Origin of the sequence: Micromonospora sp. WMMD754 (assembly GCF_049315235.1) — a bacterium.
GTDB lineage: Bacteria > Actinomycetota > Actinomycetes > Mycobacteriales > Micromonosporaceae > Micromonospora > Micromonospora sediminicola.
Window position 1 is genome coordinate 2,584,355 of record NZ_CP186058.1, and the last position, 218,958, is coordinate 2,803,312.

Annotated in this window: 228 protein-coding genes, 3 tRNA genes, 2 pseudogenes and 1 riboswitch (2 of these 234 only partly in view); of the genes and pseudogenes, 136 read left to right on the forward strand and 97 right to left on the reverse strand. The window is 73.2% G+C overall.

Annotated features, from left to right (window positions below; all coding sequences use genetic code 11):
• Both mycP and ACN27B_RS12615 read right to left on the reverse strand, forming a co-directional pair.
• A protein-coding gene (gene mycP, locus ACN27B_RS12610) for a type VII secretion-associated serine protease mycosin (protein ID WP_422745073.1) crosses the window boundary here: on the reverse strand, positions 1 to 32 show its beginning. The gene continues 1,207 nt to the left of window position 1, outside the view; only the first 32 of its 1,239 coding nucleotides appear in the window; the start codon lies at positions 30 to 32; its stop codon lies off the left edge, out of view.
• Between the two features lie 59 nt (positions 33 to 91).
• Positions 92 to 430 carry a helix-turn-helix transcriptional regulator gene (locus ACN27B_RS12615; RefSeq protein WP_099162777.1) on the reverse strand — a complete coding sequence of 113 codons (339 nt, stop codon included), beginning with the start codon at positions 428 to 430 and terminating at the stop codon, positions 92 to 94.
• A gap of 168 nt (positions 431 to 598) precedes the next feature.
• Between ACN27B_RS12615 and ACN27B_RS12620 the strand changes: the two genes are divergently transcribed.
• The gene (locus ACN27B_RS12620) at positions 599 to 1,252 is read left to right on the forward strand and encodes a carbonic anhydrase (RefSeq protein WP_099162776.1); all 654 of its coding nucleotides are present in this window, start codon (positions 599 to 601) and stop codon (positions 1,250 to 1,252) included.
• A gap of 60 nt (positions 1,253 to 1,312) precedes the next feature.
• On the opposite strand, the gene ACN27B_RS12625 is transcribed toward ACN27B_RS12620, so the two are convergent.
• The 4 genes from ACN27B_RS12625 to ACN27B_RS12640 all read right to left on the reverse strand — a co-directional run bounded on the left by ACN27B_RS12625 (position 1,313) and on the right by ACN27B_RS12640 (position 4,696).
• A complete protein-coding gene (locus ACN27B_RS12625) occupies positions 1,313 to 2,338 on the reverse strand; it encodes a coiled-coil domain-containing protein (RefSeq protein WP_099162775.1) in 1,026 nt (341 codons plus the stop codon).
• Between the two features lie 4 nt (positions 2,339 to 2,342).
• Positions 2,343 to 2,473: riboswitch (cyclic di-AMP (ydaO/yuaA leader) on the reverse strand.
• A gap of 154 nt (positions 2,474 to 2,627) precedes the next feature.
• Positions 2,628 to 3,917 carry a YibE/F family protein gene (locus ACN27B_RS12630; protein WP_099162774.1) on the reverse strand — a complete coding sequence of 430 codons (1,290 nt, stop codon included), beginning with the start codon at positions 3,915 to 3,917 and terminating at the stop codon, positions 2,628 to 2,630.
• Between the two features lie 143 nt (positions 3,918 to 4,060).
• A complete protein-coding gene (locus tag ACN27B_RS12635) occupies positions 4,061 to 4,240 on the reverse strand; it encodes an SHOCT domain-containing protein (RefSeq protein ID WP_246247961.1) in 180 nt (59 codons plus the stop codon).
• A 156-nt stretch (positions 4,241 to 4,396) separates the two neighbouring features.
• On the reverse strand, positions 4,397 to 4,696 hold the full coding sequence (locus ACN27B_RS12640) for a metal-sensitive transcriptional regulator (RefSeq protein ID WP_091583077.1): 300 nt from the start codon (positions 4,694 to 4,696) through the stop codon (positions 4,397 to 4,399).
• 81 nt (positions 4,697 to 4,777) lie between these two features.
• On the opposite strand from ACN27B_RS12640, the gene ACN27B_RS12645 reads away from it, so the two are divergent.
• The 4 genes from ACN27B_RS12645 (at position 4,778) to ACN27B_RS12660 (ending at position 8,493) form a co-directional block, all read left to right on the forward strand.
• Positions 4,778 to 4,984, forward strand: a complete 207-nt coding sequence (locus tag ACN27B_RS12645) for a heavy-metal-associated domain-containing protein (protein WP_091583071.1) — start codon at positions 4,778 to 4,780, stop codon at positions 4,982 to 4,984.
• 34 nt (positions 4,985 to 5,018) lie between these two features.
• Positions 5,019 to 5,978, forward strand: a complete 960-nt coding sequence (locus ACN27B_RS12650) for a hypothetical protein (protein WP_422745077.1) — start codon at positions 5,019 to 5,021, stop codon at positions 5,976 to 5,978.
• A gap of 16 nt (positions 5,979 to 5,994) precedes the next feature.
• A complete protein-coding gene (locus tag ACN27B_RS12655; protein WP_422745079.1) occupies positions 5,995 to 8,250 on the forward strand; it encodes a heavy metal translocating P-type ATPase in 2,256 nt (751 codons plus the stop codon).
• Between the two features lie 69 nt (positions 8,251 to 8,319).
• Positions 8,320 to 8,493 (forward strand): CsbD family protein, encoded by a 174-nt coding sequence (locus ACN27B_RS12660; RefSeq protein ID WP_013283784.1) that lies wholly within the window; start codon positions 8,320 to 8,322, stop codon positions 8,491 to 8,493.
• A 58-nt stretch (positions 8,494 to 8,551) separates the two neighbouring features.
• Here ACN27B_RS12660 and ACN27B_RS12665 read toward each other — a convergent pair whose 3' ends face one another.
• From ACN27B_RS12665 to ACN27B_RS12680, 4 genes are all read right to left on the reverse strand, one after another.
• The gene (locus ACN27B_RS12665; RefSeq protein ID WP_357625701.1) at positions 8,552 to 9,187 is read right to left on the reverse strand and encodes a dihydrofolate reductase family protein; all 636 of its coding nucleotides are present in this window, start codon (positions 9,185 to 9,187) and stop codon (positions 8,552 to 8,554) included.
• Positions 9,188 to 9,216: 29 nt separating this feature from the next.
• Entirely contained in the window at positions 9,217 to 10,461 is a 1,245-nt protein-coding gene (locus ACN27B_RS12670; protein WP_422745082.1) for an RNA polymerase sigma factor, read from the reverse strand.
• Positions 10,458 to 10,817, reverse strand: a complete 360-nt coding sequence (locus ACN27B_RS12675) for a YciI family protein (protein WP_245667010.1) — start codon at positions 10,815 to 10,817, stop codon at positions 10,458 to 10,460. The genes ACN27B_RS12670 and ACN27B_RS12675 overlap by 4 nt, the downstream gene beginning before the upstream one ends.
• Positions 10,818 to 10,916: 99 nt before the next feature.
• Complete coding sequence (locus tag ACN27B_RS12680) at positions 10,917 to 12,107, reverse strand: DUF2786 domain-containing protein (protein ID WP_422745084.1); 1,191 nt, start codon at positions 12,105 to 12,107, stop codon at positions 10,917 to 10,919.
• 85 nt (positions 12,108 to 12,192) lie between these two features.
• Here ACN27B_RS12680 and ACN27B_RS12685 point away from each other — a divergent pair, with 85 nt between their 5' ends.
• The 5 genes from ACN27B_RS12685 (at position 12,193) to ACN27B_RS12705 (ending at position 16,606) form a co-directional block, all read left to right on the forward strand.
• Entirely contained in the window at positions 12,193 to 13,092 is a 900-nt protein-coding gene (locus tag ACN27B_RS12685) for a DUF3152 domain-containing protein (RefSeq protein WP_422745086.1), read from the forward strand.
• A gap of 39 nt (positions 13,093 to 13,131) precedes the next feature.
• Entirely contained in the window at positions 13,132 to 13,794 is a 663-nt protein-coding gene (locus ACN27B_RS12690; protein WP_422745088.1) for a response regulator transcription factor, read from the forward strand.
• A 1-nt stretch (position 13,795) separates the two neighbouring features.
• Positions 13,796 to 14,986: a sensor histidine kinase gene (locus tag ACN27B_RS12695; RefSeq protein WP_422745090.1), complete on the forward strand. Its 1,191-nt coding sequence runs from the start codon at positions 13,796 to 13,798 to the stop codon at positions 14,984 to 14,986.
• Between the two features lie 92 nt (positions 14,987 to 15,078).
• Positions 15,079 to 15,582, forward strand: a complete 504-nt coding sequence (locus ACN27B_RS12700; RefSeq protein WP_099162764.1) for a DUF2231 domain-containing protein — start codon at positions 15,079 to 15,081, stop codon at positions 15,580 to 15,582.
• Positions 15,583 to 15,628: 46 nt separating this feature from the next.
• Entirely contained in the window at positions 15,629 to 16,606 is a 978-nt protein-coding gene (locus ACN27B_RS12705; protein WP_422745953.1) for an aldo/keto reductase, read from the forward strand.
• An 82-nt stretch (positions 16,607 to 16,688) separates the two neighbouring features.
• On the opposite strand, the gene ACN27B_RS12710 is transcribed toward ACN27B_RS12705, so the two are convergent.
• The gene (locus ACN27B_RS12710; RefSeq protein ID WP_099162763.1) at positions 16,689 to 17,114 is read right to left on the reverse strand and encodes an ATP-binding protein; all 426 of its coding nucleotides are present in this window, start codon (positions 17,112 to 17,114) and stop codon (positions 16,689 to 16,691) included.
• Between the two features lie 78 nt (positions 17,115 to 17,192).
• Positions 17,193 to 17,939 (reverse strand): SAM-dependent methyltransferase, encoded by a 747-nt coding sequence (locus ACN27B_RS12715; protein ID WP_099162762.1) that lies wholly within the window; start codon positions 17,937 to 17,939, stop codon positions 17,193 to 17,195.
• A 274-nt stretch (positions 17,940 to 18,213) separates the two neighbouring features.
• On the opposite strand from ACN27B_RS12715, the gene ACN27B_RS12720 reads away from it, so the two are divergent.
• Both ACN27B_RS12720 and ACN27B_RS12725 read left to right on the forward strand, forming a co-directional pair.
• Positions 18,214 to 19,248: a PHB depolymerase family esterase gene (locus tag ACN27B_RS12720; protein ID WP_099164794.1), complete on the forward strand. Its 1,035-nt coding sequence runs from the start codon at positions 18,214 to 18,216 to the stop codon at positions 19,246 to 19,248.
• 67 nt (positions 19,249 to 19,315) lie between these two features.
• On the forward strand, positions 19,316 to 19,534 hold the full coding sequence (locus tag ACN27B_RS12725; RefSeq protein WP_091584256.1) for a hypothetical protein: 219 nt from the start codon (positions 19,316 to 19,318) through the stop codon (positions 19,532 to 19,534).
• A 14-nt stretch (positions 19,535 to 19,548) separates the two neighbouring features.
• On the opposite strand, the gene ACN27B_RS12730 is transcribed toward ACN27B_RS12725, so the two are convergent.
• Positions 19,549 to 20,259, reverse strand: coding sequence for a GAF and ANTAR domain-containing protein (locus tag ACN27B_RS12730; protein WP_396820766.1), 711 nt, complete (start codon positions 20,257 to 20,259; stop codon positions 19,549 to 19,551).
• A 158-nt stretch (positions 20,260 to 20,417) separates the two neighbouring features.
• Positions 20,418 to 20,957: an STAS domain-containing protein gene (locus tag ACN27B_RS12735; RefSeq protein ID WP_422745095.1), complete on the reverse strand. Its 540-nt coding sequence runs from the start codon at positions 20,955 to 20,957 to the stop codon at positions 20,418 to 20,420.
• 125 nt (positions 20,958 to 21,082) lie between these two features.
• Here ACN27B_RS12735 and ACN27B_RS12740 point away from each other — a divergent pair, with 125 nt between their 5' ends.
• From ACN27B_RS12740 to ACN27B_RS12790, 11 genes are all read left to right on the forward strand, one after another.
• Positions 21,083 to 21,784, forward strand: a complete 702-nt coding sequence (locus ACN27B_RS12740) for an ANTAR domain-containing protein (RefSeq protein ID WP_091583022.1) — start codon at positions 21,083 to 21,085, stop codon at positions 21,782 to 21,784.
• Between the two features lie 121 nt (positions 21,785 to 21,905).
• Positions 21,906 to 23,063, forward strand: coding sequence for an FUSC family protein (locus tag ACN27B_RS12745; protein ID WP_371682303.1), 1,158 nt, complete (start codon positions 21,906 to 21,908; stop codon positions 23,061 to 23,063).
• Positions 23,064 to 23,345: 282 nt separating this feature from the next.
• Positions 23,346 to 23,747, forward strand: coding sequence for a hypothetical protein (locus tag ACN27B_RS12750; RefSeq protein ID WP_099162759.1), 402 nt, complete (start codon positions 23,346 to 23,348; stop codon positions 23,745 to 23,747).
• Positions 23,737 to 24,288, forward strand: a complete 552-nt coding sequence (locus tag ACN27B_RS12755) for a plasmid pRiA4b ORF-3 family protein (protein WP_253865983.1) — start codon at positions 23,737 to 23,739, stop codon at positions 24,286 to 24,288. The genes ACN27B_RS12750 and ACN27B_RS12755 overlap by 11 nt, the downstream gene beginning before the upstream one ends.
• A gap of 216 nt (positions 24,289 to 24,504) precedes the next feature.
• Entirely contained in the window at positions 24,505 to 24,594 is a 90-nt protein-coding gene (kdpF, locus tag ACN27B_RS12760) for a K(+)-transporting ATPase subunit F (protein ID WP_036343797.1), read from the forward strand.
• A complete protein-coding gene (gene kdpA / locus ACN27B_RS12765) occupies positions 24,594 to 26,249 on the forward strand; it encodes a potassium-transporting ATPase subunit KdpA (protein WP_099162757.1) in 1,656 nt (551 codons plus the stop codon). The genes kdpF and kdpA overlap by 1 nt, the downstream gene beginning before the upstream one ends.
• Before the next feature lie 20 nt (positions 26,250 to 26,269).
• Complete coding sequence (kdpB, locus tag ACN27B_RS12770) at positions 26,270 to 28,450, forward strand: potassium-transporting ATPase subunit KdpB (RefSeq protein WP_099162756.1); 2,181 nt, start codon at positions 26,270 to 26,272, stop codon at positions 28,448 to 28,450.
• Complete coding sequence (locus ACN27B_RS12775) at positions 28,450 to 29,331, forward strand: potassium-transporting ATPase subunit C (RefSeq protein ID WP_422745101.1); 882 nt, start codon at positions 28,450 to 28,452, stop codon at positions 29,329 to 29,331. Before kdpB ends, ACN27B_RS12775 begins: the two co-directional genes overlap by 1 nt.
• A gap of 84 nt (positions 29,332 to 29,415) precedes the next feature.
• Entirely contained in the window at positions 29,416 to 31,962 is a 2,547-nt protein-coding gene (locus ACN27B_RS12780; RefSeq protein ID WP_422745103.1) for a DUF4118 domain-containing protein, read from the forward strand.
• Entirely contained in the window at positions 31,959 to 32,639 is a 681-nt protein-coding gene (locus tag ACN27B_RS12785) for a response regulator (protein WP_396820759.1), read from the forward strand. Before ACN27B_RS12780 ends, ACN27B_RS12785 begins: the two co-directional genes overlap by 4 nt.
• A gap of 58 nt (positions 32,640 to 32,697) precedes the next feature.
• Positions 32,698 to 33,804, forward strand: a complete 1,107-nt coding sequence (locus tag ACN27B_RS12790; RefSeq protein ID WP_091583000.1) for a magnesium and cobalt transport protein CorA — start codon at positions 32,698 to 32,700, stop codon at positions 33,802 to 33,804.
• Here the strand turns inward: ACN27B_RS12790 and ACN27B_RS12795 are convergent.
• The 4 genes from ACN27B_RS12795 to ACN27B_RS12810 all read right to left on the reverse strand — a co-directional run bounded on the left by ACN27B_RS12795 (position 33,782) and on the right by ACN27B_RS12810 (position 36,512).
• Complete coding sequence (locus tag ACN27B_RS12795; RefSeq protein WP_157779139.1) at positions 33,782 to 34,117, reverse strand: hypothetical protein; 336 nt, start codon at positions 34,115 to 34,117, stop codon at positions 33,782 to 33,784. The genes ACN27B_RS12790 and ACN27B_RS12795 overlap by 23 nt on opposite strands.
• Before the next feature lie 93 nt (positions 34,118 to 34,210).
• On the reverse strand, positions 34,211 to 34,633 hold the full coding sequence (locus ACN27B_RS12800; protein WP_422745106.1) for a hypothetical protein: 423 nt from the start codon (positions 34,631 to 34,633) through the stop codon (positions 34,211 to 34,213).
• Positions 34,634 to 34,794: 161 nt separating this feature from the next.
• Complete coding sequence (locus tag ACN27B_RS12805; protein ID WP_422745108.1) at positions 34,795 to 35,043, reverse strand: hypothetical protein; 249 nt, start codon at positions 35,041 to 35,043, stop codon at positions 34,795 to 34,797.
• 302 nt (positions 35,044 to 35,345) lie between these two features.
• Entirely contained in the window at positions 35,346 to 36,512 is a 1,167-nt protein-coding gene (locus ACN27B_RS12810; protein WP_422745110.1) for an MFS transporter, read from the reverse strand.
• 179 nt (positions 36,513 to 36,691) lie between these two features.
• On the opposite strand from ACN27B_RS12810, the gene ACN27B_RS12815 reads away from it, so the two are divergent.
• The 4 genes from ACN27B_RS12815 (at position 36,692) to ACN27B_RS12830 (ending at position 40,093) form a co-directional block, all read left to right on the forward strand.
• Complete coding sequence (locus tag ACN27B_RS12815) at positions 36,692 to 37,639, forward strand: ion transporter (protein ID WP_253865980.1); 948 nt, start codon at positions 36,692 to 36,694, stop codon at positions 37,637 to 37,639.
• A 31-nt stretch (positions 37,640 to 37,670) separates the two neighbouring features.
• Complete coding sequence (ccmA, locus tag ACN27B_RS12820) at positions 37,671 to 38,294, forward strand: heme ABC exporter ATP-binding protein CcmA (protein WP_422745112.1); 624 nt, start codon at positions 37,671 to 37,673, stop codon at positions 38,292 to 38,294.
• A gap of 58 nt (positions 38,295 to 38,352) precedes the next feature.
• Positions 38,353 to 39,702 (forward strand): DUF6297 family protein, encoded by a 1,350-nt coding sequence (locus ACN27B_RS12825; protein ID WP_422745114.1) that lies wholly within the window; start codon positions 38,353 to 38,355, stop codon positions 39,700 to 39,702.
• 121 nt (positions 39,703 to 39,823) lie between these two features.
• Positions 39,824 to 40,093: a GlsB/YeaQ/YmgE family stress response membrane protein gene (locus tag ACN27B_RS12830; RefSeq protein WP_099162746.1), complete on the forward strand. Its 270-nt coding sequence runs from the start codon at positions 39,824 to 39,826 to the stop codon at positions 40,091 to 40,093.
• Between the two features lie 59 nt (positions 40,094 to 40,152).
• Here ACN27B_RS12830 and ACN27B_RS12835 read toward each other — a convergent pair whose 3' ends face one another.
• Positions 40,153 to 41,736 carry a mucoidy inhibitor MuiA family protein gene (locus tag ACN27B_RS12835; protein WP_422745116.1) on the reverse strand — a complete coding sequence of 528 codons (1,584 nt, stop codon included), beginning with the start codon at positions 41,734 to 41,736 and terminating at the stop codon, positions 40,153 to 40,155.
• Positions 41,737 to 41,835: 99 nt separating this feature from the next.
• Here ACN27B_RS12835 and ACN27B_RS12840 point away from each other — a divergent pair, with 99 nt between their 5' ends.
• The gene (locus ACN27B_RS12840) at positions 41,836 to 42,903 is read left to right on the forward strand and encodes a DUF2855 family protein (RefSeq protein WP_422745118.1); all 1,068 of its coding nucleotides are present in this window, start codon (positions 41,836 to 41,838) and stop codon (positions 42,901 to 42,903) included.
• A 135-nt stretch (positions 42,904 to 43,038) separates the two neighbouring features.
• Complete coding sequence (locus ACN27B_RS12845) at positions 43,039 to 44,430, forward strand: glycoside hydrolase family 6 protein (RefSeq protein WP_422745120.1); 1,392 nt, start codon at positions 43,039 to 43,041, stop codon at positions 44,428 to 44,430.
• A 66-nt stretch (positions 44,431 to 44,496) separates the two neighbouring features.
• On the opposite strand, the gene ACN27B_RS12850 is transcribed toward ACN27B_RS12845, so the two are convergent.
• Positions 44,497 to 45,261 (reverse strand): L,D-transpeptidase family protein, encoded by a 765-nt coding sequence (locus ACN27B_RS12850; protein ID WP_422745122.1) that lies wholly within the window; start codon positions 45,259 to 45,261, stop codon positions 44,497 to 44,499.
• Between the two features lie 224 nt (positions 45,262 to 45,485).
• Between ACN27B_RS12850 and ACN27B_RS12855 the strand changes: the two genes are divergently transcribed.
• Positions 45,486 to 45,836, forward strand: coding sequence for an STAS domain-containing protein (locus tag ACN27B_RS12855; protein WP_422745124.1), 351 nt, complete (start codon positions 45,486 to 45,488; stop codon positions 45,834 to 45,836).
• Between the two features lie 5 nt (positions 45,837 to 45,841).
• Here the strand turns inward: ACN27B_RS12855 and ACN27B_RS12860 are convergent, their stop codons facing one another.
• Positions 45,842 to 47,089, reverse strand: a complete 1,248-nt coding sequence (locus tag ACN27B_RS12860; RefSeq protein WP_422745126.1) for a PP2C family protein-serine/threonine phosphatase — start codon at positions 47,087 to 47,089, stop codon at positions 45,842 to 45,844.
• 172 nt (positions 47,090 to 47,261) lie between these two features.
• Here ACN27B_RS12860 and ACN27B_RS12865 point away from each other — a divergent pair, with 172 nt between their 5' ends.
• The 3 genes from ACN27B_RS12865 to ACN27B_RS12875 all read left to right on the forward strand — a co-directional run bounded on the left by ACN27B_RS12865 (position 47,262) and on the right by ACN27B_RS12875 (position 50,814).
• Entirely contained in the window at positions 47,262 to 47,990 is a 729-nt protein-coding gene (locus ACN27B_RS12865; protein ID WP_422745128.1) for an alpha/beta fold hydrolase, read from the forward strand.
• A 164-nt stretch (positions 47,991 to 48,154) separates the two neighbouring features.
• Entirely contained in the window at positions 48,155 to 48,964 is an 810-nt protein-coding gene (locus tag ACN27B_RS12870; protein ID WP_422745130.1) for an ABC transporter ATP-binding protein, read from the forward strand.
• Between the two features lie 5 nt (positions 48,965 to 48,969).
• Positions 48,970 to 50,814 (forward strand): hypothetical protein, encoded by a 1,845-nt coding sequence (locus ACN27B_RS12875; RefSeq protein WP_422745133.1) that lies wholly within the window; start codon positions 48,970 to 48,972, stop codon positions 50,812 to 50,814.
• Between the two features lie 18 nt (positions 50,815 to 50,832).
• Here the strand turns inward: ACN27B_RS12875 and ACN27B_RS12880 are convergent, their stop codons facing one another.
• Positions 50,833 to 51,375, reverse strand: coding sequence for an NUDIX hydrolase (locus tag ACN27B_RS12880; protein ID WP_396820744.1), 543 nt, complete (start codon positions 51,373 to 51,375; stop codon positions 50,833 to 50,835).
• Between the two features lie 61 nt (positions 51,376 to 51,436).
• Positions 51,437 to 51,766, reverse strand: a complete 330-nt coding sequence (locus tag ACN27B_RS12885; protein ID WP_157779137.1) for a hypothetical protein — start codon at positions 51,764 to 51,766, stop codon at positions 51,437 to 51,439.
• A 182-nt stretch (positions 51,767 to 51,948) separates the two neighbouring features.
• Between ACN27B_RS12885 and ACN27B_RS12890 the strand changes: the two genes are divergently transcribed.
• Genes ACN27B_RS12890 through ACN27B_RS12905 form a run of 4 tightly spaced genes read left to right on the forward strand, consistent with a single transcriptional unit; the run spans position 51,949 to position 54,818 of the window.
• Positions 51,949 to 52,380 carry a YbaB/EbfC family nucleoid-associated protein gene (locus ACN27B_RS12890; protein ID WP_157779136.1) on the forward strand — a complete coding sequence of 144 codons (432 nt, stop codon included), beginning with the start codon at positions 51,949 to 51,951 and terminating at the stop codon, positions 52,378 to 52,380.
• Positions 52,370 to 52,693 (forward strand): ESX-1 secretion-associated protein, encoded by a 324-nt coding sequence (locus ACN27B_RS12895; RefSeq protein ID WP_357958755.1) that lies wholly within the window; start codon positions 52,370 to 52,372, stop codon positions 52,691 to 52,693. Before ACN27B_RS12890 ends, ACN27B_RS12895 begins: the two co-directional genes overlap by 11 nt.
• Positions 52,690 to 54,498: a hypothetical protein gene (locus ACN27B_RS12900; RefSeq protein ID WP_099162732.1), complete on the forward strand. Its 1,809-nt coding sequence runs from the start codon at positions 52,690 to 52,692 to the stop codon at positions 54,496 to 54,498. The genes ACN27B_RS12895 and ACN27B_RS12900 overlap by 4 nt, the downstream gene beginning before the upstream one ends.
• A 50-nt stretch (positions 54,499 to 54,548) precedes the next feature.
• Positions 54,549 to 54,818 carry a hypothetical protein gene (locus ACN27B_RS12905; RefSeq protein ID WP_157779135.1) on the forward strand — a complete coding sequence of 90 codons (270 nt, stop codon included), beginning with the start codon at positions 54,549 to 54,551 and terminating at the stop codon, positions 54,816 to 54,818.
• Positions 54,819 to 54,937: 119 nt separating this feature from the next.
• Here ACN27B_RS12905 and ACN27B_RS12910 read toward each other — a convergent pair whose 3' ends face one another.
• The 4 genes from ACN27B_RS12910 to ACN27B_RS12925 form a co-directional block, all read right to left on the reverse strand.
• Positions 54,938 to 55,393 (reverse strand): MerR family transcriptional regulator, encoded by a 456-nt coding sequence (locus ACN27B_RS12910; protein WP_422745137.1) that lies wholly within the window; start codon positions 55,391 to 55,393, stop codon positions 54,938 to 54,940.
• A complete protein-coding gene (locus tag ACN27B_RS12915) occupies positions 55,393 to 56,892 on the reverse strand; it encodes a SulP family inorganic anion transporter (protein WP_099162729.1) in 1,500 nt (499 codons plus the stop codon). The genes ACN27B_RS12910 and ACN27B_RS12915 overlap by 1 nt, the downstream gene beginning before the upstream one ends.
• A 366-nt stretch (positions 56,893 to 57,258) precedes the next feature.
• Positions 57,259 to 57,867 carry a glyoxalase gene (locus tag ACN27B_RS12920; protein ID WP_396820739.1) on the reverse strand — a complete coding sequence of 203 codons (609 nt, stop codon included), beginning with the start codon at positions 57,865 to 57,867 and terminating at the stop codon, positions 57,259 to 57,261.
• A 58-nt stretch (positions 57,868 to 57,925) separates the two neighbouring features.
• Positions 57,926 to 58,282 (reverse strand): VOC family protein, encoded by a 357-nt coding sequence (locus ACN27B_RS12925; protein ID WP_099164791.1) that lies wholly within the window; start codon positions 58,280 to 58,282, stop codon positions 57,926 to 57,928.
• A gap of 147 nt (positions 58,283 to 58,429) precedes the next feature.
• Here ACN27B_RS12925 and ACN27B_RS12930 point away from each other — a divergent pair, with 147 nt between their 5' ends.
• Together ACN27B_RS12930 and ACN27B_RS12935 are read left to right on the forward strand one after the other, a co-directional pair.
• Positions 58,430 to 61,228 carry an ATP-binding protein gene (locus ACN27B_RS12930; RefSeq protein WP_422745140.1) on the forward strand — a complete coding sequence of 933 codons (2,799 nt, stop codon included), beginning with the start codon at positions 58,430 to 58,432 and terminating at the stop codon, positions 61,226 to 61,228.
• 59 nt (positions 61,229 to 61,287) lie between these two features.
• Positions 61,288 to 61,998, forward strand: a complete 711-nt coding sequence (locus tag ACN27B_RS12935; RefSeq protein WP_422745142.1) for a hypothetical protein — start codon at positions 61,288 to 61,290, stop codon at positions 61,996 to 61,998.
• Between the two features lie 298 nt (positions 61,999 to 62,296).
• Here ACN27B_RS12935 and ACN27B_RS12940 read toward each other — a convergent pair whose 3' ends face one another.
• The gene (locus ACN27B_RS12940) at positions 62,297 to 63,463 is read right to left on the reverse strand and encodes an FG-GAP repeat domain-containing protein (protein ID WP_099162725.1); all 1,167 of its coding nucleotides are present in this window, start codon (positions 63,461 to 63,463) and stop codon (positions 62,297 to 62,299) included.
• A gap of 172 nt (positions 63,464 to 63,635) precedes the next feature.
• Here ACN27B_RS12940 and ACN27B_RS12945 point away from each other — a divergent pair, with 172 nt between their 5' ends.
• The gene (locus tag ACN27B_RS12945; RefSeq protein ID WP_099162724.1) at positions 63,636 to 64,811 is read left to right on the forward strand and encodes a metallophosphoesterase; all 1,176 of its coding nucleotides are present in this window, start codon (positions 63,636 to 63,638) and stop codon (positions 64,809 to 64,811) included.
• 194 nt (positions 64,812 to 65,005) lie between these two features.
• Here ACN27B_RS12945 and ACN27B_RS12950 read toward each other — a convergent pair whose 3' ends face one another.
• Together ACN27B_RS12950 and ACN27B_RS12955 are read right to left on the reverse strand one after the other, a co-directional pair.
• Entirely contained in the window at positions 65,006 to 65,461 is a 456-nt protein-coding gene (locus ACN27B_RS12950) for a nuclear transport factor 2 family protein (RefSeq protein WP_099162723.1), read from the reverse strand.
• A gap of 74 nt (positions 65,462 to 65,535) precedes the next feature.
• Positions 65,536 to 65,979 carry a nuclear transport factor 2 family protein gene (locus ACN27B_RS12955; RefSeq protein ID WP_422745146.1) on the reverse strand — a complete coding sequence of 148 codons (444 nt, stop codon included), beginning with the start codon at positions 65,977 to 65,979 and terminating at the stop codon, positions 65,536 to 65,538.
• 144 nt (positions 65,980 to 66,123) lie between these two features.
• On the opposite strand from ACN27B_RS12955, the gene ACN27B_RS12960 reads away from it, so the two are divergent.
• The gene (locus tag ACN27B_RS12960; protein WP_099162721.1) at positions 66,124 to 66,687 is read left to right on the forward strand and encodes a TetR-like C-terminal domain-containing protein; all 564 of its coding nucleotides are present in this window, start codon (positions 66,124 to 66,126) and stop codon (positions 66,685 to 66,687) included.
• A 304-nt stretch (positions 66,688 to 66,991) separates the two neighbouring features.
• On the opposite strand, the gene ACN27B_RS12965 is transcribed toward ACN27B_RS12960, so the two are convergent.
• Positions 66,992 to 67,969, reverse strand: coding sequence for a CPBP family intramembrane glutamic endopeptidase (locus ACN27B_RS12965; RefSeq protein WP_099162720.1), 978 nt, complete (start codon positions 67,967 to 67,969; stop codon positions 66,992 to 66,994).
• 21 nt (positions 67,970 to 67,990) lie between these two features.
• Positions 67,991 to 68,641: a hypothetical protein gene (locus ACN27B_RS12970; protein ID WP_091582845.1), complete on the reverse strand. Its 651-nt coding sequence runs from the start codon at positions 68,639 to 68,641 to the stop codon at positions 67,991 to 67,993.
• 98 nt (positions 68,642 to 68,739) lie between these two features.
• Between ACN27B_RS12970 and ACN27B_RS12975 the strand changes: the two genes are divergently transcribed.
• From ACN27B_RS12975 to ACN27B_RS12985, 3 genes are all read left to right on the forward strand, one after another.
• The gene (locus tag ACN27B_RS12975; RefSeq protein ID WP_091582841.1) at positions 68,740 to 69,348 is read left to right on the forward strand and encodes a TetR/AcrR family transcriptional regulator; all 609 of its coding nucleotides are present in this window, start codon (positions 68,740 to 68,742) and stop codon (positions 69,346 to 69,348) included.
• 765 nt (positions 69,349 to 70,113) lie between these two features.
• Positions 70,114 to 70,728 (forward strand): superoxide dismutase, encoded by a 615-nt coding sequence (locus tag ACN27B_RS12980; RefSeq protein WP_099162718.1) that lies wholly within the window; start codon positions 70,114 to 70,116, stop codon positions 70,726 to 70,728.
• 5 nt (positions 70,729 to 70,733) lie between these two features.
• Positions 70,734 to 70,994 carry a superoxide dismutase gene (locus ACN27B_RS12985; RefSeq protein WP_099162717.1) on the forward strand — a complete coding sequence of 87 codons (261 nt, stop codon included), beginning with the start codon at positions 70,734 to 70,736 and terminating at the stop codon, positions 70,992 to 70,994.
• A 51-nt stretch (positions 70,995 to 71,045) separates the two neighbouring features.
• Here ACN27B_RS12985 and ACN27B_RS12990 read toward each other — a convergent pair whose 3' ends face one another.
• On the reverse strand, positions 71,046 to 72,308 hold the full coding sequence (locus ACN27B_RS12990; RefSeq protein ID WP_099162716.1) for an ATP-binding protein: 1,263 nt from the start codon (positions 72,306 to 72,308) through the stop codon (positions 71,046 to 71,048).
• Between the two features lie 300 nt (positions 72,309 to 72,608).
• Here ACN27B_RS12990 and ACN27B_RS12995 point away from each other — a divergent pair.
• Together ACN27B_RS12995 and ACN27B_RS13000 are read left to right on the forward strand one after the other, a co-directional pair.
• A pseudogene (locus ACN27B_RS12995) lies at positions 72,609 to 72,842 on the forward strand (IS110 family transposase); the annotation flags it as partial.
• A gap of 104 nt (positions 72,843 to 72,946) precedes the next feature.
• A tRNA-Arg gene (locus tag ACN27B_RS13000) sits at positions 72,947 to 73,022 on the forward strand.
• 109 nt (positions 73,023 to 73,131) lie between these two features.
• Here ACN27B_RS13000 and ACN27B_RS13005 read toward each other — a convergent pair.
• The 3 genes from ACN27B_RS13005 to ACN27B_RS13015 are packed head-to-tail and all read right to left on the reverse strand — an operon-like array spanning position 73,132 to position 74,755.
• Positions 73,132 to 73,518 (reverse strand): VOC family protein, encoded by a 387-nt coding sequence (locus ACN27B_RS13005; RefSeq protein ID WP_422745151.1) that lies wholly within the window; start codon positions 73,516 to 73,518, stop codon positions 73,132 to 73,134.
• A gap of 10 nt (positions 73,519 to 73,528) precedes the next feature.
• Entirely contained in the window at positions 73,529 to 74,002 is a 474-nt protein-coding gene (locus ACN27B_RS13010) for an AAA family ATPase (protein WP_099162714.1), read from the reverse strand.
• Positions 74,003 to 74,017: 15 nt separating this feature from the next.
• Positions 74,018 to 74,755, reverse strand: coding sequence for a class I SAM-dependent methyltransferase (locus ACN27B_RS13015; RefSeq protein ID WP_422745153.1), 738 nt, complete (start codon positions 74,753 to 74,755; stop codon positions 74,018 to 74,020).
• Between the two features lie 177 nt (positions 74,756 to 74,932).
• Here ACN27B_RS13015 and ACN27B_RS13020 point away from each other — a divergent pair, with 177 nt between their 5' ends.
• A complete protein-coding gene (locus tag ACN27B_RS13020; RefSeq protein WP_091584240.1) occupies positions 74,933 to 75,709 on the forward strand; it encodes an HAD-IIB family hydrolase in 777 nt (258 codons plus the stop codon).
• Positions 75,710 to 75,763: 54 nt separating this feature from the next.
• Here ACN27B_RS13020 and ACN27B_RS13025 read toward each other — a convergent pair whose 3' ends face one another.
• Positions 75,764 to 76,606, reverse strand: coding sequence for an SDR family oxidoreductase (locus ACN27B_RS13025; protein ID WP_422745155.1), 843 nt, complete (start codon positions 76,604 to 76,606; stop codon positions 75,764 to 75,766).
• A gap of 164 nt (positions 76,607 to 76,770) precedes the next feature.
• Between ACN27B_RS13025 and ACN27B_RS13030 the strand changes: the two genes are divergently transcribed.
• On the forward strand, positions 76,771 to 78,558 hold the full coding sequence (locus ACN27B_RS13030; RefSeq protein ID WP_422745157.1) for an adenylyl cyclase: 1,788 nt from the start codon (positions 76,771 to 76,773) through the stop codon (positions 78,556 to 78,558).
• A 45-nt stretch (positions 78,559 to 78,603) separates the two neighbouring features.
• Here ACN27B_RS13030 and ACN27B_RS13035 read toward each other — a convergent pair whose 3' ends face one another.
• From ACN27B_RS13035 to ACN27B_RS13045, 3 genes are all read right to left on the reverse strand, one after another.
• Complete coding sequence (locus tag ACN27B_RS13035; protein WP_091582790.1) at positions 78,604 to 79,197, reverse strand: ATP-dependent Clp protease proteolytic subunit; 594 nt, start codon at positions 79,195 to 79,197, stop codon at positions 78,604 to 78,606.
• A gap of 126 nt (positions 79,198 to 79,323) precedes the next feature.
• On the reverse strand, positions 79,324 to 79,965 hold the full coding sequence (locus ACN27B_RS13040; protein ID WP_422745159.1) for a helix-turn-helix domain-containing protein: 642 nt from the start codon (positions 79,963 to 79,965) through the stop codon (positions 79,324 to 79,326).
• Between the two features lie 107 nt (positions 79,966 to 80,072).
• Positions 80,073 to 81,299, reverse strand: a complete 1,227-nt coding sequence (locus ACN27B_RS13045; RefSeq protein ID WP_422745161.1) for a hypothetical protein — start codon at positions 81,297 to 81,299, stop codon at positions 80,073 to 80,075.
• Between the two features lie 178 nt (positions 81,300 to 81,477).
• Between ACN27B_RS13045 and ACN27B_RS13050 the strand changes: the two genes are divergently transcribed.
• Positions 81,478 to 82,491: a potassium channel family protein gene (locus ACN27B_RS13050; protein ID WP_099162707.1), complete on the forward strand. Its 1,014-nt coding sequence runs from the start codon at positions 81,478 to 81,480 to the stop codon at positions 82,489 to 82,491.
• Between the two features lie 31 nt (positions 82,492 to 82,522).
• Here ACN27B_RS13050 and ACN27B_RS13055 read toward each other — a convergent pair whose 3' ends face one another.
• Entirely contained in the window at positions 82,523 to 83,005 is a 483-nt protein-coding gene (locus ACN27B_RS13055) for a MarR family winged helix-turn-helix transcriptional regulator (protein WP_245666909.1), read from the reverse strand.
• A gap of 86 nt (positions 83,006 to 83,091) precedes the next feature.
• Here ACN27B_RS13055 and ACN27B_RS13060 point away from each other — a divergent pair, with 86 nt between their 5' ends.
• Positions 83,092 to 83,739: an FMN-dependent NADH-azoreductase gene (locus ACN27B_RS13060; protein ID WP_099162706.1), complete on the forward strand. Its 648-nt coding sequence runs from the start codon at positions 83,092 to 83,094 to the stop codon at positions 83,737 to 83,739.
• A gap of 78 nt (positions 83,740 to 83,817) precedes the next feature.
• On the opposite strand, the gene ACN27B_RS13065 is transcribed toward ACN27B_RS13060, so the two are convergent.
• From ACN27B_RS13065 to ACN27B_RS13075, 3 genes are all read right to left on the reverse strand, one after another.
• Positions 83,818 to 84,852 (reverse strand): 2-oxoacid:ferredoxin oxidoreductase subunit beta, encoded by a 1,035-nt coding sequence (locus ACN27B_RS13065; RefSeq protein ID WP_099162705.1) that lies wholly within the window; start codon positions 84,850 to 84,852, stop codon positions 83,818 to 83,820.
• A complete protein-coding gene (locus ACN27B_RS13070) occupies positions 84,845 to 86,692 on the reverse strand; it encodes a 2-oxoacid:acceptor oxidoreductase subunit alpha (RefSeq protein ID WP_091582764.1) in 1,848 nt (615 codons plus the stop codon). The genes ACN27B_RS13065 and ACN27B_RS13070 overlap by 8 nt, the downstream gene beginning before the upstream one ends.
• A gap of 196 nt (positions 86,693 to 86,888) precedes the next feature.
• Complete coding sequence (locus tag ACN27B_RS13075; RefSeq protein ID WP_422745165.1) at positions 86,889 to 88,346, reverse strand: hypothetical protein; 1,458 nt, start codon at positions 88,344 to 88,346, stop codon at positions 86,889 to 86,891.
• A 125-nt stretch (positions 88,347 to 88,471) separates the two neighbouring features.
• Between ACN27B_RS13075 and ACN27B_RS13080 the strand changes: the two genes are divergently transcribed.
• Positions 88,472 to 88,849, forward strand: coding sequence for an NADH-quinone oxidoreductase subunit A (locus tag ACN27B_RS13080; RefSeq protein WP_098743819.1), 378 nt, complete (start codon positions 88,472 to 88,474; stop codon positions 88,847 to 88,849).
• A 2-nt stretch (positions 88,850 to 88,851) separates the two neighbouring features.
• Here the strand turns inward: ACN27B_RS13080 and folP are convergent, their stop codons facing one another.
• A complete protein-coding gene (gene folP / locus ACN27B_RS13085) occupies positions 88,852 to 89,721 on the reverse strand; it encodes a dihydropteroate synthase (RefSeq protein WP_091582757.1) in 870 nt (289 codons plus the stop codon).
• Positions 89,722 to 89,914: 193 nt separating this feature from the next.
• Between folP and ACN27B_RS13090 the strand changes: the two genes are divergently transcribed.
• The 4 genes from ACN27B_RS13090 (at position 89,915) to ACN27B_RS13105 (ending at position 92,476) form a co-directional block, all read left to right on the forward strand.
• Complete coding sequence (locus ACN27B_RS13090; protein ID WP_422745168.1) at positions 89,915 to 90,556, forward strand: DivIVA domain-containing protein; 642 nt, start codon at positions 89,915 to 89,917, stop codon at positions 90,554 to 90,556.
• Positions 90,553 to 91,050 (forward strand): SRPBCC family protein, encoded by a 498-nt coding sequence (locus ACN27B_RS13095; protein ID WP_099162702.1) that lies wholly within the window; start codon positions 90,553 to 90,555, stop codon positions 91,048 to 91,050. Before ACN27B_RS13090 ends, ACN27B_RS13095 begins: the two co-directional genes overlap by 4 nt.
• An 87-nt stretch (positions 91,051 to 91,137) precedes the next feature.
• Complete coding sequence (locus tag ACN27B_RS13100; RefSeq protein WP_091582747.1) at positions 91,138 to 91,722, forward strand: DNA-3-methyladenine glycosylase I; 585 nt, start codon at positions 91,138 to 91,140, stop codon at positions 91,720 to 91,722.
• 25 nt (positions 91,723 to 91,747) lie between these two features.
• Positions 91,748 to 92,476 (forward strand): hypothetical protein, encoded by a 729-nt coding sequence (locus tag ACN27B_RS13105; RefSeq protein ID WP_422745171.1) that lies wholly within the window; start codon positions 91,748 to 91,750, stop codon positions 92,474 to 92,476.
• Between the two features lie 6 nt (positions 92,477 to 92,482).
• Here ACN27B_RS13105 and ACN27B_RS13110 read toward each other — a convergent pair whose 3' ends face one another.
• Positions 92,483 to 93,274 (reverse strand): enoyl-CoA hydratase/isomerase family protein, encoded by a 792-nt coding sequence (locus tag ACN27B_RS13110; RefSeq protein WP_091582740.1) that lies wholly within the window; start codon positions 93,272 to 93,274, stop codon positions 92,483 to 92,485.
• 4 nt (positions 93,275 to 93,278) lie between these two features.
• Positions 93,279 to 94,097 carry a PaaX family transcriptional regulator C-terminal domain-containing protein gene (locus tag ACN27B_RS13115; protein WP_099162700.1) on the reverse strand — a complete coding sequence of 273 codons (819 nt, stop codon included), beginning with the start codon at positions 94,095 to 94,097 and terminating at the stop codon, positions 93,279 to 93,281.
• A 190-nt stretch (positions 94,098 to 94,287) separates the two neighbouring features.
• Here ACN27B_RS13115 and ACN27B_RS13120 point away from each other — a divergent pair, with 190 nt between their 5' ends.
• Together ACN27B_RS13120 and ACN27B_RS13125 are read left to right on the forward strand one after the other, a co-directional pair.
• Positions 94,288 to 94,455: a DUF3117 domain-containing protein gene (locus ACN27B_RS13120; protein WP_013283866.1), complete on the forward strand. Its 168-nt coding sequence runs from the start codon at positions 94,288 to 94,290 to the stop codon at positions 94,453 to 94,455.
• 144 nt (positions 94,456 to 94,599) lie between these two features.
• Positions 94,600 to 96,060 carry a leucyl aminopeptidase family protein gene (locus tag ACN27B_RS13125; protein ID WP_422745175.1) on the forward strand — a complete coding sequence of 487 codons (1,461 nt, stop codon included), beginning with the start codon at positions 94,600 to 94,602 and terminating at the stop codon, positions 96,058 to 96,060.
• A gap of 11 nt (positions 96,061 to 96,071) precedes the next feature.
• Here ACN27B_RS13125 and ACN27B_RS13130 read toward each other — a convergent pair whose 3' ends face one another.
• A complete protein-coding gene (locus ACN27B_RS13130; RefSeq protein WP_256386054.1) occupies positions 96,072 to 96,722 on the reverse strand; it encodes an O-methyltransferase in 651 nt (216 codons plus the stop codon).
• Positions 96,723 to 96,934: 212 nt separating this feature from the next.
• Between ACN27B_RS13130 and ACN27B_RS13135 the strand changes: the two genes are divergently transcribed.
• Entirely contained in the window at positions 96,935 to 98,242 is a 1,308-nt protein-coding gene (locus ACN27B_RS13135; protein ID WP_422745956.1) for a S1C family serine protease, read from the forward strand.
• Between the two features lie 73 nt (positions 98,243 to 98,315).
• Positions 98,316 to 98,741: a preprotein translocase subunit TatB gene (locus ACN27B_RS13140; RefSeq protein WP_099162696.1), complete on the forward strand. Its 426-nt coding sequence runs from the start codon at positions 98,316 to 98,318 to the stop codon at positions 98,739 to 98,741.
• Between the two features lie 103 nt (positions 98,742 to 98,844).
• Here ACN27B_RS13140 and ACN27B_RS13145 read toward each other — a convergent pair whose 3' ends face one another.
• The 3 genes from ACN27B_RS13145 to ACN27B_RS13155 are packed head-to-tail and all read right to left on the reverse strand — an operon-like array spanning position 98,845 to position 101,888.
• Positions 98,845 to 99,990 (reverse strand): Mrp/NBP35 family ATP-binding protein, encoded by a 1,146-nt coding sequence (locus ACN27B_RS13145; protein ID WP_091582715.1) that lies wholly within the window; start codon positions 99,988 to 99,990, stop codon positions 98,845 to 98,847.
• Between the two features lie 10 nt (positions 99,991 to 100,000).
• Complete coding sequence (locus tag ACN27B_RS13150) at positions 100,001 to 100,615, reverse strand: DUF1003 domain-containing protein (RefSeq protein WP_091582711.1); 615 nt, start codon at positions 100,613 to 100,615, stop codon at positions 100,001 to 100,003.
• Positions 100,608 to 101,888: a magnesium transporter MgtE N-terminal domain-containing protein gene (locus ACN27B_RS13155; RefSeq protein ID WP_422745178.1), complete on the reverse strand. Its 1,281-nt coding sequence runs from the start codon at positions 101,886 to 101,888 to the stop codon at positions 100,608 to 100,610. The genes ACN27B_RS13150 and ACN27B_RS13155 overlap by 8 nt, the downstream gene beginning before the upstream one ends.
• A 33-nt stretch (positions 101,889 to 101,921) precedes the next feature.
• On the opposite strand from ACN27B_RS13155, the gene ACN27B_RS13160 reads away from it, so the two are divergent.
• Both ACN27B_RS13160 and ACN27B_RS13165 read left to right on the forward strand, forming a co-directional pair.
• Positions 101,922 to 102,791: a PhzF family phenazine biosynthesis protein gene (locus ACN27B_RS13160; protein WP_422745180.1), complete on the forward strand. Its 870-nt coding sequence runs from the start codon at positions 101,922 to 101,924 to the stop codon at positions 102,789 to 102,791.
• Between the two features lie 319 nt (positions 102,792 to 103,110).
• Complete coding sequence (locus ACN27B_RS13165) at positions 103,111 to 103,644, forward strand: hypothetical protein (RefSeq protein ID WP_422745182.1); 534 nt, start codon at positions 103,111 to 103,113, stop codon at positions 103,642 to 103,644.
• An 8-nt stretch (positions 103,645 to 103,652) separates the two neighbouring features.
• Here the strand turns inward: ACN27B_RS13165 and ACN27B_RS13170 are convergent, their stop codons facing one another.
• Entirely contained in the window at positions 103,653 to 104,609 is a 957-nt protein-coding gene (locus ACN27B_RS13170; protein WP_099164788.1) for a DMT family transporter, read from the reverse strand.
• Between the two features lie 66 nt (positions 104,610 to 104,675).
• Between ACN27B_RS13170 and ACN27B_RS13175 the strand changes: the two genes are divergently transcribed.
• Both ACN27B_RS13175 and ACN27B_RS13180 read left to right on the forward strand, forming a co-directional pair.
• A complete protein-coding gene (locus ACN27B_RS13175) occupies positions 104,676 to 105,371 on the forward strand; it encodes an HAD family hydrolase (protein ID WP_091582694.1) in 696 nt (231 codons plus the stop codon).
• A gap of 65 nt (positions 105,372 to 105,436) precedes the next feature.
• Positions 105,437 to 107,587: an APC family permease gene (locus ACN27B_RS13180; protein WP_422745185.1), complete on the forward strand. Its 2,151-nt coding sequence runs from the start codon at positions 105,437 to 105,439 to the stop codon at positions 107,585 to 107,587.
• Between the two features lie 4 nt (positions 107,588 to 107,591).
• Here ACN27B_RS13180 and ACN27B_RS13185 read toward each other — a convergent pair whose 3' ends face one another.
• The 3 genes from ACN27B_RS13185 to ACN27B_RS13195 form a co-directional block, all read right to left on the reverse strand.
• Positions 107,592 to 108,236 (reverse strand): hypothetical protein, encoded by a 645-nt coding sequence (locus tag ACN27B_RS13185; RefSeq protein ID WP_099162693.1) that lies wholly within the window; start codon positions 108,234 to 108,236, stop codon positions 107,592 to 107,594.
• 83 nt (positions 108,237 to 108,319) lie between these two features.
• Positions 108,320 to 108,607: a hypothetical protein gene (locus tag ACN27B_RS13190; protein ID WP_099162692.1), complete on the reverse strand. Its 288-nt coding sequence runs from the start codon at positions 108,605 to 108,607 to the stop codon at positions 108,320 to 108,322.
• 96 nt (positions 108,608 to 108,703) lie between these two features.
• Positions 108,704 to 109,528 (reverse strand): SDR family NAD(P)-dependent oxidoreductase, encoded by an 825-nt coding sequence (locus tag ACN27B_RS13195; protein ID WP_172967860.1) that lies wholly within the window; start codon positions 109,526 to 109,528, stop codon positions 108,704 to 108,706.
• A 127-nt stretch (positions 109,529 to 109,655) separates the two neighbouring features.
• Between ACN27B_RS13195 and ACN27B_RS13200 the strand changes: the two genes are divergently transcribed.
• The gene (locus ACN27B_RS13200; RefSeq protein WP_091582678.1) at positions 109,656 to 110,612 is read left to right on the forward strand and encodes an HpcH/HpaI aldolase/citrate lyase family protein; all 957 of its coding nucleotides are present in this window, start codon (positions 109,656 to 109,658) and stop codon (positions 110,610 to 110,612) included.
• Between the two features lie 55 nt (positions 110,613 to 110,667).
• Here ACN27B_RS13200 and ACN27B_RS13205 read toward each other — a convergent pair whose 3' ends face one another.
• The gene (locus ACN27B_RS13205; protein ID WP_091582673.1) at positions 110,668 to 111,132 is read right to left on the reverse strand and encodes a DUF4190 domain-containing protein; all 465 of its coding nucleotides are present in this window, start codon (positions 111,130 to 111,132) and stop codon (positions 110,668 to 110,670) included.
• 116 nt (positions 111,133 to 111,248) lie between these two features.
• Between ACN27B_RS13205 and ACN27B_RS13210 the strand changes: the two genes are divergently transcribed.
• Entirely contained in the window at positions 111,249 to 112,139 is an 891-nt protein-coding gene (locus ACN27B_RS13210) for an SDR family NAD(P)-dependent oxidoreductase (RefSeq protein WP_099162690.1), read from the forward strand.
• 4 nt (positions 112,140 to 112,143) lie between these two features.
• Here the strand turns inward: ACN27B_RS13210 and ACN27B_RS13215 are convergent, their stop codons facing one another.
• Positions 112,144 to 112,551 (reverse strand): DUF4190 domain-containing protein, encoded by a 408-nt coding sequence (locus ACN27B_RS13215; protein ID WP_422745189.1) that lies wholly within the window; start codon positions 112,549 to 112,551, stop codon positions 112,144 to 112,146.
• Between the two features lie 174 nt (positions 112,552 to 112,725).
• On the opposite strand from ACN27B_RS13215, the gene ACN27B_RS13220 reads away from it, so the two are divergent.
• Entirely contained in the window at positions 112,726 to 113,922 is a 1,197-nt protein-coding gene (locus ACN27B_RS13220; protein ID WP_396820936.1) for an acyl-CoA dehydrogenase family protein, read from the forward strand.
• Positions 113,923 to 113,967: 45 nt separating this feature from the next.
• Here the strand turns inward: ACN27B_RS13220 and ACN27B_RS13225 are convergent, their stop codons facing one another.
• Positions 113,968 to 114,621, reverse strand: coding sequence for a PH domain-containing protein (locus ACN27B_RS13225; RefSeq protein WP_099162688.1), 654 nt, complete (start codon positions 114,619 to 114,621; stop codon positions 113,968 to 113,970).
• 88 nt (positions 114,622 to 114,709) lie between these two features.
• On the opposite strand from ACN27B_RS13225, the gene ACN27B_RS13230 reads away from it, so the two are divergent.
• Entirely contained in the window at positions 114,710 to 115,318 is a 609-nt protein-coding gene (locus tag ACN27B_RS13230) for a TetR/AcrR family transcriptional regulator (protein ID WP_099162687.1), read from the forward strand.
• A gap of 8 nt (positions 115,319 to 115,326) precedes the next feature.
• On the opposite strand, the gene ACN27B_RS13235 is transcribed toward ACN27B_RS13230, so the two are convergent.
• From ACN27B_RS13235 to ACN27B_RS13245, 3 genes are read right to left on the reverse strand one after another with little or no spacing between them, the layout of a single operon-like run.
• Positions 115,327 to 116,058 carry a hypothetical protein gene (locus ACN27B_RS13235; RefSeq protein ID WP_157779133.1) on the reverse strand — a complete coding sequence of 244 codons (732 nt, stop codon included), beginning with the start codon at positions 116,056 to 116,058 and terminating at the stop codon, positions 115,327 to 115,329.
• Positions 116,059 to 116,101: 43 nt separating this feature from the next.
• Positions 116,102 to 116,506: a CoA-binding protein gene (locus ACN27B_RS13240; protein ID WP_099162685.1), complete on the reverse strand. Its 405-nt coding sequence runs from the start codon at positions 116,504 to 116,506 to the stop codon at positions 116,102 to 116,104.
• 26 nt (positions 116,507 to 116,532) lie between these two features.
• Positions 116,533 to 118,659 carry an intein-containing Rv2578c family radical SAM protein gene (locus ACN27B_RS13245; protein ID WP_422745192.1) on the reverse strand — a complete coding sequence of 709 codons (2,127 nt, stop codon included), beginning with the start codon at positions 118,657 to 118,659 and terminating at the stop codon, positions 116,533 to 116,535.
• Between ACN27B_RS13245 and ACN27B_RS13250 the strand changes: the two genes are divergently transcribed.
• Positions 118,658 to 119,077, forward strand: a complete 420-nt coding sequence (locus tag ACN27B_RS13250) for a thiol-disulfide oxidoreductase DCC family protein (protein ID WP_099162683.1) — start codon at positions 118,658 to 118,660, stop codon at positions 119,075 to 119,077. The genes ACN27B_RS13245 and ACN27B_RS13250 overlap by 2 nt on opposite strands.
• Before the next feature lie 15 nt (positions 119,078 to 119,092).
• Here ACN27B_RS13250 and ACN27B_RS13255 read toward each other — a convergent pair whose 3' ends face one another.
• The 3 genes from ACN27B_RS13255 to trxA form a co-directional block, all read right to left on the reverse strand.
• Positions 119,093 to 120,052: an MFS transporter permease gene (locus ACN27B_RS13255; protein ID WP_253865971.1), complete on the reverse strand. Its 960-nt coding sequence runs from the start codon at positions 120,050 to 120,052 to the stop codon at positions 119,093 to 119,095.
• A complete protein-coding gene (locus ACN27B_RS13260; protein WP_099162682.1) occupies positions 120,049 to 120,486 on the reverse strand; it encodes a hypothetical protein in 438 nt (145 codons plus the stop codon). The genes ACN27B_RS13255 and ACN27B_RS13260 overlap by 4 nt, the downstream gene beginning before the upstream one ends.
• 142 nt (positions 120,487 to 120,628) lie before the next feature.
• Positions 120,629 to 120,991, reverse strand: coding sequence for a thioredoxin (gene trxA / locus ACN27B_RS13265; protein WP_091582637.1), 363 nt, complete (start codon positions 120,989 to 120,991; stop codon positions 120,629 to 120,631).
• A gap of 546 nt (positions 120,992 to 121,537) precedes the next feature.
• Here trxA and ACN27B_RS13270 point away from each other — a divergent pair.
• The 11 genes from ACN27B_RS13270 to ACN27B_RS13320 all read left to right on the forward strand — a co-directional run bounded on the left by ACN27B_RS13270 (position 121,538) and on the right by ACN27B_RS13320 (position 129,959).
• Positions 121,538 to 122,053, forward strand: coding sequence for a MaoC family dehydratase (locus ACN27B_RS13270; RefSeq protein WP_098743791.1), 516 nt, complete (start codon positions 121,538 to 121,540; stop codon positions 122,051 to 122,053).
• Positions 122,054 to 122,146: 93 nt separating this feature from the next.
• Positions 122,147 to 122,638, forward strand: coding sequence for a hypothetical protein (locus ACN27B_RS13275; protein ID WP_099164786.1), 492 nt, complete (start codon positions 122,147 to 122,149; stop codon positions 122,636 to 122,638).
• Positions 122,639 to 122,673: 35 nt separating this feature from the next.
• Positions 122,674 to 123,297 (forward strand): TrmH family RNA methyltransferase, encoded by a 624-nt coding sequence (locus ACN27B_RS13280; protein ID WP_091582631.1) that lies wholly within the window; start codon positions 122,674 to 122,676, stop codon positions 123,295 to 123,297.
• Between the two features lie 89 nt (positions 123,298 to 123,386).
• On the forward strand, positions 123,387 to 124,085 hold the full coding sequence (locus ACN27B_RS13285; protein WP_342672789.1) for a TFIIB-type zinc ribbon-containing protein: 699 nt from the start codon (positions 123,387 to 123,389) through the stop codon (positions 124,083 to 124,085).
• Between the two features lie 118 nt (positions 124,086 to 124,203).
• Complete coding sequence (locus ACN27B_RS13290) at positions 124,204 to 124,362, forward strand: hypothetical protein (protein WP_013283898.1); 159 nt, start codon at positions 124,204 to 124,206, stop codon at positions 124,360 to 124,362.
• Between the two features lie 6 nt (positions 124,363 to 124,368).
• Positions 124,369 to 125,241, forward strand: coding sequence for a PH domain-containing protein (locus ACN27B_RS13295; protein ID WP_422745197.1), 873 nt, complete (start codon positions 124,369 to 124,371; stop codon positions 125,239 to 125,241).
• A 103-nt stretch (positions 125,242 to 125,344) separates the two neighbouring features.
• Positions 125,345 to 126,175 (forward strand): SigE family RNA polymerase sigma factor, encoded by an 831-nt coding sequence (locus tag ACN27B_RS13300; RefSeq protein WP_099164785.1) that lies wholly within the window; start codon positions 125,345 to 125,347, stop codon positions 126,173 to 126,175.
• Entirely contained in the window at positions 126,175 to 127,458 is a 1,284-nt protein-coding gene (locus ACN27B_RS13305) for a hypothetical protein (RefSeq protein ID WP_422745199.1), read from the forward strand. The genes ACN27B_RS13300 and ACN27B_RS13305 overlap by 1 nt, the downstream gene beginning before the upstream one ends.
• Before the next feature lie 10 nt (positions 127,459 to 127,468).
• On the forward strand, positions 127,469 to 128,335 hold the full coding sequence (locus ACN27B_RS13310) for a PHP domain-containing protein (protein ID WP_098743787.1): 867 nt from the start codon (positions 127,469 to 127,471) through the stop codon (positions 128,333 to 128,335).
• A 31-nt stretch (positions 128,336 to 128,366) separates the two neighbouring features.
• A complete protein-coding gene (locus ACN27B_RS13315) occupies positions 128,367 to 128,981 on the forward strand; it encodes a MarC family protein (RefSeq protein WP_091582616.1) in 615 nt (204 codons plus the stop codon).
• A 132-nt stretch (positions 128,982 to 129,113) separates the two neighbouring features.
• Entirely contained in the window at positions 129,114 to 129,959 is an 846-nt protein-coding gene (locus tag ACN27B_RS13320) for a RecB family exonuclease (protein ID WP_253866744.1), read from the forward strand.
• Positions 129,960 to 129,965: 6 nt separating this feature from the next.
• Here ACN27B_RS13320 and ACN27B_RS13325 read toward each other — a convergent pair whose 3' ends face one another.
• Complete coding sequence (locus tag ACN27B_RS13325; RefSeq protein WP_099162677.1) at positions 129,966 to 130,817, reverse strand: oxygenase MpaB family protein; 852 nt, start codon at positions 130,815 to 130,817, stop codon at positions 129,966 to 129,968.
• A 35-nt stretch (positions 130,818 to 130,852) separates the two neighbouring features.
• On the reverse strand, positions 130,853 to 131,281 hold the full coding sequence (locus ACN27B_RS13330) for a Fur family transcriptional regulator (RefSeq protein WP_091582607.1): 429 nt from the start codon (positions 131,279 to 131,281) through the stop codon (positions 130,853 to 130,855).
• 162 nt (positions 131,282 to 131,443) lie between these two features.
• On the opposite strand from ACN27B_RS13330, the gene ACN27B_RS13335 reads away from it, so the two are divergent.
• Complete coding sequence (locus tag ACN27B_RS13335) at positions 131,444 to 131,926, forward strand: DUF2231 domain-containing protein (protein ID WP_091584230.1); 483 nt, start codon at positions 131,444 to 131,446, stop codon at positions 131,924 to 131,926.
• A gap of 6 nt (positions 131,927 to 131,932) precedes the next feature.
• Here ACN27B_RS13335 and ACN27B_RS13340 read toward each other — a convergent pair whose 3' ends face one another.
• On the reverse strand, positions 131,933 to 132,526 hold the full coding sequence (locus ACN27B_RS13340; RefSeq protein WP_422745203.1) for a hypothetical protein: 594 nt from the start codon (positions 132,524 to 132,526) through the stop codon (positions 131,933 to 131,935).
• 114 nt (positions 132,527 to 132,640) lie between these two features.
• On the opposite strand from ACN27B_RS13340, the gene ACN27B_RS13345 reads away from it, so the two are divergent.
• Positions 132,641 to 132,817: a hypothetical protein gene (locus ACN27B_RS13345; RefSeq protein WP_172967859.1), complete on the forward strand. Its 177-nt coding sequence runs from the start codon at positions 132,641 to 132,643 to the stop codon at positions 132,815 to 132,817.
• A gap of 21 nt (positions 132,818 to 132,838) precedes the next feature.
• Here ACN27B_RS13345 and ACN27B_RS13350 read toward each other — a convergent pair whose 3' ends face one another.
• Together ACN27B_RS13350 and ACN27B_RS13355 are read right to left on the reverse strand one after the other, a co-directional pair.
• On the reverse strand, positions 132,839 to 133,321 hold the full coding sequence (locus ACN27B_RS13350) for a flagellar biosynthesis protein FlgA (protein WP_099162676.1): 483 nt from the start codon (positions 133,319 to 133,321) through the stop codon (positions 132,839 to 132,841).
• A gap of 181 nt (positions 133,322 to 133,502) precedes the next feature.
• Entirely contained in the window at positions 133,503 to 133,808 is a 306-nt protein-coding gene (locus tag ACN27B_RS13355) for an FmdB family zinc ribbon protein (protein ID WP_371682302.1), read from the reverse strand.
• Between ACN27B_RS13355 and ACN27B_RS13360 the strand changes: the two genes are divergently transcribed.
• Complete coding sequence (locus tag ACN27B_RS13360) at positions 133,738 to 133,887, forward strand: hypothetical protein (protein ID WP_342672793.1); 150 nt, start codon at positions 133,738 to 133,740, stop codon at positions 133,885 to 133,887. The genes ACN27B_RS13355 and ACN27B_RS13360 overlap by 71 nt on opposite strands.
• A gap of 34 nt (positions 133,888 to 133,921) precedes the next feature.
• Here ACN27B_RS13360 and ACN27B_RS13365 read toward each other — a convergent pair whose 3' ends face one another.
• Positions 133,922 to 134,569, reverse strand: a complete 648-nt coding sequence (locus ACN27B_RS13365) for a 5-formyltetrahydrofolate cyclo-ligase (protein WP_422745205.1) — start codon at positions 134,567 to 134,569, stop codon at positions 133,922 to 133,924.
• A gap of 82 nt (positions 134,570 to 134,651) precedes the next feature.
• On the opposite strand from ACN27B_RS13365, the gene ACN27B_RS13370 reads away from it, so the two are divergent.
• The 6 genes from ACN27B_RS13370 (at position 134,652) to ACN27B_RS13395 (ending at position 141,120) form a co-directional block, all read left to right on the forward strand.
• Positions 134,652 to 136,841, forward strand: coding sequence for a diguanylate cyclase (locus ACN27B_RS13370; RefSeq protein WP_422745207.1), 2,190 nt, complete (start codon positions 134,652 to 134,654; stop codon positions 136,839 to 136,841).
• 9 nt (positions 136,842 to 136,850) lie between these two features.
• Positions 136,851 to 137,840 carry a UTP--glucose-1-phosphate uridylyltransferase gene (locus ACN27B_RS13375; RefSeq protein ID WP_099162673.1) on the forward strand — a complete coding sequence of 330 codons (990 nt, stop codon included), beginning with the start codon at positions 136,851 to 136,853 and terminating at the stop codon, positions 137,838 to 137,840.
• A complete protein-coding gene (glp, locus tag ACN27B_RS13380) occupies positions 137,837 to 139,150 on the forward strand; it encodes a gephyrin-like molybdotransferase Glp (protein ID WP_091582594.1) in 1,314 nt (437 codons plus the stop codon). The genes ACN27B_RS13375 and glp overlap by 4 nt, the downstream gene beginning before the upstream one ends.
• Before the next feature lie 108 nt (positions 139,151 to 139,258).
• Positions 139,259 to 139,900: a GNAT family N-acetyltransferase gene (locus ACN27B_RS13385; RefSeq protein WP_099162672.1), complete on the forward strand. Its 642-nt coding sequence runs from the start codon at positions 139,259 to 139,261 to the stop codon at positions 139,898 to 139,900.
• 179 nt (positions 139,901 to 140,079) lie between these two features.
• The gene (locus tag ACN27B_RS13390) at positions 140,080 to 140,862 is read left to right on the forward strand and encodes a hypothetical protein (RefSeq protein ID WP_176558730.1); all 783 of its coding nucleotides are present in this window, start codon (positions 140,080 to 140,082) and stop codon (positions 140,860 to 140,862) included.
• Positions 140,863 to 141,046: 184 nt separating this feature from the next.
• Positions 141,047 to 141,120: transfer RNA gene (locus ACN27B_RS13395), tRNA-Ala, on the forward strand.
• Between the two features lie 43 nt (positions 141,121 to 141,163).
• Here the strand turns inward: ACN27B_RS13395 and ACN27B_RS13400 are convergent.
• Positions 141,164 to 141,553 (reverse strand): VOC family protein, encoded by a 390-nt coding sequence (locus tag ACN27B_RS13400; protein WP_422745211.1) that lies wholly within the window; start codon positions 141,551 to 141,553, stop codon positions 141,164 to 141,166.
• A gap of 212 nt (positions 141,554 to 141,765) precedes the next feature.
• Here ACN27B_RS13400 and ACN27B_RS13405 point away from each other — a divergent pair, with 212 nt between their 5' ends.
• Positions 141,766 to 143,880: a cellulase family glycosylhydrolase gene (locus ACN27B_RS13405; protein ID WP_422745213.1), complete on the forward strand. Its 2,115-nt coding sequence runs from the start codon at positions 141,766 to 141,768 to the stop codon at positions 143,878 to 143,880.
• Positions 143,881 to 143,980: 100 nt separating this feature from the next.
• Entirely contained in the window at positions 143,981 to 144,850 is an 870-nt protein-coding gene (locus tag ACN27B_RS13410; RefSeq protein ID WP_422745215.1) for an alpha/beta fold hydrolase, read from the forward strand.
• A 6-nt stretch (positions 144,851 to 144,856) separates the two neighbouring features.
• Here ACN27B_RS13410 and ACN27B_RS13415 read toward each other — a convergent pair whose 3' ends face one another.
• The 6 genes from ACN27B_RS13415 to ACN27B_RS13440 all read right to left on the reverse strand — a co-directional run bounded on the left by ACN27B_RS13415 (position 144,857) and on the right by ACN27B_RS13440 (position 149,549).
• Positions 144,857 to 145,321, reverse strand: a complete 465-nt coding sequence (locus ACN27B_RS13415) for a hypothetical protein (protein ID WP_099162667.1) — start codon at positions 145,319 to 145,321, stop codon at positions 144,857 to 144,859.
• Positions 145,322 to 145,391: 70 nt separating this feature from the next.
• The gene (locus ACN27B_RS13420; protein WP_422745217.1) at positions 145,392 to 146,018 is read right to left on the reverse strand and encodes a G5 domain-containing protein; all 627 of its coding nucleotides are present in this window, start codon (positions 146,016 to 146,018) and stop codon (positions 145,392 to 145,394) included.
• A gap of 436 nt (positions 146,019 to 146,454) precedes the next feature.
• On the reverse strand, positions 146,455 to 146,646 hold the full coding sequence (locus tag ACN27B_RS13425) for a general stress protein CsbD (protein ID WP_091582568.1): 192 nt from the start codon (positions 146,644 to 146,646) through the stop codon (positions 146,455 to 146,457).
• A gap of 228 nt (positions 146,647 to 146,874) precedes the next feature.
• Positions 146,875 to 147,594: a hypothetical protein gene (locus ACN27B_RS13430; RefSeq protein ID WP_099162664.1), complete on the reverse strand. Its 720-nt coding sequence runs from the start codon at positions 147,592 to 147,594 to the stop codon at positions 146,875 to 146,877.
• Positions 147,595 to 147,722: 128 nt separating this feature from the next.
• Positions 147,723 to 148,730 (reverse strand): hypothetical protein, encoded by a 1,008-nt coding sequence (locus tag ACN27B_RS13435; RefSeq protein ID WP_422745219.1) that lies wholly within the window; start codon positions 148,728 to 148,730, stop codon positions 147,723 to 147,725.
• A gap of 162 nt (positions 148,731 to 148,892) precedes the next feature.
• Positions 148,893 to 149,549 carry a 4'-phosphopantetheinyl transferase family protein gene (locus ACN27B_RS13440; protein ID WP_422745221.1) on the reverse strand — a complete coding sequence of 219 codons (657 nt, stop codon included), beginning with the start codon at positions 149,547 to 149,549 and terminating at the stop codon, positions 148,893 to 148,895.
• A gap of 179 nt (positions 149,550 to 149,728) precedes the next feature.
• On the opposite strand from ACN27B_RS13440, the gene ACN27B_RS13445 reads away from it, so the two are divergent.
• Positions 149,729 to 149,947, forward strand: a complete 219-nt coding sequence (locus tag ACN27B_RS13445) for a hypothetical protein (protein ID WP_342672788.1) — start codon at positions 149,729 to 149,731, stop codon at positions 149,945 to 149,947.
• A gap of 59 nt (positions 149,948 to 150,006) precedes the next feature.
• On the opposite strand, the gene ACN27B_RS13450 is transcribed toward ACN27B_RS13445, so the two are convergent.
• The 3 genes from ACN27B_RS13450 to ACN27B_RS13460 all read right to left on the reverse strand — a co-directional run bounded on the left by ACN27B_RS13450 (position 150,007) and on the right by ACN27B_RS13460 (position 154,039).
• Positions 150,007 to 150,780: a peptidase gene (locus ACN27B_RS13450; protein WP_422745224.1), complete on the reverse strand. Its 774-nt coding sequence runs from the start codon at positions 150,778 to 150,780 to the stop codon at positions 150,007 to 150,009.
• A gap of 2 nt (positions 150,781 to 150,782) precedes the next feature.
• Positions 150,783 to 152,072, reverse strand: a complete 1,290-nt coding sequence (locus tag ACN27B_RS13455) for a VWA domain-containing protein (RefSeq protein WP_099162660.1) — start codon at positions 152,070 to 152,072, stop codon at positions 150,783 to 150,785.
• 281 nt (positions 152,073 to 152,353) lie between these two features.
• Positions 152,354 to 154,039: a dolichyl-phosphate-mannose--protein mannosyltransferase gene (locus tag ACN27B_RS13460; RefSeq protein WP_355526577.1), complete on the reverse strand. Its 1,686-nt coding sequence runs from the start codon at positions 154,037 to 154,039 to the stop codon at positions 152,354 to 152,356.
• 92 nt (positions 154,040 to 154,131) lie between these two features.
• On the opposite strand from ACN27B_RS13460, the gene rsmI reads away from it, so the two are divergent.
• Complete coding sequence (gene rsmI / locus ACN27B_RS13465; protein WP_422745960.1) at positions 154,132 to 154,971, forward strand: 16S rRNA (cytidine(1402)-2'-O)-methyltransferase; 840 nt, start codon at positions 154,132 to 154,134, stop codon at positions 154,969 to 154,971.
• 13 nt (positions 154,972 to 154,984) lie between these two features.
• Here rsmI and ACN27B_RS13470 read toward each other — a convergent pair whose 3' ends face one another.
• Positions 154,985 to 155,821 carry a hypothetical protein gene (locus tag ACN27B_RS13470; protein WP_253865963.1) on the reverse strand — a complete coding sequence of 279 codons (837 nt, stop codon included), beginning with the start codon at positions 155,819 to 155,821 and terminating at the stop codon, positions 154,985 to 154,987.
• 127 nt (positions 155,822 to 155,948) lie between these two features.
• On the opposite strand from ACN27B_RS13470, the gene metG reads away from it, so the two are divergent.
• Positions 155,949 to 157,751 carry a methionine--tRNA ligase gene (metG, locus tag ACN27B_RS13475; RefSeq protein ID WP_099162658.1) on the forward strand — a complete coding sequence of 601 codons (1,803 nt, stop codon included), beginning with the start codon at positions 155,949 to 155,951 and terminating at the stop codon, positions 157,749 to 157,751.
• A 57-nt stretch (positions 157,752 to 157,808) separates the two neighbouring features.
• Here metG and ACN27B_RS13480 read toward each other — a convergent pair whose 3' ends face one another.
• Positions 157,809 to 158,660 carry an alpha/beta fold hydrolase gene (locus tag ACN27B_RS13480; protein ID WP_422745227.1) on the reverse strand — a complete coding sequence of 284 codons (852 nt, stop codon included), beginning with the start codon at positions 158,658 to 158,660 and terminating at the stop codon, positions 157,809 to 157,811.
• Positions 158,661 to 158,720: 60 nt separating this feature from the next.
• The gene (locus ACN27B_RS13485; RefSeq protein WP_422745229.1) at positions 158,721 to 159,965 is read right to left on the reverse strand and encodes a hypothetical protein; all 1,245 of its coding nucleotides are present in this window, start codon (positions 159,963 to 159,965) and stop codon (positions 158,721 to 158,723) included.
• Between the two features lie 81 nt (positions 159,966 to 160,046).
• On the opposite strand from ACN27B_RS13485, the gene ACN27B_RS13490 reads away from it, so the two are divergent.
• The 6 genes from ACN27B_RS13490 (at position 160,047) to ACN27B_RS13515 (ending at position 165,937) form a co-directional block, all read left to right on the forward strand.
• The gene (locus tag ACN27B_RS13490) at positions 160,047 to 160,955 is read left to right on the forward strand and encodes a TatD family hydrolase (RefSeq protein ID WP_422745231.1); all 909 of its coding nucleotides are present in this window, start codon (positions 160,047 to 160,049) and stop codon (positions 160,953 to 160,955) included.
• 81 nt (positions 160,956 to 161,036) lie between these two features.
• Positions 161,037 to 161,906 carry a 16S rRNA (adenine(1518)-N(6)/adenine(1519)-N(6))-dimethyltransferase RsmA gene (rsmA, locus tag ACN27B_RS13495; RefSeq protein ID WP_099162655.1) on the forward strand — a complete coding sequence of 290 codons (870 nt, stop codon included), beginning with the start codon at positions 161,037 to 161,039 and terminating at the stop codon, positions 161,904 to 161,906.
• Between the two features lie 84 nt (positions 161,907 to 161,990).
• Positions 161,991 to 162,944: a 4-(cytidine 5'-diphospho)-2-C-methyl-D-erythritol kinase gene (locus ACN27B_RS13500; protein ID WP_099162654.1), complete on the forward strand. Its 954-nt coding sequence runs from the start codon at positions 161,991 to 161,993 to the stop codon at positions 162,942 to 162,944.
• A 64-nt stretch (positions 162,945 to 163,008) separates the two neighbouring features.
• Complete coding sequence (locus ACN27B_RS13505; RefSeq protein ID WP_099162653.1) at positions 163,009 to 164,808, forward strand: ABC-F family ATP-binding cassette domain-containing protein; 1,800 nt, start codon at positions 163,009 to 163,011, stop codon at positions 164,806 to 164,808.
• An 87-nt stretch (positions 164,809 to 164,895) separates the two neighbouring features.
• A complete protein-coding gene (locus ACN27B_RS13510) occupies positions 164,896 to 165,351 on the forward strand; it encodes a DUF4383 domain-containing protein (RefSeq protein ID WP_422745234.1) in 456 nt (151 codons plus the stop codon).
• A gap of 115 nt (positions 165,352 to 165,466) precedes the next feature.
• A complete protein-coding gene (locus ACN27B_RS13515; RefSeq protein WP_099162651.1) occupies positions 165,467 to 165,937 on the forward strand; it encodes a DUF4383 domain-containing protein in 471 nt (156 codons plus the stop codon).
• Here the strand turns inward: ACN27B_RS13515 and ACN27B_RS13520 are convergent.
• Positions 165,934 to 166,599, reverse strand: a complete 666-nt coding sequence (locus ACN27B_RS13520; RefSeq protein WP_091582500.1) for a TetR/AcrR family transcriptional regulator — start codon at positions 166,597 to 166,599, stop codon at positions 165,934 to 165,936. The genes ACN27B_RS13515 and ACN27B_RS13520 overlap by 4 nt on opposite strands.
• A 77-nt stretch (positions 166,600 to 166,676) precedes the next feature.
• Between ACN27B_RS13520 and ACN27B_RS13525 the strand changes: the two genes are divergently transcribed.
• From ACN27B_RS13525 to cysN, 9 genes and pseudogenes are all read left to right on the forward strand, one after another.
• Positions 166,677 to 167,537, forward strand: a complete 861-nt coding sequence (locus tag ACN27B_RS13525; RefSeq protein WP_422745237.1) for a helix-turn-helix domain-containing protein — start codon at positions 166,677 to 166,679, stop codon at positions 167,535 to 167,537.
• 15 nt (positions 167,538 to 167,552) lie between these two features.
• Positions 167,553 to 167,624, forward strand: a tRNA-Gln gene (locus ACN27B_RS13530).
• Between the two features lie 76 nt (positions 167,625 to 167,700).
• A pseudogene (glmU, locus tag ACN27B_RS13535) lies at positions 167,701 to 169,263 on the forward strand (bifunctional UDP-N-acetylglucosamine diphosphorylase/glucosamine-1-phosphate N-acetyltransferase GlmU); the annotation flags it as partial.
• 55 nt (positions 169,264 to 169,318) lie between these two features.
• Positions 169,319 to 170,299 carry a ribose-phosphate diphosphokinase gene (locus tag ACN27B_RS13540; protein ID WP_091582494.1) on the forward strand — a complete coding sequence of 327 codons (981 nt, stop codon included), beginning with the start codon at positions 169,319 to 169,321 and terminating at the stop codon, positions 170,297 to 170,299.
• 283 nt (positions 170,300 to 170,582) lie between these two features.
• Positions 170,583 to 171,275 carry a 50S ribosomal protein L25/general stress protein Ctc gene (locus tag ACN27B_RS13545; RefSeq protein WP_099162648.1) on the forward strand — a complete coding sequence of 231 codons (693 nt, stop codon included), beginning with the start codon at positions 170,583 to 170,585 and terminating at the stop codon, positions 171,273 to 171,275.
• A gap of 96 nt (positions 171,276 to 171,371) precedes the next feature.
• Positions 171,372 to 171,962 (forward strand): aminoacyl-tRNA hydrolase, encoded by a 591-nt coding sequence (gene pth, locus ACN27B_RS13550; RefSeq protein ID WP_422745240.1) that lies wholly within the window; start codon positions 171,372 to 171,374, stop codon positions 171,960 to 171,962.
• A gap of 75 nt (positions 171,963 to 172,037) precedes the next feature.
• Positions 172,038 to 172,871: an inositol monophosphatase family protein gene (locus ACN27B_RS13555; protein ID WP_422745242.1), complete on the forward strand. Its 834-nt coding sequence runs from the start codon at positions 172,038 to 172,040 to the stop codon at positions 172,869 to 172,871.
• An 80-nt stretch (positions 172,872 to 172,951) separates the two neighbouring features.
• Positions 172,952 to 173,863, forward strand: coding sequence for a sulfate adenylyltransferase subunit CysD (cysD, locus tag ACN27B_RS13560; protein WP_091582481.1), 912 nt, complete (start codon positions 172,952 to 172,954; stop codon positions 173,861 to 173,863).
• Complete coding sequence (gene cysN / locus ACN27B_RS13565) at positions 173,863 to 175,167, forward strand: sulfate adenylyltransferase subunit CysN (protein WP_091582478.1); 1,305 nt, start codon at positions 173,863 to 173,865, stop codon at positions 175,165 to 175,167. Before cysD ends, cysN begins: the two co-directional genes overlap by 1 nt.
• Before the next feature lie 87 nt (positions 175,168 to 175,254).
• Here cysN and galK read toward each other — a convergent pair whose 3' ends face one another.
• Together galK and galE are read right to left on the reverse strand one after the other, a co-directional pair.
• Positions 175,255 to 176,424 carry a galactokinase gene (gene galK, locus ACN27B_RS13570; RefSeq protein WP_422745244.1) on the reverse strand — a complete coding sequence of 390 codons (1,170 nt, stop codon included), beginning with the start codon at positions 176,422 to 176,424 and terminating at the stop codon, positions 175,255 to 175,257.
• A gap of 11 nt (positions 176,425 to 176,435) precedes the next feature.
• Positions 176,436 to 177,419 (reverse strand): UDP-glucose 4-epimerase GalE, encoded by a 984-nt coding sequence (gene galE, locus ACN27B_RS13575; RefSeq protein WP_091582472.1) that lies wholly within the window; start codon positions 177,417 to 177,419, stop codon positions 176,436 to 176,438.
• Positions 177,420 to 177,596: 177 nt separating this feature from the next.
• On the opposite strand from galE, the gene ACN27B_RS13580 reads away from it, so the two are divergent.
• The 6 genes from ACN27B_RS13580 (at position 177,597) to ACN27B_RS13605 (ending at position 182,165) form a co-directional block, all read left to right on the forward strand.
• The gene (locus ACN27B_RS13580) at positions 177,597 to 178,613 is read left to right on the forward strand and encodes a hemolysin family protein (protein WP_422745247.1); all 1,017 of its coding nucleotides are present in this window, start codon (positions 177,597 to 177,599) and stop codon (positions 178,611 to 178,613) included.
• Positions 178,614 to 178,646: 33 nt separating this feature from the next.
• Complete coding sequence (gene trpS, locus ACN27B_RS13585; RefSeq protein WP_422745249.1) at positions 178,647 to 179,672, forward strand: tryptophan--tRNA ligase; 1,026 nt, start codon at positions 178,647 to 178,649, stop codon at positions 179,670 to 179,672.
• 43 nt (positions 179,673 to 179,715) lie between these two features.
• Positions 179,716 to 180,279, forward strand: coding sequence for a 2'-5' RNA ligase family protein (locus ACN27B_RS13590; protein ID WP_172968033.1), 564 nt, complete (start codon positions 179,716 to 179,718; stop codon positions 180,277 to 180,279).
• A gap of 56 nt (positions 180,280 to 180,335) precedes the next feature.
• Positions 180,336 to 181,277, forward strand: a complete 942-nt coding sequence (locus ACN27B_RS13595) for a YhjD/YihY/BrkB family envelope integrity protein (RefSeq protein ID WP_099162643.1) — start codon at positions 180,336 to 180,338, stop codon at positions 181,275 to 181,277.
• Positions 181,274 to 181,648, forward strand: a complete 375-nt coding sequence (locus tag ACN27B_RS13600; RefSeq protein ID WP_099162642.1) for a GntR family transcriptional regulator — start codon at positions 181,274 to 181,276, stop codon at positions 181,646 to 181,648. Before ACN27B_RS13595 ends, ACN27B_RS13600 begins: the two co-directional genes overlap by 4 nt.
• 73 nt (positions 181,649 to 181,721) lie before the next feature.
• The gene (locus tag ACN27B_RS13605; RefSeq protein ID WP_099162641.1) at positions 181,722 to 182,165 is read left to right on the forward strand and encodes a hypothetical protein; all 444 of its coding nucleotides are present in this window, start codon (positions 181,722 to 181,724) and stop codon (positions 182,163 to 182,165) included.
• Positions 182,166 to 182,315: 150 nt separating this feature from the next.
• Here the strand turns inward: ACN27B_RS13605 and ACN27B_RS13610 are convergent, their stop codons facing one another.
• Together ACN27B_RS13610 and ACN27B_RS13615 are read right to left on the reverse strand one after the other, a co-directional pair.
• On the reverse strand, positions 182,316 to 183,950 hold the full coding sequence (locus tag ACN27B_RS13610) for a glycoside hydrolase family 13 protein (protein ID WP_099162640.1): 1,635 nt from the start codon (positions 183,948 to 183,950) through the stop codon (positions 182,316 to 182,318).
• 277 nt (positions 183,951 to 184,227) lie between these two features.
• A complete protein-coding gene (locus tag ACN27B_RS13615; RefSeq protein WP_099162639.1) occupies positions 184,228 to 185,298 on the reverse strand; it encodes a LacI family DNA-binding transcriptional regulator in 1,071 nt (356 codons plus the stop codon).
• 197 nt (positions 185,299 to 185,495) lie between these two features.
• On the opposite strand from ACN27B_RS13615, the gene ACN27B_RS13620 reads away from it, so the two are divergent.
• The 4 genes from ACN27B_RS13620 to ACN27B_RS13635 all read left to right on the forward strand — a co-directional run bounded on the left by ACN27B_RS13620 (position 185,496) and on the right by ACN27B_RS13635 (position 191,239).
• The gene (locus ACN27B_RS13620; RefSeq protein ID WP_099162638.1) at positions 185,496 to 186,749 is read left to right on the forward strand and encodes a sugar ABC transporter substrate-binding protein; all 1,254 of its coding nucleotides are present in this window, start codon (positions 185,496 to 185,498) and stop codon (positions 186,747 to 186,749) included.
• Positions 186,749 to 188,392 (forward strand): ABC transporter permease subunit, encoded by a 1,644-nt coding sequence (locus ACN27B_RS13625; protein ID WP_099162637.1) that lies wholly within the window; start codon positions 186,749 to 186,751, stop codon positions 188,390 to 188,392. The genes ACN27B_RS13620 and ACN27B_RS13625 overlap by 1 nt, the downstream gene beginning before the upstream one ends.
• Positions 188,389 to 189,288 (forward strand): sugar ABC transporter permease, encoded by a 900-nt coding sequence (locus ACN27B_RS13630; RefSeq protein WP_099162636.1) that lies wholly within the window; start codon positions 188,389 to 188,391, stop codon positions 189,286 to 189,288. The genes ACN27B_RS13625 and ACN27B_RS13630 overlap by 4 nt, the downstream gene beginning before the upstream one ends.
• A gap of 142 nt (positions 189,289 to 189,430) precedes the next feature.
• Complete coding sequence (locus tag ACN27B_RS13635; RefSeq protein WP_422745253.1) at positions 189,431 to 191,239, forward strand: glycoside hydrolase family 13 protein; 1,809 nt, start codon at positions 189,431 to 189,433, stop codon at positions 191,237 to 191,239.
• Between the two features lie 55 nt (positions 191,240 to 191,294).
• On the opposite strand, the gene ACN27B_RS13640 is transcribed toward ACN27B_RS13635, so the two are convergent.
• Positions 191,295 to 191,882 (reverse strand): TetR/AcrR family transcriptional regulator, encoded by a 588-nt coding sequence (locus tag ACN27B_RS13640; protein ID WP_422745255.1) that lies wholly within the window; start codon positions 191,880 to 191,882, stop codon positions 191,295 to 191,297.
• A 97-nt stretch (positions 191,883 to 191,979) separates the two neighbouring features.
• On the opposite strand from ACN27B_RS13640, the gene ACN27B_RS13645 reads away from it, so the two are divergent.
• The 9 genes from ACN27B_RS13645 to ACN27B_RS13685 all read left to right on the forward strand — a co-directional run bounded on the left by ACN27B_RS13645 (position 191,980) and on the right by ACN27B_RS13685 (position 202,152).
• Positions 191,980 to 192,972: a hypothetical protein gene (locus tag ACN27B_RS13645; protein ID WP_422745257.1), complete on the forward strand. Its 993-nt coding sequence runs from the start codon at positions 191,980 to 191,982 to the stop codon at positions 192,970 to 192,972.
• A 56-nt stretch (positions 192,973 to 193,028) separates the two neighbouring features.
• Complete coding sequence (locus ACN27B_RS13650; protein ID WP_098746061.1) at positions 193,029 to 193,370, forward strand: hypothetical protein; 342 nt, start codon at positions 193,029 to 193,031, stop codon at positions 193,368 to 193,370.
• 277 nt (positions 193,371 to 193,647) lie between these two features.
• On the forward strand, positions 193,648 to 194,718 hold the full coding sequence (locus ACN27B_RS13655) for a BMP family lipoprotein (RefSeq protein ID WP_172968032.1): 1,071 nt from the start codon (positions 193,648 to 193,650) through the stop codon (positions 194,716 to 194,718).
• A gap of 263 nt (positions 194,719 to 194,981) precedes the next feature.
• Entirely contained in the window at positions 194,982 to 196,475 is a 1,494-nt protein-coding gene (locus ACN27B_RS13660) for an ABC transporter ATP-binding protein (RefSeq protein WP_396822492.1), read from the forward strand.
• Positions 196,472 to 197,830, forward strand: coding sequence for an ABC transporter permease (locus ACN27B_RS13665; protein WP_099162630.1), 1,359 nt, complete (start codon positions 196,472 to 196,474; stop codon positions 197,828 to 197,830). The genes ACN27B_RS13660 and ACN27B_RS13665 overlap by 4 nt, the downstream gene beginning before the upstream one ends.
• Before the next feature lie 2 nt (positions 197,831 to 197,832).
• Entirely contained in the window at positions 197,833 to 199,113 is a 1,281-nt protein-coding gene (locus ACN27B_RS13670) for an ABC transporter permease (RefSeq protein WP_099162629.1), read from the forward strand.
• A 91-nt stretch (positions 199,114 to 199,204) separates the two neighbouring features.
• Positions 199,205 to 199,918: a cytidine deaminase gene (locus ACN27B_RS13675; protein ID WP_172967855.1), complete on the forward strand. Its 714-nt coding sequence runs from the start codon at positions 199,205 to 199,207 to the stop codon at positions 199,916 to 199,918.
• A 162-nt stretch (positions 199,919 to 200,080) separates the two neighbouring features.
• A complete protein-coding gene (locus ACN27B_RS13680; RefSeq protein WP_422745260.1) occupies positions 200,081 to 201,361 on the forward strand; it encodes a thymidine phosphorylase in 1,281 nt (426 codons plus the stop codon).
• A 110-nt stretch (positions 201,362 to 201,471) separates the two neighbouring features.
• Positions 201,472 to 202,152 (forward strand): DUF4272 domain-containing protein, encoded by a 681-nt coding sequence (locus ACN27B_RS13685; protein ID WP_099162626.1) that lies wholly within the window; start codon positions 201,472 to 201,474, stop codon positions 202,150 to 202,152.
• A gap of 6 nt (positions 202,153 to 202,158) precedes the next feature.
• Here ACN27B_RS13685 and ACN27B_RS13690 read toward each other — a convergent pair whose 3' ends face one another.
• Complete coding sequence (locus ACN27B_RS13690) at positions 202,159 to 203,010, reverse strand: putative RNA methyltransferase (RefSeq protein WP_422745262.1); 852 nt, start codon at positions 203,008 to 203,010, stop codon at positions 202,159 to 202,161.
• Between the two features lie 3 nt (positions 203,011 to 203,013).
• A complete protein-coding gene (locus ACN27B_RS13695) occupies positions 203,014 to 203,511 on the reverse strand; it encodes a MarR family winged helix-turn-helix transcriptional regulator (RefSeq protein WP_099162624.1) in 498 nt (165 codons plus the stop codon).
• A 56-nt stretch (positions 203,512 to 203,567) separates the two neighbouring features.
• Here ACN27B_RS13695 and ACN27B_RS13700 point away from each other — a divergent pair, with 56 nt between their 5' ends.
• The 4 genes from ACN27B_RS13700 to ACN27B_RS13715 are packed head-to-tail and all read left to right on the forward strand — an operon-like array spanning position 203,568 to position 206,285.
• Entirely contained in the window at positions 203,568 to 204,194 is a 627-nt protein-coding gene (locus ACN27B_RS13700) for a YczE/YyaS/YitT family protein (RefSeq protein WP_422745264.1), read from the forward strand.
• Positions 204,182 to 204,751, forward strand: coding sequence for an NADPH-dependent FMN reductase (locus ACN27B_RS13705; protein WP_355521076.1), 570 nt, complete (start codon positions 204,182 to 204,184; stop codon positions 204,749 to 204,751). The genes ACN27B_RS13700 and ACN27B_RS13705 overlap by 13 nt, the downstream gene beginning before the upstream one ends.
• Complete coding sequence (locus ACN27B_RS13710) at positions 204,748 to 205,161, forward strand: PPOX class F420-dependent oxidoreductase (RefSeq protein WP_422745266.1); 414 nt, start codon at positions 204,748 to 204,750, stop codon at positions 205,159 to 205,161. Before ACN27B_RS13705 ends, ACN27B_RS13710 begins: the two co-directional genes overlap by 4 nt.
• A 47-nt stretch (positions 205,162 to 205,208) precedes the next feature.
• Positions 205,209 to 206,285, forward strand: a complete 1,077-nt coding sequence (locus ACN27B_RS13715) for an adenosine deaminase (protein WP_091582371.1) — start codon at positions 205,209 to 205,211, stop codon at positions 206,283 to 206,285.
• Here the strand turns inward: ACN27B_RS13715 and ACN27B_RS13720 are convergent, their stop codons facing one another.
• Positions 206,286 to 206,699 (reverse strand): hypothetical protein, encoded by a 414-nt coding sequence (locus ACN27B_RS13720; RefSeq protein WP_422745268.1) that lies wholly within the window; start codon positions 206,697 to 206,699, stop codon positions 206,286 to 206,288.
• Positions 206,700 to 207,083: 384 nt separating this feature from the next.
• Here ACN27B_RS13720 and ACN27B_RS13725 point away from each other — a divergent pair, with 384 nt between their 5' ends.
• From ACN27B_RS13725 to ACN27B_RS13740, 4 genes are all read left to right on the forward strand, one after another.
• Positions 207,084 to 210,734, forward strand: a complete 3,651-nt coding sequence (locus ACN27B_RS13725; RefSeq protein ID WP_396822311.1) for a nitrate- and nitrite sensing domain-containing protein — start codon at positions 207,084 to 207,086, stop codon at positions 210,732 to 210,734.
• A complete protein-coding gene (locus tag ACN27B_RS13730) occupies positions 210,731 to 211,135 on the forward strand; it encodes a roadblock/LC7 domain-containing protein (RefSeq protein ID WP_013283992.1) in 405 nt (134 codons plus the stop codon). Before ACN27B_RS13725 ends, ACN27B_RS13730 begins: the two co-directional genes overlap by 4 nt.
• Before the next feature lie 100 nt (positions 211,136 to 211,235).
• A complete protein-coding gene (locus ACN27B_RS13735; protein WP_013473970.1) occupies positions 211,236 to 211,616 on the forward strand; it encodes a DUF742 domain-containing protein in 381 nt (126 codons plus the stop codon).
• Position 211,617: 1 nt separating this feature from the next.
• A complete protein-coding gene (locus tag ACN27B_RS13740; RefSeq protein WP_091582358.1) occupies positions 211,618 to 212,211 on the forward strand; it encodes a GTP-binding protein in 594 nt (197 codons plus the stop codon).
• A 116-nt stretch (positions 212,212 to 212,327) separates the two neighbouring features.
• On the opposite strand, the gene ACN27B_RS13745 is transcribed toward ACN27B_RS13740, so the two are convergent.
• The 3 genes from ACN27B_RS13745 to ACN27B_RS13755 form a co-directional block, all read right to left on the reverse strand.
• Complete coding sequence (locus ACN27B_RS13745) at positions 212,328 to 213,548, reverse strand: ABC transporter substrate-binding protein (protein WP_422745272.1); 1,221 nt, start codon at positions 213,546 to 213,548, stop codon at positions 212,328 to 212,330.
• Positions 213,549 to 213,670: 122 nt separating this feature from the next.
• Positions 213,671 to 216,085, reverse strand: coding sequence for a transposase (locus ACN27B_RS13750; RefSeq protein ID WP_422745274.1), 2,415 nt, complete (start codon positions 216,083 to 216,085; stop codon positions 213,671 to 213,673).
• Positions 216,086 to 216,125: 40 nt separating this feature from the next.
• Complete coding sequence (locus ACN27B_RS13755; RefSeq protein WP_422745276.1) at positions 216,126 to 217,121, reverse strand: DNA primase; 996 nt, start codon at positions 217,119 to 217,121, stop codon at positions 216,126 to 216,128.
• A gap of 116 nt (positions 217,122 to 217,237) precedes the next feature.
• Here ACN27B_RS13755 and ACN27B_RS13760 point away from each other — a divergent pair, with 116 nt between their 5' ends.
• Positions 217,238 to 217,579, forward strand: a complete 342-nt coding sequence (locus ACN27B_RS13760) for a PadR family transcriptional regulator (RefSeq protein ID WP_091582343.1) — start codon at positions 217,238 to 217,240, stop codon at positions 217,577 to 217,579.
• A 4-nt stretch (positions 217,580 to 217,583) separates the two neighbouring features.
• Here ACN27B_RS13760 and ACN27B_RS13765 read toward each other — a convergent pair whose 3' ends face one another.
• Together ACN27B_RS13765 and cydC are read right to left on the reverse strand one after the other, a co-directional pair.
• Positions 217,584 to 218,273 carry a permease prefix domain 1-containing protein gene (locus ACN27B_RS13765; protein WP_091582340.1) on the reverse strand — a complete coding sequence of 230 codons (690 nt, stop codon included), beginning with the start codon at positions 218,271 to 218,273 and terminating at the stop codon, positions 217,584 to 217,586.
• Between the two features lie 56 nt (positions 218,274 to 218,329).
• A protein-coding gene (cydC, locus tag ACN27B_RS13770) for a thiol reductant ABC exporter subunit CydC (protein ID WP_422745963.1) crosses the window boundary here: on the reverse strand, positions 218,330 to 218,958 show its 3' portion. Its footprint extends 1,153 nt past the window's final position; 629 of the gene's 1,782 nt are visible here — the last part of the coding sequence; its start codon lies beyond the right edge, outside the window — the gene reads right to left on this strand; the stop codon is at positions 218,330 to 218,332.

Genomic DNA, 218,958 nt, shown 5'->3' on the forward strand with positions numbered 1-218,958 from the left:
GTCGTCCCGTTCGCCAGCAAGCTGTCGCGCACGCGGTGAGATTACCGTCGCGGCCGTGTGCGCGTGGGAACGGGCGGTCGCGCGAGGACGGTCAGTGTTCGGCGGTGTCGCCGGTCGGCTCGGCGCCGAACAGGTCGAGCAGCGCACCGACCTGCTGGTCGGCCTCCGCCGGGTGCCGGAAGCGCCCGTTCGGGTTGACCGTGTATTCGTTGCGCCGGCCCACCCGGGTGCGGCGGAGGTAACCACCGGCCTCCAGGTCGGCGACGATGGCCTGGGCCGCCCGCTCGGTGACGCCCACCTCGTCGGCCACGTCCCGCAGGCGCGCGGTGGGGTTGCGCGCGATGGCCAGCAGGACGTGCCCGTGATTGGTGAGGAAGGTCCAGTTCTTGCGGCTCCCGTCCTCGGCCGGTGTGGTCGCCATGGTGGTCATCGTATGGCTCCTTCCGTCGTCGCCCCGACCCGGCACGGTCGACGAGGGTGACGTATGAAATGCGTATCACGAAATCTTGACGTGCCATGGGTCGCGTGTGACGGTGGGTCGCGGGGCCGACACCGCCGCCGGCCGGCCTGACGGCTCCGCGAGGACGAGGTGAGCAGCATGATCCCGACCACCCCCGACGAGGCACTCGCCGAACTGCGTGCCGGTAACCACCGGTTCGTCACCGGTGTGCCGCAGCACCCGAACCAGGACGCCGGGCACCGGGCGGCGGTCGCCGACGGTCAGCACCCGTTCGCGGTGATCGTCGGGTGCTCCGACTCGCGACTCGCCGCCGAGATCATCTTCGACCGCGGCCTCGGTGACCTCTTCGTGGTGCGTACCGCCGGCCACACCGCCGGCCCGGAGGTGCTGGGCAGCGTGGAGTACGCGGTCACCGTGCTCGGCACGCCGCTGGTGGTGGTGCTCGGCCACGACTCGTGCGGCGCGGTCCAGGCGGCCCGCGAGGCGGTCCGCACCGGCTCCGCCCCGGCCGGACACCTGGGCGCGGTGGTGGACGCCGTCTCACCCAGCCTGCTCCGGGCCGGTCGCCAGGGAGTCGAGGATCTCGACGGCATCATCGACGTGCACATCGCCCAGACGGTGGAGACCCTGCTGGCCCGCTCCTCGGTGCTCGCCGCGAAGGTGGCCGGCGGGGCCTGCGCGGTGGTCGGCATGTCGTACCGGCTCAGTGGCGGCGAGGTCCGGACGGTGGCGCAGTCGCCGGCCCCGCTGCCGTCACCGGCCGCGTCGGCGGACGCGGCGCTCGCCGGCTGACCGGGAAACGGATACGCGAAAGGGGCCGCCCACGGGCGGCCCCTTTGTCGTACGCGCGCGTCAGAGCAGCGACATGTGCACGTGGTCGGTGTGGTTGGAGGGCCCGCTGTAGGAACTCCAGCCGGTCGCCGGGAACCAGATCTGCCGGTTCCAGATCACGTAGTAGATGCCCAGCCGGTCGGCGTTGCGGATGAGGAAGGCGGCCACCTCGTTGCCGTACCGGCGGGTGTCGTTGTTGTGCCACGGTGCGAAGCCGCTGTTCTGCAACGACCAGTCGCACGCCTTGCCCTTGGGGTGCTCCCACGGCCCGCCGGGGCGGTAGCAGCCCACGAAGCGGTTGAACCCGGCGCGCTTGACCTCCTTGTACGCGTGCAGGGTGCGCGGCGTGACGCAGCCCGAGGTGGTCGGGTCGTTCTCACTGCACGACTCGGACTTCCACCCGCCGTCGGCGGTGCGGCCGGGGCCGATCTTGGCAACCGGCGAGGTGGCCGAGACCAGGCCACCGGTGAAGTCCAGCCCGCCGACCAGCTTCAGCGCCTTCTGCGCCTCGACCTTCTCGCGGGCCATCGCGTTCGCCTGCTTCTCCTGCTCCCGCACCTCGGCGTCGAGCGCGATCTTGGCCCGCTCGGCGCGGCCCTTCACCTCGTTGATGGCGGCGAGTCGCTGCGCGTTGAACAGGTTCAGCTCGTCGAGGGCGCTGGCCCGCTGGACGAACGAGTCGGGGGAGTCGCTCTCCAGCAGCATCGCCATGGCGCCGACGCGACCGGTCCGGTAGGACTGTGCCGCGATCTCGCTCACCTGCGGGCTGAGCGCGTCGAGCTGGTTCTGCGCCGCCTTCACCTCCAGCGCGAGCTGGAGCTGCCGCTTGCGGGACGTGTCCAACTTCGACTTGGCCTGGAGGTAGGCGCGGTTGGCGGCGGTGACGGCCTCGCTGATCAGCGGTGGGTCGTCGTCCTCCGAGTGGCCCGAGGGGTTCGGGGCGGCGGTGCCGGGGGCCGCCGAGGCCGGCGTCGGCCCGGCCAGCACGGCAAGAGCGGCGAGCACGGCCACCACGGGTGTCAGCCAGCGGCGCAGGGGTGCCGTCACAGTGTTCCCTTCCGTCGACCGCCGACCGGGTTAGCTGACGGGTTCGGGACGGAAGCGGCCCCTTCCGCTGGCGCGGATTCACCCCATGTACCTGGTTCCCCGGCTCGCCCGGAGGCGATTGGGCGGCGGCACCGCAGGCGCCGGTGCGCGCCTTCGGCGGTGACCGGCAGCGAGGTTACCCGAGACCACTCCCGGGGATCTACGTCCGGAAGCCGACCAATCGCGAGAATTCGCCACCGCCCAGCGTGACCAGCATCGCGTTTGGAATCGGCCGTCACGCTGCGCAGTGTCACCATGCGGCCTCCGTGCTCCTGCCCCCGCCGGACCGGCCCTCGCCGAGCGCCTCCCACGCGTCCTCCCGGGGCGACGGCGGCCGGGGCGTCGCGGGTCCGGCGGCCCGCCCGGCGCGACCGGCGGTGGTCACGACCGCGGCCAGCGCGGTGGTCAGCGGTACGGCGGCGATCAGGCCCAGCGTGGCCACCGCGCTACGGACGATCTCCTGGGCGAGGAACTCGCTGGTGAGCAGCTGACCCACCGGGCGGGAGTCGGCGACCAGCAGGAGCAGCAGCGGCAGCGAGGCGCCCGCGTACGCCAGCACGATGGTGTTGACGGTGGACGCGATGTGCGCCCGGCCCACCCGGGTGGCCGCCCGGTAGAGCTGCCGTCGGGACAGCCCTGGGTTGGCGTGCGCCAGCTCGGTGACGGTGGCCGCCTGGGTGACGGTGACGTCGTCCAGCACGCCGAGCGAACCGATGATGATGCCGGCCAGCAGCAGTCCGTGCAGGTCCACGTCACCCTGGAACATCGACAGCGTGGTGGCGTCCTCGCTGCCGAAGCCGGTCAGGTGGGTGGCGGCGGTGGCCACCGTGCCCAGCACTCCGGTGATCACCAGGCTGCCGAGCGTGCCCAGCACCGCCACCGACGTCTGCGCGGTGATCCCGTGGGTCAGGTAGAGCACCACGAACATGATCAGTGCGGCGCCGACGATCGCCACCAGCAGCGGCGACTGCCCGGCGCCGATGCCGGGGAGCACGAAGCCGAGCAGGATGGCGAAGCTGGCCACCAGCCCGCCCAGCGCGGCCAGCCCGCGCCAGCGGCCGAACGCCACGATCGCGGCGGCGAAGAGGGCCACCAGCCAGATCAGCGGCGTACCGCGCTGGTGCTCGGCGATGTTGTAGGTCTTCACCGACGGGTCGCCCGGGTCGACCAGCTCGACCAGGATCACCTCGTCACCGACCGCGACCCGGGGCGCGCCGGGTCCGGTGGGGACCGGCGTCTCGACCTGCCGGCCCGCGTCCGGCCCCTGCTCGGCGGCGACGGTCACGGTGCCGCAGGGGCCGCCGGTGTCGCCCTCGGGCGACTCGGGCGTCGGCGGGCAGGGCTCGGTCACCACCCGGGTCACCGTGCCGTGGTAGCGCGGCACGTCCGCGCCGCCGTCCACCGGGTCGCGGTCCGCCCGGGGCCAGAGCACCAGCGCCGCGATCACGGTGAGCACGAAGAGCGGCACCACGGTGGCGATCAGGAGCCGGCGTACGCCCGGCGGCGCGGCGGCTGCGGGACGGGTGTGATCGGCGCCCACGGCGTCTCTCCCAACGGTCGCGGCGGAACCGGGTCACCGGACCGGTCGGGTCACCGGGGCCGGCGCGGACGCGTGGGGATCACGCCCGGGTCGTCGCCCGGCCATGGTATCCAGGGCGGCCCGCGCCGCCGGTGGACGCCGGATCAGGCCAGGCCGGCGCGTCGACGTCGGTAGTCGTCCTCGTCGATCTCGCCGCGGGCGTACCGCTCGTCGAGAATGCGCCGGGCCGTGCCGGGCGACGCGCGGTCCGGGCCGGGCATCCGCACCACGAACCAGACGAGCCCCGCCAGCACCGCCAGCACCAGCAGGGACCAGATCCACATCCAGCCCATCATCGGGCCCGACCACATCATCCGGCCGCCCTCCGTCCGTCGGCTCCGGGGCGGCGCGACCGCCGGCCCCGGCCACCTCGACGGTACGTCTCCCGGCCGGTCGGCGGACCGGGTCGGGCGGCCCGTTCCGGGGGTCGGAGGTCCCGGTCAGCCGCGCTTCATCAGGCGGCCGACGGCGGCCATCATCTCGGACGCCATCTCGTCGGCCCGGCCCTCGGCGGCCCCCTCGTGCATGCAGTGCCGGGCGTGCCCGTCCAGCAGGCCCAGGCCGACCTTGTCCAGCGCGGCCTGGATGGCCGAGATCTGGGTCAGCACGTCGATGCAGTAGCGGTCGTCCTCGACCATCTTCTCGATGCCCCGGACCTGACCCTCGATGCGGCGGAGCCGGGCGAGGAGCTGGTCCTTGCTGGCGGTGTAGCCCCGGGTCGGGGTGGGCGGCGTGGTCATGAGATCGAGGATAGCGTACCCCTCGGGGGTATGCTAACGTGCCATGAGTACCCCAGGGGGGTATGGGATCGGAGGGACGCGATGGAGACCACCTACCAGGTGCGGGGCATGACCTGCGGGCACTGCGTCACCGCGGTGAGCACCGAGCTGAGCGCACTGCCGGACGTCACCGACGTCCAGATCGACCTGGCCACCGGCCGGGTCACCGTCACCAGCCGGAGCCCGCTGGATGCGGACGCCGTACGCGCCGCCGTGGACGAGGCCGGTTACGACCTCGTCGGGGCGTGACGGGTCCGCGGACCCGACGACACGAGGAGACACCATGAACACGGCGACGAAGCTGAGCGGCTTCGCCCTCGGCCTCGTGGCGGTGTTCGGCGCGGCGTACGGGATCGGTCACGTGGCCGGTCCCGACGCCCCGGCCGCCGACACCCGCCACGACGACACCGACGCCGGCCACGGCGACCAGGGTCACGCCGGGGAGGCGGCCGCCCGCCTGCCCGGCGGGCTGCTCGTCTCCGAGCGCGGCTACACGTTCCAGCCGACGGCTGCGCCCGAGGGGCAGTTCGCGTTCCGGATCACCGGCCCGGACGGCCGGCCGGTCACCCGCTACGACGTGGCCCACGACAAGCGCATGCACCTGATCGTCGCCCGCCGCGACCTCTCCGGCTTCCGGCACGTGCACCCGGAGCTGGCCGACGACGGCACCTGGCGGGTCGCCTCACCGCTCGCCGGGCCGGGCGTGTGGCGGGCGTTCGCCGACTTCACCCCGACCGGCGGGGAGCCGTTGACGCTCGGCGTCGACGTCACCGTCCCCGGCACGCTGGCCGCGCGACCGTTGCCGCCACCGGCCACCAGCACCACGGTCGACGGCTACACCGTCACGCTCACCGGCGCGCCGGAGCCCGGCCGCACCAGCCGGCTCACGCTCTCGGTCAGCCGGGACGGCCGGCCGGTCACCGACCTCCAGCCCTACCTCGGGGCGTACGGCCACCTGGTGGCGCTGCGCCAGGGTGACCTGGCCTACCTGCACGTGCACCCGGAGGGCACGCCCGGCGACGGGCGCACGCCGGCCGGACCGGCGATCACGTTCGCGGCGGAGGTGCCGTCGGTCGGCGCGTACCGTCTCTACCTGGACTTCCGGCACGGCGACGCGGTGCACACCGCCGAGTTCACCGTCGTGGCCGGCGACCAGGCCCCGCCGGCGCCCACCGGGCCGGCGACCACCACCGCACCGACCCCGGACGCCGGACACGGCACCCCGGGGCACGGGCACAGTTGACCGGGGAGGTGCCGCGATGACCACCACGGGAAAGACGCTTCCGACCGCGCCGAACCTGATCGAACTCGCGATCGGCGGCATGACCTGCGCGTCGTGCGCCGCCCGGATCGAGAAGAAGCTCAACCGGATGGACGGCGTCGAGGCCACGGTGAACTACGCCACCGAGAAGGCCACCGTCCGGTACGCCGACGAGGTCACGCCGGACGACCTGATCGCCACCGTGGAGAAGACCGGCTACACGGCCGCGGTGCCGCCGCCGCCCGCCCGGGCGGACGCGACCATGAGCGCCGAGCCGGTGGACGAACTGCGCGGGGCGCGTACCCGGTTGTGGGTCTCGGCGGTGCTGACCCTGCCGGTGATCGTGCTGGCCATGGTGCCGGCCTGGCAGTTCGACCACTGGCAGTGGGCCTCGCTCACGCTGGCCGCTCCGGTGGTGGTGTGGGGCGGGCTGCCGTTCCACCGGGCCGCGCTGGTCAACCTGCGCCACGGCGCGGCGACCATGGACACCCTGGTCTCGCTCGGCACGCTGGCCGCGTTCGGCTGGTCGCTCTGGGCGCTCTTCCTCGGCGACGCGGGTATGCCCGGGATGACGCACCCGTTCCGCTTCGACATCACCCGGGGCGACGGCGCCGGCAACATCTACCTGGAGGCCGCCGCCGGGGTGACCGTCTTCATCCTGGCCGGGCGTTACTTCGAGGCCCGTGCCAAGCGCACCGCCGGCTCCGCCCTGCGTGCCCTGCTCGAACTGGGCGCGAAGGACGTGGCGGTGCTGCGCGGCGGGCAGGAGACCCGGATCCCGGTCGACCAGCTCGCGGTCTCCGACCGGTTCGTGGTCCGGCCCGGGGAGAAGGTCGCCACCGACGGGGTGGTCGAGGAGGGCACCTCCGCGGTCGACGCCAGCATGCTCACCGGCGAGTCGGTGCCGGTCGAGGTCGGGCCGGGCGACGCCGTGGTGGGCGCGACCGTCAACGCCGGTGGCCGGCTGGTGGTCCGCGCCACCCGGGTCGGCGGGGACACCCAGCTCGCCCAGATGGCCCGGCTGGTGGAGCAGGCGCAGACCGGCAAGGCGGCCGTGCAGCGGCTGGCCGATCGGATCTCCGGGGTCTTCGTGCCGATCGTGATCGCCCTGGCCGCCGGCACGCTGGGCTGGTGGCTCGGCACCGGCGCCGGTCCGACCGCCGCGTTCACCGCCGCCGTGGCCGTGCTCATCATCGCCTGCCCCTGCGCGCTCGGCCTGGCCACCCCGACCGCGCTGCTGGTCGGCACCGGGCGCGGCGCGCAGCTCGGCGTGCTGATCAAGGGGCCGGAGGTGCTGGAGTCCACCCGACAGGTCGACACCGTGGTGCTGGACAAGACCGGCACCGTCACCACCGGGCGGATGGCGCTGGCCGAGGTGCTGCCCGCCGGCGGCGAGGACGCCGGGGAACTGCTCCGGCTGGCCGGCGCGCTGGAGGCGGCCTCCGAGCACCCGATCGCCCGGGCGGTGGCCGAGGCGGCGGTCGACGCCGGGCCGCTGCCGGCCGTCACCGACTTCGCCAACGCCGAAGGGCTCGGCGTGACCGGCACGGTCGACGGCCGCAGCGTGGTGGTCGGTCGGGCACGGCTGCTGGGGGAGCGCGGTCTCGACGTACCCGAGGAGGTCGCGCGGGCGGCGACCGGCGCGGAGGCCGCCGGCCGCACGGCGGTCCTGGCCGGCTGGGACGGCCGGGCCCGGGGGGTGCTCGCGGTGGCCGACGCGGTGAAGCCGACCAGCCGAGCGGCGGTCGACCGGCTGCGCGACCTGGGGCTCACCCCGGTGCTGCTCACCGGCGACAACGCCACCGTGGCGCACGCGGTGGCCGCCGAGGTGGGCATCGACGAGGTGATCGCGGAGGTGCTGCCCGCCGACAAGGTGGCAGTGGTCGAGCGGCTCCAGGGCGAGGGCCGGGTGGTCGCCATGGTCGGCGACGGGGTCAACGACGCCGCCGCGCTGGCCCGGGCCGACCTCGGGCTGGCCATGGGCACCGGCACCGACGTGGCCATCGAGGCCGCCGACCTGACCCTGGTCCGGGGCGACCTGCGGGCCGCGGCGGACGCCATCCGGCTGTCCCGCCGCACCCTGGCGATCATCAAGGGCAACCTGTTCTGGGCGTTCGCCTACAACGTGGCGGCGCTGCCGCTGGCCGCAGCCGGGCTGCTCAACCCGATGCTCGCCGGCGCGGCGATGGCCTTCTCGTCGGTGTTCGTGGTGGCGAACAGCCTGCGTCTGCGGCGGTTCCGCCCGATCGGGTGACAGGTGATTGGGCCGGCGGCCGGCGGGGTAACCAGTTGTCGTCACGCAACTGCTGAGTGGAGGTTCACCATGGGTCTCGACGACAAGATCGACAACGCGTCCCAGGACACCGCGGGCAAGGTCAAGGAGGGCGTCGGCCGGGCGACCGACAACGAGCGCCTCGAGGCCGAGGGCCGCAACGACCAGGCCGGCGCCAAGCTCAAGCAGGCCGGCGAGAAGATCAAGGACGCCTTCAAGAGCTGACGTACGACTCGCACACCCCACCGGGCCGGCCTTCGCGCCGGCCCGGCGTGCGTGCGGGTCAGCGGCGTACCCGGTAGCGGATGTGGGTGACGGTGGGTGCGGCGACCACCCGCTCCTGCTCCAGGGTGACGTCCAGCGGCCCGTCGAACAGCGGCGTGCCGCCGCCCAGCACGATCGGCACCACGTGCAACCAGAGCGAGTCGAGCAGGCCCGCCGCCAGGTAGCCGCGTACCGTGCCGCCGCCTCCCGCCACACAGACGGACCGGTCACCGGCCGCCGCCCGGGCCCGCTCCAGCGCCGCCTCGATCCCGTCGGTGACGAAGTGGAACTCCGTGCCGCCCGCCATCGGCAGCGGTTCCCTCCGGTGGTGGGTCAGCACGAAGACCGGGACCCGGAACGGCGGGTCGTCCCCCCACCATCCGGTCCACCCGAGGTCCCACCGGCCCTCGCCGCCGCCGAACATGCGCCGGCCCATCACGTACGCGCCGACGCCCTCGATCATCTCCTCGACCAACTCGGCGTCGACGTCGCGCTCGCCGCCGTTCAGGCCGTGCTCCGCGCGCCAGCTCTCGGTGGCGAAGAGCCACTCGTGCAGCCGCAGGCCGCCACGCCCGAGCGGGTCCTGCAGGCTCTGCCCCGGGGCCGCCACATAGCCGTCCAACGACATCGACAGTTGACTGAAGACCTCTCCCATGACGGGTGGACCTCCCGGGACGCCGGAACTCATCGGTCGGCGGCCAGGCGGGCGGCCCGTACCTCCAGGTAGCGGCGCTCGGGCAGGCTGGTGGTGGCCCGTGCGGCGGCCAGGTAGGCGGCCCGGGCGGCGACGCGGTCGCCGGCCAGCTCGAGCAGGTGTGCCCGGACGGCGGCGAGCCGGTGGTGGCCGGCCGTGCGGTCGTCGGCATCCAGCGGCGCGAGCAGTGCGAGGCCGGCGCGGGGCCCGTCCACCATCGCCACCGCGACCGCCTGGTTCAGCGTGACCATCGGGTTCGGGGCGATCCGGGCCAGCAGCTGGTAGAGCGCCACGATCTGCGGCCAGTCCGTGGTGGCGGCGGTGGGCGCCTCCGCGTGCACCGCCGCGATGGCCGCCTGCACCTGGTACGGGCCCGGCGCCGACCAGGTCAACGCCTCGGTCACCAGCGCGATGCCCTCGTCGATCCCGGCCCGGTCCCAGCGGGTGCGATCCTGCTCGGACAGCGGCACCAGCTCCCCGTCCGGGCCGGTGCGCGCCGCCCGGTGCGCGTCGGTGAGCAACATCAGGGCCAGCAGCCCGGCCCCCTCGCCGTCGGTCGGGAGCAGCCGGTGCAGCTCCCGGGCCAGCCGGATCGCCTCCCCGGTCAGCTCGGCCCGGTGCAGCGCGTCGCCGCTGGACGCGGTGTAGCCCTCGTTGAAGATCAGGTAGAGCACGCGCAGCACCGCGCCCAGCCGCTCGTCCCGGTCGGCCGGCGAGGGCAGCGTGAAGCGCGCCCCGCTCGCCTCGATCCGCTGCTTGGCGCGGCGGATCCGCTGACTCATGGTGGCCTCCGGCACCAGGTACGCCCGTGCGATCTCGGCGGTGCTCAGGCCGCCCACCGCCCGCAGCGTGAGCGCCACCTGGGCATTCACCGGGAGCGCCGGGTGGCAGCAGAGAAGCAGCAGCCGCAGCGTGTCGTCGCCGCTCGGCGGCTCCTCGTCGGCGGCCGGCGCGACGGTGGCGTACGCGGGTTGCCGGACCGCCACCGCGACCTCGCGCTCCCGGCGGGCGTGCTCGCTGCGCCACTCGTCGGTGAGCCGGCGGGTCGCCACCGTGACCAGCCAGGACCGGGGGTGGTCCGGGACGCCCTGCGCCGGCCACTGGGTGGCGGCGGCCAGCAGCGCCTCCTGGACGGCGTCCTCGCAGGCGTAGAACTGGCCGTGCCGGCGCACGAGCACGCCGAGGACCTGCGGCGCCAGCATGCGCAGCAGATCCTCGACCGCCCGGTCGGTCACATCTCCGTCCCGGCCTGCTCCATCACCGCGCGCACCTCCAGCACGCCGAAGCCGTGCCGCACGTCCGGCCAGCGGGCGGCGATCTCGGCGGCCCGCTCCGGGGTGTCGCAGTCCACCGTCAGGTAGCCGGCGAACTGCTCCTTGCTCTCCACGAACGGCCCGTCGGTGATCTCGGTGCCGCCGGCCGCCGGCCGTACCGTCCGGGCCTGCGACGGGTGGGCCAGCGCCTCCCCGCCGACCAGCTCACCGGACTCGGTCAGCTCCTTCATGATCTCGTCGACCTCGCCGAAGATCGCGGTGCGCTCCGCCTCGGACAGCTCCTCCACGAAGCCGGGCCGGTTCCAGATCAGCAGCATGTACTTCACGTCTCACTCCTCGGATCGGGGCCACCGTCGGTGGCGCCTCGCAGACGGGTCGGAGCCGGGCCGCCCGATCCGACATCATCGCCGAGAAAGTCAGCGGGCCCCGCGAAGCGGCCGGCGCGCCGGGGCGGTCGGGTCGAGGGAGGCGCGGTCGGCGGCGCTGGTGCCGGAGGTCCAGCCGTCCGCGTCGCGGACCTGGAGCCGGTGCCGGGTGGTGCCGGGGAAGAGCTGATCCAGGCGCTCCCGGACGGCGTCCGAGCGGGCCGCGAGCACCGGCAGCAGACGCTCGTCGTCGAGCTCCTCGGCCGCCGCCGTGCTGGCCGCCCGCAACCGCTCGCCGATCCGCAGCGCGAACGCGTTGAGGAACGACTCGTCGTAGACCTTGGTGCGTCGTCCACCGGCCCGGCCGCGTTCCGTGCGCCCGCGCAGCATCGCGGCGGTGGCCTGCACCAGCAGCGAGGTGTGCAGCAGCTCCACCGCCGCCAGGTCGGCCGGGAAGCCGAGCACGGTGGCGAAGCCCAGGTCGTCGGACCAGACCGACTCGCACCGGTTCGCCGCCGCCACCTCCTGGATCAGCAGCGCCTTCGCCCCCGCGTACGGGGCGTCGGTGCCGAGGCGTACCCCGCCCGGACGGTCCGGCCGGTCGGCCGCGGCGTCGAGCAACGCCGCGTCGATGCTGTGCCGGGCCATCAGCTCCTGCGCCTTGGCGGTGAACGCCTCCGCCTCCGCCGGGTAACCGGTCGACTCGGCCTTGGCCAGCAGCGCGCGTACGCGGTCGAGCATCCGGGAACCGGTGGCCGGGACGGCGGCGCGGGAGACGGCGGCCGAGCCGGGCGGCGGGCGCAGCGACGCGATCGGCGGCAGCCCCTCGACCAGGACGAGCGCGTCGACGGCATCGCGCAGGGCGGTGATCCGGTCGCCGTCGGCGCGGCGGTCCAGCCAGCCCGCGTCTGTGTCCCAGCGGGCGCCCAGGTCGGTGACCTGCTCGTCGAACCAGGCCGGGACGGGGTCCGGGAGCGTCCGCCGCTGGGCGGCCACGCCGTCGCGCAGCAGCCGGGCGCCGCGCGGGGTCAACCGGCGTACGGCGAGGCGGTCCAGGTCGACCGGTTGCCAGCCGCGCGGCCAGAGTCGGCCGACGGCCCGGGTGAGCCGGGCCAGCAGGGCCGCGTCGACGTCCGCGCCGGCGCCCACCACAAGCCGGTCGAGGGCCCGCTCGGCGGCGCGTACGTCGGTGCCGCGCGCCGCCGCGAGGGCGTCGTCGAGCAACTGCTCGGCTGATGACACGGGTGGCTCCCCCTGAATCCGACAGGCGGCAGGTCGCTCACCCCACCACCGACGGTACCCGGCCCGCGGGTTCAACCGTCCGGCCATGGCATCCGTACTCCTGCCCGGAGCGGGGGCGGCGCGACGGACGGAGATCGACGTGGGCGGGTACGACCGGGGTCTGCACCGACGGCGACGGCGGTCCCGGGCCGGCGTCCCGCTCCTGGTGGCGGCCCTCGTCGCGGCCGGTCTCGCGGCCGGCGGCGGATACGCCCTGCGCCGGCACCCGGACCTGCTGGCCTCGGCCGGCGTGGAGCGGACCGTGCCGGCGCAGGTGCCCGCCCCGCGCCCGACGGCGACGGCCGCCCCGGCGTCGCCGGTCCCGGCGGCCGGTCGGGTGCCGCCCGGCATCACCTACCCGCTGCGGGGTGGCGGCGGCTTCCGGACCGCCGACACCACCGGCGCGGTGGCCGGTCGCTCCGGTGAGCTGCTGCGCTACCGGGTCGCGGTCGAGGACGGCATCCGCAACGTGGACGTGGAACGCTTCGCCCGGGAGGTCGCTGCGACGCTGGCCGACCCGCGCGGCTGGACCGGGGACGGCCGGTGGCGGTTGCAGCGGGTGGGCCGGGACGGGCCGGCCGACTTCACCGTGCTGCTCACCACACCGCTGACCCGGGGTGGGCTCTGCGGCGACCCCACCGACCGCTACACCTCCTGCCGCAACGGCGACCGGGTCGTGATCAACGTGGCCCGCTGGGTGTACGGGGTGCCGCACGTGGCCGACCTCGACCTCTACCGGCAGTACCTGCTCAACCACGAGGTGGGCCATCGGCTGGGCCGGGGTCACGAGCGCTGCCCCGCCGCCGGCGGTCCGGCGCCGGTGATGGTGCAGCAGACGCTCGGGCTGCACGGCTGCGCACCCAACGCCTGGCCGCTGGTGGGCGGGGAGGCCCTGGTCGGCCCGTCCGGCCAGTACGACGACCCGATTCCGGCCGAGGACCACTGACCGGCCGGCGGGCCGGCCGCACGGGTGAATACTGGCCGGGTGGAGAGCCCCACCCGCCTGCTGCTGGTCGAGGACGACCGGGCGCTGTCCGAGCTGCTGGCCGACCTGCTCGCCGACGAGGGGTACGCGGTGGACGTGGCCGGTGACGGGCATCTCGGCCTGCACCGGGCGCTGACCCGGGACTACCAGGTGATGGTGGTCGACCGGGGGCTGCCGGCGCTGGACGGCCTGGAGCTGGTCACCCGGCTCCGGGCGCACGGGGTGACCTGCCCGGTGCTGCTGCTCACCGCCCGGGGCGCGGTGGACGACCGGGTGGCCGGACTGGACGCCGGCGCCGAGGACTACCTGGTCAAGCCGTTCGAGGTGGCGGAGCTGCTGGCCCGGCTGCGCGCGCTGCGCCGCCGGCACCCGGCGGGAGCGGACTGGCTGCCGTTGGGCCGGGGCCGCCTCGACGTGGGCAACCGTCAGGTGGTCGACGGCGCCACGGAGATCCCGCTCTCCGCCCGCGAGTTCGCCGTCCTGCACGCGCTCGCCGGGCGGCCCCGCAAGGTCTTCACCCGGGCCGAGCTGCTCAGCGCCGCCTTCGACCGGGCCGACGCGCCGGGCAGCGTGGACGCCTGCGTCCACCACCTGCGCCGCAAGCTGGGCCGCGACGCCGTCCGCACGGTGCACGGGCTGGGCTACCGGCTCGGGGGCGGCTGAGGTGGACGAGGCCCGGCTCGCCCGCGCCCGCCGGCGCAGCGTGGTCCAGACCGCCGGGGCGATCGGGCTGGTCCTGCTGCTGGTGGGCGCGCTGATGTTCGTGCTGACCAGTCGGCAGGAGTCGCGGGCGCTGAACGACGAGCTGACCCGGGTGCTGGCCGCGGCCGAGGACGTGGACGATCCCCCGCCCGGACAGTTCCTGGCGCTGCGGCGTCCCGGCGGCACGGCCGTCGAGGTGACCCCCGGGGCGTCGCCGGCGCTGACCCGGGTGCTCGACTCGGCGGTACGGCGTCCGCCCGGCCGCCACGACGCGTCCGCCGGCGACGACCGGCCGGTCCGGGTGGTGGTGCAGCGGCGGCCCGACGGCAGCGACTGGGCGGTCGCCGCCGACCTGGCCCCGCTTCGCCGCCGGCAGGGCCAGCTCGGTCTCGCCCTGCTGGTCGCCGAGCTGGCCGGGCTCGCCGGCGCGCTGGTCACGGCCACCCTGCTGGCGCGGCGGGCGGTCGCCCCGCTGGCCACCGCGCTGGGGATGCAGCGCCGGTTCGTGGCGGACGCCTCGCACGAGCTGCGCGCCCCGCTGACCGTGCTGCACACCCGGGCGCAACTGCTCGCCCGGCGGGCCCGCGACCGGCCGGCGGAGCGACTGACCGGGGAACTGGACCAGTTGGTGGCGGACACCCGGGCGCTCGGCGAGGTGGTCGAGGACCTGCTGGTGTCGGCCGCCGCGGAACACCAGCCGCTGCCGGACACCCAGGTCGACCTGGCCGAGGTCGCCCGCGAGGTGGTGGCGAGCATGTCCGCGTACGCCCGGGAGCGGGAGGTGGAGCTGCGGCTGGAGGCGGCCGGGTCGGCACCGGTGCGGGGTGCCCGCCCGGCCCTGCGGCGGGCGGTGACCGCGCTGGTGGACAACGCCCTCGGGCACGTGCCGCCGGGCGGGCACGTCACGGTGACCGTGGTCCGGCGCGACGGTCGGGTCGCCGCCGAGGTCGCCGACGACGGGGTCGGTCTGGACCCGACCGAGACGGACCGGCTCTTCGCCCGGTTCGCGCACGGCACGGCCGGCGCCGGGCGGCGGTTCGGTCTCGGCCTCGCCCTGGTCCAGCACGTGGCGCGGGCGCACCGGGGCACCGTCGAGGTGACCGGCGCGCCGGGTCGGGGCGCCACCTTCACGCTGCTGCTGCCGCCCGGCTGAGTTCCGGGCGGGCCGGCCGCAAGAACATCGCAAGAAACGGCGGGCACTGTGAGGGCCGAACCGGCTTCCGCCCCGACCGCCGAGGAGACACCGTGCCCGACTCCGTGAACGGACTGCCGCTGCACCCGCTGGTGGTGCACGCCGTGGTGGTCCTGCTGCCACTGGCCGCGCTGGGCGTGGTCGCGCTGGCCGTACGACCGGCCTGGCGCGGGCGCTTCGGCTGGCTCGTCGTGCTGGTCGCCGCGCTGGCCACCGCCGCCGTCCCGCTCGCCACCGAGAGCGGGGAGAGCCTGGAACGGCGGGTCGGCGACCCGGGTCGGCACGCCGCGCTGGGCGACCAGTTGATCTGGTTCGCGTTGCCGCTGCTGGTGGCCGCGGTCGCACTGGTCTGGCTGCACCGGCGGGCGGACCGTCCGGCCGGGGACACCCGGACGGCCGGGCCGGGCGCGCTCGGCGTGGTCGTGGCCGTGCTCGCGGTGGTCGTGGCGGCGGCGAACCTGGTTCAGGTCTACCGGGTGGGCGACTCGGGTGCGAAGGCGGTATGGGGCGACACCCCGGCAGCCACCGCCGGATCCGGCGGCGAGGACGGCGACTGACCGCCACGCCCTGCGCTCCCCGCCCACCGGTGATGGGATGGACGCCATGGATTACGTCAAGTTCGGGTCCACCGGCCTGGAGGTGTCCCGGCTCTGCCTGGGCTGCATGAGCTACGGCGAGCCGAGCCGGGGCGGCCACCCGTGGTCGCTGCCGGAGGACGCCGCCCGCCCCTTCATCCAGCAGGCGCTGGAGCTGGGCGTCACCTTCTTCGACACCGCGAACGTCTACTCCGACGGCACCAGCGAGGAGATCGTCGGCCGGGCGCTGAAGGACTTCGCCCGCCGCGACGACGTGGTGATCGCGACCAAGGTGCACGGCCGGATGGGGCCGGGTCCGAACCGGGGCGGGTTGTCCCGCAAGCACATCATGAGCGAGATCGACGCGAGCCTGCGCCGGCTCGGCACCGACTACGTGGACCTCTACCAGATCCACCGCCTCGACCCGGGCACGCCGATCGAGGAGACGCTGGAGGCCCTGCACGACCTGGTCCGGGCCGGCAAGGTCCGCTACCTCGGCGCCTCGTCGATGTACGCGTGGCAGTTCGCCAAGGCGCTCTGGCTCGCCGAGCGGCACGGCTGGACCCGGTTCGTCTCGATGCAGAACCACTACAACCTGCTCTACCGGGAGGAGGAGCGGGAGATGCTGCCGCTCTGCCTCGACCAGGGCGTCGCGGTGATCCCGTGGAGCCCGCTGGCCCGAGGGCTGTTGACCCGGGACCCGCAGGAGCGGACCGCGCGGGCGGAGACCGACGAGTTCGGCCGCACGCTCTACGCGCGTACCGAGGAGCACGACCGGGCGGTGATCGACGCGGTGGCCCGGGTGGCCGAGCGGCGCGGTGTGCCGCGGGCCCAGGTGGCGCTGGCCTGGGTGGCCCGTAACCCGGCGGTGACCGCGCCGATCGTGGGCGCCACCAAGCCGCACCACCTGACCGACGCGGTGGCCGCGCTGGACCTGGAGCTGACCGACGAGGAGGTGGCGGCGCTGGAGGCGCCGTACGTCCCGCACCCGGTGGCGGGCTTCTAGACCGGCGGGTCCGCCGGCGGCTCGGCGTCGGGCGCCGGCGGGCCCACCCACCGCGCCGTCCCGTCGACCGGTCGCGGCCACCTCACCGGGAGAACGACGCCCAGATGTTCTTGGTGGTGGCGGTGGAGTACCAGCCGACGTCGAGCGAGATCGACTGGGCCAGGAACAGCCCTCGTCCGCCCGAGTCCAGCGGATGGATGTCGGACAGCTCCGGCACCGAGCTGACGTCGTGGTCGGCCACGTCGAGCAGGAAGCAGTCGTCGGTGGCGAGCAGCGTGACGATGGTGGGCGGTCGGCCGTGCCGGAGCGCGTTGCTGGCCAGCTCGGTGACGACGAGCAGCACCATGTGCGGCACCTCGTCCAGATCCTCGCCCTGCACCAGCCCGTGCCGGTTCAGCGCGTCGCGCAGCGAGGCGCGGACGTCGCGCAGTTGCTCGGGGGTGTCGAGCACCCACCGCTCCAGCTCGGTGGCCTGTGGCGGCGGCGGCGAGGTGCGCAACTGTCCCATGATCTGGCTTTACCCTCCGTAGCGATCCGCTAAGCCCGGCCGGCGCGTGTCGACGCGTCGGCCGGGCGTCGGGCGGCGTCAGCGACGCAGCAGCGCGAAAACTCCCCAACCCAGATGTTCGCGTTGGAAGCGGACGTACCGCAGCGGGTCCTCGGTGAGCTCCCGCCGCAGCTCCGGGGCCAGTTCGTCGTCCGGGTTGGCGTCCAGCCAGCGGCGCAGGTTCAGCCAGTGCGCGGCGGCGTACCGGTCCCAGCTGTCCTGGTCGGCGAGGACCATCTCGACGAGGTCCCAGCCGCACTCGCCGAAGAGCGCGACCAGGCCGGGCAGGTCGCGGAACTCGTCCCGGGACCGGGCGTGCGACCCGACCACCGTCTCCTCGTCGGGCGGGTCGATCCGCCAGTACGGCTCGCCGACCAGCGCCATGCCGCCCGGCCGGAGTGCGCGGTCGAGCAGTTCCAGGGTGCCGGGGACGCCGCCGCCGATCCAGGTGGCGCCGACGCAGCAGGCCACGTCGACCGGACGCTCCGGGACGTACGCGGCGGCGTCGCCGTGCACGAACCGGACCCGGTCGGCGACGCCCAGCCCGGCGGCGCGGTCCCGGGCGGCGGCGGTGAAGACGGTGCTGATGTCGACCCCGGTGCCGGTGATCGCGTGGTCCCGGGCCCAGGTGCAGAGCAGTTCGCCCTTGCCGCTGCACAGGTCGAGCAGCTCGGCACCGGGCGTAAGTCTGATCGCCCGGCCGAGCGTGGCCAGTTTGGCCTCGTCGATCGGGTTGAGGACGCGGAGGTCACCCTCGCGGATGGTGAAGCTACGTGGCAGATCCATGGTGGTCGCTCCGATGGCAGAAGAGGGTTGCGGGCGGGTCGATCCGGTTCGGCGCGGTCGGCACGGGCACCAAAACACCCTCTTCACGGTCTCGGAGTGACGTCGTCCGGGACGCTAGCCCGCGCGGCGGCGACGATCCAGGAGTTTTCGGGGTGGTCGGCCCACACCGCCGCCTCGGGCGAGGTGTCGACGGTGCGGATATCTGCTGTGGTCAATGTCACGCTACGGTGCCGGCACGCCGGTCGTCCCACCGGCACTCCGACGGGAGAACACCATGAAGACACCGTGGAAGGCCGTCACCACCCTCGCCGCCGCACTCCTGCTCGTCCTGCCCGGCGGCGTCGCCGCCCGGGCCGCGACCACCCCCTGGACCAAGACGCCGGTCGCCGGTTCGCTGCGCTCGTACCCGGTCTCGGCCGTCTACGTCGCCGGGGTCTCCTCCGGCGGCTACATGGCCACCCAGCTCCAGGTCGCCTACTCGGCCCGCGTCCGGGGCGCGGCGATCTTCGCGGCCGGGCCCTACTACTGCGCGCAGAACACCATCCCGCAGGCGCTCTACGGCTGCGGCGACAACCTCTACCCGACGTACGTGGGCAACCTGGAGACGTACACCCGCGCCTGGGCCGGGTACGGCTGGATCGACGGCACCGGCAACCTCTCCGGCCAGCCGGTGTACGTCTACCACGGCAACAACGACGCCACCGTGAAGAAATCGGTCACCGACGACCTGGTCCGGTACTACCAGGACTTCGGCGCCAGCGTCCGCTACGACTCCGGCAGCGCCGCCGGGCACTCCTGGGTCACGCCCTACGGCACGGTCGGCTGCACCGCCACCGCCTCGCCGTACCTCGCCGACTGCGGCACCGACCCGCAGGGCGCCTTCCTCGGCAAGCTGCTCGGCTCGGTCGCCGCGCCGAACACCGGCCCGCTCGGCGGCACCCTTATCCGCTTCGGCCAGGACAGCTTCGCGGTCAACGGCTGGGCCAACGGCCTGAGCATGGACGGCAACGGCTTCGCGTACGTGCCCAGCTCCTGCGCCGCCGGCACCACCTGCCGACTGCTGGTCGCCCTGCACGGCTGCGCCCAGGGGTACGCCAAGGTCGGCACCGCGTTCGTCGACCGGGCCAACCTCAACCAGTACGCCGACACCAACCGGCTGATCGTGCTCTACCCCCAGGCGACCGCCACCCCGGTCAACCCGAACGGCTGCTGGGACTGGTGGGGATACCTCGGCGCCACGAACTACCCGATCAAGGGCGGTGCCCAGGTCGAGACCATCATGAACATGGTCCGACGGCTGGACGGCTGACCCCGGCGAGGTCCGGCCCGCGGATCTGGTGTGGGCCGGACCATACCGGCTGCGGTACGGTCACGTCATGGTGGTGGAGGAACACTGGTGGAACGGCGTCAGCAACCCGCGTGGTCGGCGCGACGTCTACATCCGCACCGACGGGAGCCAGTGGCAGGTGCAGGCGCAGATCGGCGGCGCCGCCGGCCGGTCCAAGATCCAGCAGTGCCCGAGCCGGGGCTCGGCGAGCATCCTCGCCGGGGCGTGGCGGGCGAGCGGCTCCGGCTGGCGCGCGATGCCGCGCTGACCGGCCACCGCCGCTCAGTCGCGACCGCCGTGCACCGCCCGGTCGACGAGTGACTCGGCGACCTCCCGCAGCTTCCGGTTGGAGTCCTGCGACACCCGGGCCAGGATGGCGAACGCCTCCTCGGCCGAGCACCGGCGCCGACCCATGATGATGCCCTTGGCCTGCTCGATCACGGCCCGGCTCTGCATCGCCTCCTGCATCTGCTGCGCCAGCGTGGCGGTGCTCTCGTAGAGGTGGACGTTGGCCAGCGCGATGGCGGCGTACCCGGCGAGCGTCTGCGCGAGGTCGACCTGCTCGTCGAAGACCCGCGGGGCCGCGCCGTAGATGTTGAGCGCCCCGACCATGGCCTCCTGGATGGGCAGGCCGATCGAGAGGGAACTCGCGGCGCCCGCCCGGTGGGCCCGGACCGCCCACTCCGGCCACCGGCTCTCCGCCGCCATGTCCGGCACCAGCATCGCGGCGCCGGTGGTCGCGGCGTCCAGGCATGGGCCCCGGCCCTGCTCGTACTGCCACTCGTCCAGCGTCAGGGCCAGCTCGCCGGTGTGCGCGGCGGTGTACGCCGTCGCGCCCTGGACCAGCGTGACCGAGACCTCGGCCGTGCCCGGGATCGCGTCCTTGGCGACCTGGGCGATGATCGACAACACCACGTCGACGTCGACCTCGTCGTACTTGATCCGTCCGAGTCTGATCAAGGCTGCGGCGAGGTCGGGGTGGGCCTGCGGCATGAGCTGTGACGTCCTTGTGGGAAGCGACGCCGTCGCCCCTGAACCGGGGGACGGCTGGTGGCGGGACGGCCCGCGACAACGGACCGTCGTCCCGATCCGGGAAGGATCGGGGCCGGCGCCGCTTCTTGACGCTCGTTCGTGACGCCCCGCTCGGGACGTCAGCTACCGGACAACTCTACGACCCCCGCTCCGCCGGGGGCGACCGGACGTGCCGGCCGGTGGTCGACCCCGTCCGGCGGGAGACGGGTGACGATCTCGAAGCCGGGAAGCGTGCCGGTGACGTCGAGCACGCGGCGCACCGCCCGCGAGGGACGGCACAGCACCAGCCGCCCGCCCCGCTCGCGCAGCAGCCGTCGGGCCCGCACCAGCGCCTCGGTGCCGTGCGCGCCGAAGAACGTGACCTCCGCGAGGTGGACCACCACCAACGGCGCCCGCACCCCGGCGACGTTCTCCAGCAGTTCGGCCAGCAGGTGCGCGTTGCTGAGGTCGACCTCGCCGGCGACCGAGACCGTGGTCACGTCCCCGTGGACCTCGCAGCTCAACCACATGATCGGCTCGTCCGGTCGCCACGATCCGGACGCGGTGGGAACGTGATGACGGCCGAAAACCGGCAAATCCTCCAACATGGCACCTCCCACACGACGAACTCGCGCGACGCTCCCGGCCGTGATGCGGCCGTGAGCGGGTGGAGGGCACATGTCTTGACCCGGTCTCCGACGTTACGTCGGTCCGCGCGGCTTCGCACGCCCGGGTTCCCGTGCCGGCGTCCGGCCCGGCGGGTAGCTTGGCGGTGACAGCCGTCCCCGCATCGACAAGGATCGCCATGGCAGCCCCGAGCACGGACCCCGGCGAGGCGCTCGCCGAGCTGAGCCGGATCAGGTTGGACGAGGTGAGCCTGGAGGACGTCCTGCGGCGGGTTGCCGAGCTGGCCAACCAGACCGTCCCGGGCAGCGCCCACGTCACCGTGACGCTGGCCCAGGGCGGCCGGAACTCCAGCGCCGCCTGCACCAGCGACCTGGCCCGGCAACTCGACGAGTGGCAGTACCGGAACGAGCGGGGACCCTGCCTGGACGCCGCCGCCAGCGCGGCCAGCATCTCGCTGCCCGACCTGGCCGTGGAGGAGCGCTGGCCGGAGTGGGCCGCACACGCCCGGGCGGCGGGCATCGGCAGCTCGCTGTCGGTCGGGCTGCCGATCCAGGAGGCGGTCACCGGTGCGCTCAACATGTACGGTGTGGCCCCGCACGCCTTCGACAGCGTGGCCGTCCGCAGCGCCGAGAACTTCGCCGCGTACGCCGCCGTCGCGCTGGCCAACGCCCACCTCTACGACAGCGCCGCCACGCTGGCCCGGCAGATGCAGGAGGCGATGCGCAGCCGGGCGGTGATCGAGCAGGCCAAGGGCATCATCATGGGCGAACGGCGCTGCTCGGCGGACGAGGCGTTCGCGCTGCTGTCGAAGCTGTCCCAGGACGCCAACCGCAAGGTGCGCGAGGTCGCCGAGGCGCTGGTCGCGAACGCCGGCCGCTGAGTGCCCGCTGCGCCCTCCCGGCGTGCCGCAGGATTGCTCCGCCGGGGAGCGGGTACGCGCGGCCGTGGCCGGTGCGGGAGGACGCGGGGGCAGTGGACGGGCCGCCGGTGACCGGCCGCTCATCCGCCGGCTGCGGTCCGCGCCGGCGCTGCTGGTCGACCGCTTCCGCCGGGTCCGGGCGGGCGCGGGGCTGGCCGCGCAGGCCGGGCTCGCGGCCGGCCTCTCCTGGTGGGTCGCGGACTCGTTGCTGGACATCACGCAACCCGTGTTCGCCCCGATCTCAGCGGTGGTGGCGCTCGCCGCCTCGGTCGGCCAGCGGGTGCGCCGTACCGTCGAACTGATCATCGGTGTGGCGGTCGGCATCCTGATCGGGAACCTGCTGATCAGCGTGGTCGGGGTCGGCGCCTGGCAGCTCGGTCTGATCGTCGCGCTGGCCGTGGTGGTGGCGGCGTTCGTCGGACGCAGCCCGGCGCTGGTGGTCCAGGCCGGGGCGACGGCGGTGCTGATCGGCACGCTGACGCCGACGGTGCCGGACCTGGAGGCGCCCCGGGTGCTCGACGCGCTCATCGGTGGCGGAGCCACCCTCCTGGTGACCGCGGTGCTGCTGCCGCTCAATCCGTTGCGGATCATCAACCGGGCCGCCGGCCCCGCCCTGGACCTGCTCGCCGAGCAGCTGGACCGCACCGCCGACGCGCTGCGCGAGCGGGACGCGGAGGCGGCGCGCGCCGCCCGGGACCGGTTGCGGGACAACAAGAAGGAGATGGGCTCCTTCGGCGAGGCGGCGCAGGGCGCACGGGAGGCCGCCACGCTCTCGCCGGTCTACTGGACCGCCCGGGAGGGGCCGCTCGGCCGGTACGCCAAGGCGGTCGAGCCGGTGGACCGGGCGATGCGCAACAGCGGCACGCTGATCCGGCGGGCGGTCACGTTGATCGCGGACGGCGAGCGGGTGCCGGAGCCCATGCCGGACGCGGTGTCCGCGCTGGCCGACGCGGCCCGCACGCTGCGCAAGGAATTCGCCCGGGGCACGCCGGAGCCGACCCGGTGCCGGGAGTCCGCGTTGCGGGCGGTCGCCGAGGCCGGTCGCGCCTACCGCGCCGGCGTCGACTTCTCCGGGGCGGTGGTGGTCGCCCAGGTGCGGACGGCGGCCAGTGATCTCCTGGTCGCCACCGACGTCGACCAGGAGGAGGCGAACCGCCTGGTCCGTTCGGCGTTCGGCCCGCTCGACCCGCCCGGATCCGGCGTTCCCCGTAGATCCGAGGCAAAGCGTCCCGGCGGGTGAGGGGCAGCCCACAGGTCGGCCGTCCCGCTACGGGATGTGCACGAATCATCGGGCAATTGAGGGTTGTTCACGGCCGTCCCCGCCTCGTCAAGGCGGCGTCAAAATCCGTCGACCGCGCGTAGCGGATGCGTCAAAGCCATCGACGCCGGGCGGCCGCCCCGGCTGGTATGGCGGGGAGGGCGGGCTGCGGGCCCGCGGTCCTGTCGCCGGAGGCGTGCTGTGGCTGTCGTACGAGATCAGGAAGTTCGGCCGGCGGGGGAACCCACCCCGACCGGGATCAGAGTGGCGGGCGGCGCGGCGCTCGTGGTCGGCGCGGCGCTGGTGGCGGCGGCGGTCTTCGCGCCGGGTGAGCTGCCCGGCCGGGTCCTGCTGATCGCCGGCGTCGTCGGCGGGTACGCCGCGGTGGTGGCCGACCTGCGTGCGGTCGCCGCGGTGACCGCACTGGGCGCGGCGACGTTCGTCGGTTTCCTGGCGAACCGCTACGGCGAGCTGACCGGCGCCGGTGACGCCTGGTCCCACGCGGTGCTCATCGGGTTCGCTGCGGTGCTGGGCACCGGCTACCGGTACGTCCGCTCGATCAACCTCGACCACGACGACGTTCCCGGACCGCCGCTGCGTCGGGTAGCGGGCCCGGTCGCCGTGGTCGCACCGCCGGACCGCTCCGAGGATCGCCGTGCGGCCTGAACCGCAGGGCGTGTTGTCGATCGAGGTGGAGCTGGTGACGGGGCGGGGCCGCCGATGGTGGCCGCGCCCCGGCTGCGTCGTCAGCGCCGGTGAAGAGCACACGTTCGCGCAGTTGGCCGAGGCCGTCGACCGCGCCTTCGGGCGTCGGGACCTCGACCACCTGCGCATGGTCGTGCTGCCCGGCGGTGTCGAGGTCAGCTGGTCGGCCTGGCGGGACGGCCCGGCGTTCCCCGGCACCCGGGACGGCCGGCGCACCCGCCTCGGCCTGCTGACGCCGGGGAACCCCTTCGCCTACGTATTCGACCTCGGGGCCGACTGGACCCACCTCTGCACGGTCCGCCGGGATCCCGCCGTTTGTCCGCCGGCGCTGCCGACCCTGCGGAACGGCTGGGGCAGCGCGCCCGCGCAGTACTCCCCGGAGGCGGTGCACGACGATCCCGCCTCCCGCCCGTCCGGCCTGCCACCGCTGCTTCCTTCCTGGCGTCAGGCCGCCCGCCTGGACTCTTGTGACCCCGTTCACCCGTCCGGTGGCTCGGTGTGAAAAGGGCGTCAAGAAAGCGCGGGCGGACGTGATGGTCGCGTTATAGCCCCTGTCCATTCGAGGGGGCGGGCGTTTTGATTGCCCGGCGCGACCGGGAGGCGGTCGCGAGGACATTTTCCGCTAGGAGAGGTCAGCCGTGTCTGACGTGCTGTTCGTGTTGCTGACGGTGGGGCTGTTCGCGGCTCTCGCCCTCGTGGTGAGGGGTGTGGAGAAGCTGTGAGCGCCGTCAACGCCGTCGGCCTGGTGCTGGCGATCGGACTGGGTGTGTTCCTGGTCGTCGCCCTGCTGTTCCCGGAGCGCTTCTGATGAGCATGACAACAGCCGGGGTGCTCTTCGTGCTCTCGCTGGTGGTGGCGCTGGTCGCCGTCTACCGGCCGTTCGGCGACCACATGTACCGGGTGGTTTCCGGCACCCGGTCCGCCCGGGTCGAGCGAGGCATCTACCGCCTGGTCGGGGTCAACCCGGCCGCCGAGCAGACCTGGGGCGTGTACGCCCGCAGCGTGCTGGCCTTCTCGGCCGTCTCGATCCTGTTCCTGTACGCGTTCCAGCGGCTGCAGAACCACCTCTGGCTCTCGCTGGGCCTCGACCCGGTGATCACCCACGGCGCCTGGAACACCGCGGTGTCGTTCGTGACCAACACCAACTGGCAGTGGTACTCGGGTGAGTCGACCATGGGTCACCTGGTGCAGATGGCCGGCCTGGCGGTGCAGAACTTCGTCTCCGCCGCGGTGGGCATCGCCGTCGCGGTGGCGCTGGTCCGGGGCTTCGCCCGCAGTCGCACCGGCGAGCTGGGCAACTTCTGGGTCGACCTGACCCGGATCACGCTGCGGATCCTGCTGCCGATCGCGGTGCTCGGCGCGCTCGCCCTGATGATCGGCGGCGCGGTGCAGAACCTCTCCGGCGGCACCGACGTGACCACGCTGACCGGCGGCACCCAGACGGTCACCGGCGGGCCGGTGGCCAGCCAGGAGGTCATCAAGGAGCTGGGCACCAACGGCGGTGGCTTCTACAACGTCAACAGCGCCCACCCGTTCGAGAACCCGACCACCTGGACGAACTGGATCGAGATCTTCCTGATCCTGCTGATCCCGTTCAGCCTGCCCCGGGTCTTCGGCCGGATGGTCGGGCAGAACCGGCAGGGTTACGCGATCGCCGCGGTGATGGCGATCCTCGCGCTGGCCAGCATCACCCTGACCAACGTGTTCGAGCTGACCGGCCACGGCACGGTGCCGCAGGCGGTCGGCGCGGCCCTCGAAGGCAAGGAGGTGCGGTTCGACGTGTCGAACTCGGCCACCTTCGCCGCCGCCACCACACTCACCTCGACCGGCGCGGTCAACTCGTTCCACGACTCGTACACCGCGCTGGGCGGGATGATGACGCTGGGCAACATGATGCTCGGCGAGGTCGCCCCCGGCGGTGTCGGCGCCGGCCTGTACGGGCTGCTGATCCTCGCGGTGATCACGGTGTTCGTCGCCGGCCTCATGGTCGGCCGCACGCCGGAGTACCTGGGCAAGAAGATCGGCTCCCGCGAGATCAAGTTCGCCTCGATGTACTTCCTGATCACCCCGGCGCTGGTGCTCACCGGGACCGCCGCCGCGTTCGCCACCGGCAACAACTCGACCGCGCTCAACGTCGGCCCGCACGGGCTCTCCGAGGTGCTCTACGCGTTCACGTCGGCGAGCAACAACAACGGCTCGGCATTCGCCGGCATCACCGTGAGCACGCCGTGGTGGAACACCGCGCTGGGCCTGTGCATGCTGCTCGGCCGGTTCCTGCCGATCATCTTCGCGCTGGCGCTCGCCGGTTCGCTGGCCCGCCAGCAGCCCACGCCCGCGTCCGAGGGCACCCTGCCGACCCACAAGCCGCTCTTCGTCGGCATGGTCGTCGGCGTCACGGTGATCCTCGTCGCGCTCACCTTCCTGCCCGCGCTCGCGCTCGGCCCGCTGGCCGAAGGGCTGTGACCACCATGAGAGACAAGGACATGACGGCACCTTCCGACACCGCCGACGCGCCGACCCCCGGCACGCCGGCCACCCAGGGCGACCGGGTCGGTGGTGGCCTGCTCGACCCGAGGCAGCTGTTCCGCTCGCTGCCGGACGCGCTGCGCAAGCTCGACCCGCGGACCCTGTGGCGCAACCCGGTGATGCTGATCGTCGAGATCGGCGCGCTGTTCACCACCGTCCTCGCGATCGCCGATCCCTCGGTGTTCGCCTGGGCCATCACGATCTGGCTCTGGCTGACCGTGGTCTTCGCCAACCTGGCCGAGGCGGTCGCCGAGGGCCGGGGCAAGGCCCAGGCTGACACGCTGCGGCGAGCCAAGCAGGACACCATCGCCACCCGCCTGCTCGGGTGGTCCCCGGGCGCGGCGGCCAACGGCTACCGCGACGAGGCGGTGCCCGCACCGCAGCTCAAGCAGGGCGACATCGTCCTGGTCGAGGCCGGACAGATCATCCCGGGCGACGGCGACGTCGTCGAGGGCATCGCCAGCGTCGACGAGTCGGCGATCACCGGCGAGTCCGCTCCGGTGATCCGGGAGTCCGGCGGCGACCGCAGCGCGGTCACCGGCGGCACCCGGGTGCTCTCCGACCGGATCGTCGTGAAGATCACCCAGAAGCCGGGGGAGAGCTTCATCGACCGGATGATCGCCCTCGTCGAGGGCGCCAACCGGCAGAAGACCCCGAACGAGATCGCGCTCAACATCCTGCTGGCCGCGCTGACGATCATCTTCCTGCTCGCGGTCGTCACGCTCCAGCCGCTGGCGATCTTCGCCAAGGGTTACCAGGCCGCCGCGCCGGACACCCAGGCGATCACCGACTCCGGTGTCACCGGCATCGTGCTGGTCTCGCTGCTGGTCTGCCTCATCCCGACCACCATCGGCGCGCTGCTGTCCGCCATCGGTATCGCCGGCATGGACCGCCTCGTCCAGCGCAACGTGCTCGCCATGAGCGGGCGGGCGGTCGAGGCGGCCGGCGACGTCAACACGCTGCTGCTGGACAAGACCGGCACGATCACCCTGGGCAACCGGCAGGCCGCCGAGTTCCTGCCGGTGGCCGGCGTGGACGCGGCCACGGTCGCCGATGCGGCGCAGCTGTCCAGCCTGGCCGACGAGACCCCCGAGGGGCGCTCGGTGGTGGTGCTGGCCAAGAACGAGTTCGGGCTGCGTGAGCGCGAGCCCGGCCTGATTCCGCACGCCACCTTCGTGCCGTTCACCGCGCAGACCCGGATGAGCGGCGTCGACCTGGCCGGTGACGGCGGCGTCGGCGACCGGCAGATCCGCAAGGGCGCCGCCGCCGCGGTGATGAAGTGGGTACGCGAGAACGGGGGCCACCCGACCGAGCAGGTCGGTGAACTGGTCGACGCGATCAGCGGCACCGGCGGCACTCCGCTCGTGGTCGCCGAGCACACCGCCGGCGAACCGGCCCGGGCGCTGGGCGTCATCCACCTCAAGGACGTCGTCAAGGCCGGCATGCGGGAGCGCTTCGACGAGATGCGCCGGATGGGCATCCGGACCGTGATGATCACCGGTGACAACCCACGGACCGCGAAGGCGATCGCCGACGAGGCCGGCGTGGACGACTTCCTCGCCGAGGCCACGCCGGAGGACAAGCTCGCCCTGATCAAGAAGGAGCAGGAGGGTGGCCGGCTGGTCGCCATGACCGGTGACGGCACCAACGACGCGCCGGCGCTGGCCCAGGCGGACGTCGGCGTCGCGATGAACACCGGCACGTCGGCCGCGAAGGAGGCCGGCAACATGGTCGACCTCGACTCCGACCCGACCAAGCTGATCGAGATCGTGGAGATCGGCAAGCAGTTGCTGATCACCCGGGGCGCGCTGACGACGTTCAGCATCGCCAACGACATCGCGAAGTACTTCGCGATCATCCCGGCCATGTTCGCCGGCATCTACCCCGCGCTGGACACGCTGAACGTGATGCGGCTGGCCAGCCCGGCGTCGGCGATCCTCTCCGCGGTCATCTTCAACGCGATCGTCATCGTCGCGCTGATCCCGCTGGCCCTGCGGGGCGTCCGCTACCGCCCGGCCAGCGCCTCCAAGCTGCTCAGCCGCAACCTGCTGCTCTACGGCCTCGGCGGCATCGTGGTGCCGTTCGTCGGCATCAAGCTCATCGACCTGCTCGTCCAGTTCATTCCGGGGATCTCGTGATGCGCCTTCCCAGTTGGCTCTCCCAGCACCTGGCCGCCCTGCGCGCCGTGCTCGTCTTCACCGTGCTGCTCGGTCTGGTCTACCCGCTCGCCCTGGTCGCCGTCGGTCGGATCCCCGGCCTCGACGGCAAGGCGGACGGGTCCCTGATCGAGGTCGGCGGCAGGACCGTCGGCAGCTCGCTGATCGGTCAGTCGTTCACCGACGCGGACGGCAACCCCGTGCCGCGCTACTTCCAGTCCCGCCCGTCCGCCGCCGGCGACGGCTACGACCCGACCTCCACCTCGGCCAGCAACCTCGGCCCGGAGAGCGTGGTGGACACGCTGGCCGCCGACCCCGCGGACTCCACTCCGAGCCTGCTCACCCAGGTCTGCGCGCGCAGCAAGGCGGTCGGCGAGCGGGACGGCGTGGACGGTCGTCGCCCGTACTGCACGCCGGACGGGGTGGGCGCGGTGCTGGCCGTGTTCCGCGCCGACGGCCTGACCGGCAGGATCATCCGCGTGGTCAGCGTCAACCAGGTCGCGCCGGCGACGCCGTTCGTGTCGACCTGGCAGGGCGTACCGGTCGAGCTGGCCCGGCCCGGTCAGGACTACGTGGCCGAGGGCGGGGTGGTCACCCCGGTCCGGGGGGACGCCCCGGCGGAGCCGGCCGTGCCGGCCGACGCGGTCACCGCCAGCGGCAGCGGCCTCGACCCGCACATCTCCCCGGCGTACGCGGAGATCCAGGTGGCTCGGGTGGCGCGTGAGCGTGGCGCGGACCCGGCGGCGATCCGCCGGCTGGTCGAGGAGCACACCACCGGCCGGTCGCTCGGCTTCATGGGCGAGCCCGGCGTGAACGTGCTGGAACTCAACCTCGCGCTGGACGAGAAGTACCCGGCGCGCTGACGCCGGCAGCTGTTAAGAAGGGGCCCCGCCTCTACCGAAGGCGTTAAGCGGGGCCCCTTCCTTTCACTCAGGGAGGATGGGGGCGTGGGCAGAGGCGAGCTGCGGATCTACCTGGGCGCGGCCCCCGGCGTCGGCAAGACCTACGCCATGCTCGAGGAGGCCCAGCGCCGGGCCGAACGCGGCACCGACGTGGTGGTCGGCCTGGTCGAGACGCACGGCCGGCCGCACACCGCGGCGATGGTCGGCGACCTGGAGGTGGTGCCGCGCCGGGCGATGACCTACCGCGGCGTGGACTTCACCGAGATGGACCTCGACGCGGTGCTGGCCCGCCGTCCCGAGGTGGTGGTGGTCGACGAGTTGGCGCACACCAACGTGCCCGGCTCCCGCCACGACAAGCGCTGGCAGGACGTCCAGGAGCTGTTGGACGCCGGGATCAGCGTGCTCTCCACGGTCAACGTCCAGCACCTGGAGTCGCTCACCGACGTCGTCGCGCAGATCACCGGCACCACCCAGCGGGAGACCGTGCCGGACCAGGTGGTCCGCGCCGCGGAGCAGGTCGAGCTGGTGGACATGACGCCGGAGGCGCTGCGCCGCCGGATGGCGCACGGCAACATCTACCGGCCCGACAAGATCGACGCCGCGTTGGGCAACTACTTCCGGGTCGGCAACCTCACCGCGCTGCGCGAACTGGCGCTGCTCTGGCTGGCCGACAAGGTCGACGAACAGCTCGACGCGTACCGCGCCCAGCAGGGCATCTCCGACACCTGGGAGGCGCGGGAGCGGGTGGTCGTCGCGCTGACCGGCGGCCCCGAGGGCGACACGCTGATCCGCCGGGCCGCCCGGATCGCCGCCCGCAGCAAGGGTGCCGACCTGCTCGCCGTGCACGTGGCCCGCAGCGACGGGTTGGCCGACGCGGACCCGGTCCAACTGGCCCGGCAGCGGGTGCTGGTGGAGAGCCTCGGCGGCACCTACCACCAGGTGCTCGGCACCGACATCCCGGCCGCGCTGCTCGACTTCGCCCGCGGGGTCAACGCCACCCAGCTCGTCCTCGGCGCGAGCCGGCGGGGCCGGTTCGCGCAGGTCCTCTCCCGGGGCGTCGGCGTGACCACCACCGCGCTCTCCGGGGCCATCGACGTGCACCTGGTCACCCACCCCGAGGCGGGGCGCGGGCGGCGCGGGGCCGGGGTGCCCGCCGCGCTGTCCCGCCGTCGCCGGCTGCTCGGGTACGCGCTGGCCGTGCTCGGCATGCCGCTGCTCACGCTGCTGCTGGAAGCACTGCCCGACCTCACCCTGACCAACGACATCCTGCTCTTCCTGGCCGGCGTGGTCGGGGTGGCGCTGGTCGGCGGGCTCTGGCCGGCGCTGGTCGCCGCGCTCGGCGGATCGCTGCTGCTGAACTGGTTCTTCACCCCGCCGTACCGCACGCTGACCATCGCCGAGGCGGACAACCTGCTCGCGCTCGGCGTGTTCGTCGGCGTCGCCGTCGCGGTGAGCTGGGTGGTGGACGTGGCGGCCCGGCGTACCCGGGAAGCGGCCCGCGCCTCGGCCGACGCGCAGACGCTGGCCACCGTCGCCGGCAGCGTGCTGCGCGGCGAGCGGCCGCTGCCCGCCCTGCTGGACCGGCTCCGGGAGACGTTCGGGCTGCGCGCGGTGAGCGTGCTGGAGCTGACCGCCGAGGCGGAGGGACGACCCGCCCGGTCCCGGGCGGAGGGCGCCTGGCGGGTGGTGGCCGGCGTCGGCGACGCCCCGCCGGGCAGCCCGAGCGCCGGGGAGACCGTGGTGCCGGTGGACGACCGGCTCAGCGTGGTGCTCGCCGGCCGGCGGCTGGAGGCGGCCGACCGCCGGGTGGTCGAGGCGTTCGCCGCCCAGGCCGCGCTCGCGCTGCGCCAGGAACGCCTCGCCGAGGAGGCGGCCACCGCCCGCCCGCTGGCCGCCGCCGACCGGATGCGGACCGCGCTGCTCGCCGCGGTCAGCCACGACCTGCGCACGCCGCTGGCGTCGGCCAAGGCCGCGGTGAGCAGCCTGCGCAGCCACGACGTGGAGTTCGACGCCGACGACCGGGAGGAGCTGCTGGCCACCGCCGACGAGTCGCTGGACCGGCTGGGCCGGCTGGTGGCGAACCTGCTCGACATGAGCCGGTTGCAGGCCGGCGCGCTGGGCGTCACCGCCACCGCGGTCGGGCTGGAGGACGTCGTACCCCGGGCCCTGGACGAGCTGGGCGCGGCGGCGGCCGAGGTGACCACGGACATCGCGCCGGACCTGCCGGCGGCGCTGGCCGACCCCGGCCTGCTGGAACGGGTGCTGGTCAACATCGTGGCCAACGCGCTGCGGCACAGCCCGCCGGGGCAACCGCCGACGATCACCGGCAGCGCGCACGCCGGTCAGGTCGAGCTGCGGGTGATCGACACCGGGCCGGGCATCCCCGAGGACCAGTGGGAGCACGTGTTCCTGCCGTTCCAGCGCCTCGGCGACCGGGACAACCAGACCGGGGTGGGGCTGGGCCTGGCCCTGTCCCGTGGTCTCGCCGAGGCGATGGGTGGCAGCATCACCCCGGAGACCACGCCGGGCGGCGGTCTCACCATGGTGCTGCGGCTGCCGGCCGCCACCGAGCCGGAGGGGCCGCAGGAATGACCCGCATCCTGGTCGTCGACGACGAGCCGCAGATCCTGCGCGCCCTGCGGATCAACCTGCGCGCCCGGGGTTACGACGTCGAGGTGGCCGACACCGGCGCCGCCGCGCTGAAGGCCGCCGCCGCCCACCCGCCGGACCTGGTGGTGCTCGACCTCGGCCTGCCCGACCTGGACGGCACCGAGGTGATCCGGGGCCTGCGCGGCTGGACCGGGGTGCCGATCATCGTGCTCTCCGGCCGGGCCGGCAGCGAGGACAAGGTGGCGGCGCTCGACGCGGGCGCCGACGACTACGTCACCAAGCCGTTCGGGGTGGACGAGCTGCTCGCCCGGATCCGCGCGGTGACCCGGCGGCTCACCCCGGCCGCCCCGGCCGTGCCGGCGCTGCGGATCGGCCGCAACACCGTCGACCTGGCCGACCGGACCGTCACCCGGGACGACGGCGTCGAGGTCAAGCTCACCCCCACCCAGTGGGCGATGCTGGAGAAGCTGCTGCGCAACCCCGGCAAGCTGGTCAGCCAGCGGCAACTGCTGCACGACGTGTGGGGGCCGGAATACCAGCAGGAGACCAACTACCTCCGGCAGTACATGGCCCAGTTGCGCCGCAAGCTGGAGGACGACCCGGCCCGGCCCCGGCACCTGATCACCGAGCCGGGGATGGGCTACCGCTACCGGCCCTGACGTTTGCGCCGGCTTCGGCGGGGGACTCGGCGAGCCGGCCGAGCAGCGGGGGAGGGGCATGGCGGACAACCGGTCCTCGGAGGGGTTCGGCCGGCAACTGGACGAGCACGCCATCGACGCCGGCGCGGCCGAGCCGGAGCGGCCCGCCGGGCTGGTCGACAGCGGGGTCTACGTCGACGGGGTCCGGCGGGCGTCGCCGGTCAGCCTCGCCGACACGTTCCGCTGCCTCCAACAGCTCGACGCGGCGATGGCCTGGATCGGGCTGCGCCGGCCGAGCCGGGAGCAGGTCGCCTCGCTGGCCGCCGAGTTCCAGCTCCCCGAGCTGGCCGTCGAGGACGCCATCAACGCCCACCAGCGGCCGAAGCTGGAACGCTACGGCGACACCCTGTTCGTGGTGCTGCGCGCCGCCCGCTACCTGGACGCCCGGGAGGCGGTCGAGTTCGCCGAGCTGCACCTCTTCCTCGGGCCCGGCTTCGTGATCACCGTCCGGCACGGCGGCACGCCCGACCTCGTGGCCGTCCGCCGGCGGTTGGAGGCGGAGCCGGGCGTGCTGGCGCTCGGCCCCGAGGCGGTCCTCTACGCCGTGCTCGACCGGGTGGTCGACGGCTACGCGCCGGTGGTGGCCGGGCTGGAGAACGACATCGACGAGATCGAGACCGAGGTGTTCGGCGGCGACCCGAACGCCAGCCGCCGCATCTACGAGCTGAGCCGCGAGGTGATCCAGTTCCAGCGGGCGACCCGGCCGCTGCTGAAGGTCGTCGACGCGCTCACCCACGGCTTCGACCGCTACGGCACCGACGAGGAACTGCGCCGACGACTGCGCGACGTGGCCGACCACCTCACCCAGGTGGTGGAGCGGATCGACGGCTTCCGGCACCTGCTGCAGAACATCCTCACCGTCAACGCCACCCTGGTCTCGCAGGCGCAGAACGAGGAGATGCGCAGCCTGACCGCGGCCAGCTTCGAGCAGAACGAGGAGATCAAACGGGTCTCCGCCTGGGCGGCGATCCTGTTCGCGCCCACCCTGATCGGCACCGTCTACGGGATGAACTTCACCCACATGCCGGAACTGGGCTGGCGCTACGGCTATCTTTTCGCGGTCGTGCTGATGCTCGCCGTCTGCGGCGCGCTCTACCTGCTGTTCAAGCGTCGCGGCTGGCTGTGAGCGAGGCCGACAGGTCCAGTGGACGCAGCACACTGTGCACCTCCACCACCTCGGCGCCGGCCCGGCGACCCAGGTCGGCCACCGCCCGCTGCAGCAGCAGCCGGCTCGGTGCCGCGAACCGCACCATCGCGTCCAGGTCCGCCGCGATCCACCACGCCTGGACCGCGCACGGCTCGGCCCGCAGGAAGTCCAGCAGTCGGCTGCCGGGCGTGGAGACCCGCAGCCGTACGCAGACCAACGCCTCGTGCATCCGTACCTCCCGCGGCCCGTCCGGCGTAGCGGCGCGGATCTGGTCCGCCAGCCCTGATGTCATGCTCCGATGCTCCCGCGCGGTCGGGCCCGGCTCGCCGTCGTCGACGACGATTTCACAGCCGGAGGACTTTTCTTCACGTCGTCTAGACGTCCGTCAGCGCAGCCGGCCGAACGCCGCCACCGCGCCCTCCGGGTCGTCCACGCTGGCCAGGAAGCTCCGCCCCGAGGCCAACTCCAACCGCACGGCGGAGCCGCTGCGGATCAACGCGGTCCGCCGCCAGGCGCCCGGCCACGGAAACCACCAGACCGTCCACGGCCGGGCCGGCACGTCGACCGCCCACATCGCCCGGACCAGGCGTAACGGCACCGCCGCGTTCGGGCCCGGAAGGAACGGGTGCCGGACCGCCACCTGATAGGCGGTGATCTCGACGGTGAGCCGGCACATCGCCAGCGTGGAGAGCGCGGCTGCCAGGGCGGCGACCGTCAGCACGGCTGCCGCCGTGGTCCACGCCAGTCCGGCCGGCAGGTCCGCCCGGCCGGCCAGCCGGGAACATCCCGCCGCCCCGACCAGGAGCACAAGCGAACCTGTTCCGGTCGCCGCCGCCGGCCACCCGCCGACCGCGCTCCCGCGCCACCGCCGGCCCCCACCCGACACCACCCGGGTCCGCCGGTCCTCCGGAGCGGCGTCTTCCGCCCTCCGGCCCGTCGCCGGGTACGGCGGGCTGAACGGCATCCGGTTCACGGCCGGTCTCCGGCCGAGACCCGGTGCGACAATGCCCGCAGTGAATCCGCCCGTTCGATCGCCTCCAGGCACGCGTCGGCCAGGTCGGCGGCGGTCAGGTCGTACCTGGCGTGGGGATTGATCCGAAGGGCCGTCAGGCGACCGTCGTGCCGCATGCTGACCTCGACATACCTGCCGGAGTCGGTGACGGTGACGGCGCCGCTGTCGTCGTGCACGGCTGTGCTCTCTTCGCTGGGAACGGGCACGCGGCGGGCCGGTCGAACCGACTCGGCCCGCCGCGGCGACATGGTGTGAGGGACGGGGCTAGGGTCGCGCAACCCGGATGCGGAGGGCGGCCATGCCCTGTCTGGACCGCACCGGCCGACCATCCGCCACAGCGGGGCTCGTACACGCCCGCTGGGATGCGCCGACCCGTCCTGCTCACCGTCGTCCTTCCACCCTGGTCGGGATCCGTACCCGACGGCACACAGCACATCCGACCGGGCCGCTGGGGGGCAACGGTTTTCACGCCCCCGTTACGACGGACCCGCCCGTTTTCACGCCGCCGCTACACGCGACCGTGCGCCCGGTCCCGCCGCGCGACCGCAGCCAGCACCACCGTGCCGAGCAGCGCGGCGGCAGGCGCGACCACCAGCCCGTAGCGGACGCCCGCGGACGCGCCGGCGAGCGCCGAGCCGGCGGCGCTGCCCACCACGAACGCCGTGCTCACCCACGCGAACGCCTCGGCCACCGTGCCCGGTCGGGCCAGCCGCTCGGCGGTGAGGAAGACGGCGGTCAGCACCGGCGGCAGCGCCAGCCCGCTCACCGCGAGCAGCGCGGCCATCGGGGCCGGCGCGGGCGCCAGCAGCAGTGGCAGGAACCCGGCGGTGAGCGCGGCGGCCAGCAACGGCAGGCGGCCCGGACCGCCCGGACGGACCCGGGTCCAGAGCAGGCCACCGACGAGCGCGCCGCCCGCCTGCGCCGCGAGCAGCCAGCCGCTGAGCCGCCGGTCGCCGGCCGCCTCGGCGTAACCGGTCACGGCCACCGCGATGCTGCCGACCGCCGCGCCGACGCCGACCACGCCGAGCAGCATCACCCCGAACCCCGGTACGCGCAGCGGCCCGGCCCAGTGCCGGACCGCGGCCACCCCGCGCCAGGCCCGGGCGGCCGGGCTGAGCGCGTACAGGGCGGTGCCGGCGAGCTGCGCCACGGCGGCGGCGAGCAGACCGGCGGTCGGCCCGCCGACCGTCACCGCGAGCAGGGTGACCAGCGGCCCCACCACGAAGATCACCTCCTGGAGTGCGATGTCCAGGGTGTACGCGGTGGGCACCGTCGCCGGCGGCAGCAGGGCCGGCCAGAGCGTCCGCAGGCACGCCTCCAGCGGCGGCGTGCCGAACCCGGCGACCGCCGCGCCGGTGATCGCGCCGGCCAGGTGCCCGCCGGTGAGCGCCACCGCGCCGAAGCCGAGGCCGGAGACGGCGGCGGCGGTCCACAGCACGGGCGGCTGCCGCCAGCGGTCCACCGCCCGGGCGAGCAGCGGGGTGCCGGCCGCCATCCCGGCCGTGTACGCGGCGACGAGCAGGCCGGCGGCGGCCAGGCTGAGCGACTGGCGGGCGAAGAGCAGCAGCGCGAGCGGGCCGCTGGCGGTGGGCAGCCGGCCGATCTGGCTGCCGAGGAGCACCCGGGCGACCTGCGGCGCGCGCAGCACCGCCCGGATCGAGGTGTCGACGGACATGGGGCATCGCTCCCGGAGAAGAAGTCGGGTGAGAGAGGCGTGGCATCGGGGCACGCGTCTCAGGGAGCGAAGTCGGCCCGTTCGTGGTCGTCGCCGTACAGCGGGAGGGCAGGGGTGATCCACTGCGCGTACGTCTCGGCCCGGATCACCCGCCGACGCTAACCCAATAGGGTGTCGTGATGGTCGACCGGCGAACCGACGTGCCGACCCAGCGGGGTGTACGCCGCCCGGGCGGCGCGGAACGGGGGCCGGCGGCCCGGTGCGCCCGGATCGTCGCGTCCCGGCCGTTCGAGGTCGCGATCGTCGTGCTGATCATGGCCAACGGTGTGGTGCTGGGCATCGAGACGTACCCGCACGCGGGCACCACCGCGTCGGTGCTGCGCTGGACCGAGTGGATGTTCCGGCTGGTCTTCGTCGTGGAGATCACCATCCGGGTGCTCGCGTACGGCCGCCGGCCGCAGGACTTCCTCCGGCACGGCTGGAACGTGTTCGACCTGCTGGTCACCGTCGCGATCTTCATACCGTGGCTGCACGGCGACCCGGCCGTGCTGCGGTTCGTCCGGGTGGCCCGGGTGCTGCGCCTGGTCCGCTTCTCACCCGGCCTGCGCACCATCGTCACCGCGCTGTGGCGCAGCCTGCCCGGCGTGGCGGCGTTCCTCGCGCTCGCCGGCGTCACCCTCTACGTCTACGGCATGGCCGGCTGGCTGATCTTCGGCGACCGCTATCCCGAGCAGTACGGCGACATCGGCCGCTCGCTGGTCACGCTCTTCGTGCTGCTGTCCCTGGAGACGCTGCCCGACCTGCTGGAACAGGGTCTCGAGGTGTCGTCGTGGACGCTGCTCTACTACGTCAGCTTCGTCATGATCGCGGTCAACCTGCTGCTGAACATCCTCATCGCCGTCATCGTCAACTCGATGGAGGAGGCGCGTCGGCTGGAGATGACCGAGGGGCTGTCGCCGGACTACGACTCCGACGGCGACGGGGTGCCGGACGAGGTGGACCGGATCGCGATCAGCCAGCGCCTGGACGACCTGCGTACGGTCATCGCCGAGTTGGAGCGGGAACTGCGGATCGACCGCGAGGACACCCCCGGCGCGACCCGTCGCCGGCACCTCACCGAGCGCTGAGGGCTGCGCCGCTGTGCCACAGTGGCGAGTTGTGGACCTTCTCAGCGTGCGCGGCCTGACCCGGCGGTTCGGACAGTTGGTCGTGCTGGAGGACGTGTCCTTCGACCTCGCCGCCGGGCGGCTCGCCGTGGTGGTCGGGCCGAACGGCAGCGGGAAGACCACGCTGCTGCGCTGCGTGGTCGGCGTGGACCGCCCCGACGCGGGTGAGGTGCTGGTGAACGGACGCCGCTGCTACGAGACCGATCCCGAGATGCGCGCGCTGCTCGCCGCCGCGCTCGACGACATCGACTTCTTTCCGGACCTGTCCGTGTCGGAGCACCTGGAACTCGTCACGTACGCCCACGGCGGCTCCGGTCGGGCGGTGGCCGAGGTGATCACCGAGCTGGGGCTGGACCGGGCCCGGGACCAACTCCCGTCGACGCTGTCCAGCGGGCAGCGCCGCCGGCTGGCGTTGGCCTCGTGCTTCGTGCGCCCCCGCTGCCTGCTCGTGCTGGACGAACCGGAGCAGCGCCTCGACGCCGGGGGCCGCGAGTGGCTGGCCGACCGGCTGTTGCGCGAGAAGGCCGAGGGCACGGCCGTGCTGATGGCGACGCACGACGCCGAGCTGGCGGCGACGGTCGCGGACGACCGGCTCGAGATCGGCGTCGGTGCGTGACCACCGAGCTGCGGATCCGCCCGGACGCCCGGCCGACGCCCGCCGGCTCCGGAGGTGGTTGCGGCGCACCCGGCGGCGCCACCGGGAGGCCTCGCTCGGTGACCTGTTCACCGACGCGTACGTCCTCGTGCTCTTCTGCGGCATGTACGGCTGGGCGCTGTTCGACGGGGTCCGCGACTACCTCGGCTCGCCGTCGGGACGCCAGGGTGACCCGGGGGACCGGTACTGGATCGGCGTCGCCGCCGCGCTGACCGTCGTCGGGCTGGCCTGGCGGGGCCTGCGGGCGGTGGGTCCGCTGGTGGTGGCGCCGGCCGCGCAGTCCTGGGTGGTCAGCTCGCCGGTCGACCGCCGGGCGTGGCTGCTGCCCCGATTCGTCGGGCTTCTGGTCGCGGCGTTCGCCGGTGGCGGCCTGCTCGGGCTGGCCTCGGCGGCGGCGACCGGTGGCGGCGGGGCGCACCGGCTCGCCGGTTCGGCGACGGCCGGCGCCGCCTGCGCGACCGCGGCCGTGGCCCTGGCCGTCGTCGCCCAGGCCAGCCCGCGTACCTCGGAGTGGGTTCGGGTCCTCGACCGGGCGCTGTTCGGCGTCGGCGCGGCGGTGGCGGCGACGGTGGTCGCGGGTCACCTGGCCGGTCGGTCCGTACCGCCGCCGGCCGGCTCCGTCATCGGGGTGGTCGCGCTGGTGGCGTGGCCGCCGACCGTGACGGCGGTGGTCCTGGCGTACCGGGCGCTGCCGTTCGTGGACCGCGCCTCGCTCGCCACGGGTGCGCAGGCGGCGGGCGCGGCGGCGGGCGCCACGGTGATGCTCGACCCCTCGATCCTCACCGACCTGGTGGAGAGCCGCCGCTGGCGGTCGATCGGCCGGGTGGCGAGCCGCCGTCTCCGTCCCCTCGGCCGGTTCGGCGTGCTCGTGCAGGTCGAGCTGTGGCGTCCGGTACGCCATCCCAGCGCGCTCGTGGTGTGGGCGGCGCTGCTGCTGACGACGTACGCGGTCACGGTGGCGCTGCCGGCGTCGGCCGGCCCGGCGCAGGTGGTCCTCGGGTTCCTGGCGGCCGGCCGGCTGACCGGCGGGCTGCGTGCCGTCAACCGGTCCGCCGGGCTGCGGCGTGCGCTGGGCGGCGGCGACACCCTGGTGACCCTGGCCCATCTCGTGGTGCCGGCCGTCGCCGTGGTGGTCTGGTACGCGGCGACGCTGCCGGCGGTGCGGTCCGGCGTCGGCGTCATCGACGGGGTGCTCGTGCTCGGCACCGTGGCGGCGGCCTACCGGGCGGGCACCCGGCCACCCATGACGTACGGCGGCGCCGCGGCCGACACCCCCTTCGGGATGATCCCAATCGATCTGGTGCGGCAGGTGGTACGCGGCCCGGACGTGGTCGGCGCGCTGGTCGTCGCGCAGATGCTCTGGGGCTGAGGCCCGCGCCGATCCGCCGCCCATGACAGTTCCGTGAAGAAACGGCTCTCGCGTTTCGCGCGGTGGTTGATCGGGGCAACCACCCGGGTGCCAACACATCCGAGGGAAAAGGACGGCTCTCGTGGAAGTCACGGGTTTCTTCACCGCGATCGTCATCGGCCTCGTCATCGGCGCGCTCGGCCGCCTGGTGGTGCCGGGCAAGCAGAACATCCCGATCTGGCTCACGCTGCTCATCGGTGTGGTCGCCGCGATCCTGGGCACCCTGGTCGCCGGCGCCTTCGGCGTCGACGACACGGCCGGCATCGACTGGATCGAGCTGGTGCTCCAGGTCGTCTTCGCCGCGATCGGTGTCGCCATCGCCGCGGGGGCCTACGGCCGCCGCCGCGTCTGAGGTTCAAGGAAGGGGCCCTTCTTAACGCATTCTGCATAAGAAGGGCCCCTTCCTAACGCCTACTCCCGCCAGCCGGTCAGCTCGACCCCCTTGGCCAGCTCCACCCGGAAGCCCAGGGCGATCTCGCCGCTCTCACCCGGCGCGAGCGACAACCGCCAGGTCAGTTCCCCCAACTCGGTCCGCTCGGCCGGCGACGGCGTCAGCGTCGTCTCCCGGACCACCACCGCCTCGTCGCGGGACACCGGCACCTGGTCCCGTACCTCCACGGTCGCCGGCCGGGGCGTGTGGTTGGCGACGGTGATCCGGTAGTCCACCTCCCGCCGCCGCGTCGAGCCCAGCGCGGCCCTGGTCTCCGACCGCCGGTGCAGCTTCCGCTCCACCCGCAGCCGGTCGTCCACCCCCAGCGCCAGCTCCGTCTCCTCGCCCGGCGCCCAGGTCGGAAGTCGGGTGGCCGCCACGAAGTCCGCCCCGTGGAACACCGCCGCCGCGCCGGGGAGCAGCGTGTGGTCCGACGTGTTGCGTACCGTCGCCCGCAGGTGCGCCTCGGCGGCGCGCACCGGAACGGTCACGTGGTCCAGCCGGGCCGGCAGCTCCAGCACGGCGACGGTGGCCCGGTGTTCGCTGCCGTCCGCCGGCACCGCCACCGCCCGGGCCGGGCGGTAGGTGGCCGCGGCGACGCCCTGCTCGACCTCGGCGACGCTCTCCCGCATCCGCGGGCGGGGCGCCGCGGACCGGGCCGGCCCGCCGCCACCGGCCGGCGCCGCTCCCGGCGGCGGCGGCATCCCGACCGGCATGGGCGCCGCCGCGGCCCGGGGTGTCGCGGGCCGGAACCGGTCGAGATACCAGGGCGACAGCTCGGGTACGCCGGCGGTCGCCGCCGGCCGCGCGGTCGAGAGCGCCAGCTCGCACTCCGGCCAGTCCTCCCCGGTGCTCTGGCTGACCAGCCCGAACCAGGTGACGGTCACTGTGTCGTCGACGAGCCGCAGGTCGTAGGAGGACTGCCAGCGGGCGTCGTCCACCAGGTAGGTCAGCTCCAGCTCCACCTCCGCCTCGTCGGCCTCCACCGCGACGGTCACGTCGGCGGCCAACCGGTCCGGGGCGCGCTTGCCGTGCGCGGCGTCGAGGTCGCGCTCGACCGCCGCCATCTCCTCCGCCAGCTCGTCGCGCCGCCGGGCCAGGCCGCGCCGCCGGCCGCGTGACTCGGCGAGCTGACCGGCCACCGAGTCGGTGAAGGCCGCGACGTCGGCCGGCGTCAGGTCGCCGGCGGCCAGCGCGCGGGCGTACGTGCCGCCGGCGCGCTCGGCCAGCCGGGTGAGGAACTCCCCGCGCTGGTCCTCGATGCCGTCCGCGTCCTCGATCTCGACCAGTTCGTCGGCCAGCTCGCGCCGCCGCCGCTCCAGGCCGACCACTTGGGCGTCGGTGCTGCGGGGCTGCCGCCAGGCGCTGACCTCGACGCCGAGCACGGTGGCCGCGCCCCGCCCGCCGACCCGGATCGAGTCGCGGCGCAGGCCGAGGGGGAGGGGCGCGACGCGTACCCGGTGTTCACCGGCGGTCAGCCGGACGCTGCCGCGACGGGTGACCCGGGCGCGGTCCGGATAGACGGTGACGCCGACGACGGGGGCATCGATCTCCGTGGTGTCCACGGCGGCGAGGGTAGTGCAGGCGTGCTCGGGTCTGGACCCGCCGAATTTTGCACTCGCAGTGCACTTGTCTCCGGTCTCGCGGCTGCCTACGGTCGGACCATGGCTGAGTCGTGGACGTTCGCCGTGGCCCGTGACGACCGCGCCCGTACCACGCTCGCCGACGGTCCGGTGCCGGCCCTCGTCGACGGGGAGGCGTTGCTGCGTGTGGATCGCGTCGGGCTCACCGCCAACAACGTGACCTACGCGGTGCTCGGCGAATCGATGCGGTACTGGGAGTTCTTCCCGCCCGAGCGGCGCGGGCTCGACCGGCGGTGGGGGCTCCCGCCACTGTGGGGCTTCGCCGAGGTGGCCGCGTCCGCCGTGGCCGGCGTCGAGCCGGGTCAGCGCGTCTACGGCTACCTCCCGCCCGCCGGCCACCTGGTGGTACGCCCGGAGCGGGTGGACGCTTCGGGCTTCCGCGACGCCAGCCCGCACCGGGCCGACCTGCCCGCGCCGTACAACGCCTACCGGTCGACCATCGGCGACCCCGCCTACCGGCCCGAGCAGGAGGACCTGCTGATCCTGTTCCGGCCGCTGTTCTTCACCTCGTTCATGCTCGCCGACCAGGTCGTCGACAACGACTGGTACGGAGCACGGTCGCTGGTGCTGTCGTCGGCGTCGAGCAAGACCGCGTACGCCGCCGCGTTCGAGCTGCACGGCCGCGGTCCACGCCTGGTCGGGCTCACCTCGCCGGACAACCTCGGGTTCACCCGGTCGCTGGGCTGCTACGACGAGGTCCTGCCCTACGGCGACGTCGCGGCGCTCGACGCCGTTCCGACCGTCTACCTCGACCTGTCCGGCGCACCCGCGCACCGGGCCGCCCTGCGCGCCCACCTCGGCGACCGGCTCGTCCGGGACATCGCGGTCGGTCTGACCCGGCAGACGCCGAACGCCGACGCCGCCGAGGAGGTCTTCTTCGCGCCGGTGCAGATGCGCAAGCGCGGCCGGGACTGGGGCCGTGACGGCCTCGACCACCGGTTCGCCGACGCCTGGCAGCGGTTCTCGCGGGTGGTGAGCGGGTGGCTCGACGTGCGGGTCGGCCACGGCCCCGAGGCGCTGCGGCACGCGTGGCTCGACGTCCTCGCGGGCCGTACGCCGCCTCGGGTGGGTCACGTCGTCCAGCTCTGACGCGCCCGCCGTCGGCGGCCCGGTCGCTGACGCAGTGACAACTTTGCATATTGGCAGCGGCCCACGCCTCCGCTACCGTCTTGGGAACGCTCCCATGAAGACAGACACATCTATGTGATCAGGAGGAAACACGTCGTGGCTATCCTCTCCCCCCGGCGCCGCCGGTCGGCGGCCGTCAGCGTGGCGGCCGTCGCGGTCACCGCCGCGGCCGGCGTCGCCTTCGCCGTCGGCGGCGCGTCCGCCGGCACGGTCTCCGGCACGCTCTACCGCGACCCGAGTTCGGCCGTCGTCCGCTGGGTCGCGGCCAACCCCGGCGACTCGCGTGCGGCCGTCATCCGCGACAAGATCGCGAGCCAGCCGCAGGCCCGCTGGTTCGCCAACTTCAACCCGTCGACGGTGCAGTCCGAGGTGTCCGGGTTCGTCGGCGCCGCCAACGCGGCGCAGCAGATCCCGGTGCTCTCGGTCTACGAGATCACCAACCGGGACTGCGGCGGGGCCAGCGCCGGCGGGGCCCCGGACCTCAACCAGTACCAGACCTGGGTGTCCAACTTCGCCCGAGGACTCGGCAACCAGACCGTCATGATCATCCTGGAGACCGACTCGCTCGCCCTCCAGACCTGCCTGAGCGGCGCCGAGCTGAACGCGCGCAACCAGGCGCTCACCACGGCCACCCAGACCATCAAGTCGGCCAACCCCAACGCCAAGGTCTACCTCGACGGCGGCCACTCCACCTGGAACAGCGCGAACGACACGGCCAACCGGCTCCGCGCCGCCGGCGTGCAGTACGCCGACGGCTTCTTCACCAACGTGTCGAACTTCAACCCCACCTCCAGCGAGGCGAACTTCGGCCGGGCGGTCATCTCCGCCCTCAACGGCATGGGCATCTCCGGCAAGCGCCAGGTCATCGACACCAGCCGCAACGGCGGCGCCAGCGGGGACTGGTGCGCCGACGACAACACCGACCGGCGGATCGGGCAGTACCCGACGACGAACACCGGCGACGCCAACATCGACGCGTACCTCTGGGTGAAGCCGCCGGGTGAGGCGGACGGCTGCCGCTACGCGGCCGGTTCGTTCCAGCCGGACCTGGCGTACAGCCTGGCCAACGGCGCGCCCAACCCGCCCACCACCGCGCCGCCGACGACCACCCCGCCGACCACGACTCCGCCGACCACGACTCCGCCGACGACCACCCCGCCGACGACCACCCCGCCCACCACGCCGCCGCCGACGGGCAACGGCTGCTCGGCGTCGGTGTCGCTCAACCAGTGGGCCGGTGGCTTCACCACGAGCGTGAACGTCACCGCCGGCTCCGCGGCCATCAACGGCTGGACCGTGACCATCACGCTGCCCGGGGGCGCCGCGATCACCGGCGCCTGGAACGCGCAGGCCAGCGGCACCAGCGGGACCGTCCGGTTCACCAACGTGAGCTACAACGGGCGCGTCGGGGCCGGGCAGACGACCAACTTCGGCTTCCAGGGCACCGGCACCGGCCCCGGTGCGACGGCCAGCTGCACGGCCAGCTGACCCGGCCCCCGGCCCGGCGTGGAGATCGACACTCCGCGCCGGGCCCGGGCGCGTCCGCCCGACGCGTCAGTAGCGGCCGAGGCTGTCCAACGGTGACAGCACGATGCGCGGCTGGGCCGCCGGGTCGAGCCAGCGGAGCACGCCGACCAGGTCGGCGTGGGACAGGCTGACGCAGCCGGCCGTGGGACCGGACGGCGTCCGGCTGAACTCGTGCAGGAAGATGCCGCTGCCCGCGTTCGGCACCGGCTTCGGCACGTTCGGCGGCATGTTGTAGGTGATCACCGCGAAGTGCGTGTAGGCCGGTTTCTCCTTCCACAGCGCCTCGCTCAGGCCGCCGGGGCTGGTGGCCGTGTGCTGGAAGGTGTTGTAGCCGGCCGAGTTCGGGTTCTCGTTCCACCAGTCGTCGGTGACGATCCGGTGGTAGGGGTGCTTGACACCCGGGTTCGCGGCGATGCCGTAGATCGTCGCACCGAACGAGTAGACGCCCGTCGGCGTGGTCGGCACCCCCTCGACGTGGTGGTCGCTGAAGAACTGGGAACCGATCCGCGCGGACAGCGCCGTGGAGACCGGGACCCAGCGACCGTCGGTCTTCGTGAACGTCTCCAGCGTGGCGTAGCTCGTGCTCCAGCTCGCCGCCGTCACGATCACGACCTGACGGGTGGCCGCGGGCAGGGTGGCGAGGCCGTCGGCCTTGTTGGCCGGCGTCCAGGTGCGCGGTCGGGGGCGCGGCGGGTCGGTGCCGACGCCGGGTGCCGCCGTCGCCGCGCCGGAGGCCACGACGGGCGCGGCGACGCCCGCCGCCGCGCCGATGAGCAGAGATCTCCGTCGCATGGGCAGATCCTCCCACCCGGCGCACCGCAGCGGTGCCCCGCTTCGGCGCATGTTCAGCCGGACCGGCCCGCCACCGACGCGCTCACGCCGTCGCGCACGGCCGCGGCCCGATCGGGTTGGATCCGCGGCCGGCCCGTCACTGAGCGGGAGGGCTCGGACTCTGGCACCGTGGACCGGTACGCGCAGTGGCGGAACCACGCGGCATGTCGCGGGAGGGAGGTCGGATGGACCTGGTGCTGTCGACCCGGCAGGGAAGTGTCGGCACCGTGATCGAGGTCGCCGGTGACCTGGACATGAGCACCACGTCGCGGTTGCGCGACCGGTTGGACGAGGTCGTGCTCGGCGGGGCCCGGGTGGTCGTGGTCGATCTGGCCGGCGTGGGTTTCATGGACTCCAGCGGCCTGGGCGTGCTCGTGGTCGCGCACAAGGACCTGCGAGCGCGGGACGGCTGGCTCGCGCTGGCCGGCGTCGGCGGGTCGGTCCGGCGGGTGCTGTCGGTCACCTCGGTCGACCGGGTCATCGGCGTCTTCGACACCGTGCGGGACGCCGAGGAGGCGTCGCCGGCGGTCTCGTGACGCCCTCACCGCCGTCCGGTACTCGCGCGTGCGGTGTCCGCGCCGCCGGTGCTGCGTCGCCGCCCGTGCGTGCCGTACCAGTCGATGACGAGCAGGGTGGCGTCGTCGGCCAGCGTCGGTCCGGTCGCGGCCAGCAACGCGTCGGACAGGGCGCGCACCGCCTCGCGGGGGTGCAGGCCGGTGATGCCGAGCAGGGCGGCGGACAGGTCGAGGTCGGCCGCGTTGCGTTCGCGCATGCCGTCGGTGACGACGACCAGCCGGTCGCCGGGTCGGAGGGTGACCTCGCCGGCGCGGCAGGGCTCCTCGGGGAACATGCCCAGCGGGAAGTTGGCCGGGAGACCCACCTCGGTCACCCGGTCGTCGCGGACCAGTAGCGGCGGGATGTGCCCGGCGTTGAGCAGCTCGCAGCGTCCGGTGCCCAGGTCGACCCGGCCGAGCACGGCGGTCACGTAGGCCCCGCGTACGTTGGCGTGCTCGGCGACGGCCCGGTTCGCCTCCTCGGCCTGCACGACCAGGCTGTGACCCCGGCGACGGGTGTTGCGCAGGCTGCCGACGCCGAGGGTGGCGGTCAGCGCGCTGGCCACGCCGTGGCCCATGGCGTCGGTGACGCTGAAGTGCAGCAGGTCCCGGGCCAGGCTGTAGTCGAAGGTGTCCCCGCCGACGCTCGCGGCGGGCTCCAGCCAGCCGGAGAGGGTGAACGCGCCGGATTCGCAGGTGAAGGCGGCGGGCAGCAGGCGGCGTTGGATCTCGGCGGAGAGCGTGAACGGGGTGCTGCGCTGTCCCCACTCGAACAGGTCCGTGTGTCGACGGTTGGCGATCACCACGAACGCCAGCGCGTGCGCGGCCCGGGCGATCTGGGCGACCACGTCGGCATCCGGCTCGGCGGGCAGGTCGATCTCCAGGAGCCCCATCGCCTCACCGCGTTCGGTGACCGGAGCGAGCACCGTCCATCGTCCGTCAGCCGGGAGCACCTGGCTGGTCTGATGGCGCAGGGCCTGCTCGTAGGGCCCGCCGTCGAACGGCAGGATCTCGGCGGCCTCCTCACCGTGACGCCGGTCCGGCCCGTCGGCCGCCGGGTGATGGGTCAGCCGGACCAGCGCCCGTCCGCTGAGGTCGGCGACCAGCAGCGAGACGGCGAGCGCGTCCAACGCGGTGGCGAGCACGCCGGTGACGGCCTCGACGGCCTCGACCGGGGCGAAATCCTCGGCCGACTGCAGCATCCCGGCCAGCACGGCCTGCTCGCTGTGCTCCACCCGACGAGCATAGGCATCCCGCCCGACGAAGGCCTCGCAGGCCGGCGCCGGGTGGTCGGTCCGCACCGCCGGCCGAAGACGGACGTTTCACCGCCGCACGGTGGGTAAGCAGCCGGCCCGGTACAGGGCGAGCGGACGCACACGGCTCCGCCGAAGCCAAGGAGCGGATGTCGTGCCAGATCAGGAACCGACCCTCGTCCTCGTGCACGGCGCGTTCGCCGAGTCGGCCAGCTGGAACGGCGTGATCGAACGGCTCGGTCCCGACCGGGCCGTCGTGGCCGCCGCCAACCCGCTGCGCGGCGTGGCCGGCGACGCCGCGTACGTGCGGGACGTGGTGCGCGGGATCGCCGGCCCGGTGATCCTCGTCGGTCACTCGTACGGCGGCATGGTGATCACGGAGGCGGCGGCGGGGGAGTCCTCGGTGCGTGCCCTGGTCTACGTCAACGCGTTCTGCCCGGACACCGGCGAGTCGGCGCTGGCGCTGTCCGGGCAGTTCCCCGGCAGCACGCTGGCCGACACGCTGGTCTCCTACCCGGTCGCGACCGGCGGCAAGGAGACGGCGATCCGGCAGGACGCCTTCCACGCGCAGTTCGCCGCCGACGTGTCCGACGACCTCGCGATCCTGATGGCGCGGACGCAGCGGCCGGTGACCGAGCAGGCGCTCGGCGACGGCCTCGCGGCGACCACCCCACCGTGGCGGTCGCTGCCCACGTGGTTCGTCTTCGGTGACGCCGACCGGAACATCCCGGTCGCCGCGCACCGCTTCATGGCCGAGCGGGCCGGCGCCCGTGGGGTCCGGGAGGTCGCCGGCGCCTCCCACGCGATGGCGGTGTCCCGGCCCGACGAGGTCGCCCAGTCCGTCGTCGAGGCGGTGCGGGGCGTCGGATCCGGGCCGTCCTGAGGCGTCGGTGGGCCACTCCCGGCGTCCCCGGTCGCTAGACTCAGCCCGCACGCCCTCTCCGCCGGGTGAGCGCGGTGGACCAACCCTCTTCGTCGGCGCATGCGCAGGCAGCGCAGGTCGGGGCAGACCAGGCCCGGCGCCACCCAGCGACGTCGAGGGGAACCATGGAGCCAGCGACCACCCGGCCCGCCGCAGCGGACGATCCCGACGCGGGCGGCCCGCCCGCGGCACTGCGACTGTCCGGCCTGCACAAGACGTTCGGCGCGAACACAGCCGTCGACCACGTCGATCTCGTGGTGCCGCAGGGTTCCTTCTTCGGGCTGGTCGGCCCCAACGGCGCGGGCAAGACGACCTCGTTGTCCATGGCGGTCGGGCTGCTACGCCCGGACGAGGGCGCCTCGCAGGTGTTCGGCGTGGACGTGTGGTCCGACCCGGTCGAGGCCAAGGCGCTGATCGGCGTGCTGCCCGACGGGCTGTCCATGCCGGAGCGGCTGACCGGACGCGAACTGCTGACGTACATCGGGCAGTTGCGCGGCATCGAGGCCGGCGTGCTGGCCGGCCGGGTGCAGGAGCTGCTCGACGTGATGGAGCTCGGCGCGGCCGAGCGCACCCTGGTGGTCGACTACTCGACCGGCATGCGCAAGAAGATCGGGCTGGCGACCGCGCTGTTGCACGGGCCCCGGCTGCTCGTGCTGGACGAGCCGTTCGAGGCGGTCGACCCGGTGTCCGCGGCGGCCCTCAAGGCGATCCTGACCGGGTTCGTGGCGAGTGGCGGCTCGGTGGTGCTGTCCAGCCACGTGATGCCGCTGGTCGAGCAGCTGTGCGACACCGTGGCCGTGATGGCCGGGGGGCGGGTCGTGGCGGCCGGTCCGCTCGCCGAGGTCCGCGGCGGGGGCACGCTGGAGCAGACGTTCGTCCGGCTGGTCGGCGGCGACGAGCAGGGCCGGAGAGGGCTGTCGTGGCTGGCATCCTGATCCGGATGAAGCTGACGGTCGTCAAGAACTCGATGACCGGTGGCCGGGCCGCGTGGATGCTGGTCGGCGCGGTTCTCGGCCTGATGCTCGCGGCCGCCACCATCTGGCTCTCCCTGGTCGAGCTGCCCAACCCCATGGTGCTCGGCGACCTGCTCGCGGGCGTGTTCGGCATGTGGACGCTCGGCTGGCTGGCCGGCCCGCTGTTCGGCGGCTCGGCGGTGCTGCGCGCCGACCACTTCACGCTGCTGCCGGTGCCGCGCCGCCGGCTCGCGCTGGGGCTGCTCGGCGCGGCCTTCGTCGGGATCACCACGGCGGTCACCGCGCTGGGCTTCGTCGGGCTGATCACGTACGGCGCCCGGCAGGGGCTCGCCCCGGCGCTGCTGGCGGCGCCGGTCGCGGCGCTGCAACTGGTCTTCGTGGTGCTGTTGTCCCGGGTGGCCTACGCGCTGTTCGGCGTCGTCGCGGCGTCCCGGGCGGGCGCCGCGGTCACCGGCGTGCTGTTCGCGGCGATGCTCGTGCTCACCCAGTCCGGCTGGATGATCGTGGTGGCCGTCATGTACTCCGACATCCTCGAGACCGGGTTCTCCCACCCGACCACCGTCGCGCTGCGGTCGATCCCGTCGAGCTGGGGCGTGGTGGCGGTGGACGCCGCCGGCCGGGGGGACTGGCCGCTCGCGATCGCCGCGCCGGCCGGGCTGGCCGCGCTCTGCGTCCTGCTGCTGCTCGTCTGGTCGGTCGAGCTGGGCACCCCGCGCCGGGCCCGGGCCACCATCCGGGGCAGCGCCGACCGCCCCCCGGTGAGCGGCGGCCCGCTCGGCGGCCCGACCGGCGCGGTCGTCCGCAAGGAGCTGCGCACCTGGTGGCGCGATCCGTTGCGGACCACCACGGCGGTGGTGCCGATCGTCTGGGCGCTGGGCACCGCGCTGCTGCCGCTGACCTTCGACGCCCGTCTCCTGCTGCCCTGGGCCGGCCCGGCGCTCGCGCTCTTCGCGATCACCTCGGCCTGCAACCTCTACAGCCAGGACGGCACCGCGCTCTGGCAGACCCTGACGATCGGCTCCCAGCGCGCCGACGTGCGCGGCCGGCAGTGGGCGTACCTGATCGTCTTCACGCCGCCGGCGATCGTCCTGAGCATCACCCTCACCTGGTGGAGCGGCTCCACGTGGACGTGGCCCTGGGTCGCCGCGGCGGTGCCCGCCCTGCTCGGCGGCGGCGCCGGCCTGATCGTCCACTCGTCGGTGTACGGCCTGGTCCCCGGCCCCGACGCGCACAAGCGGCCGACCAACCCGCTGGAGCGCGCAGACACCACCGGCCGGTCCAACGTGCTGTTCTGGATCGGGCTGGTGCCGCCGGCGCCCGCGCTCGCCGTGGTCTACCTCGGCACGCGCCTGGACCAGCCGTGGGTGAGCTGGGCCGGGCTGCCGGTCGGCGTGCTGACCGGCGTCGCCGTCGCCTGGGTGCTGGGCGGCCTGGCGATCCGGAAGCTCACCGAGGACGGACCCGACCTGCTGCACACCATGCGCACCGGTCGGCCCACCGTGGTCCGGGCCGCCGACGGCGCCGTGGCCAGGACGGGCGGGACGGTCGAGGGACTGAGCTGGGCCCTCGGCTCGATCCTGCTCATCCCCCAGGGGATCGTCCCGCTGGTGTTCATCCTGTCCGACATCGACGTCAGGTCCTGGTTCCTGGCGATGTACGTGCAGCCCCTGCTCGGAGTGCCGATCGCCGTGGCCAGCATGCTGGCCGGCATCGCGCTGTATGCCCGGGCCGTCATGACCAGGGTCGACAACCGGGCCGGACGGGCCGCAGCTCCCTCGCCGAGCGAGGATCGCGAGCTGGAGTCGGTCTGACCGGCGAGGCAGGCGCGATCATCCCCGCCCGCGTGTCCGCACGGCCAGCATGAGCAGGTCGGGGAGCCAGGGCTGATCGGTGAGCAGAAGCACGGCGGCCTCGGCGACCGGCACCGCCCGGACCTCGACGATCTGTTCCGCGTCCGCCGGCATCGTCGGCGCCTGGACGATCGCGGCGTCGGCGGCACACCACAGCCAGGCCTTCTCCGGATGCGGCTGGTGCGGCCGGTACGGCAGCGGGCGGTCGGTGACGCAGTGGTGCGCGCCGACGACGGTCAGCGGGCCGGTGAGCACCGCACCCGCCTCCTCCAGCAGCTCCCGCCGGGCGCAGTCCTCGACGCTCTCACCGGGCTCGCGCGTGCCTCCGGGCAGGAACCACACGTCGCGGTCGTCGCGGCACAGGATGACCTGGTCGCCGCTGAACCCCACCAGGTGCACGTTGGTGACCAGCTCGTCCGGTGGCGCTCCGGTGCTGAACTGGGCGTCGAGCCCGCCCCACTCCCATCGCTGCGGGGCGAACAGCCGGGGGTACGCGGCGACGAGAGCGGATTCGGTCGACATGGGCTCCGATTCCTTCGGGACGCGCCGCACGGTCACCGGTCGACGTGGGCCACCCGACGGGTCACTTGCGGTTCCAGACCGCTTCCTGGCCGGTGCTCGGGTCCTTGACCGTGAGGGTCCTGCCGTCGGCGCTCAAAACGCCGTCGGCCGAGATCTTGGTGATGCCGCAGTCCAGCTCGAGCCGGTATTCCCGGTCGCCCTGGTCTTTCGTGGCGCCGGTGCAGGGGACGTCGACGTTGGCCGACACGGAGCCGTCGTCGCGGACCGTCATGGTGCGGGACTGGTTCTCCGCCATGATCCATGTGCCGGTCAGCGACGGTTCACCGCCGCACCCCGCCGCCAGCAGAGCGAGCCCGAGCGTCAGCCCGGCAGGTCCCCAGCGCCTGACCACGTTCCCTCCCCGGTGTGCCACGTACCACCCTAGCGGGCGGCACCAACCCCGGCCCGCCCGTGGGCACCGGCAGCGCCCACATGGGACTCCACCGTGGAGGGCGATGGCGTACCGTATGTCGACCGCGCCGCACCCGGTGCTTCCCGGAGGCGGCCGACGGGCCGTCACACGGGGGAGGTCTGATGGCGCAGTTTCCCATGGGCGACTTCGCCGCCTCGACCGACCGGTTCGTGGCGTCCTGGGTGGCGGGCATCTCCGAGCGCGCCGGCCGGGCGCAGGCGTTGTCCGACGAGGTGGCGGCGATGTCGGCGACCGCCGAGGGCGCGCAGGGCGCGGTCCGGGTGACCGTCGCCGCGTCCGGAGCCATGACCGACCTGCGGCTCGACGACCGGGTGCTGCGCTGGCGGCCGGACGAGATCGCCGCCACGGTGCTGGCCGTGATGCGGCGGGCGCAGGGCCGGCTGGCCGCCCAGGTCGCCGACGCCGCCGCCGGCACCGTCGGCGCGGACTCCGAGACCGCGCGCGCCGTCGTCGGCAGCTACGCGGCGCGCTTCCCGGAGGTGCCCGAGGAGGGCGACCCGGGGTACGCGGGCTGGAGCGGAAATGGGCGCTGAGGCGCGCGGCTTCGAGGTCACCGCGGCGGCGCTGACCGGGCACGCCCGCTCGGTCGACCGGATCGCCGGGGAGATCGGCACGGCACACGACGCGGGCGCGCACGTCCGGATGGGCGCCGAGGCCTACGGGCAGATCCCGGTCTGCCAGGCGATCCCCTTCCTGCTCGACTTCCTCCAGGGTCCGGCGGTGGACGCCCTCGCGGCGGCGCGGGAGGCGTTGCACAGCGCGGCCGGTGCGCTCGACACGACGGTCACCGCCTACCACGACACCGACGGGACGGTCTCCGCCCTCTTCCAGCGGCTGCACCGGTGAGCACCGCGGCGGCGAACCCGCTGGTCGCGGCCCGGCAGGACACCACCACCGGCTACAGCGGCATCGGCATCGTCGAGAGCCTCGTCGACCTGCGCAACGGCATCGAGAACGGCTCCTGGATCGACTCGACCATCGGCGGCGTGGGGACGTCCCTGGAGGTGCTGGCGACCTGCGTCGACCCGATCGGGTCGGTCGTCTCCTGGGGCGTCGCCTGGCTGATCGAGCACGTCAAACCCCTCTCCGACGCGCTGGACTGGCTGGCCGGCGACCCGGACCAGATCACCGCGTACGCCCAGACGTGGCACAACGTCTCGCGGCACGTCGCCGGCCAGGTCACCGCCCTGTCCGAGGCGGTACGCACCGAGATCGCCACCTGGACGGGCCCCGCCTCCGAGGCCTACCGCCGCTACAGCGACCAGCACGTGCGTCACCTCGCCGGCCTGGCCGACGCCTCGGGCCTGATCGGCACCGTCGTCGAGGGCGCGGGACTGCTGGTCGCCCTGGTCCGGGAGCTGGTCCGGGACCTGATCGCCGACTTCGTCTCCGTCCTCGCCGTCCGGCTCTGGCAGTGGCTCGCCGAGGAGGCCCTCACCCTGGGCGTGGCCACCCCGCTGGTCGCGGCGCAGGTCTCCGCGCTGGTCGCCAAGTGGGCGGCGAAGGTCGCCGGGCTGCTCACCGCGTTGGCCCGCAGCGTCAGCCGGCTCCGGCCGATCCTGTCCAAGCTCGGCGAGCTGCTCGACACCCTCCGTGCGGCGTTGCGGGGCCTTCGGCGTACCCCCACCGGGACCGCCACCCCCGACACGCCGGCTGCCGGCCCCCGGCCGCGGTCCTACGACGCCCCCGCCGGTGGCGGCGGCCAGCCGCCGCCGTGGGCCTGGGCCGACCCGCCCACGCACGGCGGCGGGGGAGGGCCGGCGCCCGGCGGTCCGCCCGCATCGCCCGGGCCCGCCGGCGGCCCGGCGCACGGGGGCGGCCCGGCGCCCGACGGGGGCCCGGGAAACGGCGGCGGTGGGGGACACGACGTCGACGAGCCCGACCTCGACGGCGCCGATCCACCCGAGTCCGGGTCCGGCACCGATCCGGCCGTGCCGCATCATGCGAGCGAGGCCGAGTTGCGGCTGCTCGGCAGAGAGGTGCACAGCATGGTCGAACTCAAACCCGGTGAGCACGTCAACGACGCCTATGACGTGACGTTCACCGACGGCACGCACGGCGTCTACAAGCCGAACGTGCCGGAGAACGAGTTCGTGCAGGTGCGCTCCACCATCCCGGAGAACCAGCTGGCCGCCCGTGAGGTCGCCGCCTCCCGCCTCGACGAGGACCTGGGCTTCGGCCTGGTGCCGACCACCGCGCGGTGGGACGGCCCGCACGGCGCCGGCTCGATGCAGGAGTTCGTGGAGAACGCGCACCCCGGCCGTCCCGTCACCGACTACTCCCTCGCGGAACGAGAGCGGATGGCGGTGCTCGACTACATCAGCGGCAACACCGACCGGCACATGGGTAACTACCTGACCGGTCCGGACGGCCGCCTGGTCGCCATCGACCACGGCTACTCCTTCCCGGAGTCGAACGCCGAACCGCTGCGCTCGGACTTCGTCGCGCAGCAGCGGAACCAGCCGCTCAGCCCGGACACGATGGCCCGGCTCCAGAGCACCGACCCGGCCGTGCTGGCCGACCGGCTGCGCGCCACCGGCCTGAACGAGAGCGCGGTCTCCGGGGCGATGGACCGCTTCAACGAGATACGCAGCCGAGGCATGATCACCGGCGAGGCGTGGGGGGCCTTCCGCCCGCCGAGCCCGTGGTGAGCGCAGGACCGTCGGTGAGCGGAGGAGTCGTGGTGATCCAGGAGGCAGGCATGACCGAGCAGGCACCGACCCGCGTGGGGCTGTACACGTTCGCGCAGCACACCAGCCGGAGGGTGGCCGAGTTCCGCTGGGAGCCCGGCCGGACGGTGACGCTGTCCGTGCTGGACCCCGAGTGGGGGGCGCTGGCGCAGGACTTCTACGACAACGGGGTACCGGCCGGGGCGGAACGGGTGCGACCGGAGACCGGCGCGGAGTTCATGCGTGCGTTGCTGCAGCGCTTCCGGATGAGCTACTACAAGTTCGTCGACGAGAGCGACTGAGCCGGCTGCTCCCGTTTCGTCTCTCGGCGGGTCGACTCACCAACGGCGCCAGGCCATCCCGGCGTCCGGGTGTCCGGGTGTCCGAGATCGTCGTCCTGGGCTGGTCGGCTGCGGCGTGATCAGCCCGCCGGGCTGCCGTGGTGGTCGAGTCTGTCGCGGAGGGTGTCGGCGAAGCCCTCGGCCGTGGCGAGTTGGTCGCGGAGAGCGGTGACGCGGGTGGTGGCGGCGGTGTGGAACATCTCGAGCCGGTCGAGCAACTCGGCGCGGGCGGCGCCGGTGGCGGTGTCGAGGGCGTCGAGGACGGTGAGCAGGTCCCGCATCTCGTCGAGGGTGAACCCGAGGGGCTTCATCCGCTTGACCACGGCGAGGCGGTCGAGGTCGGGTCCGGTGTAGAGGCGGAAGCCGCCCTCGCTGCGGGCGGAGGGGACGATCAGGCCGGCTTCCTCGTAGTGCCGGATGGTGCGGATGCTGAGCCCGACGCGTTCGGCGGCTTCGCCGATCTGCATGAGCCGGTCGGCGGGCGGCCCGGAGGCGTGCTGCTCCGGGCCGGTGTCGCGGCTGGTGGCGGTAGCCATCAGTGGCCGACGCCGAGCTGGCCGGCGAGGGTGTCGTGGATGCGGGCGCTCGGCGTGTTCAGCTCGACGATCTCGACGGTCTTGCCCCGGCTGGCGTACCTGGTGGTGATCGCGTCGAGCGCGGCGACGGAGGAGGCGTCCCAGACGTGGGCGTGGGTCATGTCGATCACCACATTCTCCGGGTCGTTCGCGTAGTCGAACTGGCCGACGAGGTCGTTGCTGGAGGCGAAGAACAGCTCACCGTGCACGGAGTAGATCCGGGTGCCGCCGTCGGGGTCGAGCACGCTGGTGACCTCGACCAGGTGGGCGACCCGGCGGGCGAAGATCACCATGGCGGTGAGCACGCCGACGACGACGCCGACGGCCAGGTTGTGGGTGGCCAGGGTGGTTACCACGGTGGCGAGCATGACGATCGTCTCGCCGTACGGCATCCGCTTGAGGGTGGCCGGTGCGACGGAGTGCCAGTCGAACGTCGACACCGCCACGACGATCATCACGGCGACCAGGGCGGCCATCGGGATGACGGCGACCACGTCGCCGAGCACGACGACCAGGACCAGCAGGAACACGCCGGCCAGGAACGTCGACAGGCGGGTGCGGGCGCCGGACGCCTTCACGTTGATCATTGTCTGGCCGATCATCGCGCAGCCGCCCATACCGCCGAAGAACCCGGTGACGATGTTGGCGACGCCCTGGCCCCAGGACTCGCGGGTCTTGCTGGAGGGGGTGTCGGTGATGTCGTCGACCAGCTTGGCGGTCATCAGCGACTCCATCAGCCCGACCAGCGCGATACCGATGGCGTAGGGGGCGATCAGGGTGAGGGTGCCCATGGTCCAGGGGATCTGCGGCAGGCCGAGGGTGGGCAGGCTGTCCGGCAGGGCGCCCTCGTCGCCCACGGTCGGCACCGCCACGCTCGCGAAGACGGTGACCGCGGTCAACACCACGATCGCGACCAGCGGCGCCGGGACGGCACGGGTGAGTCGGGGCAGCCCGACCATGATCGCCAGAGCGACGGCGACGAGGGGATAGACCAGCCACGGTACGCCGAGCAGGTGCGGGACCTGGGCGGCGAAGATCAGGATCGCGAGGGCGTTGACGAAACCGACCATGACACTGCGGGGGATGAACCGCATCAGCTTCGCCACCCCGAGCGCCGCCAGCAGCACCTGGATCGCGCCGCCGAGGATCACCGCCGCGACCAGGTAGTCCAGCCCATGCTCCTTCGCCAGCGGCGCCACCACCAGCGCGATGGCTCCGGTCGCGGCGGAGATCATCGCCGGCCGGCCGCCGCAGACCGCGATCGTGACCGCCATCGTGAACGAGGCGAACAGGCCCACCCGAGGGTCGACCCCGGCCAGGATCGAGAACGAGATCGCCTCGGGAATCAACGCCAGAGCGACGACCAGGCCGGCCAGGACCTCGGTGCGGAACACCTTCGGCGACAGCCAGGACGGACGGGACAGGCGCGGCCGGGAGACCGCGGACAGCACAGAAGACATACAGCCATTTCCACTCGGGGCCGCACGCGGACGCGTGCAGGTCCGACCCCCACCACCGGGGTCGCAGCTACCGCGACCGGCAACAGTGCGTCCTGCCGGCCGAGGGCCTCATCACCTCGACCCGGTCAGGGACGCGGCGGCGGCCGTCCGGACAGGCCCGGAAGACCGGCGCCGACCCTACTCTTCCGTCAGGGGAGAGTTGACCGATCGTGGTGATCATCACCATGCCACGTGAACCCGCTCCGCCCCGGCGTCGCAACCGTGTCCGGCGCACCTGCCGGCGACGCGGGACGCTGACGTCACCCGTGCCCGCGTGCCGGAAGTGGGGATGGCCCCGTGTGCTCCGCCGAGATCGCTCGGCTGACCCTAGGAGATGTCGTCCGCCCATGCGAAGCCGTCGGGGTCGACGAAGGTGCCCGCGCTGCTGCCGATGACGAGTCGGTGTGATCCGTCGCCGTCGGGCGAGACGCCCGCGTCCTTGGCCGCGGCACGGCGGCCGTACAACGCCAGTTTGATGTTCGAGGTGGCGAACTCGACGTACTTGCGGCCGAAGCTCTTGGCCACGGTCAGGCCACGATCGACGTAGAACCGTTTGGTCACGGCGACGTCCCGCACCCCCAACAGAAGCACGATCTCGTCGACGTGCCGGCTGGCCGGTCCGGTGTCCTTCTTCGACGATGTCGCGATCTTCCAGATCGTGCCGTACGGGTCGCGCAGCACCCCGCCGTAGCCCCAGAAGCTCTTCGCGGCCGGCTTCAGGGTGGTCGCTCCGCCGTCGAGGGCGGCGCCGAAGAGGCGGTTGACGGTTCCCGGCTGGGACACCACGAGCGACACGGCGAACCCGCGAAAACCGGTCGTGGGTTCGCGTGACGCGTCGACGCGCAGGCGGGGGCCCAGTCCGAAGGCCCCGGTGTAGAAGTCCTGGGCGGTTGCCGGATCCGGCACTTCGAGCGTGACGGAATCGATGGCGAGCATGATTGTTTCCCTTTCGTGTGGTTCGGATCGTGGTCGGCGGCTCGAGCGAGCCGGTCGCTCAGCTGTCCTGGATCAGGCCCAGCAGGTTGCCGTCGGGGTCGGCGACGGTGGCCACGAGGCGACCGCCGCCGACATCGTGGGCGGGCTCGGTCACGGTGGCGCCGGCGGCGCTCAGCTCGGTCAGCTTCGCTTCGACGTCCGGAACGTGCCAGTAGGCCACCGGCGAGGTCAGGCGCTGCGGTCCACCGCCCGGCACCAGGCCGATGTGCTGACCCGCGGCGTCGAAGCCGACGTAGTAGGACGAGTCGACCGTGGGCGGCACGCCGAGCAGGGCCGCGTACGTCGCCTTGGCCCTGCCCAGATCGGACACCGGATGCAGTACGGTCCTGATCCCCTGCGCGGAAGAATTCCCCATGATCACTCCTTCGGTCCGCGGGCCTCGGCCGGCCCGGACGGGTGTGTGCGCACAGCATCTCCTCGGGCAGGTCCCGCCCGGATCCGTGCCGGCCACGGAGTCGACCACGGAACCGGCACACGGAGAGACGTGCGACAGAATGGGGTGATGGTTGACGTCTCCCCTCGCGAAGCCGAGGTGCTTGCGCTGGTCGGAGACCACCTCAGCAATGCGGAGATCGGAGCGCGACTCTTCATCTCGGTGCGTACCGTCGAGACGCACGTCTCCTCGCTGCTGCGCAAGCTGGAGGTCCCGGACCGCCGTGCGCTCGCGCAGCGGGTGCCGGAGCTGACCGGCGGAGGCGCCGCTCTTCAGGCGCCGGTCCTACCGGCCCCGCTGACCCCGTTCGTGGGGCGGGCGCGCGAGTGCGCCGAGCTGACCGAACTCATCCGGGCGCACCGTCAGGTGAGCGCGGTCGGTCCGGGCGGAGTGGGCAAGACCCGGCTCGCGCTGGCGGTCGCCTCGCGGGCCGGTGGCGAGTATTCCGACGGTGTGTGGTTCGTCGATCTGGTCCCGGTGGCCGACTCCGGCATGATCGCCGCCGCGGTGGGCGTGGCGCTGGGCCTGGGTGAGCAGCCCGGCCGGGACATGACCGAGTCCGTCGTCACCGCCCTGGCCGACCATCACGCGTTGCTGGTGCTCGACAACTGCGAACACGTGCTGGACGGGGTGGCGCTGTTCCTCGAGCGGCTGTTGGCGGCGTGCCCCGAAGTGACGGTGCTGGTGACCAGCCGGGCACGGCTGATGGTGCCCTTCGAGCGGGTCTATCCGGTGCCGCCGCTGTCGCTGGCCGTCGACGGCGAGTCGGACGCGGTCGCGCTGTTCGTGCAGCGGGCGGCAGCGGTGGGCTGGCCACTGGATCCTCCGTTGCGCGACCAGGTCGCCGCTATCTGCGAGCGGCTGGACGGAATGGCGCTGTCGATCGAGTTGGCCGCCGCGCGGTATCCGACGCTGGGGCTGGACGGCATCACCGCCGCCCTGTCCCATCCCCTGCGGATGCTCACCGGGGGCGCCCGGGCCGACGACCGGCACCGATCGGTGCGCGCGACGCTGGACTGGAGTCACGCCCTGTTGGAGCCGGCCGACCGGACGCTGCTGCGCCGGGTGTCGGTCTTCGTGGCGCCCTTCTCCACATCGGCGGCGACGGAGGTCACCGGCGCGGAGGAGGGCATCGTCGCCGACGGCCTGGCCCGGCTCGCCGAACAGAGCCTGCTGACGGTGCGGGCCTTTCCCGGCGGAACCGAGTACCGGCTGCCGGAAACCATCCGCCAGTACGGCACGGAACGGCTCGCCGAGGCCGGCGAGTTGACCGACACCCGGTCCCGGCACCTTCGCTGGTGCCTGACCAGGGCCACCGACCTGGCCGAGGTGCGGGCGGACTGGCGAGCCCGGTTCGACCCGGTGGCGGACGACCTCCGCACCGCCCTGTCGTGGGCGGCCGACCGTCCGGAGCAGCGCCCGGACGCCTACCGCCTCGCCCGTCACCTGGCGGAGCTGACCTTCGTCCGAACCCTGATCGGCGAGTCTCAGCTGCGCTACGAGCAGGCGGCCGCGCTCGCCGGCGAGCCCACCGCCGAGGCGGCGATGCTCAGACAGGCCGCAGCCGTGGCCGGATGCCGCATGCGCGGCGACGACATGTACCGCCTCTACCGGGCGGCCGCCGGGGCCGCCCGCCGAGCGGGAGACGACGCCGGCGCCGCCGCCGACCTGGCGACCGCCGCCACCAGCTCCTACCGGTTCTGGAGCAAGTTCGCACAACTCCCGCCGGCGCAGGAGGCGATCGCGCTCACCACCGAGGCGCGGGAGCTGGCCGGCGACGACCCGGCCGCCCAGGCCGCGGTGGCGCTCGCCGAGGCCGGGGTGCTCACCGACGCGTTCGGCGCCGCGCAGGGCCCGCCCGACAACGACGTACCCGAAACGATCGCGCGTGCCGAGCGGGCGGTCGCACTCGCGCACCGCACTCGCGACCCGCTCGCCGAGTCCGCCGCGCTCGACGCGCTCACCGGCGCCCAGTGCTGGGCCGGCGAGACGTTCGCCAGCGCGGCCACGGCGCGGCGCCGGGTCGCGCTGCTCGCGTCCCTGCCGGCAACTCCGGCCACCACCCACGAACTACTCGACGCTCTCGGCAATGCCGCCGAGGCCGGCCTCGGGGCGGGAGACCTGCCGGCCGCCCGCCGGTGGGCGCGGCAGATCGCCGATCACCCGCTGCTCGCGGAGGTCGGTCACCGTGCCACGAGCTGGCTGCTGGTTGCCGACGCGCTCGCGGGCGACACCGACGAGGTGCTCGCCGGCAGTGTGCGGTTCCTCGACGCGTGGCAGCGGGCCGGCCGCCCCGCCAGGTCGGTGCTCGGTCCCGCGGCAGCCGGTGTCGCGATGATCCACGGGCTCCGCGACGACCGGGAGGCCCGAAGTGTCTGGGTCGATGTCCAGAGTCGGCTCGGCACCTCGCCGGAACAGATCCACGGCTATGGTGCGGTCTTCGATGCGATGCTCCTGCTGCACCGGGGGCAGGCGGCAGAGGCGCTGGAACGGATGGCGCCCGATCCCGGCTCGGTCTGGAAGTCGGTCACGTGGGTGTGGCTCCACTGGTATGTCGCACTACGCGCCGAGGCGGCGGTGCTCGCCGGAAGCCCGAGCGCTCGTGACCACCTGGCCGGGGCCCGGACCGTCGTGGCCGGCAACCCGGTCGCCGAAGCCATGGTGCAACGGGCTGAAGCCCTACTCGACGGCGATCAACGGGCGCTGCTCACCGCGGTCGACGCGTTCGACGTCGCCGGCTGCCGATACCAGTCCGCACGAACCCTGGTGTTCGCCGGTGGCGTCCACGCCACGCGCGGCGCGGCCACACTCGGCGACCTCGGCCTCGCCCCGATGGGTTCCTGCCGATTGCCGATCGCCTCACCCTGAGTCGGTGGCGTATCCGTCGCGGTTTCACCCGTTGGTCGGCGTCGATAGGCTGTGGTTTTGTGAAGAATCACGACGACCCGATGGAATCCGAGAAAGTGCCGGCGGCGGCCGGCGGCCGGCTTTCGTGGTTCAACCGCAACGGCGCAGGTCTTCAGGCAATTGCCGCGCTTACCGCCATTCCCGTCAGTGTCGTGGCGGCGGTCTTCGCCGTTCAGGCGTTCAAAGATCAACAGCAGGTCAACCGTGACCAGATCAGGTTGAACCAGATCGCCCGGGAGCGGTACGAACGGCGCTACGCCTCCCGCGTGGCTATCTGGATCGCCGACGACGACACCTCCGCGTCCGCGAAGCCGCCGTCGTCCGGCCTCGTCGTCGTCGCGACGGTCTCGATGCTGAACAGGTCACCCGTCCCGCTCCGAGATGCCGCGATCTTCGCCATCGCGCAATCCGGGGAAGCGGTCTTCTGGCAGCAGCAGGACCTCAGACCTTGCGAGACGGTGGACGTGGAGCTTCTGGCCCACGCCGGCACAGCCGGGCGTCTGAAGGATGCCGGCAACAGGTTCGTGCTGTCGCTGGCGTTCCGAGACCCCACCCGGCTCTGGCACATGACCAACGACGGCCTGTTTCCCTTGGACGGCTACGGAAGCCATGTGGAGAACTACATCTGGGAGGGCGTCAAGTCCGGGAACACGCTCACCGGATCCCCGCTCATCTACTCGTCCCTGATCCGGAAGCGGGCCGACGTCACCGACTGCGGCGAATCGGGCTGACTCGTCACCGCAATTCGTCGTACGTCGTCCTCGCGCGACTGCTACCCGAGCGGCGGACGCCGTGGCGATAGCAGCCCTCTAGGCGGGTCACGAAGAGCGCCGATGATGCGGTCAGTGCTCAGCGAGGAGAGCCGGCGTCGAGAGCGAGATCTGACTTCCCCGGAGCGGCCGGACCAGGCGACGGCGACATCGCGGCCGGCGTCGCCCCGAGAATCAGCAGGACTGCAGTGACGCCGGCTGTGGGCCACGCGGCGGGCGGCGAGGCCGACCCGAGCACGTGGTCCACAGCCGGCGAGTGTCAGAGCTGCCGAAGGACAGCCACCTTGTCGTACGCGACGGCGACGACGTCCGGCTTCCCGTCCCCGGTGACGTCACCGATGGCCAGGGAGTCCGCCTGGGGCCCGACCCCGTCGACCCCGTTCGTCGTGTACCCGGCGAGCTCCCCGGTCGACCGCTGCAGATAGACGCTCACCGCGCGCCAACTGTTGTGTGCGACAACCAGGTCCTCGCGGCCGTCGCCGGTCAGATCGCCGACTGTCAGGCCAGAGGGACTGTCGTATGCGGGGTATCTGGTCGGCGTCGTCGCGAGCCCATCGGCTCCCTGCGCGAATACCTGGACGGCGGCGTCCGGCCTGTTGCCGTCAACGCTGGTCACCAGGTCGGCCCGGCCGTCGCCAGTGACGTCACCGACCGCCGCACCGGAGCCGATGCGGCGAAAGCCGGAGTCATCGGCCGGCGTCCGGTAGGTCGTCGCCGGCCCGAAGGAACCATCCGCGCGACGCAGCCGCACCCACGTGCCGTGACCGTAGAACTGTGCGAGGTCGGTGCGGGCATCTCCGTTGAGGTCGGCGGCGAACACCTGGTTCACGGGTGCGCCGGTGATGATCGGCCCGGTGACCGTCCGGTATTTCTGGAACGCATGCGCCGCAGTCTGCCGGTAGATCCTGACCTCGCCCTGGCGTGTGCCGACGACAAGATCCGGTCGTCCGTCCCCGGTCATGTCCCCGATCGCCACGTCCCCGGCACCCCCGGAGACCAGCAGCGGCGCGGCGAGGCGCCCGCCACGCTGAAACAGCACATCGACGCCGGCGGAGGACGACATCGCCACGTCCGTACGGCCGTCGCCGTCGATGTCCGCGACCGCGAGCTGCACGTTGCTGTTGTAGCCGCCGTGCGCCTTGATCCTGGTGGGAGCGCCGAAACTGTGGTCGGCTCGCTGGTCGAAGACCAGCACAGAACTCGTCTGCGTACCGTCAACGGCATCAACGCCGACCACGATGTCGCGTCGCCCGTCACCGGTGACGTCGGCGACAGCGACGGCGTTAGTCGCGGTCGACCCCGTGGCGAGGTACGTAGCGGCCGCGAATGTTCCTGCACTCGCCGCCTCAGCGGGCATCGGCACCACGGCCCCGGCCGTCATGGCCAGCGTCGCGGCGATACCGACTCTTGCACCTTTGTCCATCATGCCCCCGTTGCGTCATGGCCCTCGATCGATGGTTGTTCACGCGCCACGTGCCCTGATCACCGGCGCAGCAAACCCCTGCCACGACAGGTGAACCGGTGCCAGCGCGGACCACCGCGACCGACCGCCGGTCGCAAACGTGTCATGCTGCACGGACCCGGACGGGAGGACGACGATGGCGGTTGGCGATTCCGTACAGGTGCAGCCGGCACGAGGGTCGTTGCGACCGCTGGTGTCCGGGGCGACGCTGGTCGCGGTCCTGGCGTTGCTGTTCGGGCTGCCCTGGTGGACGTTGACGGTGGCGGCGGCCTGGCCTGCGCCGGTGGTGGCCGCCGGCACGAGCGTGTTCGTCGTCGCGCTGGTCGCGTTCCCCGCCCTGATGTATCTCGGGCACGGCCGCCGGCGGCTGGACGCGGCGGCCCGCGCGGGGGACACACTGCTTGGCCTGGTCTGGATCCTGTTCGTCTGGGCGCTGCTCGGAAACGTGGCCCGGCTTCCGCTGGCCGCGGTGGGGGTCGCCGATCCGGTGCGGTCCCGGGCTGTGGCGGTCGGTGCGGCGGCAATCTCGGTCGTCCTGGCCGTCTGGGGGTACGCCGAGGCGATGCGGGTGCCCCGGGTCCGGCGGGTGGAGGTCATCGTGGATCGGCTGGGTTCGGGTCTCGACGGGGTCCGGGTGGTGCTGCTGACCGACACCCACTACGGCCCGATCGACCGGGCACGCTGGTCCGCCCGGACCATCGAGGTGGTCAACGGGTTGGCTGCCGACATCGTCTGCCACACCGGCGACATCGCCGACGGTACGGTCGACCAGCGCCGGGCACAGGCCGCGCCGCTGGGCGCCGTCCGGGCCCGGCTGGCCCGGGTGTACGTGACGGGCAACCACGAGTACTACGGCGAGGCGCAGGGCTGGGTCGAGCACATGCGGACCCTCGGCTGGGAGCCGCTGCACAACCGGCACCTCGTGGTGGAGCGGGACGGCGCCCGGCTCGTCGTCGCCGGGGTGGACGACGTGACCGCCGCCTCGTCCGGCATCGCCGGTCACCGTGCCGACCACGCCGCGGCGCTCGCCGGCACCGACCCGCAGCTGCCGGTGCTGCTGCTGGCGCACCAGCCCAAGCAGATCGACGACGCGGTCGCGGCCGGCGTGGATCTGCAACTGTCCGGGCACACCCACGGCGGACAGATGTGGCCGTTCCACTATTTGGTCCGGCTCGACCAGCCGGTCGTGCAGGGCCTCAGCCGGCACGGCCGGACCCAGCTCTACACGAGCCGGGGGACCGGTTTCTGGGGTCCGCCGTTCCGGATCTTCGCGCCGAGCGAGATCACCCTGCTCACCCTCAGAGCGGGGTAGCCCTGACCGGGCCGACACCTACCGCCCCACCTGAACGGCTCAAGGAGCTTCCGCGTTGTCGGCCGACACCTGGTCCGGGCGAGTCCGCGGCCGGCCACCGCCAGCCCCGCTTCACGTGCTGAGAAGGGCCGAGCGGCGCCGCAGGAAGACCACGCCGGCAGGTGCCCGTCCGTGGTCGGCCTGGGAGGGCTCGATCACCCGGGTCGCTGTGCGAAGACCCCGATGTTTCCCTCGATCCAGATGGGTCGGGCTACCAGCCGGCTGATTCGCCATCGCTCGGATGCGCGGCGCAGCTCGAACTCGTACGTGCCGCCGTTGTGCCACAGCCGTCCGCCCGGCACGTTGTCGCGTCGTAGCCAGGCCAGCACGTTCGCGGTCGCGGTGGCGGTATCGCCCGTCACGTCGGCGATCACCCCGGTGACCACGTGCTGTGTGCCATCCAACACGCCGAGCTCCCGTCGCCACCGATCTACCTGCTCGGGGCCGGGGAGAGTCTCTGCTTCGCCGCCGCTCATCGCGGTGTAGTCAACGACCACGGTGTCGGCGAGCGTCACCACCAGGGCGTCCCAGTCTCGGCGATCCACGAACCAGGCGTACTCGGTGATCACCCGCTGGATGGCGAACTGGTCAACAAGATCCTCTTGACGCATGCCGTGACTCCTTTTTGTGTGGTGGCCGGTGTGAAGGGGCGCCGTGACTCGAGGCGCCCCTTCACACCGATGGGTCAGTTGGCGTCGAAGGCCGCGTACAGGCTGCTGTCGCCGGTCGCGTTGAGCGCTTCGGCCGCGACCAGCGGGTTCCAGAAGTCGACGTAGCGACTGATCTTTCCCTCCGCCGTCTCCACGACGGAGATGTAGGTCTGGTTGTACGGCTTACCGGTGCTCAACGCCTGGCCCGCGGACGTGAACTCGGCGATGACCAGGGTGGGGTCGATGGTCTCGTGGAAGCGCAGGTCGACGAACTCCACCTTGAAGTGCTCGGGGAAGTTCCGCATGTAGTCGAACAGGGCCTGCTTGCCTGCGACCTTCTTCGGGAAGTCGGCCGGGCCGTACGGGAACTCCAGGACTCCGTCGTCGGTGAACAGGTCCACCCACTCCTCGATCCGTCCGGACGACAGGTACTCCAGGTGGTTCTTGAAGGCTTGCTGTGCGGTTTCGCGAACGCTCATGGCGTTTGTCCTCTCCGATGTGCTTCCGATGCGTGCTGAAGGGGCCCGGTCGCGGCGGGCCCAGCCGACTAACGCGAACATCTTCGCGTCAAACCATAGCCCGCGCGAGGGTAAACGCCAAACGCCTCGCGTTAAGCTTGCTCCGTGAGTGACCAACACCAGTCCCGCCCCGGAGGACGCACCGCGCGAGTCCGCGCCGACGTCCTACGCGCAGTCGACGACCTGACCACCGAACAACCGCTGGCCCAACTCACCCTGGCCCAGGTGGCGGAGCATTCGGGAGTACACCTGGGCACCCTCTACCGGCGCTGGGGCACCCTCGACGGCCTACTGCTCGACGCGGTCGCCGAACGCCTCACCACCGGCTCGCCGATACGCGACACCGGCAACCTCCATGCCGACCTGGAGGACTACGCCCACCGCGTCGCCGCAGACCTTTCCGGCCCAGATGGACAACTACTGCTGCGCACACTGGTCGCCGTCCGTCTCGGAACCAAGGCGGAACTACCACCCGCCCTCACCCGACGGTTCGACGAAATGCAGGCACTACTCGATCGGGCTCACGCACGCGGCGAGAATCCACCCACACTCCAACAGGTCGTCGACATCGTCGTGGCACCGCTGTACACAGCCCTGCTGTTCGGCACCACACCAGCGGATCCAGCCACCCTCGTCGACCGCCTGCTGAAGCTTCACCCCGACCAGTGACCCGGACAGGCGCCGCTGCGTCATCCGCCAACGGCGCCCTGTCCTCGTCGGCCGTCAATTCAGGTCGCAGCGGCCTTCGCCGGCCAGGTCGGCCTCGATGCGTTCCTTGCGGACCTCGCCGGCGTCGGTGATCGGCTCCCGCTCCAGAGGATCGAGTGGGCCCGGGCGATCGGCGACAGGCAAACGAGCGTCACCGATCCGGTTGAACGCACGCGACCGCAGAACCTGGTCAATGCAGTCTTCGATTGCTGACCGGCGACGGCGGACGAGCGGCGGCCCCAGGTCCGGGGCCGCCGCTGCCCCGTCACGACCGTGTGTGGCGTGGCGACGTACTGCGGCCCGCGGTAAGTGCTGGTCCTGTCTTTCGGGTACGCCACCAGATGGCTGCGGTGATGACGACGACCGCAAGGGCGGGGACGAGCTGGTACGGCGTGCCGACTCCGGCTGAGCGGTCCTGCAGTGCGCTACCGAGGTCCACCCGCAGGGACACGGCCAGGATGAGGCTGAACGTGTTGAGTACGGCGTGCAGCATGACCGCGATCTCAAGCCCGCCGGTGCGCCAGGTGATGATGGCCAGACCGGTCCAGAGCGTGAAATACCAGACGATGATGTACGGATCCGTCGCGCCGTGTGCGGCCGTGAACAGTGCGCTCGAGAGCAGCACCCCGGCGATCAGACCTGCCCGTGGGCTACGGGTCCAGCTTCCGATCACGCGGAAGATCAACCCACGCACGCCGTATTCCTCGCCCGCCGACTGGAGCGGGGTGAGGAGGATCGTGGCGAGGAAGATGGCGACGAGGTCGGTCTGCGACCAGGGGACCTCCTCGACGGGCGTGAGAGCTCCGAGGGCGTTGACCACCAGCCAGGCGGGACCGAAGATGAGCAGCGCTTTGCCGAGCAGGTCGAAGCGGAACCGCGACGTCACGGAGTGCAGGGACGCACCGGGCACGCCGTAGAGCCACCGCTGGATGAGCATGCTCCACGGAATGAGCAGGCCGAGGGCGAACATCGAACTGGCATGGTAGAGCGGCGTGTAGTCGGTGCCACCCAGGATCGGCGGGGTGTTCCCCATCCGTACGTCGATGAGCGCAGCCGCTCTGCCGATGACCGTCGGGAAGACGACGAGCCCTGCCAGCAGGAGGAGGATGGCGAGAACGCCGCGACCGATGCGGCGTTTTTCGCCGGCGAGTACCCGGTGGTATTCCACTCCGGTGGGGACTGACGGCCCGTTGCGGGGCTCGGCCGGAATGGGTGGTGAGGTCGGCTTGTTCGTGGTGGTCATGGCTTCCTCCAGTGGATGGGGTCACTTCCCGGCGTGGTCGAGCACGCTGTGACGCAGGCGGAGTGCCCGCTCGGTGCTCCCCAGTGCGGCCCCGACGGCGAGGGCGAGGTTGAGCCAGATCGGCAGGTGAATGGGCGAGTCGAAAGTTCCGATGTTCTCGGCGATCGGGGGGATCCGCGACATCGGTTCGGCGAGTTGCAGCAGGTTCAGGCCCACGCCGATGAGGAGCATCAGCACGGAGAGGAAGCTGATCGAGCGGCTCAGCGTCGGGTGTTCGTGTTCGACGCGGGCGCGGCGTCCTTCGGCGGACTTCGGATCCGGAATGAGCGGGTGCTCCGCGCCGGCGGTGGTGACGTAGTGGCAGCGCTTGAGCCCGAATGCACTGATCGCCACTTCGATGATGCCGCCCTCGACGGGGAAGACTGCCGGGAGCTTGGACTCGGCGTGGTGTCTGCCGTCGAGATACAGGTGCGCTCTCGCCTTGCCGCCTTCCGGGTCGGTCCGGCGTGGGATGTCGACGGCGTACACCGTCTGCCGGCCATCCCCGTCGGCCAGTGGGAGGTGGAACAGTGCGCGGAAGGGTAGCTGCCACCAGCGGAGGCGTTTCAATGCCCGCCCGTCTCCGCTCTTGATGCGCTTGGCTGCCCGCCGTTGTCGCCAGTCCTCGATCACGTTCCCTCGCTCGCCGTCGACCGCCGCTTCTCACTAACACGCTGTACTAGTGGCAACGCTAGCACGGCGTGCTAGTACGATGTGACAGGAGGTGGCGGATGACACGGGACGACGGGAGCACCGGCTCGCGGGAACGGATCCTCGCGGCCGCGGCGGCGATGCTCGCAGAGGATGTGACCGCACGGTTGAGCGTGCGTGCGGTCGCGGCACGGGCCGGGGTGAGCACGGGCTCGCTCAGGTTCCACTTTCCGACCCAGCGCGCGCTGCAGGACGCCGTGCTCGCCAGAATCTACGACCACATGTTCCCTGATGACCCGATCCACGACCGATCGCTGCCCGTCCGGGATCGACTGGTCAACTGTCTCCGGCAAGTGCTCGCCCCCGCCGGCGTCGGGGAGCAAGCACGTGAGGCGTGGGGCAAGGCGTACCAGATGTTCATCGCACCCGAACCAAGCGAGGAGGTGCGCGCGGCGTATCTCGCCCTGGAGCGAGGCGGGTGGCGCCGTATCGAGTACTGGCTGACGGTTCTCGCTGACGAAGGCGCGCTTCCCAGGGAGGACCACGCACGCCGAGTGCGATTCCTGCTCACCGTCCTCAATGGGCTTTCCATCGCACGAGCCCTGCCCACCGAGGACTCGATCCTGAAGTCCGAAACCGAAACTCTCTATACGGCCGTTGACTGCGTTCTCAGCGCCCCGACCGCATGAGCGAGTAAGCCGCGCTGTCCCTGTCCGTCAGGGTGAGTTGAGGTCAGCGGCTCGTAGCAAGTCCCTCGGACAGGGCGAGTTCAGGATCGAGGAGCGTTGAATACTGCTGTTGACGTCGCGACGGCCCAGGACGGGGTCATGAGCCGCAAGAAGGTCCGCGTTCCGGCGGGCCGCGGGTACGCCGGTCGTTCACGCCGGGGCAGGAGCTGGAGCTGCTGGCCACATATGAGCAGGCCGTCGCGGCTGGTGAGGGCGGTGCGTTCCTACGGCGTGAGGTGGTCCTGGGCTGGGCGAACGGGGGTCGGGGGAACGTGGGTGAACGCGGGCCACTCCCGCCACCCCAGGTGAACCCCCGGGTCGCTAGACTGGGCCCTCGTGCCCCCGTAGCTCAGTGGGTAGAGCATCGGTTTCCTAACCCGACGCTCCGTGTGTAGCCGCAGGCCGATGACCTGCGGCTTCTCTTTGTCCAGGCTTCCTGCGCGGGTCGCACCCGCGCGCCGCTGTGATCGCCTGCGGAAGCCCAGCGAAGTGCGTAATTGCTGCTCAGCTCCACTTTTCCATCGACCGCCGTAGTGGTCTCCTGTGACATGCTGCGCCCGACTCGACGTTGGGCCGCACCCCACTCTGAACCGTGCTTATTGCCGAAGCTTGGCAACTACGCAATGCTGGCAGCAGTGGGCGGGTGCTCCGGCAACGCGATGATCTGAACCACCGCCGGGGTGCCCGCCCAACTCTGCGACGACGATGGTGCGAGGAGCTGCTGGGATGGCCGTCTACTCTCTGCCCGACATGCCGTACGACTACGGTGCGCTGGAGCCGGCGATGTCCGGCGAGATCCTGGAGCTGCACCACAGCAAACACCACGCCGCGTACGTCAAGGGCAGCAACGGCGCCCTGGAGCAGCTCGCCGAGGCCCGCGACAAGGGTGACTTCGCGGCGCTGGTCGGGTTGGAGAAGACGTTCGCGTTCAACCTGTCCGGGCACGTGCTGCACTCGATCTTCTGGAACAACCTGTCCCCGGACGGCGGCGACCGCCCCGACGGGGAGCTCGCCGCGGCGATCGACGAGCACTTCGGCTCCTTCGACGGGTTCGCCGGCCAGCTGTCGGCGGCGACCAAGAGCGTGCAGGGCTCCGGCTGGGGTGTCCTGGCGTGGGAGCCCCTGGGGCAGCGGCTGATCGTGGAGCAGGTCTACGACCACCACGGCAACGTCGGGCAGGGCTCCACCCCGCTGCTGGTGTTCGACGCCTGGGAGCACGCCTACTACCTGCAGTACCGCAACGTGCGCCCGGACTACGTCGACAGGCTGTGGGACCTGGTGGACTGGGCCGACGTCACCGCGCGCTTCGACGCCGCCCGCGCCGCGACGCCGAGGCCCTGACCGACGTGACCGGCCCGGTTCCGGTCGCCGCCGACCTCGTGCAACGCGCCGCCGGCGTGATCGCCGCCCGCCGCCGCGGTGACCTCGCGGGCGCCGAGGCGCTGCTGGCCTCGTTCGAGTCCGACCAGGCCCGTACGCTCGGTTTCTATCTGCTCGCCGACCTCGCCCTCGGGTTGGTCCGCGCGCAGACCGGCGAGTCGCTGGATGACCTGGTCCGGGAACTCACCCTGCTCGTGGCCGCCACGCCACCGCCCCCGCCCGGCTGACGGGCATGCCCACTCCGGGTGCCGGGAGCGACCTACGGAAAGGGGGCGAGGTCAGGCTGGTGGCGGTGCGGAAGTTTGCCACAGTGCGCTGACCGGCAGGGCGCGGAGTTTGTCGCCGAACGGCAGCGTGGAGGTGCCGGTGTAGAGGACGATGCCGGCGATGAAGTCGTCGCCGAGGCGGTCGGCGAGTCGGCGTAGCCCGCGGAAGTCGTCGGGTCCGACGGTGGTGGCTGCTTTGACCTCGATTCCGACCACCTGGCCCGTTCTGTTCTCGAGCACCGCGTCGACTTCGTACCTGCTCTGGTCGCGGTAGTGGGACAGGTCGACGGGCTGCTCGGACCAGGTGAGCTGGCGGGAGAGTTCGGACAGGACGAAGGATTCGAGTAATGGGCCGAATGGTGCGCCCGGCCGCAGCAGCGCCCGGGCGTCGGTCGCGGTCTCGTTGGCGGCGATACCCGAGTCGACGAAGATCAGTTTCGGTGCGGCGGTGGCGCGGGTGCCCAGGTTGCGGGACCAGCCGGGGATCCGCTTGATCAGGAAGATCTCCTCCAGGGCCTGGAGGTAGCGGGCGATCGTCGGCCGGCTCAGCCCGAGTGCGGATTCGAGGGAGTTGGCGGCGATGATGGTCGCGGATCTGGCCGCGAGGAGGCGTACCAGCTTGCGGAGTTCGCCCTTGTGCTGGATGTCGGACAGTTGCCGGACATCGCGGTCGATGAGCGCTTGGACGTAGGCGTCGAGGAACCGTTGGCGGCGGCGCGGGTCGGTGCGGGTGGTGGCCTCGGGTAGGCCGCCGCGCACGATTCTGGCCGCGTAGTCGGCGCGGGTCACGTCCGACTCGTGTCGCAGGTCAGGGCCGAGCGCGAAGATGGCATCGACGAATCCGTCCGGCGCTTTGTCGAGTTCGCCTTGAGACAGCGGCCAGAGTTCGACGGTTTCCATCCGGCCGGGCAGGGCGTCCGGCGCGGCCACCATGCCGAAGAGGCGGGACGAGCCGGTGAGCAGGTACCGGCCAGGGCGCGGGTCCTCGTCGACGGCTGCCTTGATGGCCAGTAGGAGCTCCGGGGCGCGCTGGATCTCATCGACGACCAGGAGCTCGGAGGAGTCCACGAAGCCGACCGGGTCGGCGATCGCCGCCGCCCGGTCCTGTGCCCGGTCAAGGTCGCGGCGCTCGGCAAGCCGATCGCCGGCGACGATGCGGACCAGCGTGCTTTTGCCTGTCTGGCGTGCTCCGCTGATCAGCACGACGCGGGTGTCGGTCAGCGCGGCGTCGACCTGCGCGGCGGCCCGACGTGGAATCAGGTGCGGTGTCGGCACGACAGCATGATAGCCAGCACGGTTTCGATCCGCGAGGGCCTTCGCATTCGATTTGCGGCAAAGCTGCGTTCGAGATGCGGCGGCTCGGTGTTCGATATGCGGATGGCCTGGGGCGTTCTTGCGCGGGTCTACCGCTATGTCACGTTGTTGCGGGTGATGGCGAGTTCGGGGAGGTGTCCTCCCAGCGCTGGCGGAGCTGGGATGGCAGCCAGAGGGTGGGCCAGAGCCGTCGGAGAGGTCGGCGTCGAGCCAGGTGTTCCGGTCCTCGACGATGCTGGCTTCGGTGAGTACCACCTTGTACATGCTGGCCTACGCCGGGTGTTCAGCATGTCCAGCTTCACCGCCCTGACCCACTGCCCACGATCTCGCGCCTACTACGACAAGAAGAGAGCCGAAGGAAAGACCCACCGCCAAGCCACCGCCGCCCTGTCCAGACAACGCCTCAACGTCCTCTGGGCCTGCATCCGCGACAAGAGGCCCTACCAGCCCAAACAACCAAGATCAGCGGAGCTGGTGCCATGCGAACTCGCGTAGAGACTCCCTGGGCTGGGAGAACGGCGGTCCGGGGAACGTGGGTGAAAGTGGGCCACTCCCTGCCACCCCAGGTGAACCCCCAGGTCGCTAGACTGTGCCCTCGCGCCCCCGTAGCTCAGGGGATAGAGCATCGGTTTCCTAAACCGTGTGTCGCAGGTTCGAATCCTGCCGGGGGCACCAGATCAAAGCCTTGATCGGCGATCACTGTTCCGCTTAGCCGGGGCTTGCGTGCCCGCTGCCGGCCCGATCGCCTCGTAGCCGTGACCCCGGGTGGACGAACCGGAACCGCTCAGCCGACCTTGGAGACGATCTCCACGAGGTTTCCGTCCGGGTCCCGCAGCAGGGCGTTGCGGTTGCCGTTGCCCGAGTCGTGCGGGTCCTGAACCGTCGGTACGCCGGCGGCGGCCAGCCGGGCGAAGGCCTCGTCGACGTCGCGCGTCCACACGACCAGCGCCATGGCGGGCCGTCCCGGCTCGGCGGCGACGCCGTGGGCACGCCGGGCCGCCTCGACGGTGCCGAGCCCGAGCGTGAACCCGTCGAGGCGGAACTCGACGTGCTCCGGGACGCCCTCGGTGGGCGTCCGGAACGTCTCGACGAAGCCGAGCAGGTCGCGGTAGAAGCGGATGCCGGCCTCGATGTCGGCGGTGTAGAGATTGACGAGGGCGCTTTCGAACATGCGTCCGACTCTACCCTCCGGCGAGGCGCTCCAAGTGCCCCACGACGCTCTCGACCGGTGCCGACGCGTCGACCTCGGCGGTGGCGGTGGCCCGCAGCAGGGGCTCGACCTCGGCGAGGTTGCGCAGGATCTCGGCCCGTTCCTCGGCCCGCTTGCCGTACGGGTTGTCGGTGCGGTCGGCGATGCGCGCCAGCAGCACCTCGGCCGGGGCGCTGAGCAGCACGACGTGGTCGAAGCTCGGGTAGAACCGGCCCTGGTTGCTCTTGCACCCGGCGACGAACAGGTGCCCGGCCTGGTGTCCGGTGAGCAGGTCGGCGATCGCGTCCTCCCGCCAGACCCAGTCGGTCGAACCGTCGGCCAGGGTCACCCACCGGCTCCAGCGGTCGGAGTCGGTGTCGACGGTGCGGTGGCCTCGCGCGGCCAGCGTCAGCAGCGCGGTCGACTTGCCGGTGCCGGACATGCCGGTGACGAGAACCTTCGCCATCGCGGGGAGCGTAGGTCAGCCGGGCAGTCGGTAGACCGACACGTGTGAGCGCGACTCGCCGGTGAACTCGGCGCCGGTCCAGTCGGCGTGCCGGCTCTCCAGGGTGAAGCCGGCCAGCTCGCCCATGAGGTCCAGCTCGGACGGCCAGACGTAGCGGTGCGGGGTGCGGAAGATCTGCGCCTCCCGGCCGGAGCCGAACCGGACGTGGTGCGACACCACCCGTTGCCGCAGCACGTCGTAGGTGTCCAGGCCGATGTATCCGTCCTCGGTGTGCCACACGGTCGCCTGCCGGCCCGGGGGGAGCTGACGCAACTCGGGCACCCACAGCTCGATCACGAACCGCCCGCCCGGCCGGAGGTGGCGGGCGGCGTTGCGGAAGCAGGCCACCTGTTCGGCCTGGGTGAGCAGGTTGGCGACGGTGTTGTAGACCAGGTAGACCAGGCTGAACTCGCCGGGCACGGTCGCGGTCGCCATGTCGCCGACCACCACCGGGATCGTGGCCGCGTCGACCTTCGTCCGCAGTCGCTCCACCATGGGTACGGAGAGTTCGATCCCGCTGACCGGCACGCCGCGTTCGGCCAGCGGTACGGCCACCCGGCCGGTGCCGACGGCGAACTCCAGGGCGCGTCCGTCACCGGCGAGCGTGGCGAGGCGGTCCACTGTGGGCCCGAGCACGTCCGGCGCGAACATCCCGCTGCCCGGGGTGTCGTACCGCCGGGCTGCCTCGGCGTCCCAGATCTCCTCCTGGCGCATCGATCCAGGATCGACGTCGGCGCCGGCAGCCGTCGACCGGTTTTCAAGTCAGGACCGGTGGTGACCCTGTTACCCTCCGTGAGGAAAGCTGTTCCGCGTGGTGGGTTGTTCAGGAAGGCGCCAGGAGGCATCGGTACCCTGCTAGTCCTGGCCTGCCCGCGACGACATGAGGTATTCGTGAACGATCTTCGAGTGGTGGCGTTCGACCTCGACGACACCCTGGCGATTTCCAAGTCCCAGATCGATCGTCGGATGGCGGATCTGCTCGGCCACCTGCTCACCGAGGTGGACGTTCTGATCATCTCGGGTGGGCGGTTCGAGCAGTTCCAGTCGCAGGTGCTGACCCACCTCGACCTCACCGAGGAGCAGCGCGCCCGCCTGCACCTGATGCCGACCTGCGGCACCCGCTACTACCGCTGGTCGGACGGGGACTGGCGGCAGGTCTACGCCGAGGACCTGACCGAGGCCGACAAGGCCCGGGTCGTCGCGGCGCTGACCGAGTCGGCGCAGGCGCTCGGCCTGTGGGAGGCGAAGACCTGGGGCGACATCATCGAGGACCGGGGCAGCCAGATCACATTCTCGGCGTTGGGGCAGTCCGCGCCGCCGGCCGAGAAGTACGGCTGGGACCCGGACGGCGACAAGAAGAAGCGGCTGCGGGACGCGGTCGCGGCGAAGCTGCCGGACCTGGAGGTCCGTGGTGGCGGCTCGACCTCGATCGACGTCACCCGCAAGGGCGTGGACAAGGCGTACGGCATGCGGAAGCTGCTGGAGTGCCTGGACCTGAAGATCGACAACGTGCTCTTCGTCGGTGACCGGCTCGACGTGGGTGGCAACGACTACCCGGTCAAGGCCATGGGCATCCGCAGTGTCGCCGTCACCCGTTGGGAGGAGACGGCCGACTACGTGGAGAGCCTGGTCGACGACCTGGTGAAGCAGCGCGCCGAGCGCGCCTGAGCGACGCGGCGCGCCTGACCGCCGCCACGGGCGGCCAGGCGCGCCGACCGGTCCTCAGAGCGCGGCGCGGATCGCCTCGGCCAGGGTGGTCGGCTCGCGGCCGAGCAGCTTCGCGAGGTCGTCGCCGACCTCCAGCTCGCCGCGGGCGATCCCCCGGTCGGCGTCGGCGAGGACTGCCGCGTACCCCTCGGGCAGGCCGGCGGCGACCAGCACCTCGGTGAAGCGGTCCGCCGGCAGGTCGGTGCAGCCGACCGGAACGCCGGTCTGGCGGCTGACCTCGGCGGCCAGTTCGGTGAGGGTGAACGGCGCGCCGCCCAGCTCGTACACCGGGGTGTGGTCGTCGCGGGTGAGCACCACGGCGGCGGCTTCGGCGAGGTCGGCGCGGGTGGCGGCGCTGACCCGCCCGTCGCCCGCCGCGCCGGTCACTCCGTGCTCCCGGTACGCGTCGAGCTGGCCGGTGTAGTTCTCCAGGTACCAGCTGTTGCGCAGGAACACGGACGGCAGGCCCGAGTCGTGCAGGAGCTGCTCGGTGTCCCGGTGTTCGGCGGCGAGCAGCAGGCCGGAGGTGTCGGCGTGGGCGATGCTGGTGTAGACCACCAGCCCGACGCCGGCCTCCCGGGCGGCGGTCACCACGTTGGCGTGCTGCGGTCGGCGACGGCCGACCTCGCTGCCGGAGACGAACATCAGCTTCTGGGCGCCGGCGAAGGCGGCGCGCAGCGAGTCGGGGTCGTCGTAGTCGGCCTGACGGGTGGCGACCCCGTGGCCGGCGAGGTCGGCGAGCCGGTCGGTGTCGCGGCCGACCGCGACGATCTCCCCGGCCGGTACGCCGCGGTCGAGCAGCGCGGTGACGATGAGGCGGCCGAGCTGGCCGGTGGCCCCGGTGACGGCGATGGACATGGGCGCGCTCCCTGTTGTTGCGAGTTCAACTTTCTTGAGGCGCAACTCCCGCGGCGTCGAGATCCTTCCCGGTTCCGGAACCGGCGGGCTCTGGCGGGATCGACGGCGATGAGGTAGGAACGGCCAGAGAGCGCTCTCCCCACCATCACCGAACAGGCAGGCAGATGCGATCACCCGACCCCTCCCGCCGCCGTTTCCTCACGCTCACCGCCTCGGCGGCCTCGCTCACCGCCCTCGGCCTCCCGGCCGGCGCCGCCGTCGCGTCCCCGCCGGCACGCCCGAACCGGGAGCCCGACTTCGGCCCCCACGTGCACGTCTTCGACCCGACCACGCCGGCCGCGGAGATCCAGTCCACCCTGGACCGGATCTTCACCGCCCAGGAGCACAACGAGATGGGCTTCGACCGCTACGCCGTGCTGTTCAAGCCCGGCCGCTACGAGGTGGACGCCCGACTCGGCTACTACACGACCGTCGCCGGGCTCGGTGCGCACCCGGACGACGTGGAGATCCACGGCGCGGTCCGGGTGATCGGGCAGCCCGACCCGAACTCACCCGCCGGGATCTCCGCGCTGACCAACTTCTGGCGCTCGGCGGAGAACCTCGCCGTGAGCCCCACCGACTGGTCGAACCAGTGGGCCGTCTCGCAGGCGTCCCCGATGCGCCGGGTGCACATCAAGGGCGTGCTGTGGCTGGAACCCGGCAACGGCGGCTACTCCAGCGGCGGCTACATCGCCGACTCCAGGGTGGACGGCATCACCATCAACGGATCCCAGCAGCAGTGGCTCACCCGGGACAGCGAACTCGGCGGCGACTGGACCAACGGGGTCTGGAACCAGGTCTTCTCCGGTGTGGTCGGCGCGCCGGCGCAGGGTTTCCCCGATCCGCCGTACACCACGCTGCCGACCAGCCCGGTGACCCGGGAGAAGCCGTACCTCTTCGTCGACGGCGCGGGCCGCTGGCGCGTCGCGGTGCCCCGCCTGCGCCGGGACACCGCGGGCACCACCTGGGCTGCCGGCGGCGCGCCGGTGCCCTCGCTGCCGCTGTCCGACTTCTACCTCGCCCGGCCCACCGACTCCGCCCGGCGGATCAACACCGAACTCGCCCGGGGCCGGCACCTGCTGCTCACCCCCGGCGTCTACCACCTGGACCGGGCGCTGCGGGTCCGCCGGCCGAACACCGTCGTGCTCGGCCTCGGCATGCCGAGCCTGGTGCCGACCGGCGGCGACGCGGCGCTGCGGATCGAGGACGTCGACGGGGTCCGGATCGCCGGGGTGCTGGTGGACGCCGGGCCGGTCGAGTCCGAGGTGCTGGTCGAGGTCGGTGGACGGCACTGCCACCGGTCGCACGCCACGAATCCGATCTCGCTCCAGGACGTCTTCTTCCGCATCGGCGGCCCGTACGCCGGGCGCGCGGTGACCAGCCTGGTCGTCAACAGCCGGCACACGCTGATCGACAACATCTGGGCCTGGCGGGGCGACCACGGCCGGCCGGGCACCATCGGTTGGACCGTGAACACCGCCGCCACCGGCGTGGTCGTCAACGGCGACGACGTGACCGCGTACGGGCTCTTCGTGGAGCACTACCAGCGCTGGCAGACGATCTGGAACGGCGAGCGCGGGCGGACCGTGTTCTACCAGAGCGAGCTGCCCTACGACCCGCCGAGCCAGGCGGCCTGGCGCAGCCCCACCGGCAACGGCTGGGCCTCCTACAAGGTGGCCGACCACGTCCGCACGCACGAGGCGTGGGGGCTGGGCGTCTACGCGTACTTCAACCAGGGCGTGGACATCCGCTGCGACCGGGCGATCGAGGCGCCGCGTCGGGCCGGCGTGCGGTTCCACGACGCGATCACCGTGTTCCTGAACGGCAGCGGCGGGATCGAGCGGACGATCAACGAGGCCGGCACCCCGGTGGTCGGCTCCTACGGCACCAGCCCGGTGGTCAGCTACCCCTGACCGTGGCGGACGGCCCGGCCGGCGCGACCGGCCGGGCCGTCCGGCTCACGCGGCGAGCTGGTCGACGCGGGAGAGCACCTGGTCGACGAGGCCGTAGTCGCGGGCCTCCTCGGCGGTGAACCAGCGGTCCCGGTCCCAGTCCCGCTGGATCTCCTCCAGCGTGTGCCCGCTGTGCTCCGCGATCAGCTCCTGCATCGTGCGCTTCACGTGCAGCATGTTCTCGGCCTGGATGGTGATGTCGGCCGCCGTGCCGCCCATCCCGCCGGAGGGCTGGTGCATCATGATCCGCGCGTGCGGCAGCGCGAACCGCTTGCCCGCGGCCCCGGCGCAGAGCAGGAACTGCCCCATCGAGCCGGCCATCCCCAGCGCCAGCGTGGCCACGTCGTTGTTGACGTACCGCATGGTGTCGTAGACGGCCATGCCGGCGCTGACCGAGCCGCCCGGCGAGTTGATGTAGAGGAAGATGTCCCGCTCCGGGTCCTCCGCCGCGAGGAGCAGGATCTGCGCGCAGATCTGGTTGGCCGAGGCGTCGGTGACCTCGGTGCCGAGGAAGATGATCCGCTCCTTCAGCAGCCGTTCGAAGACCCGGTCACCGAAGGCCGGCTGCCCCTCGTCCAGCATCCAGATGCCACCACCCATGACCGCCCACCTCCGTGCCGCCGGTGGGCGGGGGACCGCCCGGCGAGCCGGCGGTCTCCAGCGTCCGTCGGGCGCACCCCCGCGGCCCAGGCTTTCTGCCCGGGGCAGATTCGCCCTGGGCAGAAGCTAGGCGGCGACCGCGCGCCGTCGGCCGGCGCGGGCCCGCCGCCGGGCCACCGCCGGCGAGGTACGCGGGCGCGGGCGGACGGTCGGGGCGGAGGGGGCCGGCCAGATCCGGATGCCGCCGCCGAACCCGATCGGCGTGGTGGCGTCGAGGGCGGGGCCGACCGGCGTCGGCCCGGGCCGCACGGGGCGCCGCGTGCCACCGAGCAGGGGCGTGGCGGTGACCGGCCGACGGGCGACCGGCGGGCGGAGCGAGACCGTCGGCCGGTGGGCCGCCGAGGTCCGGGGGGACGTGGTGGGCCGGCGGGTGACGGACAGCCGGGGCGGGCCGACCCGCAGGTGCGGACCGGTGCGGGTGGCCGGCGCGCGGTCGAGGCGGGCCAGCGGGATGGCGGTGCCGACCGGCGTGGGCCGCTCCCGGCGCAGCTCGTCGCGCGCCTCCTCGAGCAGGTCGGCGAGGTGGATCCCGAGCGCCCGGCAGATCGCGGCCAGCACCTCGGAGGACGCCTCCTTGCGGCCCCGCTCGACCTCGGAGAGGTAGGGCAGGGAGACCCCGGCGGCCTGGGCCACCTCGCGCAGCGTGCGGCCCTGACGCAGGCGGATCCGCCGGAGCACCCCGCCGATCACCCGTCGCAGCAACGACATGCCGGCCTCCTCGCGGTCGCCGTTCGCCGACGCCACCCATCATGCCCTGTCCCGGCGGGTCGGACCGGCCCGGTCGACCCCCGTGGTGCCGACCGGACCGGTTCCGGTCACCGCCAGACGACCGCTCGGCCGTGCCAGCTCGGCGAGACGAAGTTCGCCTGCCCGGCGATGACACCGGCGTCGTTCACGTTGATCGCGACGCTGCTCACCGCCCCGTCCGGCAACGGCAGCAGCTGCGAGGTCGCCGTCGGCGACGGCCAGATCATCGCCCGGCTGCCGGTGCCGTCGGTGCCGATCACCAGACCCGAGTCGTTCAGCGACTGCGCCGTCGGGGAGGCCGAGCTGGTGGCCAGCCGGCGCATCGTCGTGCCGTCCCAGAAGAACGCGGCGAACTGGCCGTCCGCGGTCCAGCTCGTGCCGACCACCTGACCGAGGTCGTTGATGCCGTTCGCGACGCTGGTGGGCCCGCCGAGCGTGCCGAGCGACCGGAGGACGCCGTCGCGCCAGACGAACGCCTGGTTGACGAACGGAGGGTCGGTCCACTCCTTGAAGCCGTAGGTGCCGGTGACCGTGCCGGCCTCGTTGACCGCGGCGGCGCTCGCGCCCGGCGGCGCGTCGATCGTGACCTCGGTGTTCCCGGTCCGGACGAAGGCCCGCCGTCCGGTGAAGCTGTCGGTCACGTGATAGACGCCGACGATCCGGTCCCCGGCGGTGTCGAACGCGATCGAGAAGATGCCGCCGGTCAGGCCGAGGTCCTGGATCTTCCCGCCCACCCAGGCGACGGCGTGGCTGCTGCCGTCGGCGGCCTGGGCGGTGCCGACGATACGACCCCGCTCGTCGATCGCCTGGGCCTGACTGGTGCGGCCGCCGAGCGTGCCCAGGTCCTCGATCCGCCCGTCGACCCACCGCACCGCGTGCCAGTCGCCGTTGGCCAGCTCCGCCGACCCGACCACCACCCCGGCCGAGTTGACGTCGTAGGCCGTGGTGCTCCGGCTGTCGTCCAGCCCCGGCAGCACCTCGGCGGTCCGCTTCGCCGTCGGCATCGGCGCCGGTGTGCTGGGGGCCGGCGTGCCGGACGGCGACGGCGAGGCGGTCGGCGTCGGGCGGGCGGTGGGCGAGGGGGACACCGTCGGCGTGGGCCGCACGGTGGGCGTCGGCGAGGCGGTCGGCCGGGGGGAGACGGTCGGTGACGGGACGGGGGTGGGCTTCGGCCGCGTGGGCCGGGACGTCTCCGGCGGGCGGTCCCCGGGCCGACCCGCCACCGCTGGCGACGCGCCGGCCAGGGCCGTCCCGAGGACCACGGCCAGCGTGGTCAGTGCCGCACGTGTACGCATCCGACTCCCCCTCGTCACTATCGGTGGGTACGAGTCTTGCCCAGCGGCACGTCGATGAATGTGACGAGATCCTTACCGCTCGTGCGGCGGGGGCCGGTCCCCCGGCCCGGCCGGCCGGTTCGGGGCGTACCCGCTATCTTGAGGGCGTGCAGGCGACGGTGGCGGAGCGGGACCGACGGTGATCCATTTTCCCGCGCAACGGCGGGGGCCGCTGAGCGCGCTGAGTCTGCGCCTGCTCGCCGCCCTGGGGCTGGTCCTCGCCACCGTCTTCGTGGTCTGGCTCGACCGCGACGGCTACCGCGACGTCAACGGGGACGGCCTGACCCTCCTCGACTGCTTCTACTACGTGGTGGTGTCGCTCTCCACCACCGGTTACGGCGACATCGCCCCGTCCAGCCCGTCGGCGCGACTGGTCAACGTCCTGTTCGTCACCCCCGCCCGGGTGCTCTTCCTGATCATCCTGGTCGGCACCACCCTGGAAGTCCTGACCGAGCAGTACCGGACCGGCCGTCGCCTGTCGCGGTGGAGGAGAACCGTGAAGGACCACGTCATCATCTGCGGGTACGGCACCAAGGGCCGCAGCGCGGTCTCCGCGCTGCTGGAGAACGGGGCGGACAAGTCCAAGATCGTGGTGGTCGAGCGGAGCGGCCCGGCCCTGCGGCAGGCCACCTCGAACGGGCTGGTGACGATCGAGGGTTCGGCGACCCGCTCGTCGGTGCTGGAGGAGGCGCACGTCCGCACCGCCAAGTCGGTCATCATCGCGACCGACAGCGACGACGCCTCGGTGCTGGTGGCGCTGACCGTCCGGCAACTGACCGCCGGTCAGGTACGGATCATCGCGGCGGTTCGGGAGGCGGAGAACGCGCCCCTGCTCAAGCAGAGCGGCGCGCACCACGTGATCGTCTCGTCGGCCACCGCCGGCCGGCTGCTCGGCCTCTCCACCTCGGCCCCGCCGCTGATCGACGTGGTGGAGGACCTGCTCACCCCCGGCCAGGGCATGGCGCTGGCGATGCGGTCGGCCGAGCGCGACGAGGTGGGCCGGTCTCCGCGTGAGCTGGAGTCGCTGGTCATCGCGCTGGTCCGCCGGGGCAAGGTGGTCACGCTGAACGACCGCGCGGGCGCGGTGATCGAGACCGGCGACATGCTGGTCCACGTCCGCGACGACCGGCCGCAGGCCACCACCACGGTATGAGCCGGTTGCCGGGCCGGGTCACCGGCTGCGGTCAGCAGGCGTCCGGGCCGTCCGCCGAGACCACCTCGGCGCAGGACGACGACCGGCCCTGGCTGGCCCGTCGCAGCAGCTCGTAGAGCAGGTCCCGCTCGCCCGGCTCCAGCGCGCCGAGCACCTCCTCCTCCGCGCCGGCGAGCGCGCACTCCGCCTCGCGGAGTCGTGTCGTGCCCACCTCGGTCAGGCTGACCACGTGCCGGCGGCGGTCCTCCGGGGACCGGCGCCGTTCGACCAGGTCGTCCGCCTCCAGGTCGTTGAGCAGCCCGACCACGTTCGTGCCGTCGATCTGGAGCGTGGCGGCCAACCCCTGCTGGCTGATGCCGCCCGAGTCGCGCAGCACGGTGAGCGCGACGAGGTGCCGGGGGCGCAGGCCCAGCGGCGCCAGCACCGACTCGGAGCGCAGCCGCATCCGGCGGGCCAGGTGCTGCAGCAGCGGCCCGGAACGGCGCTCCGACTCCTGGGCGGGCACGGCGGACATGTGACCCAGTTTACGCGGCCCACGGAACATCGCCCTGCTATAAATGGTTGGTCCTACACGAACGATCGATGGAGGAGGAACAACCAATGGCACACCTGTTGCACATCGACTCGAGCATCACCGGCGAGCGGTCGGTCAGCCGGCGCCTCACCGCCCGCGCGGCGGCCGCGTGGCGCGCCGCCCACCCCGGCGGCACGGTCACCTACCGCGACCTCGGGCAGAGCCCGGTGCCGCACCTCGACGCCGCCGGCGGCCTCGCCCGGATGGTGCCGCCGGACCAGCACACGCCCGAGCAGCGCGCCTCCTGGCAGCTGACCGAGGAACTGGTGGGGGAGGTGACCCGGGCCGACACGATCCTGCTGGGGCTGCCGCTCTACAACTACGGCGCACCGAGCGTGGTGAAGTCCTGGGTCGACCACCTGATCGCCCCCGGCATCGCGTACGACCCGGCGACCCGGGCCGGGCTGCTCGGCGGTCGCGAGTTCGTGGTCCTGGTCAGCCGGGGCGGCGGCTACGGCGCGGGCAGCCCGAAGGAGGGCTGGGACCACGCCGAGCCGTGGCTTCCGCACGGCATCTCCATGACCGGCCTGGAGCCGCGGTTCATCTCCGCCGAGCTGACCCTGGCCCCGGTCAACCCGGCGATGGCGGAGCTGATCCCGCTGCACGAGCAGAGCCTGGCGGCCGCCGAGCGGGCGGTCGACGAGCTGTGGGTGCCCGCCGCGGCGGCGGCCTGACCGGGTGCCTCCACGCCGAAGGGCGGGCCGTTCCGCGGGGGAACGGCACGCCCTTCGCGTCGGCGGGTCAGGGACCGGTCAGAGGATGGTCCAGGTGTCGCCGCTGCCGAGCAGCGCGGAGAGCTGCTGCTCCGGGGTCTGGTCGACAGCGGCCCGCGCCGCCGCGACCTGCTCCTGCACCACGCTGTCGTAGGACGGGCGACCGACCGACCGGAACACCCCGATCGGGGTGTTGCGCAGGTCGAGCCCGGGCAGGCGGGACAGCGCGAACGCGTACGCCGGGTCGGCGACCGTGGCGTCGTGCACGACGATCTCCTCGGCCGGGGTGGCCGAGGTCTCCCGGACCTCCAGCCCGAAGCCACCCGGCGGGTGGACGACGCAGAACTGGCCGTCCTTGCCGAACGTGATCGGCTGCCCGTGCTCCAGCCGGATCAGGAAGTCGTCCCGGGTGGCCGGCTCCTTGAGCGGGTCGAACGCGCCGTCGTTGAAGATGTTGCAGTTCTGGTAGATCTCCACGAACGCCGAGCCCTGGTGCTCCGCCGCGGCCCGCAGCACCGACTGGAGGTGCTTACGGTCCGAGTCGATGGTCCGGGCCACGAACGTGGCCTCGGCCCCCAGCGCCAGCGACAGCGGGTTGAACGGGGCGTCCGCCGAGCCGGCCGGGGTCGACTTGGTGATCTTGCCGACCTCGGAGGTGGGCGAGTACTGACCCTTGGTGAGGCCGTAGATCCGGTTGTTGAACAGCAGGATCTTCAGGTTGACGTTGCGCCGCAGCGCGTGGATCAGGTGGTTGCCGCCGATGGAGAGCGCGTCGCCGTCACCGGTGACCACCCAGACCGACAGGTCCGGCCGGGACACCGACAGGCCGGTGGCGATCGCCGGGGCGCGGCCGTGGATCGAGTGCATCCCGTACGTGTTCATGTAGTACGGGAAACGCGACGAGCAGCCGATGCCCGAGACGAAGACGATGTTCTCCCGGGCGATGTTCAGCTCCGGCATGAAGCCCTGCACGGCGGCCAGGATGGCGTAGTCGCCACAACCGGGGCACCAGCGCACCTCCTGGTCGGACTTGAAGTCCTTGGCGGTGAGCTTCAGGGCGACGGGCTCAGACATTCTTCAGGACCTCTTCCAGCATCGTCTCCAGCTCCGCGGCGGTGAACGGCAGGCCGCGGACCTGGTTGTAGCCGATCGCGTCGACCAGGTACTTCGCCCGGATCACGTGGGCGAGCTGGCCGAGGTTCATCTCGGGTACGACCACCCGGTCGTAGGAGCGCAGCACCTCGCCGAGGTTGGCCGGCATCGGGGCCAGGTGGCGCAGGTGCGCCTGGGCCACCGACAGCCCGCGCTGGCGCAGGCCCCGGCAGGCGGCGCCGATCGGCCCGTACGTCGAGCCCCAACCCAGCACCAGCACCCGGGCGTCGCCGTCCGGGTCCTCCACCTCGACGTCGGGCACCGGGATGGTCTCGATCCGGGCCGCCCGGGTGCGCACCATGAAGTCGTGGTTCGCCGGGTCGTACGAGATGTCGCCGGTCTTGTCGGCCTTCTCCAGGCCGCCGATCCGGTGCTCCAGGCCCGGGGTGCCGGGCACCGCCCACGGGCGGGCCAGCGTCTGCGGGTCCCGCAGGTAGGGCAGGAAGCTGGTGCCGTCCTCGCCGTTGGGCTCGGTGGCGAACTCGACCCGCAGGTCGGGCAGGGACTCCACGTCCGGCAGCAGCCACGGCTCGGAGCCGTTGGCCACGTAGTTGTCGGAGAGCAGGATCACCGGGGTGCGGTAGGTGAGCGCGATCCGGGCCGCCTCCAGCGCCGCGTGGAAGCAGTCCGACGGCGACTTCGGCGCGACCACCGCGACCGGTGCCTCACCGTGCCGGCCGTACAGGGCCATGTTCAGGTCGGCCTGCTCGGTCTTGGTGGGCATGCCGGTGGACGGCCCGGCCCGCTGCACGTCGACGATGACCAGCGGCAGCTCCAGCGCCACCGCCAGGGAGATCGTCTCGCTCTTGAGCGCCACGCCCGGCCCGCTGGTGGTGGTGATGCCGAGCGCGCCGCCGTACGACGCGCCCAGCGCCGCGCCGACCGCGGCGATCTCGTCCTCGGCCTGCATGGTGACCACGCCGAACTTCTTGTGCTTGCTCAGCTCGTGCAGGATGTCCGAGGCCGGGGTGATCGGGTAGGCGCCGAGGAACACCGGCAGCCCGGAACGCACCCCGGCGGCCACCAGGCCCAGCGACAGCGCCGCGTTGCCGGTGATGTTGCGGTAGGTGCCCGGCAGCATCTTCGCCGGCTTGACCTCGTACCGGACCGAGAAGTCCTCGGTGGTCTCGCCGAAGTTCCAGCCGGCCCGGAACGCGGCCACGTTCGCCGCCACCAGCTCGGGGCGGGCCGCGAACTTGCGCTCCAGGAACCGCAGCGTCGACTCGTACGGGCGGGAGTACATCCAGCTCAGCAGCCCGAGCGCGAACATGTTCTTGGCCCGCTCGGCGTCCTTCTTGGACACGTCGTGCGCGGCCAGCGCGCCGATCGTCATCGAGGTGAGCGCGACCGGGTGCACCGCGTAGCCGGCGAGCGAGTCGTCGTCCAACGGGCTGGTCGCGTAGCCGACCTTGGCCAGGTTGCGCCGGGTGAACTCGTCGGTGTTGACGATGATGTCCGCCCCGCGCGGCAGGTCGGCCAGGTTCGCCTTCAACGCCGCCGGGTTCATCGCCACCAGCACGTTCGGCGCGTCGCCCGGCGTCAGGATGTCGTAGTCGGCGAAGTGCACCTGGAAGCTCGACACACCCGGCAGCGTGCCGGCGGGGGCGCGGATCTCGGCCGGGAAGTTGGGCAACGTGGAGATGTCGTTGCCCAGCTGCGCCGTCTCCGAGGTGAACCGGTCGCCGGTGAGCTGCATGCCGTCGCCGGAGTCGCCGGCGAACCGGATGACCACCCGGTCCAGTTGACGGATCTGCTTGGTCACGCCCGCACCTCGCTTCGCTGAGCGCCGTCGCCCTCACCGGCGCGGCCCGCTCCGTTTCTCACGTCAGAGCCTACGTCGCCCGGTTAGGGCCACCTTGGTGGAGGTCCGACGTGTGGGACCCGAACGGGCCGGTGTATGCCCCGCTTTGCAGCGTTTAGTACCGGCGGCCGTAATTCAGATCACCGCCGGATTCGTCTCACCGCTCCGCGGTCGACGGCCCGGCCGGGTCCGGCGAGCCGATCTCGCTGCGACGGCGCAGCGAGCGCGTGGCCAGGGCCAGCGCCAGCACGACCAGCAACCCGGACACGGTGATCAGGGCGATCGCGGTGCGCTGCACCGACGACTCGTCGTCGTCGGCCCGGCTCTCCGCGGCCAGCACGCCCTGCGACCCGGTGGGGGTGGGCGCGCCGGCCGCCGGCGTGGCCTGCGCCGCCGCCGCGCTGATCCGGAAGCTCATCTGCACCTGCCGGTCCCGCCCGCTGCGCGGGTCCAGCCGGCCGATCACCGCGCCGGCGAGCGGCGCCATCCGCTGCGCCTCCGGCGAGGCGGTCACCGGCAGCCGCAGGGTGGCGGTCCGGCCCGAGGGCAGGCTGCCCAGCTCGCACCGCGCCCGGTCCGGCGCCAGCGCGGCGCAGCCGGTGTCGCCGGCCCCGACGGTCACCCCGGCCGGCAGCAGCACCTCCACCCGGCCGGTGGCGTCCACCTCGCCGGTGTTGCCGAGCCGGACGGTCAGCGTGCTCGGCGCGCCACTGATGTCGAAGAGCACCTCGTCGGCCCGCAGCGAGATGCCCGGCACCGGGGGCCCGGGCGGGAACAGCACCGCGAAGCCCTCGTCGTCGTACGCCGCCCCGGTGGCGCCGGGCGCGACGGCGGTCACCTGGACCACGCCGCTCAGCGGCATGGCCCGCCAGGCGTCCGCGGCGACGCGTACCCGGATGGTCGCGCTGAACCGCGCGCCCGGCGCGGCGGTCCACCCGCCGCACCGGTGGTTGCCGCCGCCGGCGGGCGCGCAGCCCGGCGTGCCGGCGTCGGTCAGGCCGGCCGGCAGGCTGTATCCGAGGCTGATCTGCTCCGCCCGTCCGCCGGTGTTGGTCACCGTCACCCGCAGCGTGGTCACCGTGCTGTCGGCGTTCCAGTAGTCCGGGGTCAGCACCACGTCGTCGGTGGAGACCTGCACGCCCAGCGGACCGCCGGCCGGCTGGGTCGGCGGCGGAGGCGGGGGCTGGACCGGCGGCACCACCGGCGGCGGCGCCGGCGCGGTGGTGGTGGGCGCCGTGGTGGTCGGCGCCGGCACGACCGGGGCCGTGGTCGGCGGCGTCGGGGCGGTGGTGACCGGTGCCGGCGGCGTGGTGGGCGCCGGGGCCTCCTCGGTCGGAGGCGCGGTGGTCGGCTCCGGCGCGGTGGTGGTCGGATCGTCGGTCGGCGTGGTCGGCTCGGTCGGGTCGCCGCCGGGCTCGCCGCCCGGACCGTCCGGATCACCCGGGTCGCCGGGCGCCGCGTGGACCACGCCGGCCAGCGGGAAGGGGGAGGCCGCGGCCCACCCCGGCGCCACCGCCACGACCGTCGCGGCCGCGGCGAGCAGCGCGGGGGCGAACAGCGCGAGAGTACGGCGGTGCGCGACCCGCCGAGCGGGTCGAACGCGGGGGCGGGTCATCTGTCCTCCGGACGTTTCAGCGAAGTCTCATTATTCGGCGACAGTTGCCATCCGGCACTAGTCCCGTCAGGAAACGAATTCGTAACGTGTCCGGGACGTCTGGACGGGACCGGTACGCTCCGCTCGTGACCGGATATCTCGGCTCGTACGCCACGCTCGGTCTGCTGCTGCTCGCCGCCGTGCTCTTCTTCGTCACGGCGTTCTCGGCCAACCGGGTGTTACGTCCCCGCCGGCCGGCCGAGCCGTGGGGCAAGCGGGCCACCTACGAGTGCGGTCTCGACCCGGTCGGCGGCGACTGGGCCCAGATGCAGATCCGCTACTACGTCTACGCCTACCTCTACGTGCTCTTCGCGGTCGAGGCGGTCTTCCTCTTCCCCTGGGCGCTGGTCTTCGACCGGCCCGGGTTCGGGGCGACCACCGTGGTGGAGATGGGCGTCTTCGTGGCGATCGTGGCGCTCGGGATCCTCTACGCCTGGCGGCGCGGCGTCCTGCGCTGGACCTGACCCTAGGCCAGCCCGCGCCGGGTGGCCGCCGGGGGCCGGTCGCCCCGGATCGAGGCCACCATGTCCAGCACCCGGCGGGTCTGACGCACCTGGTGGGCCCGGAACACCCGGGCGCCCAGCCACGCCGAGACCGCGGTGGCGGCCAACGTCCCCTCCAGCCGCTCGGGCACCGGCAGGTCCAACGTCTCGCCGATGAAGTCCTTGTTCGACAGCGCCACCAGCAGCGGCCACCCGGTGTCGGTCAGCTCGCCCAACCGACGGGTGATCTCCAACGAGTGCCGGGTGTTCTTGCCGAAGTCGTGCGCCGGGTCGATCAGGATGCCGTCCCGCCGCACCCCCAGCCCCACCGCCCGCTCGGCCAGCCCGGTGACCGTGCCGACCACGTCCGCCACCACGTCGTCGAAGGCCGCCCGGTGCGGTCGGGTACGCGGGGCCAACCCGCCGGCGTGCGAGCAGACCAGCCCCGCGCCGGTCGCCGCGGCGACCCGGGCCAGCGCCGGGTCCGCCCCCGACCAGGTGTCGTTGAGCAGGTCCGCGCCGGCCGCGACCGCCTCCACCGCCACCTCGGCCCGCCAGGTGTCGATCGAGATGACCACGTCCGGGAAGGCGGACCGGACCGCGGCGATGGTGTCCACCGTCCGGCGGATCTCCTCGGCCACGTCCACCTCGTCGCCGGGGCCGGCCTTCACCCCGCCGATGTCGATGATCTCCGCACCCTCGGTCACCGCCCGCTCCACCGCGCGCAGCGCGCTGTCCTCGGCGAAGGTGGCGCCCCGGTCGAAGAACGAGTCCGGCGTCCGGTTGACGATCGCCATCACCACCAGCTCGCCGGGAGCGAAGGTCCGCCCACCGAGCCGTAGCGCTCCCGTCATGCCCGCCTCCTCGTCTCCCCGCCCGGGTGGCCGTCGTCGCGGGCCGACCCGACGCTATCCCGTCCGGAGCCCCCGCCCTCCGCTGGTCCCGCCGGCCCGATCCGTGGTCGCCCCGGTCGGGGGAGTGCGGCGTTTCCGAGTCGGAGGTGGCGGAGGGCTCGCCCGATCCCGGCCCGCATGCCACGATCTCTGCATGGGTCAGGTTCTGCTCCTTCTGGTGGTCGCGCTGACCGTCGCGGCGGTGGTGCTCGGGGTGACGGTGCTGGTCTCCGGGCGTGATCCGGGCCTGGTCCCGACCGAGCCGGACGGGCGGGCCGTGCCCCTGCCCGGCACCCGACCGCTCGACGAGTCCGACGTGAGCGAGGTCCGTTTCGACACCGCGCTGCGCGGTTACCGGATGGCCCAGGTCGACGCGGCGATGCGACGGGCCGCGTACGACATCGGCTACAAGTCCGAGCTGATCGGCGTGCTGGAGGCCGAGAACGCGGCGTTGCGGGAGGGGCGCACCGAGGAGGCCGACGCGCTGCGCCGGGCCCGCGAGGAGGCCGCCGCGAGCAGCTCCGAGCCCGCCCCGTCGATCGCCGATCCGACGACCGGCGGGTCGGTGACCATCGACCTCTCGGCGCCCGCGCCGGGATCCGACGTCGAGCCGGAGACGGATGCCGGGGTCGCCCCGGCCGAGGCGGGCGTGGCGGAGGCTCCGGCCGCCGCGGCCGTCGAGGACACCACCTCGCCCGGCGACGGGATCATCACCGGACCGTCCGCCGGGAGCGTGCCGGCCGCCGATGCCGACGACCGGGAACGCGGTCCGGTGGTCCGGTCGGAGTCGGCGTGACCGGCGCGGAGGGTTCCGCCGACTTCGCCGAGGCGGCCCGGCGCGGCGCCGCCGAGGTCACCGCGACGGTGATCGTCGACGCGCCGGCCGAGCGGGTCTTCGCGGCGCTGACCGCGTGGGAGCGGCAGTCGGACTGGATCCCGCTCACCACGGTCCGCGTGGTCGAGGGCGACGGCGGCGAGGGCAGCCTGGTCGAGGCGGTCACCGCGCTGGGTCCGGCCGTGCTGCGGGACGAGATGCGGGTGGTGCGGGTCGACGCCCCGTACGAGGTCGGGGTGGTCCACTGCGGCAAGCTGCTGCGTGGCCCGGGGGTCCTGCGCTGCACCCCGATGGACCGGGACCGGACGCAGGTGGTCTGGCACGAGTGGTTCCACCTGCCGGGCGGCGCGGCGGGCCGGGTCGCCTGGCCGGTGCTCTGGCCCGGCTCGAAGTTCAGCCTGACCCAGGCGTTGAAGAAGTTCGCCCGCCTGGTCGAACAGGGCCGCCTGCCCTGAGGCCCACCCCGACCGGCTGAATCAACCTGTCGGGATCGGCGCCCGCGCGCCGGGAGCCTGTCGGTGGGCTGACCTACCGTGTAGGGCGTGACTGACCTGGTGATCGGGGCCGACGGGCTGGCCCGCTGCGCGTGGGGAGCGAGCACCCCCGACTACGCCGTCTACCACGACGACGAGTGGGGGCGGCCGCTGCGCGGCGACGACGCGCTCTACGAGCGGCTCACCCTGGAGGCGTTCCAGTCCGGCCTCTCCTGGCTGACCATCCTGCGCAAGCGCCCGGCGTTCCGGCTCGCCTTCGACGGGTTCCGGATCGAGACGGTGGCCGGCTACGGCGAGGCCGACGTCGCCCGGCTGATGGCGGACGCCGGGATCGTCCGCAACCGGGCCAAGGTCGAGGCGGCGATCGCCAACGCCCGGGCCGCGCTGGAGCTGCCCGAGGGGCTCTCCGCGTTGCTCTGGTCCTACGCGCCGCCGCCCCGGGCCGCGCGACCCGGCTCGTTCGGCGAGGTGCCCGCGATCACCCCGGAGTCGACGGCGATGGCCAAGGCGCTCAAGAAGCGTGGCTTCCGCTTCGTCGGCCCCACCACCGCCTACGCGCTGATGCAGGCGACCGGCATGGTGGACGACCATCTCGCCGACTGTCACGTGAGTGGCGACCGGGCCGGGGTGTGACGCGACGGCGTGATGGGATTGGGGCATGACCGACACCGAGCCGCGTACGAGCGCGACGACCGACGGTGACACCGGGCCGGGCGCCTGGGCGGTGCTGCTGCCCGCCGAGCGCTACGAGGCCGAGCGGCTGGTGCACCACGACGTGCTGGAGCTGACCGGCCTCCCGGCGGGAGCCGCGCCCCGGCCCGGCGACCGGGTGGCGGTGCTGGTCGAGGAGCCGCTGCGCCTGGTGGCGCTCGGCCGGGTGGCCCCGGCCACCGCCACGACCCGCGACGCCCCGGCGAGGCCGGCTTCCGGGCCCCGGAACGCCCCGGCGACGGCCGCCCCCGGGAGCCGGGCCGCCGGGACCCCGGAGGCCCCGACCGCCGGGGGGAGCTGGGAGGACCCGGACGACCCGCAGTCCGACGCGACGGCGGGGCTCGTGGTGACGTACACCCGGCGGGTGCTGGACGAGCCGGTGCCGGTGGACGGCCCGGCCCCCGACGGCCCGGTGACCGCGCTCGACCCCGCGCGGTGGCGGGCGCTGGCCGACCGGCTCGGCCCGCCGCCGGCGCGGCGCACCTGGCTGGTCAGCCTCGACCTGCCGATCGAGGCGGCCACCCGGGCCGAGGCGGTCCGGCTCTTCTGGTCGTACGTGCAGGAGCTGGGCCCACGTGAGCTGCCCGCGTTCGTCTCGCCCTCCGGCGACGAGCTGGCCATGCAGGCGTTCGTGCTCGGCGTGGAGGCCAACCAGGATCCGGAGGAGGACGACTGACCGGCCTCAGCGCCCCTCGAACACCGGCTTCTGCTTGTTGACGAACGCCATGGTGGCGGCGCGGTGGTCGGCGGTGCCGCCGCAGATCGCCTGCGCCTGCGCCTCCGCGGCCAGCGCGTCGGCCAGCGTGCCGGCGTCGGCGATGGAGAGCTGGCGCTTGATCGCCCCGTACGCGACGGTCGGCCCGGCCGCGAGCCGCGCGGCCAGTTCCTGCGCGGTCGGCAGCACCTGCTCGTCATCGTCCACCAGGCGGGTGAGCAGGCCGAGCCGGCACGCGTCCTCGGCGCCGACCGGTTCGGCGAGCATCAGCAGCTCGACCGCCTTGGCGTGGCCGACGAGTCGGGGCAGGGTCCAGGAGGCCCCGGTGTCGGCGGCCAGCCCGACCCCGGCGAACGCCATCAGGAACCGGGTCTTCGGGCCGCCGATCCGGAAGTCGGCGAGGAACGCCAGCGAGGCGCCGGCGCCGGCGGCCATCCCGCGCACCGCGGCGACCACCGGCTTGGGCAGGTTGGCCAGGCGGGCGGCGATCGGGTTGTAGTGCGCCCGGACCGTGCCCAGCGGGTCGGCGTCGGCCGACTCCAGCGTCTGCACGTGCTCCCGCAGGTCCTGCCCGGCGCTGAACGAGCCGCCCGCGCCGGCGAGCACGACCGCCCGGCAGGAACGGTCGGTCTCCAGTTCGGCGAGGGCGTCCCGGAGCGCCTCCTTGAGCGCCACGTCGAGCGAGTTCATCGCCGTCGGGCGGTTCAGCGTCAGGGTGACGACGGCGTCGGTGCGGTCGACGAGCAGCGGCTCGGTCACGTGTCTAACGACCCTTCTGTCGGGCGAGGCGGTTGCTGGCGTCGAGGCACTGCTCGACGTACCGGTCGGCGGCCGGCCGGAGCCGGGCCGCGTGCCGGTCGAAGAACCCGGCCGCGCTGGTGCCCGGCCAGCGCTCGGGGAGCAGCGCCGGGGGCAGCTGCGGGTCCTGGAACAGGAAGGTACGCCACGCGTGCACGAGCCGGAACCGGGCCGCGTACGCGTCCTCGTCGCTGCTGCGCACGGTGACGCCGGAGAGCAGCGGCTTCTGCTCGGCGACGAAGCGTTCGTACGCCCGGCCGATCTCGGACAGGTCCCAGGCCCGGCGGACCACGCCCATGGCGCCGGGCGTGCCGGCGGCGTGCGCGGCGGTGAACCGCTCGTAGCGCACGCCGGCCTCGGCGAGCAGCAGGTCGACGTCCTCGCCGGGGCGGGTGGCCACCCAGGTGCAGTCGTCGAGCGTGCCGTAGCCGAGGAAGCTGAGGTTGGCCGCGAGCCGCTGCCGGTCCCGGCGGGACGCCGGTGCCGTCAGCACCAGGAGGTCGAACCGTCCGTCCCAACTGTGCCGACCGGTCCGGTAGATCCGGGAGGCCGCTTCGTCGAGTCGACGACCCGCCTTCGGGGTGATCGAATATCCCGGTCCGGAGGCCAGCCGGAGCGGTTCCAGCCAGCCCTGACGGACCATCCGGGAGACCGCGGTCCGCACCGCCGGTGGGGCGATGCCGAGGGGTGCGAGCAGCTTGACCAGGGCGGCGACCGGTGCGCGGCCACCCCTGGCGCGGAGGTGGTCGCCGTACAGGTCGAAGAGTGCCGACCGTGCCTGCATGACCGCACATTGTGACAGGCCTATCCAAGATAAGCTAGATGCTGTTACATCAATGCTGCTTCGGTTTGGGTCCGGCGGTGTTCATCAGGGAAAATCGTTGGTCGACGCCTCCGCGACGCTTGCGGGTGGCGATGGCGAAGTGGCTGTGGGGCAACCCACCGACCCTGGTGTAGGTCTGAGGGGAGACAACATGGCGGCGATGAAGCCGCGGACGGGCGACGGTCCGCTGGAAGTCACCAAGGAGGGCCGGGGCATCGTCATGCGGGTCCCGCTGGAGGGTGGTGGCCGGCTCGTCGTCGAGATGACTCCCGACGAGGCCACCGCGCTGGGTGACGCGCTGAAGGCGGCTGCCGGCTGATGCGAGGAGCGGGTCGCGCGGCGTACGCCGCGCGGCCGGTTCGTCCTACCCTGAGCCACCGGCTTGGCCGGTGGCTCAGGGCCTTCATCGGCCAGTGAGCGGCAAACTGTCCCGCTAAGAGCATTTTCGGAGGTACGGTCCAGCGTGCTGGCCATTCGTCTGGTGAGCGGGTCCGTGCGACCCGACTCCCTCGTCCTGCCCGTTCGTCCCGGAGGGCCGGACTCCCCGGCCGTGCTGGTGCCGACCGCCGCCCCGTCCGCCGACGACGTCCGGGCCGAGGCGGGCGCGCTGCTGCCCGCCGCCCGACTCACCGGCGCCGCCGGCGAGGTACGCGAGCACCTGCGCCCCGGCGCCGCCCCGAACCGCCTCTGGCTGCTCGGTGTCGGTGCCGGCGACGAGCAGGACTGGCGGGTCGCCGGGGCCGCGCTGGCCCGCGCCGCCAAGGATGAGACGCAGATCACCATCGCGCTTCCCGACGACGCCGGGACGGCGCTGCGCGGGCTCGCCGAGGGCCTGCTGCTCGGCTCCTACCGCTACCGCCTCACCGAGGCCGGGGCGCGGCCGTCCCTGGCCGGGGTGGACCTGCTGGTGACCGACCCCCAGGCACACGCCGACACGCTGGCCGCGGCCCGGACCACCGCCGAGATGACCGCGCTGGCCCGGGACCTGACCAACACCCCCTCGTCGACGAAGCACCCCGAGTGGTTCGCCGACCAGGTGGCCGCCGCCGCGGCCGACCGGTCCGACCTGCACCTGCGCGTGCGTGAACCGCGGGAGCTGGCGGCCGAGGGCTTCGGCGGGCTCCTCGCCGTCGGCGGCGGCTCCGCCCGCGGCCCGCGCCTGGTCGAGCTGGACTGGCGCCCGGCCGGCGCGCGTACCCACGTGGTGCTGGTCGGCAAGGGCATCACGTTCGACACCGGCGGCATCTCGATCAAGCCGGTGCCCGCCATGAAGCTGATGCGCAAGGACATGGCCGGCGCCGCCGCCGTGGTCGCCGCGACGCTCGGCGCCGCCGCGCTGGGCCTGCCGGTACGGGTCACCACGCTGGCGCCGCTCGCCGAGAACATGGTCAGCGGCTCGGCGTTCCGCCCCGGCGACATCATCCGGCACTACGGCGGCCTGACCAGCGAGAGCACCAACTCCGACGCCGAGGGCCGGCTGGTGCTGGCCGACGCCATGGCGTACGCGGTGCGGGAGCTGAAGCCCGACCTGCTGGTCGACCTCGCGACCCTGACCGGGGCGAACGCGGTGGCGCTGGGCAAGCGGCACGCCGCGCTCTACAGCGAGAACGACGACCTGGCCGCGGGCCTGCTGGCCGCGATCTCGGCGGCCGGGGAGCGGGCCTGGCGGATGCCGCTCGCCGACGACTACGTGGAATACCTGGCCAGCGACATCGCCGACCTGCACAGCTCCCCGGCGCGGGGCGCGGGCTCGGTGGTGGCCGCGCTGTTCCTCCGCGAGTTCACCGGCGACCTGCGGGACCGCTGGGCGCACCTGGACATGTCCGCCCCCTCGTGGTCCGACGACGTGCACGGCGAACTGGTCAAGGGCGCGACCGGCTGGGGCGTACGCGGGCTGCTGCGCTGGCTGGGGACGCTGGGCTGACCGGCGGCGGGTCAGCTCCGCACGGCGGCGAGCAGGCCGTGGCCGACCGGCAGCAGCGCCGGCACCCAGTGCTCGGACTCGCGGATCGCCTTGACGGTCTCCCGCACGGTGACCGTCTCCACGTCCCGGGCGGCCGGGTCGCCGATCCGGCCGCCGGCCAGGGCGCCGTTGAGCGCGAGCACGCCGCCGGGCCGCAGCAGCCGCAGCGCCGCGTCCACGTACGCCGCGAAGCCGGTCCCCGCGGCGTCGGCGAAGACCAGGTCGTAGGCGCCGTCGGCGAGGCGGGGCAGCACGTCGAGCGCCCGGCCGGTGATGATCCGGGTACGTCCCGACGGGAAACCCGCCTCCTGGAACAGCCGGCGGGCGAGGCGCTGGTACTCGACCTCCACGTCGATCGTGGTGAGCACGCCGTCGGGGCGCATGCCGCGCAGCAGCCAGACACCGCTGACCCCGGTGCCGGTGCCGATCTCGACCACCGCCCGGGCGTTGCCGGCGGCGGCGAGCAGTCGCAGCGCGGCGCCGGCGCCGGGCGTCACCGCCTCGACGCCCACCTCGCGGGCGAGCGCCCGGGCGGTGCGCAGCACGAGGTCCTCGGTGACGTACGACTCGGCGAACTGCTGCGCCTGGGCCGTCGAACTGCCGTGACCGGCGACCGTGGCGATGGGACACCTCCGGGGGCGGGCTGGTGCGAGGGGTCGGTTGGCACTGTGAGCGTAGAGGCGACCCGGTACGGGCGCAGCCGCGAGTCGGCGGTGGGACGATCACGGGCGGCAACCCCTGACTCCACGCGGGGCATCCGTGCAATCCTGGAGGTGTCCCGCGCGTCACGGTCGTCCGGCTCCGCCGGCGCCCGGCACGGGGCGTGCGGGACGGAGTGGGAGGCACGGACGTGACCGACGGCTGGGACTGGCGCCAGCCCGGCGGAGCGCCGGCACCGGCGGGAGGGCCGGGGCCCGGGCAGCCACCGCAGGGCGCCGCGGGTGGGACGACGTCGCCCTGGTGGTCCGACGCGCTGGGCGACCCGTGGCGGGATCCGTACGCGCCGGCGGCCGTGGTGGTCCCGGCCGCCGCACCCGACGGGGCGGGTGAGCCGGAGCCGGTCACCGACCCGGACCTGCCGACCCGGCCGGGGCTGCGCCAGGTGGTGCTGATCTCCTTGATCACCGCGCTGCTGGCCGGCTCGCTGGGCAGTGCACTGACCTACGCCCTGATGCGCGGCGGCGACGTGCCCACCCTGGGCGCGCAGGCCGGGCAGGCCCCGGCGCTGGCCCAGCGCAAGCCCGAGTCGCTCGCCGGGGTCGCCGAGCGGGTGCTGCCCAGCGTGGTCACCATCCGGGTGGCCAGTCTCGGCGGCATCAGCGAGGGCTCCGGCTTCGTGGTGAGCACCGACGGGCACATCGTCACCAACGACCACGTGGTCGCCGACGGGCCCGGCAAGGCCACGGTGATCTTCAACGACGGCAGCACCACCCCGGCGACGGTCGTCGGGCAGGACCCGGAGTCGGACATCGCGGTGGTCAAGGTGACCCGCAGCGGGTTGACCCCGGTGCAGTTCGGCGACTCCGACGCGCTCGCCGTGGGCGACCCGGTGCTCGCCATGGGCTCGCCGCTGTCGCTGGCCAACACGGTCACCGCCGGCATCGTCAGCGCGCTGGACCGCACCATGCAGGCCGGTGAGCCGGGCGGGCCGACCCGCTACTACGCGGCCATCCAGACCGACGCCGCGGTCAACCACGGCAACTCCGGCGGCCCGCTGGTGGACGGCGGCGGCCGGGTGGTCGGCGTGAACTCGACGATCAAGTCGTTGGTGGCGGACGGGCAGGAGGCCGGCAACATCGGCCTCGCCTTCGCCATCCCGATCAACCAGGCGAAACGGGTCACCGAGGACATCATCGGCACCGGCAAGGCCCGGCGTACGGTGATCGGCGCCCAGGTCGGCGGCACCGGCGCCACCGGTGGCGGCGTACGCCTCAACGCGGTCGAGCCGGCCGGCCCGGCGGCGGCGGCCGGGATGCGCACCGGGGACGTGGTGCTCCGGCTGAACGGGCATCCGATGACCGATCCGACGGACCTGGTGGCGCTGGTGCGCAAGTACGCGCCGGGTTCGGTGGTGACGGTGGAGTACCGGCGTGGGTCGTCGCGGCAGAACGCGTCGGTGACGCTCGCCGCCGACGCGAAGTGAGGAGGGGTCACCCCCTCCCCGTCGGCCACCTCACGTGCGTAGTCTTGCCCTGGACACGGACGAGGAGGCCGCGGTGTTCGAGAACCTGAACTGGTGGGAGATCGGCGTCCTGCTGCTCCTGGCGCTGTTGATCTTCGGGGACAAGCTGCCCAACGTGATCAACGACGGCCTTCGGATGGTCCGCAACCTCCGCAACATGGCGCGGAACGCCACCGGCGACCTGAGCCGCGAGCTGGGCACCGACATCCAGCTCGAGGATCTGCACCCCAAGGCGTTCATCCGCAAGCACCTGCTCAGCGAGGAGGACGAGCAGGCGCTCCGGAAGCCGTTGCAGAGCATGTACGACAACCTGCGCTCCGACGTCACCGGCGTGCACGACGAGCTGAAGGACGTCGCGAGCGCCGCCGACCTGCGCAACCCGGGCCCCCGCCCCGCCGTCGCGACGCCGGCCGCCCCCACCCCGCCGGCCCCGCGCCCCTCGTACGACGACGCCACCTGACCCATCCCGTCCCGGCGACCGGCACGGGCGGGGTCAGGGCGGACGTGAGCCGCCCCCTCCCGGCGGGCCGGAAGGGGGCGGTGGGGGAGCGGTGGATCGACGTCTAGCGGCCCGCCGGCTTCAGGCCGAGCGGCTTGCCGAGCAGTGACTCGCGGCGCACCGCGAGCCGGTCGGCCACCTGGAACAGGGCCTTCGCGGCGGGCGCGTCCGGCTGGGCCAGCACGATCGGCTGGCCGGCGTCGCCGCCCTCGCGGACCCGGGTGTCCATCGGGATCTGCCCCAGCACCGGCACCTGGGCGCCGATGGTCCGGGTCAGCGACTCGGCCACGGCCTCGCCGCCACCGGCCCCGAAGACCTCCATCCGGGAGCCGTCCGGCAGCTCCAGCCAGGACATGTTCTCGATCACGCCGACCACCCGCTGGTGGGTCTGCAGCGCGATGGCGCCGGCCCGCTCGGCCACCTCGGCGGCGGCCGCCTGCGGGGTGGTGACGACCAGGATCTCCGCGTTCGGGAGCAGTTGGGCCACCGAGATCGCGATGTCGCCGGTGCCCGGGGGCAGGTCGAGCAGGAGCACGTCCAGGTCGCCCCAGTAGACGTCGGCGAGGAACTGCTGCAGCGCCCGGTGCAGCATCGGGCCGCGCCAGACCACGGCCGCGTTGCCGGGGGTGAACATGCCGATCGAGATCACCTTCACGCCGTGCGACTGCGGCGGCATGATCATGTCTTCGACGCGGGTCGGCGCGCCGTCGGCGCCGAGCATCCGGGGCACCGAGTGGCCGTAGATGTCGGCGTCCACCACACCGACCGACAGGCCGCGGGCGGCCAGCGCGGCGGCCAGGTTGACCGTGACGCTGGACTTGCCGACGCCGCCCTTGCCGCTGGCGACCGCGTAGACTCGGGTCCGGGAACCGGGCTGGGCGAACGGGATCACCGGCTCGGCGGTGCCGCCGCCGCGCAGCTTGGACTGCAGCTCCTGGCGCTGCTCCGGACTCATCACACCGAAGATGATCTCGACGCCGCTGACGCCGGGCACCGCGCCGACGGCGGCGGTGATGTCGGTGCGCAGCTTGTCCTTCAGCGGGCAGCCGGCCACGGTGAGCAGCAGTTCCACCCGGACCACGCCGTCGTCGTCGCGCTCGGCGGAGCGGACCATGCCGAGTTCGGTGATCGGCCGACGGATCTCCGGGTCGTTGACGGTGGCCAGGGCGGCCTGGATCGCGTCGGAGACGGTGCTGACGGGTGCTGACATGCCCGCAATGTTACGTCGGGCTCTCCTGCCGGCCGTCGTGGGCGTAGTCACCGTCGAACTCGTCGCGGGGCTCGTCGAGCGGGTCGCCGCCGGCCCGGCGCCGGGTCTCCTGCCCCTGCTGTCGCCGTTCCAGCTTGCGTCGCCGCTCGGCCGCCTCGTCCAGCTCCTCGGCCAGCCGGGCCAGCTCGGAGCGGAGGAAGTCGCGGGTCGCCACGTCGCCCATCGCGATCCGCAGGGCCGCGATCTCCCGGGCCAGGTATTCCGTGTCCGCCTTCTGCATGGTCGCCCGGCGCCGGTCCTCGTCCAGCGCGATCCGGTCCCGGTCCGCCTGCCGGTTCTGCGCGAGCAGGATCAGCGGGGCCGCGTACGAGGCCTGGAGCGAGAGGATCAGGGTCAGGAACGTGAAGGTGTACGGGTCGAAGCGCAGGTCGGCCGGGGCGAGCGTGTTCCACAGGAACCAGGCGGCGAGGACCAGGGTCATGTAGACCAGGAAGTTCGCCGTGCCCATGCCCCGGGCGATCCCCTCGGCCCACCGGCCGAAGGAGTCCGCGTCGATCCGGGGCAGGTGCAGGCCCCGGGGGGCGCGCGGCTGGTCGAGCCGTTCGCCGCGTCGCTGCTCAGTCATCGTCCACGGTCCCGTCGTCGGTGGCGGACGGGGTGGGCGCCGCGTCCCGGTCCCGCCAGTCGCGCGGCAGGGAGTGGTCCAGCACGTCGTCCACGGTCACCGCGCCGACCAGCCGGTTGTTCCGGTCCACCACCGGCATCCCCACCATGTCGTAGGTGGCCATCCGGCGGGTGATCTCGGTCAGCGGGGTCGAGGTGCGGAGCGGGTCGATGTCGTTGACCACGATCCCGCCGAGCAGGTCGGCCGGGGGTTCGCGGAGCAACCGCTGGAAGTGCACCATACCCAGGTAGCGTCCGGTCGGCGTGGTCAACGGCGCCCGGGTCACGAAGACCTGCGCGGCCACCGCGGGTGAGAGCTGCACCTCGCGGATCCGGGCCAGCGCCTCGGCGACGGTGGCGTCCGGCGGCAGGATCACCGGCTCGGAGGTCATCACGCTGCCGGCGGTGCCGGAGGCGTAACGCAGCAGTTGGCGTACCGGGTCGGCCTCGTCCGGCTCCATCAGGTCGAGCAGCACGTCCTGCTCCGGCGGGGGCAGCTCGTTGAGCAGGTCGGCGGCGTCGTCCGGGTCCATCTCCTCCAGCACGTCGGCGGCCCGTTCCCGGTCCAGCGCGGCCAGGATCTCCACCTGGTCGTGCTCGGGCAGCTCGCTCAGCACGTCGGCCAGGCGCTCGTCGTCGAGCGCGGCGGCCACCTCGTTGCGCCGGGCGTCGGGCAGGTCCTGGAGGGCGTTGGCCAGGTCGGCCGGGCGCATGTCCTCCAGCACGGCGAGCAGGTTGGCCGTACCCCGGTTGTCGCCGACCGTGCCCAGGCCGCGGACCCGGTCCCACTCGACCTGGTGGAGGTGGCCGCGGCGGGTGAGCCGGCTGGTGTGCTCGCGGACGGCGACCCGGGTCAGGGCCCACTCGCCGCCCCGGCTGCACTCCATGGCCACGTCCACCACCGAACCGGCCGGACCGGAGTCGAGCTGGACCCGCCGGTCGAGCAGCTCCTGGAGGACCAGCAGCTCGTTCGGACGCTTCTCGAAGCGGCGCAGGTTGAGGGTGCCGCTGCCGAGCACGACGGCGTCCGGGTCGATGGAGGTGATCCGGTTGATGGAGAGGAAGATGCGTCGCCGCATCGGCATCTCGGCGACCAGCCCCACCACCTCCGGCGGTCGCTGGGTCGGACGCATCCGGGCCACGGCGTCGCGGATCCGGCCGACCTGGTCGCCGTTCGGGTCGAAGACGGCGACTCCGGCGAGTCGAGCGATGTAGACCCGGTTCGGCGTGCTCACGGGCACCAGCCTAAGGGCCTAGTGTCTACCAACATGTCGACCCTGTCCTACGAGATCGTGGACGTCTTCACCGACCGCCCGTTCGCCGGCAACCCGCTGGCCGTGGTGTTCGGCGCGGAATCGCTCGCCACCGAGCAGATGCAGGCGCTCGCGCAGGAGTTCAACCTGTCGGAGACGGTCTTCGTGCTGGCGCCCACCCAGGTCGGCGCGACCTACCGGGCCCGGATCTTCACCCCGGTCGACGAGCTGCCGTTCGCCGGGCACCCGAGCGTCGGCGCCGCGGTGACGGCGAGCCGGCGCGGCGTGTTCGGTGTGGGCAGGGTCACCCAGGAGTGCGGCGCCGGGGTGCTGCCGATCGAGGTGACCGCCACCGGCGCGACGCTGACCGGCGGCACCCCCACCCTCGGCCCGGAGCTGGACCCGGAGCCGTTGCTGGAGATCGTCGGGCTGACCGCGGCCGACCACGCCGGGCCGCCACCCCGGGTCGCCGGGTGCGGCCTGGAGTTCCCGTACCTCCCGGTGCGGTCGGACGCGGTGGCCCGGGCCAGGCTGGACCCGGCGGCGGCGGAGCGGTACGGCGTGGAGCACGTCAGCCTCTTCTCCTGGGACGCCGACGCGCAAACCGCGCACGCCCGGGTCTTCGTGCCCGGCCTCGGCGTCCCGGAGGACCCGGCGACCGGTTCGGCCGCCCTGGGCCTGGGCGTCTGGCTGGTCGCCAGCGGCCTGCTGCCCGGGGAGGGGCGCTCGGCCTACGCGGTACGCCAGGGCGTCGAGATCAACCGCCCGTCCTCGCTGGCCTGCACGGTGACCGCGGCCGGCGGGACGGCGGTGGGCGCGACGGTGTCCGGCCAGGTCGTGCCGGTGGCCCGCGGCGAGATCGCCGTCCCGCCCTTCGTCGGCTGAGCCGTCCCGCCCTTCGTGTGCTGCTGAACCGTTCCGGTGAGGTGACGGCCGGACGCGGCCGGGGTGGTCCGCCTTTCGGACGCCTTTCGAGCTGAGTCGATGGTGTTATCAGGGCCCGTCGTGGGTGTTATCAGGGCCCGTCGTGCGGTGGTCGCGGCCGGGCGGCCGGCGCGCCGGGCCCGTGCTCCGGGTCCGCTTCCGGCTGAGTCGTTTCTGATATCAGCTCGAAAGGCGACGAGCGCCGCCCCATCGGGCCCGGCCGGAGGCGCCGGAGCCGGGCGGGGCCGCCGGCTTCGGGCTGTGCGCGCCGGGGCACGGGATGCGGGAGGATGGCGGGGTGAGCGACGAGGTGGACGAGCGGGTGAGCCCGCCACTGGTGGACGAGGCGGTGAAGAAGGCCGCCGTCTGCTGGGTGAGCGTTGCCGGAGGCCCGGCGTACGCGCTCTGGTGCCTGCCGCTGGACGGCGCGCTGCTGGTGGTGACCGGTCCCGGCGAGCAGGCCGCGCCCGGGCTGGCCGACGCCGACACGGCCGACGTCACGCTGCGCGGCGACCACGGCGGGCGGATCGTCAGCTGGCCGGCCCGGGTGACCCGGCTGCGGCCGGGCACCGAGGAGTGGGACACCGCCGCCCCGCTGGTCGCGGCGAAGCGGCTCAACGCGTCCGGGTCGGCCGCCGAGCTGGTGGCCCGGTGGGCGGCCGAGGGTTGTGCGCTCAACCGGCTGACGCCGGCCGGCACGGCGGTGACCGGAGCCGACCTGCCGGCCGACTCGTTGGCCGAGCAGCCCCGCCCGGCCCCGGCGGTCCGGGCCGTCCGCAAGCCGTTCCGCCTGCACCGGGTCCGCCGCCGCTGATCGTCCGCTCAGTCCTTCAGGGGCGCGGCGTCGGCCGGCACCGGGACCGGCTCGACCCGGCGACCGGCGCGCGCCCCGCCGAGCACGACCACGGCCACGCCGGCCAGCAGCAGCGCCAGTCCGGGCAACGCGAGCGGTCGGGGCAGCTGGCCCAGCCAGACCCAGCCGATCAGCGCCGCGCCGGGTGCCTCCAGCAGGATGAGCACGCTGACCGTGGTCGCGGAGACCCGGTGCAGGGCGTAGTTGAACATCGAGTGCCCGAGCAGTTGGGCGCCGGCCACCAGGCCGATGATCGCCAGCCACGTCCCGCCGTTCCAGCCGTGCAGGCGGACCCCGCCGAGCAGGCAGACCACCAGCAGGATCACCGCGCAGACGCCGTAGCAGATCGTGGTGTAGGTGGTGGTGCTGATGCTGGCCCGGGCGCGCTCGCCAAAGGCGGTGTAGACGGCCGCGAACATGCCCCCGACCACGGCCAGCAGGTCACCGCCGAAGGCCCGGCCGGAGACGGCGAAGTCGGCGCCGGTGGCGAGCGCCGCGCCGAGCACCGCCACCCCGATGCCGGCCCAGACCGCGACCGGGAGCCGCCGCCCCTGCCAGCGGGCGATCAACCCCTGCCACACCGGCTGGGTCGCGCCGAGCGCGGTCGCGGCCGCCACCGTGGTGAGCTGCGCGCTCGGCATCCAGGTGGCGAAGTGCGCGGCCAGCGCCACCCCGGAGAGGACGCAGTAGAACCCCTCCCGCCGGCCCGGCCCGACGGTGAGGGAGCGGAGTTCGGCCCGCCGTCGGGCCAGCGCCACCGGGCCGAGCACCGCGACCGACAACGTGTTGCGCCAGAACGCGATGGCCAGGGCCGGGGCGGCGGCGAACGCCACCAGCGGCGCGGAGGAGGAGACGGCGGCGACGGCCAGGGCGAGCGCGCCGAGGGTCGGCGCGCCCAGCGGCGGGCGGTGCGGAGCGGTGGGCACGGAGAGCAATCCTCACATGGACACCCGACACCACGGAACGTCAGCGCTCCGTTACGATCACGCATCATGCTCAGGTTCCGCGCGGTGCTGTTCGACTTCTTCGGCACCCTGACCCACAGCGTCCAGCGCGGAGCCGCCCACGGCACCATCGCGGAGCTGCTCGGCTGCTCCACCGAGGCGCTGGTCGAGGTGCTCGACGGCAGCTTCTACGAGCGGGCCAGCGGGTTCTTCGGCGACGCCGAGTCGACCATGCGGTGGGTCTGCGCGCAGGTCGGCGTACGTCCCTCCGACGCGGCCGTGCGCGCCGCCGTCGCCTCCCGCCACCGGGCCGTACGGGCCGACACCCGGCTGCGCCCGGAGGCGGTGCCGGTGCTGGCCACGCTGCGCCGCCGGGGCGTACGCACCGGGCTGGTCAGCGACTGCACCCACGAGCTGCCGGCGTTCCTGCCCCAGCTCGCGGTCGCCCCGCTGCTCGACGCCCAGGTGTTCTCGGTCCAGGTGGGCCGCTGTAAGCCGGACGCGGCGCTCTACCTCGCCGCCTGTCACCGGCTCGGCCGCGCCCCGGCCGACTGCCTCTACGTGGGCGACGGCGGCAGCCAGGAACTCACCGGCGCGGAGCGGGTGGGGCTGCGCGCGTTCCGGCTGGCCGCGCCGGACCTCGCCGGACACATGGTCTTCAACGCCGACGACGGCTGGGACGGGCCGGAGCTGGCCTGCCTCACCGACGTGCTCGACCTGCTCGAACCGGTCGCCGTCGGCTGATTCCGGTCGGCCGAACTGTGGCCGTTCCGGCCACCGGCCGGGCCGCCGTGCACGACAGTGCGGGGGTGGGGGCGGACCGGCACGACGCGGCGGAGCAGGGCACCGTCGTCACGCCCTCGGCCGAGTTCCCGCCGTTGGACGACGCGGAACGGGCCGCGCTGGGCCGGATCGGCGCCCGCTGGCACGGCCCGCGCCGGGCCGACGACCTGCCCGTGGACCCGACGCCGGGCCGGCGCGCGGGCCGCCCGGCGCCCACCCGGTTCGGCCGGCTCACCCCGATCGACATGTTCACCGTGGCGCAGCCGGACGAACTGGTCGCCACCGGCGCGGCGCACCTGCCCGGCAACCGGTTCGGTCGGGCGGTCACCCGGATCCGCCGCACCCTGGTCGGCCCGCCGCTGGCCAGCTCCTCGGTGCTCTACGAGCGGATGCGCAAGCTGGTCGCGCTGCCGGTGCTCTCCTCGGACCTGCTCAGCTCCGTCGCGTACGGGCCGGAGGCCATGCTCGTCGTGCTGGTCCTGGCCGGCAGCGCCGCGCTCGGCCTCGCCCTGCCGCTGGCCGCGCTGCTCGTCGTGCTGATGGTCGCGGTCGGGCTCTCCTACCGGCAGACCATCCCGGCCTACCCGCACGGCGCCGGGTCGTACATCGTGGCCGGGGACAACCTCGGGCGTACCCCGGGGCTGGCCGCCGCGGCCGGGCTGATGCTCGACTACGTGCTGACCGTGTCCGTGTCGGTGGCCGCCGGGGTGCACGCGGTCACCTCGGCGCTGCCCGGCCTCACCCCGTGGACCGTGCCGCTCGGGGTCCTGGTGATCGGCGTCCTGCTCGCCGGCAACCTGCGTGGCGTGCGCACCGCCGGCAACATCTTCGTGCTGCCCACGTACGCCTTCGTGGTGGTGGTCCTCGCGGTGCTGGCGGTCGGCTACGCGAAGGCCGCGGCGCGCGGCTTCGCGCCGGTGCCGCCGCCGGCGGTGCCCGCCACGGAAGGGCTGGGCCTGCTGCTGGTACTGCGCGCGTTCTCCTCCGGGGCGGTGTCGATGACCGGCATCGAGGCGGTCTCCAACGCGGTGCCCGCGTTCCGCCCGACCGAGTGGCGCAACGCCCGCACGACGCTGGGCTGGATGGTCGCCATGCTGGTCACGCTCTTCGCCGGTCTGGTCGGGCTGATCCACCTCGACGGCCTGGTGCCGCGCGCGGACGAGACGCTGCTGTCCCAGCTCGGCCGGGTCACCTTCCCCAGCGGGCCCGGGTACGCGATCCTCCAGGTCACCACCGGGCTGATCCTGCTGCTGGCGGCGAACACCGCGTTCAACGACTTCCCCCGGCTGCTCTTCTTCATGGCCCGGGACGGCCACGCGCCGCGCCGGTTCCTGCACATGGGTGACCGGCTGGCGTTCAGCAACGGCCTGGTGGCGCTCGCCCTCGCCGCCGCGGGCGTCTTCGTCGCCTTCGGCGGGCACACCGAGCGGCTGATCCCGCTCTACGCGGTCGGCGTCTTCCTCGCCTTCACGCTGTCGCAGACCGGGATGGTGGTGCACTGGCGCCGCCGGCCGGGCCCGGGGCGGCGTCGCCGGCTCGCGGTCAACGCGGTCGGCGCGACGCTGTCCGGGCTGGTGCTGGTGACCGCCGCGGTCGCCAAGTTCACCGAGGGCGCCTGGGTGGTGGTGGTCGCGGTGCCGCTGCTGGTGCTGCTCTTCCGGCGGATCCACCGGCACTACGCCACGCTGCACCGGGCCCTCGCGCTGCACCCGCCCCCGCCGGGTCCGTCCGGCCCCGCCGGGTCCGCCGAGGGTGAGGAACTGCCCCAGCAGGTACGCCACCTGGTGATCGTGCCGGTGGCCCGACTGAACCGGGCCTCGCTGCGGGCCCTGGCCTACGCGACCTCACTCGGTCGGCCGACGCTGGCCGTGCACATCGCGCCGGAGGAGGCCGAGGCGGACCGGTTCCGCGAGCAGTGGCGGGCCTGGGGCGACCACCTGCGGCTGGAGACCATCGTGTCGCCGTACCGGTCGGTGATCGGGCCGCTCGCGCACTATCTGGAGGCGTTGCACAGCAGCCGGCCGGAGCTGACGCTGACCGTCATCGTGCCGGAGGTGGTGCTGCGGCGACGCCGGCACCGGCTCCTGCACAGTCGGGCCGAGCAGCGGTTGCGGGCGGCGCTGCGGGCCCTGCCCGGCGTCGTGGTCACCAGCGTCCCGGTACACGTGTCGCACTGACGTTTCAGAGGTACCCGGCGAAGTGGTCGGTGACCAACGCGGCGATCGCCGCGGCGTCCCGGCTGCCGTCCACCTCGACCACGCGGATCCCGAGCGCGTGCGCGGCGGCGACCGCGTCGGCGGCGACCAGCTCGTCGCGGGCGATCCGGTTGCGCCGGGCCCGTTCCGGGTCGCTCACCCCGGGGTGCCGGGCGGTCGCCCGGGGCAGCCGTTCCACCTGGTACGCGCGGAACTCCGGAGTCGGCACCAGCACCACCATCTGCCGGGTCGACCCGACCACCGGCGCGACCAGTTCCGGACGCAGCCCCCAGCCCTCGGCGATCACCCGGCCTCCGCTGACCAGGGCGCTCAGGTCGTCCAGCACCCACGCGAAGCGGCGCGGGAACCCGGCGAGGGTCTCGTCCGCCATCCGCCGTGGGTCGGTCGCCACCCACGTCGCCTCCGGGTCGGGCCCGTCCGGCGGTTCTCCTCGGCGGACCCGGTCGGCGATCCGCCGGTCGTCGTGTCCCCGCGCGTCGTGCCGGTCGTAGAGGTAGGCGGTCAGCCCGTGCCGCAGCGCCAACGTGACGGCGAGCGTGGTCTTGCCGGCCCACTGCCCGCCGCCGATCCAGAGGGCACGGCGGGCGGTGGCCAGGGGATCGAAGTCCATGCCCCGACCCTGCGCCCCACCAGCGCCAAGATCAAGTCTTGTTCTCGGCGTCGGAGCGTGATGAAGTGAGGGGGAGGGGCAGGTCAGACGTCGTGGACCTCCAGCACCCGGGTGGTGGGGGCGGCGTCGCCCAGTTCGGCCCGCAGCGCGGCGCGCTCCGGGTCGGCGAGGAACGCGTCCAGCCCGGCGCGGGCGGTGAAGCGGATGACGTGCACCTCGGTCTGCCCGTCCCCGGTGCGCAACCGCCGTTCCAGCCGGCCGTCGTGCCGGTCGAGCAGCGCCAGCACGGCGTCCTCGTAGCGTCGCCCGGCCGGCGCGTCGGCGCTCAGGTCGACCAGCGCGACCAGCAGGACCTCGTTCCCCGTCGTCATGGGCCGAGTCTGGCAGCGCGGGCGACCCGCGGCGACCCCCGCCGGCGACGTGCCGGGCGGCGACGCCTCGGGCGGCGATCCGGTGGGCGGATCCCCTCAGGCGTCGATGCCGACCGCCTTCGCGCTGGCCGTCCAGAGTCGCGCCGCCAGCGCCGGGTCGGCCGCCTTCGGCCGGGGCCGGTGCGGCTTGCGGTCGGCGTAGTAGCCGCCGTCCATCAGCCGGGACGGGTCCTGGCGGGCGAGCCAGACCAGCGTCTCCGCGCCCTTCTCCGGGCTGCGGAAAGGCAGCAGGCGCATGCCGAGCGCCACCAGGCGGCTCTCGTTGCCGAAGCGGGTGCGCACCACGCCGGGGTGGAACGCGTACGCCGGCAGCTCCGGCCAGCGCCGCGCGGCCTCGGCGGTGAACAGGATGTTCGCCTGCTTGCTGGTGCCGTAGGCGCGGAACGGCCGGTAGTGGCGCAGCGACGCGTTCAGGTCGTCGGGGTCGAGCACGCCGCTGCGGTGCGCGTCGGAGGCGGTCACCACCATCCGGCGGACCCGGTCGGCGAGCAGGTTGCTGAGCAGGAACGGGGCCAGGTGGTTGGCCTGCATGCTCAGCTCGAAGCCGTCGACGGTGGTGATCGGTTCGAGGGCGATCGCGCCGGCGTTGTTGGCCAGCACGTCGATCCGGTCGTAGTGCTCGCGCAGCCGCTCGGCGAGCCCGCGTACGTCGTCGAGCACGGCGAAGTCGGCCCGGAACAGCTCCGGCTGCTCGCCGCAGGACTCGCGGACGCGCTCCCCGGCGGCGCGCAGCCGGGCCGGGTCGCGGCCGACCAGCACCACCTGGTCGCCCCGGCGGGCCAGCTCGACGGCGGCGGCCAACCCGATGCCCGAACTGGCCCCGGTCAGCACCACGATCCGACGCTCAGTGAGATCTTCCACAGGTCCATTCACCCCGGTCACGGCACGAGGTTACCGTGGCGTCACCACGCCCTTTGGGATCGTTAAGTTCTCGACATCCACCGCCCGCGTCGGCCCCGTACGGCCGGACGCTGGAAGGAGCGCATCCATGGCCGTTGTCGGTCGCCCCCGCCGGTCCTGCCTCGCGGTACCCGGCTCCAGCGTCAAGATGCTGGGCAAGGCCCAGGGTCTCCCCGCCGACCAGGTCTTCCTCGACCTGGAGGACGCGGTCGCCCCGCTGGCCAAGCCGGACGCGCGCAAGAACATCGTGGCCGCGCTGAACGACGGCGACTGGACCGGCAAGACCCGGGTGGTCCGGGTGAACGACCTGACCACGCCGTGGACCTACCGGGACGTCATCGAGGTGGTCGAGGGCGCCGGGGCGAACCTGGACTGCATCATGCTGCCGAAGGTGCAGAACGCGGAGCAGGTGCACTGGCTGGACCTGCTGCTCACCCAGATCGAGAAGACGCTCGGTCTGGAGGTGGGCCGGATCGGCATCGAGGCGCAGATCGAGAACGCCGCCGGTCTGGTCAACGTGGACGCCATCGCGGCCGCCTCACCCCGGGTGGAGACCATCATCTTCGGTCCGGCCGACTTCATGGCCTCGATCAACATGAAGTCGCTGGTGGTCGGCGCGCTGATCCCGGACTACCCGGGCGATCCCTACCACTACATCCTGATGCGCATCCTGATGGCCGCGCGGATGCACGACAAGCAGGCCATCGACGGCCCGTTCCTGCAGATCCGGGACGTGGACGCGTTCCGCGAGGTGGCGAAGCGCTCGGCCGCGCTGGGCTTCGACGGCAAGTGGGTACTGCACCCCGGCCAGATCGACGCGGCCAACGAGGTCTACTCGCCGGCGCAGGCCGACTACGACCACGCCGAGCTGATCCTCGACGCCTACGACTTCTACACCTCGGAGGCGGGCGGGAAGCTCGGCGCGGTGATGCTCGGCGACGAGATGATCGACGAGGCGTCCCGCAAGATGGCGCTGGTGGTCGCCGCCAAGGGCCGGGCCGCGGGCATGACCCGTACCTCGTCGTTCACCCCGCCCACCGAGTGACCGCACGCCGCTGACGTCGCCGGGCCGCCCCCTCGCCGGGGGCGGCCCGCGCGCGTCAGTAGCTGCTGGAGCTGTCCGAGTTGACCGCGATCACGATCATCACGATGTAGAAGACGATCAGGGCGACCAGCAGGGCGGTGAGGATCCAGCCCACGATGATGGCCGCCTTGGCCATGCCCTCGCCCTGCTCGCCGGTCTCCCGGATCTGCTTGCGGGCGACATGGCCCATGATCGCGCCGATCGGCGCGGTGATGCAGGAGGTGAAGCCGACCAGCGAGAGCACCAGCGCCACGATGGCCAGGGAGTTCGTCTTGCTGGTCGGCGGCGCGTAACCCGGGTAGGCGCCCGGCGGCGGGTATGCCCCGGGCGGCGGGTAGCCGCCGGGCACCGCGTACGGGTCTCCGGCGGGCTGCGGGTAGGGCGACTTCGCGACCGCGTACGGGTCGACCGGCGCGTACGGATCGACCGGCGGGCTCGACTGCGGGTCCTGCCAACCACCGGGGGGTGGGGGATAGCTCATCTGATCATCTCCAGGTACGTGGTCCGGGTCAGGGTAGCCACCCGGGCGCAACACGGAGGACCCCCTTTCCGGGTGCCGCGTTGCCCGGAAGGTCCACAGCGGGCAGGATCCTCGGCATGGCACTTGACGCGCGTGGTGGTCGGTCGCGACGGGACATGAGCCGGCCGGGGTCGGTGCGCCGCCCGCGCGGCGGCGAGCCGACGGGCGCCGCCGACCAGGAACGGTCCGAGCCGCTCCCGGAGCCGGCCACCATGCGCCTGGACGGCCGGGTCGCCCTGGTCACCGGCGCGGGCAGCGCCGACGGCATCGGGTACGCGACCGCGCGCCGGCTGGCTGACCTGGGCGCCCGGGTGGCGATCGTGTCGACCACCCGCCGGATCCACGACCGCGCCGGCGAGCTGGGCGTCACCGGCTTCGTCGCCGACCTCACCGACGAGTCCGAGGTGGGCGCGCTCGCCGACGCGGTGGCCGAGCAGCTCGGCGACGTCGAGGTGCTGGTCAACAACGCCGGCCTGGCGAGCCGGGCCAGCCCGGAGGTGCTGCGGCCGGTGGCCCAGCTGACCTACGACGAGTGGCGCGGCGAGATCGACCGCAACCTGACCACCGCGTTCCTGTGCAGTCGCGCGTTCATCGTGGGCATGGCCGAGCGGGGGTGGGGGCGGATCGTCAACCTGGCCGCCACGGCCGGGCCGGTCAACGCGCTGCCCACCGAGGCGGGCTACGCGGCGGCGAAGGCCGGCGTGGTCGGGCTGACCCGGGCGCTGGCGATGGAGATGATCGCCGACGGGGTGACCGTCAACGCGGTGGCGCCCGGCATCATCCACACCGCGGCGTCCACCCTGGCCGAGATCAAGCAGGGGCACGGCACGCCGGTGGGGCGCCCTGGCACACCGGACGAGGTGGCCGCCGCCATCGCCTTCCTCTGCTCACCGGCCGCGTCGTACATCACCGGGCAGATGCTGGTGGTCGACGGCGGCAACAGCGTGCGCGAGGCGCAGTTCCGCTGAGCGGTCAGTAGCCGGTGCCGTTGTCGGAGTTGGCCCAGATGGCCAGCCCGATCCAGCCGCAGCAGGCGATCACACCGAGCGCGGTGAAGACGTAGCTGAGGATCAGGCCCCAGGTGGCGAGCTGGTCGCCCTCCTCGCCGGTCTGCCGGATCTGTCGCTTGGCCAGGTGGCCGCAGACGATGCCGGCCGGCGCGAAGACGAACGCGAAGACCAGGGACAGGATGGCGAGCACGTTCGGGCCGCCGCGGGGGCGTGGTCCCGGGCCGGACGGGCCGTACTGACCGTAGGGCGGCTGCGGGGCGTACGGCGGCTGCTGTCCCCACTGCGGGTGCTGCTGCCCGTACTGCGGCTGCCCGTAGGGCTGGCCGTGGCCCGGCGGCTCGTACGGCGACGGTGGTTGCTCGTCGGTCACGTACGCCCCCCGGATCGCAGGTCAACGGCCCTCTCTCTTGCGGACGCTACCCGCAGCGGTGAACCTTTTCACAGCGGTTGTGTGGACTGGTCACCTTGGCGCGGCCGGTCCCGGGGCCGATACTGACCGAGCGTTCAGTTACCCATGAGTAATGCGCCGACCCCGGAGGCTGAGATGGCCCGACTCGCCCAGACGCCCGGCCTGACCGACGTGCAGCGGTCGATCCTGGAAACCGTCCGGGAGTTCGCCGACAAGGAGATCATTCCGCACGCCCAGCGGCTGGAGCACGCCGACGAGTACCCCGCCGACATCCTCGACGGGATGCGCGAGATGGGGCTGTTCGGCCTCACCATCGACGAGGAGTACGGCGGCCTGGGCGAGTCCCTGCTGACCTACGCCCTGGTGGTCGAGGAGCTGTCCCGGGGCTGGATGTCGATCTCCGGCATCGTCAACACCCACTTCATCGTGGCGTACCTGATCTCGCAGCACGGCTCGGCCGACCAGAAGGCCCGGCTGCTGCCCCGGATGGCGACCGGCGAGGTGCGCGGCGCGTTCTCCATGTCGGAGCCCGAGTGCGGCTCGGACGTGTCGGCGATCAAGTCGAAGGCGGTCCGCGACGGCGACTCCTACGTCCTGAACGGCCAGAAGATGTGGCTGACCAACGGGGCGTACTCCTCGGTGGTGGCCACCCTGGTCAAGACCGACACCGGGGCCGACTCGGTCTACGGCAACATGAGCACCTTCCTGCTGGAGAAGGAGCCCGGCTTCGGCGAGACCGCGCCCGGCCTGACCATTCCCGGCAAGATCGACAAGATGGGCTACAAGGGCGTCGAGACCACCGAGATGGTGCTCGACGGCGTCACCGTCCCGGCCTCCGCCGTGCTCGGCGGTGCGGAGAAGGTCGGCCGCGGCTTCTACCAGATGATGGACGGCATCGAGGTGGGCCGGGTCAACGTCGCCGCCCGCGCCTGCGGCATCTCGATCCGCGCGTTCGAGCTGGCCGTGGCCTACGCCCAGCAGCGCAAGACGTTCGGCCAGCCGCTCGCCCGGCACCAGGCGATCGCGTTCAAGCTCGCCGAGATGGGCACCAAGATCGAGGCCGCGCACTCCCTCATGGTCAACGCGGCCCGACTCAAGGACGCCGGTCAGCGCAACGACGTCGAGGCGGGCATGGCCAAGCTGCTCGCCTCGGAATACTGCGCCGAGGTGGTCCAGGAGGCGTTCCGCATCCACGGCGGCTACGGCTACTCCAAGGAGTACGAGATCGAGCGCCTGATGCGCGAGGCGCCGTTCCTGCTGATCGGCGAGGGCACCTCGGAGATCCAGAAGACGATCATCTCCCGCGGCCTGCTCAAGGAGTACAAGCTGTAAGGAAGGGCCCCTTCTTAACGTCTCCGGTAGAGCAGGGGCCCCCTCTTAACGCGTCGGCCGGCGCGTGACGTGGTCGGTGGCAGGCAGGTGCCGGCGGGCGTGTTCGACCAGCGCGCCCGGGTCGTCGGCGTACAGCCGGATCTCCCGCACCGGCGCGCTCGGTCCCTTCGGCAGCGGCACCGACAGCGGCTCGCGCAGCACCACGTCGATCGCGGTCTGGCTGCCGACGCCGAGGTTGAGCACCGCCGGGTCGTCCGCGTCGTACTGGACGGCCCGGCTGGACGGCAGCGAGCGGCGACGGAACGACACCTCGGCGACGGCGGTCCACGGGATCGTGACGTCGATCGAGACGCCGTTGCGCACCCGCAGGCCGGCGTCGTCGACGACGTGCGGGTGGATCCGGAGGCTGGCCAGCAGCCCGACCATCCACAGCACGCCCCAGACGCCGAGCCCGATCGCCGCGTGCCGCACCGTCGGCTGGTCGACGGTGTGCCGCAGGATCACGTCGAGGACCGGGATCTCGATCGTGGACAGGACGATGAAGGCCAGCAGGATCGCCTGCACCCCGCCGACGTAGGCGTAGGTCTCCGCGCCCGGCGCCACCGGGTACGGCCGACGCAGGATCCACCGGGTGAGGCTGCGCCACATGCCCCACTCGTACGCCACCACGCGCCGCGCCAGCCGGAACGCCCGCCCCATCACCGCACCCCCTCGTTTTCAATGCAGTCGTAATGTAAAACGTCCTCGGCGGCGTGTCAATGCACTCGTATTGTGAAACCATGGGGGCATGCCGAAGCGGGTCGACCACCGGGAGCGTCGCGCGCTGATCGCCGACGCGTTGATGCGGGTCGCGGCCGAGCAGGGGCTGGAGGCGGTCAGCCTGCGCCACGTCGCCGCCGCGGCCGAGGTCAGCCCCGGGATGGTGCAGCACTACTTCCGTACCCGGGACGAGATGATGGTCTTCGCGCTCGCCGTGGTGCGCGAGCGCAACGAGGCCCGGATCCGCCGGGCGGTCGAGCCGCTCGGCGCGACGCCGGCACCCCGCACGCTGCTGCGGACCATGCTGGCCGAGCTGCTGCCCCTCGACGAGGAACGGCGCGCGGACGGCCGGGTGGCCCTGGCCTTCCTCGCGTACACCGCCGTCCGGCCGGCCGTGGCCGCCGCGCTGCACGACGAGACGGCCGCGCTGCTGGCGTTCGTGTCCGGGCAGATCGCCGCCGGGTCACCGCTCGTGGCGGACGGCCGGCTGGACCCGGAACGGGCCGCGGTCGGGCTGCTCGCCGTGATGGAAGGGCTCGGCATCTACGTGCTCGGCGGCCACTATCCCCCGGAGACCGCGCTGGCCGCGCTCGACGCCCAGCTCGACCTGCTCTTCGGCCCCGACCCGGCCCGGTGACCCGACCCTCACCCGACCCCGGGTCGGGCGGCCGGCTCGGGCGGTATGACCGGCAGCCCTACCGACAGCGTCCCCGGGGCCGCCCGGAACTGCTCGATCGCGGTCAGGAGTCGTTCGTCCGACACGGTGACCTCGCGTCCACCGACGACCGGCCGGGGAAGCCGCTCGGGGAGCAGATGCAGCGCCACGCCGCCGTCCGGCTCGTCCCCAGCGAGCTCGGCCGCCCGGACCGTCACCCAGGGATACCACGCCCCGCCGTCCCTGATCCCGCTCGCCGTCAGCGCGAGCGGGCCGGTGAACCGGGCTTCGCGGTGGACGGCCAGGCCCAGGCCGAGAGCCACCGCCGCCACCCCGAACCGGTACCACCGGTCGGGCAGGAGCGAGACCGTCCCGACCCCGAACAGCGTCCAGAAGACGAGACCCGCCGCCAGCCCCAGCAGGCCTGCCACGGACCGGCGGGCCACCAGCCCGGCCTCTGTCGCACGTCGCCCCACCACCCGGGTACGCCAGACCAACCGCCCGGTCCGCCGGGGTCGCCAGTGCCGCTGCGCCAGGTGCACCCCGCCCGCCACCCACGCCACGTCGCGGATCCGGTCCAGGCCGGCGGGGCCAAGCGCCAGCAGGCCACGGGTGGCCGCCGCGGCCACCGCCGTTCCCGCCAGGAGCGCGAGCAACCGGCGCGTCCAGAGTCCGTCGCGGCCGGCCGTCGCCGGCCCCGTGGCCGGTTGGGAAAGGGACACACCCGGAGGGTACGTGGCAGCCGCCAGCGCGCGACCCTGCCGATCAGCGGCGGGAGAGGCCCGCGGCGGCCCGCTCGATGATGAGGCACCTGTCCTCGACGTAGTCGATGCCGGCCTCCTCGGCGATCCGCCGCGCCTCGGCGGAGACGATCCCGAGCTGCAACCAGACCGCCGGCGCGCCGATCGCCACCGCCTGCCGCACCACCTCGACCGCGTCCCGCGCCGGCCGGAACACGTCCACCAGGTCGACCGGATGCGGGATGTCGGCCAGCGTCGGGTAGGCCTTCTCGCCGAACAGCTCGTCCACCGTCGGGTTGACCGGGATGATCCGCCAGCCGTGCCGCCGCATCTCCAGCGGTACGCGGTGCGCGGCCTTGCCCGGGTCGCGGGAGGCCCCGACGACGGCGATCACGGCGGAGTCGGCGAGGAGCTGCTGGGCGGAACGCATCCGCCGAGACTAACCCGCCGGACCGGTCACAGCAGCGAGAGCTGCTCGGCGGCCGGGGCCGGCGGCGGCGTCTCCGGCAGCCGGCGGTTGTCGCCGGTCTCGCCCCGGTGCAGCCCGTGCCGGCGGGCCGCCATCCGCACCCGCGCGGTCACCTCCCGCTGGTAGGCCTGCGGCGCGTAGGCCCCGGCCTGGTAGAGCTGGCGGTAGCGGGGCACCAGGTGCGGGAACTCCCGGGCCAGCCAGCGCGCGTACCACTCTCGCGCGCCCGGGCGTAGGTGCAGCGCCAGCGGAGTCACGCCGGACGCGCCGGAGGCGGCGATCGCGGCCACGGTCGCGTCGATCGACTCCTCGTCGTCGCTGAGACCGGGCAGGATCGGCGCCATCAGCACCCCGACCGCGAAGCCGGCGTCGGTCAGCCGGCGGACGGCGTCCAGCCGCCGGCGCGGGCTGGGCGTGCCCGGCTCGGCTACCCGCCAGAGTGCCTCGTCGACGAAGCCCACCGAGTAGGACAACCCGATCCGGGTCACCTCGGCGGCCTGGCGCAACAGCGGCAGATCGCGCAGCAGCAGTGTGCCCTTGGTGAGGATGGAGAACGGGTTGGCGAAGTCGCGCAGCGCCTCCAGGATCGGCGGCATCAGGTGGTAGCGCCCCTCGGCCCGTTGGTAGCAGTCCACGTTGGTGCCCATGGCGACGTGCGCGCCGCGCCAGCGTGGGGCGGACAGCTCCCGGCGGACCAGCTCGCCCGCGTTGACCTTGACGACCACCTTGCGGTCGAAGTCCGCCCCGGCGTCGAGGTCGAGGTAGGTGTGCGTGTTGCGGGCGAAGCAGTTGTGGCTGACCACCCCGTTGGCGATGAAGTCGCCGGTGCCGGTGGTGATGTCCCACAGCGGCAGCTCCAGGCCGAGATCCTCGACCGCTGTCACCTGGAGCCGGGCCGCGCACTTGAGCGCCGTGCCCTCGATCGAGCGTTTCCGGGTGACGGCCGGGTCGGTCAGGTGGAAGAAGCGCAGCCGCTCGGGCAGGCCGCCGGTCAGCCGGAGCTGGCACGACCCGGTGCGGTTGCCCGGCTCGTCCCGCACCCACCGGAAGGCGAACCGGTCAAGGGCCTCGGCCGCGTGGCGGCAGCTCCGGTCGTCGGCCACGCCGATCCGGAACACGCCCCGGCGGCAGCTTCCCGCCGCGTCGAACAGGCCGGCCAGGAAACCCAGCCGCCAGTCGTCGGTCGGCTCGTCCGGCGGCCGGACCAGGTCGGCGACGGCCCCGACCAGGGCCGAGCCGGTCGTCCGCATCGCCGTCGCCGACCGGCGACCGGCCCGGCCGCTCGTCTGCTCGACGTCGACCCCGGCGTCGGCGAGGAACCGCTCCGCCCGCTCCAGCGCCTCGGTCGCGGAGGTGGCCAACCGGAACCGGGTGCCGGGCCGGTCGGCGCCGCGCACCAGCGCGTGCAGGTAGCCCCGGCGGTAGTCGGTCGAGCGCTTCGGCGCGACGGCGAACCGCCCGGTGCCGAGCAGGCGGTTGCGGGTGGTCAGGTAGGGGCGTCGCGCCCCGCCGCGCATGCTGCCGGTGACGTGCTTCCAGCCGCGTTCGGTCAGGAACCGGTGGTCGCCGCTGGCCACCAGCGTCGTGCCGTCGGCCAGCGTGACCCGGTGGGCCCGCTTCACCGTCGACCACTTGTCGAGCACCGTGGTGACGACGTAGTGGCGGTAGGCGCCCCGCCGCTCGGTGCCGTAGATCCGGTCGCCGGGCTCCAGCTCGCTGATCGCCCGGGTGCGACCGTCCGCCATCAGGATCGGCGTGTCACCGGACAGGCAGTAGGTGCACGCGTGGGAGCAGCCCCGGTAGGGGTTGATCGTCCACTCGAACGGCACGCGGGACTGGCCGGGCACCCGGTTGATGATCGACTTTGCCTGCACCTCGTAGAAGGTCATGCCGGCGAAGTCGGGGGTGTCGAACGTGCGGGCGACCGCGTGGGGCAGCGCCAGCGGCAGGGGTGGAGCCGCCGGCGCTGCCCGGTCAGGAGCCCCCTCGTCCGGGGGAGCGGAGAGGTTGTCCCAGCGCATGGACCTCATTCGAACACGTGTACGAACAATGCGCAAGTGACGCGCCGGACACCGGCCGCCGCCGCGCCCGGGGCGGGTGCAGGATGGAGGCATGGAGACGTCGACCTTCGTCTACGACGGCGACTGCGCGTTCTGCACCAGCTGCGCGCAGTTCATCGAGCGCCGGATTCCCACCGGGGCCCGCGTGGTGCCGTGGCAGTTCGCCGACCTGTCGGCGCTGGGTCTGACGGAGGCCGAGTGCGAGGAGGCGGTCCAGTGGGTGGGCGCCGACGGCTCCCGCGCCGCCGGGCCGGACGCCATCGCCCGGCTGCTCGGCGACAGCGGGCCGATCTGGCGGGTCGCCGGGGCCGGGCTGCGCTTCGCGCCGGTACGCGCCGCCGCCTGGCCGGCGTACCGCTGGGTGGCCCGCAACCGCCACCGGATGCCCGGCGGGACGGCCGCGTGCGCGCTGCCCCAGGAGGCCCGGGAGCGGTTGTACGGCCCGTCCGGCCGCCCCGACCCGACCTCCTGACCTGTCGGCCGCCCGTCAGCCGGGGGAAGTGGAACCGGCGGTCGGGTCCGGTGCGGCCGTCCGGGCCGCCGAGGCGGACGCGGCCGGAGCCGGATCGGCCGACGGCGCGGCGCGAGGGCTGTCGGCGACGGCGGGAGCGGCCGGGCCGTCGCGGCGGCGGAGCAGGCGCCGGGCCAGGAGCACCGGGCGGACCTTCTCCAGCGGCAGGAAGCTGGTCATCGCCACCAGGTGCGGCGCGAACGAGATGGTGATCGTCGCGATCGTCACCAGGTGGAACGAGTAGAAGAAGCCGACGACGGCCGTCCGCCACCGGGCGGGCACCACGAACACCAGCGGGCTGAGCAGCTCGAACGCCAGGATGCCGAACTGCGCCACGATCAGCAGGTGCGGGACCTGCGCGATCAGGTCGGCGAGATCGGTGCCGCGGCGGATGATCGCCCGGGCCAGCACGGAACCGGTGGCCCAGTCCAGGCCGCCGAAGCGGAACTTGGCCCAGGCGGCGAGGAAGTAGGTGCAGATGACCGCGATCTGGGTGACGCGCAGCGCCCATCCGCCCGCCTCGGTGCGGGTCGGGTCCCCGTGGCGGGCCCGGCCGGCGGTGGGCAGCACGGCCAGCGCCACGAGGAGCCCGAACCGGTCGTGGTCGACCTTGCCGTAGCTCATCGCCACGATCATCCACTCGAAGTAGAGCGCGAAGACCGTCCAGCCGAGCAGCCGTGGCGCGTGGCCGGTGGCGGCCAGCAGCGCGGCGACCAGCAGCACCCAGAAGACCACACCGACCAGGGCGGGGGTGGGCGTGGGCAGCGGGAGCAGCCGGCCCACGAGCAGCGGCTGGTAGAGGTCGCCCGGGACGTCGACGCGGGTGCGTACCCAGGGGGTGAACACGACCAGGTCGGCGGCGACGAAGAGGTAGACGAGGGTGCGGAAGGCGGCCACCCGGCCGCGCGGCACCGCCTCGGTGAGCCAGCCGGTCATCCGGTCTCCCACCGCACGGCGGTGCGGTCGGTCCACTCGCCGGTCGGGCGCCCGCCCTGAATGTCGTACCAGCGGATCACGATCCGCACCTCGACCAGCGCCGGGGCGTCGGGGTGGCGTTCGGCGTACGCCTCGGCGACGGTGCGCAGCAGACTCGGGTCGGTCGCGTACCGGTCCTGCTGGCCCTCGATCTCGGCCCGGCGGATGCCGGTGGCCTCCTGGCCGAGGGACACGACCGCCCCGGTGCGGTCGACACCCTCCACCCGGGTGTCCGGCGCCGGCGCGTTCGGCGGGTCCGAGGTGGAGTACATCCGGAACGGTCCGAACGGGAAGTCGTCGTCGGTGCCGTGCACCGTGCCGAGAAGGAGCAGCACCGCCCCGAGCAGGGTGGCGCCCAACCGGACGGCGCGCCCGCGGGTGGTCAAGGTCTCCATCGGGTCGTGACGATACGGGAGGGAAGCGCCCGAATCCGTCCCTCAATCGGCCAATTCTCACTGCCCGTCCCGCCCGGCACCGGGCACGGGGAACGCCGCCGGCCGGGCCCCGTCACGGGACCCGGCCGGCGGCGGGACGTGCTCAGTGCTTGTGCTCGGCCAGCTTCTTGCGGACGTCGTCCATGTCCAGCTGCTGCACCTGCTCGATCAGGTTCTCCAACGCCGACTCGGGCAGGGCGCCCGGCTGGGCGAAGACGATCACGCCGTCCCGGATCGCCATCACGGTCGGGATGGAGCTGATGTTGAACTTGGCGCCCAACTCCTGCTGCGCCTCGGTGTCGACCTTGCCGAAGACGATCTCCGGGTGCTTCTCCGAGGAGCGCTCGTAGACGGGGGCGAAGCGCTTGCACGGGCCGCACCAGTCCGCCCAGAAGTCGAGCAGGACGATGCCGTCGCGCCCGGTCACCTCGTCGAAGTTGGCCGTGGTCAGCTCAACCGTTGCCATTGCTCTCTCCGATCACCGCGGATTGCTGTACGTCCGGTGGAACCAGGGTCGATCCATGGGAATTCCCGTGACCTGCGCGACGAAACGCTGCGCAGCCCGACGGTGACCCAGAGCACATCGAGGTTCATCTGTACCTGCGGCCGTGCGGAACGCAAGTGCAGGCCGCATTTGCGTGACGGGACGTGATGGGAGCGTTTCCAAGGAGATCGCGCTCAGTTTCGGCTACGAATCGGTAACTTGCGCGCTGACGAGCGGGGATCGGGCCTGCGGAGATCGCTTCCCGGGGGGTCGATGGTGACGGTGAGTAGTGTTACGAAAAGATAAATGTGACGTCCGTCTCTGTCGTCACCGTACCGCCGTACGGCAGAATCTCTCACATCAGAGCGTGGGCGGCGGGTGCCGGGGAGGGCCCCGCCGCTCATTGCGTCTCCACCCAGGTGGTGCCCGGTGTGACTTTTCCGCCGGGGGAGCGCCCCCGTCCTCGCCTTAACAAGCGGTAAGGCATGCTGTGCCGAACTCCATCGCCGCCCGTCGAAGGGGACAAGGATGCAGTTCGGCCGCTACTACGAGGAGTTCGAGGTCGGCGCGGTCTACCGGCACTGGCCGGGCAAGACGGTCACCGAGTACGACGACCACCTCTTCTGCCTGCTCACCATGAACCACCACCCGCTCCACATGGACGCCCACTACGCGGAGTCCGCCTCCCAGTTCAAGCGCAACGTGGTGGTCGGCAACTACATCTACTCGTTGCTGCTCGGCATGTCGGTGCCCGACGTCAGCGGCAAGGCGATCGCCAACCTGGAGATCGAGTCGTTGCGGCACGTCGCACCGACCTTCCACGGCGACACGATCTACGGCGAGACCACCGTGCTGGACAAGCGGGAGTCGGCCTCGAAGCCCGACCGCGGCGTGGTCGCGGTGGAGACCCGCGGCTACAACCAGGACGGCACGATGGTCTGCGTGTTCCGCCGCAAGGTCATGGTCCCGAAGAAGGAGTACGCGGCCGCCGCCGTCCCGGACGGCGTCGACCCGGAGCGTCCGAGCTTCCCCGAGCCGCGCTGACCCGCGCACCCCGGCCGGCAGGGCCCCGTACCCGTTCCGCGGGGACGGGGCCCTGACCCTCTTCCGGGGCATATGCTCTGGCTGGAGGTCCCCATGAGCCACTCCGTCGCCGGAGAGCCGCCCTCTGCCGGTCGCCGTGCCGCACCGCTCACCACCGCCGCCTACTCCGCCGCGGAGTGGGACCTGCTCACCGACCTGCCGGGTCGAGTCCTCGTCGCCGCCGCCTCGCCCGGTCCCGGGCGTCCGCCCCGCGGCGTCGCCGCCGGACTGACCGGCCTGGACGCGGTGGCCGCCGGCCGGGCCTTCGACAGCGATCTGGTCCGGGCCGTGGTCACCGCCATCTACGCCCGCCACGACGGGGCCGCCGTCCGGGACGAGCGCCTCACCGACCTGGTCGACCTGCTCGCCGCCGCCCGGGCCGCGGTGCGGGTGCTGCGCCGCCGCGCCGATCCGGCGGACTCGGCCGCCTACCGGCAGTGGGTGGAGTCGGTGGCGGCCCGGGTGTGCCGGTCCGGCGACCTCCCGCCGAGTCCCGCCGACCGCCGGTTCCTGGACCGGCTGGGCGGCGCGCTCGACCTGCGCTGACCGCCGGCGCCGGCGGGCCGTACCCTCTGCAGACCGTGACCGACGACCAGCTCGACGTGGGTGTGGGGCCCTGGCCCGGTGACCCGCCGGACGACCCGCGCTACGACCCGGAGCTGCTCGCGGCCGGCGACCGACGCAACGTGGTCGACCGCTACCGCTACTGGCGGCGGGAGGCCGTGGTGGCCGACCTGGACCGGCGGCGGCACGACTTCCACGTGGCGATCGAGAACTGGCAGCACGACTTCAACATCGGCACCGTGGTCCGCAACGCCAACGCCTTCCTCGCCGCCGAGGTGCACATCGTCGGGCGGCGCCGGTGGAACCGCCGGGGCGCCATGGTGACCGACCGCTACCAGCACGTCCGGCACCACCCGACGATCGAGGAGTTCGTCGCCTGGGCGGCCGGGGAGCGGCTGCCGGTGGTCGGGATCGACAACCTGCCCGGCTCCCGGCCGCTGGAGACCAGCGTCCTGCCGCGCCGCTGCGTGCTGCTCTTCGGCCAGGAGGGCCCGGGGCTGTCCCCGGTGGCCCGGACGGCCTGCGACACGCTGTTCTCGATCGCCCAGTACGGCTCCACCCGTTCCGTCAACGCGGGCGTGGCCAGCGGCATCGCCATGCACGCCTGGATCCGGTCGCACGCGGGTCCGCCGCCGGACTGACGCGTGGCGGTTCCGCCGTCGGGCGGAAATCCCACGCCGGTCGGCCCGCCCCGCTTGACGCCTCGCCGGCCCGGGGTGACGGTGAAGGCGTGACTGTCGCGGTGAGTTGTCCGAAGTGTGCGGGCCCGGTACGCGAGCCCGACCTGATGCACGGCGAGTACCGGTGCCTGCGTTGCGGGCCGGTCGCGCCCCTGCACGTGCCGGAGCACATCGGCGCCGAGATCATGGCCAGCGTGGTGGAGCGGGTGGCCGCCGACGGGGAGCCGGCCGACCGGCCCGGCATGCCGCTGTGGTGCCCGTGGCCACTGCCGCCGGGCTGGACGCTGACCGGGGTGGCCTGGGCCGGCGACGACCGGGCCGGGGTCCGCGCCACCGTGGTCGCCTGCGCCGGCCCGGCCCCGCTCGACGGTGGACCGGCCGACCTGATCTTCGTCGCCGAGGAACCCGGCGTGGGTCTCGGTTCCCGCTTCGCGGGACTGCCCGGCCCCGACCCCGGCCCGCAGGTCGAGGAGGCGCTGACCGATCCCGGCCCTGGTCATCCCGAGCGTCTGCCGCACGCGAAGATCCGGGTGGGCGGCCATCCCACTCCACTGTGGCTCGTTCGTTCCGAAACGGATCGAAGTGCGTACGCCGGCGAGGCTCGGGGAATGTGGCTCCATGCGATAGCCTGGCCGGCGAGTGCGGGTCACCTCCTCGCGGAAGAAGTCGTGCTGCACGACCTCACCGAGTGGACACCGCCCGAACTCGTGTACGGCGCACCGTCCCCGTACCTGCACGGGCAGGCCTGACCGGCCGGCACCGGCGAGTCGGGGAGCGGACGCAGATATTCACGGACAGACGCCATGCTGATACTCTGGGTGCCGCTGCGGTAAACGGACCCGGCTCCGCGCGAGAGGATGGCCCGCTATGGTCAAGAAGGTCCTCACCTGGGCCGGCATCGCATTCTTGATCTTCTTCGTTGCGTACCGGCCCAACTCCGCCGCCGACGTCTTCAAGTCCCTGGGCGGCGGCATCATGGACATCGCACAGGGCTTCGGCGACTTCTTCACCAACCTGGTCGCCTAACCGCACATGGGAAGCCCCTCCGGTCCACCCTACGACCCGGACGATCCCGACCGGGCACGCCGGGAGCGCGACACCGAGCCGATCCCCCGGATCGACCCGGACGACGGTCCCGGTTACGGCGCCGGCCCCGCCTACGGCGGCGGACCCTCCCTGTCGGACGACGCCGCCTTCGGCGACGGCCCCGGCTACGCGGGCGAGGGTCGCTCCGGTCGTGGCTGGGCGCGCGACCCGGAGGGCTACCCGGAGCAGCCGATCTCCGAGGAGGAGCTGGCCGGTCTCCGGGCCGACGCCTCCGGCATGGCGCCCCGCCGGGTGCTGCCGATGGAGGACGAGCCGAGCGCGCTGGCGGCCCGCTACCTCTTCCCGACCGAGCGCTTCCGCGGTGAGTGGAAGCGCCACTGGGTGCACCTGAGCACGCCGATCATCGTCGGCGTCGCGGCCACCTTCGTGCTCGGCTACCTCTCCGGCTTCCTCGCCGGGCGGGACGTCGGCGCGCTCACCACGGTCGCGGTGCTGCTCTGGTTCGGGGTGATGGGCTGGGTCGCCTGGCGGGTCGCCGACTGGTGGTACGACCGCTTCATCCTGACCAACAAGCGGGTGATGGTGGTCAACGGGATCATCACCCGGCGGGTCGCGATGATGCCGCTGGTCCGGGTCACCGACATGAAGTACGAGCAGACGCCGACCGGCCGCGCCCTCAACTACGGCACGTTCGTGCTGGAGTCGGCGGGTCAGGAGCAGGCGCTCCGCGAGATCAAGAACCTGCCCAACCCGAACGAGCTCTACCTGCGCGTGGTCGAGGAGATGTACGAGCCGCAGGCCGTGGAGGCGCGGATCGGCAAGGAGCAGGACGAGGCGAAGGCCGACGACGGCGCCTGAAACTTTTCGTCCGAACATCGGATGAAGTGCACACCTTTTGCCGACGTGACCACCCGTCCAGCCATGGGAGCCTGCCAGGCAGGACGGGGGCGCGGAGGTGAGCGTGGCGAGCAGGGATCCGCTGGAGGAGGAGTTCCGCGAGTTCGTCGCGGCCCGCTCCGGCGCCCTGCTGCGCACGGCCTACCTGCTGGCCGGCGACTGGGCGACCGCCGAGGACCTGCTCCAGACCGCCCTGACCAAGACCTACCTGGCCTGGAAGCGGCTCGGCGGGATCGACGCCATCGAGCCGTACGCCCGCCGGGTCCTGGTCAACACGTCCACCAGCTGGTGGCGTCGCCGGTGGCACGGTGAACGACCGACCGAGGTGCTGCCGGAGCGGGCCGGTGTCGACGAGATCGAGCAGCAGCTCGACCGGGACGCGCTCTGGCGGCACCTGCAGGCGTTGCCGGCGCGGCAACGGGCCGTGCTGGTGCTGCGCTTCTACGAGGACATGTCGGAGGCGCAGACGGCGGCCCTGCTGGAGATCTCGCCGGGCACCGTCAAGAGCCAGACCTCCCGGGCGTTGAACACGCTGCGCCGCCGGCTCGGCTCGGAGGCGGCCCTGGGCCTGCCGACCGATCCGGTCGAGCGGTCCGCCGAACCGGTCGTCCGCGGCGCGCCCGCCCCGAGCGGGCCGCGCACCCGACCCGCAGCGACCCGCCAACCCGCCGCGCCGGCCCCCCGCGTCCCGGCCGGTTCCGCCGGCCGCCCCGCCGTGTCAGCGGCCCCCCGCACCCCGGCCCGACCGGTCGGCGCCCCGGCGTCCCACACCCCGGCCGGGCCGGTCGGCGCCCCGGCCGAGCCCGCCCGGCGGCCCGCCGGAGCCGCCCGCCCGGCGTCGCCGCCGGCCGCCGCGCCGGTCCGTCCCGCCGTCCCGGTCGCGGCGGAGACCTGATGAGCGGCATCCGGCAGCACGCCGACAACCGGACGGGCGGCCCGGAGCGTCCATTCCCCGTGAGCGAGGACGAGCTGGAGCGGGCGCTGCGGGACACGCTGTCCCGTCAGGTCGCCACGCCCCGACCTCTCGGCGCCGACCCGGCCGGCGCGGCGATGCGCCGGGCGCGCCGCGCCGGCCGCCGTCGCGCGCTCACCGGCCTGGCCCTCGCCGGCGTGGCGACGGTCCTGGTCACCGCCGGGATGGCACAGATCACCGGGCCGGCGGGGACCGGCGGCACGCCCACCGTGGTGCTCGGCGACCCGCCCGGGTTCTCCCCGTCCCCGTTCCCCGCGGAATCCACGCCGGCGACCCGGTCCGGCTCCGTCCGTGCCGAACTCGACCTGCTCGTCGACGGCTGGCTGGAGGCCAGCGGCGGCGAACGGCGGGCGCTGACCGGGGTGGACGGGGTCGAGCGGGCACAGCGCGTCCACGACCAGGGCGGCTGGCTGGTGACCTCGGCGGCCACCGCGGCCGGCCGTACCCTCTGGTGGGTGCCGCCGACCGACCGCAACACGCCGCAGGTCATGCTCGCCGCCGCGGACGCGGTCGCGATCTCCGCCGACGGTCGGCAGGTGGCCTGGCGGGACGGCCCGGAGCTGATCGCCGCCGGGGTGGTCGCCGGGCAGCTCATCGCGCCCGTCCGGGTGACCGCGCCGGCCGGCGTGGTGCCGGTCGGCTTTACCGGCGACGACGTGCTCCTCCGGCAGCCCGACCAGGGCGGGATGAGTGTCTGGCGGCGAGCCGCGGGCGGCCTGCCGGGCTCGGCGAACCCGGACGTCCACGCCGTCTACGGGGCCCGGCCGGACGGTCGGCTGATCGGCCTGGTCACCGCCGGCGCGGCGCGGCAACCCTGCCTGGCGCTGCTCGACCCGGCACGCGGGCTCGCCCCGGTGCGGACGGGCTGCGGCGCGAAGCCGGCCGTCGACGGCCTCGGCGGTGTCTCGCCCGACGGGCGGTGGCTCCTGGTGAACGGCGCCGGACACGCCGCCCAACTGGTCGACCTGACCGACCTGGGGGGCACCCCGGCGGCCCACCCGGCGGGCCCCGCGCTCTCCGGCGCGGTCGCCTGGTCCCGGGCCGGCGTCGCGTTGCACGTGGACGCCGCGGGCGAGCTGGTCCGGGTCGAACCCAAGCGGGTGCTGGCCGGCGAGCAACCGACCCCGTCGGCGGTCTCCGGGGTGACCACGGGCACGCGACCCGTCGTGGTGGCCGACGTCCCCACCGCGCCCGACGGGGCGTAGCGTCGGGCGGGTGAGCGCCTCCGCCCGCATCGACCTGCACACCCACTCCACCGCGAGCGACGGCACGCTCCGCCCGGCCGACCTGGTCCGCGCCGCCGCCGACGCGGGCCTCGACGTGGTGGCGCTCACCGACCACGACACGACGGCGGGCTGGGCGGACGCGGTCGCCGCCCTGCCGCGCGGCCTCACCCTGATCCGCGGCGCGGAGCTGTCCTGTCGCTGGTTCGGTGTCGAGCCGGCGATCCCGCTGCACCTGCTCGCGTACCTCTTCGACCCCGACGAGCCCGAGCTGGCCGCGGAACTGGCCCGGGTCCGGCGGGCCCGGGAGGAGCGGGGCGAGCGGATCGTCCGGCTGCTCCAGGCCGACGGCATCCCGGTGAGCTGGTCGGAGATCCTGGCCGGCGCGGCGGGCGGCACGGTCGGCCGCCCGCACATCGCCCAGGCGCTGATCCGCGCCGGCCTGGTCGCCACCACCACCGAGGCGTTCGGCCCGGACTGGCTGGGGGAGCGGTACCGGCTGCCGAAGGACGACATCGACGTGTTCCGCGCCGTGGCGCTGGTGCGGTCGGCCGGCGGCGTGCCCGTCTTCGCCCACCCGAGGGCCAGCCGGCGCGGCCGGATCGTGCCCGACGACCTGATCGTGCAGCTGGCGGCGGCCGGCCTGGCCGGCCTGGAGGCCGACCACGAGGACCACAGCCCGGCCGAGCGGGAACACGTCCGGCGGCTCGCCGCCGAGCTGGGACTGCTGGTCACCGGCTCGTCGGACTTCCACGGCACGCACAAGACCGTGCGGCTCGGCGCGTTCACCACCGGACCCGAGGCGTACGAGCGGATCGTCGGGCTGGCCCGGGGGGTGACCCCGGTCGCTTCAGGCTGAAGCGTTCCGACGGCACCGCTACCGTGTCCGCGTGGATCTCAAGCTCTTCGGCGAGGTCTTCGTGACCCTGCTGGTGATCGTCGACCCGCCCGGAATGATGCCCATCTTCCTCGCGCTCACCGGGCCGCTGCCCGCCCGCGACCGGAACCGGGCCGCCTGGCAGGCCGTCGCGCTGGCGCTCGGGGTCATCGTGATCTTCGCGGTGGCGGGGCAGACCCTCCTGGCCTACCTGCACGTCGACCTGCCCGCGTTGCAGGCCGCCGGCGGCCTGCTGCTGGTGCTGGTGGCGCTGGAGCTGCTGACCGGCAAGGCGGACGACCCGAGCCAGCAGGTCACCTCGAACATCGCGCTGGTGCCGCTGGGCACCCCGCTGCTGGCCGGCCCCGGTGCCATCGTGGCCACCATGCTGTTCGTGCAGCGGGCCGGCGGCGTCGCCGACTACGTCGCGATCGCCCTGGCCATCGTGGCGGTGATGGTGGCCGTCTGGGTGGTGCTGCGCTTCTCCGGCGGGATCGTCAAGGTGCTCCGTCCGGGCGGCATCGAGGTGCTGACCCGGATCGCCGGCCTGCTGCTGGCCGCCATCGCCGTGCAGCTCATCGCCGACGCGATCGCCGCCTTCGTGACCGAATACCTCAACAACGCCTGAGCCGGCCGGCCGCTGTCGCACCCGGATGGCAGGATCTCAGGCGTGCGACGACCCTCACCGACCGGACGACCCGCCGGCGGCCGGCCGCCCCGGCCCCGCGCCGAGCAGGCCGAGCAGCTCGGCTTCGAGGGCATGCCGGAGCGGCTCTTCGTCTGCACCCCCAGCAAGCTCGGCGCCTACGCCGACTGTCCCCGTCGCTACCGCTACGCCTACGTGGACCGCCCGGCCCCGCCCAAGGGGCCGCCGTGGGCGCACAACTCGCTCGGCGCCAGCGTGCACACCGCGCTCAAGAACTGGTATGCGTTGGCCTCCGACCGCCGGCGCCCCGAGGTGCTCGGCACGCTGCTCAAGGGCACCTGGGTCCGCGAGGGCTACCGCGACGACGAGCAGGAGCGCGACGCCTTCCGGCGGGCGCTGGCCTGGCTGGAGTCCTACGTGGCGGGCCTCGACCCGGCCGACGAGCCGGTCGGCGTCGAGCGGGTGGTCGCGGTGAAGACCGCGGTGCTGGCGTTCAACGGCCGCACCGACCGGATCGACTCCCGCCCCGGCCCGGACGGCCGGCCCGAGCTGGTCATCGTCGACTACAAGACCGGCCGCACCGGGCTGGACGCCGACGACGCGCGCGGCTCGCAGGCGCTCGCGCTCTACGCGTACGCGGCGGAGCGGGTGTTCCGCAAGCCGTGCCGCCGGGTCGAGCTGCACCACCTGCCCACCGGCACGGTCGCCGCGCACGAGCACACGCCCGAGTCGCTGCACCGGCAGCTCACCCGCGCGGAGGACACCGCCCGCGACATCATGGCCGCCGAACGGGCGGTCGCCGACGGAGCCGATCCCGACGCGGCGTTCCCCACCGAGCCGGGACCCCGGTGCGGCTGGTGCGACTACCGGCGCACCTGCCCGACCGGCGCGCAGACCCCGGGCAAGGAGCCCTGGTCCGCCGTCGACCGCCTCGCCGAGCCGGTCGGCGACGCCGACTGACGCGTCTCAGGCCGCCGCGAGACGGGCGGCGCGCTCCTTGGCGGCCTGCTGCAACGGCCCCTCCCGATAGCGCCGGGGCACCGCCGCCAGCGCGAGTCGCAGCGCCCGCACGCCCAGGTCCGCCGACATCGCGGTGGTGGGCAGGCCGAGTCCGCCGTAGAGCCGCAGCGCCCAGGGCGGCAGCAACCCCAGGGCGGTCCCGGCGACCCCCAGGTACGCCCAGCGCGGCGGACCGAGCGTCAGGCCGAGCCTCATCGGCAGGCTGAGCTTCCACGGGATCGGTGGCGCGGTGAGGAACAGCGCGGTCTCGGCCGCCTCCCGGGTCATCCGCAATTGCGGACGGACGTCCCGGTAGTAGGCCGCGACCTCGGCGGCGGTGCCCGGCACGTCGGTCAGGTCCAGCCCCACCAGGGCCGCCGACCGGCGCTGCTCGGTGTAGTAGCCGTCCACCTCGTCGTCGCTCAACGCCAGCCCGGCCCGCCGGGCGGTGCTCACGAACGACTCGACCTCGGTGACGTGCACCCAGCGCAGCAGGTCGGGGTCGTCGACGCGGAACTCCTCGCCGGTGAACGGGTCGGTGGCGCGCATCCGGGCGTGCAGCGTGCGCAGCCGCCGGCCGGCCGCCTCCGCCTCGGCGGTGGTGCCGTAGATCGTCGTCGCCACGTAGGTCGCCGTCCGGACCAGGCGGCCCCAGGCGTCGGAGCGGTAGTTGCTGTTCTGCGCGACACCGGCCATCGCGCGTGGGTGCAACGCCTGCAGGTAGAGCGAGCGCAGGCCGGCGACGATCAGGATCGGCTCCTCGTGCACCTTCCACGTGACCGACCCCGGACCGAACAGGCCGAGATCCTCGGTGTCCACCGGTCAAGAGTGCCACGCCGGGCGCGGGCGCCTCGTCAGACGTCGGCGGAACGGCGGGACTGGCAGGCCGGGCAGAGCCCCCAGAAGGTCACTTCCGCCTCGTCCAGTTCGAAGCCGTGCGCCACGTTCGGGTCCAGGCAGGGCGCGCTGCCGACCGCGCAGTCCACGTCGGCGATCTCGCCGCACCCGCGGCACACCACGTGGTGGTGGTTGTCGCCCACCCGCGCCTCGTAGCGGGCCGGGCTGCCGGCCGGCTCGATCCGGCGGGACAGGCCGGCCCGGGACAACGCGCCGAGCACGTCGTAGACCGCCTGGGTGGAGACCGAGTCCAGTCGCTGGCGGACCCGCCGGGTGATCTCGTCGACCTCCAGGTGGCCGCCACCGGAGAGCACGTCGAGCACGGCGAGGCGGGGCCGGGTGACCCGCAGGCCCCGCGACCGGAGCAACTCCTCACCCGTGGACATGGATCCATGACAGCACGGGGTCGGCGGGCCGACAAGCGAGCGTTCTTCGCGGGTGGTCGGGGCCACAGCGTGAACCGGAACGGTGCGGCACGCGTGTGTCGATGTAGGCCACGCTTCGTCGTACGCTGACCGCGCGGTTCCACCCACTTGCCGGAGGTGTCGGTGTTCAGGGAAGTCAACGGTCTCCCGGGCCACGTCCTGGTCATTCACGCCGCGGTGGTGCTCGTGCCGCTGCTGGCGCTGCTCACCGTCGCGTACGGGGTGCTGCCCCGCTGGCGGCCCCGGCTGGACTGGGCGGTGGGCGCGCTCGCCGTGGTCACCCCGATCGTCACCTGGGTGGCGACGGAGTCCGGCGAGGAGCTGGAGGAGGCGCTGGAGTCGCGGGGCTACCCCGCCGAGGGGCTCCAGAAGATCCACGAACATTCCGAGTACGGGGAGACGCTGCTCTGGTTCACGCTGGGCCTGGCCGTCGTGGCGCTCCTGCTGCTGCTGGTGACCAGCCGCTTCACCCGGGACCGGAACCTGCCCCGCTGGCTGCCCCTGGCGCTCACCGCCGTGGCGGCCGTGCTCGCGGTCTTCGCGCTGGTGTACGTCTACCTGACCGGCGACAGCGGCGCCAAGATGGTGTGGGACGGGATCGTCTGACGCCGGTCAGAACAGCACGCGCGAGCACAGCAGGCAGGTGAGCAGCACCAGCACCGCGCCGACGACCGCGCCGACGCCGTAGGTGACCCGCTGGGCGCGCTGCTCCGCCTGGTCCATGGCGGCCATGTCCTGCGGTGGGAGTCGTCGTGGCGGTGGCGTCCGCACGTGCACCGGCGGCCGCCAACCGGGCGGCGGAGGGGTGCTCGGCGGTGGCCCGGCGTACCCGGCCGGCGCCTGGTCCCCGGACGGGTCCGGCAGGTCGCCGGCCGTCGCGGCCCAACCACCGGGCGCGGCCGGGTCCGGCCGGGCCCAGGGACTCTCCATCGCCCCCTCACGGGACCACGGGCTGGTGGACCCGGACGGTTCGGCCTCCGCTGTGGCGGTCCCCGCCGCGCCGGTGGCCGGCTCCGGCTCGGCCGCTGCGGCACCCTGCCCCTCCCGGGGCGGGCCGGCTTCCGGTGTACCGGCCGGCCGCGCCGGGACCGCCGTCTCGTCGGCGCCCGCCGGCTGCTCCGTCATCGCGGTCTCGTCGGCGTCGGCCGGATGCTCCGGGCGTCGCCAGGTCTCGTCGTCGGGGCTGCCACCGCTCGGCGTCGTCACGCCGTCCGACGCTACCAACGCCCCGGCCGCTCGGCCGCCCGACGCGGCGACGGCGGCTCGCCCGCCCGCGTCACGGCGGACCCGTCCGGCCGGGCGGCGGTATCGTTGTCGCTCGTGACCGACCCCGGCATCCGGGTCCCGCGCGGCGACGACGACCGCGTGGTCGACCTCAGCGACGATCTCGTGGTGCTGCCCGAGCAGACCACCGACGACACCGACCACGGGTGGGGCGAGCGCCCCGGCCGCGACGACGACTGGCTGCTCGCCGAGCGCCCGCCGCACTGGGGCTGACCCGGGCGGGCCCGGCCGGCGTCAGCCGCGTACCACCACGGCGAAGCGGCTGCCCTCGGGCAGGCCGACGGCGCGACGCGCCTGCTCCGGCGGGAGCGCCAGATAGAGCGCCGAGGTGCCGTCAACCGCCCCGGCCGCGCCCACCACGTCCAGCACCAGTGCGCGCGGGGCGACCACTGTCGGCTCGGCCGCCCCACCGGCCGGCACGACGAGCAGATCCACCCGGGCGCCCGGTCGCAGCACCGCGAGGGCGGCCGGCTCGGCCAGCCGGACCGGCACCCCGACCGCCCCGGCGGGCAGTGTCGGCGCTCCCGAGGGCGGCGTGCCCGCCCCGGCCGTGGGGCCGGCGGCCGGCTCCGGACCGGGCGGGCAGCCGGCCGGGGTCTGGAACACGGCTGCGGCCAGCCCGAGCAGCACCGCGACCGCGGTCACCCGCAGCAGGGTTCGGCGCCGGGGCAGACCACGCCAGCGAACCGGACGCAACGTCCCCTCGTCACCCGCCACCGTCGTCCCTCCCGCCGACCGGACCGTCGCCCAGGAGGCTAGGCGCGCCCACCCGTCACGCGCCGTCCCTGTGGACAACCCCGGCGCCCTGTGGACAACCGCCCGTCGCGCCCTCGACCGAGCGGGCACGCGAACGTGGCCGCCCCCGGGTACGGGAGCGGCCACGGTCGGGGAGCGTGGGTCAGGTGGAGCTGGACGCCGCCGGCGTCTTGCTCGCCGAGGAGCCCGACGTCGAACCGGACGACCCCGAGGACGACGAGCCGGACGAGGACGAACCGGACGACGAGGACGAGGAGTCGGACGACGAGGACGACTCGGACTTCGCCGGCTTGCTCGCGGCGGCGGCGGTGTCGGAACCGGACGAACGCGAGTCCGTGCGGTAGAAGCCGGAGCCCTTGAACACGATGCCGACGGAGTTGAAGAGCTTGCGCAGCCGCCCCTCACACGCCGGGCACTCGGTCAGCGGCTCGTCCGAGAAGGACTGCACCGCCTCGAGCTGGTGGCCGCACGCGGTGCAGGCGTACTGGTACGTGGGCACGTTCTCCTCCGGATCTCAGACGGCCTGACTGGCACTCGTGGTCTTCGAGTGCCAATGGTGCGTCATCGCACCCGGGTTCGTCCAGCGGAAGCGCCCGGCCCCACACCCGGCACCGCGACCAGCCCGTCGGACGGGGTGATCACGCAGTGCACCGGGCGGTCGTGCGGACCGGCGGGAACCGAGGTCACCAGCTCGCCGTCGTGCAGCAGCGCCACGGTCGGCACGCCGGCCGGCACCCGGGCCAGCGCCCGGTCGTACGAGCCGCCACCCCGGCCGAGGCGGACGCCCCGGCGGTCCACCGCCAGCGCCGGCACCACCACCAGGTCGGCCCCGGCCACGGCGGCGCGGCCCAGGGGCGGACCGGTCGGCTCGCGCAGGCCCCGCCCGGCGGCGCGCAGCGACTCCCGGCCGGTGTAGGCGGCCCAGTCCAGGTCCAGGTCGTCTCGGAGCACCGGCAGGAGCAGCCCGGCGTCGGCCGGCAGCGCCGCCCGCAGCACGTCGGGCAGGTCGTCGCCGCCGGGCTCGGAGGCCACCGGCACGTACGCGGTCATCCGGGCCGGGCGCAGCCGGCGTACCAGGGCCACCAGCTCGGCCTGCACGGACGCCGCGGCCTCGGCCCGGCGTGGCGCGGGCAGCGACCGACGCGCGGCGAGCAGCGCGACGCGCAGCTCCCGCTTCGCCTCGTGCACGTCATCCGAAAATTTCGGCATGCAACACTCCTGACGCAACGCTTGCCTACCGGTCGCTCTGTGTCAGCATCGCACCAAGGGGCGCGGAACTTCCGGGGGGAAGATGACGCTACGTGGGCGGTTGACGGCGGCGTTCCTCGTGGTGGTCCTCGGCCCCGTCCTGCTCGGCGCGTTCTTCGTCGGGGCCACGCTGAGCGCGGTCGACCGCAGCCGCGCCACCGAGCGGCTGGGCCTGGCCGCGGCCGGCGTGCGGACCTCGGTCGACGCGCTCTGCCAGCAACTGCGCGCGGCGGCCGACGCGGTCGCGCTGGCCGCCGACCCGCTCGGCCGGTCGCGCGTCGCCGATCAGGTGGTCGGCCGGGGCCTGGCCGCCGCCGTCCGCATCGCCGACCCCGCGGGGGACACCCGCTACGCCACCGCCGGTGGCCCGACCCGCCCGTGGCAGGACTGCGCCGGTGCGCCCGGCGGGCCGGTCGGCGCGCTCGCCGCCGAGGTCCGGCTCCGCGACCCGGCCGGCGCCGACCTGGGCGCGGTCGCCGCCGCGCAGCCCGTCGACCCGGCCTTCGTGGCGCGGCTCGCCGCCGTGACCGGCGTCGGGGTCACCCTCCTCGACGACCCCGGGCGGATCACCCACACGACCGAGGACCAGGGGGTACGCGCAGCGGTGCTGGCCGCCGCCCGCAGGGCGGACGGGGACCGGGTGGCCGGGACCGGCGACGGTCGCTACGTGCGCCGGGTGGGGCCGTCACCGGGGCAGCCGTTGCCGCTGGTGCTCTCCGTGCCCGGCGAGCGGCCGCCCGGCCTGTACGGCGGACTGCTCGCGGCCGTCGCGCTGGCCGCCCTGCTGGCCGTGCTGGCCGCCTGGCGGCTGGCCCGGGTGACCACCCGGCCGCTGGTCGAGCTGGCCGGCGCGGTGGACCGGGTGGCGCACGGCGACCTGACCACCCGGGTGCCGGTGCGCAGCCGGGACGAGATCGGCCGACTGGCCGACGCGTTCAACCGGATGACCCGGGAGACCGGCAGCTACGTGGCGGCGCTCACCAGCAGCCGGGACCAGCTCCGCAACCACCTGGCGGTGCTCGGCGACACCCTCGCCAGCACGCACGACCTGCAACGCATCCTGCGGGTGATCCTGGACAGCGCGATCGCCGCGACCGGCGCCCGGGCCGGCGCGGTGCTGCTGCTCGACGGCGACGGCGTGCTGGTCGGCCAGTGCGTCGAAGGGCTGACCGGACGCTGGCCGACGGGTGAACCAGCCGACCCGGCGACGCTGCGGGTGCCGGTGGGCGCCGGGGTGGTCGGCGCGGTCGCGGCGACCGGGGAGCCGCTGCGCGGCCGGTGGGCGCCGCCCGACGCGCCGGCCGGGGAGCCGTCCTGCGAGACGTACGTGGCGGTGCCGTTCGCCGCCCCGGGCGCCGCCGAGTCGCGCGGCCCGGACCGGCCGGGCCACCCGCCGGCCGACGGCGACCCGCCCGCCCCGCCCGGTGGGGCGCTCGGCGTGCTGGCCCTCTACGACCGGCTCGGCGGCCACGAGTTCGACGACGACGACCTGGTCACGCTGCGGACCTTCGCCGGCCACGCGGCGGTGGCGGTGGAGAACGTCCGGGTGCACGAGGAGGCGCAGCGGCTCTCCCTGACCGACCCGCTGACCGGGCTGTGGAACTACCGCTACCTGCGCGAGTCGATCCGGCGGGAGGTGGAGCGGGCGAACCGGTTCGGCCGGATGCTCAGCGTGCTCGCCCTGGACCTGGACCGGTTCAAGGACGTCAACGACACCTGGGGGCACGCCGCCGGGGACGCGGTGCTGGTCGAGTTCGCCCGCCGGGTGCGCGGCGTGATCCGCGAGGTCGACCTGGCGTTCCGGCAGGGCGGCGAGGAGTTCGTGGTGCTGCTGCCGGAGACCGACGCGCGCGGCGCCACGATCGTCGCCGAGCGGCTCGGCGCGGTGGTGCGGGACCAGCCGGTGCCGGTCGAGGGGCACGGCGACGAGCCGGTCCGGGTGCCGGTGACGGTCTCCATCGGCATCGCCGTCTACCCGGACCACGCCGCCGGCGGCCAGCAGGTGTTGGACGCCGCCGACGACGCGCTCTACGCGGCGAAGGCCGCCGGCCGGGACGGCTACCGCCTGGCCCCGGTCCCGGATCCGGCTCCCACGCAGGAGATTCCGGTGGTGGCGGCCACGGTCAGCCCGCCGGACGGACTGCCCCGGGCCGGCACGGCGGACCCGACGGGCACCGCACAGGGCGGCGCGTCTTCCGGTCCTCACCCGCCGCGGCAGAGCCGTGGCCGATAGTCTCGCGGCATGTCGGAGCACTCAGCGAACCCCTCAGCGACCCCCGGTCGCTCCCGCGCGGTCAAGGCCGTCATCCCGGCCGCCGGCCTGGCCACCCGGTTCCTGCCGGCCACCAAGGCGGTCCCGAAGGAACTGCTGCCGGTCGTCGACCGGCCGGTGCTGCAGTACATCGTCGAGGAGGCCACGCAGGCCGGCATCGGCGACGTGCTGCTGATCACCGGGCGGGGCAAGACCTCGATGGTGGACCACTTCGACCGGCGGCCGGACCTGGAGGATCGGCTCGCCAAGAAGCCCGAGCTGCTCGCCGCGGTCAAGCGCACCGAGGAACTGGCCGCCGTCTACACGGTCCGCCAGCCGGAGCAGCTCGGCCTGGGCCACGCCGTCGGGTACGCCGAGTCGCACGTCGGCGACGCGCCCTTCGCGGTGCTGCTCGGCGACGAGTTCGTCAAGCCCTCCGAGCCGCTGCTGCCGGCCATGCTGGAGCTGCAGGCCCGCACCGGCGGTGTGGTGCTCGCGTTCTTCGAGGTCGACCCCGCCGAGACCAGCCGGTACGGGATCGCCTCCGTCGAGCCGGCCGAGTCGGAATACGCCGACATCGCCGAGGTCGTCAAGGTCACCGGCATGGTCGAGAAGCCCAGCCCGGAGGACGCCCCCAGCAACCTGGCCGTCCTCGGCCGGTACGTGCTTCCCGGGAAGATCTTCGACGCGATCCGGCGCACCGAGCCGGGCAGCGGCGGCGAGATCCAGCTGACCGACGCGATGGAGCTGCTGCGGACCGAGGGCGTGCCGGTGCACGCCATCGTCTACCGGGGCACCCGCTACGACACCGGCATGCCGCTCGGCTACCTCCAGACCGTGGTGCAGATCGCGGCCGAGCGGGAGGACCTGGGCGCCGAGTTCCGCAAGTGGCTGGCCGAGTTCGTCAACAAGGGCGACGAGACGGTCACCGACGCCATCCTCAACGGCCTGCGCGACACGTCCGGCGGTGCCGATACATGACCGCGACGGCCGACGCCGAGGCGGCCGCGAACGAGTTGACGCCGCTCGCCGACTACCTGGGCAGTGTGCTGCGCAGGTTACGCGCGCTGCCTCCGCTCGACCTCGACCTGACCCAGGCGTACGGCAACGTGCTCGCCGAGGACGTGGTCGCCCCGCACTCCTACCCCGCCTTCGACCAGGCGGCGGTGGACGGGTACGCCGCGCGCTGGGAGGACATCTCCGGAGGGAGCCGGGGGCCGGGCTATGTCCCGGCCCCCTCCGGTATGCCCGGCGGGCGCAGCATCCGGCTCAACGTGGTCGGCGACCTGGGCGCGCCGAGCTGGCGACCGGTCCGGCTCACCCCCGGCTCGTGCTTCTCGGTGGCGGCCGGCGCGCCGCTGCCGATCGGCGCCGACGTGGTGGTGCCGGTGGAGTGGACCGACCAGGGCATGGCTGCGGTGGAGATCTTCCGCGCGCCCAAGCGGGGCTACGGCCTGCGTCGCGCCGGCGAGGAACTGGTCGCCGGCACGCTGCTGGCCCGCGCCGGCGCGTACGTCTCGCCGGCCCTGGTCGCCGTGTTCGCGGCCACCGGCATCGGCCACGTGGTGGTACGCCCGAGCCCCCGGGTGGTCATCGTGGCCACCGGCGACGAGCTGGTGGACGTGGGCCGGGGCAGCCAGCCCGGCCAGGTGGTGGACACCAACTCGCACGCGTTGACGGCGGCGGCGGCCGAGGCGGGCGCGCTCGCGTACCGGGTGGGGATCTGCGACGACGACCCGGAGGCGCTGCGCGGCCTGCTGGAGGACCAGACGCTGCGCGCCGACCTGATCATCACCACCGGCGGCACCGGCACCGGCCCCGGCGACATGGTCCGCCGGATCCTGTCCCGCCGCGACGGCGGCCGGGCCGGGCCGGTCACCTTCACAGAGGTGGCCCTCTATCCCGGAACCGCCCTCGGGTTCGGTACGGTCGGCGCCGAGGAGGTGCCGGTGGTGTGTCTTCCCGGTGAGCCCGGCGCGGCGCTGATCGGCTTCGAGGTGCTGGCCCGCCCGGCCATCCAACTGTTGGCCGGCGCCGAGCCGGTGTTCCGGCCCAGCGTCCGCGCGCACCTGCTGGAGACGGTCTCGTCGCCGGTGGGGCTGCGCGAGTTCCGGCCCGCGCACGTGGCCGAGCGACGGGGCGGCGGCTACACCGTGCAGCCGCTGGCCGGCGGCCCGTTCACGCTGTCCGGCCTGGCCGAGGCGAACGGTCTGCTGGTGCTCGGCGAACGGGTCCAGACCGCCGCGGCGGGGTCCACGGTGGACGTTCTCCTGCTGGACAGACGCCGGTGAGCGCGAGGAGTGAGCTTGCGAGCCCCGCAGTCGCGAACGGAAGGCTGGCTCGGTGAGCGCGAGGAGTGAGCTTGCGAGCCCCGCAGTCGCGAGCGGACGGCTGACGCGGTGAGGTTCCGGCGGGCGCCGGGGTGGCCGGCGGTGCTGGTGGACGGTCCGGTGGTGCTGCGGCCGTACCGGCGGTCCGACGCCCTCGCCTGGTCCGAGATCCGCCGGGCGAACCGGAGTTGGCTGGCCCCGTGGGAGTCGCACGTGCCGGGCAGTTGGGACGAGACGAACTCCCCGGCCGCGTTCCGGCTGGTCCACGCCGACCAGCGCAGGTCGGCGCGTACCGGAGACGGGATGCCGTTCGCGGTCTGCCTGCGCTCCGACGGGCGGGAACGGCTGGTCGGGCACCTCAACGTGGGCAGCATCGTGCGGCGGGCGTTCTGCTCCGGGTACGTGGGCTACTGGGTGGACTCCCGGGTGGCCGGTCGTGGCGTGATCCCGACCGCCGTGGCGCTCGCCGTGGACCACGCGTTCGGCCCGGGCGGCCTGCACCGGATCGAGGTGAACATCCGGCCGGAGAACGTCCCCTCCCGGCGGGTGGTGGAGAAGCTGGGCTTCCGGGAGGAGGCCTATCACGTGCGCTACATGCACATCGACGGCGCGTGGCGGGACCACATCGGATACGCGATGACCGGCGAGGAAGTGGCCGCCGAGGGCGGTCTGCTGGCGCGGTGGCACCGCGTACGTGACACCCGGCGGTGACGCGTTCGGACCGTGACCGCCCGGCGCGGCGCACGGTGAACCGGGTCGGCGGCCCGTAACCTCAAGTAACTGCAAGCTGTGGCAAGCGCTGCCCGCCCGCACGATGTGCGCCGTTAACGACGGTCGACGGAAGAAGTTGCGGCCGTGTGGCGCTCGCCCCGAACTTGGTGACGGGAGGGGTGAGGGTGCCCACGTCGGTGCTCCTCGCCGTCCTCGCCGCCGCCGGTCTGCTCGCCCTCGCTCCGGCGCTGGTCCGCCGGTACGACGCCACCGAGCGGCTGGTGGCGGAGCGGGCGCAGTCGACGGCGCGGGTGCTCCAGCGCCAGCGTCGACGCCGGACCGTGCCCGGGCGGCGACCGCTGCACCCGCCGCGCGCCCTCGTGGTCACCCTCAGTGAGGACTCCGACACGGGCAGTCTCGCCCGGCCGGTCTCCGCGCCACCCGTGCGGCGCCGCTCCGGCCGGCTCCGGCCCGTCTCGGCCGTCCCGGCGCAGTCCCGCCGACGGCACCCGCCCCGGCGTCGGCACACCCCCGCGGTCTACCGGCGTCGCCGGGTGCTCGCCGCGCTGCTGCTGCTCAACCTGGTCGAGCTGGTCGGCGTGGTGCTGGTCGGCCCCGGGTTCTGGATCAGCGTCTCGGTGACCGGCGCGTTGCTCGTCGCGTACGTCGTGCACCTGCGCCAGCGCGCCCTGGCCGAGCGCCGGCGGCGGCGCGCGGAGGCCCGGGAAGCCGCCTGGCTGGCCGCCCGCCAGGCCGAGGTGCGCCGTGAGCAGGCCCGCCGCGCGGCGGCCCGGCGGGAGGCGCAGCGCCGGCTGGCCGCCCAGCGCGAGGCGGTCCGGCGTACGGCGATGGGCCTGGACCGCCCGGCGGACCTGCCCCCGGCCGCGAGCGGTGGCTCGGTGTCCTACCGACGGGCGGGTGGCCTGCGCGGCCGCCCCTACCAGTCCGGCCGAGGCGCCTGACCTCTCTTGATCGACTCCAGTTCGGGGAAGTGGCGGTGTCCCAGTGCGCCGGATGCCTCCACTTCCCCAACCTGGCGCTGCCGGGTCCGGTGGGGTGATTCGCGTGGCGGGCGTGCGACCTGTTAGCCTTGTCGCCGACCCGCCCGGTGCGAGCCGGGTGGGATCAACGCTGGTTCGCCAGCGGGGGGCTGTGGCGCAGACCGGTAGCGCACCTCGTTCGCATCGAGGGGGTCAGGGGTTCAAATCCCCTCAGCTCCACCCAGTTCGAAGGCCGTTCCCGCTCGGCGGGGACGGCCTTCTGTCAGTCCTGCGGCCCGCGGCTGTCGGCTCCGTCCGGCTGCCAGAGCTGGACGACGTTGCCCTCCGGATCGCGCAGGCTGGCGAACCGGCCGTTCGGGTACTCCTCCGGGTCGACCTCGACGGCGATGCCCGCGCCGCGGAGTTGGGTGACCATGGCATCCAGGTCGGCGACCCGGAAGTTGAGCGACCAGGAGTGCTCCGCGCCGCCGAAGTGCTCGGAGTCCGGTGGCATGGCCGCCAGGACGGTGGGGCCGGCCTGCTGCCACCAGGAGGAGACCTCGTAGGACTCCGGCGCCAGGTCGACCCCGAGGTGGGTGGCGTACCAGCGGTTGACCCGGTCCGGGTTCTGGGCGCGGAAGAAGACCCCGCCGATGCCCGTCACACGTTCCACTGTGTCTCCCCTCGATCGCGGTGTCCTCGCACCTTACGGGCGGGCGTTGCGCGGCCGGTCGGTACCGCGCCGACCGCGCATGCTTCGCGAACGCCACGTGCATCTATCGGTGCCGATTGACAATGTTTGGAATCCAAACTTACTCTCGCGCTGGGCGGGTGCGCGCCCCGCCTGTCCCGTCCACGCGCACACCCCACCACGAAGGAATCCCGATGCTCGGCTTTTCCCGTACCGCGAACCGGGCCCGATTGCGGGTCGGCCTGGTCGCGGCGACCGCCGCGACGCTCGTGGCCGGCACCGCCCTCCTGGCGACCAACGCCCAGGCGGCGGCCGGCTGCCGCGTGAGCTACACGACCGCCAGCCAGTGGGCCGGCGGCTTCACCGCCAACGTCTCCGTGACCAATCTCGGTGACCCGGTCAACGGCTGGAACCTGCGCTGGACGTTCCCGTCCGGCCAGCAGGTCACCCAGGCGTGGAACGCCACGGTCACCTCCTCCGGCGCCCAGGTCACCGCCACCAACGTCAGCTACAACGCCGCGATCCCCACCAACGGCAGCGTCTCGTTCGGCTTCAACGGATCCTGGTCCGGCGCCAACACCGCGCCGACCTCGTTCTCGCTCAACGGGGTGGCCTGCACCGGCGGCGTCGGCGGGACCACGCCGCCGCCCACCACCACGCCCCCGCCCACCACGCCGCCCCCAACCACCCCGCCCCCCACCACGCCGCCGCCGGCCGGCAACGCGATGGCGGCCGTCGCCGCCATGCAGCCCGGCTGGAACCTCGGCAACTCGTTCGACGCCGTCGGGGCGGACGAGACGGCGTGGGGCAACCCGCGGGTGACCCAGGCGCTGCTGGACAACGTGCGGGCACAGGGCTTCAACAGCATCCGGATCCCGGTGACCTGGAGCAACCACCACGGCGGTGCGCCGAACTACACCATCGACGCGGCCTGGCTCAGCCGGGTACGCGAGGTGGTCGGCTGGGCCCTCGCGGACGGCTTCTACGTGGTGATCAACATCCACCACGACTCGTGGCAGTGGATCAACACGATGCCCACCGACCGCACCACCGTGCTGAACCGCTACAACGCGCTCTGGACCCAGATCGCCGCCGCGTTCCGGGACAGCTCGTCGAAGCTCGTCTTCGAGAGCGTCAACGAGCCGCAGTTCACCGGCAGCTCCGGCGACGCGCAGAACGCCAGCCTGCTCAACGAGCTGAACACCTCGTTCCACCGCATCGTCCGCCAGTCCGGCGGCGGCAACGCCAGCCGGCTGCTCGTGCTGCCGACCCTGCACACCTCCGCCGAGCAGGCCCGGGTCGACGAGCTGACCAGCACGTTCAACTCCCTGAACGACCCGAACCTGATCGCCACCGTGCACTTCTACGGCTACTGGCCGTTCAGCGTCAACATCGCCGGCGGCACCCGGTTCGACGCGACCGTGCAGCAGGACCTGACCGACCAGTTCGACCGGGTCCACAACGCCTTCGTCGCCCGCAACATCCCGGTCATCATCGGCGAGTACGGCCTGCTCGGCTTCGACCGCCACACCGGCACCATCGAACAGGGCGAGAAGCTGAAGTTCTTCGAGTTCCTCGGCCACTACGCGCGCAGCCGCAAGCTGACCACCCAGCTCTGGGACAACGGCCAGCACTTCGACCGGACGTCCTTCGTGTGGAAGGACCCCGAGCTGTTCGCGCAGATCAGGTCGAGCTGGACCACCCGCTCCGGCACCGCGTCCAGCGATCAGGTGTACGTGCCGCGCACCGGCTCGATCACCGCCAAGAGCCTGACGCTCAACCTGAACGGCACCACGTTCCAGGGGCTGCGCCAGGGCACCACCGACCTGGTCAACGGCACCGACTACACGATCTCCGGCAGCACCCTCACGCTCACCGCGTCCGCGCTGACCCGGCTGGTCGGCTCCCGCGCGTACGGCGTGAACGCCAACCTCCAGGCCCGCTTCTCCGCCGGCGTGCCGTGGCGGATCAGCATCATCACGTACGACCCGCCGGTGCTCGGCAACGCCACCGGCCCGGCCGGCGGGTTCACCCTGCCGGCGCAGTTCCGGGGCGACCAGCTGGCCACCATGGAGGCCAGGTACGCCGACGGCAGCAACGCCGGCCCGCAGAACTGGACGTCGTTCAAGGAGTTCGACGTGACCTTCGCGCCGAACTACAGCAGCAACACGATCACGCTGAAGCCCGAGTTCTTCGCCGAGGTCAACGACGGCCAGCGGGTCACCCTGACGTTCCACTTCTGGAGCGGCACCACGCTGACCTACCACGTCACCGAGTCCGGGGGCACCGTCACCGGCACGGTGAGCTGACCGCGACGGCGCGGCTCGCGGCGGTGGGCGTCGACACCGCCGCGAGCCGTGCCTTTCGCGCCGGCCGATGACTTTCCGGCCCGACGCCGGTCGACAGGGCATGACCACACAGACGCTCCAGACACCCGAGGTCGACCTCGTCTACGACGTGCACGAACCCCGCGCGGCCGCCGGCGCGCACCGGCCCCTGTTCATGATCGGCCAGCCGATGTGCGCCGACGGCTTCACCGTGCTGGCCTCGCACTTCCCGGACCGCACCGTCGTCACGTACGACCCGCGCGGGCTCGGCCGCAGCGTGCGCAAGGACGGTCGCACCGACGCCGTGCCCGAGGTCCAGGCCGCGGACGTACGCGCCGTCGTCGACGCCCTCGGCGCGGGTCCGGTCGACATGTTCGCCAGCAGCGGCGGGGCGGTGACCGCGCTCGCCCTGGTGGCGGCGTACCCGGGCACGGTGGCCACGCTGGTGGCGCACGAACCGCCGCTGGTCGCGCTGCTCCCCGACGCCGAGGCCGCCGCGCGGGCCACGGCCGCCTGCCAGGAGGCGTACGACAAGCGCGGCTGGGGCGCCGGCATGGCCGCGTTCATGGCCATGACGTCCTGGCGGGGCGAGTTCACCGACGACTACTTCGCCCGGCCCGCGCCGGACCCGGCCGCGTTCGGGCTGCCGACCGCTGACGACGGCACCCGGGACGACCCGCTGCTCTCCGACCGGTCCACGGCGGTCACCAGCTACCGGCCGGACGTCGAGGCGCTACGCGTGACGCGTACCCGGGTCGTCCTCGCGGTCGGCGAGGAGTCCGCGGAGACCCTCACCGCGCGCACGACGGCGGCGGCGGCCGAGCTGCTCGGCGGGCGGCCGGCGGTCTTCCCCAGCCACCACGGCGGCTTCCTCGGCGACCAGGGCGGCTACGCCGGCAAGCCGGACGAGTTCGCCGCCCGGCTCCGGGAGATTCTCGACGCCTCGGCCTGACCGGGCTCAGGCACGGCGCAGGTCGGCGACCATGACCGGGTAAGGGCCGGCAGGCGTGTCCGGGTCCGCCTGGTCGGCGGGCACCACGTTCTCCATCCGCAACCGCACCGTCGTCGGGTCGGCGGCGTCGAGGGTGATCCGCCACCCCCAGCCGCCGCCGTACTCGGCGGACAGCTCGACCTCCGGCACCCCGCCCGTCGTGCCGGCGAGCGTCATCGCGGTGGGCTGCTGGTGCCACGAGTCGCCCCACCAGGCGGCCAGCGAACCCGGCTCGTCCCCGGCGGCGATCACGAGCAGCCCGTCCTGCGGCCCGTCCGTCGGGTGCGCCCACGAGTACGACACCGTGGTCAGGTGGCCGCCGGCAGCCGTCGCCACGGTCAGCGTCGCGGGCGACTCGGCGAGCGGGTCGGCGGGCATCAGCCGGAAGCCGTTGGTGCCGATCCAGGAGCCGGTGGCGTCAGCGAGAACCATCGGGCCAGCATAGGGGCGAGGAAGCCGCCCGACCGTCCTCAGGCGAGTGTCGTACCGGGCTTCCGCGGGATCAGTCGCAGCCGATCCCGTCGCCGTCGCGATCCAGGTCGTAGATGTCGCTGCCGATGACCCCGACCGGACCGGTCACGTACGCCGGACCGTCGCCGCTGCCTCCGGAGCAGTCCACGTCGCTCGCGATCGGCACGCACGCTCCGCTGTAGTTCGGGTCGCACTGGCGCGTCTGCTTGGTGCCGACCGCGACCACCTGCGTGACCGGCTGCTTCGTGACCACGGACCGGAGCAGCTTCTTCGAGGTCTGCACCCCGTCGGTGACGGTCACCTGGTAGGTGAGGGTGCGGACTCCGGTGACGCCGCGAGTCCGTACCTTCTTGGTCCCCTTCGCGAGGGTGGGGTCCTTGACCGTCCGGGTGGAATAGGCGATCTTCGCGGTCGAGGTGACGGTCCTGATCTGCACCTGAGGCGACGGAGAGGCGCTCGGGCTCGCCTCGGTCGGGGTTGCGGTCGGCGTTGAGCTTGGTAGATCAACGACCGCCGGTGCCGGTGCCGCCGCCTCGACTTCGCTAGGGGCGGACGTGGCTGGTGCGGCATCCTTCTTGCCCGGTCCGCCCGGGGAGTCGGTGGCGGCGCCGATCGCCACACCGCCGCAGCAGCACAGCACGACCACGCCCGCGGACACGACCGCGACCTTGGCTCCGCCAGAGAGTCGGCGCCACCACGACTGCCTCGGCGTCGGGTACGTCGGGCCGAACGGAACGGGCCCGGGGTGGTGCGGTGATGGGTTCGTCACGCACCACAGTCTGCTGGCGCGCGCAACGATTGCCAGCGGTCAATCGGAGCGCTCCCAGGCGACGCTCCGGCAGCAGGTCAAAACGTTGAGTCGCGGGATCCGGACCAACCGGCGGGACCCGTGCGCGCCCGGCCGACCAGCAACTCCGGCCGGTAGGTCGCACGCCGCCCGCCCGTCCGACAGACACCCGACCGATCGGCCCGGCCGACCCCGCCCCACCTACCCCAATCGTCGCCTTCCCGGGGCGGGCTGCCGCAGATCTTGGTACGAAATGGCCCTCAGGGGGGCCGTTTCGTACCAAGATCTCAAGCGGGCCGAGAGTCGGTCAGCTGGAGAAGTCGTCCCGGGCGTCGCGGGCGTCTTCCTGGACGTGTTCGCCGGGCCGATTGCCTCGGACCTCGTCCAGCTCCCGCACGCGGTCGGCCTCGGCGCGTTCGTCCCGGTTCAGGTTGCCCAGCTGTGCCCGCGCCGGGCCGGCCAGGTCCTCCAGGTCGTCCTTCGCACGCTCGACGCTCATCGCCGCCTCCCCGGATCGTCGCGCGGCCACCGTCGCCGCCTGTCCCGGCCGCGTCCCCGCTGGCCCGGGCGGCAAACCCGCGCTCCATGCGGCCGGGCGGCGCCTCCGCGCACCCACTCGCCCGGGCGGCACTCACCGCACCGGTCGGCGAGCCAGCGCGTCCAGCGCGCCCGTCCGCGACTCCCGGCGTCCACCACGCCCGGTCCCGGCGGTGCGGGGTGGGGGCGGCTACCCGGGCGGCAGAGCGGCGGTCAGGTCGGCGGCGTGCCGCAGCGTGTCGGCCAGCCGGTCGCGCAGTTCCTCGTCCAGCGGCACCGCCCCGGCCCGGCGCAGCCACTCCCGCGCGTCCTCCGGCCGGTCGAGCACCAGGGCCAGCTCGGCGCGGTAGACCAGCGCCTCGACGTGCGTGGCCGGGTCGTCGGCGGCGTCCGGTCGGGCCAGCGCGCCGTCGAGGATCCGGACCGCCTGATCCGGTCGGCCGCGCGAGTCGGCCTGCACCACGGCGTTGCGCAGCGCGCGGGCCAACCCGCCCCGGTCGTCGTCGGTGTCGGGCGCGGTGGCGCGGCCCACGAACCGGATCCAGTTGCCGCCGGGGTCGACGATGCTGAACCCGGAGTGCCCGTCCTGGTTGGCCCGGGGTCGGGGCCGGGTCATCCGGGGCACGCCGGAGACGAGCACCTTCCCGTAGGCGGCGCGCAGGCCCGCGGCGAAGGCGCGGTGGATGGCGACCAGGTCGTCCACCACGACCAGACAACTGCCGTACGAGGTGGCCGGGTCGAACTCGGGCATGCCGAAGAAGTGCAGGTTCAGGTCGTCCCGGCGCAGGGCCAGGTAGGGGTTCGGCCGCGCCTGCCGGTGCGTGACCTGGAAGCCGAGGGCCTGGTAGAAGGGCGCCACGTCGTCCAGGGAACGACACGGCAGCAGCGGGATCGTGGTCTCGTGAGCCATGCGCCGAGCGTGGCAACCGGCGGTGGGCACATGCACATGGAAATGTCCGGACGGCCCGGCGGGACCGCCCGAACGGACACGGGGGCCGGTCCCGGAGGGGACCGGCCCCCGTGCGGGGTCACGCGGGGTCAGGGCTTCCAGGACCCGGCGGTACGCAGGTGGTGCTCGTACTCGACGACGCCGTTCTGGTCCTTCACGTCGAAGATCAGCTGGCCGCTGCGCTTGGAGCCGGTGGGCAGGTTGTTGCCCGAGGTCATCAGCTTGCCGCAGCCGGAGAAGGCGCCACCGATGCCGTTCTCCTCGGTGCCGTCCGCCGCCTTCCAGGTGAAGAAGAACGGGTTGATCGACCCGGTGCCCTTGGTGACCTCGGCGGTCACGTCGGCGATCAGGAAGGTGCCGTTCTTCGGGCCCGGCATGAACTCCCGGCACGCGGCGCTCTTGGTTCGGAAGTTGCCGACGGTGATCTCGACGGTGCCCTCGTCGTCGTTGACGATCAGCTTGTCGCCGGCGGGCATGTTGAAGGTCTTGTCGTCGGTCGTGCCCGGCTGCGGCGTGCTGGAGGTGTCGCCGGTCGGGGTGTCACCGATCGGGTTGCTGTAGGTGACGCCCGGGGTGGGCAGCGTGTCGATCGCTTCCTTGGTCTTCTTCGCGCCACTGTAGATCGCGAAGATGCCACCGCCGCAGCAGAGCAGCAGCATGACCGCCGCCACGATGCCGACCGTGATCCAGACGTTCTTGCTGGACTTCTTGGCCGGCGGCCCGAACGGCTGCCCCGGCGGGGGCGGGTACGGCCCGGACGCCGGGTACTGCCCGGGCGGCGGCGGGTAGGGCGGCTGCCCACCGGGCGGCGGGTAGCCACCCGGCGGCGGGTACGCGCCACCCGGCGGCGGATACGGCGCGCCCGAGGCCGGCGGCGCGGGCGGGTACGCCTCCGTCGGCGCGGGCGGCTGGTACGACGGGTACGCCTCGGTGGGCGCGGCCGGCGGCTGGTACGACGGGTACGCCTCGGTCGGCGCGGGCGGCGGCGGGTACGGCGCGCCGGAGGTCGGCGGCTGCGGAGCGTACGGCGCGCCCGAGGTCGGCGGCGTGCCCGGGGCGGGCGGCGGCGCGTACGGGCTGCCCGACACCGGCGGCATCGGCGCGGTGGGAAACGCCTGTGTGGGCGGTTCCGGCGGCTGCTGGTTCGGGTCCTGAGACCCGGACGGAGGCTGAGGGTGGCTCACCGTACTCCTTGGGCACCTTCGGGATTTTCAGTCGGAACGACGGTACAAGCCGGCGGCAACCAGACCGTCAGGCCCTCACCGACGTGGCAGAACGGCGGCGGTGCGGACCAGATCGTCGTCGACGGCGAACCGACCGGTCATCGAGGTCGGCGGATCGGCCACCGGAGCGGCGGCGAGCCGGGCCGGAGCGATCTCCGCCCGGAACGTCCCCGCGTCGAGGTCGAGCGTGACCCGTGCGTCGGGGAAGCCCAGCCAGGTGCCGACGACCGGGTGCCAGATCTTGTAGACGGTCTCCTTGGCGCTGAACACCACCGTCGGCCAGGGCAGCCCGGCGGGCAGGCGGGCCAGCTCCGCCTCCTCGTCGGGGCGGCACACCTTCCGCCGTACGCCGGGGGAGAGCGCCCGGTGGCGCTCGGCGTCGATGCCGACCGCGCGCAGGTCGGCGGCGCGGGCGACGGCGGCGGCGCAGTAGCCCTCGGTGTGGGTGATCGCGCCCACCACACCGGTCGGCCAGACCGGGGCGCGGTCGGGGCCGGCGGGCACCGGCGTGGGCGGCAGCCCGAGCGCGGCGAGCGCCCGGCGGGCGCACATCCGGCCGGCGGTGAAGTCACGCCGGCGGCTGGGCACCGCGCGGTCGCCCAGCCCGGCCAGCTCGGCCGGCAGCAGCTCGCCGGACCAGTCGGCCGGGCCGGCCACCGCCACGGCGACGGTGGACGGCAGCAGGTCACGCACGAGCGTCGGTGGGTGACGGGGACACTCGGTGAACGTACCGTAACGCGGGAGCGTGCTGCGGCGCTGAACCAACGTCGCGGGGGAGGCAGCGTCCACACACCACTGGTACGAACTGGAAGGAGTCGCCGATGACGCCCGGTGCGGAGGCGTCGGAACCACGGGCCGGCGAACATGTCCCCGTGACCCCCGACTGGACCTGCGGCTCGTGCGGCGACGACTGGCCGTGCGCCACGAAACGCCACCATCTGCTGCACGAGTACGAGGTCGACCGGGCGTCGTTGAGCGTCTACCTCGGCTCGTGTCTCGCCGCCGCCACGCACGACCTGCGCGCCGCGCCGGTCACCGCGCTCCAGGACCGGTTCATCGGATGGGTGCCCCGCGGCCCGCGGACGTTCTAAGCAGCCCGGCGCTCCCGGTGGCCGCCGCGTCGGGTGCACGACGGCCACCGGTCGCGGTTCTAGGGGCGGCGGGGCCGGCGGGTGAGGGCGAAACCGGCCACGCCGGCCACGGCGGCGAGCACACCGCCCACGCCGGTCCAGACCCAGCGCGAGCCGGCCTCGGGGAGCCAGCCGGTCAGGTCGGTCTCCTCCTCGGCCACCGGCTCGGGCGTCGGCTCGGCGGTCAGCAGCGTCCCGGCCCGCGTGTTCGGCACCAGGGGCGCGGCCAGCTCACCGTCGTCGCCGGAGGCGCCGCCGGAGTCGGCGGCGCCGACCAGCATGTCCACCTCGATCGGCAGACCGAGGTCCGGCTCGGGCAGGTCGGTGACGGAGAGCCGGACGTAGTAGGTGCCGGGCAGGGGGTCGCCCGACCACGGCTCGGCCCACGGCCGCACCCGCCGCAGCGTGCAGCCGAGCGTCACGCTGGTCGCCGCCGGGTCCGCGGTGGGGGTCTGCGCGCCGGCCGTGCAGGCCTGCCGGCGGCGCAGTCCGTCGAAGACGTCGACCGTCCAGGTGGACGCGCCGCTGCGTCGCTTGGGGAAGGTGACCGTGACGCCGACCTCGTGGACCTGGCCGGCGTCGGCGCGGAACGACCAGTACAGGTGGTCGCCGGTGGAGGCGCCCACCCGTACCGGCTGGCCGGCCGTGACGGTGGTGGCGGTGAGGAACGAGGTGCCGGCCTTGGTCACGGTGGTCGCGCCCGGCGACGGGCTGGGGGCGGCGAGGGCCGCGGCCGGGGTGAGGGCCAGGCCCGCGGCGGCCGTCGCCGCCGCGAGGCGAATCGGGGTACGCATCCTCAGTTCTCCCTCCACGTGGCCACCCACCAGCGGGTGAGCAGGCCGGCGAGCAGCCCGGTGACCAGGCCGGCCACGGTGAGCAGGAGCAGCAGGACCCAGCCTCGGCCAAGGTCCGGCCCGTCCGGGGCGGGGGAGGCGGCGACCACGTCCACGGTCAGCTCGACCGGCATCCCCGGTTCGGCCCGGGTGCCGGCCCGGGCCGCGAACGAGTTGCTGACCACCAGGCAGACGGTCCGCGCGGCCTGCGTCCCGTCGGGGGTCGGCTCCGGGCTCGCCGCGTCCTCCTCCTCGGCGGCCGACCAGCGCAGGCCGGCCGAGACCACGTCGGTGCGCCCGCTGCCGGCGTCGACGCCGCGGACCAGCTCCCGCCCGTCCGGCGCGGTGGCCCGCAGCAGCACGCCGTAGTCCGGGTTGACCGGGCGGTCCAGCGCGACGCTGACCGAGGCGCGCAGCTCCTGCCCGGGGCGCACCGGCACGCGGTACCAGCGGTGCTCGGAGAACTTCTCCCGGTCGCTGTAGACGCCGGGTGCGAGCAGCGGCGCGCCGTCGCAGGCCGCCGCGCCGCCGACCACGGCCGGGGTGGCCGTGTACGTGTCCCGGGCCCGGTCGACCAGTTGCTTGATCCGGCCGGTCAGCTCGTCGGCGCTCTGCGCCGCCGTGTACGTGCCGCCGGTCGCGCCGGCGATGCAGAGCAGCTGCCGGCGTACCTTCTCGTCCGGGGCCAGGCCCAGCGTGTCGACGACGAGCCGGGTGCCCTGGGCGGCCAGCTCGCGGGCGACCTCGCACGGGTCGGGCGGCGCACAGGTGTCCTCGCCGTCGGTGATCAGCACGATCCGCCGGGCGGTGCTGCCGGTGCCCAGGTCCTGCGCGGCGGAGCGCAGCGCGAGACCGACCGGGGTGAAGCCGGTCGGTCGCAGCCCGGCGACCGCGGCCTTGGCCGCCGCGCGGTCCACCGGGCCAACCGGCACGATCTGCTGCGTGTCCAGGCAGCCCTGTTTCTTGTCCTTGCCCCGGTAGGTCGCGCCGAGCACCCGGATGCCGAGCTGTGTCTCGTCGGGCAGGCCGTCGACCACCTCGTTGAACGCCTGCTGGGCGACGGAGATCCGGCTGCGCCCGTCGATGTCGCGGGCCCGCATCGAGCCGCTGACGTCGAGGACCAGCTCGACCTTGGGCGGCTCGGCGGCGGGTTCGGTGGTCTCGTCGTCGGCCCCGGCGGGGCTCGGACCGATCATCGCGGTCGCCGCCAGCAGTCCGATGAGGACGGCCGTCGATCGTCTCTTGTTGATCACCGGGCGAAGTGTAGTGAGATCCACTTAGGAAGATCATCCGGGTCGGCCCCTCCCCGGGCGCCCCTCCGTCGGCCCCGCTGAGCTTCCGGAAGATGACCCACCGTTAGCTGCCCGATGTAAACCTTTCGGGGGGTGGCGCATTGGTCGGAAATCTGACCGACCCGCACCCGTTGTGCCGCTGCCGGAGTGTGGTTAAGCTCTGTCTTGCGCGCCCCAATCGCCCGCTTCCCCCGTGGCAGGCGATCGGGGCGCGCTTTTTCGTGCCCCCCGTTCGGCCGGGGTCAGATCCAGCGACCGTCCAGCCACATCCGGGCGGACCAGTCGGCATAGGGCAGCAGCCGCCCGACGAACACCGGATAGAAGTAGCCGAAGCAGAGCGCCACCAGCAGCACGTAGGCGCCCGCGATGATCCCGCCCACCAGCCGTCGGTCGCCGACCTGCTCGGCGCTCGGTGGCGGCGCCGTTGCGGAGACCGGTGCGGGGGTCGCGATCGCGCCGAGCACGTAGACCACCGCGAGCACCAGGAACGGCACCGCCGGCGCGGCGTAGAACGAGAACATCGTCCGCCCGTCCAGCGCGAACCAGAACCAGGGCAGCAGGCCGGCGGCCACGCTGAGCAGGATGGCCCCGGCCCGCCAGTCGCGCCGGGCCAGACCCAGCCAGACGGTCGCGGCCAGCGCCGGCAGGAACGACCACCAGAGCAGCGGGGTGCCCAGCAGCAGCACCTCGGAGGCGCAGCTCGACGCGCCGCAGTTGCCGTCGCCGGACCAGTAGAACGCCACCGGCCGGCCGAGCAGCAGCCACTGCCACGGCCAGGACTGGTACTTGTGCGGGTCGTCGAGCTGGGTGTGGAAGCCGTACGCGGCCTTGTGGTATTCCCACAAATTGATCAGGGGACCGATGACCGGGGTGTCGCTCAGCCCGGGGGTGTTCGGGTAGCGGGCGGCCAGGCGGTAGTAGCCGTCGTCGCTGAGCAGCCACCCCGACCAGGTCGCCACGTAGGTGGCCACCATCAGCACGCCGGCCACCAGCAGCCAGGGCAGCTCGTCGAGGACCGCGTCCCGCCACGGGTGACGGACCCCGGCCGACCGGCGGACCCCGACCTCCCAGAGCAGCACCAGCAATGCGAACGCCGGCACGAAGTAGAGCCCGCTCCACTTCACCGCGCAGGCGCAGCCGAGCAGCACCCCGGCCGCGAACCGCCACCACGGCCAGTCCCGCCAGCCCGACGCCGGCCGCCCGGCCCGCCCCCGCAGCGTCGGGTCGAGACCCGCCTCCAGCGCCCGCGCCCACCGCCGCCGTCGGGCGTCCCGGTCGAGCACCAGCGCGCCGAACGCGGCCAGCACGAACAGCAGCAGGAAGATGTCGAGGATGGCCGAGCGGGACAGCACCAGGTGGAAGCCGTCCAGCGCGAGCAGCAGGCCGGCCGCGCAGCCGAGCACCGTGGACCGGAACATCCGCCGACCGATGCGTACCAGCAGCAGCACCGACACCGTGCCGGCCAGCGCCGCGCCGAAGCGCCAGCCGAACTCCGGGGCGGTCGTCACGAGGTGCCCCGGCACGGAGATGTTGGTCTCCGCGTCCTGGTAGCCGAAGGCCCACTCGCCGAGCCCGATCAGCCACTTGCCCAGTGGCGGGTGGACCACGTACGACGGGCCGTTGTCCTTGTAGTTCCACTCGACCCCGCGGTCGATGAGCCCGTACGCGTCCTTGGCGTAGTAGGTCTCGTCGAAGATCTTGCCCGGCGGGTGGCTGAGCCCGACGAAGCGCAGGATCGCGGCGATCGCCACCACCACCGCGGTGGCCAGCCAGGCCTGCCCCCGACCGATGCGGTCGTCGACGGTGGCGAGCCGGCGGCGGACGGCGGCCGGGATCCCACCCCCGCCGGTGTCGCCCGGGGAGCCGGTGGCCCGGTCGTCGGGAGAAAGCTCGGCGTTCGCGCTCTGTGCTGTCGACGCACTCGTCACCCGGCGATCGTAGGCTGCGAGGGTGCCCGGTGGCGTACGTCGTCTCCGAAATTGGTACGACCGTCGATGAGGGAGCGCACGCCGTGGGTGAAATGTCCGAGGTCGGGCGACTGGTGCTGCTCGGTGCGCCACTGGGCAACCCGGCCGACGCGTCCGCCCGGTTCCGCGAGGCGCTCGCCACCGCCGACGTGGTCGCCGCCGAGGACACCCGGCGGCTCACCCGGCTGGCCCGCGACCTGGACGTCACGGTGCCCGGCCGGATCGTCTCCTACTTCGAGGGCAACGAGGAGCGGCGTACCCCCGAACTGGTCGACGTGCTGACCGCCGGTTACACGATCGCCCTGGTCACCGACGGCGGCATGCCGAGCGTCTCCGACCCCGGCTACCGGCTGGTCCGCGCCGCGCTGGACGCCGGTGTCCCGGTGACCGCGGCCCCCGGGCCGAGCGCGGTCACCACCGCGCTGGCGCTGTCCGGGCTGCCCTGCGACCGGTTCTGCTTCGAGGGTTTCCTGCCCCGCACCCCCGGCGCCCGACGGTCCCGGCTGCGCGCGCTCGCCGCCGAGGAGCGCACGCTGGTGCTCTTCGAGGCGCCGCACCGGATCACCGGGGCGCTGGCCGACCTGGCCGAGGCGTTCGGTCCGGACCGGCCCGCCGCGCTCTGCCGGGAGCTGACCAAGACCTACGAGGAGGTGGTCCGCCGGCCGCTCGGCGAGCTGGCCGAGTGGGCCGCCGCGGGCGACGTGCGTGGCGAGATCACGTTGGTGGTGGCCGGCGCGTCACCGCAGCCGGCGGCCCGGCCGGACGACGAGACGCTGCGCGCCGCGGTCGACGAGCGCGAGGCGGCCGGGACGTCCCGGCGGGACGCGATCACCGAGGTCGCGACCGCCTACGGGCTGCGTCGCCGCGAGGTCTACGAGATCGTGCACCGCTGATCGGCGGCCCGCCTCACCAGGCGGCGGCGAGGAAGCCGACGGTGATCAGCAGCGGGCCGGCCAGCGCCAGCCCCACCGCCCAGCGCCGCTGCCGCTCGTCCGCGAGCCGGGTGGCGCCGGTCCACCGGGGGATCGCGGCGGCGCAGCCCGCCACCAGGGCCAGCCCGAGCAGCCACCGCAGGTGCCGGCCGGGCCCGGTGTCCGCGTAGGCGGTGGAGCCCTGCGGCCCGGTCATCCGGGCGGGCAGCGTGCTGCCGGTGGCGGTGCGACCGGCCGGCACGCCGCTGACCCGCACGCCGTGGGCCTGGAACCGGTCGCCGTCGGCCAGGAAGATCCCCCGGCAGCGCTGGGTCAGCCCGCCCCCGACACACTCGGTGATCATTACCGTGCCGCCGGTGGAGTGCCCCACCGCCAGCCAGAACGGCCCGGCGCTCACCCAGGCGAAGAACGCGGCGAGCAGGCTCAGCGTCAGCAGCGCCGCCAGGCCGGCGGGCGGATCCGGCGGGTGGGCCGGGCGGACCGGCTCCCGGCGGGCGCGGGGGCGACCGGTCCGGCGACGCGGTTCGTCGCGCAGGGGCGTGCCGTCCCAGTGCACCTTCTCGATCGGCGCCCAGACGGCGGTGTCGTCGCCCGCCGGCGCGCCCCGGCGTTGCCACCGGGGCTGCCGCACCGGCACCCGGCGGGGCACGGCGTCCACCGGCGCCCCGGTGGTCGGCTCCACCTCGACCGGCGGATCCGTCGGGTCGAGCCGGGGCTGCGGGGCGACCGGCGCGCCGGTCGCCGGCCGCGCGGCCCGCGCGGCGGCCGCCGACGGCTCCGGTGCCGCTGGTCTACTGGTCACGACGTTCATTTCACACCGCCGCACCGGGCTCGCCGGGCAGCTCAGGCCGCGTGTCGGCGACAAATCGGGCGTACGGCGGGAACGGCCGGCCTATTGGTTCGCGGGTGCCCCGGAGCACTCACTAGGCTTGACGCTCATGAGTCACGTTCTCGCCGCGGTCGCCTGGCCCTACGCCAACGGCCCGCGCCACATCGGCCACGTATCCGGATTCGGCGTTCCCTCCGACGTCTTCGCCCGGTACATGCGGATGGCCGGCCACGACGTGCTCATGGTCTCGGGCACCGACGAGCACGGCACCCCGATCCAGGTGCAGGCCGACGCCGAGGGCGTCACGCCGCGCGAGCTGGCGGACCGCTACAACCGGGTGATCGCCGAGGACCTGCGGGCGCTGGGCCTGTCCTACGACCTGTTCACCCGGACCACCACCCGCAACCACTACGCGGTGGTGCAGGAGCTGTTCACCGGGCTCTACCGCAACGGCTACATCGTCCCGAAGGTCACCACCGGGGCGATCTCCCCGTCCACCGGCCGCACCCTGCCCGACCGCTACATCGAGGGCACCTGCCCGATCTGCGGCTACGACAGCGCGCGCGGTGACCAGTGCGACAACTGCGGCAACCAGCTCGACCCGATCGACCTGATCGACCCCAAGTCCAAGATCAACGGCGAGACGCCGGAGTTCGTGGAGACCGAGCACTTCTTCCTCGACCTCCCCGCCCTGGCCGACGCGCTGCGGCAGTGGCTCGACAGCCGGGACGGCTGGCGGCCCAACGTGCTGCGCTTCTCCCGCAACCTGCTCGACGACCTCCAGCCCCGGGCCATCACCCGCGACCTGGAGTGGGGCGTGCCGATCCCGCTCGACGGCTGGCAGGACCGGTCCGACAAGCGGATCTACGTCTGGTTCGACGCGGTCATCGGCTACCTGTCCGCCTCCATCGAGTGGGCCCGCCGCTCCGGCGACCCGGAGGCGTGGCGCAGGTGGTGGTCGACCGACGGCGAGGGGAAGGACGCCCGCTCCTACTACTTCATGGGCAAGGACAACATCGTCTTCCACTCGGTGATCTGGCCGGCCCTGCTCGGCGGCTACTCCGGCGAGGGTTCCCGCGACGGCGAGCCCGGCGACCTGGGCCGGCTCAACCTGCCCACCGAGGTCGTCTCCAGCGAATACCTGACCATGGAGGGGCGGAAGTTCTCCTCCTCCCGCAAGGTGGTCATCTACGTCCGGGACTTCCTGGAGCGCTACGACGCCGACGCGCTGCGCTACTTCATCGCGGTGGCCGGCCCGGAGAGCAACGACACCGACTTCACCTGGGCCGAGTTCCTCCGCCGCAACAACGACGAGCTGGTCGCCGGCTGGGGCAACCTGGTCAACCGGTCCGTGTCGATGGCGGCGAAGAACTTCGGCGCTGTCCCGCCGGTCGACCCGGCCGGGCTCACCGACGCCGACCGGGCGCTGCTGGACACCGCGAAGGCCGGCTTCGGCGTGGTCGGCGACCTGATCGCCCGGCACCGGCAGAAGCAGGCCATCGGCGAGGCCATGAAGGTCGTCGCGGAAGCCAACAAGTACCTGTCCGAGCAGGCGCCGTGGAAGCTCAAGGGCGACGACGACAAGCCCCGGATGGGCACCATCCTGCACGTCGCGCTCCAGGTGGTCAGCGACGCCAACACGCTGCTCACCCCGTTCCTGCCGCACTCCGCCCAGAAGATCCACGAGCTGCTCGGCGGCACCGGCACGCACGCGCCGATGCCGGTCATCGAGGAAGTCGACGACCTCGACGGCGGGCCGGCGTACCCGGTGCTGACCGGCGACTACACGGTCGGGGCGCGCTGGGAGTCCGTACCCCTGGAGGTGGGCCGGCCGCTCGCGGCGCCGAAGCCGGTGTTCCGCAAGCTCGACCCGTCCGTCGTGGACGAGGAACTGGCCCGCCTCGCCGGCTGACCACGCACGCGGGACCGCGGCCCCGGGGGATCCCCGGGGCCGCGGTCGTCCGCCCGGTCAGGCGGTCGCCATGCTCGGCTTGCCGATGAACTCCATGATGGCCTTGTTGACCTCCGTGGGATGCGTCCACGGCGTGCCGTGCGGCGCGCCCTTGAGCGTGACCAACTTGGCGTCGGACAGCATGTTCACCAGCCGCTGACCCGTCACCGGGTACGGCAGCACGTTGTCCTTGTCACCCTGGATGATCAGCACCGGCACGTCGATGTTCGGCAGGTCACCGCGGAAGTCGGTCTGCCAGGCGTCCACCGAGTCGTGGGTGCCCTTGGCCGACGCCTGCGCGCCGATCTGCCAGTGCGCGTGGTAGGCCTCGTCGCTGACCAGCTTGCCCCGGTTCTCGCTCGCGTTGAAGAACGCGTCGCAGAACTGGGCCAGGTAGGCGAACCGGTCCTGGATGATCGCCTTCTGGAACCCCTCGAAGAGGCTCTTGTCGACGCCCTCCGGGTCGTCGGGCGCCTTCAGCAGGTACGGCGCCAACGGGGCCATCATGACCGCTCGCTCCACCCGGTCCGACCCGTACGCGCCCAGGTAGCGGGTGACCTCACCGGTGCCCATCGAGTGCCCGATCAGGATCGCGTTGCGCAGGTCCAACTCGGTCATCAGCACGTCGAGGTCGGCGGCGAACGTGTCGTAGTCGTAGCCGAAGGCCGGCTGCGCCGAATTCCCGAAACCGCGCCGGTCGTACGTGATCACCCGGTATCCGGCGGCGAGCAGCGGACCGCTCATCTTCTCCCAGGTCGCCCCGTTGAACGGGAACCCGTGGATCAGCACGATCGGCTGACCGGAGCCGTGATCCTCGTAGTACAGGTCGATGGGTGCGGAATTCTCCGTACCGACGGTGACGAAAGGCATGTCGGAAACATCCTCCTGCGTGGGGCCTCGGACGCCCACGCCTTCCCGACCAGCCGCCGTCTATGCGCCCCGCTGCGGATACGGCAGATCCACCACCCGGTCGTCGGCCAGCTCCGCGCCCGGCGCCCACACCTCGTAGACACCCCGTTCGTGACACTGCGCCCCGGTCGCGGCCACCGCGTCCGGATCCGGACGGGACAGCCGCAACCGCGACCACCCTGCCTCCTCCCGCAGCACCAGACAGGGCACCCCACGCCAGGACGCCGCGCGCAGCCGCCGCGCCGCCGCCTCCACCGGGTAGCGGGCCGCCCGGGTCATCGCCAGCACCCGGAACCCGCCCGGCTGGTCGGCCACCGCCTCGTACTCCGTTCCGCCGTACGCGCCGACGAGCTGGGTGGAGCGCGGCGCGTCACCGGTCGGCACGTACTCCTGGTCGGCGGAGAGACCGGGCACCGCCGCCAGCAGGTGCCGCCACTGCGGGCCGGCCAGACGCAACCAGCCGCGCTGCTCCGCCTGGTAGGTGTAGAGCACGACCTCCACCCCCTCGGCCGGATAGGCCAGCAGCGTGGCGTTCGCCGGCATCGGCAGGTCGGCGAAGTCCCGGGTGACGAACTCCGGCACGAGCTGGGCGTTGCTCGGCACGAATCCGGTGCCCAGCACCGGCGGCCCGAGCCGGTCCCGCGGCGGCAGCGCGGTCAACCCCCGGTGGGCCGCGCCGACCGGGACGTCGTAGTCGGCCGGGTCGGCGGCCCGCCAGCGCAACGCGTACGCCACGTCGCCGCCCTCCGGGTCGCCGCGCAGCACCGCCATCCCCGCCGGCGTCCGCAGGTGCGCCACGTCGTGCTCCCGGTAGCAGAAACCGTGCGGCAGCCAACCCCGCACGTAACCGGCGAGCTGCCGCGCGGACAGCACCTTCACCATCCGGGTGCCCGGCCGGATCACCGCCGACGCCCGCACCGCCGCCAGCGTCGGGTCGCCGGCCGCCCCCGGCTGCTGGCTGAGCTGGTGCACGTACGCCCAACCCCGGTCCCGGTGCAGCGGCATCAGCAGCGGCGGGTCCGCGTCCTCGCTCGGTTCGGCCGCCCCGTGCACCGCGCCCACCTCGGTCGCGTGCACGAACCTGCGCCACGGGTAGGCCAGCCCGGGCCGGGGGCACCACTCGAAGCCGGGGGCCTCGTCGGCGCTGAACAACTCGTACGCGGCGCCCCGGGCGATCTCCTCGGCCGGGTGCACGCGACCGTCGTACGTCACGCGCAACCCGGTCCGCTCGGAGGCGGCCCCGCCGGTCTGGTCGGTGACGGTCACCCCGGGACGCTAAGCCGGCCAGATGTTGACCGTGTGAACAGCCGGTGGCGGTCCGGGAACGTCGGCCCCGGCGGGTGTGTGATGCTGGCCGCGATGACCGAGCAGACCGAGACCCGCAAGCAGCGCGCCGCCCGCCGCGCCGGCGAGTTCCCGCCCGCCCCCGAGCCGCTGCCCCGGCCCGTGCTGGACAGCCACACCCACCTCGACATCACCGTCGGCGAGTACGGGACGCCCGGCGGCACCACCACCACCACCGGTGACGACCCGGTCGCCGCCGCGATCGCCGTCGCCGCCCGGGTCGGGGTCGACCGGCTCGTCCAGGTCGGCGTGGACGTCGAGTCGTCCCGGTGGGGCGCCGACGTCGCCGACCGGTACGCCCCGGTGCTGGCCACCGTGGCGCTGCACCCCAACGAGGCGCCCCGCCTGGCCGACCTCGACGAGGCGCTGCGCGAGATCGAGGCGCTGGCCGGCCGGGACCGGGTCCGGGGCGTCGGCGAGACCGGCATGGACTTCTTCCGCACCGGCGACGCGGGGCGGGCCGCGCAGGAGGACAGCTTCCGCGCGCACATCGCCATCGCCAAGCGGCACGGCAAGGCGCTGGTCATCCACGACCGCGACGCCCACGCCGACGTGCTGCGCATCGTCGACGACGAGGGCGCGCCGGACACCGTCGTCATGCACTGCTTCTCCGGCGACGCCGACTTCGCCCGCGAGTGCGTCCGCCGCGGCTTCCTGCTCAGCTTCGCCGGCACCGTCACGTTCGGCAGCGCCGCCGCGCTGCGGGAGGCCGCCGCCGTCACCCCGCCGCAGCAGATGCTGGTGGAGACCGACGCCCCCTACCTCACCCCGATGCCGCACCGGGGACGGCCGAACGCGTCGTACCTGATCCCGCTGACCGTCCGGTTCCTCGCCGAGACCACCGGCGCCGACCTGGACACCCTGTGCGCGGCCATCTCCACCAACGGTGACCGCGCCTTCGGCCCTTGGTGAAAGGAGGGGGCCCTTCTTAACGCCAGGCGATAAGAAGGGGCCCTTCCTAACGGCAACGCCCAGGCGCTTACGCTACGGGGCGTGACCGGACTCCTCGGCCCGGCGGAGATCCGGGAACTCGCCGCGCGGCTCGGCGTCACGCCGACCAAGAAGCTCGGCCAGAACTTCGTGCACGACCCCAACACCGTCCGCCGGATCGTCACCGCCGCCGGTCTGACCCCGGACGACGTGGCGCTGGAGGTCGGCCCCGGGCTCGGCTCGCTCACCCTGGCCCTGCTGCCGGTGGCCGCGCACGTGCACGCCGTGGAACTCGACCCGACGCTCGCCGCCGCGCTGCCGGAGACCGCCGCCCGGTTCGCCGGCCCGGACGCCGCCCGGCTCACCGTGCACCCCGCCGACGCGCTGCGGGTCACCGCCGCCGACCTGGCCGACCCGGCGCCCACCGCGCTGGTGGCGAACCTGCCCTACAACGTGGCCGTCCCGGTGGTGCTGCACCTCCTCGCCGAGCTGCCCACGCTGCGCCACGGCCTGGTCATGGTGCAGAAGGAGGTCGCCGACCGGCTCGTCGCCGGCCCCGGCTCCAAGGTCTACGGCATCCCCTCGGTCAAGCTCGCCTGGTACGCCCGCTCCCGCTCCGCCGGCAAGGTCCCGCCGAACGTGTTCTGGCCGGTGCCCAACGTCGACTCCGGCCTGGTCGCGTTCACCCGACGCGAGCCGCCCCGCCCGGACGTACCCCGGCAGGCCGTCTTCGCGGTGGTCGACGCCGCGTTCGCCCAGCGGCGCAAGACGTTGCGGGCCGCCCTGGCCGGTTGGGCCGGCGGCGCGGACCGGGCCGCCGCGGCGCTCACCGCGGCCGGTGTCGACCCGGGCGCACGCGGCGAGTCACTCACCGTCGAGCAGTTCGCCGCCATCGCCGCGTCGGCCCCGGACGCCTCCGCCGGCGCCCAGTAGGCTGGCGCCGTTGCCCGACCCCGCCGAGGAGCTGACCGTGCAGAAGCCGTTCGACATCCGCCTGCGCCCACGGGAGCTCACCCGGTGACCGAGGCCTGGCGACCGGAGGACGAGGACGGGCAGCGGCGCGGGGCCAGCGGTCCGGTCAAGGTGCGGGTGCCCGCCAAGGTCAACCTGCATCTCGGGGTGGGACCGCTGCGCCGCGACGGCTACCACGAGCTGAACACCGTCTACCACGCGATCTCCATCTACGACGAGCTGACCGCCCGCCGCGGCGACACGCTCACCCTGACCATGGAGGGCGAGGGCGCCGGCGAGCTGGCCCTGGACGACTCGAACCTGGTGATGCGGGCCGCGCACGCCCTCGCCGGCTACGCCGGTGTCGCCCCGCACGCCCGGCTGCACCTGCGCAAGCAGATCCCGCTCGCCGGCGGGCTGGCCGGCGGCAGCGCCGACGCGGCCGCCGCGCTGGTCGCCTGCGACGCGCTCTGGGGCACCGGCCTGTCCCGCGACGAACTGGCCGGCATCGCCGCAGACCTCGGCTCCGACGTGCCGTTCCTGATCCACGGCGGCACGGCGCTGGGCACCGGCCGGGGCGAGGCGGTCAGCCCGGTGCTGGCCCGCCCCACCTCCTGGCACTGGGTGGTGGCCGTCGCCGACGGCGGCCTGTCCACCCCGGCCGCCTACCGCGAACTCGACCGGCTGCGCGACGCCGGGACCGCCGGCGAGCCGCTGGGCAGCACCGATGCGCTGCTCGGCGCGCTGCGGCAGCGGGACCCCCGGGTGCTGGCCGCCACGCTCGGCAACGACCTGCAGGCCGCCGCGCTGACCATGCGTCCCGCCCTGGCCGAGACGCTCAAGGCGGGCGAGGCCGCCGGCGCGCTCGCCGGGATCGTCTCCGGCTCCGGACCGACCTGTGTGTTCCTCGCCGCCGACGCCGCCGACGCCGGACGGATCGCCGCCGAGCTGACCGCCGCCGGGGTGTGCCGGGAGGCACGGGTCGCCCACGGCCCGGTCGCCGGCGCCCGCGTCGTCTGACGCCCCGTACCCTTGACCCAGGCGTCCCGGCCCCCGGGGCGCCTGAGTCATGAAGGGTGGGTCTGTGGCCAACATCGTCAACCTGGACCGGGTGTCCAAGGGGTACGGCGCCGCCGGGCCGCTGCTCACCGACGTCTCGCTCGGCCTCGACGACGCCGACCGGGTCGGCGTCGTCGGCCTCAACGGCGCCGGCAAGTCGACCCTGCTGCGGCTGCTCACCCGCACCGAGGAGCCCGACGACGGCCGCGTCACCCACCGCCGGGACCTGCGCGTGGCCTGGCTGCCGCAGCGCCTGGACCTGGCCCCCGACCTCACCGTGCGGGACGTCGTCCTCGGCACCGCCTGGCTGGACGAGAGCATGGGCGCCGAGCACGAGTGGGCCGGCGACGCCGGCGTCCGGGCCATCCTCGACGGCCTCGGCATGCCCCACCTCGGCCTCGACACGCCGGTGGGCCCGATGTCCGGCGGCGAGCGCCGCCGGGTCGCGCTCGCCGCGCTGCTGGTCCGCGACGCCGACCTGCTCGTCCTCGACGAGCCCACCAACCACCTCGACGTCGGCGGCGTCGACTGGCTGGCCCGGCACCTGGTCAGCCGCAAGGGCGCGCTCGTCGTGGTCACCCACGACCGCTGGTTCCTGGACGCCGTCTGCACCACCACGTGGGAGGTCGCCGACCAGACCGTCCGGGCGTACGAGGGCGGCTTCGCCGCGTGGACGCTGGCCCGCGTCGAGCGGCAGCGGGTCGCCGCGGCCACCGAGGCCCGCCGGCAGAACCTGCTCCGCAAGGAGATCGCCTGGCTGCGCCGGGGCGCGCCGGCGCGCACCTCCAAGCCCAAGTTCCGCATCGACGCCGCCAACGCGCTCATCGCCGACGTGCCGGAACCACGCGACACCATGTCGCTGCAACGGCTCGCCACCGCCCGCCTCGGCAAGCAGGTGTACGACCTGGAGCACGTCCGCCTGCACGCCGGCCCCAAGGAGATCCTGCACGACACCACCTGGCAGGTCGGTCCCGGCGACCGGGTGGCGATCCTCGGGCGCAACGGCGCCGGCAAGACCACTCTGCTGCGGATGCTCGCCGGGGTGACCGGTCCCGACGGCGGCCGGTTCGCCGCCGGGCAGACCGTCCGGCCGGCGTTCCTCTCCCAGGAGCTCGCCGAGCTTCCCGGCCACCTGCGCGTCCTGGAGGCGGTCGAAGAGGTGGCCCGCCGTGTCCAGTTCGGCGACCGGGAGATCAGCGCGTCGCAGCTCGCCGAGATCTTCGGCTTCGACGACCGGCGGCTCTGGACGCCGGTGAGCGACCTGTCCGGCGGTGAGCGCCGCCGCCTCCAGATGCTGCGGCTGCTCGCCGGCGAACCCAACGTGCTCCTGCTCGACGAGCCCACCAACGACCTGGACACCGACACGCTCGCCGCGCTGGAGGACCTGCTCGACTCCTGGCCCGGCACCATCGTGGTGGCCAGCCACGACCGCTACCTGATCGAGCGGGTCACCGACGTCGCGTACGGCATGTTCGGCGACGGCCGGCTCGTGCACCTGCCCGGCGGCGTCGACGAGTACCTCGCCCGCGCCGCCGCGGCCGGCGGCCCGGCACCCGCCGACCTCACCCCCGGCACGGCCGCCCCGGCCCGCGACGGCATGTCCGCCGCCGAGGTACGCGTCGCGAAGAAGGAACTCACCCGGCTGGAGCGGCAGATCGCCAAGCTGGAGCAGAAGGAGGCGGGCCTGCACGAGCAGCTCGCCGCCAACGCCACCGACTACGCGAAGGTGGCCGAGCTGGACGCCCAGCTCAAGGAGGTGCGGGCCGAGCGGGACCGCACCGAGGAGACCTGGCTGGCCCTGGCCGAGGAGCTGCCGGCCGGCTGAGCATGGGGGGTGTGCGGCGTCACTGACCGGCGTACGCGACAATCAGCGGCGGAACCCTCGTCCGAACGGTCTTTTGGAGACGCAGAGATGGCCCACACCCCCGTCAACCACCCCGCGCGGCCGATCTACCGGGCGATCGGCGGGCTCGTTGGTCTGTACTTCGTCGTCTTCGGCGGCCTCGGCATCATCGCCAGCGCCGGCAACGACTTCTTCGCCCAGGACGACACCAAGGTCCTCGGTCAGGGCACCAACATGGGCCTCTCGCTGCTGTCGGTGCTCATCGGCGTGGTGATCCTGGTCGGCACCGCGATCGGCCGCAACCTCGACGTGGCGATCAACCAGTGGCTGGCCTACACCCTGATGGCCATCGGCCTGGCCGCCCTGGCGTTCATCCAGACCGACGCCAACATCCTCAACTTCTCGATCATGACGGTGGTCGTGGTCCTGACCCTCGCGCTGGTGCTCCTGATGGTCGGCATGTACGGCAAGGTCGGCACCGACGACGAGCACGAGGCCTGGCAGAAGGCCCGCCTGGTGCTCTGACCCCGATCCATCCCGAAGGCCCGGCGTGCGCGCCGGGCCTTCGGCGTTTTCCGGTACGGGAACCGGCGCCCCGGGTGACAATTGCCCCGAATCAGTCAGATGGCTGGAGGGCTGCATGGCGCACTTCCCGGTGAACCATCCCGCGCGACCGCTCTACCGGCTGCTGTCCGGGCTCATCGGTCTCTACATCCTGGTCTTCGGGGTCTACGGCGTCTTCCAGACCTGGGGCGAAGGGCTGTTCGCCCGCAACAGCAACTGGGCCCTCGGGCTCCGCACCAACCTGGCCTTCTCGCTGGTCTCGGTGATCTTCGGCGCGATCCTGATCGTCGGCGCGTCCCGCCGGAACAACCTCGGGCACTACATGAACCTCACCGCCGGCGCGGTCTTCCTGGTCACCGGCATCCTCATGATGTCCGTGCTGCAGACCTCGGCGAACTTCCTGAACTTCTCGATGTCCACCGTCATCGTGTCGCTGCTGTTCGGGCTGATCCTGCTCGCCACCGGCCTGTACGACAAGGTCGGCCCGCCCGAGCACGCGGAGGAGGAACGCCGCCGCCGCTACCACCCGGTCGCCGAGAGGCCCTAACCCCTGATCGGGCCCGGCTTCGACTCCAGGTGCGACAGGCCGTTCCAGGCCAGGTTCACCAGGTGCGCGGCCACCGTCTCCTTGCGCGGCTTGCGCACCTCCAGCCACCAGCGCCCGGTCAACGCCACCATGCCCACCAGCGCCTGGGAGTAGAGCTCCGCCAGCTTCGGCTCGTAGCCCCGGCTGGAGAACTCGGCGCCGAGGATGTGCTCCACCTGATGGGCGACGTCGTTCATCACGCTGCTGAAGTTGCCCGTCGCCGACATCAGCGGCGACTCACGGACCAGCACCCGGAACCCGCTGGTCTCCTCCTCGATGTAGGTGAGCAACGTCAACGCCGCCTGCTCCAGCAGCTCGCGCGGGTGGCCCGCGGTCAGCGCCGTGGTGATCCGGTCCAGCAGCGAACGGACCTCCCGGTCCACCACCACCGCGTAGAGCCCCTCCTTGCCGCCGAAGTGCTCGTAGACCACCGGCTTGGAGACCTTCGCCCGCGCCGCCACCTCCTCGATCGAGGTGGCGTCGAACCCGCGCTCGGCGAAGATCTGCCGAGCGATCGAGATCAACTGCTCGCGCCGCTGCGCCGCGGACATCCGCACCCGGGACGGCTTCGCCGCCGGGACGGCCCGTCGGCGAGAGCGGTCGCTACCGGGAACATCGGTCACCTGGCCCATCCTGCCAGGCGCTGCTCACCCGGGCCGACCGGTCGGTCGGTGTCGTACGTGCGTTCTAATCTGTGCCGATGACCGATCCGCTCGCCGCCGAGGCGCGCCGTCTGCGCGTCGAGGAACAGCTCTCCGTCGCCGAGATCCGGGCCCGGCTGGGGATCGGTCGTGATCGCGTCTACACGCTGCTGCGCGGTGTGCCGCCCCCCGAACGGACCCGCCGACCCCGTGCCCGGGACGGCGACCGTGCCGAGGCCGTGCGGTTGCGCGCGGCCGGCTGGTCGGTCAACCAGATCGCGGAGCAGCTCGGCGTGGCGAAGTCGACGGCCTACCAGTGGGTGCGGCACCTGCCGCTGGATCCGGACGAGGCGACCGCCGAGCGGCGTCGCGCGCACTCCAAGGCGATGACGGACGCCCGCTGGAGCGCCTACCGGGAGTCGCGGGACGCGGCGCAGGCTGCCGAGCACGCCCGGGCGGCGGGTGCGGTCGGTGGCCTCGGGGAGCGGGATCTGCTGCTGCTGGGCGCGGCGATCTACTGGTGTGAGGGGGCCAAGTCCAAGCCGTGGCGGCGGCCGGTGACGGTGCAGTTCGTCAACAGCGACCCCGGTCTGCTGGCCCTGTTCCTGAGGTTCCTCGACGTCTGCGGCGTGGACCGGGCGGTGCCGACCTACCGGGTGAGCATCCACGAGTCGGCCGACGCCGAGGCTGCCGTCCGGTGGTGGGCGCAGCGGTTGCGCCTCCCTGCGGATCGGTTCCGCCGGACCGTGCTCAAGCGGCACAACCCGACGACGGTGCGGCGGAACACCGGCGACACCTATCACGGGTGCCTGGTGATCACTGTGCCGCGCAGCCGTGCGCTCTACTGGCGGATCGAAGGTATGATCTCCGAGCTGTTCCGGATCGCGGACGAGGATCGAGCCCAAGAGGGCGACCCGTAGGTCTTGACACGGCAATGGGGTGTGGGGTAACGGCAACCCGCAGGCCTTTGGAGCCTTGAGCTCCTGGTTCGAATCCAGGCACCCCAGCTCATCCGCCGGATCGCCCGTGGGCGGACGGCGTTTGTGTGGCCGGATGCGAATTGTGGCGAGCCGCGTGGTTAGCATGACCGCGAGACTGTCGCCGTCCCGACGGGAGCACGTCGTGTCCCAGCCCCACCTCCGCACCGTTGTCGTGCTCGCCGCCGGTGAGGGCAAGCGGATGAAGTCGTCCCTGCCCAAGGTGCTGCACCCACTGCTCGGCCGTACCCTGCTCGGTCACGTCCTCGCCGCGGCCGGGCCACTGGGCGCCGACCGCACGGTGGTCGTGGTCGGCCACGGCGCCGACCAGGTACGGAAACACCTGACCGAGGTCGCGCCGGAGGCCACCCCGGTGCTCCAGGAGCGGCAGCTCGGCACCGGGCACGCGGTCCGGATCGCGCTGGACGCGGTGCCGGACGCGACCGGCACGGTCGTGGTGATCAACGGCGACGTGCCGCTGCTGCGGCCGGCGACCGTCGAGGCCCTGGTCGAGGCGCACGAGGGCGCGGGCGCGGCGGCGACCGTGCTGGCCGCCGAGGTGCCGGACCCGACCGGGCTGGGCCGGATCGTGCGGGACACGCAGGGCCAGCTGGAGCAGATCGTCGAGGAGCGGGACGCCACGCCGCAGCAGCGCGCGCTGCGTGAGATCAACGCGGGCATCTACGCGTTCGACGTGGCCCGGCTGCGGGAGGCGTTGGGCAAGCTGTCCACCGACAACGACCAGGGCGAGGAATACCTGACCGACGTCTTCGCCCTGCTGCGGGACGCCGGCGAGCCGGTGGCGGTGCACTGCGCCGCCGACCACGTGGAGACGCTCGGTTGCAACGACCGGGTGGAGCTGGCCGGGCTGCGCCGGCTGCTGCGCGACCGGGTCAACGAGGGCTGGATGCGCACCGGCGTGAGCATCCTCGACCCGCACACCACCTGGATCGACGTGACCGTGACCGTGGAGAAGGACGCGGTGATCGACCAGAACACCCAGCTCCAGGGCACCACCGTGGTGTGCGCGGGCGCGCTGGTCGGGCCGGACACCACGCTCGTCGACACCGTGGTGGGCGAGGAGGCCAGCGTGGTGCGCAGCCACGCGGTGGGCGCCGAGGTGGGCCCGCAGGCCAGCGTCGGGCCGTACGCGTACCTGCGGCCGGAGTCGCGGCTGGCCCGCAAGGCGAAGGTCGGCACGTTCGTGGAGACCAAGAAGGCGTCGATCGGTGAGGGCTCGAAGGTGCCGCACCTGTCGTACGTGGGGGACGCGACGATCGGCGAGCACAGCAACATCGGCGCGGCGACGGTCTTCGTCAACTACGACGGTGTGCGCAAGCACCACACCACCATCGGCAGTCACGCGCGTACCGGGGCGGACAACATGTTCGTGGCGCCGGTGCGGGTGGGCGACGGCGCGTACACCGCGGCCGGTTCGGTGATCATCGCGGACGTGCCGCCGGGCGCGATGGCGGTGGCGCGCGGTCAGCAGCGCAACGTGGAGGGCTGGGTGGTGCGCAAGCGGTCCGGCACGGCCGCCGCGGAGGCGGCGCAGCGGGCCCGCGAGGGTGCGTCGGAGCCGGGTGTGGCCGCAAGCGAAGGTGACTGACTCCACGGGGACCGCCGGGCCGTGGGTGGACCGGTGAACCCGGGGGATACTGCAACCGAACAGTCCCCGGCCCACCGCCGCCGGGTACCACCGACATACGGGAGCAGACGGGCCCATGGGCAGCATCGTCGCCGAGAACCGCAAGAGCCTGATGCTCTTTTCCGGACGGGGTTTTCCGGAGCTGGCCAAGGAGATCGGTGAGGTGCTCGGCGTCGCGCCGACGCCGGCCGACGCGTACGAATTCGCCAACGGTGAGATCTTCGTACGGTTCAAGGACTCGGTCCGTGGTTCGGACGCCTTCGTGGTGCAGTCCGTGACGCACGGCGTGAACACCTGGGTCATGGAGACCCTGATCATGGTCGACGCGCTGAAGCGTGGTTCGGCCAAGCGGATCACCGTGGTGCTGCCGTTCTACCCCTACTCGCGGCAGGACAAGAAGCACCGCGGCCGGGAGCCGATCTCGGCGCGGCTGGTGGCCGACCTGCTGAAGACCGCGGGCGCGAACCGGATCCTGACGGTGGACCTGCACACCGCGCAGATCCAGGGTTTCTTCGACGGCCCGGTGGACCACCTGTTCGCGATGGACGTGCTGGCCGAGTACGTGGAGCACAAGTACGCCGGCCGCCCGATGACGGTGGTGGCGCCGGACTCGGGCCGGGTGCGGGTGGCCGAGCGCTGGACGGACCGGTTGGGCGGTTGCCCGCTGGCGTTCATCCACAAGACGCGGGACCCGATGAAGCCGAACCAGGTGGTGGCGAACCGCGTGGTCGGTGAGGTCGAGGGCCGGGTCTGCCTGATCGTCGACGACATGATCGACACCGGTGGCACGATCACCAAGGCGGCCGACATCCTCAAGGAGTCGGGGGCGGCGGAGATCGTGGTGGCCTCGACCCACGCGCTGCTGTCCGACCCGGCGACCGAGCGGTTGAAGAACAGCCCGATCAGCGAGGTCGTGGTGACGAACACGCTGCCGCTGCCGCCGGAGAAGCAGCTGGACAAGCTGACCGTGCTGTCGATCGCCCCGCTGCTGGCGCGGGCGATCCGGGAGGTCTTCGACGACGGCTCGGTGACCACCCTGTTCGGTGGCCTGAGCTGATGGTGGGCCCGGTCGCCGGCGTGGTCCGGCGGCCGGGCCGTTGCCCTGCGAGCCGGCCGGCGCGGTGATATGGGGGACTGCCGGAAAGCCCGGAATCCGCTCGGGTAGACTGGTGCGGTTGCCACGGCGAGGGTGCCCGGCGGGCTGCTGACAAGCACCGCACGGAGGCGCCGTCATCGACGCGGTGCTCCGGGCGGTCGTTCATGACCTTGAGCCCCAGCGAGCCCCTCGCCCAGCACCGCCAGACGACAAGCCGCCGCAGCGAAGCATCAGGAGTTTCCCCGTGTCCGAGGTAAAGATCAGCGCCGAGCCCCGTACCGAGTTCGGCAAGGGTGGTGCCCGTCGTACCCGCCGGGCCGGCAAGGTGCCCGCCGTGCTGTACGGCCACGGCGAGAAGCCCAAGCACATCGCGTTGCCGGCGCGTGACTTCGCCGCCGCGATCCGCAAGGGCGGCGCGAACCAGCTCTTCGCGATCGAGGTGAGCGACGGCACCCAGGTGCTGGCGCTGCCGAAGGCGATCCAGCGTGACCCGATCAAGGACACCTTCGAGCACGTGGACCTGCTGCTGGTCCGGCGCGGCGAGAAGGTCACCGTCGAGGTCCCGGTCCAGCTGACCGGCGAGGCCGCGAAGGACACCCTGATCGTGCACGACCACGACACCCTGTCGGTGACCGCCGACGCCACCAAGGTGCCGGACCACCTGGAGGCGTCGATCGAGGGCGCCGAGCCGGGCACCACGATCACCGCCGCCGACGTCGAGCTGCCCTCGGGCGTGGAGCTGGCCATCGACGAGGAGACCGCTGTCGCCTCGGTGACCGCCGCCCCGACCGCCGAGCAGCTCGAGGCCACCCTCCCCGAGGTCGAGGTCGCCGAGGAGGAGGCCGAGGCCGAGGTCGGCGAGGAGACCGCCGAGGGCGAAGAGGGCACCCCGGCCGAGGGCGAGCCGGCTGCCGAGGAGCCGAAGACCGAGGCCTGATCGGCCCGCAGCTGTGCGACAGGCGTCCCCGGTTCCCGGGGGCGCCTGTCGGCGTATCGCCAGGCGGGTCGTGGGGAAGAGCGGAAGGGACGTGGCGTGACGGACGAGGCGGGGCCGTGGCTGGTGGTCGGCCTGGGCAACCCGGGCCGGGAGTACGCGGCCAACCGGCACAACGTCGGCTTCATGGTGGCCGACCTGCTGGCCGCCCGGGTGGGCGCGAAGTTCGGCCGGCACAAGCGGGCGGTGGCGGAGGCGGCCGAGGGGCGGCTGGGGTTCGGCGGCCCGAAGCTGGTGCTGCTGAAGCCGTTGACCTACATGAACCTCTCCGGCGGCCCGGTGGCCGGGCTGGCCCAGTTCCACAAGATCCCGCCGGCCCGGGTGATCGCCGTGCACGACGAGCTGGACATCCCGTACGGGCAGGTGCGGGTCAAGTGCGGCGGCGGCGAGGGCGGCCACAACGGGCTGCGGTCGATGTCGAAGTCGCTCGGCACGAAGGACTACGTCCGGGTGCGGTTCGGGATCGGTCGGCCGCCCGGCCGGCAGGATCCGGCGGACTACGTGCTGTCGGACTTCTCCGCCGCGGAGCGCAAGGAACTGGAGTTCCTGGTGGACCGCGCGGCGGACGTGGTGGAGTCGGTGGTCACCAGGGGTGTGGAGCCGACGCAGAACCTGTACCACGGGGGTTGACCGGCAGGTCGCTCGCCGGCCGGTAGTCTGCGCCTTTGCGACGGGAGCGAAGGCAGCGACGGGAGCGAAGACACCATGGGCAGTCCTCCGATGATCGACGGCGCGTTCGCGCGCTGGCTCGCGTCGCGGGCCGGGCAGGCGCTGGTGGCCCTGCGCGCGGAGATGGGCTTCGCCGACGCCGGGGCGTTGCGGTCCGCCGGGGACAAGATCTCGCACGACCTGATCCGTACCGAGCTGGCGCGGTGGCGCCCGGCGGACGCGGTGCTGTCGGAGGAGGACGAGGGGTCGCGGCTGGCCTGGACCGCCGAGGTGAGCGACGAGGCGATGCCCCGGCTGACCGCGGACCGGGTGTGGATCGTCGACCCGCTGGACGGCACCCGGGAGTACGCCGAGGACGGGCGCGCGGACTGGGCGGTGCACGTGGCGCTCTGGTCGCGGCACGCGCCCTCGCCGCACGGTCTGGTGGCGGGCGCGGTGGGGCTGCCGGCGCAGCACCGGGTGCTGGGCACGGACTACCCGCCGGCGTACCCGCCGATGCGGTTGGAGGCGGCCACGGCGGCCGGCGCGCGGACCATCCGGTTGGCGGCCAGTCGTAGCCGTCCGCCGGTTTTCCTGACCGATCTGGCAGAGGACGTCGGCGCTCATCTGGTCCCGATGGGCTCGGCGGGCGCGAAGATCGCCGCCGTGGTGACCGGTGAGGTCGACGCGTACATCCACGCGGGCGGTCAGTACGAGTGGGACTCGGCCGCTCCGGTCGCTGTGGCGACGGCCACCGGATTGCATGCTTCCCGGATCGACGGTTCTGCGCTGGAATACAACGGGGCCGACCCTCGCCTACCCGATCTGCTGGTCTGCCGCAAGGATCTCGCGGGTCGGTTGCTTGCAGCGCTGCAGCGGCATTCCGGGTAACCTGAGCAATCTTCTTCACGACTCCGACCGGAAAGGTCTGGAATCCCGATGTGCGGATCCGAGCGAATCGAGTTCGTGTCATGACGTCCCCCGCCGCGTACCAGGTGTCGCACCTCGACGCGCTCGAGGCGGAGAGCATCTTCGTGATGCGCGAGGTCGTCGCCGAGATGGAGCGGCCGGTGCTGCTCTTCTCCGGCGGCAAGGACTCGATCGTGATGCTCCGGTTGGCCCAGAAGGCGTTCGCCCCGGCCAACATCCCGTTCCCGGTGATGCACGTGGACACCGGGCACAACTTCCCCGAGGTGCTCGACTACCGCGACCAGCGGGTGGCCGAGCTGGGCCTGCAGCTCATCGTGGCCAGCGTGCCGGAGGCCCTGAACAAGGGCATGGTCCGCGAGTCGGCCGACGGCATGCGCAACCGCATCCAGACCCCGGTGCTGCTCGACGCGGTGGAGAAGCACCGGTTCGACGCGCTCTTCGGCGGCGCCCGGCGGGACGAGGAGAAGGCCCGGGCCAAGGAGCGGGTGTTCAGCTTCCGCGACGAGTTCGGCCAGTGGGACCCGAAGAACCAGCGCCCGGAGCTGTGGTCGCTCTACAACGGCCGGCACCACCCCGGCGAGTCGATCCGGGTGTTCCCGCTGTCCAACTGGACCGAGCTGGACGTCTGGCACTACATCGCGCGGGAGCGGATCCCGCTGCCGTCGATCTACTACGCGCACGAGCGCGAGGTGATCGAGCGCGACGGCATGTTCTACGCGGTCAACGAGTTCTTCCGGGCCCGCGCCGGCGAGCAGCCGTTCAAGGCCCAGGTGCGGTACCGGACCGTGGGCGACGCCTCCTGCACCGCGGCGGTCCGCTCGGACGCCGACACGGTGGAGAAGGTGATCGAGGAGGTGGCCGCCACCCGGATCACCGAGCGCGGCGCGACGCGCGGCGACGACCGGGTCAGCGAGGCCGCCATGGAGGACCGCAAGCGAGAGGGCTACTTCTGATGAGCGTCGAGACTGTGGCGCCGGCCGAGGCCGACGCGTCGGCCCGGCCGATGGACCTGCTGCGGTTCGCCACCGCCGGCAGCGTCGACGACGGCAAGTCGACCCTGATCGGCCGGCTGCTGTACGACACCAAGTCGCTCTTCAGCGACCAGCTCGCCGCGGTCGAGGCGGTCAGCGCCGCGCGGGGCGACGAATACACCAACCTGGCGCTGCTCACCGACGGCCTGCGCGCCGAGCGGGAGCAGGGCATCACCATCGACGTGGCGTACCGCTACTTCGCCACCCCGCGGCGGAAGTTCATCATCGCCGACACCCCCGGGCACATCCAGTACACCCGGAACATGGTCACCGGCGCCTCCACCGCCGACCTGGCGCTGATCCTGGTGGACGCGCGCAAGGGCCTGGTGGAGCAGTCCCGCCGGCACGCCTTCCTCTGTTCGCTGCTGCGGGTGCCGCACCTGGTCCTGTGCGTGAACAAGATGGACCTGGTCGACTGGTCGCAGGAGGTCTTCGAGCGGATCGCCGACGAGTTCACCGCGTTCGCCGCGAAGCTCGACGTGCCGGACCTGACCGTGGTGCCGATCTCCGCGCTGCGCGGCGACAACATCGTCTCCCGCTCCGAGAACATGCAGTGGTACGAGGGTCCGTCGCTGCTGCACCACCTGGAGCGGGTGCACATCGCCTCCGACCGCAACCTGGTCGACGTGCGGTTCCCGGTGCAGTACGTGATCCGGCCGCAGTCCACCACCGTCACCGACTACCGGGGCTACGCCGGCCAGGTGGCCTCGGGCGTGCTCAAGCCGGGCGACGAGGTGATGGTGCTGCCGTCGGGCTTCACCAGCCGCATCGCCGCGGTGGAGACCGCCGACGGGCCGGTGGACGAGGCGTTCCCGCCGATGTCGGTGACGGTTCGGCTGACTGACGAGATCGACATCTCCCGCGGTGACATGATCTGCCGGCCGAACAACGCGCCGATGGTCGCGCAGGACATCGAGGCGATGGTCTGCTGGATGGACGAGAGCCGGCCGTTGCAGGTCGGCGGCAGGTACGCGATCAAGCACACCACTCGGACGGCGCGGACGATCGTGCGGGAGCTGCACTACCGGTTGGACGTCAACTCGCTGCACCGGGACGAGTCGGCCGGTGAGCTGAAGCTCAACGAGATCGGCCGGGTGCGGCTGCGCACCACCGTCCCGCTGCTCGCCGACGAGTACCGGCGCAACCGCACCACCGGCGGGTTCGTCATCATCGACGAGGCCACCAACCGGACGGTCGGCGCGGGCATGATCGTCGAAGCCGGCTGACCCTGGCGTAAGGAAGGGCCCCTTGTTAACAGTGAGTGTTAACAAGGGGCCCTTCCTCTACCGCAGGCGTTAATAGGGGGCCCTTCCTTACAAGCGGGTCACGCCGCCGGCGGGCTGGACGGTGAGCGTGCCGGGGGCGGCCAAGCCGCGCTCGGCGTACGCGGCGGCCACCGCGTCGGCCACCGTGTCGGCGGCGTCCGCGTCGACCAGGGCGAGCACGCAGCCGCCGAACCCGCCGCCGGTCATCCGCGCGCCGTGGGCGCCGGCGGCGAGCGCCGCCTCGACCGCGGTGTCGACCTCCGGCACGGTGATCTCGAAGTCGTCGCGCATCGAGGCGTGCGACGCGGTCAGCAGCGGGCCGATCTCGCGGACCCGGCCGGCGCGCAGCAACGCGACCGTGTCGAGCACCCGCTGGTCCTCGGTGACCACGTGCCGGACCCGGCGGCGGGTCTCGTCGTCGTCGAGGCGGGCCAGCGCCGCGTCGAGGTCGGCGGTGGGTACGTCGCGCAGGGCGGCCACGCCGAGCGTCGCGGCGGCCCGCTCGCAGCTCTTGCGCCGGGCGGCGTACTCGCCGTCGGCGTGCCGGTGCGGGGCGCGGCTGTCCACGACCAGCACGGCCAGCCCGGCCGCGGCCGGGTCGAACGGGATCTGCTCGACCTCCTCGGTGCGGCAGTCGAGGAAGAGCGCGTGCCCCTGGAGGCCCCGGATCACCGCGGACTGGTCCATGATCCCGGTGGGCGCGCCGACGTAGTCGTTCTCGGCCCGCTGGGCGAGCCGGGGCCAGCGCTCGGTGGGCAGGTCCAGCGCGCCGAGGTCGACCAGGGCGGCCAGCACGGCCGACTCGATCGCGGCCGACGAGGAGAGCCCGGAGCCGACCGGGACGTCGGAGGCGATGGCGAGGCGCGCGCCGGGGACGTCGAGGCCGGCGGCGCGCAGCGCCCACACCACCCCGGCCACGTAGGCGGCCCAGCCGTCGACCCGGCCGGGGTCGTCGGCCTTCTCGGCCCCGAACTCCACCGGCTCGTCGTCCAGCTCCGACCAGACCGTCCAGCGCCCGTCCGGGCCGGGCGCCGCGGCGACCACGGTACGCAGCGGCAGCGCGAAGGGCAGCACGAAGCCGTCGTTGTAGTCGGTGTGCTCGCCGATCAGGTTGACCCGCCCGGGAGCTGCCCAGCGGCCCGCCGGCTCGGCGTCGTACCGCTGCCGGAAGCCGGCGGTGGCGCGGTCGGTGACGTCGCCGCGGCGACCGTCACCCACGCTCGCGGGGCTCACGCGGGCCGACCGACGTGCTCGCGGTAGAACGCCCAGGCGTCGCCGACCATGTCGTGCAGCGTCGGCTTCGCCGGCGTCCACCCGAGTTCGTCGCGGGCCAGGGCGGACGACGCGACCAGCTCGGCGGGGTCGCCCTCGCGGCGCGGCGCCACCTCGACCGGCACCGGGTGGCCGGTGACCTCGCGGACCACGTCGACGACCTGGCGGTTGGTGAAGCCGTTGCCGTTGCCCAGGTTGTAGATCCGGTGCCGGCCCGGGGTGGCCGCGTCGAGGGCGAGCAGGTGGGCGCGGGCCAGGTCCTCGACGTGGATGTAGTCGCGCACGCAGGTGCCGTCGACGGTGGGGTAGTCGTCGCCGAAGAGTTGGAGCTTCTCCCGGCGGCCGGCGGCCACGTCGAGGGCGATCGGGATGAGGTGGGTCTCCGGTTCGTGCCGTTCGCCGATGGCGAGCCCGTCGTGCAGGTAGGCCCCGGCGACGTTGAAGTAGCGCAGCGAGACGGCGCCCAGGTCGTGCGCGACCGCCTCGGAGGTCAGCGCCATGTCGACGGCCAGTTTCGTCGCGCCGTAGGTGTTGGTGGGGGCCTTGACGGCGGTTTCGGGGATGGGCAGCTCGGTGGGGTTGCCGTAGACGGCGGCGGTGGAGGAGAACACCATCCGGGGCACCCGGGCGGCGCGGACCGCGTCGATCAGGGCGAGTGAGCCGACGGTGTTGGTGTGCCAGTAGAGCTCCGGCTTGATCATCGACTCGCCGGCGGCGATCAGCGCGGCGAAGTGCAGCACGCCGTCGAACCCGGCGTCGGGGGTGAGCACCCGGGCGGCCTCGTGCACCGACAGCTCGACGTGCGTCGCCTCGGGGGCGAGCGCCTCGCGGTGGCCGGTGCGCAGGTCGTCCAGCACGGTCACCTGGTGGCCGTGGTCGAGCAGCATCCGGGTCACCACGCTGCCGATGTAGCCGGCGCCGCCGGTGACGAGCAGTTTCACGCGAGGTCCTCCTCTGCCTGGCCGCGTTCCGCGTCGGCCGTCCGTGATCACCCTACGGCCGACGGCTGTGCCACCGCTGTCGAGTGAGCCTCCCTCCATTCCATCACAATCCATCAGGATTGAACAGATCCGAACATCCGGGCGGGTGGACGGCGTCCGCTGTCTACCATCCTTGTCATGCGGGAGGCAGGTGGTCCCGGGCCTCGGCGGCGACCGCCGGGGCGGCCCCGGCGCGAACCCGGCCCGCTCGCCCGGACCGTGGCCCGCCTCGTGGTCCGCGCCGCCGACGGCGCCACCCGCCTGGTCACCGACCTGCTCGGGGCGAGCCCCACCGCCGGCCGCGAGCGGATCAGCGAGGCCGAGCTGCGCGACCTGGTCGCGGCGAACACGCTGCTCGACCCGGACGAGCGGCGGATCATCGACGAGGTGCTGGTGGCCGGCGCGCGGCTGGTCCGCGAGGTGATGGTGCCCCGCACCGAGGTGGTCTTCCTCGCCGCCGGCCTGCCCGTGGCCGCGGCGCAGCGGCTGGTCCGCGACGACCCGCACACCCGCTACCCCGTGGTCGACGGCACCCACGACGACGTGGTCGGCCTGGTGCACCTGCGCGACGTGCTGCTGCGCCCGGGCCCGGACGCCCGGGTCACCGTCGGCGAGCTGACCCGTGAGGTCAAGCGGCTGCCCGACAGCAAACGGGTGCTCGCGGCGCTGACCGAGATGCGCCGCGAGGGCCACCACCTGGCCGTGGTGGTCGACGAGTACGGCGGCACCGCCGGCATCGTGACCTGCGAGGACCTGGTCGAGGAACTGGTCGGGGAGATCCACGACGAGGGCCACGGGCCGCCCGACGCCGAGCCCGCCGGCCTGCCCGCCGTGGTCGACGGTCGGCTCAACCTGACCGACTTCGCCGAGCGCACCGGGGTGCCGCTGCCCGCCGGCCCGTACGAGACGGTCGGCGGCTACGTGATGGCCGCGCTGGGCCGGCTGCCGGTGGCCGGCGACGAGGTGCCGGTCGCCGTCGACCCGGTCGACGGATCGGGACCGACCGATCCGGAGGGCTGGCTGCTGCGGGTGCTGGCGCTCGACGGCCGACGGGTGTCCCGCCTGGTGGTCTCCGCGGCGCGGCTGCCCGAGCCCCGGCGCGAGGTCAGCGGCCCGCCGCCGGCCGTACCCGCCCGACCCGCCGGCCCGTCATGACGGGCGCCGGGGCTTGCTGACAGAATTGCCGCCATGTCCGACGTACCCGCCCGGCCGCGCGTCTTCTCCGGCATCCAGCCGACCGCCGACTCGTTCCACCTCGGCAACTACCTGGGCGCGCTGCGGCACTGGGTGGCCCTGCAGGAGAGCCACGACGCGTTCTACTGCGTGGTGGACCTGCACGCGATCACCGCCGGGCACGAACCGAAGGTGCTCAAGCAGCGCAGCCGGGTGGCCGCCGCGCAGCTCTTCGCGCTGGGCATCGACCCGGACCGCAGCACCCTGTTCGTCCAGTCGCAGGTGCCCGAGCACCCGCAGCTGGCCTGGGTGCTCGGCTGCATCACCGGCTTTGGCGAGGCCGGCCGGATGACCCAGTTCAAGGACAAGTCGCAGAAGCAGGGCAGCGAGCGGGCCAGCGTCGGCCTGTTCACCTACCCGATCCTGCAGGCCGCCGACATCCTGCTCTACCAGGCGAACGCGGTGCCGGTCGGCGAGGACCAGCGGCAGCACCTGGAGCTCTCCCGCGACCTGGCCCAGCGGTTCAACTCGCTGTTCGGGCCGACCTTCACGATGCCCGCCCCGCACATCGTGAAGGACACCGCGAAGATCACCGACCTGCAGGACCCGACGGCCAAGATGTCGAAGTCGTCCTCCTCGCCGGCCGGGATCATCGACCTGCTGGAGGACCCGGCCCGCTCGGCCAAGAAGATCCGCTCGGCGGTCACCGACACCGGCCGCGAGATCGTCTTCGACGCCGAGGGCAAGCCGGGCATCTCCAACCTGCTCACCATCTACTCCGCGCTCTCCGGCCGCGGCATCGACGACGTGGTCGCCGCGTACGACGGCAAGGGCTACGGCGACCTGAAGAAGGACCTCGCCGAGGTGGTGCGGGAGTTCGTCACGCCGATCCAGGCGCGCACCAACGGCTACCTGGACGACCCGGCCCAGCTCGACAAGCTGCTCGCCCGGGGCGCGGAGAAGGCCCGGGCGGTCGCGGCCGAGACGCTGCGCACCGCGTACGAGCGGGTCGGCTTCTTCCCGCCGGTGCGGTTCGAGTAGCGGCCCGGGCGGGGCGGGAGTGACGCAGTCGGTGGCCGGAGGGATGGCGCGCAACGTGCCGGGCGGTGACGCGGCGCCGGACGGCGGCGACACGATCCAGATCGGGATCGCGGTCGACGTCCCCGAACCGTGGGGCGGGCAGCTCACCCGCCGCCGGATTTCCGCCGGCGACCCGCAGGCGGTCCCCGCGCACGTCACCCTTCTCGGCCCCACCGAGATCCCGGTACGCGCGCTGCCGGCCGTCGAGGAGCACCTGGCCCGGGTGGCGGCCACGCACCTGCCGTTCACCCTGCACCTGCGCGGCACCGGCACGTTCCGCCCGGTCACCCAGGTGGTGTTCGTGGCGGTGGCCGCCGGGATCAGCGAGTGCGAGCTGCTCGCCGCCGCCATCAACTCCGCCCCCGAGCTGCGCCGGGAAGCGCGCTTCCCCTACCACCCGCACGTGACGGTGGCCCAGGACGTGCCGCCCGAGGTGCTGGACAAGGCGTACGAGGACCTGGCCGACTTCTCCGCGCTGTTCGAGGTGGACGCGTTCACGCTCTTCTCGCACAGCGGGGCGACCCGGTGGCAGCCCCGCCGCGACTTCCGGCTGGGCGGCCCGCGCTGAGCACTCGGCCGGCCGGGCCGCCTCCGCCGGGAGCGGGGATCGGCGAGGATGACGGGGTGAACGTCTTCGGCCGGATCGAGACGGCCCTCGGGCGCCGTGTCGACGCGGCTCGTGGTCGATCGTCGGTCTTCGACCACCTCTGGCTGGCCGGGACGCTCTACGCCGACCTGATGGCCGGCCGGCTCGCCGCCGCCATCGCCTACTACGGGTTCTTCGCCGTGTTCGCGCTCGCTCTGGTCGCGTACTGGATCTTCGGCGCGGTGCTGCGGGACAACGAGGAGGTCAGCCGCGCGGCGGCCGAGTTCCTGCGGGAGAACCTGCCCTTCCTCGACCCGGCCCAGATCGCCGAGAGCAGCAACACCGTCGGCGTGGTCGGCCTGGTCATCCTGGTCTTCACCGGCATCGGCTGGGTGGAGGCGATCCGTTCCTCGCAGCGCCTGATGTACGGCTTCAACCAGCAGCCCGGCAACCTGGTGGTGCGCCGGCTGGTCGACCTGGGCGTGCTGGTCGCGGTCTTCGTGCTGCTCTTCGTCTCGGTCGCCGCGGTCGACGCGCTGGAGTCGCTGCTGCGGTTCCTGCTGCGCAGCACCGGCTCGGTGGGCCTGACCACGGTCAGCGCGGTGCTGAGCGTGCTGGTCAACGCCGTGCTCGCCGCCGCGCTGCTGCTCGCCGTGCCCCGGCTGCGGATGAGCCGGCGCCGGCTGCGCCCGGCGGTGCTGACCGTCGCGGTCGGGATCACGCTGCTCAACACCGTGGGGCGCTACTACGTGGTCCGCACCGAGCGGAACCCGGCGTACACGGTGGTGGCCACCGCCGTGGGGCTGCTGCTCTACCTCTACCTGCTCAACCAACTGGTGCTCTTCGGCGCCGCGCTCGCCGCCACCAGCCGCTACGGCCGGGTGGTGGACCTGGCCGAGGGCGGGGCGCGGGAGGTGGACGTGGAGGCCGACGTGCTCGACGAGGAGACCGACCCGGGCACCCCCGGAGGCGGCGGATGAGCGCCCGGATCCGGATCGACGCCGGGTCGGCCACCCCTCCGTACGAGCAGGTGCGCGCGCAGCTCGCGGCAATGGTGGGGGACGGGCGGCTGGCGGTGGGCACCCGGCTGCCCGCGGTCCGGCAGCTCGCCGCGGACCTGGGGCTGGCGGTGAACACGGTGGCCCGGGCCTACCGGGAGCTGGAGGCCGCCGGGCTGGTCGAGACCCGGGGCCGGCACGGCACCGTGGTGGCACCGGGGCGGGACGACGCTTCCGACCGGCTGCACCGTGCCGCCGCGGACTACGCCGCCGAGGCGCGTCGCCTGGGTGTCCCGCCGGAGCGGGCGCTCGCCCTGGTCCGTGCGGCGCTGGACGCCGGTACGCGTGGCTGAGAGCGGTCGCCTGAGCGGGGAGAGTCCGGGGATTGCGCTCCCCGGTCGTGCGGGCAACGACCATGATGGGCCGGTGGGCGCACTCGTGACACTGGACCTGCCGGACGACTCCCCGATGCTGGGCCTGCCGTGGATCATCACGTTCGCCCCGCTCGGCCCGGAGGACGAGTGGGAGCCGGTGGTCTGCGGGCCGTACGAGCGGCCGCACGCGCTCGCCCTGGCCGAGGCCGTGGTGGCCGAGGAGCAGCTGATGGCGGTGGTGGAGCCGCTGCTGCCGGCGCTGACGCCGGAGGAGATCCGGGGCGAGATCGCCGCCGCGCAGATCGCCGCCGCGGACGAGGCGGCCCAGGCCGACCAGGCCGATCTCTACGGTGACTTCGAGGACGTCATCGACGAGGAGCTGGAACTGGCCGCCGAGCGCCGCCCGGAGCCGGAGCCGGCGAACCCGCCGGACCGCGACGAGGTGCGCGCCGGGTTCGCCCGGATCGCCGCGCTGCTCACCGCCAAGGGCGGCTGACGACACGGGTCCCCGATGGACACCGGCCCCCCGGGAGCGGACTCCCGAGGGGCCGGTACCACCTCACCCCCCACCACAAGGGGTCGGCAGCCCAGCCGCCCGTCGGCGCGGAGCACAACGGACGACCAGGTCGTTGGCGGGTTACCCGGCTCAGCGCCGTTCGAACCACGCAGCTGCGTCCACCGGCAGGACGTGCCCGTCGCCCTGCTCGGTGAGATCGGCGCTGGCGACGAGCGGCCGGCCGAAGCCGGTCACCGTCACGTCGGCGCCGCTGATGTTGACCACGCAGGTCAGCTCGGTGTCCCCGGCGGCGCGGCGGAACGCCAGCACGCCGGGCTCGGTCTCCAGCCAGGTGATGCCACCGAGGCCGGCCAGCGCCGGGTGCTCACCGCGGATCCGCAGCGCGGCCCGGTAGAGCTCCAGCGTCGAGGAGGGCGTGCCGGTCTGCGCGGCCACCGAGAGGGACCGCCAGGTCGCCGGCGCCGGCAGCCAGCTCAGCTCGCTGCCGTCCGGCCCGAAGCCGTACGGGGCCAGCTCGCCGCTCCACGGGATCGGCACCCGGCAGCCGTCGCGGCTCTCCCCGGTGCGCCGGAACGCCGGGTCCTGGCGCAGCTCGTCGGGGAGGTCCAGCACCTCCGGCAGGCCCAGCTCCTCGCCCTGGTAGACGTAGGCGCAGCCGGGCAGCGCGAACATCAGCAGCGCGGCGGCGCGGGCGCGGCGCAGGCCGACCTCGCCGTCGCCGTAGCGGGTGACGTGGCGCTGCCGGTCGTGGTTGGAGAGCACCCAGGTGGTGGGCGCGCCGACGATCGTCGACTCGGCGAGCGCGGTGTCGATCACCTTGCGGAACGAGTCGGCCGACCAGGTGGCGTCGAGGAAGTCGAAGCTGAACGCCTGGTGCAGCTCGTCCGGGCCGATGTAGCGGGCCAGCCGCTGCGGGGTCTCGGCCCAGGCCTCGGCGACCGCCATCCGACCGCCGGGGTAGCTGTCCAGGATGGGCCGCCAGGCGCGGTAGATGTCGTGCACCTCGTCCTGGTCGAAGTAGGGCAGCCGGCCCTTGCCCAGCAGCTCCGACTGACGCTGGCCGGTGGTCATCGAGTTGAAGCCGACGTCCGGCAGGCCCTCGGCCTTGATCATCCCGTGCGCCACGTCGATCCGGAAGCCGTCCACGCCGCGGTCCAGCCAGAAGCGCAGGACGTCCTCGAACTCGGCCCGCACCTCGGGGTGGCGCCAGTTCAGGTCGGGCTGGGCCGGGTCGAAGAGGTGCAGGTACCACTGGCCGTCGACCACCCGGGTCCACGCCGGGCCGCCGAAGATGCTCTCCCAGTCGTTCGGGGGCAGCTCGCCCTGCTCGCCCTTGCCGTCGGCGAACAGGTAGCGCTCGCGCTCCGGCGAGCCCGGACCGGCGGCGAGCGCCGCGGTGAACCACGGGTGCGCGCTGGAGGTGTGGTTGGGCACCAGGTCGACGATGATCCGCAGGCCCAGGGCGTGCGCGTCGGTGATCATCTCGTCGAAGTCGGTCAGGTTGCCGAAGAGCGGATCCACGTCCCGGTAGTCGGACACGTCGTAGCCGGCGTCGACCTGCGGCGAGGTGTAGAAGGGGGTCAGCCAGAGCGCGTCGACGCCGAGGTCACGCAGGTACGGCAGGCGCTGCCGGATGCCCTGGAGGTCACCGACACCGTCGGAGTTCGCGTCGGCGAAGCTGCGGACGTAGACCTGGTAGACGACCGCGGACCGCCACCAGTCGTCGTCGGCGGCCAGCGGCGTGGGGGTGGGGGCGGAGGTCATCGGATGTCGATTCCCGTTCTGTGGTGGCGCAGGGTGTCTGAGCAGAATGCCGCGCCGGCTCTGCAAGAGTCAAGCATTCCTTGCGCAAGAAATGACACCGATCACCTCCCAGCCAGGAGGATCACGCTTCCACCCCCGTCCCGAATCCCGGGACTTCCCGCACAGAGCGTCGCCCCCGAGCGGCCCCCGCGATCTTGCAGTTGCGGCCCTCGGTCCGCGCGCTTCACCCCTTTTGTCAGGGCGGAAAGTGCAAGATCGCCGGGGTGAGGGGGGTGGGTCAGGCGGGGACGGCCAGGGAGGTGGGGGCGGGACGTTGGCGCTTGGGGGCGGTGGTGGGGCGGGCAACCGCGGTGGAGCCGCGCACCACCAGCTCGGGGCGGAACAGGTACTCGGAGTTGGGGGAGGGGTGGCCGTTGATCTCGTCGACCAGCGCCCGCACCGCCGCGACCGCCATGGCGGCGACCGGCTGGCGCACGGTGGTCAGCGGCGGGTCGGTGAACGCCATCAGCGGGGAGTCGTCGTACCCGACCACGGAGATGTCCTCGGGCACGGACAGGCCGCGCTGACGGGCCGCCCGGATCGCGCCGAGCGCCATCAGGTCGGAGCCGCAGACCAGTCCGGTGGCGCCGCGCTCGATGAGCCGGCCGGCGGCGGCCTCGCCGCCCTCCACGCCGAACAGGGAGAGCTCGGTCAGCTCGGTCAGGTCCTCGTCGGAGATGTCCGTGAGGCGCCCCATCGCCGCCTTGTAGCCGGCGACCTTGCGCTGCACCGGGACGAACCGGTCCGGGCCGGTGATCAGGCCGATCCGTCGGTGCCCGAGCGCCACCAGGTGGGCGACGGCGAGTTCGGCGGACTCACGGTCGTCGCAGGAGACGAAGGGCGCGGGGATCCCCGGGGCGTAGCCGTTGATCATGACGATCGGCAGCGGCCGGGCGAGCAGCGTGCGGTAGCGGTCGTGGTCCGCGGCCGTGTCGGCGTGCAGGCCGGAGACGAAGACGATGCCGGAGACCTGGCGGTCCAGCAGCATCTCGACGTACTCGTCCTCACGGACGCCGCCGGGGGTCTGGGTGCAGAGCACCGGCGTGTAGCCGGTCGGGGCGAGGGCGGACTCGATGATCTGGGCGAACGCCGGGAAGATCGGGTTGTCCAGCTCGGGCACGACCAGGCCGACCAGCCCGGCGCTGCGCTTGCGCAGCCGGGCCGGTCGCTCGTAGCCGAGCACGTCGAGGGCGGTGAGGACGGCCTGCCGGGTCTCGGGGGCCACTCCGGGGCGGTCGTTGAGCACCCGCGACACCGTGGCCTCGCTGACTTCGGCCTGTTGGGCGATGTCGGACAGTCGAGCGCGCATGGCGGCACTTTAGCTCAACGGCAAAGTCTTGCGTACACTTCTGCAAGCCCTTCCATTCTCTGCAACCTCTTGCTAACGTCCCCGCAACATGCGAGAGCAGCGGCGCAGCACCCCCGCGCCGGTCAGCAAGAACTTTCAGAGGTTTCCACTGGTGGTCGCCCTTCCCCCGGCGGGCCACCATGACGACAGGAGTACCGATGCGCATCCGTACCGCGGGTGTGGTCGCCGTCCTCGGCCTGGCGCTCGCCGCGTCCGGCTGTGGTGACAGCGGCAGCGACAAGCCGGCCGCCGAGAAGTCCGCCGACAAGGCGACCGGCGGCAAGCTGGTCATCTGGGCCGACGACAAGCGCACCGCCGCCCTCAAGCCCTTCGCCGAGGAGTTCGGCAAGGAGAACGGCGTGACCGTCGAGGTCCAGGCCGTCTCCAAGGACCTGCAGACCAACTTCGTCACCGCCTCCCAGCAGGGCAGCGGCCCGGACGTCGTGGTCGGCGCGCACGACTGGATCGGCAACATGGTCCAGAACGGCGCCATCGACCCGGTGCAGCTGCCGGCCGAGCAGAAGAGCGGCTTCAACGAGACCGCCATCAAGGCCGTCACGTTCAACGGCCAGCTCTACGGCGTGCCCTACGCCACCGAGAACGTGGCGCTGCTCCGCAACACCGAGCTGGCCCCCGAGGCGCCGAAGACGATCGAGGACCTGGTCGCCACCGGCAAGAAGCTCAAGGCCGACAAGAAGGCCAGCGAGATCCTCTGCCTCCAGTCCGGCCAGAACGGCGACGCGTACCACATCTACCCGCTGTACACCTCGGGTGGCGGCAACCTGTTCGGCACCGCCGCCAACGGCGACTACGACCCGAAGGACCTGGGCGTGGGCAAGCCGGAGTCGATCGCGGCCTTCCAGAAGATCGCGAAGCTCGGTGAGAAGGGCGACGGCGCGCTGAAGCGTTCCATCACCCCGGAGAACGCCATCTCCACCTTCACCGGCAAGAAGTGCGCCTTCCTGGTCTCCGGCCCGTGGGCCGTGGCCGACGCCAAGAAGGCCGGCATCAAGTACGACATCTCCCCGGTCCCCGGCTTCGCCGGTGGCAAGGAGGCCCAGCCGTTCGTGGGCGTCCAGGCGTTCTACGTGGCCGCCAAGGGCAAGAACAAGGCCCTGGCCCAGGAGTTCGTCACCAACTACGTGACCAAGCCCGAGCTGGCCGTCGCGCTGTACAAGGCCGAGCCGCGCCCGCCGGCGCTGACCGCCGCCTTCGACCAGGTCAAGGGCGAGGACCCGGACCTGGCCAAGTTCTCCGAGGCCGGCAAGAACGGCCAGGTGCTCCCGGCGATCCCGGCCATGGCCGCGATCTGGGACCCGTTCGGCAAGGCGGAGGCCGCCATCATCGGTGGCGCCGACCCGGCCAAGACGATCACGGCCGCTGGCAAGACCATCCAGGGTCAGATCAAGTAATGAGCGCGCCGCTGTCCGGCCCGGGGTCTGCCACGCAGACCCCGGGCCGGGAGCCCGCCCGCCCCGGGCTCCCGCGCACGTCCCGTACCGCGCGGAACCACGCGCCGATCACCGCGACCGGCCTCGTCGTCAAGGTGGTCCTGCTCGGCCTGGTGGCCGGGATCGCGATCTGGGCGGCGTTCCCGCTCATCGAGGCCGAACAGTGGATCGGGCTGGGTGTCCTGGCGGTCACCACCGCCGGCCTGTTCTACCTCTACCTGAGCCGCCGGCACATCCCGGCCAAGTACCTGGTCCCCGGCACGCTCTTCCTGATCGCCTTCCAGGTCTTCCCGGTGCTCTACACCGCGAGCACCGCGTTCACGAACTTCGGCGACGGCCACCGGGGCAGCAAGGACGACGCGATCGTCGCCATCCAGACCTCCTCGGTGAAGCAGGTCCCCGGCTCCACCGAATACAACCTCAGCATCGCGACCAAGGGCGACCCGGCCACCGGCGCCCTGGTGTTCCTGCTCAGCGACCCGAAGACCAAGGAGGTCTTCGCCGGGGACGCGGGCGGGCTGCGCAAGCTCGACGCCGCCGACGTGACGGTGAGCAGCCTCAGCGGCAAGGTCACCGCCGCCGACGGCTACACCGTGCTGAACATCGGCCAGGCCAGCGGCCGCAGCGACGCCGTCACCGCGCTGATCGTCCCCACCGACACCGGCGCCATCCGCTCCAACGGCCTCACCCGGGCCTACGAGGGCAAGGCGGCCCGGGCGTACGACGCCGGCTGCGACTGCGTCAAGGACAGCGAGACCGGCAAGACCTGGAGCGCGGACGAGAAGGTCGGTTCCTTCGTCGCCGCCGACGGGGAGCGGCTCACCCAGGGCTGGAAGGTGAACGTCGGGCTGAAGAACTTCAGCGCCGTGCTCACCGACCCGAACATCTCCAAGCCGTTCTTCGGCACCCTGGCCTGGAACTTCGCGTTCGCGATCGGCTCCACCGGCTTCACCTTCCTGCTCGGCATGGCCATCGCGCTCGCCCTGCACTCGCCCCGGATGAAGGGCACGAACTTCTACCGGGTACTGCTGATCCTCCCGTACGCGATGCCGTCGTTCGCGATGCTGCTGGTCTGGCGGGACATGTTCAACACCGACTTCGGCCTGGTCAACAACCTGTTCGGGCTGGACGTCGACTGGTTCGGCGGCTCCTGGTCGGCCCGGATCGCGGTGCTGCTGGTGCAGCTCTGGCTCGGCTACCCGTACATGTTCCTGGTGGCCACCGGTGCGTTGCAGGCCATCCCGCGGGAGCTGACCGAGGCCACCTCGGTCGACGGGGCGACGCCCTGGCAGTCGTTCCGGGCGGTCACCCTGCCGCTGCTGCTGGTGGCGCTCTCGCCGCTGCTGATCGCGTCGTTCGCGTACAACTTCAACAACGTCAACGCGATCCTGTTCACCACCGAGGGTGGGCCGTTCGCGCCGGACAACCCGCGCAACGGCGCCACCGACCTGCTGATCACCTACACCTACCGGTTGGCGTTCGGCGCGCAGGGCGCCGAGTTCGGCCTGGCCGCCACCGTGTCGATCTTCATCTTCGCGATCGTGGCGACGGTGTCGGCGATCAGCTTCCGGCGCACTCGCAAGCAGGAGGAGGTGTACTCGTGACCAGCATCGCGGAAGCCCCGGTGGCCAACCGCAACGCGGCCGGCCGGGCGCGCAGCCGGTGGTTCAGCCAGGTGGGCTGGCGACACCTGGTCGGGGTGCTGGCCGTCGTGTTCAGCCTCTTCCCGATCCTGTTCGTGATCTCGGCGGCGCTCAACCCGCTCGGCACGCTCTCCTCCACCGAGCTGCTGCCGACCGGGGCGTCGCTGGAGAACTTCACCAACCTGTTCGACCGCACCGCGTTCGGCCACTGGTTCCTCAACTCGCTGCTGCTGGCGGGCGTGGCCAGCTTCGCGTCGATCTTCCTGTCGGCGCTGGCCGCGTACGCGTTCTCCCGGATGCGGTTCGCCGGGCGCCGGGTCGGCCTGCTCACGCTGCTGCTGATCCAGATGTTCCCGCAGTTCCTGGCCATCGTGGCGATCTTCCTGATCTTCACCACGGTCACCGACCTGTACCCGGCGATCGGCTTCAACACCCCGTGGGGCCTGTTCCTGCTCTACATGGGTGGCGCGCTGGGAGCGAACACCTGGCTGATGAAGGGCTTCTTCGACACGCTGCCGAAGGAGCTGGACGAGTCGGCGACCATGGACGGCGCCTCGCACGTGCAGGTCTTCTTCCGGATCATGCTGCCGCTGGTGGCGCCGATCCTGGCGGTGACCGGCCTGCTCGCGTTCATCGGGTCGATCAACGAGTTCATCATCGCCAACGTGTTCCTCACCAACACCGAGTCGAAGACCCTCGCGGTCGGCATGTACGGCCTGGTGGCGGGCGAACGCAACAACAACTTCGGGATCTTCGCGGCGGGCACGCTGCTCACCGCGGTCCCGACGGTGCTGGTGTTCCAACTGCTCCAGCGCTACATCGTCTCCGGCCTCACCTCCGGAGCCGTCAAGGGCTGAGCCTCCTCGGCTCACGCTGCGGCAAGGGCGTCGTGTCGGCGTACACCGGAGCGGTTCTCGGGCGGACCGCCGCGGTCGGGTGACACCGACCGCGGCGGGTGCCCGCCCCACTCCCTGTCGGTACGACGCGAAAGGCATCACCATGTCCCTGCAACCGCACCACGACGGGTCCGCCACCTACGTCCCGGAGCAGGAGCCCGCGCTCGGGCAGACCGTTCCCGTCTTCGTCCGGGTGCCCGCCGGCGCCGGCGTCCGCCAGGTGCACCTGCGCACCACCGGCGACGGCGAGCCGCACTTCGCCGAGGCGGTGGTCGACCGCACCGCCGACGGTGACGTGTGGTGGCGGGCCGACGTCGAGGTCCGCAACCCGGTCAGCAACTACCGCTTCCTGCTCGACGGCGACCACGGTGCCCGCTGGCTGAACGCGGCCGGCACGGCCGCCCACGACGTGCCGGACCACGGTGACTTCAAGCTGGTCAGCTACGCGCCGCCGCCGGCCTGGGCCCGGGACGCGGTGATCTACCAGATCTTCCCGGACCGGTTCGCCCGCTCCGCCGCCGCCGACACCCGGACCGCGCCGGACTGGGCCATCCCGTGCGACTGGGACACCCCGGTGATCGGCCGTGGCCCGGAGACGCCCCGCCAGTTCTACGGCGGCGACCTCGACGGGATCACCGAGCGCCTGGACCACCTGGACCGGCTCGGCGTCAACACGGTCTACCTCACGCCGGTCTTCCCGGCCCGCTCCAACCACCGGTACGACGCGTCCAGCTTCGACACGGTGGACCCGCTGCTCGGCGGCGACGCCGCGCTGGCCCGGCTCGCCGACGCGGTGCACGCCCGGGGCTGGCGGCTGCTCGGCGACATCACCAGCAACCACACCGGCGACGCCCACGACTGGTTCACCGCCGCCGTCTCCGACGTGCACGCGCCCGAACGCGAGCTGTACTACTTCGACCTGCCCGGACAGGACTACGAGTCCTGGAACGGGGTCAAGTCGCTGCCGAAGCTCAACTGGGGCAGCGCGGAGCTGCGCCGCCGGTTCGCCACGGCCGAGGACTCGCTGCTGCGCCGCTGGCTGCGCCCGCCGTACGGGCTGGACGGCTGGCGGGTGGACGTGGCGAACATGACCGGCCGGCGGGGCGCCGACGCCTACACCCACGAGGTGGCGCGGCTGCTGCGTGAGGTGGTCGCCGAGACCCGGGCGGACGCGTTGCTGCTCGCCGAGCACGGCCACGACCACACCGGTGACCTGGACCGGGACGGCTGGCACGGGACGATGAACTACGTCGGCTTCACCGACCCGGTCTGGTCCTGGCTGCGCGCGGGCGACGACCCGGTGCCGAACTTCCTCGGCACACCGGGCGGGGTACGGCGGCGGGACGCGGGCGCGGTGCTCGCCACGATGAACACGTACCGGTCGCTGGTGTCGTGGCGGTCGTACACCCACTCGTGGCAGCTGCTCGGCTCGCACGACTCGGCCCGGATCCGCACCGTGGTCGGTGACGCGGCCCGGCAGGAGGTGGCCGCCGGCCTGCTCGCCACCATGCCCGGCACGCCGGTGGTGTTCGCCGGGGACGAGCTGGGGCTGACCGGCACCAACGGGGAGGGCTCGCGGACCCCGATGCCGTGGCACCGGCCGGAGAGCTGGGACCGGCGCACGTTCGACGCGTACCGGTCGTTGCTGGCGCTGCGCCGCGACGAGCCGGCGCTGCGGCACGGCGGCCTGCGGTGGGTGCACGCGGACGCGGACACGCTGGTGTTCCTGCGCGAGGCGCCGTCCGGCACGGTGCTGGCCCTGGCCCGCCGCGCCCCCGGCGCCCCGGTCCGCCTGACCGGCCTGCCTGCCGCCGACAACATCTACGGCGGCGCGCCGGCGCTGCGCCCGTCCGTCGACGGCACGGTGACGCTGCCGGCGGACGGCCCCACCTTCCAGCTCTGGCGCCTGTGAAAGGAGGGGCCCCTAGTTAACGCATTCTGCATAACAAGGGGCCCCTCCCAACACCTCAGCGCAGGAGGGCTCGGGCGCCGGTCAGGTAGGTCTCGCGGTCGGGGGAGCCGGTGAGGATGCGCTGGGTGAAGTAGCCGGGGACCAGCCCGAACAGGGCCGCGCCGACCGCCTCCGGATCCGCCTCCGGGGGCAGCTCGCCGGCCTCGCGCGCCCGGGTGGCGGCGGCGACGAAGTGGGCCCGCAGCCGGGTGTAGGTGGCCGCGACGAACTCCGCCAGCACCGGGTCCCGCTGCGCCTCGCTCCACACCTGCAACGCCAGCGGCAGCACCCCGTCCGGGCCGAGCTGGGTGTCGACGAAGGTGAGGGCCCGCTCCAGCACCCCGGTCAGCGGCAGCGGCGGGTCGGCCGTGGACAGCTCGGCGAAGGCCGCGTCCGCGGTGCCGATCACGGCCTGGGCGATGGCCGTGATCAGGTCGTTCTTGCTCGGGAAGTAGCGGTAGACCGCGCCGACCGAGAGCCCGGCCTCCCTGATCACGTCCTGCATCGAGGTGTGGTGGAAGCCGTCGCGCACGAAGCACCGCCGGGCCGCGTCGAGGATCTGCTGACGGCGGGCGGCGAGGTGCTGCTCGGAGACTCGTGGCACGTCCCACATTCTAAAGCGAACGTTCGTTCTTGACGAAGTCCGCGCGGAGGCGCACGCTCGTCTCAAGAGAACGAACATTCGTTTTAGGGAGACGCCGATGCTCCGGTCCCGCTCGCCCTGGACCCTCGCCGCGCTGCTGGTCGGCCTGACGGTGGTCGTGCAGGCGCTGCTCGTACCCCTGTTCGCGGCGCCGGCCGCGCACCTCGCGCCGCGCGACCTGCCGGTCGCGGTGGCCGGGCCACCGCCGGCCACCGCGCAGCTGGCCGCCCGGCTCGCCGCCGCCCGGCCCGGCGGCTTCGCTGTCACCAGGCTCCCGGACGCGGCGGCCGCCGACCGGGCGCTGCGGGACCGCGAGGTGTACGCCGCGTTCGTGGCCGGCCCGGACGGCGTCGCGCTGCACACCGCGCCGGCCGCCAGCCCCACCGTGGCCGCCCTGCTCACCGAGGCCGCCGGCCAGCTCTCCGGCGGCCGCCCGGTGCCGGTGACGCCCGTCGTGCCGGCCGACCCGGACGACCCGCGCGGCGCCGGCTTCGCCGCCGGCTTCCTGCCGCTGGCGCTCACCGGCATGCTGGCCGGCGCGCTGCTCACGCTGCTGGTCGCCGGTCGCGCCGCGCGCTTCGCCGGCCTGATCGGGTACGCGGTGGTCGCCGCTGGCGTCGGCGTCGCGGTGCTGCACGGCTGGCTCGGTCTCGTCGACGGCGACCCGTGGCGGGAGGCCGGCGCGATCGGGCTGTTCTCGCTCGCCGCCGCCGGCACGGTGGCCGGGCTGGGCGCATTGCTCGGCCGCGCCGGGATCGGGCTCGGCGCGCTGCTGGTCTTCCTGGTCGGCAACCCGCTCTCGGCGGTCGCCGCCGCGCCCGAGCTGCTGCCGCAGCCGTGGGGGACGGTCGGTCAGTTCCTGCCGGTCGGCGCCGGCGGCACGCTGCTGCGGTCGGCAGCCTTCTTCGACGGCGCGGGGGCCGGTCGGTCGCTGGCCGTGCTGGCCGGATACGCGCTGGTCGGGCTGGCGCTCGTGCTGATCGGCCGACGGTCCGGCGGGCTCGGCGAGGCGCCGGTGTCGCGCCCGGCCCGAGCCGAGGTCACGGTATGACGGCACCTCGGCGGGCCCCTACTACAAAGCGTCGTTGATGGGGGAGGATGGCCGGCGTGGAAGCTCTTCGTCTGATCCTTCTCTACGTCCATCTGATCGGTTTCGCGCTGCTGCTCGGCGGCGGGATCGCCCAGTACGTCACCGGCCGACTGCGGATCAACGCCGCGATGCTGTGGGGGGCGGTGATCCAGATCCTGACCGGTCTCGGACTGTCCGCCCCGCTGCGCGACGGGGACGAGCCCGCCCCCGCGAAGCTTGTTACCAAGTTGGTGCTCGCGCTGCTCATCTTCGTCATGGTCTTCTTCTCCCGTAAGCGGGAGTCCGTGAACCGTGGGCACTTCCTTGCGATCATCGGGTTGACGCTGCTCAACGCGGCGGTCGCGGTCTTCTGGCGGTAGTTCGCCGAGAGGTCGGGGAGGTGCCGGAAACGGACGTTCGCGACACCGCCCATCAGGTCTGTCAGCACGAGAAGTGATCTGCCCCACCCAAGGGTTACACCGGGGTAACGGACGCTCAACAGTCGTGCACGATTGTCGGCCGGTGGGTGGGCGCGGGCGTACGCTCCCGTCCGTAACGTGGGACGCCGGCGGCACACCGCAGGCCGGCGCAAGGGCTGCGCACCGCGCACGACGCGGTGGGCAATGGGAAGGAGACGTCTTGCGCTCTGTGCGTGGGATGCGGATCGCCTCCGCCGTCGTGGCGGGTGGCCTCGTGCTGGGCGCCGCCGCGTGTGGTGAGGCTCCCGACGACGACAACAACGCCGGCGGCACCGGCGACAAGAAGTACAGCGCCTGCATGGTGACCGACGTCGGTGGCATCGACGACAAGTCCTTCAACACCTCGGCCTGGAAGGGCCTCCAGGAGGCGCAGAAGGAAAACGGTGACATCGAGATCAAGAACGTCCAGTCGAAGGCCGAGGCGGACTACGAGGTCAACCTCAAGGGCTTCGTCAACCAGAAGTGCGACTTCATCCTGGCCGTCGGTGGCCTGATGTCGGACGCCACCAAGGCGGCGGCGCAGGCGAACCCGAACCAGCAGTTCGCGATCGTGGACGCCAACCCGGCCGTGGACAACATCTACCCGATGCAGTTCGACACCGCACAGGCCGCCTTCCAGGCCGGCTACCTCGCCGCCGGGATGAGCAAGACCGGCAAGGTGGGCACCTACGGCGGCCTGCCGATCCCGCCGGTCACCATCTTCATGGACGGCTTCGCCGACGGCGTGGCCTACTACAACAAGGCCAAGAGCAAGAACGTCCAGGTGCTGGGCTGGGACAAGGCCACCCAGAAGGGCTCCTTCACCAACGACTTCGTCAAGCAGGACGAGGGCAAGAAGGTGTCCGACGCGCTGGTCGCCCAGGGCGCCGACATCGTCATGCCGGTCGCCGGCGGCGCCGGCCTCGGCACCACCTCCGCGGCCAAGGCCTCGGGCGGCAAGTACTCCGTCGTCTGGGTGGACGTCGACGGCTGCGAGAGCACCCCGGACTGCTCGGCGATCCTCACCACGGTCGTCAAGAACATCCCGGAGGCCGTCAAGGAGGCCGTGCTGAAGGCCGCCGGTGGCGAGAAGCTGCAGGCCAAGCCGGGCTTCGTGGGCACGCTGGCCAACACCGGCGTCTCCATCGCGCCGTACCACGACTTCGACAGCAAGGTCCCGGCGGACCTGAAGGCCGAGGTCGACAAGATCAAGGCGGACATCTCCGCCGGCACCATCACGGTCACCTCGAAGGCCCAGCCGACCAAGTGACCGCTCCGCCGGCCGTCGCGGTGAGATCATCGACCGCGGGGGCCGGCGGGCACCAGCACTGACGATCCGGCCGTCCCGGCGCACGGGGTCCGCACCCCGCGCCTCGGGGCGGCCGGTCACCTTGATCCCCACACCCCCACCCGGCGCGGTGGCGGCGCGGCAGTGGCTACGCTGCACCATCGCTCGCACTCCAGGAGGTTGCGCTGAGACTCGAACTGCGCGGCATCACCAAACGGTTCGGTGATCTGGTCGCCAACGACCACATCGACCTCACGGTGGAGCCTGGAGAGATCCACGCCCTGCTCGGCGAGAACGGCGCCGGCAAGTCGACCCTGATGAACGTGCTCTACGGGCTCTACCAGCCCGACGAGGGCGAGATCCTGGTCGACGGCAAGCCGCTGAAGCTGAAGGGTCCGTCGGACGCGATCGCCGCCGGGATCGGCATGGTGCACCAGCACTTCATGCTGGTGCCGGTCTTCACCGTGGCCGAGAACGTCATGCTCGGCGCCGAGCAGGTCCGGGGGCCGTTCGCCGGCATCCTCGACCGCCGGCGCGCCCGGCGCGAGGTCGCCGAGGTCTCCGAGCGCTACAACCTCCGGGTCGACCCGGACGCGGTGATCGAGGACCTGCCGGTCGGCATCCAGCAGCGGGTGGAGATCGTCAAGGCGCTCACCCGCGACGTCGACCTGCTGATCCTCGACGAGCCCACGGCCGTGCTCACGCCGCAGGAGACCGAGGAACTGCTCACGGTCATGCGGTCGCTCAAGGCCGCCGGCAAGTCGATCGTGTTCATCACCCACAAGCTGGGCGAGGTGAAGGCGATCGCCGACCGGATCACCGTGATCCGGCGCGGCAGGACCGTGGGCACCGCCGAGCCGAGCGCCAGCCGGGACGAACTGGCCGCGCTGATGGTGGGCCGCAGCGTCCGGCTGACCGTGGACAAGAAGCCCGCCGAGCCCGGCAAGCCGATCCTGGAGATCGCCGGCCTGGTCGTCGACGACGACCGGCAGGTACGCGCCGTCGACGGCGTCGACCTGACCGTGCGCGCCGGCGAGGTGCTCGGCGTCGCGGGCGTGCAGGGCAACGGCCAGACCGAACTGATCGAGGCGATCATGGGCCTGCGTCCCACGCTCGCCGGCACGATCAGCCTCGACGGCGAGGCGGTGAACGGCTGGTCGACCAAGAAGGTGCTCCGCGCCGGCGTCGGCTACGTGCCGGAGGACCGCAGCGTCGACGGCCTGGTCAAGGAGTTCTCCGTGGCGGAGAACCTGGTGCTGGACATCTACGACCGGCCGCCGTTCGGCAAGGGCCTGTCGCTGAAGCCGGACGCCATCGGGAAGTCGGCGAAGGAGCGGATCGAGCAGTTCGACATCCGTACCTCGTCGGCCGACGCCGCCGTCGGCACGCTCTCCGGCGGCAACCAGCAGAAGGTGATCGTGGCCCGGGAGCTGTCCCGGCCGCTGAAGCTCTTCATCGCCGCGCAGCCCACCCGGGGCGTGGACGTCGGCTCGATCGAGTTCATCCACAGCCGGGTGATCCGCGAGCGGGACGTCGGCACCGCGGTCATGGTGGTCTCCAGCGAGCTGGACGAGGTGATCGGCCTGGCCGACCGGATCGCGGTGATGTACCGCGGTCGGATCATCGGCATCGTCGGCCCGGACACCCCGCGCGAGGAGATCGGCCTGCTGATGGCCGGCATCACGCCCGACACCGCCACCCCGACCGCTGACCGCCCTGCCAACGAGGACGAGGCATGACGAACCCGAATCCGGTCTCGGGCTCCCCGGACAAGGAGCCGGCGACCGAGGCGCAGGAGGCGCGCAGCGAGGCCCGGGCGACGCCGACCGCGCCGGCCGGCGACGCCGAGCGTCCGGTGCCCGCCACCGCGCCGAAGCAGCCACCGGCCGGGGAGCCCCGGCCCAGTCTGGGCAAGCTGTTCCTGGACAACCTCTGGGCGGCGAACACGGTCACCGTGACCGTGCTCGCGGTGGTGCTGGCCATGCTGGTCGGCGCCGTGCTGATCATCATCTCCGACCCGGAGGTGCTGGCCACCTACAGCTACATCACCGCCCGCCCGGCGGACGCGCTGAACGCCAGCTGGACCGTGGTCAGCGAGGCGTACGCGAACCTGTTCAAGGGCGCGATCTTCGACCCGGACGCGGTCGGATTCACCGCCGTCATGGGCCCGATCTCGGAGACGCTGACCTACACCGCGCCGCTGGTCTTCACCGGCCTGTCGGTGGCGCTGGCGTTCCGCGGCGGTCTGTTCAACATCGGCGCCCAGGGCCAGGCCACCATCGGCGTGATCCTGGCCGCCGTCGCCGGCTTCGCGTTGCCGCTGCCGCCCGGCGTACATCTGCTGGTGGCGCTGATCGCCGGCGCGCTCGGCGGTGCCCTCTGGGGTTTCATCCCGGGCATCCTCAAGGCCCGGACCGGCGCCCACGAGGTGATCAACACGATCATGCTCAACTACGTGGCGATCTACTTCCTGTCCTGGATCATCATCCAGAGCGGGGTGCAGAACCCCGACCGCGCGGACGCGATCAGCAAGCCGGTCGACTCCTCCGCGCAGCTGCCCCGGCTGCTCGGCGACGACCTGCGGGTGCACGCCGGCATCCTGCTCGCGGTGCTGGCCACCTGGTTCATCGCCTGGCTGCTCAACCGCTCCACGCTCGGCTTCGAGCTGCGCGCGGTGGGCGAGAACCCGGACGCGGCCCGGACCGCCGGCATCAGCGTGACCAAGACGTACGTGCTGGTGATGGCGACCGCGGGTCTGCTGGCCGGCCTCGGCGGCTCGAACATGGTGCTCGGCTCCACCGCCGACGCGTTGACCCCGCTGGTGATCGCGCAGATCGGCTTCGACGGCATCCTGGTCGCCCTGCTCGGCCGGGTGAAGCCGTGGGGCGTGCTGCTGGCCGCGCTGCTGTTCGGCGCGCTCCAGGCCGGCGGCAACCGGATGCAGTCCTACTCCGGGATCTCGCTGGAGCTGGTCACCGTGCTCCAGGCGCTCATCGTCATCTTCATCGCCGCGCCCGCCCTGGTGAAGGCGATCTTCCAGCTCCGGGCGGCCCGCGCCGCCCGGCTGCAGACGAGCCTCGCGAAGGGCTGGTGAGCATGTCCACCACCGCTGTCCCCGAGGTCGCCGTCACCGCGGTCGACGAGGGTTTCTGGACGCGTGCCCGCAAGGCCGGCGCGGTCCTGCTGGCTCTGGGTGTGCTCGCGGCCGTGCTGTTCGGCGCGCTCGCCACCGACCAGCAGGCCCGCTTCACGCTCAGCGAGACCGAGGGCGGCGCCGCCCTGGAGATCAACGGCACGATCGGCGCGATCCTGTTCGGGGTCATCGCCGCCGCGGCCGGTGCCGCCCTGCTGGCCGGCGTGCCCAAGCGATGGTTCACGCTGCTGCTCGGCGCCGGGCTGGTCGCCTTCGTGCTGAGCTTCCTGTGCTGGCAGGTCTCCGCCGCCCCCGAGGGCCGCAACTTCATGCCGCTGGTCAACGTCGTCCGGGGCACGTTCATCCTGGCGCTGCCGCTGATCTTCGGCGCGCTGGCCGGCGTGCTCTGCGAGCGCTCCGGCGTGGTCAACGTGGCGATCGAGGGCCAGTTGCTGATGGGCGCCTTCTCCGGCGCGCTGTTCGGCAGCATCTCCGGCAGCGTCTGGGTCGGCCTGGTGGCCGCTGCGATCGGCGGCGCGTTCATCTCGCTGCTGCTGGCCGTGTTCGCCATCCGCTACCTGGTCGACCAGGTGGTCATGGGCATCGTGCTGAACCTGCTGGCGGTCGGCGTCACCGGCTTCCTCTACGAGCGGCTGATGCAGACCGACGCGGCGAAGTACAACAGCGCGCCGCGCTTCAGCAACTGGGAGATCCCGTTGCTGAAGGACATCCCGCTGATCGGTCCGGCGCTGTTCCGGGGCAACATCTTCCTCTACCTCGGCCTGCTGCTGGTGCTGGTCATCCACCTGGCCCTGTTCCGGACCCGGTGGGGCCTGCGGACCCGGTCGGTGGGTGAGCACCCGACCGCCGCCGACACGGTGGGCGTGAAGGTGTTGCGGTTGCGCTACCGCAACGTGATCATGGCTGGCCTGGTGGCCGGTGTCGGTGGGGCGTCGTACACGTTGGCGCTCTACTCGTTCACCAAGAACATGATCGGCGGCAAGGGCTTCATCGCCCTGGCCGCGCTCATCTTCGGCCGGTGGAGCCCGACGGGCGCGCTGCTCGCGGCGCTGTTCTTCGGCTTCGCCGACCAGCTCGCCACCTACCTGGGCGCGATCGGCAGTGGCATCCCGAGCCAGTTCCTGGCGATGCTGCCCTACCTGGCGACGATCCTGGCGGTGGCCGGGCTGGTCGGCAAGGTCCGGGCACCGGCCGCCGACGGCAAGCCGTACATCAAGGGCTGAGCCTCCGCGACACGACGTGCCCGGCGGGAGGACCCGCCGGGCATCGTCGTCTCCGGCCGCGCCGGTGACCGATCGGCGTGGATTGGGCAGAATGGGAGTCGTGATGGAGATCGACTGGGAGCGGCTGCGGGCCGCCGCCACCGAGGTGATGCGGCACGCCTACGTGCCCTACTCGAAGTTTCCCGTCGGCGCCGCCGCCCTGGTCGACGACGGCCGGGTCGTGGTCGGCTGCAACGTGGAGAACGCCGGCTACGGCGTGACGCTCTGCGCCGAGTGCGGCGTCGTCTCCTCGCTGCACGCCACCGGCGGCGGTCGGATCGTGGCGCTGTCCTGCGTCGACGCGACCGGTGAGCCGCTGATGCCGTGCGGCCGGTGCCGGCAGCTGCTCTGGGAGCAGGGCGGGCCGGAGTGCCTGATCGAGGCGAAGAGCGGGCCGCTGCGGATGGCGGAGCTGCTCCCGCACGCCTTCGACGTGGCCGACATCGAGGCGGTGACCGGCGAGCATCCGGTGCCCGTGGTGCCGGACCGGCTGGCCGCCTGGCGCGGCCGGGGGACGGTGTTCGTGCACCCCGACCTGTCCGGCGGGCAGCAGGTCTGGACGACCTACTGGGAGCGGTCGGCCGGGGACGCCGAGGACACCGAGACCGGCGTGCTGGAGGAGGGCCCGACCTGGGACGAGCCGGCCGGCGCGATCGAGTGGGGGTTGGCGCGGACGCCGCGTGTGGTCGTGGTGGACGCGTCCGGGACGATCTTCTGGGCCGGTGAGGGTGAGCCTCCTTCGGAGATTCCGGTCCGTTGGGGTTGAGCCGGTTGAAGTGGGGTTGAGCTGGGGGAATCGGGCCGACCGTGCCTGGCTCCGGGCGGTCAGGCTTGATCCCTCCGCCGGTCACGGTCGGCCCGATTCCTCGACGGTCACCGTTCGCGGGTCGGTGCGGCCACGCGCGATCAATTGATTGGATCTTGAGAAGTGAGTGCTTTCACGGCGGTTGACGTCATCCGGACGAAGCGGGACGGGGGTGTGCTGAGCGACGGCCAGATCGACTGGGTGGTCGACGCGTACACCAAGGGGTTGGTGGCCGACGAGCAGATGTCGGCGTTGGCCATGGCGATCCTGCTGCGCGGCATGACCGGCCCGGAGATCGCCCGGTGGACCGCCGCCATGATCGCCAGCGGCGAGCGGCTGGACCTGTCGTCGGTGGCCCGGCCGACCGTGGACAAGCACTCCACCGGCGGCGTCGGCGACAAGATCACCCTGCCGCTGACCCCACTGGTCGCCGCGTGCGGCGCGGCCGTCCCGCAGCTGTCCGGCCGGGGGCTCGGTCACACCGGCGGTACGCTGGACAAGCTGGAGTCGATCCCGGGTTGGCGGGCGGCGCTGCGCAACGACGAGTTCATCGCGCAGCTCCGCGACGTCGGCGCGGTGATCTGCGCGGCCGGTGACGGGCTCGCCCCGGCCGACCGCAAGCTGTACGCGCTGCGCGACGTCACCGGCACCGTCGAGGCGATCCCGTTGATCGCCAGCTCGATCATGAGCAAGAAGATCGCGGAGGGGACCGGCGCGCTGGTGCTCGACGTGAAGGTCGGCTCCGGCGCCTTCATGAAGAACGTCGACGACGCCCGCGAGCTGGCCCGCACCATGGTCGAGCTGGGTGGGGCGCACGGGGTGCGCACGGTCGCCCTGCTCACCGACATGTCCACCCCGCTCGGCATGACGGTCGGCAACGCGGTCGAGGTGACCGAGTCGGTGGAGGTGCTCGCCGGCGGCGGCCCGGCCGACGTGGTGGAGCTGACACTGGCGCTGGCCCGGGAGATGCTCGACGCCGCGGGCCTGCCGGACGCCGACCCGGCCGCCGCGCTGCGCGACGGCCGGGCGATGGACGCCTGGCGGACGATGATCCGGGCGCAGGGCGGCGACCCGGACGCCCCGATGCCGACCGCGCCGGAGGTCGAGGTCGTCACCGCGGCCGAGGACGGCTGGGTGGCCGAGGTCGACGCGTACGCGATCGGGGTGGCCGCCTGGCGGCTCGGCGCCGGCCGGGCCCGCAAGGAGGACCCGGTGAGCGTCCCGGCGGGCGTGGTCCTGCACAAGCGCCCCGGCGATCGCGTGCGGGTCGGTGACCCGCTGTTCGAGCTGCGCGCCGAGCACGCCGAGCGGATCCCGGCGGCGCTGGCCGAGGCGCGTGGGGCGATCCGGGTGGCGGCCGAGGCGCCGGCCGTCACGCCGCTGGTCATCGACCGGATCGGTTGACGGGTTCCGGCTCGGGCCGGCCATGGTGCCGGCCCGGCCGGAGCCGCTATCCTCCCAGGCCAGGGGGACCGACCGGCGGCGAGCCGGGGCGACCAGACAGGGACTGACCGTTGCGCGTATCCGCTCCCGATCCTCGGGCCGTCCGCGAGGCGAGCCTCGACGAGCTGTCCCGGCTGGGTCTTCCGCTGCCGCCGTCGCAGTTCCCGCTGGTGTGGGAGCCGGGCGACGAGATCGAGCTGCGCCCGACCCCGGAGATCGAGGCCCGGATCGCGGTGCTGCACCTGATTCTGGCCCGCTGCTTCGGCATGCCCGCGCAGGCGGCGATGAGCTGGCTGCTCGACTCGCACCTGGTCGAGATGCTGACGCCGCCGGAGTGGCAGTTCGTGATGGGCAGCCGGGGCGACCACCGGTCGTTCGTGCTGCACCACGACGCGCTCTTCTCGCTGGCCTGGGTGCTCGGCCTGACCAAGCAGCTGGACCCGACCGTGCCGGTCGACGAGCGGCTGGTCGAACGGATGCCGAACCTGGTCACCGGCGAGACGTTCCCGCAGTGGCGGGCCCGGATCCTGGCCGCACCGCAACATCCCGCCGACGCGGCGGCGCTGCTCGACCTGCACTACTGCCTGGACTGGGCCTACCTGGAGACCGAGCGGGCCGGCCGGGCGCTGCCCGGGCTGGTGGATGCCAACGCGATCGGCCAGCGCCGGTGGGCGTTGGAGTGGGCCGTGGTGCTGCGCGGGCCGTACCACGAGGAGCCGCCGGGCTGGGAAGAGGTCGACCTCTCCACCTGACGCCGGTCAGCGCGGCCGGTGCACGCCCAGCCGGACGGCGAGCGTGACCGGCGTCGGCTCGGGCAGCCCGGCGATCCGGGCGGCGAGCCGTCCCGGGTCGGCGTGCCAGGCGCTGGGTCCCATCCCCACCAGCGTGGTGACCTCGGCGCGGGTCAGCGCCAGCCGGGCCCGGTGCTCGGTGACGGAATCCTCGGCGAAGTGGCCGCCCAGGCTGCCGGCCACCCGGTCGGCCTTGTCGGGGTCCACCCGGAGCAGGTCGAGCGCGTCGACCAGCTCGGCCAGGTGGTCGACTGCGGGGGTGACCACCAGCAGCGCTCCGGCCGGGTCGAGCACCCGGTGGAACTCCGGACCGTTGCGCGGCGCGAAGACGTTCAGCAGCACGGTCACGGACCGGTCGGCCAGCGGTAACCGCTGCCAGGTGTCGGCCAACGCGGCGGCGGCGCGCGGATGGGCCCGGGCCGCGCGGCGCAGCGCCGGCTTGGAGACGTCCAGCGCCAGGCCGTGGGCGTCCGGCAGCGCCGCCAGCACCGCCGCGAGGTAGTGGCCGGTCCCCGCGCCGGCGTCCACCACCAGGGGGTACGGGTCGTCGGGCGCGACGCGCGTCGCGGCGGAGGCCAGTGCGGTGGCGACGGTGTCGTAGTGCCCGGCGGCGAGAAAGTCGGACCGGGCGGAGACCATGTCGGCGCTGTCCCCGCTGTGCGGGGTGCGGCCGGCGAGCAGGTTGACGTATCCCTGCCGGGCGGTGTCGAAGCTGTGTCCGCGCGGGCAACGCAGCGCGCGGGTGGTGCCGGCGGTGGCCTCGGCCAGCGACTCGGCGCAGACCGGGCAGCGCAGCCGGCCCAGGATCCGGTGGTCCACGGCTCAGCCCGCCGCTTCCGCGCGTCGACCGGCGCCGTCGCCGGGTCGGCCGGCGAGACGGTCGACCACCCGCTGGCTGAGCGTGCCGAGTGCCGCCAGCTCGGCCGGGGTGAGCAGGTCGATCAGGTGGCGGCGGACGGCGGCCACGTGCGCCGGCGCCGCGGCCTCGACGGCCCGCCGGCCGGCCGGGGTGAGGGTCACCACCGAGCCGCGCCCGTCGGTGGCACACTCCTCCCGGACGACCAGGCCGCGTTGCTGCATCCGGGAGATGTGGTGGGAGAGCCGGCTGCGGGACCAGAGCATCCGGTCGGCCAGCTCGCTGAGCCGCATCCGCTGGTCGGGGGTCTCGGAGAGGTCGCTCAGCACGTCGTAGTCCGGCTCGGAGAGGCCGGCGTCCTGCATCAGCTCACGGGCCAGCTCCAGGTCGAGCAGCCGGCGCATCCGCCGGTAGCCCCGCCACGCGCGGTCCTCCCGCTCGTCGAGCCAGCGCGGTTCGTCCATGCCCCGATCCTAACGGTTGGTTGACATGTCACCAACATGCCGCCTAGGTTGATGACATGTCAACGAAAATGTCGGCCCGGGTGGTCCGGCTGCTCGCCGGCCTGACCCTGTTCGGCGTCAGCGTCGCGCTGATGGTCCGCGCCGACCTCGGCCTCGCGTCCTGGGACGTGCTGCACCAGGGCCTCGCCGCCCGCACCGGCCTGCCGATGGGCCTGCTGGTCAACGCCGTGGCGCTGCTGGTGCTGCTGCTGTGGATCCCGCTGCGGCAGCGCCCCGGCATCGGCACGGTGGCGAACGTCACCCTGGTCGGGCTGGCCCTCGACGCGACGCTGGCCCTGGTCCCCCCGCTCGACCCGCTCGCCGGTCGGATCGGGCTGCTGGTCGCGGGCATCCTGCTCAACGGTCTCGCCACCGCGCTCTACCTGGGGGCCCGCCTCGGTCCCGGTCCGCGCGACGGGCTGATGACCGGCCTGGCCGCCCGCGGCCTCCCGCTCGGCCCGGTACGCACCCTGATCGAGGTGACCGTGCTGGCGGTCGGTTGGCTGCTCGGCGGGGCCGTCGGTCCCGGCACCCTGCTCTACGCGGTCGGCATCGGTCCGATCGTCGCCTGGCTCGTTCCCCGACTCACCGTGCCGGCCCCGGCCGCCACCCCGACAGGAGTGACCCCACCATGCCCCGCCTGAACGTGATCGTCGCCAGCACCCGCCCCGGTCGGGTCGGCCGCCGCATCGGTGACTGGTTCACCGCCGCCGCCGTCCGCCACGGCGGTTTCGACGAGGTGCGCCTCGTCGACCTGGCCGAGGTCGGACTGCCCTTCCACGACGAGCCGCACCATCCGTCGGAGCGGGTCTACCTGCACGAGCACACCCGCACGTGGAGCGCCACCACCGATGCCGCGGACGCCTTCGTCCTGGTGATGCCGGAGTACAACCACGGCTTCAGCGCGCCGCTCAAGAACGCGATCGACTACCTCTACCACGAGTGGCAGCACAAGCCGGTGGGCTTCGTCAGCTACGGGATGACCTCCGGGGGCCTGCGCGCGGTGCAAATGATCAAGCAGGTGGTGACGACCTTGAACATGACGCCGGTCAACGACGCGGTGGTCGTCTTCCTGCGGCAGGCGCTGGACGAGTCGGGTGAGCTGCGCGCCGACCCGGGCCGGGACGACGCCGCCGCGCTGATGCTCGACCGGCTCGTCCGGCTGGCCGCCGCGCTCGCGCCGCTGCGGGTGACCGCATGAGCGCCCGGCTCTGGGAGCTGTTCGGCGAGCACGGGCGCGGGGTGCTGGCCACCCTGCGCCGGGACGGACGCCCGCAGCTGTCCAACCTCGACTACCTGGCCGAGCCGGGCCTGATCCGTTGCTCCACCACGGCCGACCGGACGAAGGTGCGCAACCTGCGCCGGGACCCCCGGGCCAGCTTCCACGTGACCACCGCCGACGGCGGCGCGTACGCGGTGGCCGAGGGCACGGTGACGCTCACCCCGCCGGCCGCCGCGACCGACGACGCGACGGTCGACGAGTTGGTCGAGGTCTACCGGCGGATCCGCGGCGAGCACCCGGACTGGGCGGACTACCGGGCCGCCATGGTGGCCGACGGCCGCCTGGTCCTGCGCCTGAGCGTCGAGCGGGTCTACGGCTGGCGTCCCTGAAGCCGGTCCGGTGCCGGCCCGGTACCGCCGGTGACTAGGGTCTGAGCATGGTCGCAATCTCGTACGAGGACATCGTCAAGGTCCCCAAGGCGCTGCTGCACGATCACCTCGACGGCGGCCTGCGGCCCGCGACGATCGTCGAGCTGGCCGCCGAGGCCGGCCACGAACTCCCCACCACCGACCCGGAGGCGCTGGGACGCTGGTTCTCCGAGGCGGCGAACTCCGGCTCGCTGGAGCGCTACCTGGAGACGTTCGCGCACACCGTCGCGGTCATGCAGACCGCGCCCGCGCTGCGTCGGGTCGCCCGGGAGTGCGCGCTGGACCTGGCCGCCGACGGCGTCGTCTACGCCGAGGTGCGGTTCGCGCCCGAGCAGCACCTGGAGCAGAACCTCACCCTCGACGAGGTGGTCGACGCGGTGGTCACCGGGTTCCGGGAGGGCAGCGCGCTGGCCGCCGAGGCGGGCACGCCGATCCGGATCGGCACGCTGCTCACCGCGATGCGGCACGCCGCCCGGTCGCAGGAGATCGCCGAGCTGGCGGTGCGGCACCGCGACACCGGGGTGGTCGGCTTCGACATCGCCGGCGCCGAGGCCGGCTTCCCGCCCACCCGGCACCTGGACGCGTTCGAGTACCTCCAGCGGGAGAACTTCCACTTCACCATCCACGCCGGCGAGGCGTTCGGCCTGCCGTCGATCTGGCAGGCGATCCAGTGGTGCGGGGCGGACCGGCTGGGCCACGGCGTGCGCATCGTGGACGACATCACCCCCGGCAACCCGCCGGTGCTGGGCCGGCTGGCGGCGTACGTGCGGGACAAGCGCATCCCGCTGGAGCTGTGCCCGTCGTCGAACGTGCAGACCGGCGCGGCGGCGTCGATCGCCGACCACCCGATCGGGCTGCTGCGCGACCTGCGCTTCCGGGTGACGGTGAACACCGACAACCGGCTGATGAGCGGCACCTCGATGTCGCGGGAGATGGCGCTGCTGGTGGACGCCTTCGGCTACGGCTGGAAGGAACTCCAGTGGTTCACCATCAACGCGATGAAGAGCGCGTTCATCCCGTTCGACGAGCGGCTGCGGATCATCGACGAGGTGATCAAGCCGGCGTACGCCAAGCTGATCGGCTGATCACCGGCGGCGCGGGTGGCCGGCGAGCAGGGCGGCCACCCCGCGCAGCACCTGCCGGGCGCGGGCGGCCTCGGCGCCCAGGCCGGTCTGCCGGCGCAGCACGGCCGGCTCGGTCCGCAGCAGCGTGATCCCGCGCCGGACCAGCACGCGGGGGGCCTTGCGCTGCTCGGTGAGATCGCGGGCGAGCCGGCGCAGGAAGGTCGCGCCACGCGGGCGCCGCAGCGCGTACGCCCCGGCGAGCAGCCCCCGGCGCCGGCACTCGGCGACGATCTCGGCGGCGAAGATCCCTTCGGCGACGAAAATTGGCGATCCGTCGACGTCGAATGGCCGGGTGGCCACCCGCCGGTCCGCGCCGATCGCATAAACCGGCACTTCGGCCTTGCCCTCCCGGGCCAGTCGGGCAATGGTTTCCACCGCCGTGTCCGCGTCCCAGGACAAGGGGGACTCCCAGTCCACCTGTCCGTTTCGGCGTGGACACGTAGGGTCATCGCCGTCCTTGTAGAAGTCGTCCAGACACAGCACCGGAAGTCCGGTTCGCTGGGCTATGTACGACTTTCCCGAGCCGGAGGGCCCGGCGAGCAGGACGACGCGATGCGGGTGTTCCATTACCTTCAGTGACTCCGGCCAGACGGATTGCTATCAAATTGCATCAACATCTCATCACACCTCCGGCGAGGGCCAACCTGGGCTTTCTCTTTGCGAGGCGGCGTGATGGAATCTCGGAGGTCCGACCCGCCGGGTCGGTCGCTCGGCGTTGCCCTCAGGTGACGTCGGACGCGGTTTTGCGAGGGCGGTGACGTGAGCAAACGGCCAACGACGGCGGGCTCCTTCCTGTCGCGGCTGCGCCGGCCGGCGAGTCGGCTGCGCGACATGCCGATCTGGTCCAAGCTCGGTCTGATCATGATCGTGCCGACCATCGCCACGGTCGTGGTGGGCACCAGCGGTCTGGTCGACCACCTGGAGACGCTCAACAATGCCAACCGGGCCGGCGACCTCGCCAGCCTGATCGGCTACTCGGGTGATCTGGCCGACACGATGCAGGACGAGCGGGTCGGTTCGGTGCTCTTCCTCGGAGCGAAGGAACTCCAGACCCGGGCGCAGTACCAGGAGGCCTACAACCGGGCCAACCAGCGGGTGGACCAGGCCAAGGGCCCCTACCTGCGCCAGCGGGGCGAGATCGACGACCTGCCGCGCAACTTCGAGGCCCGGCTGGACGAGATCGACGACCAGCTCAAGGACCTGCCGGCCACCCGCAGCCAGGTGCTGAACGGCAAGCTCAAGATCGACGAGGCGGAGAAGGCGTACGAGCGCCTGATCAACGACCTGCTCTCGATCCGTGACTCGGCCACCCAGCTCGCCGGTGACAACGACCTGAGCGACCGGATGCGCGCCGCCGCCGCGGTCGCCCGGCAGAAGGAATACCTGGCCCAGCGCCGGGTGGTCGTGCACCAGGCACTCACCCAGGGGCAGTACAGCCCCGCGCTGCGCGAGCAGTTCATCGCCAGCGGCACCGCCCAGGCGCAGGCCCTCGCGACGTTCCGCTCCGTGGCCACCCCGGCCGACGCCGAGTTCTTCGACCAGACGGTCGAGGGACCCGACCTGCGTAAGGCCGACAACCTCACCGGCTTCATGTCGGCGAACAACAGCGGCTCGATGAAGAACGCGCCGTTCGGGCCGGACCAGTGGGACCAGGCGATGGTCGGCAACGCGAAGCTGATCCGCACGGTCGAGTCCCGGCTCGACGGCAACGTGGTCCGGCAGGCCGACGAGCTGCGGTCGGACACGCAGCGCCAGGTGTTCCTCGAGACCGGCCTGCTGCTCACCATGCTGCTGCTGGCCATCCTCTTCGCCTACCTGGTCGCCCGGTCGATGGCCCGCTCGCTGCGCGACCTGCGTCAGGGCGCCCTGTCGGTGGCCCAGTACGGCCTGCCGCAGGCGGTGGCCCGGCTGCGCGACCCGCAGGTGACCGGTCAGCTCTCCCCGGTGCAGCTGGCCAACCAGATCGCCGAACCGCTGCCGGTCCGCAGCAAGGACGAGTTCGGTCAGGTGACCGAGGCGTTCAACGCCGTCCACCTGGAGGCGGTCCGCACCGCGGCCGAGCAGGCGGCCCTGCGCGCCTCCGTCGCGACCATGTTCGTCAACCTGGCCCGCCGCTCGCAGATCCTGGTCGACCGGCTGATCGGCCACCTCGACCGACTGGAGCGCGGCGAGGAGGACCCGGACCGGCTGGCCGAGCTGTTCCAGCTCGACCACCTGGCCACCCGGATGCGCCGCAACGACGAGAACCTGCTGGTCCTCGCCGGTGCGGACTCCACCCGTGTGCAGCGCGAGCCGGCCGCCCTGATCGACGTGCTCCGCGCCGCCCAGTCCGAGGTCGAGCACTACACCCGGATCGAGTTCGGGGTCATCGACCGCGACATCGAGGTCGCCGCGCACGCGGTCAACGACCTGGTGCACCTGGTCGCCGAGCTGTTCGACAACGCCACCGCCTTCTCACCGCCGGACTCGAGCGTCATGGTCGAGGCCCGTCGGGTCGGCGACCGCGCCTCGCTCTACGTGGAGGACCGCGGCATCGGCATCAGCTCCGAGCAGCTGCGCGACCTGAACGAGCGGCTCGCCACGCCGCCGCAGGTGGACGTGGCGGTCTCCCGGATGATGGGCCTGGTCGTGGTCGCCCGGCTGGCGTCCCGGCACGGCGTCAAGGTCGAGCTGCGGCCCGCCGCCGACCGGGGCACCGTCGCCGACGTCACGCTGCCCACCTCGGTCCTGGTGCCGCGCGCCCTCGCCGGTCGCGGGATGCCGGCCCCGGCGCTGCCCGCAGCCGGCCCGCAGCAGGGCGGCCCCACGCCGGCCTTCGGCGCCCTGGCCGCGCTCGGCAACGGCCCGCACACCCCGCCCCCCGCGCCGCACCCCGGCGGCTCCGGCAACCAGGTCACGCTCGGCGGGCGTTCCTTCGACCCGGGCCACCGCAACGGCTCCGGCACCCCGGCCAACGCCGGCGGCGGTCGTGCCATGCCGGCCTGGTCCGACCTCACCGGCGCCAACGCCGGTGGCGGCGACGGCTACGCCCCGCGGGCCGCCAACGGCCAGCCGGTCGACCCGCTGCCCCAGCGGCGCAACCCGGCCGAGGGCGACCCGGCCACGACCGGTCAGCAGCCGGCCATCCCGCGGCAGCTGCCCAGCAGCCCGGAGGCGCGGCCCTACAACCCGCCGCCGGTGTCGGCCCCGCCGGTCCCACCGGTGTCGGCCCCGCCGCTGCCGCCGGTCTCCGGCGCGCCGGTCTCGGGCAACCCGTACGCGAACAACCCGTACCCGGGCCGTCCCGTCTCGGCCGCTCCGGTCTCCGGTCACCCGGTCTCCGGCGACCCGTACCCGGGCCGTCCGGTGTCGGCCGCGCCGGTCTCCGGCTACCCGGTCTCGGGCCACCCCGTCTCGGCCGCGCCGGTCTCCGGCCAGCCGACCGCGGGCTACCCGGTCTCCGCCCCGCCGACCGACCAGCTGCCGTCGCGTCCGGTCCCGTCGACGTCCGCTCCGCACGTGGGCGCCCCGCCGGTCTGGCCGCCGGTCGCCCCGGCGACCCCGGCGCCGGCCCCCGCCATGCCGGAGCGGATGCCCGCCGGCATGGACATGACCACGGAGCTGCCGCGGGTCCCGCGCACGGAGACGCCGTCGATGGCGCCGCAGCAGCCCGCCGCCCAGCCGGCGGCCCCTCAGCCGGCGGCCGCCCAACCGGCGCCGGCCCCCGCACCGCGCCAGGCCGCACCGCAGCAGCCCGGCAACCGCCAGCGGTACGCGGACGAGACGATGGAGCTGCCGATCTTCCGGGAGCTCGAGTCGGCCTGGTTCCGCACCCGTCGGCCCGGGCCCAACGAGGAGGCGGCGGCCGCCCCGGCCGGGCCGGCCAACGGCGCCGCGACCCAGCAGTTCGCCAAGGTGGACACCGCAGGCCGGGCCGTGCCGCAGACCACACCCGCAACGACAGGTAACACACCGATGGCACACACTCCGACGGCCGGCGGAGCCCCGCGTGACAACGGCACGGCGAACGGCAACGCGCGTCCGGCGTACGCCGGTGGGCTGCCGACCCGGCAGCCGGCGTCGCCGCAGCAGCCCTCGCCGTGGCAGACCGCGGCCGACGACGGTTGGCGGGCCGCCTCGGCCGCCACCGAGGTGCCGGTGGAGGAGACCACGCAGAAGGGCCTGCCGAAGCGGACGCCGATGGCGCAGCTCGTGCCGGGCAGCATCGACAAGCCGTCGCCGTCGTCGCAGCGGCGGACGCCGGAGGGTGTCCGGGGCCTGCTCTCGGCCTACCATCGGGGCGTGCAGCGGGGGCGGAACACGACCGACAGCAACACGACCGGCCCGGAGGGCACTCCGGGCGGGCAGCAGTCCTCGCAGTCTGGCTCAGGCCCGGTGGCCGGGAGCGGGCAGAAGGAGCAACAAGGATGACTACTACGCAGGATCTCGGATGGCTGCTCGCCAACTTCGCCGACCGGGTGCCCGGTGTGGCGCACGCGGTCGCGGTCTCGGCCGACGGCCTGCTTCTCGCCTCGTCCCGTGACCTCCCGCGGGACCGCGCCGACCAGCTCGCGGCGATCGCGTCCGGCCTGGTCAGCCTGACCCAGGGCGCGGCGCGCTGCTTCGAGGGCGGAGCGGTGCTGCAGACAGTCGTCGAGATGGACAACGGCTTCCTGTTCCTGATGTCCATCTCGGACGGCTCGTCGTTCGCGGTGCTCGCGGCGCGTAGCTGCGACGTGGGTCAGGTCGGGTACGAGATGGCCCTGCTCGTGGACCGGGTGGGCGACGCCCTGACGCCGCAGCCGCGTACGGCTGTGGGGATGATGGGCTGAATGACGCGCTGGCCGGTGGGTCAGGAGCGGGAACAACTACGACAGCGACGGATGCCACCGGGGCGAGCCGGTGCCGGGTGCGAGGGAGGTGAGCGGCGACATGGCGGATCGTGACGAGCCGACGGGAGCGTTGGTCCGGCCGTACGCCGTGACCCGAGGTCGTACCCGTCCCCGGCTCGACATCGCCCTGGAGGCGCTCGTCGAGACGACGGTGCGCGGCCGAGCGGTTGCCACTGGCAATGGTGGTGGCCACGGTCGTGAACACCAGTACATAGCCGCGTTGTGTGACGGACGCGTGCAGTCGCTTGCCGAGATCGCGGCGCGGATGCAGCTTCCGCTCGGCGTGGCCCGGGTGCTCATCGCCGACATGGCGACGGACGGCCTGGTCGCGGTCCACGAGCCGACCATTTTGGACGACTCTGACGACGCGGTGGGCACTGAACTGCTGGAGAGGGTGCTGAGTGGACTTCGCAGGCTCTGACATGTCGCACCGGCCGCCGGTCCCGAGCGGGCGCGTGACGTCGGCGAAGATCGTTATCGCCGGTGGATTCGGCGTCGGCAAGACGACGCTGGTCGGTTCGGTCTCGGAGATCACGCCGCTGACCACCGAGGCGATCATGACCTCCGCCGGCGTGGGCGTCGACGACACCCGGCAGGTGCCGGGCAAGACGACGACCACGGTGGCGATGGACTTCGGTCGTATCTCGATCGACCGTGACCTGATCCTGTACCTCTTCGGTACGCCGGGTCAGACGCGGTTCTGGTTCATGTGGGACGAGTTGGTCCGGGGCGCGATCGGCGCGGTGGTGCTGGTCGACACCCGTCGACTCGCCGACTGCTTCGCCGCGATCGACTTCTTCGAGCACCGGCGGTTGCCGTACCTGATCGCCATCAACTGCTTCGACGGCATGCAGTACCACGATCCGCAGGACGTGCGGGACGCGCTCGCGATCTCCCGCGACGTGCCGGTGGTGCCGTGCGACGCCCGTAACCGGGAGTCGACGAAGCACGTACTGATCTCGCTGGTCGAGTACGTGCTCACCATGCGGCGCTCGCGGGCCGTCGCGCCCGCCTGACCGACACGCGGAAGCGCCCGGCGGCCATGGGCCACCGGGCGCTTCCTGCCGTCCGTGGTCGAATGCGGTACGCGGTCGCCCGGTGACCGCCCCGCGGGACGGTCACCGGACGACGGTCAGGCGTACCGGGTCCAGCTGCCCTGGGAGACCAGGTAGACGCCGAGCGAGTCGGCCTCCATGCCACCGTGCCGGCCCTCGGTGAAGGCGTAGCCGCCGGCGATGCCCTCGGCCATCTGGGTCTGGAGGAACGCCCGCAACCGGCCCCGGTCGAGGCTCGTCGCCTTCCGCGCCGACGCGGCCAGGAGCTGGAGCGCGTCCGACGCGTACGGGGCGAAGGCGACCGAGGTGCCGTGCCGCTGGGTGTAGCGCCGGTCGAAGTCCTGGCGGGCCACCTGCGCGGTGCTGGTGGCGGTCAGCGGGGAGCCGCCCAGGCAGGCCGGATGCACGGCGTACGCCCCCTCCACCGCCGTCGCGTTGGCGCCGCTCACGGTGTCGTCGGCGACCGCCCCGGCGTCGAAGAAGAGCGGGCCGCGGTGACCGGCGCGCCGCAGCTCCCGCGCCGCGTCACCGGAGTCGGGCGCGGTGCCCCAGACGATGACCCCGTCCGGCTTTCCGGCGGCGGCGCGCTCCGCGGCGGAGCGGAAGCTCCGTCCGGTCTCCGGCAGCCGTACCGTCCGGACCAGGTCCACCCTGCTGTTGTCGAGCGCGTCCCGCACGGCGCGCACGCCCGAGTCGCCGTGGGGTCCGTCCGCCGCGAGCAGGACCACCCGGCGGATCCGCTGTGATTCGAGCAGGTCCGCCAGCCGGCGGGCCATGTCGGTGCCGTCCGGGGTGAGCTTGAAGCTGAACGTACGCTCCTGGAGCGGGAGCACGATGCGGTCCCCGTAGCCCAGGGACAGGTAGGGCGTCTTGAGCCGCTGGGCCGCCGCCGCGAGGGCCGCGGCGGTCTCACCGAGGACGCCACCGACCAGTGCCTGCGCTCCGGCGCGGGTCAGCTCGGCGGCCTGGCGGGCGGCGACCTCCGGGCTGCCGCCGTTGTCCCGGATGTCCAACCGGATCGACCGGAGCAGGGTGCCGACCTGGATGCCGGCGCGGTTCAGCGACTCCGCCGTGATCTCCAGCGCGCGGCGTTGGAACACGCCGAGCGTCGCGCCGCGTCCGCTCAGCTCCAGACTCGCGCCGACGAACAGGTCCTGGTCGCCCGGTGCACTGCTGGTCCCGCCGTCACCCGGGCGCTGCCCCTGCGGCCCGCAGCCGGCCAGCAGCAGGCTGCCGGCCGCGGCGGCGAGAACGCCCCGACGGGTGAGCACGGTGGAGTCGAATGCCGGTGTCGCCAATGGAGTCGCCTTCCCACCCCGGCGAACAGGCGCCGCCGCTGGTCCGCCGGGTATGTTCCCGGCCGGCCGGACCCGACGTCAAATCGTCCGGGTGTGGGTAGGAACACGCCGAGGCGTGGTGGTCAGGACCGGTATCCCGCTGAGCGGTATTCGTACTCCCGCTCGTCGTCGCGGTCGCCGGTGTCCCGGCTGAAGTCCCAGCCGCCGGCCGCCTCGCGGCCCGGCCGACCGCCGACCGCGAAGCCACCGATCTCCTGACCGCGACGCCAACCCCGGAAGTAGCCAGTGGTGTTCTCGGCGAGGCTGGCCGCGTTGCGGACGATCCGCAGTGGACGCTCCTCGCGCAGTGGCGAGCCCGGCACCAGGTTGGCCTGGGGGACCCGCTTCGGCAGGCCCGCCTTGGTCTCCGAGCCCACCGACGGGCGGGCGGCCTGCTCGGCGGCCTGCCACCCGGTGTCCGCGGTGCTCGACCACTCCAGGTCCGCCTCGTCGCCGTGCCCGACGAACCAGGCCGACTTGGCCTGCGCGAAGATCAGCAGGTCACCGTCGCCCTCGTCCGACACCGGCGGCGGCCGGTGCTCCCTGGGGGCGGGACGCCGCTCCAACGGCGGGGGCAGCTCGGCGCGGGGTGCCCGACGCGCGGCGTCGGCCGGGTCGACCAGCCGCAGCGGGGGCGTGTCGAGGCCCGGGTCGGTCGGCTGGTCCAGCCCGTTGCGCAGCGCCCGGTCGGCGAGCGGCGGCGGCTCCACCAGGCGCAGCATCGGCGGCTCCTGGGGCAGGTCGTCGGCGAGCCACGGCGGGGTGACCCGTCCCGGGTCGCTCGGCGCGTCCACGCTCCGCCCGTACGGGTAGGCGGGCGCCTCCCGCTCCCGGTCGTTCTGGTCGTCGCCGGTGTTGACCAGCGGCCAGTTGGCGCGGGAGCCCGGCGGGGCGGGTTCCGGCGCGGACGGGCGCGGGCTCGGCACCGGAACGCTCAGGTCGGTGGCGCTGAACCCGCCGGTCGGCGGCTCCTGGTTGGTCTTGGGGCGCGGCGGGATCACCGTGCGCTGCCGCTCGGCCCGGGCCTTGTTGATCGCGGCGGTGGTCAGCGTCGGGCGGAACGGCTCGCCGGCGTCGGCGGGCGGCACGGCGCCGCGCTGGGACGGGGCGATCGGCGTGATGCCGGGCGGCGGCGGGGGCGGGGCGGAGATGGGCCGGTTCGTCGGACCGTCCACCCGCGACGGCAGGGGCGCGCCGGTCGGCTCGGGGCGGCTCGGGGGAGCCGACATCGGCCGGCCCAGCGCCGCTGCCGGGGCGACCGGGGTCGGTGCGACCGGCGGCGGAGCCACCGGTGCGGGCGCGACCGGCGGCGGGCCGAGCGGTCGGGGCGACGGCGGTGCGGCCGGACCGGAGACGGGCTCCGGGCGGCTGCGCCGGCCACCGGGCACGGGCTCGGGGCGGGCTCGGCGACCACCCGGCTCGACGGTGTCGGGGGCCGGCTCGGGGCGGGGCCGCCGGAGGGCGTGCTCGACGGTCGGCTCGGGTTCGGCCGGGCGCACCGGACGCAGCCCGGTCGACACGGTCGGGGTCAGTTCGTCCACCTGCTCGCCCCGGCGGGCGGCGGCCCGGCGGCCGGCCACCGGCGCGGGGGCGGCCCGCTCGGCCAGCGCACCCACCAGCGCGTCGCAGCCGGCGTCGCAGGCCCGGACCGACGCGACGGCCTGTCGCACCGTCTCGGCGACGGCGGCGGTGAGCGATCGGTTGACAGTGGCCCGCCGGGGCGTCTCGGAGATGGCGACGCGCAGCGCGGTCACGGCCTCGTCGATCCGGTCGGCGTCGGCCAGGCCGTCGGCGGCCAGCTGCGCGGTCACCGCGTCGGCGGCCACACCGGCGTCGCGGCCGCGACCGGACGCGCCGGTCAGCATGCCCGGCTCGGGCAGCGCGTCGAGCACGGCCAGGGCGACCGGCTCGGCGGGATCCGGGTACGCGCGCAGCGCCGCCGGGTAGAGCTCGCGGAGGACCTCGCGCAGCGTCACCGCGGCCGAGTGCCGGCCGCTGGCCAGTGCCGCGTGCGCGGCCAGGACCTGCTTGTAGCCGGCGAGGTCGCGCGGCGCCGGGAGGGTCACCGCGGACAGCGCGCCCGCCTGCAGGGCCCGGGCCAGCCCGACCGCCCGGCGTTCGACCGGGGAGGACTGCATCTCCTCGAGGGAGTCGTCGTCGGCGAAGCGCTCGGCGAAGTCGTCGACCGAGTCGTCGTCGGCGATCGCCAGCGGCCGGCCGGCGGCACTGAGCAGCGAGGTGACGGTGTGGTCGTCGGAGTCGGCGGCGATCGCCACCCCACTCGGCCCACCGGACCGCTCCACCAGCAGCGCGACCAGCCGGGCGTAGCCGGCGGGCTCGTCACCGATCTCACAGACGTGCAGCAGACGGCCTGCGTCGTCAACCACAGCGGACGTCAGCGTCGTTCCGGCCGAAGCCGTTCGGTCGGCCGGATCTGCCGAGGCCAGACCGCAGTACACGCGCACGAGCGCCACGGCGTCGTCCTCCTCCCGGGACACAGGTCTTGTTCTGCCAGAGACTGATGCTCCCCGCTCCGGGTCAGTCGCGCCAGTCCACAACCGCAGAGATCTTGCCGACAATGGTGCGCCAACCCAAACTTGCGGTTTGTGCCCCGATTTTCTTCAGCCGGCGCCGACCCAGGAAACCACCGATTCCGCCATTGACAGAAGCGCGCAGCGCCTCGTCCAGATCGTCCAGGCTGGAGCCGGCGGAGAGCATGTCGAGCACGGCCGGTAGCCGCAGGGCGTACGACAGGTCACGGGCGATCTCGCCGGCTTCGATCAGCAGCGCGGGATCCCAGGCGTCGTGACCGCCGCGAAGGTTCTCCACCACCAGGTCGAGTTCGTAGGTGTCCTCGTCCAGCGGGGCGATGTCGGCCGGTTCCAGCCGTTCGGACAGTTCATTCCAGCTGTCCAGTTGGGACAGGTCGTTGGGCGCACCGGAACGGATGAAAGTGACAAGCGACTCGGGGGTCTTGAACAGCAGCAGCCGGCCCTTGTGGCTGAGGAAGACCGGCACCTCCTCGTCGCCCGCGTCGTCCTCGTCCTCGTCGTCCTCGGCCTCGTCCTCGTCGGCCTCGTCGTCGTCCGTCTCGGCCTCGGCGTCGCCGGTCCTGCCCCGGCGACGTCCCCCGGCGCGGCCGCCGTCCTTCTCCTCGTCCTCGTCGTCCTTCTCGGCGGAGAGGGCGGCGAACTCCTCGTCGAGGATCACCACCTCCTCGTCCTCCTCGGTCTCGACGACCTGACGGCGGGCCAGGAACGGGTCGTCCTCGTCGCGCTCGGCGACGTCGGTCGGGGTCAGCTCGCGCGCCGTCCGGTAGGCCCGGAGCGTGAAGCCGGTGCCGGCGGGAAGGGCGATCTCCACCGGGTCGATCCGCACCTCGTCCCAGAGCGTGCGGTCCGCCGCCGGGCGGTCGACCTCGACCTCGTCTGCTGCGGCCGACGCGTCGGTCTCGTCGAGCTCGGGCTCGTCGGCGTCGGGCCGTTGGGGCGACTGGCGGGCCACGCTGACCTCCGTGTGCGTTCGGTTGCCCACCCGACGGCGTCGCGCCGCCGAGTGACTCTGCGCACATACCCTAGTGGGCGACCGGTTCCGACCGGGAGCCGCACCCCGGTGGCGTCCCGCGCGCCCGACAAGTAGGCTCGCTACACATGAAGGCGCAGGCGCTGCACGGACACCTGGACGCGCTGCTGCTGGCCGTGCTGGAGCGGGGCTCCCTGCACGGCTACGCGATCATCGAGGCGCTGCGGGCCCGCAGCGGAGGCACGCTCGACCTGCCCACCGGCACGATCTATCCGGCGCTGCGCCGACTGGAGCGGGCCGGGCTGGTGGACAGCACGTGGAGCACCGTCAACGGCCGGGAACGACGCACCTACCAGCTCACCGATGCCGGCGGCCGGGCGCTGGCCGGGGAACGCGCGGGCTGGCGCGAGTTCAGCGCCACCGTCGGCCGGTTCCTCGGCGCCGACGAGCCGCCGACCGCGCCGGCCTGACCGGTCACCCGGCCGGCCGCGGGACGCGGTTGCTGAGCAGCCACCACCGCGCCGCCCGGGCCAGGGCGAACCAGGCGGCCGAGACCACCACCGCGCCGACGATCATCGGGGGCCAGGTCAGCGCGGCGTCCCAGAGGCGCACCGACCAGCCGAACAGGGCGCCCCCGGCGAGCGCGCCGAGCAGCAGCCCACCGGTCAGCCCGAAGCCGACCGCGCGGGCCGACCGGACCAGCCGCGGCGAGCCCCGCCGGGCGGCCAGCGCGCCGAGCAGCAGCCCCAGCAGGGCCAGTCCGGCGACCACCGCCCAGATGCCGTTCAACGCGGCGGAGAGCAGCAGGTAGCCCGACGGCGGTCGGGGCCCGGCGCTCCAGCTCGACCCCCGCCAGGTCAGGTCGCCGGCGGACATGAGCACCACCGCCACCGCCAGCGTGCGCAGGGCCAGCCCGCGCAGCGCCCCGGCGGCCAGCTCGGCCTGGTAGCCGGGCACGAGCTGGGCGGCGCTGCCGAACTCGGCCACCGCCCGCCGCTCGGCCTCCGCCCGCGGCAGGCCCCCCTCCCGGTACGCCTCGACGGCGTCCTCCAGCGCGTGCCGCGCCTCGGTCAGCAGGTCGGCCTTGAGCCGGGTCGGCCCGTGCAGCCGCCCGGACAACTCGCGCAGCCGGCCCTCGACCCCTGCCCCCTGATCCACCCGCATGGCACCAGCCTGCCACCGGCGGGCGCGGGTGGCGTCGGGGAAAACCCCGGAACGCGTCAGGGGGCGAGCGCGAGGTAGCCGCGCTCGGCCGCCTCCTGGCGCAGCCACTGCTCCCGGTACCAGCCCGGGCGCGCCACCAGTTCCTCGTGCCGGCCGCGCTGCACCATCCGGCCACCCTCCAGCACCAGGATCTCGTCCAACCCGGCCAGGCCGCTGAGCCGGTGGCTGATCAGCAGCACCGAGTGCCCGGCGGGGGTGGCGGCCAGCGCGGAGTCGAGCACCGCGTCGGCCGCCGCCGGGTCGAGCCCCTCGGTCGGCTCGTCGAGCACCAGCACCGGCGGCGCGGCGAGCAGTGCCCGGGCCAGCGCCAGTCGCTGCCGCTGGCCGCCGGAGAGCTGCCCGCCCTGCTCGCCGACCACGGTGTCCCAGCCCTCGGGCTGGTCGCGTACCCAGTCGAGCAGCCCGGCGGCGCGGGCCGCGGCGGTCAGGTCCGCCTCGCCGGCGTCGGGGCGGCCGAGAAGCAGGTTCTCCCGCACCGTCGCGTGGAAGACGTACGCCTCGGCGAGCAGGCCGCCGACGATCCGGGGAAGCCGGTCGGCCGGGTGCTCGGACACCGGTACGCCGCCGACGGTGACCCGGCCGGCGGCGGGGCGTACCGCGCCGGTGAGCGCGGCGGCCAGCGTGC

What these genes read in the sequence shown, in the direction of transcription:
- ACN27B_RS12615 (WP_099162777.1), bottom strand. Translation starts at nt 430, where the DNA reads ATGACCACCATGGCGACCACACCGGCCGAGGACGGGAGCCGCAAGAAC.
- ACN27B_RS12620 (WP_099162776.1), top strand. Translation starts at nt 599, where the DNA reads ATGATCCCGACCACCCCCGACGAGGCACTCGCCGAACTGCGTGCCGGT.
- ACN27B_RS12635 (WP_246247961.1), bottom strand. Translation starts at nt 4,240, where the DNA reads ATGTGGATCTGGTCCCTGCTGGTGCTGGCGGTGCTGGCGGGGCTCGTC.
- ACN27B_RS12640 (WP_091583077.1), bottom strand. Translation starts at nt 4,696, where the DNA reads ATGACCACGCCGCCCACCCCGACCCGGGGCTACACCGCCAGCAAGGAC.
- ACN27B_RS12645 (WP_091583071.1), top strand. Translation starts at nt 4,778, where the DNA reads ATGGAGACCACCTACCAGGTGCGGGGCATGACCTGCGGGCACTGCGTC.
- ACN27B_RS12650 (WP_422745077.1), top strand. Translation starts at nt 5,019, where the DNA reads ATGAACACGGCGACGAAGCTGAGCGGCTTCGCCCTCGGCCTCGTGGCG.
- ACN27B_RS12655 (WP_422745079.1), top strand. Translation starts at nt 5,995, where the DNA reads ATGACCACCACGGGAAAGACGCTTCCGACCGCGCCGAACCTGATCGAA.
- ACN27B_RS12660 (WP_013283784.1), top strand. Translation starts at nt 8,320, where the DNA reads ATGGGTCTCGACGACAAGATCGACAACGCGTCCCAGGACACCGCGGGC.
- ACN27B_RS12665 (WP_357625701.1), bottom strand. Translation starts at nt 9,187, where the DNA reads ATGGGAGAGGTCTTCAGTCAACTGTCGATGTCGTTGGACGGCTATGTG.
- ACN27B_RS12675 (WP_245667010.1), bottom strand. Translation starts at nt 10,817, where the DNA reads ATGCTGCTGATCTGGAACCGGCCCGGCTTCGTGGAGGAGCTGTCCGAG.
- ACN27B_RS12685 (WP_422745086.1), top strand. Translation starts at nt 12,193, where the DNA reads ATGGCATCCGTACTCCTGCCCGGAGCGGGGGCGGCGCGACGGACGGAG.
- ACN27B_RS12705 (WP_422745953.1), top strand. Translation starts at nt 15,629, where the DNA reads ATGGATTACGTCAAGTTCGGGTCCACCGGCCTGGAGGTGTCCCGGCTC.
- ACN27B_RS12710 (WP_099162763.1), bottom strand. Translation starts at nt 17,114, where the DNA reads ATGGGACAGTTGCGCACCTCGCCGCCGCCGCCACAGGCCACCGAGCTG.
- ACN27B_RS12715 (WP_099162762.1), bottom strand. Translation starts at nt 17,939, where the DNA reads ATGGATCTGCCACGTAGCTTCACCATCCGCGAGGGTGACCTCCGCGTC.
- ACN27B_RS12720 (WP_099164794.1), top strand. Translation starts at nt 18,214, where the DNA reads ATGAAGACACCGTGGAAGGCCGTCACCACCCTCGCCGCCGCACTCCTG.
- ACN27B_RS12725 (WP_091584256.1), top strand. Translation starts at nt 19,316, where the DNA reads ATGGTGGTGGAGGAACACTGGTGGAACGGCGTCAGCAACCCGCGTGGT.
- ACN27B_RS12730 (WP_396820766.1), bottom strand. Translation starts at nt 20,259, where the DNA reads ATGCCGCAGGCCCACCCCGACCTCGCCGCAGCCTTGATCAGACTCGGA.
- ACN27B_RS12735 (WP_422745095.1), bottom strand. Translation starts at nt 20,957, where the DNA reads ATGTGCCCTCCACCCGCTCACGGCCGCATCACGGCCGGGAGCGTCGCG.
- ACN27B_RS12740 (WP_091583022.1), top strand. Translation starts at nt 21,083, where the DNA reads ATGGCAGCCCCGAGCACGGACCCCGGCGAGGCGCTCGCCGAGCTGAGC.
- kdpA (WP_099162757.1), top strand. Translation starts at nt 24,594, where the DNA reads ATGAGCATGACAACAGCCGGGGTGCTCTTCGTGCTCTCGCTGGTGGTG.
- kdpB (WP_099162756.1), top strand. Translation starts at nt 26,270, where the DNA reads ATGACGGCACCTTCCGACACCGCCGACGCGCCGACCCCCGGCACGCCG.
- ACN27B_RS12775 (WP_422745101.1), top strand. Translation starts at nt 28,450, where the DNA reads ATGCGCCTTCCCAGTTGGCTCTCCCAGCACCTGGCCGCCCTGCGCGCC.
- ACN27B_RS12785 (WP_396820759.1), top strand. Translation starts at nt 31,959, where the DNA reads ATGACCCGCATCCTGGTCGTCGACGACGAGCCGCAGATCCTGCGCGCC.
- ACN27B_RS12790 (WP_091583000.1), top strand. Translation starts at nt 32,698, where the DNA reads ATGGCGGACAACCGGTCCTCGGAGGGGTTCGGCCGGCAACTGGACGAG.
- ACN27B_RS12795 (WP_157779139.1), bottom strand. Translation starts at nt 34,117, where the DNA reads ATGACATCAGGGCTGGCGGACCAGATCCGCGCCGCTACGCCGGACGGG.
- ACN27B_RS12810 (WP_422745110.1), bottom strand. Translation starts at nt 36,512, where the DNA reads ATGTCCGTCGACACCTCGATCCGGGCGGTGCTGCGCGCGCCGCAGGTC.
- ACN27B_RS12815 (WP_253865980.1), top strand. Translation starts at nt 36,692, where the DNA reads ATGGTCGACCGGCGAACCGACGTGCCGACCCAGCGGGGTGTACGCCGC.
- ACN27B_RS12840 (WP_422745118.1), top strand. Translation starts at nt 41,836, where the DNA reads ATGGCTGAGTCGTGGACGTTCGCCGTGGCCCGTGACGACCGCGCCCGT.
- ACN27B_RS12850 (WP_422745122.1), bottom strand. Translation starts at nt 45,261, where the DNA reads ATGCGACGGAGATCTCTGCTCATCGGCGCGGCGGCGGGCGTCGCCGCG.
- ACN27B_RS12855 (WP_422745124.1), top strand. Translation starts at nt 45,486, where the DNA reads ATGGACCTGGTGCTGTCGACCCGGCAGGGAAGTGTCGGCACCGTGATC.
- ACN27B_RS12870 (WP_422745130.1), top strand. Translation starts at nt 48,155, where the DNA reads ATGGAGCCAGCGACCACCCGGCCCGCCGCAGCGGACGATCCCGACGCG.
- ACN27B_RS12875 (WP_422745133.1), top strand. Translation starts at nt 48,970, where the DNA reads ATGAAGCTGACGGTCGTCAAGAACTCGATGACCGGTGGCCGGGCCGCG.
- ACN27B_RS12880 (WP_396820744.1), bottom strand. Translation starts at nt 51,375, where the DNA reads ATGTCGACCGAATCCGCTCTCGTCGCCGCGTACCCCCGGCTGTTCGCC.
- ACN27B_RS12890 (WP_157779136.1), top strand. Translation starts at nt 51,949, where the DNA reads ATGGCGCAGTTTCCCATGGGCGACTTCGCCGCCTCGACCGACCGGTTC.
- ACN27B_RS12895 (WP_357958755.1), top strand. Translation starts at nt 52,370, where the DNA reads ATGGGCGCTGAGGCGCGCGGCTTCGAGGTCACCGCGGCGGCGCTGACC.
- ACN27B_RS12905 (WP_157779135.1), top strand. Translation starts at nt 54,549, where the DNA reads ATGACCGAGCAGGCACCGACCCGCGTGGGGCTGTACACGTTCGCGCAG.
- ACN27B_RS12910 (WP_422745137.1), bottom strand. Translation starts at nt 55,393, where the DNA reads ATGGCTACCGCCACCAGCCGCGACACCGGCCCGGAGCAGCACGCCTCC.
- ACN27B_RS12915 (WP_099162729.1), bottom strand. Translation starts at nt 56,892, where the DNA reads ATGTCTTCTGTGCTGTCCGCGGTCTCCCGGCCGCGCCTGTCCCGTCCG.
- ACN27B_RS12920 (WP_396820739.1), bottom strand. Translation starts at nt 57,867, where the DNA reads ATGCTCGCCATCGATTCCGTCACGCTCGAAGTGCCGGATCCGGCAACC.
- ACN27B_RS12925 (WP_099164791.1), bottom strand. Translation starts at nt 58,282, where the DNA reads ATGGGGAATTCTTCCGCGCAGGGGATCAGGACCGTACTGCATCCGGTG.
- ACN27B_RS12930 (WP_422745140.1), top strand. Translation starts at nt 58,430, where the DNA reads ATGGTTGACGTCTCCCCTCGCGAAGCCGAGGTGCTTGCGCTGGTCGGA.
- ACN27B_RS12940 (WP_099162725.1), bottom strand. Translation starts at nt 63,463, where the DNA reads ATGATGGACAAAGGTGCAAGAGTCGGTATCGCCGCGACGCTGGCCATG.
- ACN27B_RS12945 (WP_099162724.1), top strand. Translation starts at nt 63,636, where the DNA reads ATGGCGGTTGGCGATTCCGTACAGGTGCAGCCGGCACGAGGGTCGTTG.
- ACN27B_RS12950 (WP_099162723.1), bottom strand. Translation starts at nt 65,461, where the DNA reads ATGCGTCAAGAGGATCTTGTTGACCAGTTCGCCATCCAGCGGGTGATC.
- ACN27B_RS12955 (WP_422745146.1), bottom strand. Translation starts at nt 65,979, where the DNA reads ATGAGCGTTCGCGAAACCGCACAGCAAGCCTTCAAGAACCACCTGGAG.
- ACN27B_RS12965 (WP_099162720.1), bottom strand. Translation starts at nt 67,969, where the DNA reads ATGACCACCACGAACAAGCCGACCTCACCACCCATTCCGGCCGAGCCC.
- ACN27B_RS12975 (WP_091582841.1), top strand. Translation starts at nt 68,740, where the DNA reads ATGACACGGGACGACGGGAGCACCGGCTCGCGGGAACGGATCCTCGCG.
- ACN27B_RS12980 (WP_099162718.1), top strand. Translation starts at nt 70,114, where the DNA reads ATGGCCGTCTACTCTCTGCCCGACATGCCGTACGACTACGGTGCGCTG.
- ACN27B_RS13005 (WP_422745151.1), bottom strand. Translation starts at nt 73,518, where the DNA reads ATGTTCGAAAGCGCCCTCGTCAATCTCTACACCGCCGACATCGAGGCC.
- ACN27B_RS13010 (WP_099162714.1), bottom strand. Translation starts at nt 74,002, where the DNA reads ATGGCGAAGGTTCTCGTCACCGGCATGTCCGGCACCGGCAAGTCGACC.
- ACN27B_RS13015 (WP_422745153.1), bottom strand. Translation starts at nt 74,755, where the DNA reads ATGCGCCAGGAGGAGATCTGGGACGCCGAGGCAGCCCGGCGGTACGAC.
- ACN27B_RS13025 (WP_422745155.1), bottom strand. Translation starts at nt 76,606, where the DNA reads ATGTCCATCGCCGTCACCGGGGCCACCGGCCAGCTCGGCCGCCTCATC.
- ACN27B_RS13030 (WP_422745157.1), top strand. Translation starts at nt 76,771, where the DNA reads ATGCGATCACCCGACCCCTCCCGCCGCCGTTTCCTCACGCTCACCGCC.
- ACN27B_RS13035 (WP_091582790.1), bottom strand. Translation starts at nt 79,197, where the DNA reads ATGGGTGGTGGCATCTGGATGCTGGACGAGGGGCAGCCGGCCTTCGGT.
- ACN27B_RS13040 (WP_422745159.1), bottom strand. Translation starts at nt 79,965, where the DNA reads ATGTCGTTGCTGCGACGGGTGATCGGCGGGGTGCTCCGGCGGATCCGC.
- ACN27B_RS13045 (WP_422745161.1), bottom strand. Translation starts at nt 81,299, where the DNA reads ATGCGTACACGTGCGGCACTGACCACGCTGGCCGTGGTCCTCGGGACG.
- ACN27B_RS13055 (WP_245666909.1), bottom strand. Translation starts at nt 83,005, where the DNA reads ATGTCCGCCGTGCCCGCCCAGGAGTCGGAGCGCCGTTCCGGGCCGCTG.
- ACN27B_RS13060 (WP_099162706.1), top strand. Translation starts at nt 83,092, where the DNA reads ATGGCACACCTGTTGCACATCGACTCGAGCATCACCGGCGAGCGGTCG.
- ACN27B_RS13065 (WP_099162705.1), bottom strand. Translation starts at nt 84,852, where the DNA reads ATGTCTGAGCCCGTCGCCCTGAAGCTCACCGCCAAGGACTTCAAGTCC.
- ACN27B_RS13075 (WP_422745165.1), bottom strand. Translation starts at nt 88,346, where the DNA reads ATGACCCGCCCCCGCGTTCGACCCGCTCGGCGGGTCGCGCACCGCCGT.
- folP (WP_091582757.1), bottom strand. Translation starts at nt 89,721, where the DNA reads ATGACGGGAGCGCTACGGCTCGGTGGGCGGACCTTCGCTCCCGGCGAG.
- ACN27B_RS13090 (WP_422745168.1), top strand. Translation starts at nt 89,915, where the DNA reads ATGGGTCAGGTTCTGCTCCTTCTGGTGGTCGCGCTGACCGTCGCGGCG.
- ACN27B_RS13105 (WP_422745171.1), top strand. Translation starts at nt 91,748, where the DNA reads ATGACCGACACCGAGCCGCGTACGAGCGCGACGACCGACGGTGACACC.
- ACN27B_RS13115 (WP_099162700.1), bottom strand. Translation starts at nt 94,097, where the DNA reads ATGCAGGCACGGTCGGCACTCTTCGACCTGTACGGCGACCACCTCCGC.
- ACN27B_RS13120 (WP_013283866.1), top strand. Translation starts at nt 94,288, where the DNA reads ATGGCGGCGATGAAGCCGCGGACGGGCGACGGTCCGCTGGAAGTCACC.
- ACN27B_RS13145 (WP_091582715.1), bottom strand. Translation starts at nt 99,990, where the DNA reads ATGTCAGCACCCGTCAGCACCGTCTCCGACGCGATCCAGGCCGCCCTG.
- ACN27B_RS13150 (WP_091582711.1), bottom strand. Translation starts at nt 100,615, where the DNA reads ATGACTGAGCAGCGACGCGGCGAACGGCTCGACCAGCCGCGCGCCCCC.
- ACN27B_RS13160 (WP_422745180.1), top strand. Translation starts at nt 101,922, where the DNA reads ATGTCGACCCTGTCCTACGAGATCGTGGACGTCTTCACCGACCGCCCG.
- ACN27B_RS13165 (WP_422745182.1), top strand. Translation starts at nt 103,111, where the DNA reads ATGCGGGAGGATGGCGGGGTGAGCGACGAGGTGGACGAGCGGGTGAGC.
- ACN27B_RS13175 (WP_091582694.1), top strand. Translation starts at nt 104,676, where the DNA reads ATGCTCAGGTTCCGCGCGGTGCTGTTCGACTTCTTCGGCACCCTGACC.
- ACN27B_RS13185 (WP_099162693.1), bottom strand. Translation starts at nt 108,236, where the DNA reads ATGGACTTCGATCCCCTGGCCACCGCCCGCCGTGCCCTCTGGATCGGC.
- ACN27B_RS13190 (WP_099162692.1), bottom strand. Translation starts at nt 108,607, where the DNA reads ATGACGACGGGGAACGAGGTCCTGCTGGTCGCGCTGGTCGACCTGAGC.
- ACN27B_RS13200 (WP_091582678.1), top strand. Translation starts at nt 109,656, where the DNA reads ATGGCCGTTGTCGGTCGCCCCCGCCGGTCCTGCCTCGCGGTACCCGGC.
- ACN27B_RS13205 (WP_091582673.1), bottom strand. Translation starts at nt 111,132, where the DNA reads ATGAGCTATCCCCCACCCCCCGGTGGTTGGCAGGACCCGCAGTCGAGC.
- ACN27B_RS13210 (WP_099162690.1), top strand. Translation starts at nt 111,249, where the DNA reads ATGGCACTTGACGCGCGTGGTGGTCGGTCGCGACGGGACATGAGCCGG.
- ACN27B_RS13220 (WP_396820936.1), top strand. Translation starts at nt 112,726, where the DNA reads ATGGCCCGACTCGCCCAGACGCCCGGCCTGACCGACGTGCAGCGGTCG.
- ACN27B_RS13225 (WP_099162688.1), bottom strand. Translation starts at nt 114,621, where the DNA reads ATGGGGCGGGCGTTCCGGCTGGCGCGGCGCGTGGTGGCGTACGAGTGG.
- ACN27B_RS13230 (WP_099162687.1), top strand. Translation starts at nt 114,710, where the DNA reads ATGCCGAAGCGGGTCGACCACCGGGAGCGTCGCGCGCTGATCGCCGAC.
- ACN27B_RS13240 (WP_099162685.1), bottom strand. Translation starts at nt 116,506, where the DNA reads ATGCGTTCCGCCCAGCAGCTCCTCGCCGACTCCGCCGTGATCGCCGTC.
- ACN27B_RS13250 (WP_099162683.1), top strand. Translation starts at nt 118,658, where the DNA reads ATGGAGACGTCGACCTTCGTCTACGACGGCGACTGCGCGTTCTGCACC.
- ACN27B_RS13245 (WP_422745192.1), bottom strand. Translation starts at nt 118,659, where the DNA reads ATGCCTCCATCCTGCACCCGCCCCGGGCGCGGCGGCGGCCGGTGTCCG.
- ACN27B_RS13255 (WP_253865971.1), bottom strand. Translation starts at nt 120,052, where the DNA reads ATGACCGGCTGGCTCACCGAGGCGGTGCCGCGCGGCCGGGTGGCCGCC.
- ACN27B_RS13260 (WP_099162682.1), bottom strand. Translation starts at nt 120,486, where the DNA reads ATGGAGACCTTGACCACCCGCGGGCGCGCCGTCCGGTTGGGCGCCACC.
- trxA (WP_091582637.1), bottom strand. Translation starts at nt 120,991, where the DNA reads ATGGCAACGGTTGAGCTGACCACGGCCAACTTCGACGAGGTGACCGGG.
- ACN27B_RS13270 (WP_098743791.1), top strand. Translation starts at nt 121,538, where the DNA reads ATGCAGTTCGGCCGCTACTACGAGGAGTTCGAGGTCGGCGCGGTCTAC.
- ACN27B_RS13275 (WP_099164786.1), top strand. Translation starts at nt 122,147, where the DNA reads ATGAGCCACTCCGTCGCCGGAGAGCCGCCCTCTGCCGGTCGCCGTGCC.
- ACN27B_RS13290 (WP_013283898.1), top strand. Translation starts at nt 124,204, where the DNA reads ATGGTCAAGAAGGTCCTCACCTGGGCCGGCATCGCATTCTTGATCTTC.
- ACN27B_RS13295 (WP_422745197.1), top strand. Translation starts at nt 124,369, where the DNA reads ATGGGAAGCCCCTCCGGTCCACCCTACGACCCGGACGATCCCGACCGG.
- ACN27B_RS13305 (WP_422745199.1), top strand. Translation starts at nt 126,175, where the DNA reads ATGAGCGGCATCCGGCAGCACGCCGACAACCGGACGGGCGGCCCGGAG.
- ACN27B_RS13320 (WP_253866744.1), top strand. Translation starts at nt 129,114, where the DNA reads ATGCCGGAGCGGCTCTTCGTCTGCACCCCCAGCAAGCTCGGCGCCTAC.
- ACN27B_RS13330 (WP_091582607.1), bottom strand. Translation starts at nt 131,281, where the DNA reads ATGTCCACGGGTGAGGAGTTGCTCCGGTCGCGGGGCCTGCGGGTCACC.
- ACN27B_RS13365 (WP_422745205.1), bottom strand. Translation starts at nt 134,569, where the DNA reads ATGCCGAAATTTTCGGATGACGTGCACGAGGCGAAGCGGGAGCTGCGC.
- ACN27B_RS13370 (WP_422745207.1), top strand. Translation starts at nt 134,652, where the DNA reads ATGACGCTACGTGGGCGGTTGACGGCGGCGTTCCTCGTGGTGGTCCTC.
- ACN27B_RS13375 (WP_099162673.1), top strand. Translation starts at nt 136,851, where the DNA reads ATGTCGGAGCACTCAGCGAACCCCTCAGCGACCCCCGGTCGCTCCCGC.
- glp (WP_091582594.1), top strand. Translation starts at nt 137,837, where the DNA reads ATGACCGCGACGGCCGACGCCGAGGCGGCCGCGAACGAGTTGACGCCG.
- ACN27B_RS13405 (WP_422745213.1), top strand. Translation starts at nt 141,766, where the DNA reads ATGCTCGGCTTTTCCCGTACCGCGAACCGGGCCCGATTGCGGGTCGGC.
- ACN27B_RS13410 (WP_422745215.1), top strand. Translation starts at nt 143,981, where the DNA reads ATGACCACACAGACGCTCCAGACACCCGAGGTCGACCTCGTCTACGAC.
- ACN27B_RS13415 (WP_099162667.1), bottom strand. Translation starts at nt 145,321, where the DNA reads ATGGTTCTCGCTGACGCCACCGGCTCCTGGATCGGCACCAACGGCTTC.
- ACN27B_RS13425 (WP_091582568.1), bottom strand. Translation starts at nt 146,646, where the DNA reads ATGAGCGTCGAGCGTGCGAAGGACGACCTGGAGGACCTGGCCGGCCCG.
- ACN27B_RS13430 (WP_099162664.1), bottom strand. Translation starts at nt 147,594, where the DNA reads ATGGCTCACGAGACCACGATCCCGCTGCTGCCGTGTCGTTCCCTGGAC.
- ACN27B_RS13435 (WP_422745219.1), bottom strand. Translation starts at nt 148,730, where the DNA reads ATGCCGCCGGTGTCGGGCAGCCCGTACGCGCCGCCGCCCGCCCCGGGC.
- ACN27B_RS13450 (WP_422745224.1), bottom strand. Translation starts at nt 150,780, where the DNA reads ATGCGTACCCCGATTCGCCTCGCGGCGGCGACGGCCGCCGCGGGCCTG.
- rsmI (WP_422745960.1), top strand. Translation starts at nt 154,132, where the DNA reads ATGTCCGAGGTCGGGCGACTGGTGCTGCTCGGTGCGCCACTGGGCAAC.
- ACN27B_RS13470 (WP_253865963.1), bottom strand. Translation starts at nt 155,821, where the DNA reads ATGAACGTCGTGACCAGTAGACCAGCGGCACCGGAGCCGTCGGCGGCC.
- metG (WP_099162658.1), top strand. Translation starts at nt 155,949, where the DNA reads ATGAGTCACGTTCTCGCCGCGGTCGCCTGGCCCTACGCCAACGGCCCG.
- ACN27B_RS13480 (WP_422745227.1), bottom strand. Translation starts at nt 158,660, where the DNA reads ATGCCTTTCGTCACCGTCGGTACGGAGAATTCCGCACCCATCGACCTG.
- ACN27B_RS13490 (WP_422745231.1), top strand. Translation starts at nt 160,047, where the DNA reads ATGCTGGCCGCGATGACCGAGCAGACCGAGACCCGCAAGCAGCGCGCC.
- ACN27B_RS13510 (WP_422745234.1), top strand. Translation starts at nt 164,896, where the DNA reads ATGGCCCACACCCCCGTCAACCACCCCGCGCGGCCGATCTACCGGGCG.
- ACN27B_RS13515 (WP_099162651.1), top strand. Translation starts at nt 165,467, where the DNA reads ATGGCGCACTTCCCGGTGAACCATCCCGCGCGACCGCTCTACCGGCTG.
- ACN27B_RS13525 (WP_422745237.1), top strand. Translation starts at nt 166,677, where the DNA reads ATGACCGATCCGCTCGCCGCCGAGGCGCGCCGTCTGCGCGTCGAGGAA.
- ACN27B_RS13540 (WP_091582494.1), top strand. Translation starts at nt 169,319, where the DNA reads ATGGGCAGCATCGTCGCCGAGAACCGCAAGAGCCTGATGCTCTTTTCC.
- ACN27B_RS13555 (WP_422745242.1), top strand. Translation starts at nt 172,038, where the DNA reads ATGGGCAGTCCTCCGATGATCGACGGCGCGTTCGCGCGCTGGCTCGCG.
- cysD (WP_091582481.1), top strand. Translation starts at nt 172,952, where the DNA reads ATGACGTCCCCCGCCGCGTACCAGGTGTCGCACCTCGACGCGCTCGAG.
- cysN (WP_091582478.1), top strand. Translation starts at nt 173,863, where the DNA reads ATGAGCGTCGAGACTGTGGCGCCGGCCGAGGCCGACGCGTCGGCCCGG.
- ACN27B_RS13580 (WP_422745247.1), top strand. Translation starts at nt 177,597, where the DNA reads ATGCGGGAGGCAGGTGGTCCCGGGCCTCGGCGGCGACCGCCGGGGCGG.
- trpS (WP_422745249.1), top strand. Translation starts at nt 178,647, where the DNA reads ATGTCCGACGTACCCGCCCGGCCGCGCGTCTTCTCCGGCATCCAGCCG.
- ACN27B_RS13590 (WP_172968033.1), top strand. Translation starts at nt 179,716, where the DNA reads ATGGCGCGCAACGTGCCGGGCGGTGACGCGGCGCCGGACGGCGGCGAC.
- ACN27B_RS13600 (WP_099162642.1), top strand. Translation starts at nt 181,274, where the DNA reads ATGAGCGCCCGGATCCGGATCGACGCCGGGTCGGCCACCCCTCCGTAC.
- ACN27B_RS13610 (WP_099162640.1), bottom strand. Translation starts at nt 183,950, where the DNA reads ATGACCTCCGCCCCCACCCCCACGCCGCTGGCCGCCGACGACGACTGG.
- ACN27B_RS13615 (WP_099162639.1), bottom strand. Translation starts at nt 185,298, where the DNA reads ATGCGCGCTCGACTGTCCGACATCGCCCAACAGGCCGAAGTCAGCGAG.
- ACN27B_RS13620 (WP_099162638.1), top strand. Translation starts at nt 185,496, where the DNA reads ATGCGCATCCGTACCGCGGGTGTGGTCGCCGTCCTCGGCCTGGCGCTC.
- ACN27B_RS13625 (WP_099162637.1), top strand. Translation starts at nt 186,749, where the DNA reads ATGAGCGCGCCGCTGTCCGGCCCGGGGTCTGCCACGCAGACCCCGGGC.
- ACN27B_RS13635 (WP_422745253.1), top strand. Translation starts at nt 189,431, where the DNA reads ATGTCCCTGCAACCGCACCACGACGGGTCCGCCACCTACGTCCCGGAG.
- ACN27B_RS13645 (WP_422745257.1), top strand. Translation starts at nt 191,980, where the DNA reads ATGCTCCGGTCCCGCTCGCCCTGGACCCTCGCCGCGCTGCTGGTCGGC.
- ACN27B_RS13655 (WP_172968032.1), top strand. Translation starts at nt 193,648, where the DNA reads ATGCGGATCGCCTCCGCCGTCGTGGCGGGTGGCCTCGTGCTGGGCGCC.
- ACN27B_RS13665 (WP_099162630.1), top strand. Translation starts at nt 196,472, where the DNA reads ATGACGAACCCGAATCCGGTCTCGGGCTCCCCGGACAAGGAGCCGGCG.
- ACN27B_RS13670 (WP_099162629.1), top strand. Translation starts at nt 197,833, where the DNA reads ATGTCCACCACCGCTGTCCCCGAGGTCGCCGTCACCGCGGTCGACGAG.
- ACN27B_RS13675 (WP_172967855.1), top strand. Translation starts at nt 199,205, where the DNA reads ATGGGAGTCGTGATGGAGATCGACTGGGAGCGGCTGCGGGCCGCCGCC.
- ACN27B_RS13695 (WP_099162624.1), bottom strand. Translation starts at nt 203,511, where the DNA reads ATGGACGAACCGCGCTGGCTCGACGAGCGGGAGGACCGCGCGTGGCGG.
- ACN27B_RS13700 (WP_422745264.1), top strand. Translation starts at nt 203,568, where the DNA reads ATGTCAACGAAAATGTCGGCCCGGGTGGTCCGGCTGCTCGCCGGCCTG.
- ACN27B_RS13705 (WP_355521076.1), top strand. Translation starts at nt 204,182, where the DNA reads ATGCCCCGCCTGAACGTGATCGTCGCCAGCACCCGCCCCGGTCGGGTC.
- ACN27B_RS13710 (WP_422745266.1), top strand. Translation starts at nt 204,748, where the DNA reads ATGAGCGCCCGGCTCTGGGAGCTGTTCGGCGAGCACGGGCGCGGGGTG.
- ACN27B_RS13715 (WP_091582371.1), top strand. Translation starts at nt 205,209, where the DNA reads ATGGTCGCAATCTCGTACGAGGACATCGTCAAGGTCCCCAAGGCGCTG.
- ACN27B_RS13730 (WP_013283992.1), top strand. Translation starts at nt 210,731, where the DNA reads ATGACTACTACGCAGGATCTCGGATGGCTGCTCGCCAACTTCGCCGAC.
- ACN27B_RS13735 (WP_013473970.1), top strand. Translation starts at nt 211,236, where the DNA reads ATGGCGGATCGTGACGAGCCGACGGGAGCGTTGGTCCGGCCGTACGCC.
- ACN27B_RS13740 (WP_091582358.1), top strand. Translation starts at nt 211,618, where the DNA reads ATGTCGCACCGGCCGCCGGTCCCGAGCGGGCGCGTGACGTCGGCGAAG.
- ACN27B_RS13760 (WP_091582343.1), top strand. Translation starts at nt 217,238, where the DNA reads ATGAAGGCGCAGGCGCTGCACGGACACCTGGACGCGCTGCTGCTGGCC.
- ACN27B_RS13765 (WP_091582340.1), bottom strand. Translation starts at nt 218,273, where the DNA reads ATGCGGGTGGATCAGGGGGCAGGGGTCGAGGGCCGGCTGCGCGAGTTG.